The 230,686-nt window shown below is 36.8% G+C and carries 219 protein-coding genes, 14 tRNA genes, 4 rRNA genes, 1 pseudogene and 2 riboswitches (2 of these 240 running past the window's edge); of the genes and pseudogenes, 31 read left to right on the top strand and 207 right to left on the bottom strand.

The features are described from left to right. The 13 genes from purK to glpK form a co-directional block, all read right to left on the bottom strand. On the bottom strand, positions 1-207 hold the 5' end (the start) of the coding sequence (gene purK, locus AC3B5D_RS10085; RefSeq protein WP_489840168.1) for a 5-(carboxyamino)imidazole ribonucleotide synthase. 927 nt of this gene lie to the left of the window's left edge; only the first 207 of its 1,134 coding nucleotides appear in the window; its start codon is at positions 205-207; the stop codon falls past the left edge of the window. Then, on the bottom strand, positions 188-682 hold the full coding sequence (gene purE / locus AC3B5D_RS10080; protein WP_489840169.1) for a 5-(carboxyamino)imidazole ribonucleotide mutase: 495 nt from the start codon (positions 680-682) through the stop codon (positions 188-190). Before purE ends, purK begins: the two co-directional genes overlap by 20 nt. A gap of 474 nt (positions 683-1,156) precedes the next feature. Beyond that, positions 1,157-1,636 carry a hypothetical protein gene (locus AC3B5D_RS10075; RefSeq protein ID WP_489840170.1) on the bottom strand — a complete coding sequence of 160 codons (480 nt, stop codon included), beginning with the start codon at positions 1,634-1,636 and terminating at the stop codon, positions 1,157-1,159. A gap of 119 nt (positions 1,637-1,755) precedes the next feature. Continuing rightward, the gene (rpsR, locus tag AC3B5D_RS10070; protein WP_042492992.1) at positions 1,756-1,998 is read right to left on the bottom strand and encodes a 30S ribosomal protein S18; all 243 of its coding nucleotides are present in this window, start codon (positions 1,996-1,998) and stop codon (positions 1,756-1,758) included. 54 nt (positions 1,999-2,052) lie between these two features. After that, the gene (gene ssb / locus AC3B5D_RS10065) at positions 2,053-2,604 is read right to left on the bottom strand and encodes a single-stranded DNA-binding protein (protein ID WP_489840171.1); all 552 of its coding nucleotides are present in this window, start codon (positions 2,602-2,604) and stop codon (positions 2,053-2,055) included. Between the two features lie 69 nt (positions 2,605-2,673). Next, complete coding sequence (gene rpsF, locus AC3B5D_RS10060) at positions 2,674-2,973, bottom strand: 30S ribosomal protein S6 (RefSeq protein ID WP_002828739.1); 300 nt, start codon at positions 2,971-2,973, stop codon at positions 2,674-2,676. A gap of 123 nt (positions 2,974-3,096) precedes the next feature. After that, the gene (locus AC3B5D_RS10055; protein WP_489840172.1) at positions 3,097-4,041 is read right to left on the bottom strand and encodes a nucleoside hydrolase; all 945 of its coding nucleotides are present in this window, start codon (positions 4,039-4,041) and stop codon (positions 3,097-3,099) included. A 63-nt stretch (positions 4,042-4,104) separates the two neighbouring features. Continuing rightward, positions 4,105-5,091, bottom strand: coding sequence for a ribose-phosphate diphosphokinase (locus AC3B5D_RS10050; RefSeq protein ID WP_489840173.1), 987 nt, complete (start codon positions 5,089-5,091; stop codon positions 4,105-4,107). A gap of 125 nt (positions 5,092-5,216) precedes the next feature. Further along, complete coding sequence (gene glmU / locus AC3B5D_RS10045; protein WP_489840174.1) at positions 5,217-6,599, bottom strand: bifunctional UDP-N-acetylglucosamine diphosphorylase/glucosamine-1-phosphate N-acetyltransferase GlmU; 1,383 nt, start codon at positions 6,597-6,599, stop codon at positions 5,217-5,219. Positions 6,600-6,615: 16 nt separating this feature from the next. Continuing rightward, the gene (gene purR, locus AC3B5D_RS10040; RefSeq protein ID WP_489840175.1) at positions 6,616-7,470 is read right to left on the bottom strand and encodes a pur operon repressor; all 855 of its coding nucleotides are present in this window, start codon (positions 7,468-7,470) and stop codon (positions 6,616-6,618) included. Between the two features lie 155 nt (positions 7,471-7,625). Continuing rightward, positions 7,626-8,096 carry an 8-oxo-dGTP diphosphatase gene (locus AC3B5D_RS10035; RefSeq protein WP_489840176.1) on the bottom strand — a complete coding sequence of 157 codons (471 nt, stop codon included), beginning with the start codon at positions 8,094-8,096 and terminating at the stop codon, positions 7,626-7,628. 88 nt (positions 8,097-8,184) lie between these two features. Continuing rightward, on the bottom strand, positions 8,185-9,651 hold the full coding sequence (gene zwf / locus AC3B5D_RS10030; RefSeq protein ID WP_489840177.1) for a glucose-6-phosphate dehydrogenase: 1,467 nt from the start codon (positions 9,649-9,651) through the stop codon (positions 8,185-8,187). 123 nt (positions 9,652-9,774) lie between these two features. Continuing rightward, complete coding sequence (gene glpK / locus AC3B5D_RS10025; protein WP_489840178.1) at positions 9,775-11,286, bottom strand: glycerol kinase GlpK; 1,512 nt, start codon at positions 11,284-11,286, stop codon at positions 9,775-9,777. A gap of 206 nt (positions 11,287-11,492) precedes the next feature. Here glpK and AC3B5D_RS10020 point away from each other — a divergent pair, with 206 nt between their 5' ends. Further along, entirely contained in the window at positions 11,493-12,698 is a 1,206-nt protein-coding gene (locus tag AC3B5D_RS10020) for an MFS transporter (protein ID WP_489840179.1), read from the top strand. Between the two features lie 67 nt (positions 12,699-12,765). On the opposite strand, the gene addA is transcribed toward AC3B5D_RS10020, so the two are convergent. The 7 genes from addA to AC3B5D_RS09985 all read right to left on the bottom strand — a co-directional run bounded on the left by addA (position 12,766) and on the right by AC3B5D_RS09985 (position 25,661). Continuing rightward, a complete protein-coding gene (gene addA / locus AC3B5D_RS10015; RefSeq protein WP_489840180.1) occupies positions 12,766-16,557 on the bottom strand; it encodes a helicase-exonuclease AddAB subunit AddA in 3,792 nt (1,263 codons plus the stop codon). Beyond that, positions 16,557-20,126, bottom strand: a complete 3,570-nt coding sequence (locus tag AC3B5D_RS10010; protein WP_489840181.1) for a PD-(D/E)XK nuclease family protein — start codon at positions 20,124-20,126, stop codon at positions 16,557-16,559. Before AC3B5D_RS10010 ends, addA begins: the two co-directional genes overlap by 1 nt. Before the next feature lie 183 nt (positions 20,127-20,309). Further along, positions 20,310-21,713, bottom strand: a complete 1,404-nt coding sequence (gene pepV, locus AC3B5D_RS10005) for a dipeptidase PepV (protein ID WP_489840182.1) — start codon at positions 21,711-21,713, stop codon at positions 20,310-20,312. A gap of 68 nt (positions 21,714-21,781) precedes the next feature. Beyond that, complete coding sequence (locus AC3B5D_RS10000; protein WP_489840183.1) at positions 21,782-23,116, bottom strand: APC family permease; 1,335 nt, start codon at positions 23,114-23,116, stop codon at positions 21,782-21,784. Between the two features lie 269 nt (positions 23,117-23,385). Further along, entirely contained in the window at positions 23,386-24,813 is a 1,428-nt protein-coding gene (gndA, locus tag AC3B5D_RS09995; protein ID WP_489840184.1) for an NADP-dependent phosphogluconate dehydrogenase, read from the bottom strand. A gap of 91 nt (positions 24,814-24,904) precedes the next feature. Further along, the gene (locus AC3B5D_RS09990; protein WP_489840185.1) at positions 24,905-25,237 is read right to left on the bottom strand and encodes a DUF7671 family protein; all 333 of its coding nucleotides are present in this window, start codon (positions 25,235-25,237) and stop codon (positions 24,905-24,907) included. A gap of 286 nt (positions 25,238-25,523) precedes the next feature. Beyond that, positions 25,524-25,661 carry a hypothetical protein gene (locus AC3B5D_RS09985; RefSeq protein WP_489840186.1) on the bottom strand — a complete coding sequence of 46 codons (138 nt, stop codon included), beginning with the start codon at positions 25,659-25,661 and terminating at the stop codon, positions 25,524-25,526. A gap of 223 nt (positions 25,662-25,884) precedes the next feature. On the opposite strand from AC3B5D_RS09985, the gene AC3B5D_RS09980 reads away from it, so the two are divergent. Next, positions 25,885-26,280, top strand: a complete 396-nt coding sequence (locus AC3B5D_RS09980; RefSeq protein ID WP_489840187.1) for a pyridoxamine 5'-phosphate oxidase family protein — start codon at positions 25,885-25,887, stop codon at positions 26,278-26,280. A gap of 245 nt (positions 26,281-26,525) precedes the next feature. Beyond that, positions 26,526-27,434: a magnesium transporter CorA family protein gene (locus tag AC3B5D_RS09975; RefSeq protein ID WP_489840188.1), complete on the top strand. Its 909-nt coding sequence runs from the start codon at positions 26,526-26,528 to the stop codon at positions 27,432-27,434. Between the two features lie 68 nt (positions 27,435-27,502). On the opposite strand, the gene AC3B5D_RS09970 is transcribed toward AC3B5D_RS09975, so the two are convergent. From AC3B5D_RS09970 to leuS, 5 genes are all read right to left on the bottom strand, one after another. Next, on the bottom strand, positions 27,503-28,768 hold the full coding sequence (locus AC3B5D_RS09970) for an aminoacyltransferase (protein ID WP_489840189.1): 1,266 nt from the start codon (positions 28,766-28,768) through the stop codon (positions 27,503-27,505). A 365-nt stretch (positions 28,769-29,133) separates the two neighbouring features. Then, on the bottom strand, positions 29,134-31,119 hold the full coding sequence (locus AC3B5D_RS09965) for a putative polysaccharide biosynthesis protein (protein ID WP_489840190.1): 1,986 nt from the start codon (positions 31,117-31,119) through the stop codon (positions 29,134-29,136). 26 nt (positions 31,120-31,145) lie between these two features. Continuing rightward, a tRNA-Arg gene (locus AC3B5D_RS09960) sits at positions 31,146-31,218 on the bottom strand. 88 nt (positions 31,219-31,306) lie between these two features. Then, entirely contained in the window at positions 31,307-32,377 is a 1,071-nt protein-coding gene (locus AC3B5D_RS09955; RefSeq protein WP_489840191.1) for a glycosyltransferase, read from the bottom strand. A 148-nt stretch (positions 32,378-32,525) separates the two neighbouring features. Continuing rightward, positions 32,526-34,940, bottom strand: coding sequence for a leucine--tRNA ligase (gene leuS, locus AC3B5D_RS09950; RefSeq protein WP_489840192.1), 2,415 nt, complete (start codon positions 34,938-34,940; stop codon positions 32,526-32,528). A 155-nt stretch (positions 34,941-35,095) separates the two neighbouring features. Here leuS and AC3B5D_RS09945 point away from each other — a divergent pair, with 155 nt between their 5' ends. Together AC3B5D_RS09945 and AC3B5D_RS09940 are read left to right on the top strand one after the other, a co-directional pair. Then, positions 35,096-35,791 (top strand): phosphatase PAP2 family protein, encoded by a 696-nt coding sequence (locus tag AC3B5D_RS09945; RefSeq protein WP_489840193.1) that lies wholly within the window; start codon positions 35,096-35,098, stop codon positions 35,789-35,791. Next, complete coding sequence (locus AC3B5D_RS09940; RefSeq protein WP_489840194.1) at positions 35,751-36,263, top strand: rRNA methyltransferase; 513 nt, start codon at positions 35,751-35,753, stop codon at positions 36,261-36,263. Before AC3B5D_RS09945 ends, AC3B5D_RS09940 begins: the two co-directional genes overlap by 41 nt. A gap of 93 nt (positions 36,264-36,356) precedes the next feature. Here the strand turns inward: AC3B5D_RS09940 and AC3B5D_RS09935 are convergent, their stop codons facing one another. From AC3B5D_RS09935 to AC3B5D_RS09870, 14 genes are all read right to left on the bottom strand, one after another. Then, positions 36,357-37,232 (bottom strand): ROK family protein, encoded by an 876-nt coding sequence (locus tag AC3B5D_RS09935; protein ID WP_489840195.1) that lies wholly within the window; start codon positions 37,230-37,232, stop codon positions 36,357-36,359. Positions 37,233-37,262: 30 nt separating this feature from the next. Then, positions 37,263-38,684, bottom strand: a complete 1,422-nt coding sequence (locus AC3B5D_RS09930; RefSeq protein ID WP_489840196.1) for a glycoside hydrolase family 32 protein — start codon at positions 38,682-38,684, stop codon at positions 37,263-37,265. Positions 38,685-38,705: 21 nt separating this feature from the next. Continuing rightward, positions 38,706-39,998: an MFS transporter gene (locus AC3B5D_RS09925; protein ID WP_489840197.1), complete on the bottom strand. Its 1,293-nt coding sequence runs from the start codon at positions 39,996-39,998 to the stop codon at positions 38,706-38,708. A gap of 140 nt (positions 39,999-40,138) precedes the next feature. Then, positions 40,139-41,122 carry a LacI family DNA-binding transcriptional regulator gene (locus AC3B5D_RS09920; RefSeq protein WP_489840198.1) on the bottom strand — a complete coding sequence of 328 codons (984 nt, stop codon included), beginning with the start codon at positions 41,120-41,122 and terminating at the stop codon, positions 40,139-40,141. Between the two features lie 228 nt (positions 41,123-41,350). After that, positions 41,351-42,730: a 23S rRNA (uracil(1939)-C(5))-methyltransferase RlmD gene (gene rlmD, locus AC3B5D_RS09915; protein WP_489840199.1), complete on the bottom strand. Its 1,380-nt coding sequence runs from the start codon at positions 42,728-42,730 to the stop codon at positions 41,351-41,353. A 99-nt stretch (positions 42,731-42,829) separates the two neighbouring features. Next, entirely contained in the window at positions 42,830-43,222 is a 393-nt protein-coding gene (locus AC3B5D_RS09910; protein ID WP_489840200.1) for a hypothetical protein, read from the bottom strand. Between the two features lie 132 nt (positions 43,223-43,354). Further along, positions 43,355-44,539, bottom strand: a complete 1,185-nt coding sequence (locus AC3B5D_RS09905; protein ID WP_489840201.1) for an MFS transporter — start codon at positions 44,537-44,539, stop codon at positions 43,355-43,357. Positions 44,540-44,690: 151 nt separating this feature from the next. Continuing rightward, positions 44,691-45,236: an NADPH-dependent FMN reductase gene (locus AC3B5D_RS09900; protein WP_489840202.1), complete on the bottom strand. Its 546-nt coding sequence runs from the start codon at positions 45,234-45,236 to the stop codon at positions 44,691-44,693. A gap of 171 nt (positions 45,237-45,407) precedes the next feature. Then, positions 45,408-46,460, bottom strand: a complete 1,053-nt coding sequence (locus AC3B5D_RS09895) for a 2,3-butanediol dehydrogenase (protein WP_489840203.1) — start codon at positions 46,458-46,460, stop codon at positions 45,408-45,410. Positions 46,461-46,733: 273 nt separating this feature from the next. Then, complete coding sequence (locus AC3B5D_RS09890) at positions 46,734-47,210, bottom strand: glutathione peroxidase (protein ID WP_489840204.1); 477 nt, start codon at positions 47,208-47,210, stop codon at positions 46,734-46,736. Positions 47,211-47,310: 100 nt separating this feature from the next. Continuing rightward, the gene (locus AC3B5D_RS09885) at positions 47,311-49,098 is read right to left on the bottom strand and encodes an ABC transporter ATP-binding protein (protein ID WP_489840205.1); all 1,788 of its coding nucleotides are present in this window, start codon (positions 49,096-49,098) and stop codon (positions 47,311-47,313) included. 1 nt (position 49,099) lies between these two features. Continuing rightward, positions 49,100-50,842, bottom strand: coding sequence for an ABC transporter ATP-binding protein (locus tag AC3B5D_RS09880; protein ID WP_489840206.1), 1,743 nt, complete (start codon positions 50,840-50,842; stop codon positions 49,100-49,102). A 325-nt stretch (positions 50,843-51,167) separates the two neighbouring features. Further along, complete coding sequence (locus AC3B5D_RS09875) at positions 51,168-52,001, bottom strand: VOC family protein (RefSeq protein ID WP_489840207.1); 834 nt, start codon at positions 51,999-52,001, stop codon at positions 51,168-51,170. Positions 52,002-52,166: 165 nt separating this feature from the next. Then, entirely contained in the window at positions 52,167-53,246 is a 1,080-nt protein-coding gene (locus AC3B5D_RS09870) for a DUF4767 domain-containing protein (RefSeq protein ID WP_489840208.1), read from the bottom strand. A 479-nt stretch (positions 53,247-53,725) separates the two neighbouring features. Between AC3B5D_RS09870 and AC3B5D_RS09865 the strand changes: the two genes are divergently transcribed. Together AC3B5D_RS09865 and AC3B5D_RS09860 are read left to right on the top strand one after the other, a co-directional pair. After that, positions 53,726-54,340: a 5' nucleotidase, NT5C type gene (locus AC3B5D_RS09865; RefSeq protein WP_489840209.1), complete on the top strand. Its 615-nt coding sequence runs from the start codon at positions 53,726-53,728 to the stop codon at positions 54,338-54,340. A 2-nt stretch (positions 54,341-54,342) separates the two neighbouring features. Then, complete coding sequence (locus AC3B5D_RS09860; protein WP_489840210.1) at positions 54,343-55,224, top strand: class II fructose-bisphosphate aldolase; 882 nt, start codon at positions 54,343-54,345, stop codon at positions 55,222-55,224. A 72-nt stretch (positions 55,225-55,296) separates the two neighbouring features. On the opposite strand, the gene AC3B5D_RS09855 is transcribed toward AC3B5D_RS09860, so the two are convergent. The 43 genes from AC3B5D_RS09855 to AC3B5D_RS09645 form a co-directional block, all read right to left on the bottom strand. Then, entirely contained in the window at positions 55,297-56,052 is a 756-nt protein-coding gene (locus AC3B5D_RS09855; protein ID WP_489840211.1) for a C39 family peptidase, read from the bottom strand. 553 nt (positions 56,053-56,605) lie between these two features. After that, entirely contained in the window at positions 56,606-57,580 is a 975-nt protein-coding gene (locus tag AC3B5D_RS09850) for an Abi family protein (protein WP_489840212.1), read from the bottom strand. Between the two features lie 82 nt (positions 57,581-57,662). Beyond that, entirely contained in the window at positions 57,663-58,757 is a 1,095-nt protein-coding gene (locus tag AC3B5D_RS09845) for a GH25 family lysozyme (protein ID WP_489840213.1), read from the bottom strand. Next, on the bottom strand, positions 58,744-59,055 hold the full coding sequence (locus AC3B5D_RS09840; protein ID WP_489840214.1) for a phage holin: 312 nt from the start codon (positions 59,053-59,055) through the stop codon (positions 58,744-58,746). The genes AC3B5D_RS09845 and AC3B5D_RS09840 overlap by 14 nt, the downstream gene beginning before the upstream one ends. Next, positions 59,056-59,286 carry a hypothetical protein gene (locus AC3B5D_RS09835; protein ID WP_489840215.1) on the bottom strand — a complete coding sequence of 77 codons (231 nt, stop codon included), beginning with the start codon at positions 59,284-59,286 and terminating at the stop codon, positions 59,056-59,058. A 13-nt stretch (positions 59,287-59,299) separates the two neighbouring features. Then, positions 59,300-59,434, bottom strand: a complete 135-nt coding sequence (locus AC3B5D_RS09830; protein ID WP_489840216.1) for an XkdX family protein — start codon at positions 59,432-59,434, stop codon at positions 59,300-59,302. After that, positions 59,427-59,789 carry a hypothetical protein gene (locus tag AC3B5D_RS09825; protein WP_489840217.1) on the bottom strand — a complete coding sequence of 121 codons (363 nt, stop codon included), beginning with the start codon at positions 59,787-59,789 and terminating at the stop codon, positions 59,427-59,429. The genes AC3B5D_RS09830 and AC3B5D_RS09825 overlap by 8 nt, the downstream gene beginning before the upstream one ends. Positions 59,790-59,805: 16 nt before the next feature. Further along, positions 59,806-60,858 carry a BppU family phage baseplate upper protein gene (locus AC3B5D_RS09820; protein WP_489840218.1) on the bottom strand — a complete coding sequence of 351 codons (1,053 nt, stop codon included), beginning with the start codon at positions 60,856-60,858 and terminating at the stop codon, positions 59,806-59,808. Then, complete coding sequence (locus AC3B5D_RS09815; protein ID WP_489840219.1) at positions 60,858-61,256, bottom strand: hypothetical protein; 399 nt, start codon at positions 61,254-61,256, stop codon at positions 60,858-60,860. Before AC3B5D_RS09815 ends, AC3B5D_RS09820 begins: the two co-directional genes overlap by 1 nt. Positions 61,257-61,270: 14 nt before the next feature. Beyond that, entirely contained in the window at positions 61,271-62,383 is a 1,113-nt protein-coding gene (locus AC3B5D_RS09810; protein WP_489840220.1) for a GH25 family lysozyme, read from the bottom strand. Next, positions 62,376-63,458, bottom strand: coding sequence for a phage tail protein (locus AC3B5D_RS09805; protein ID WP_489840221.1), 1,083 nt, complete (start codon positions 63,456-63,458; stop codon positions 62,376-62,378). The genes AC3B5D_RS09810 and AC3B5D_RS09805 overlap by 8 nt, the downstream gene beginning before the upstream one ends. Next, on the bottom strand, positions 63,458-64,276 hold the full coding sequence (locus AC3B5D_RS09800; RefSeq protein WP_489840222.1) for a phage tail domain-containing protein: 819 nt from the start codon (positions 64,274-64,276) through the stop codon (positions 63,458-63,460). The genes AC3B5D_RS09805 and AC3B5D_RS09800 overlap by 1 nt, the downstream gene beginning before the upstream one ends. Before the next feature lie 8 nt (positions 64,277-64,284). Next, positions 64,285-69,573, bottom strand: a complete 5,289-nt coding sequence (locus AC3B5D_RS09795) for a phage tail tape measure protein (RefSeq protein WP_489840223.1) — start codon at positions 69,571-69,573, stop codon at positions 64,285-64,287. A gap of 24 nt (positions 69,574-69,597) precedes the next feature. After that, positions 69,598-69,804: a hypothetical protein gene (locus AC3B5D_RS09790; protein WP_489840224.1), complete on the bottom strand. Its 207-nt coding sequence runs from the start codon at positions 69,802-69,804 to the stop codon at positions 69,598-69,600. A gap of 26 nt (positions 69,805-69,830) precedes the next feature. Beyond that, on the bottom strand, positions 69,831-70,391 hold the full coding sequence (locus AC3B5D_RS09785) for a hypothetical protein (RefSeq protein ID WP_489840225.1): 561 nt from the start codon (positions 70,389-70,391) through the stop codon (positions 69,831-69,833). A gap of 65 nt (positions 70,392-70,456) precedes the next feature. Further along, positions 70,457-71,119, bottom strand: coding sequence for a phage tail protein (locus AC3B5D_RS09780; protein WP_489840226.1), 663 nt, complete (start codon positions 71,117-71,119; stop codon positions 70,457-70,459). Further along, on the bottom strand, positions 71,119-71,487 hold the full coding sequence (locus AC3B5D_RS09775) for a DUF806 family protein (protein ID WP_489840227.1): 369 nt from the start codon (positions 71,485-71,487) through the stop codon (positions 71,119-71,121). The genes AC3B5D_RS09780 and AC3B5D_RS09775 overlap by 1 nt, the downstream gene beginning before the upstream one ends. Beyond that, positions 71,484-71,795 carry a hypothetical protein gene (locus AC3B5D_RS09770; protein WP_489840228.1) on the bottom strand — a complete coding sequence of 104 codons (312 nt, stop codon included), beginning with the start codon at positions 71,793-71,795 and terminating at the stop codon, positions 71,484-71,486. The genes AC3B5D_RS09775 and AC3B5D_RS09770 overlap by 4 nt, the downstream gene beginning before the upstream one ends. 104 nt (positions 71,796-71,899) lie before the next feature. After that, a complete protein-coding gene (locus AC3B5D_RS09765) occupies positions 71,900-72,256 on the bottom strand; it encodes a phage head closure protein (protein ID WP_489840229.1) in 357 nt (118 codons plus the stop codon). Then, positions 72,246-72,584 carry a head-tail connector protein gene (locus tag AC3B5D_RS09760; protein ID WP_489840230.1) on the bottom strand — a complete coding sequence of 113 codons (339 nt, stop codon included), beginning with the start codon at positions 72,582-72,584 and terminating at the stop codon, positions 72,246-72,248. The genes AC3B5D_RS09765 and AC3B5D_RS09760 overlap by 11 nt, the downstream gene beginning before the upstream one ends. 62 nt (positions 72,585-72,646) lie before the next feature. Next, complete coding sequence (locus tag AC3B5D_RS09755; RefSeq protein ID WP_489840231.1) at positions 72,647-73,858, bottom strand: phage major capsid protein; 1,212 nt, start codon at positions 73,856-73,858, stop codon at positions 72,647-72,649. Then, positions 73,842-74,549 carry a head maturation protease, ClpP-related gene (locus tag AC3B5D_RS09750; RefSeq protein ID WP_489840232.1) on the bottom strand — a complete coding sequence of 236 codons (708 nt, stop codon included), beginning with the start codon at positions 74,547-74,549 and terminating at the stop codon, positions 73,842-73,844. The genes AC3B5D_RS09755 and AC3B5D_RS09750 overlap by 17 nt, the downstream gene beginning before the upstream one ends. Next, a complete protein-coding gene (locus AC3B5D_RS09745) occupies positions 74,533-75,732 on the bottom strand; it encodes a phage portal protein (RefSeq protein WP_489840233.1) in 1,200 nt (399 codons plus the stop codon). The genes AC3B5D_RS09750 and AC3B5D_RS09745 overlap by 17 nt, the downstream gene beginning before the upstream one ends. Further along, entirely contained in the window at positions 75,732-75,926 is a 195-nt protein-coding gene (locus AC3B5D_RS09740; RefSeq protein WP_489840234.1) for a DUF1056 family protein, read from the bottom strand. Before AC3B5D_RS09740 ends, AC3B5D_RS09745 begins: the two co-directional genes overlap by 1 nt. Continuing rightward, positions 75,916-77,856, bottom strand: coding sequence for a terminase large subunit (locus tag AC3B5D_RS09735; protein ID WP_489840235.1), 1,941 nt, complete (start codon positions 77,854-77,856; stop codon positions 75,916-75,918). Before AC3B5D_RS09735 ends, AC3B5D_RS09740 begins: the two co-directional genes overlap by 11 nt. 2 nt (positions 77,857-77,858) lie before the next feature. Then, positions 77,859-78,260, bottom strand: a complete 402-nt coding sequence (locus tag AC3B5D_RS09730; RefSeq protein ID WP_489840236.1) for a phage terminase small subunit P27 family — start codon at positions 78,258-78,260, stop codon at positions 77,859-77,861. A gap of 164 nt (positions 78,261-78,424) precedes the next feature. Further along, positions 78,425-78,916 (bottom strand): HNH endonuclease, encoded by a 492-nt coding sequence (locus tag AC3B5D_RS09725; RefSeq protein ID WP_489840237.1) that lies wholly within the window; start codon positions 78,914-78,916, stop codon positions 78,425-78,427. Further along, positions 78,903-79,208: a hypothetical protein gene (locus AC3B5D_RS09720; protein WP_489840238.1), complete on the bottom strand. Its 306-nt coding sequence runs from the start codon at positions 79,206-79,208 to the stop codon at positions 78,903-78,905. Before AC3B5D_RS09720 ends, AC3B5D_RS09725 begins: the two co-directional genes overlap by 14 nt. 341 nt (positions 79,209-79,549) lie before the next feature. Further along, positions 79,550-80,092, bottom strand: coding sequence for a GNAT family N-acetyltransferase (locus AC3B5D_RS09715; protein WP_489840240.1), 543 nt, complete (start codon positions 80,090-80,092; stop codon positions 79,550-79,552). Continuing rightward, positions 80,089-80,268: a hypothetical protein gene (locus AC3B5D_RS09710; protein WP_489840241.1), complete on the bottom strand. Its 180-nt coding sequence runs from the start codon at positions 80,266-80,268 to the stop codon at positions 80,089-80,091. Before AC3B5D_RS09710 ends, AC3B5D_RS09715 begins: the two co-directional genes overlap by 4 nt. A 737-nt stretch (positions 80,269-81,005) precedes the next feature. Continuing rightward, the gene (locus AC3B5D_RS09705; RefSeq protein WP_489840604.1) at positions 81,006-81,428 is read right to left on the bottom strand and encodes an ArpU family phage packaging/lysis transcriptional regulator; all 423 of its coding nucleotides are present in this window, start codon (positions 81,426-81,428) and stop codon (positions 81,006-81,008) included. A gap of 245 nt (positions 81,429-81,673) precedes the next feature. Beyond that, positions 81,674-82,516, bottom strand: coding sequence for a CPBP family intramembrane glutamic endopeptidase (locus AC3B5D_RS09700; protein WP_489840242.1), 843 nt, complete (start codon positions 82,514-82,516; stop codon positions 81,674-81,676). A gap of 376 nt (positions 82,517-82,892) precedes the next feature. Further along, a complete protein-coding gene (locus AC3B5D_RS09695) occupies positions 82,893-82,994 on the bottom strand; it encodes a DUF722 domain-containing protein (RefSeq protein WP_489840243.1) in 102 nt (33 codons plus the stop codon). A gap of 144 nt (positions 82,995-83,138) precedes the next feature. Then, positions 83,139-83,693: a hypothetical protein gene (locus AC3B5D_RS09690; RefSeq protein ID WP_489840244.1), complete on the bottom strand. Its 555-nt coding sequence runs from the start codon at positions 83,691-83,693 to the stop codon at positions 83,139-83,141. Between the two features lie 378 nt (positions 83,694-84,071). Continuing rightward, positions 84,072-86,336: a BspA family leucine-rich repeat surface protein gene (locus AC3B5D_RS09685; RefSeq protein WP_489840245.1), complete on the bottom strand. Its 2,265-nt coding sequence runs from the start codon at positions 86,334-86,336 to the stop codon at positions 84,072-84,074. Between the two features lie 314 nt (positions 86,337-86,650). Next, entirely contained in the window at positions 86,651-86,851 is a 201-nt protein-coding gene (locus AC3B5D_RS09680; RefSeq protein WP_489840246.1) for a YopX family protein, read from the bottom strand. A 91-nt stretch (positions 86,852-86,942) separates the two neighbouring features. Next, positions 86,943-87,257: a hypothetical protein gene (locus tag AC3B5D_RS09675; protein ID WP_489840247.1), complete on the bottom strand. Its 315-nt coding sequence runs from the start codon at positions 87,255-87,257 to the stop codon at positions 86,943-86,945. 97 nt (positions 87,258-87,354) lie between these two features. After that, positions 87,355-87,774 carry a YopX family protein gene (locus AC3B5D_RS09670; RefSeq protein WP_489840248.1) on the bottom strand — a complete coding sequence of 140 codons (420 nt, stop codon included), beginning with the start codon at positions 87,772-87,774 and terminating at the stop codon, positions 87,355-87,357. Continuing rightward, a complete protein-coding gene (locus AC3B5D_RS09665; RefSeq protein ID WP_489840249.1) occupies positions 87,761-87,937 on the bottom strand; it encodes a hypothetical protein in 177 nt (58 codons plus the stop codon). Before AC3B5D_RS09665 ends, AC3B5D_RS09670 begins: the two co-directional genes overlap by 14 nt. Before the next feature lie 3 nt (positions 87,938-87,940). Continuing rightward, positions 87,941-88,120 (bottom strand): hypothetical protein, encoded by a 180-nt coding sequence (locus tag AC3B5D_RS09660; RefSeq protein WP_489840250.1) that lies wholly within the window; start codon positions 88,118-88,120, stop codon positions 87,941-87,943. A 42-nt stretch (positions 88,121-88,162) separates the two neighbouring features. Next, positions 88,163-88,477: a hypothetical protein gene (locus AC3B5D_RS09655; protein WP_489840251.1), complete on the bottom strand. Its 315-nt coding sequence runs from the start codon at positions 88,475-88,477 to the stop codon at positions 88,163-88,165. Then, a complete protein-coding gene (locus AC3B5D_RS09650; protein ID WP_489840252.1) occupies positions 88,470-88,916 on the bottom strand; it encodes a hypothetical protein in 447 nt (148 codons plus the stop codon). The genes AC3B5D_RS09655 and AC3B5D_RS09650 overlap by 8 nt, the downstream gene beginning before the upstream one ends. Beyond that, positions 88,916-89,452, bottom strand: a complete 537-nt coding sequence (locus tag AC3B5D_RS09645) for a hypothetical protein (RefSeq protein WP_489840253.1) — start codon at positions 89,450-89,452, stop codon at positions 88,916-88,918. Before AC3B5D_RS09645 ends, AC3B5D_RS09650 begins: the two co-directional genes overlap by 1 nt. 70 nt (positions 89,453-89,522) lie before the next feature. Here AC3B5D_RS09645 and AC3B5D_RS09640 point away from each other — a divergent pair, with 70 nt between their 5' ends. Beyond that, positions 89,523-89,822 carry a hypothetical protein gene (locus AC3B5D_RS09640; RefSeq protein ID WP_150190922.1) on the top strand — a complete coding sequence of 100 codons (300 nt, stop codon included), beginning with the start codon at positions 89,523-89,525 and terminating at the stop codon, positions 89,820-89,822. A 204-nt stretch (positions 89,823-90,026) separates the two neighbouring features. Here the strand turns inward: AC3B5D_RS09640 and AC3B5D_RS09635 are convergent, their stop codons facing one another. From AC3B5D_RS09635 to AC3B5D_RS09580, 12 genes are all read right to left on the bottom strand, one after another. Then, positions 90,027-90,347 (bottom strand): helix-turn-helix domain-containing protein, encoded by a 321-nt coding sequence (locus tag AC3B5D_RS09635; protein ID WP_489840254.1) that lies wholly within the window; start codon positions 90,345-90,347, stop codon positions 90,027-90,029. Beyond that, positions 90,325-91,023 (bottom strand): putative HNHc nuclease, encoded by a 699-nt coding sequence (locus AC3B5D_RS09630; RefSeq protein WP_489840255.1) that lies wholly within the window; start codon positions 91,021-91,023, stop codon positions 90,325-90,327. The genes AC3B5D_RS09635 and AC3B5D_RS09630 overlap by 23 nt, the downstream gene beginning before the upstream one ends. Then, positions 91,023-91,841, bottom strand: coding sequence for a PD-(D/E)XK nuclease-like domain-containing protein (locus AC3B5D_RS09625; protein ID WP_489840256.1), 819 nt, complete (start codon positions 91,839-91,841; stop codon positions 91,023-91,025). The genes AC3B5D_RS09630 and AC3B5D_RS09625 overlap by 1 nt, the downstream gene beginning before the upstream one ends. Positions 91,842-91,843: 2 nt before the next feature. Then, the gene (locus tag AC3B5D_RS09620; protein ID WP_489840257.1) at positions 91,844-92,887 is read right to left on the bottom strand and encodes a recombinase RecT; all 1,044 of its coding nucleotides are present in this window, start codon (positions 92,885-92,887) and stop codon (positions 91,844-91,846) included. Next, positions 92,871-93,089 carry a YqaI family protein gene (locus AC3B5D_RS09615; RefSeq protein WP_489840605.1) on the bottom strand — a complete coding sequence of 73 codons (219 nt, stop codon included), beginning with the start codon at positions 93,087-93,089 and terminating at the stop codon, positions 92,871-92,873. Before AC3B5D_RS09615 ends, AC3B5D_RS09620 begins: the two co-directional genes overlap by 17 nt. 58 nt (positions 93,090-93,147) lie before the next feature. Beyond that, the gene (locus AC3B5D_RS09610) at positions 93,148-93,300 is read right to left on the bottom strand and encodes a hypothetical protein (RefSeq protein ID WP_489840258.1); all 153 of its coding nucleotides are present in this window, start codon (positions 93,298-93,300) and stop codon (positions 93,148-93,150) included. A gap of 31 nt (positions 93,301-93,331) precedes the next feature. After that, positions 93,332-93,553 (bottom strand): hypothetical protein, encoded by a 222-nt coding sequence (locus AC3B5D_RS09605; RefSeq protein ID WP_489840259.1) that lies wholly within the window; start codon positions 93,551-93,553, stop codon positions 93,332-93,334. Positions 93,554-93,567: 14 nt separating this feature from the next. Continuing rightward, positions 93,568-93,786, bottom strand: a complete 219-nt coding sequence (locus tag AC3B5D_RS09600) for a hypothetical protein (RefSeq protein ID WP_489840260.1) — start codon at positions 93,784-93,786, stop codon at positions 93,568-93,570. A gap of 14 nt (positions 93,787-93,800) precedes the next feature. Beyond that, positions 93,801-94,049, bottom strand: coding sequence for a hypothetical protein (locus tag AC3B5D_RS09595; protein WP_489840261.1), 249 nt, complete (start codon positions 94,047-94,049; stop codon positions 93,801-93,803). Between the two features lie 9 nt (positions 94,050-94,058). Further along, positions 94,059-94,457, bottom strand: coding sequence for a hypothetical protein (locus AC3B5D_RS09590; RefSeq protein ID WP_489840262.1), 399 nt, complete (start codon positions 94,455-94,457; stop codon positions 94,059-94,061). Positions 94,458-94,459: 2 nt separating this feature from the next. Then, positions 94,460-95,167 carry a Rha family transcriptional regulator gene (locus AC3B5D_RS09585; RefSeq protein ID WP_489840263.1) on the bottom strand — a complete coding sequence of 236 codons (708 nt, stop codon included), beginning with the start codon at positions 95,165-95,167 and terminating at the stop codon, positions 94,460-94,462. A gap of 291 nt (positions 95,168-95,458) precedes the next feature. Beyond that, positions 95,459-95,584 carry a hypothetical protein gene (locus AC3B5D_RS09580; protein WP_489840264.1) on the bottom strand — a complete coding sequence of 42 codons (126 nt, stop codon included), beginning with the start codon at positions 95,582-95,584 and terminating at the stop codon, positions 95,459-95,461. A gap of 318 nt (positions 95,585-95,902) precedes the next feature. On the opposite strand from AC3B5D_RS09580, the gene AC3B5D_RS09575 reads away from it, so the two are divergent. Further along, on the top strand, positions 95,903-96,214 hold the full coding sequence (locus AC3B5D_RS09575) for a hypothetical protein (protein ID WP_489840265.1): 312 nt from the start codon (positions 95,903-95,905) through the stop codon (positions 96,212-96,214). A 15-nt stretch (positions 96,215-96,229) separates the two neighbouring features. On the opposite strand, the gene AC3B5D_RS09570 is transcribed toward AC3B5D_RS09575, so the two are convergent. After that, entirely contained in the window at positions 96,230-96,400 is a 171-nt protein-coding gene (locus AC3B5D_RS09570; protein ID WP_489840266.1) for a hypothetical protein, read from the bottom strand. Between the two features lie 31 nt (positions 96,401-96,431). Beyond that, a complete protein-coding gene (locus AC3B5D_RS09565) occupies positions 96,432-96,668 on the bottom strand; it encodes a hypothetical protein (RefSeq protein ID WP_489840267.1) in 237 nt (78 codons plus the stop codon). Between the two features lie 279 nt (positions 96,669-96,947). Here AC3B5D_RS09565 and AC3B5D_RS09560 point away from each other — a divergent pair, with 279 nt between their 5' ends. From AC3B5D_RS09560 to AC3B5D_RS09535, 6 genes are all read left to right on the top strand, one after another. Further along, positions 96,948-97,295 carry a helix-turn-helix domain-containing protein gene (locus AC3B5D_RS09560; RefSeq protein ID WP_489840268.1) on the top strand — a complete coding sequence of 116 codons (348 nt, stop codon included), beginning with the start codon at positions 96,948-96,950 and terminating at the stop codon, positions 97,293-97,295. A 3-nt stretch (positions 97,296-97,298) separates the two neighbouring features. Continuing rightward, positions 97,299-97,694: a hypothetical protein gene (locus AC3B5D_RS09555; protein ID WP_489840269.1), complete on the top strand. Its 396-nt coding sequence runs from the start codon at positions 97,299-97,301 to the stop codon at positions 97,692-97,694. Positions 97,695-97,767: 73 nt separating this feature from the next. Beyond that, entirely contained in the window at positions 97,768-98,343 is a 576-nt protein-coding gene (locus AC3B5D_RS09550; protein WP_489840270.1) for a hypothetical protein, read from the top strand. A 40-nt stretch (positions 98,344-98,383) separates the two neighbouring features. Further along, positions 98,384-98,761 (top strand): hypothetical protein, encoded by a 378-nt coding sequence (locus AC3B5D_RS09545; RefSeq protein ID WP_489840271.1) that lies wholly within the window; start codon positions 98,384-98,386, stop codon positions 98,759-98,761. Beyond that, on the top strand, positions 98,754-99,122 hold the full coding sequence (locus AC3B5D_RS09540) for a hypothetical protein (protein WP_489840272.1): 369 nt from the start codon (positions 98,754-98,756) through the stop codon (positions 99,120-99,122). The genes AC3B5D_RS09545 and AC3B5D_RS09540 overlap by 8 nt, the downstream gene beginning before the upstream one ends. Positions 99,123-99,259: 137 nt before the next feature. Then, positions 99,260-100,360 carry a site-specific integrase gene (locus AC3B5D_RS09535; protein ID WP_489840273.1) on the top strand — a complete coding sequence of 367 codons (1,101 nt, stop codon included), beginning with the start codon at positions 99,260-99,262 and terminating at the stop codon, positions 100,358-100,360. 213 nt (positions 100,361-100,573) lie between these two features. Here the strand turns inward: AC3B5D_RS09535 and AC3B5D_RS09530 are convergent, their stop codons facing one another. The 4 genes from AC3B5D_RS09530 to AC3B5D_RS09515 form a co-directional block, all read right to left on the bottom strand. Further along, positions 100,574-102,271, bottom strand: coding sequence for a BspA family leucine-rich repeat surface protein (locus tag AC3B5D_RS09530; RefSeq protein ID WP_489840274.1), 1,698 nt, complete (start codon positions 102,269-102,271; stop codon positions 100,574-100,576). Between the two features lie 396 nt (positions 102,272-102,667). Continuing rightward, positions 102,668-104,488: a pyruvate oxidase gene (gene spxB / locus AC3B5D_RS09525; RefSeq protein ID WP_489840275.1), complete on the bottom strand. Its 1,821-nt coding sequence runs from the start codon at positions 104,486-104,488 to the stop codon at positions 102,668-102,670. 225 nt (positions 104,489-104,713) lie between these two features. Continuing rightward, a complete protein-coding gene (gene metK, locus AC3B5D_RS09520) occupies positions 104,714-105,907 on the bottom strand; it encodes a methionine adenosyltransferase (protein WP_489840276.1) in 1,194 nt (397 codons plus the stop codon). A 94-nt stretch (positions 105,908-106,001) separates the two neighbouring features. Next, a riboswitch (SAM riboswitch) is annotated at positions 106,002-106,091 on the bottom strand. A 94-nt stretch (positions 106,092-106,185) separates the two neighbouring features. Next, positions 106,186-107,745 (bottom strand): hypothetical protein, encoded by a 1,560-nt coding sequence (locus tag AC3B5D_RS09515; protein WP_489840277.1) that lies wholly within the window; start codon positions 107,743-107,745, stop codon positions 106,186-106,188. Between the two features lie 121 nt (positions 107,746-107,866). Here AC3B5D_RS09515 and AC3B5D_RS09510 point away from each other — a divergent pair. Further along, positions 107,867-108,121 (top strand): annotated as a pseudogene (locus tag AC3B5D_RS09510) (substrate-binding domain-containing protein); the annotation flags it as partial. Between the two features lie 177 nt (positions 108,122-108,298). Here the strand turns inward: AC3B5D_RS09510 and AC3B5D_RS09505 are convergent. The 15 genes from AC3B5D_RS09505 to AC3B5D_RS09435 form a co-directional block, all read right to left on the bottom strand. Beyond that, a complete protein-coding gene (locus AC3B5D_RS09505; RefSeq protein WP_489840278.1) occupies positions 108,299-108,877 on the bottom strand; it encodes a TetR/AcrR family transcriptional regulator in 579 nt (192 codons plus the stop codon). 17 nt (positions 108,878-108,894) lie between these two features. Further along, on the bottom strand, positions 108,895-110,220 hold the full coding sequence (locus tag AC3B5D_RS09500; RefSeq protein ID WP_489840279.1) for a YhgE/Pip domain-containing protein: 1,326 nt from the start codon (positions 110,218-110,220) through the stop codon (positions 108,895-108,897). Positions 110,221-110,376: 156 nt separating this feature from the next. Beyond that, complete coding sequence (locus AC3B5D_RS09495; protein ID WP_489840280.1) at positions 110,377-111,207, bottom strand: class A sortase; 831 nt, start codon at positions 111,205-111,207, stop codon at positions 110,377-110,379. Between the two features lie 350 nt (positions 111,208-111,557). Beyond that, positions 111,558-112,397, bottom strand: coding sequence for a dTDP-4-dehydrorhamnose reductase (rfbD, locus tag AC3B5D_RS09490; RefSeq protein ID WP_489840281.1), 840 nt, complete (start codon positions 112,395-112,397; stop codon positions 111,558-111,560). Between the two features lie 34 nt (positions 112,398-112,431). Continuing rightward, positions 112,432-113,469 (bottom strand): dTDP-glucose 4,6-dehydratase, encoded by a 1,038-nt coding sequence (gene rfbB, locus AC3B5D_RS09485; protein WP_489840282.1) that lies wholly within the window; start codon positions 113,467-113,469, stop codon positions 112,432-112,434. 11 nt (positions 113,470-113,480) lie between these two features. After that, positions 113,481-114,077: a dTDP-4-dehydrorhamnose 3,5-epimerase family protein gene (locus AC3B5D_RS09480; protein WP_489840283.1), complete on the bottom strand. Its 597-nt coding sequence runs from the start codon at positions 114,075-114,077 to the stop codon at positions 113,481-113,483. A gap of 9 nt (positions 114,078-114,086) precedes the next feature. Continuing rightward, the gene (rfbA, locus tag AC3B5D_RS09475) at positions 114,087-114,959 is read right to left on the bottom strand and encodes a glucose-1-phosphate thymidylyltransferase RfbA (protein ID WP_489840284.1); all 873 of its coding nucleotides are present in this window, start codon (positions 114,957-114,959) and stop codon (positions 114,087-114,089) included. A gap of 65 nt (positions 114,960-115,024) precedes the next feature. Continuing rightward, entirely contained in the window at positions 115,025-116,191 is a 1,167-nt protein-coding gene (locus AC3B5D_RS09470; protein WP_489840285.1) for a nucleotide sugar dehydrogenase, read from the bottom strand. 20 nt (positions 116,192-116,211) lie between these two features. Then, complete coding sequence (locus tag AC3B5D_RS09465; protein WP_489840286.1) at positions 116,212-117,000, bottom strand: glycosyltransferase family protein; 789 nt, start codon at positions 116,998-117,000, stop codon at positions 116,212-116,214. Continuing rightward, complete coding sequence (locus AC3B5D_RS09460) at positions 116,993-118,273, bottom strand: lipopolysaccharide biosynthesis protein (RefSeq protein WP_489840287.1); 1,281 nt, start codon at positions 118,271-118,273, stop codon at positions 116,993-116,995. The genes AC3B5D_RS09465 and AC3B5D_RS09460 overlap by 8 nt, the downstream gene beginning before the upstream one ends. Further along, entirely contained in the window at positions 118,254-119,522 is a 1,269-nt protein-coding gene (locus AC3B5D_RS09455) for an O-antigen polymerase (protein WP_489840288.1), read from the bottom strand. The genes AC3B5D_RS09460 and AC3B5D_RS09455 overlap by 20 nt, the downstream gene beginning before the upstream one ends. 16 nt (positions 119,523-119,538) lie before the next feature. Continuing rightward, positions 119,539-120,297: a glycosyltransferase family 2 protein gene (locus AC3B5D_RS09450; RefSeq protein ID WP_489840289.1), complete on the bottom strand. Its 759-nt coding sequence runs from the start codon at positions 120,295-120,297 to the stop codon at positions 119,539-119,541. Positions 120,298-120,317: 20 nt separating this feature from the next. Next, positions 120,318-120,902: a sugar transferase gene (locus AC3B5D_RS09445; protein ID WP_489840290.1), complete on the bottom strand. Its 585-nt coding sequence runs from the start codon at positions 120,900-120,902 to the stop codon at positions 120,318-120,320. A 23-nt stretch (positions 120,903-120,925) separates the two neighbouring features. After that, complete coding sequence (locus AC3B5D_RS09440; protein ID WP_489840291.1) at positions 120,926-121,654, bottom strand: CpsD/CapB family tyrosine-protein kinase; 729 nt, start codon at positions 121,652-121,654, stop codon at positions 120,926-120,928. A gap of 14 nt (positions 121,655-121,668) precedes the next feature. After that, complete coding sequence (locus tag AC3B5D_RS09435) at positions 121,669-122,493, bottom strand: YveK family protein (protein ID WP_489840292.1); 825 nt, start codon at positions 122,491-122,493, stop codon at positions 121,669-121,671. A gap of 201 nt (positions 122,494-122,694) precedes the next feature. On the opposite strand from AC3B5D_RS09435, the gene AC3B5D_RS09430 reads away from it, so the two are divergent. Then, positions 122,695-123,462 carry a tyrosine-protein phosphatase gene (locus AC3B5D_RS09430; protein WP_489840293.1) on the top strand — a complete coding sequence of 256 codons (768 nt, stop codon included), beginning with the start codon at positions 122,695-122,697 and terminating at the stop codon, positions 123,460-123,462. A gap of 101 nt (positions 123,463-123,563) precedes the next feature. On the opposite strand, the gene AC3B5D_RS09425 is transcribed toward AC3B5D_RS09430, so the two are convergent. The 11 genes from AC3B5D_RS09425 to AC3B5D_RS09375 all read right to left on the bottom strand — a co-directional run bounded on the left by AC3B5D_RS09425 (position 123,564) and on the right by AC3B5D_RS09375 (position 129,374). Beyond that, the gene (locus tag AC3B5D_RS09425; RefSeq protein ID WP_489840294.1) at positions 123,564-124,517 is read right to left on the bottom strand and encodes an aldo/keto reductase; all 954 of its coding nucleotides are present in this window, start codon (positions 124,515-124,517) and stop codon (positions 123,564-123,566) included. A gap of 120 nt (positions 124,518-124,637) precedes the next feature. Beyond that, on the bottom strand, positions 124,638-125,522 hold the full coding sequence (locus AC3B5D_RS09420; RefSeq protein WP_489840295.1) for a 3-hydroxyacyl-CoA dehydrogenase: 885 nt from the start codon (positions 125,520-125,522) through the stop codon (positions 124,638-124,640). Between the two features lie 113 nt (positions 125,523-125,635). Then, entirely contained in the window at positions 125,636-126,778 is a 1,143-nt protein-coding gene (locus AC3B5D_RS09415; protein WP_489840296.1) for a trans-sulfuration enzyme family protein, read from the bottom strand. A gap of 364 nt (positions 126,779-127,142) precedes the next feature. After that, positions 127,143-128,486 carry an Nramp family divalent metal transporter gene (locus AC3B5D_RS09410; protein WP_489840297.1) on the bottom strand — a complete coding sequence of 448 codons (1,344 nt, stop codon included), beginning with the start codon at positions 128,484-128,486 and terminating at the stop codon, positions 127,143-127,145. A gap of 205 nt (positions 128,487-128,691) precedes the next feature. Continuing rightward, positions 128,692-128,775: transfer RNA gene (locus AC3B5D_RS09405), tRNA-Leu, on the bottom strand. 41 nt (positions 128,776-128,816) lie between these two features. Beyond that, a tRNA-Leu gene (locus tag AC3B5D_RS09400) sits at positions 128,817-128,900 on the bottom strand. Positions 128,901-128,946: 46 nt separating this feature from the next. Continuing rightward, positions 128,947-129,019 (bottom strand) — tRNA-His (locus tag AC3B5D_RS09395). Between the two features lie 14 nt (positions 129,020-129,033). Beyond that, positions 129,034-129,104, bottom strand: a tRNA-Trp gene (locus AC3B5D_RS09390). Positions 129,105-129,144: 40 nt separating this feature from the next. Continuing rightward, a tRNA-Phe gene (locus tag AC3B5D_RS09385) sits at positions 129,145-129,217 on the bottom strand. 8 nt (positions 129,218-129,225) lie between these two features. Next, a tRNA-Asp gene (locus tag AC3B5D_RS09380) sits at positions 129,226-129,299 on the bottom strand. Positions 129,300-129,301: 2 nt separating this feature from the next. Beyond that, positions 129,302-129,374: transfer RNA gene (locus AC3B5D_RS09375), tRNA-Val, on the bottom strand. Between the two features lie 347 nt (positions 129,375-129,721). On the opposite strand from AC3B5D_RS09375, the gene AC3B5D_RS09370 reads away from it, so the two are divergent. After that, positions 129,722-129,792: transfer RNA gene (locus AC3B5D_RS09370), tRNA-Cys, on the top strand. A gap of 264 nt (positions 129,793-130,056) precedes the next feature. Here AC3B5D_RS09370 and AC3B5D_RS09365 read toward each other — a convergent pair. The 14 genes from AC3B5D_RS09365 to AC3B5D_RS09300 all read right to left on the bottom strand — a co-directional run bounded on the left by AC3B5D_RS09365 (position 130,057) and on the right by AC3B5D_RS09300 (position 146,505). Then, a complete protein-coding gene (locus tag AC3B5D_RS09365; RefSeq protein WP_489840298.1) occupies positions 130,057-131,592 on the bottom strand; it encodes a glycosyltransferase in 1,536 nt (511 codons plus the stop codon). Beyond that, the gene (locus AC3B5D_RS09360) at positions 131,592-133,190 is read right to left on the bottom strand and encodes a glycosyltransferase (protein ID WP_489840299.1); all 1,599 of its coding nucleotides are present in this window, start codon (positions 133,188-133,190) and stop codon (positions 131,592-131,594) included. Before AC3B5D_RS09360 ends, AC3B5D_RS09365 begins: the two co-directional genes overlap by 1 nt. A gap of 64 nt (positions 133,191-133,254) precedes the next feature. After that, entirely contained in the window at positions 133,255-134,124 is an 870-nt protein-coding gene (locus tag AC3B5D_RS09355) for an NAD(P)-dependent oxidoreductase (RefSeq protein ID WP_489840300.1), read from the bottom strand. Between the two features lie 261 nt (positions 134,125-134,385). Then, positions 134,386-136,998, bottom strand: a complete 2,613-nt coding sequence (locus AC3B5D_RS09350) for an alpha-mannosidase (protein ID WP_489840301.1) — start codon at positions 136,996-136,998, stop codon at positions 134,386-134,388. A 69-nt stretch (positions 136,999-137,067) separates the two neighbouring features. After that, positions 137,068-137,940, bottom strand: a complete 873-nt coding sequence (gene scrK, locus AC3B5D_RS09345; RefSeq protein ID WP_489840302.1) for a fructokinase ScrK — start codon at positions 137,938-137,940, stop codon at positions 137,068-137,070. Between the two features lie 14 nt (positions 137,941-137,954). Further along, on the bottom strand, positions 137,955-138,332 hold the full coding sequence (locus AC3B5D_RS09340) for a VOC family protein (protein ID WP_489840303.1): 378 nt from the start codon (positions 138,330-138,332) through the stop codon (positions 137,955-137,957). 14 nt (positions 138,333-138,346) lie between these two features. Then, positions 138,347-139,120, bottom strand: a complete 774-nt coding sequence (locus AC3B5D_RS09335; RefSeq protein WP_489840304.1) for a Cof-type HAD-IIB family hydrolase — start codon at positions 139,118-139,120, stop codon at positions 138,347-138,349. 14 nt (positions 139,121-139,134) lie between these two features. Further along, positions 139,135-140,532 carry a glycosyl hydrolase family 32 gene (locus tag AC3B5D_RS09330; RefSeq protein ID WP_489840305.1) on the bottom strand — a complete coding sequence of 466 codons (1,398 nt, stop codon included), beginning with the start codon at positions 140,530-140,532 and terminating at the stop codon, positions 139,135-139,137. A 20-nt stretch (positions 140,533-140,552) separates the two neighbouring features. After that, positions 140,553-141,593 carry a PTS fructose transporter subunit IIC gene (locus AC3B5D_RS09325; RefSeq protein ID WP_489840306.1) on the bottom strand — a complete coding sequence of 347 codons (1,041 nt, stop codon included), beginning with the start codon at positions 141,591-141,593 and terminating at the stop codon, positions 140,553-140,555. 23 nt (positions 141,594-141,616) lie between these two features. Continuing rightward, complete coding sequence (locus tag AC3B5D_RS09320; protein WP_489840307.1) at positions 141,617-141,934, bottom strand: PTS fructose transporter subunit IIB; 318 nt, start codon at positions 141,932-141,934, stop codon at positions 141,617-141,619. Continuing rightward, positions 141,934-142,410: a PTS sugar transporter subunit IIA gene (locus AC3B5D_RS09315; protein ID WP_489840308.1), complete on the bottom strand. Its 477-nt coding sequence runs from the start codon at positions 142,408-142,410 to the stop codon at positions 141,934-141,936. Before AC3B5D_RS09315 ends, AC3B5D_RS09320 begins: the two co-directional genes overlap by 1 nt. After that, positions 142,400-144,328, bottom strand: coding sequence for a BglG family transcription antiterminator (locus AC3B5D_RS09310; protein WP_489840309.1), 1,929 nt, complete (start codon positions 144,326-144,328; stop codon positions 142,400-142,402). Before AC3B5D_RS09310 ends, AC3B5D_RS09315 begins: the two co-directional genes overlap by 11 nt. 294 nt (positions 144,329-144,622) lie before the next feature. Further along, the gene (locus AC3B5D_RS09305; protein ID WP_489840310.1) at positions 144,623-145,195 is read right to left on the bottom strand and encodes a xanthine phosphoribosyltransferase; all 573 of its coding nucleotides are present in this window, start codon (positions 145,193-145,195) and stop codon (positions 144,623-144,625) included. 5 nt (positions 145,196-145,200) lie between these two features. After that, positions 145,201-146,505 carry a nucleobase:cation symporter-2 family protein gene (locus AC3B5D_RS09300; protein ID WP_489840311.1) on the bottom strand — a complete coding sequence of 435 codons (1,305 nt, stop codon included), beginning with the start codon at positions 146,503-146,505 and terminating at the stop codon, positions 145,201-145,203. Between the two features lie 109 nt (positions 146,506-146,614). After that, positions 146,615-146,713, bottom strand: a riboswitch (purine riboswitch). Positions 146,714-146,963: 250 nt separating this feature from the next. On the opposite strand from AC3B5D_RS09300, the gene AC3B5D_RS09295 reads away from it, so the two are divergent. Beyond that, on the top strand, positions 146,964-148,142 hold the full coding sequence (locus AC3B5D_RS09295; RefSeq protein ID WP_489840312.1) for an MFS transporter: 1,179 nt from the start codon (positions 146,964-146,966) through the stop codon (positions 148,140-148,142). A gap of 67 nt (positions 148,143-148,209) precedes the next feature. Here AC3B5D_RS09295 and AC3B5D_RS09290 read toward each other — a convergent pair whose 3' ends face one another. The 6 genes from AC3B5D_RS09290 to AC3B5D_RS09265 all read right to left on the bottom strand — a co-directional run bounded on the left by AC3B5D_RS09290 (position 148,210) and on the right by AC3B5D_RS09265 (position 154,372). Beyond that, positions 148,210-148,983, bottom strand: coding sequence for an SDR family NAD(P)-dependent oxidoreductase (locus AC3B5D_RS09290; protein ID WP_489840313.1), 774 nt, complete (start codon positions 148,981-148,983; stop codon positions 148,210-148,212). Between the two features lie 197 nt (positions 148,984-149,180). Further along, on the bottom strand, positions 149,181-150,536 hold the full coding sequence (locus AC3B5D_RS09285) for a dihydrolipoyl dehydrogenase family protein (RefSeq protein ID WP_489840314.1): 1,356 nt from the start codon (positions 150,534-150,536) through the stop codon (positions 149,181-149,183). Positions 150,537-150,582: 46 nt separating this feature from the next. Continuing rightward, positions 150,583-151,062 carry a GAF domain-containing protein gene (locus AC3B5D_RS09280; RefSeq protein ID WP_489840315.1) on the bottom strand — a complete coding sequence of 160 codons (480 nt, stop codon included), beginning with the start codon at positions 151,060-151,062 and terminating at the stop codon, positions 150,583-150,585. Between the two features lie 351 nt (positions 151,063-151,413). Beyond that, on the bottom strand, positions 151,414-151,749 hold the full coding sequence (locus AC3B5D_RS09275) for a thioredoxin family protein (protein WP_489840316.1): 336 nt from the start codon (positions 151,747-151,749) through the stop codon (positions 151,414-151,416). A gap of 119 nt (positions 151,750-151,868) precedes the next feature. Beyond that, positions 151,869-152,957, bottom strand: coding sequence for a PTS sugar transporter subunit IIC (locus AC3B5D_RS09270; protein WP_489840317.1), 1,089 nt, complete (start codon positions 152,955-152,957; stop codon positions 151,869-151,871). Positions 152,958-153,337: 380 nt separating this feature from the next. Further along, positions 153,338-154,372 (bottom strand): branched-chain amino acid aminotransferase, encoded by a 1,035-nt coding sequence (locus tag AC3B5D_RS09265; protein WP_489840318.1) that lies wholly within the window; start codon positions 154,370-154,372, stop codon positions 153,338-153,340. A gap of 156 nt (positions 154,373-154,528) precedes the next feature. Here AC3B5D_RS09265 and AC3B5D_RS09260 point away from each other — a divergent pair, with 156 nt between their 5' ends. Further along, positions 154,529-155,467, top strand: a complete 939-nt coding sequence (locus AC3B5D_RS09260; protein WP_489840319.1) for a VanZ family protein — start codon at positions 154,529-154,531, stop codon at positions 155,465-155,467. Between the two features lie 47 nt (positions 155,468-155,514). Here the strand turns inward: AC3B5D_RS09260 and AC3B5D_RS09255 are convergent, their stop codons facing one another. Together AC3B5D_RS09255 and AC3B5D_RS09250 are read right to left on the bottom strand one after the other, a co-directional pair. Then, the gene (locus AC3B5D_RS09255) at positions 155,515-156,504 is read right to left on the bottom strand and encodes an amidohydrolase family protein (RefSeq protein WP_489840320.1); all 990 of its coding nucleotides are present in this window, start codon (positions 156,502-156,504) and stop codon (positions 155,515-155,517) included. Then, positions 156,501-157,094, bottom strand: a complete 594-nt coding sequence (locus tag AC3B5D_RS09250) for a hypothetical protein (protein ID WP_489840321.1) — start codon at positions 157,092-157,094, stop codon at positions 156,501-156,503. Before AC3B5D_RS09250 ends, AC3B5D_RS09255 begins: the two co-directional genes overlap by 4 nt. A 116-nt stretch (positions 157,095-157,210) precedes the next feature. Between AC3B5D_RS09250 and AC3B5D_RS09245 the strand changes: the two genes are divergently transcribed. Further along, positions 157,211-157,756 (top strand): TetR/AcrR family transcriptional regulator, encoded by a 546-nt coding sequence (locus AC3B5D_RS09245; RefSeq protein WP_489840322.1) that lies wholly within the window; start codon positions 157,211-157,213, stop codon positions 157,754-157,756. Between the two features lie 225 nt (positions 157,757-157,981). On the opposite strand, the gene tyrS is transcribed toward AC3B5D_RS09245, so the two are convergent. From tyrS to gnd, 3 genes are all read right to left on the bottom strand, one after another. Beyond that, positions 157,982-159,241 (bottom strand): tyrosine--tRNA ligase, encoded by a 1,260-nt coding sequence (gene tyrS / locus AC3B5D_RS09240; protein WP_489840323.1) that lies wholly within the window; start codon positions 159,239-159,241, stop codon positions 157,982-157,984. A 598-nt stretch (positions 159,242-159,839) separates the two neighbouring features. Then, a complete protein-coding gene (locus AC3B5D_RS09235; protein ID WP_489840324.1) occupies positions 159,840-160,541 on the bottom strand; it encodes an FGGY family carbohydrate kinase in 702 nt (233 codons plus the stop codon). Positions 160,542-160,658: 117 nt separating this feature from the next. Continuing rightward, the gene (gene gnd, locus AC3B5D_RS09230; protein ID WP_489840325.1) at positions 160,659-161,567 is read right to left on the bottom strand and encodes a phosphogluconate dehydrogenase (NAD(+)-dependent, decarboxylating); all 909 of its coding nucleotides are present in this window, start codon (positions 161,565-161,567) and stop codon (positions 160,659-160,661) included. 153 nt (positions 161,568-161,720) lie between these two features. Here gnd and AC3B5D_RS09225 point away from each other — a divergent pair, with 153 nt between their 5' ends. Next, positions 161,721-162,563, top strand: coding sequence for a MurR/RpiR family transcriptional regulator (locus AC3B5D_RS09225; RefSeq protein WP_489840326.1), 843 nt, complete (start codon positions 161,721-161,723; stop codon positions 162,561-162,563). A 114-nt stretch (positions 162,564-162,677) separates the two neighbouring features. Here the strand turns inward: AC3B5D_RS09225 and AC3B5D_RS09220 are convergent, their stop codons facing one another. Next, positions 162,678-163,334: a hypothetical protein gene (locus AC3B5D_RS09220; protein WP_489840327.1), complete on the bottom strand. Its 657-nt coding sequence runs from the start codon at positions 163,332-163,334 to the stop codon at positions 162,678-162,680. A 15-nt stretch (positions 163,335-163,349) separates the two neighbouring features. Continuing rightward, complete coding sequence (locus tag AC3B5D_RS09215) at positions 163,350-163,601, bottom strand: GlsB/YeaQ/YmgE family stress response membrane protein (RefSeq protein WP_489840328.1); 252 nt, start codon at positions 163,599-163,601, stop codon at positions 163,350-163,352. Positions 163,602-163,674: 73 nt separating this feature from the next. On the opposite strand from AC3B5D_RS09215, the gene AC3B5D_RS09210 reads away from it, so the two are divergent. Then, the gene (locus AC3B5D_RS09210) at positions 163,675-164,028 is read left to right on the top strand and encodes an iron-sulfur cluster biosynthesis family protein (protein ID WP_489840329.1); all 354 of its coding nucleotides are present in this window, start codon (positions 163,675-163,677) and stop codon (positions 164,026-164,028) included. A gap of 131 nt (positions 164,029-164,159) precedes the next feature. Here AC3B5D_RS09210 and AC3B5D_RS09205 read toward each other — a convergent pair whose 3' ends face one another. Both AC3B5D_RS09205 and AC3B5D_RS09200 read right to left on the bottom strand, forming a co-directional pair. Beyond that, a complete protein-coding gene (locus tag AC3B5D_RS09205; RefSeq protein ID WP_489840330.1) occupies positions 164,160-165,116 on the bottom strand; it encodes an AEC family transporter in 957 nt (318 codons plus the stop codon). Between the two features lie 3 nt (positions 165,117-165,119). Continuing rightward, on the bottom strand, positions 165,120-166,751 hold the full coding sequence (locus AC3B5D_RS09200; RefSeq protein WP_489840331.1) for a malolactic enzyme: 1,632 nt from the start codon (positions 166,749-166,751) through the stop codon (positions 165,120-165,122). Positions 166,752-166,856: 105 nt separating this feature from the next. Here AC3B5D_RS09200 and AC3B5D_RS09195 point away from each other — a divergent pair, with 105 nt between their 5' ends. After that, the gene (locus AC3B5D_RS09195; RefSeq protein WP_489840332.1) at positions 166,857-167,738 is read left to right on the top strand and encodes a LysR family transcriptional regulator; all 882 of its coding nucleotides are present in this window, start codon (positions 166,857-166,859) and stop codon (positions 167,736-167,738) included. A 192-nt stretch (positions 167,739-167,930) separates the two neighbouring features. Here the strand turns inward: AC3B5D_RS09195 and AC3B5D_RS09190 are convergent, their stop codons facing one another. The 27 genes from AC3B5D_RS09190 to AC3B5D_RS09060 all read right to left on the bottom strand — a co-directional run bounded on the left by AC3B5D_RS09190 (position 167,931) and on the right by AC3B5D_RS09060 (position 200,955). Beyond that, positions 167,931-168,257: a hypothetical protein gene (locus AC3B5D_RS09190; protein WP_489840333.1), complete on the bottom strand. Its 327-nt coding sequence runs from the start codon at positions 168,255-168,257 to the stop codon at positions 167,931-167,933. 59 nt (positions 168,258-168,316) lie between these two features. Next, a tRNA-Asn gene (locus AC3B5D_RS09185) sits at positions 168,317-168,389 on the bottom strand. Positions 168,390-168,396: 7 nt separating this feature from the next. Further along, a 5S ribosomal RNA gene (gene rrf, locus AC3B5D_RS09180) occupies positions 168,397-168,513 on the bottom strand. A gap of 134 nt (positions 168,514-168,647) precedes the next feature. Continuing rightward, on the bottom strand, positions 168,648-171,236 hold the full coding sequence (locus tag AC3B5D_RS09175; RefSeq protein ID WP_489840334.1) for an efflux RND transporter permease subunit: 2,589 nt from the start codon (positions 171,234-171,236) through the stop codon (positions 168,648-168,650). Positions 171,237-171,315: 79 nt separating this feature from the next. After that, complete coding sequence (ppx, locus tag AC3B5D_RS09170; RefSeq protein ID WP_489840335.1) at positions 171,316-172,284, bottom strand: exopolyphosphatase; 969 nt, start codon at positions 172,282-172,284, stop codon at positions 171,316-171,318. A 46-nt stretch (positions 172,285-172,330) separates the two neighbouring features. After that, positions 172,331-174,457, bottom strand: a complete 2,127-nt coding sequence (locus tag AC3B5D_RS09165) for an RNA degradosome polyphosphate kinase (RefSeq protein ID WP_489840336.1) — start codon at positions 174,455-174,457, stop codon at positions 172,331-172,333. Next, positions 174,444-175,994 carry an HD domain-containing protein gene (locus tag AC3B5D_RS09160; protein ID WP_489840337.1) on the bottom strand — a complete coding sequence of 517 codons (1,551 nt, stop codon included), beginning with the start codon at positions 175,992-175,994 and terminating at the stop codon, positions 174,444-174,446. Before AC3B5D_RS09160 ends, AC3B5D_RS09165 begins: the two co-directional genes overlap by 14 nt. Before the next feature lie 219 nt (positions 175,995-176,213). Continuing rightward, positions 176,214-177,623: an MFS transporter gene (locus AC3B5D_RS09155; protein ID WP_489840338.1), complete on the bottom strand. Its 1,410-nt coding sequence runs from the start codon at positions 177,621-177,623 to the stop codon at positions 176,214-176,216. A gap of 385 nt (positions 177,624-178,008) precedes the next feature. Beyond that, positions 178,009-178,081: transfer RNA gene (locus tag AC3B5D_RS09150), tRNA-Thr, on the bottom strand. 5 nt (positions 178,082-178,086) lie between these two features. After that, a tRNA-Asn gene (locus AC3B5D_RS09145) sits at positions 178,087-178,159 on the bottom strand. A 5-nt stretch (positions 178,160-178,164) separates the two neighbouring features. Next, positions 178,165-178,281, bottom strand: a 5S ribosomal RNA gene (gene rrf / locus AC3B5D_RS09140). Positions 178,282-178,355: 74 nt separating this feature from the next. Then, positions 178,356-181,271, bottom strand: a 23S ribosomal RNA gene (locus AC3B5D_RS09135). A gap of 202 nt (positions 181,272-181,473) precedes the next feature. After that, positions 181,474-181,546 (bottom strand) — tRNA-Ala (locus tag AC3B5D_RS09130). A gap of 6 nt (positions 181,547-181,552) precedes the next feature. Beyond that, positions 181,553-181,626: transfer RNA gene (locus tag AC3B5D_RS09125), tRNA-Ile, on the bottom strand. Between the two features lie 89 nt (positions 181,627-181,715). Continuing rightward, positions 181,716-183,290: ribosomal RNA gene (locus AC3B5D_RS09120) — 16S ribosomal RNA — on the bottom strand. The 16S, 23S and 5S rRNA genes sit together here with 4 tRNA genes alongside, the layout of an rRNA operon. Positions 183,291-183,810: 520 nt before the next feature. After that, entirely contained in the window at positions 183,811-185,295 is a 1,485-nt protein-coding gene (gene lysS / locus AC3B5D_RS09115; protein ID WP_489840339.1) for a lysine--tRNA ligase, read from the bottom strand. Between the two features lie 104 nt (positions 185,296-185,399). Then, complete coding sequence (hslO, locus tag AC3B5D_RS09110; protein ID WP_489840340.1) at positions 185,400-186,296, bottom strand: Hsp33 family molecular chaperone HslO; 897 nt, start codon at positions 186,294-186,296, stop codon at positions 185,400-185,402. A gap of 129 nt (positions 186,297-186,425) precedes the next feature. Beyond that, positions 186,426-188,501: an ATP-dependent zinc metalloprotease FtsH gene (ftsH, locus tag AC3B5D_RS09105; RefSeq protein ID WP_489840341.1), complete on the bottom strand. Its 2,076-nt coding sequence runs from the start codon at positions 188,499-188,501 to the stop codon at positions 186,426-186,428. Between the two features lie 73 nt (positions 188,502-188,574). Then, entirely contained in the window at positions 188,575-189,171 is a 597-nt protein-coding gene (gene hpt, locus AC3B5D_RS09100; protein ID WP_489840342.1) for a hypoxanthine phosphoribosyltransferase, read from the bottom strand. A gap of 106 nt (positions 189,172-189,277) precedes the next feature. After that, the gene (gene tilS, locus AC3B5D_RS09095) at positions 189,278-190,252 is read right to left on the bottom strand and encodes a tRNA lysidine(34) synthetase TilS (protein ID WP_489840343.1); all 975 of its coding nucleotides are present in this window, start codon (positions 190,250-190,252) and stop codon (positions 189,278-189,280) included. A 185-nt stretch (positions 190,253-190,437) separates the two neighbouring features. After that, entirely contained in the window at positions 190,438-190,809 is a 372-nt protein-coding gene (locus tag AC3B5D_RS09090; protein ID WP_489840344.1) for an FtsB family cell division protein, read from the bottom strand. Between the two features lie 140 nt (positions 190,810-190,949). Next, positions 190,950-191,222 (bottom strand): RNA-binding S4 domain-containing protein, encoded by a 273-nt coding sequence (locus AC3B5D_RS09085; RefSeq protein ID WP_489840345.1) that lies wholly within the window; start codon positions 191,220-191,222, stop codon positions 190,950-190,952. Next, on the bottom strand, positions 191,213-192,811 hold the full coding sequence (locus tag AC3B5D_RS09080) for a polysaccharide biosynthesis protein (RefSeq protein ID WP_489840346.1): 1,599 nt from the start codon (positions 192,809-192,811) through the stop codon (positions 191,213-191,215). The genes AC3B5D_RS09085 and AC3B5D_RS09080 overlap by 10 nt, the downstream gene beginning before the upstream one ends. A gap of 4 nt (positions 192,812-192,815) precedes the next feature. Continuing rightward, on the bottom strand, positions 192,816-196,316 hold the full coding sequence (gene mfd, locus AC3B5D_RS09075; protein ID WP_489840347.1) for a transcription-repair coupling factor: 3,501 nt from the start codon (positions 196,314-196,316) through the stop codon (positions 192,816-192,818). A gap of 17 nt (positions 196,317-196,333) precedes the next feature. Continuing rightward, positions 196,334-196,900, bottom strand: a complete 567-nt coding sequence (gene pth, locus AC3B5D_RS09070) for an aminoacyl-tRNA hydrolase (RefSeq protein WP_489840348.1) — start codon at positions 196,898-196,900, stop codon at positions 196,334-196,336. Positions 196,901-197,260: 360 nt separating this feature from the next. Beyond that, a complete protein-coding gene (locus AC3B5D_RS09065; RefSeq protein WP_489840349.1) occupies positions 197,261-198,217 on the bottom strand; it encodes a TerC family protein in 957 nt (318 codons plus the stop codon). A 218-nt stretch (positions 198,218-198,435) separates the two neighbouring features. Continuing rightward, positions 198,436-200,955 carry a YhgE/Pip family protein gene (locus AC3B5D_RS09060; RefSeq protein WP_489840350.1) on the bottom strand — a complete coding sequence of 840 codons (2,520 nt, stop codon included), beginning with the start codon at positions 200,953-200,955 and terminating at the stop codon, positions 198,436-198,438. 134 nt (positions 200,956-201,089) lie between these two features. Between AC3B5D_RS09060 and AC3B5D_RS09055 the strand changes: the two genes are divergently transcribed. After that, on the top strand, positions 201,090-201,692 hold the full coding sequence (locus AC3B5D_RS09055) for a TetR/AcrR family transcriptional regulator (RefSeq protein ID WP_489840351.1): 603 nt from the start codon (positions 201,090-201,092) through the stop codon (positions 201,690-201,692). Between the two features lie 15 nt (positions 201,693-201,707). Here AC3B5D_RS09055 and AC3B5D_RS09050 read toward each other — a convergent pair whose 3' ends face one another. The 4 genes from AC3B5D_RS09050 to AC3B5D_RS09035 all read right to left on the bottom strand — a co-directional run bounded on the left by AC3B5D_RS09050 (position 201,708) and on the right by AC3B5D_RS09035 (position 204,976). After that, entirely contained in the window at positions 201,708-202,418 is a 711-nt protein-coding gene (locus AC3B5D_RS09050; protein ID WP_489840352.1) for a TatD family hydrolase, read from the bottom strand. A 136-nt stretch (positions 202,419-202,554) separates the two neighbouring features. Next, positions 202,555-203,199 (bottom strand): cyclic di-AMP binding protein CbpA, encoded by a 645-nt coding sequence (cbpA, locus tag AC3B5D_RS09045; protein ID WP_489840353.1) that lies wholly within the window; start codon positions 203,197-203,199, stop codon positions 202,555-202,557. Between the two features lie 371 nt (positions 203,200-203,570). Beyond that, positions 203,571-204,332 (bottom strand): ABC transporter permease, encoded by a 762-nt coding sequence (locus AC3B5D_RS09040; RefSeq protein ID WP_489840354.1) that lies wholly within the window; start codon positions 204,330-204,332, stop codon positions 203,571-203,573. Next, a complete protein-coding gene (locus AC3B5D_RS09035) occupies positions 204,332-204,976 on the bottom strand; it encodes an ABC transporter ATP-binding protein (RefSeq protein WP_489840355.1) in 645 nt (214 codons plus the stop codon). Before AC3B5D_RS09035 ends, AC3B5D_RS09040 begins: the two co-directional genes overlap by 1 nt. Before the next feature lie 161 nt (positions 204,977-205,137). Between AC3B5D_RS09035 and AC3B5D_RS09030 the strand changes: the two genes are divergently transcribed. Beyond that, on the top strand, positions 205,138-206,544 hold the full coding sequence (locus AC3B5D_RS09030) for an oligosaccharide flippase family protein (RefSeq protein ID WP_489840356.1): 1,407 nt from the start codon (positions 205,138-205,140) through the stop codon (positions 206,542-206,544). A 194-nt stretch (positions 206,545-206,738) separates the two neighbouring features. On the opposite strand, the gene AC3B5D_RS09025 is transcribed toward AC3B5D_RS09030, so the two are convergent. Continuing rightward, positions 206,739-207,179 carry a cytidine deaminase family protein gene (locus AC3B5D_RS09025; protein ID WP_489840357.1) on the bottom strand — a complete coding sequence of 147 codons (441 nt, stop codon included), beginning with the start codon at positions 207,177-207,179 and terminating at the stop codon, positions 206,739-206,741. 116 nt (positions 207,180-207,295) lie between these two features. Here AC3B5D_RS09025 and AC3B5D_RS09020 point away from each other — a divergent pair, with 116 nt between their 5' ends. After that, positions 207,296-208,267 (top strand): AEC family transporter, encoded by a 972-nt coding sequence (locus tag AC3B5D_RS09020; protein ID WP_489840358.1) that lies wholly within the window; start codon positions 207,296-207,298, stop codon positions 208,265-208,267. A 255-nt stretch (positions 208,268-208,522) separates the two neighbouring features. Here the strand turns inward: AC3B5D_RS09020 and AC3B5D_RS09015 are convergent, their stop codons facing one another. From AC3B5D_RS09015 to AC3B5D_RS08990, 6 genes are all read right to left on the bottom strand, one after another. Continuing rightward, complete coding sequence (locus AC3B5D_RS09015; protein ID WP_489840359.1) at positions 208,523-209,152, bottom strand: DUF421 domain-containing protein; 630 nt, start codon at positions 209,150-209,152, stop codon at positions 208,523-208,525. A 3-nt stretch (positions 209,153-209,155) separates the two neighbouring features. After that, the gene (locus AC3B5D_RS09010) at positions 209,156-209,605 is read right to left on the bottom strand and encodes a DUF3290 family protein (RefSeq protein ID WP_489840360.1); all 450 of its coding nucleotides are present in this window, start codon (positions 209,603-209,605) and stop codon (positions 209,156-209,158) included. Positions 209,606-209,673: 68 nt separating this feature from the next. Beyond that, the gene (locus tag AC3B5D_RS09005) at positions 209,674-210,156 is read right to left on the bottom strand and encodes a GNAT family N-acetyltransferase (RefSeq protein ID WP_489840361.1); all 483 of its coding nucleotides are present in this window, start codon (positions 210,154-210,156) and stop codon (positions 209,674-209,676) included. A 37-nt stretch (positions 210,157-210,193) separates the two neighbouring features. Next, the gene (locus tag AC3B5D_RS09000; RefSeq protein ID WP_489840362.1) at positions 210,194-210,664 is read right to left on the bottom strand and encodes a YbaK/EbsC family protein; all 471 of its coding nucleotides are present in this window, start codon (positions 210,662-210,664) and stop codon (positions 210,194-210,196) included. A 36-nt stretch (positions 210,665-210,700) separates the two neighbouring features. Next, positions 210,701-211,654: a LacI family DNA-binding transcriptional regulator gene (locus AC3B5D_RS08995; RefSeq protein WP_489840363.1), complete on the bottom strand. Its 954-nt coding sequence runs from the start codon at positions 211,652-211,654 to the stop codon at positions 210,701-210,703. Continuing rightward, positions 211,647-212,483: an HAD family hydrolase gene (locus AC3B5D_RS08990; RefSeq protein ID WP_489840364.1), complete on the bottom strand. Its 837-nt coding sequence runs from the start codon at positions 212,481-212,483 to the stop codon at positions 211,647-211,649. The genes AC3B5D_RS08995 and AC3B5D_RS08990 overlap by 8 nt, the downstream gene beginning before the upstream one ends. 688 nt (positions 212,484-213,171) lie before the next feature. On the opposite strand from AC3B5D_RS08990, the gene AC3B5D_RS08985 reads away from it, so the two are divergent. Together AC3B5D_RS08985 and AC3B5D_RS08980 are read left to right on the top strand one after the other, a co-directional pair. Beyond that, positions 213,172-214,191: a ketopantoate reductase family protein gene (locus tag AC3B5D_RS08985; RefSeq protein WP_489840365.1), complete on the top strand. Its 1,020-nt coding sequence runs from the start codon at positions 213,172-213,174 to the stop codon at positions 214,189-214,191. A gap of 54 nt (positions 214,192-214,245) precedes the next feature. After that, complete coding sequence (locus AC3B5D_RS08980; protein ID WP_489840366.1) at positions 214,246-215,268, top strand: branched-chain amino acid aminotransferase; 1,023 nt, start codon at positions 214,246-214,248, stop codon at positions 215,266-215,268. A gap of 150 nt (positions 215,269-215,418) precedes the next feature. Here AC3B5D_RS08980 and AC3B5D_RS08975 read toward each other — a convergent pair whose 3' ends face one another. Both AC3B5D_RS08975 and AC3B5D_RS08970 read right to left on the bottom strand, forming a co-directional pair. Further along, entirely contained in the window at positions 215,419-216,804 is a 1,386-nt protein-coding gene (locus tag AC3B5D_RS08975) for an MFS transporter (RefSeq protein WP_489840367.1), read from the bottom strand. 205 nt (positions 216,805-217,009) lie between these two features. Then, the gene (locus AC3B5D_RS08970) at positions 217,010-217,408 is read right to left on the bottom strand and encodes a LysM peptidoglycan-binding domain-containing protein (RefSeq protein ID WP_489840368.1); all 399 of its coding nucleotides are present in this window, start codon (positions 217,406-217,408) and stop codon (positions 217,010-217,012) included. Between the two features lie 176 nt (positions 217,409-217,584). On the opposite strand from AC3B5D_RS08970, the gene AC3B5D_RS08965 reads away from it, so the two are divergent. Further along, a complete protein-coding gene (locus tag AC3B5D_RS08965; protein ID WP_489840369.1) occupies positions 217,585-218,484 on the top strand; it encodes a YihY/virulence factor BrkB family protein in 900 nt (299 codons plus the stop codon). 261 nt (positions 218,485-218,745) lie between these two features. Here the strand turns inward: AC3B5D_RS08965 and AC3B5D_RS08960 are convergent, their stop codons facing one another. Genes AC3B5D_RS08960 through AC3B5D_RS08945 form a run of 4 tightly spaced genes read right to left on the bottom strand, consistent with a single transcriptional unit; the run spans position 218,746 to position 221,208 of the window. After that, positions 218,746-219,297: a DNA-3-methyladenine glycosylase I gene (locus tag AC3B5D_RS08960; RefSeq protein ID WP_489840606.1), complete on the bottom strand. Its 552-nt coding sequence runs from the start codon at positions 219,295-219,297 to the stop codon at positions 218,746-218,748. Between the two features lie 34 nt (positions 219,298-219,331). Next, a complete protein-coding gene (locus tag AC3B5D_RS08955) occupies positions 219,332-220,270 on the bottom strand; it encodes a DUF4097 family beta strand repeat-containing protein (RefSeq protein WP_489840370.1) in 939 nt (312 codons plus the stop codon). Next, on the bottom strand, positions 220,263-220,895 hold the full coding sequence (locus tag AC3B5D_RS08950; protein ID WP_489840371.1) for a DUF1700 domain-containing protein: 633 nt from the start codon (positions 220,893-220,895) through the stop codon (positions 220,263-220,265). Before AC3B5D_RS08950 ends, AC3B5D_RS08955 begins: the two co-directional genes overlap by 8 nt. Further along, positions 220,885-221,208: a PadR family transcriptional regulator gene (locus AC3B5D_RS08945; protein ID WP_489840372.1), complete on the bottom strand. Its 324-nt coding sequence runs from the start codon at positions 221,206-221,208 to the stop codon at positions 220,885-220,887. The genes AC3B5D_RS08950 and AC3B5D_RS08945 overlap by 11 nt, the downstream gene beginning before the upstream one ends. A 116-nt stretch (positions 221,209-221,324) precedes the next feature. Between AC3B5D_RS08945 and AC3B5D_RS08940 the strand changes: the two genes are divergently transcribed. Continuing rightward, a complete protein-coding gene (locus AC3B5D_RS08940; RefSeq protein ID WP_489840373.1) occupies positions 221,325-221,603 on the top strand; it encodes a PspC domain-containing protein in 279 nt (92 codons plus the stop codon). A gap of 123 nt (positions 221,604-221,726) precedes the next feature. On the opposite strand, the gene AC3B5D_RS08935 is transcribed toward AC3B5D_RS08940, so the two are convergent. The 8 genes from AC3B5D_RS08935 to AC3B5D_RS08900 form a co-directional block, all read right to left on the bottom strand. Beyond that, positions 221,727-222,176, bottom strand: a complete 450-nt coding sequence (locus tag AC3B5D_RS08935) for a threonine/serine exporter family protein (protein WP_489840374.1) — start codon at positions 222,174-222,176, stop codon at positions 221,727-221,729. After that, the gene (locus tag AC3B5D_RS08930; RefSeq protein ID WP_489840607.1) at positions 222,173-222,901 is read right to left on the bottom strand and encodes a threonine/serine exporter family protein; all 729 of its coding nucleotides are present in this window, start codon (positions 222,899-222,901) and stop codon (positions 222,173-222,175) included. The genes AC3B5D_RS08935 and AC3B5D_RS08930 overlap by 4 nt, the downstream gene beginning before the upstream one ends. A 344-nt stretch (positions 222,902-223,245) precedes the next feature. Then, the gene (locus AC3B5D_RS08925) at positions 223,246-224,805 is read right to left on the bottom strand and encodes a bifunctional metallophosphatase/5'-nucleotidase (RefSeq protein ID WP_489840375.1); all 1,560 of its coding nucleotides are present in this window, start codon (positions 224,803-224,805) and stop codon (positions 223,246-223,248) included. Positions 224,806-224,964: 159 nt separating this feature from the next. Next, positions 224,965-225,759, bottom strand: coding sequence for a phosphonate ABC transporter, permease protein PhnE (gene phnE, locus AC3B5D_RS08920; protein ID WP_489840376.1), 795 nt, complete (start codon positions 225,757-225,759; stop codon positions 224,965-224,967). After that, complete coding sequence (phnE, locus tag AC3B5D_RS08915; RefSeq protein WP_489840377.1) at positions 225,759-226,541, bottom strand: phosphonate ABC transporter, permease protein PhnE; 783 nt, start codon at positions 226,539-226,541, stop codon at positions 225,759-225,761. Before phnE (AC3B5D_RS08915) ends, phnE (AC3B5D_RS08920) begins: the two co-directional genes overlap by 1 nt. Positions 226,542-226,544: 3 nt before the next feature. After that, complete coding sequence (gene phnC, locus AC3B5D_RS08910) at positions 226,545-227,309, bottom strand: phosphonate ABC transporter ATP-binding protein (RefSeq protein ID WP_489840378.1); 765 nt, start codon at positions 227,307-227,309, stop codon at positions 226,545-226,547. 123 nt (positions 227,310-227,432) lie between these two features. Further along, positions 227,433-228,362, bottom strand: a complete 930-nt coding sequence (locus AC3B5D_RS08905; protein WP_489840379.1) for a phosphate/phosphite/phosphonate ABC transporter substrate-binding protein — start codon at positions 228,360-228,362, stop codon at positions 227,433-227,435. 337 nt (positions 228,363-228,699) lie between these two features. After that, positions 228,700-230,686 carry the final stretch of a DUF1542 domain-containing protein gene (locus tag AC3B5D_RS08900; RefSeq protein WP_489840380.1) on the bottom strand. Its footprint extends 9,290 nt past the window's final position, so only the last 1,987 of its 11,277 coding nucleotides appear in the window; the start codon falls outside the window, past its right edge; it ends in the stop codon at positions 228,700-228,702.

Below are 230,686 nucleotides of genomic sequence, written 5' to 3'. Positions count from 1 at the left end.
TGCTAATAATGATTTTTCATCATCATACTCAGCAATGATTTGAAAATCAGCGACTTGTGCTGCTGGTGCCTTAGCCGTTGGATCCAAAATACCAACTTGATAACCCATACTTTTAGCACTTAATGCCAACATCTGTCCTAACTGTCCACCACCCACAATGCCAATCGTCGCTGGTGGTAAAATGTTTTTAATCAAAATGTTTCTCACTTTCCATAGACGCTAACCGTTGTGCTTGTTTAAAATCATTAAGTGATTTTTCAATATTAGCTTGCGTGATGCTCAATATCTGTGCTGCCAAAATAGCTGCATTTTTAGCACCCGCTTCACCAATACTGACCGTTGCAACTGGTGTACCGGCAGGCATTTGAACAATTGAAAGTAGTGAATCGACACCATTAAGAGCATGTGTTTTCATCGGTACCCCAATAACTGGTAGTGTTGTGTTTGCAGCAATCATTCCAGGTAAATGAGCAGCACCACCAGCACCAGCGATAATGACTTTAATTCCCTTTTCTCGAGCTCGTTGACCAAATGTTTGTAATTCGCTTGGCATTCGATGTGCCGAGATAATCTGTTTTTGATATGGAATATCCATTTCATCTAGTTGTTGACATGTTAATTTCATTGTTGGCCAATCTGAAATTGAACCCATCAATATTGCGACTTCACCTGCTATTGTCATTGCTCACTCCTTAAACGTCATTAGGCAACATACTTATTTTCACCTTCATAATACTTAACGATTAAATATAAGTCAATGCAATAGTTCGTATTTATTTAAATTAATAGCTAAATAAAGCTTTTAATTAATTTAAAGTTCGTATTTTAAGTAATGATTGACATAAAAAAGGAGTTACGATACCAGTCATTATGATCAGCTAAAAAGAACATCATTTGAAAGGATCGGGAGCAAACTGCTATTTGAATTTCTTTTGAATACATAATAAACCCCGTAAGTTTGGATTTACTCCAACTTACGGGGTTTAGTTCATTGACTGGTAGATTGACGTCCTTAAATATGTTCCAAAAGACTGAATGCTTGCTGTAACAACAATTAAGGGGGCCGATTCTTCGAACTAAAATTTCCTAATCATCGTTATAATCGGCTTCAGAACGTCTTTTGTCTCACTATCTTGTTAACAGTTTCTTTATTAGATTATGATTTACTGTCTGAAATTTTTTGTTGCACATTAACCGTTGCTTCAGCAACATCTAACAAATGCTCAATCTGATCTTCATTTGACTCACCTGGATATTTCGCTTTCAAATCATCTTCATAACTATCCAAATAAGAATCTTCAAAGGCATCAGCAGCATCACTCACTGACACCTCTTTAATCAACTCATTTTTTTGCTCTTTAATAAACTGATTTAACATATCACTGACTTGCTGAGTCACTTCATTTTGCGTTGGCAAAGCAATCGCGCTAGTTTGAGAGCTGCCACTCTGACTACTTTGACTAGTTACAGTTTTATTTTGCTCGTTTTTGAATGACGAAGCCTGGGATTCACGATAGCTCGATTCATATTTTTCTTCTGATTGATCAACATGATAATCAGATATATAGTAAACACTAATCCCACCAATAATAATACCCAATATGAATACGACTATATACATCCAAATTCTTTTCATATTTCCCTTCCCCATTTTTTATTACATTTATTATAACTGATACAACATACTGAAACGAATGATAAGACCATACAAAAAGCGACCACCAATTAAATGATGGTCGCTTTTTAAAATACAAATTAGTCTTCCGCAACGAATGGCAAAAGGCCCATGATACGAGCACGCTTAATAGCAGTCGTAACTTTACGTTGGTTCTTTGATGAAGTACCAGTCACACGACGAGGCAAGATCTTACCACGTTCTGAAATGAAACGCTCCAACAATTCAGTATCTTTGTAATCCACATATTCAATATGGTTGGCTGCGATAAAGTCAACCTTACGACGGCGACGAGGTCCGCCACCACGACGTTGTTGTGCCATGATTAAATTCCTCCTGATAGAATAATGTCGTTAGACAATGTTACGCTTAATAATTTAGAATGGTAAATCATCATCAGAGATATCAATCTCTTGACCACCACCGAAAGGATCGTCAGATGCTTGTGAACTAGCAGCGCTTCCATTAAACACATTGCCATTTGATGCGGGTGCACCAAATGGATTTTGTGAAGATGAGGAATTGAAGTTCCCCTGGTTACGCTGTTGACCGCCACCAAAATTATTCGAATTGTTCGAACCATTTTGCGAACGACGCGCCTCACTTTCTGCACGACTTTCCAATAACGAGAAGTTATCAACAACAACTTCAGTAACGTAAACACGCTGTCCTTGTTGATTTTCATAGTTACGAGTTTGGATACGACCTTCAATACCAACTAATGATCCTTTTGAAGTAAAATTAGCAAAATTTTCTGCTGACTTACGCCAAATAACAGCATTAATAAAATCAGTATCACGCTCACCGTTAGCATTTGTAAACTGCCGATTAACAGCAATTGTAAATGAACCCACAGCAGCGCCAGAAGTCGTATAACGTAATTCAACATCACGAGTTAAACGACCAACCAGAACAACTCGATTTATCATATGGAAAGCCTCCTTTCAAGGTCTTTAGACCTAGCCCCTAAATTATTAAATTAATGTCATTTATAAAAATTACTCAGCTGATGCTAACTCACGCTTAACAACCATGTGACGCAAGATATCTTCTGAAATCTTAGCCAAACGGTCAAATTCGTTAATTGCTGCGTCATCTTCTGCAGTAAAGTTAACAATGTGGTAAAGACCCTCACGGTAACCTGCAATTTCATAAGTAAAGCGACGTGATGACCAGTCCTTTGACTCAACCACCGTAGCACCATTATCTGACAACACCTTGTCAAAACGCTCAACCAATGCTTTCTTAGCGTCAGCATTCATGTCAGGGCGAATAATGTATGTTAATTCGTATGCCATTATATATTCCTCCTTTTGGTCTATGGCCGACTACCTGCCGGCAAGGAGAGTTAACAAAAATGATAACTCACAAACACTTATACTACACGACAATACAACAATTTGCAAGTGTTATAACCCTTGCTAGGCCAAAATTGTCAATGTGTAATTCATAAAACGCTCTAGGTAAAATGGCTCGTCAACTGCAACAGCAACGAAGTTATTCTTTTTGGACTCATGTAAACGACTTAAATCACCAATGGTCCGACCATCATTGACATCAACCATCATATTCAATGGTAATAACGACACAAAATTAGGATCAACTGCCACACCGACCGCTAAAGGATCATGTAACGCTGCGCCTGCTTTATTAATATCTAAATTATAATAAGCATCAATATAATAATCAAAAATATCTGCAAACACACGGCCTTTTTCTGTTCCTAGATCACGCCACTGTTGCGTTTCTTTTTTCGTTAATAACGTCTGCAACGTGACATCTAATCCAACCATAACCAAATGCTTAGCATGTTTAAAGACGTAGTCAGCTGCCTCAGGATCTTGATTGATATTAGCTTCAGTGTATGGTGTGACATTGCCAGGTACCGTCAAAGCACCACCCATTAGTGTCACATTACCAATTAAATCAGCAATGGCAGGATCTTGTTTATAAGCAGCAGCCAAATTTGTTAATGGTCCTGTTGGCACAATAATCAAATCATCAGCATATTGGTGCGCAGCCGTAATCAAAAAGTCAACCGCTGACGTTGTTTCAACTGTTTGTTCCGAGTCTGGTAGTATCACATCCCCAATCGCATTTTTACCATGAATATCCATCGAAACTTGCATTGTCTCAAAATGGTCGGTTGTTGATGAATGACTTGCTCCAACAAAGACAGGTACATTACTTGTACCTAACAACTCTAATAATTTCAGCGTATTTTCTGCTGCTGTATTTACTTGTGTATTACCAAAAGAAGTTACCACACCAATCAAATCAGCATCTGGTGTTGCTAAAGCGTATGCTAACGCAAGTGCATCATCAACCCCAGTATCTAAATCTAAAATCATTTTCTTCTTTGCCATATTCTTCTCCCTTTGTTATAAAAAAGCGTTGCTCTAAACTTTGCTAGAACAACGACTTATTTTTTACTCAACTGTCCGATGAAAGCGATTCTTGAACAATGGCGAAACTGCCTTATTCTCATTAATGCGCTTAATCGCCTCGGCAATCAATTCTGCAGTAGAAACTTGTACCAACTTTGGGAATTTCTTTTCTTCAGGTAAGTTGATTGAATCCGTCACAATGACTTGTTCAAAGACAGAATTCTGTAAGTTTTCAACCGCTTTTCCTGAAAATACTGCGTGTGTTGCAACAACGTAAACCTCAGAAGCACCCTCATCTTTTAGCTTTTGTGCGCCTTGCGTGATGGTACCACCAGTGTCGATCATATCGTCAATCATGATTGCACGCTTACCCTTCACATCACCAATGATATTCATGATTTGCGCCACATTTGCCTTTGGACGACGTTTATCAATAATTGCGATTGGTTCATGAGAACCCAATAATTCAGCTAAGGCACGAGCACGTGTTACACCACCATGATCCGGTGATACAACAACTGTATTATCATCTGCAATACCAGTTGTAATCAGGTAATCAGCTAATAATGGTGCTCCCATCATGTGATCAACGGGAATATCAAAGAATCCTTGGATCTGTGATGCATGTAAGTCAAGCGCTAGAACACGTGTTGCGCCAACCATTTCCAACATATTAGCAACTAATTTTGCTGAAATTGGCTCACGAGAACGCGCCTTACGATCTTGACGTGCATAACCATAATAAGGCATTACAACATTAATTGAGCGTGCACTTGCACGACGTAGTGCATCAATCATAATCAGCAATTCCATTAAACTGTCGTTAACGGGTGCCGATGTCGGTTGAATAATGTAAACATTATCTCCACGAACTGATTCCTCAATATTTATCTGAATTTCACCGTCACTAAAACGAGCGATATTAATTTTCGATAGTTCCACACCAATAGCTGCCGCAATTTTTTCCGCTAATGGGCGGTTGCTGCTCAATGAAAAAATTTTCAAATGTGGATCCGAATAAGTTGCCATGCTTTCCTCCATTAGACACATCCAATTGTGTATTCAAGTCTTTAATAGTCTCATTGTACAGTTTTTCAATGTATTCTTCAATCTATTATTAATCGACTCATGCACTCAGTAATCAGATAAAGTTGTTATTTATGGAACTTTTTAAAGAGTGGCGTCCGTTGCCAGAAATCTGACTTAACAGTTTGCCGAGCACGTGCAATTCCCATGGCATGTTTCGGAATGTCATCAGTAATAATTGAACCTGCTGCAACAAAAGCTTCATCAGCAATTTCAACGGGACTAATAATTTTCGAACCTGAGCCAATAAATGCGCGATCGCCCACATTAGAATGCCATTTATTTTGGCCATCATAATTAACAAAAACCGTGCCAGCACCAATATTTACATCTTCACCAACAGTTGCATCACCCAAATAAGATAAGTGTCCCATCTTTGAACGTTCACCAAGTGTTGCCTTTTTAACTTCCACAAAATTACCAGCATGCGCTTCACGAGCAAGATAAGCCGCTGGCCGTAAGTGTGCAAACGGTCCAACTGTTGCTGCTTCTCGCACTTCGGCTTCTTCTAGATGACTTGCATCTATTTGTGCACCATCCGCAACAATAGAGTCGACTATTTTCGTTCCCGCTGTCAACACAACATGTCGTCCAATCTTCGTGTCACCCTTTAAGTAAACGTTGGGCTCAATCAACGTATCAGCCCCAATTTCAACATCAATATCAATGTATGTGTTTGCTGGATCAACTAAAGTTACTCCTGCACGCATATGTGCTTCATTGATACGTTGACGCATAATTTCGTTAGCTTTTGCTAAGGCCACACGATCATTGACACCCATCGATTCACCAAAATCATTAATTTGGAAAGCGCCAACAGTCTGACCTGATTCACGTAAAATTTCTAATGTGTCAGGTAAATAATACTCACCCTGTGCATTATCATTAGTCACCCGTTTTAGACTTTCAAATAATAAATGATTATCAAAAACATACACACCAGTATTAATTTCATCTACTTTTTTTTCATCATCGTTAGCATCTTTTTGTTCAACGATACGTAGCACATTTCCTTGATCGTCACGAATAATCCGACCATAACCTGTTGGATCTGGCGCTTTCGCTGTTAATACCGTCACAGCATTATTTGATTGTTCATGGTAATTAAATAAAGCTTCATAAGTTGCTGTCGTGAACATTGGGGCATCACCAGAAGCAATCAATGTCACACCCTGTTGATCTGCCAACAATGGTGCTGCCATTTGAATCGCATGTCCCGTTCCTAATTGTTCTGTTTGCTCCGCAAATTCAGATGATTTTCCAAGAGTCTGACGGACTTGTTCAGCACCATTACCAACAATCGTCACAACCTTCGCAACACCTGCTTTTTTGACCGTATCTACCACTAACTGCACCATTGGTTTCCCACCAACTTTATGCAACACTTTGGGTAAATCCGATTTCATTCGCGTCCCTTTTCCAGCTGCCAAAACAATGACAAATCTCTGCATGACTACCACCTTTGATCTAATCTTTTTTATTTTCTAATTGTTCTTCAAATTTGGCATAAATTTCATCTGCATAGTTACCAGATGTCACTTTGATAATGCCGTCATCTTTATTCGTGTCAACATGAATTAATGATGTGTAATCATCAATCACTCGGTGTGCTACTCGACCTTCTGCAACAACCGCAGCACCAACAACTTGTCCTTCAAATTCTTTAACTAACGATGCCATACCGCGAATGGTCCCACCAGCTTTCATGAAGTCATCCACAATCAAGACACGTGAACCCATCGGCAAAGAACGTCGTGATAGTTCAAGCTTTTCAAGACGTTGTGATTGTCCAGTCACATAATTAACTGACATCGTTGGTCCTTCAGTAACTTTGGTATCGTTACGCACAATAACAAATGGCACATTTAACTGTTCAGCAACAGCTTGCGCAACAGGCACCCCTTTTGTCGCTGCAGTCATCACGGCATCAATGGGCTCGCGTAAATATTGTGTAGCAATTAAACGACCGATTCGTTGTAAGAACCATGGTTGCCCTAAAATATCAGACAAATAAACATAACCACCAGGTAATACTCGTGTTTCGTCATCAATCGCGTTAACCAAAGATTGTACAAATTCATCCGCATCGGTCTGTGTCATATATGGTGTAAAGCGTGCACCACCAGCTGCACCGGGAATTGTTTCTAATAAACCAATGCCACGTTCACGAAATGTACGCTTTAAAATCGTTAAATCTTCTGAAATAGAAGATTTTGCACTTTCGTATTCTTCTGCAAAATGTGTTAGTGAGACTAAAGTACGTGGTCGCTCTAACAAGTAACGTGTCATATCTACTAGACGATCACTTCGACGTGTTTTCATATTTTATAACCTCGAACGTTCGGTAATTTTTAATTTAATACTGACATTATAACATAGTCGTTCATTTTAAGTTTAATAATTCCAATTAAACCCGAATTCAAGCGACATAATCGTTTAAAATTAAATTATTTTTCGGACGTTCGTATTCTACAGGCTTATTGCCAACTAACCGTTCGTGTTTCACCCGCAACCGTTGCATGCAATGCTAATTCATTGATATCAGGCTGGTCAAACACGGGTAACATTTCGGCAAATGTATTTGGCAATTGGTACTGACCACTTAACAATTTTTCACGTGTCGTCCAAAAAATCTGGCCTTCACGTCCAGTTCTAATCTGGCCTTGATACTCATCTGTCTTATAAAGAAAGACGATGTAACGAGCGCCATCTGGCAAAGGCCACTCCTTGATACCGACTAATTTGGGTTTGGTAATCGTTAAGCCGGTTTCTTCAAGTGCTTCACGATAAACTGATTGCGTGACTGTTTCACCAATTTCAACATGTCCACCTGGAAAGGTCACGCCCGACCAATTTGGATTGCGCCGATCTTCTACTAAAATTTCATGCGTCGTTGGATTCTCTATCATAATCATATTTGTTAATTCAATCGATGTATATCTTGCCATTTTTTCTCCCTGATGCAAATCATCCCCCGTTACCTGTGATTGACACCATGGTTACGGAGGATGATTTATTTTATTTCATTATCTAAAATTAGCCTTTGAAGACCCATTCATTACCATCTTTAGCTAATAATTCATCAGCCGCAACAGGTCCCATTGAGCCTGAAACATAATTAGGAAACTTTTCTTTCTTAGCGTCCCAAGCTGCCTGAATGGCATCAACGAAACGCCATGCAGTACCAACACCGTTCCAATCAGCAAAGTTTGACCCATCACCATTCATGGCATCATGAATCATACGCTCATAAGGCTCTGGTGTCAGTGCCTTATCTTTATCAGATACTTGCCATTGCAAATCAATCATTCGAGTTGCAAAAGCTGATGTAATATCCTTAGCGTTAATCTTAAATTCAATGCCACCCTTAGGATCAATCAAAATTGACAAAACTGGGTTTTGCAATGATACATCATCACCAAAGATATTCAAGCCTTTCTTAAAGACCACATCAACACGTGTTGACTTAGCAGCCAACCGCTTACCTGAACGAATATAGAAAGGCACACCTTCCCAACGTGGCATATCAAATTGCAATTTACCAGCAACATAGGTATTGTTTTGTGAATCTGCAGGCACGTCCATTTCATCCAAATACTTTTTTTGTGAACCATCAGCTGATTCGCCATATTGACCACGCACAAAATTCTCGGCAACTTCTTCAGCTGAATTGTAAATCTTTAATGAATTAAAGGCTGCATTCTTAGCTGCTCGAATTTCTTTATCGTTAAATGATGCCGGCTTCTCCATAGCTAACCACCCAATGACCTGCATCGTGTGATTTTGGATCATATCACGTAAAGCACCAGCTGTATCATAATAACCAGCACGCTCTTCAACACCCAAAACCTCTGATAGCGTTACTTGGATATTTTCAATGTAATCTTTGTTCCAAGTGGCATCAAATAATGGATTACCAAAACGAACTGCTGCAATATTTTGCACCATCTCTTTACCAAGATAGTGATCAATACGATAAATTTGGTTCTCATCAAAAGCTTCTGATAACTCATTTTGTAATGCTTCAGCGGTCTCATATGATGAACCAAATGGTTTTTCGATCATCAAACGGTTGAATTCGCCGTTGTCAGTGATTAAATGTTCTGACTTTAGGTATTTTGCCACTGTACCAAAGAATCGAGGTGCAACAGACATATAGAAAATACGATTGCCTTTCAAACTATACTTAGCATCTAACTCATTATTTAATGCAAGCATATCAGCATAGCCCTTTTGGTCCGTAATATCTTGTTGAATGTAGTAAAAGTGTGAAACAAACTCTTCAGCATTTGCTTGATTTTCAGTCGTATCAGCAATTGATGTCCGCACTAACTGACGAAATTCATCTGTCGTCAAGGCCTGACGTGCAGTTCCAATAATCGCAAAGTGTTCTTGTAAGAAACCTTTCTTAAACAGGTTATAAGTAGATGGATATAGCTTACGTTTTGCTAAATCGCCAGTTCCACCAAAAAACGTTAACAATGTTGTAATTTCTTTAGGCACGATGAATGCTCCTTTACTTGTTCGTTCATTAAGAATAACTCTCTATTAGTTCATCACTTTAATATGAACAATTATAAACTTTTTTTCACAATATTTCTATATTAATGTAAATCGCTTACAATTTTAATTCTGGCCAAAGTATTGCGTTGCTTTAATTGCACGACGCCAACCTTGTCGTAAGTGTTGACGTTGTTCTTCAGCTAACGTTGGCTTAAATTGACGACCAGCTTGGACATATTGTTCTAAGTCGGACAAATCTTGCCAATAACCAATCGCTAATCCCGCCAAAAAAGCTGCGCCTAACGGTGTTGCATCTTCATCTAAAGAACGTTCAATTTCTACATGCGCAATGTCTGCTTGGAATTGCATCAAGTATGGATTACGTGACACAGAACCATCCGCTTTCATTGTGGCTAGTTCATAGCCGGAATCTTTTTTCATCGTTGATAAGATATCCGCCGTTTGATAAGCAATTGATTGTAAGGTTGCTTTCACAAAATCGGCTTTGTTGGTCCCTCTCGTCATACCAAAGACACTGCCTCTTGCATTTGGATCCCAATAAGGTGCGCCCAACCCATTAAACGCTGGAATAATATATACTTCATCATTATTCGTTGACTGTTCAGCTAACGACCAAGCATCTAATTGCGTCTCAATCAACTCTAAGCGATCATGTAACCACTGAATAGCTGTACCTGCAGAAAAAATTGAACCTTCCAAAGCATAAACCGGTTTATCATTAACCTGATAGCCAATTGTTGTCACCAATCGATTTTGGGACATCACTGGTTTATGTCCCGTATTCATGATCATAAATGCACCTGCACCATAGGTGTTTTTCACCATGCCTTTTTCTAAGGCTAATTGACCAACCATTGATGCATTTTGGTCACCAATTAAGCTGGCAATGGGCACCTGACCACCAAAAAATGACATTGGACTTGTCTTACCAATAATTTCACTACTCTTGTAGACGCGTGGTAGCATACTAGCTGGAATATTGAACAAATCTAATAGTTCTTGATCCCACTCTTGCGTATGAATATTATATAGCATGGTTCGAGCTGCGTTCGTTGCATCAGTTGCATGAATGGCACCATCTGTTAATTGCCACGTTAGCCATGTATCGATCGTTCCAAATACTAAGTCACCCTTTTCTGCAGCTGCTTGTGCACCCGGTACATGATCTAAAATCCACCGAATCTTTGTTGCTGAAAAGTAAGCACTAATTGGCAACCCCGTTTTTTGTCGAATGAGTTCTGTTTGTTGCTGATTGTCTGCAATTTCTTGTGCAATAGCCTGTGATTGCGTGGATGACCAACTAATAGCATTATAAATTGGTTGACCAGTTTGACGATGCCAAATAATGGTTGTTTCTCGTTGGTTGGCGATCCCTAATGCCTTAATTTCATCTCCACGAATACCTGCATTAATTAATGCATCAGCAACAGCTGTTTGTGTCGCATGCCAAATATCCATTGGTCGTTGTTCCAACCAACCCGTCTGTGGTACCACTGGTGTCATCGGTACAGCAACAGATGTAACACGTCGCGCATTGTGGTTAAACACGATGGCGCGCGTACCTGTTGTCCCCTGATCGATTGCTAAGATATATTCTGGTTTTTTTATGGCCATTTTTTGTTCCCCAATAATTCTATCTAGATTTAAATCCCTTCTCTATTAAGTATACCAATTCCCCAAATTTATGCTAAACTTTTCTCATAGTAAAAACGGATAAACACGCTTTACCACACATGCTATCATAGTATAAAAATAACTCTGATTGTATCAGCGTGTCAAAAGTTTCATTTGTGCCAATGCACACAATTCATGGAGGATTTATGTTAACTCAGTCGTCAGCCGACGGCGATGTGCTCAGATCGCAGCACGTCGAAATTAAAGCAATTATTTTATACATCACCACTTTTTTTCAGTCTACTGGTGCGTCACTCATTTGGCCTATCACCACACTTTATATGCATAATATGTTACATCAAAACATGACCATATCAGGCTTGGTTGTCATGGGCTTATCAGTTACCATGATGTTCGGTAATTGGTTAGGTGGTCATTTATTTGATCGCTGGCATCCATATCGTGCCATGACAATGGCCGTTAGTCTCGCTTTAAGTGTCCTGCTCTTGCTCACTTTTTGGCATAGTTGGCCAATTTTCGCTTTATTGATGCTCATACTTGGATTTGCTGATGGCCTCATTTATACTTTATTAAATGCTTACGCTGCAACCATTCAATCTATCGATGCTAGAAAAGTTTTTAATCTCCAATATTTATTTATGAATGTTGGTGTGGTCGCTGGTACGGCAATTGTTGGTTTTCTATTTGATTACGGTGTGCAATATGTTTTCGGTGGCGCATCGATGATGTACTTTGTATTCTTTGTTTTAATCATCAAATATTTTAATATCAAAGGATTAGCCAAACAAAGTGCTCGAGCAGCCGACCGAGCAGCTAAAAGTACTTTCAAAACGCCAATTGTGATTTATGCCATCTTAGGATTAGCTTTTTCCTTCTATATGTCTTATATATTATGGGAAACAGTCATTGCAACCCATATGACTGACTTAGGGATGACTACCAAAGATTATTCATTCCTATGGACATTAAATGGCATCGTCATCATATTTGGTCAAGGCATGCTTGATCGTATTATCGTTCGTTTGCCCTTACGTTTCACAGTTCTTGGTGGCTCAACTTTATTTGCTCTCTCATTTTTGGTTCTTATTCAAGCACGAACCTATCCCATGTTTATTTTAAGTTTTATGATTTTGACAATTGGTGAAATTTTTGCGAGTCCTCAAATACCAGCATGGGTAGATAAACTAAGCGACCCCTATGCGAAAGGACATGCCCAAGGTTTATTAACCATGATCGTCTCACTTGGTCGGGCAATTGGTCCTTTATACGGTGGCTTATTGATTGACAGTGGTTCTTATAAAATTTTGTTTGCCTCTGTATTTGGTATTATGTTATTTTTCATCATATTAATCATGTTCTTGAGCTTTTCTCGTATCAAAAAACAATCATAAATAAAAACGACACATTACTTGCCAGACGGTTATTCCCCTGTCTCATCGTAATCTGTCGTTTTATTTTTTATGATAAACGAATTAGTTTTTCAGCATTGATTGCATAAATAAAGCGCTTAGGTGTCGTCAAACCCATTGCTACCAATGCTTGTGCATAGATATTTAATTGACCTGCATATCTTTTTGTTAATATACGTGTTGCATCCGAACTTGCAACATGATCTGTTTTGTAATCAAATAACCAAACTTCGCTATCGACTTGAAAATAACCATCGATAATACCGTGAACAAGCACTTTATCATCCCCAACAAAAGCACGATAAAGATGTTTTGCATCTAATAGTAGTGAAAATGGTACCTCACGTTGCAACGAATCTGCATGTTTGACCATTTGACGACCTAATGGTGAGTCTGTGAAAAAACGGGCAATTTTATCGACGATAATCAATGGTGCAATATTCGTATCAATTAATCCAGCTGTCGTTAACTGCGCAATGAGATCTTTAATATCTGAAATTGTCGGTGTCCCCATTGTTAAATCAATACGTTGCATCACTAGATGTGTTGCTGTACCAATTGCTGCTGATGATAGTCGAGTAGCCGAATCTTGCATAAATGCTGGCTCTGGTAATGTATCATCAGTCACTCGCAACCCTGCCAAATCATCCGTTACTAACCGACGATCAACAAGTTGTCGACCAGCTGTTAAATCAGGATCTTCAAATAAATGTTTGATTTCAGAAACAGATTGATAAGCCGTTGCTCGTGTTGCCGTTGCATAAGGATATTGGAATTGCAATACTTGTTGCCAATCATTTGTGACATCCTGTGTAGCCATTTCTGGCAATGAGTTTTTTACTGTTGTCATTGCTGGTTGATAAGCTAACATTGCTTGTGCCAAATCTTGTCCATTCAAAATCTCCAGACTGAAATTAAATGACTGTTTTGGTGCTTTAGCTCGTATGTCATCAAATTGCATGATGTTATGTTCATCATATTTCTGTAATGATGCCATGCGTTGACTCGCTTGAGGATGGCGAATTAAGGTCATTCCTATCAAATCCATGTATGATTTGCCCGTCAATCTAACTGTTTCAGGCAACATCCATTCGGTCACACCAGCACTTTGTTGCCAAGTTTGCCACAATTGCGCCACATTATCATACGAACCAACAATAAATAATTGTTGTTCTGCACGTGTTAATGCAACATAAAGCACACGTAACTGTTCCGCATAGGCATTTCGCCGTTTGATTTGAACAATATATTCATGCTGTGGTGTAATGAGTTTCAAATGATGCGCAATATCAATATAATTCATGCCAGCACCAGCCTGTGCATCTAGAATAACACTACCTTGTGTCTCACGTTGACTAATCATCGTTCGTGATGCATTCAACAAAAAGACAACTGGGAACTCCAAACCTTTCGCATGATGAATCGTCATCAATGACACACTGTCTTGGGCAACATTAGCATCTGCTTCACCTAAATCCTTATCTTGATTTTGAAGCTGTGTCACATAGTTGATAAATTGATATAGGCCAACAAAACTACTCTTTTGATACGCTGCAGCCCGCTCATATAACGCATGCAAATTTGCCTGACGTTGTGCTCCAGAAGGTAACCCACCAACATAATCTAGCCAATTTGTGCGATTATAGATTGCCCAGAGTAAGGTCACAATTTGATTTTGTACAGCTAAATCACGAAAAACGTCTAAGTCAGTCAAAAATTGATTAACTTGTGTTTGTGTTTTTTCCAGCAATGCGGCATCAACATCGGGCAAATTATCAACGACATTAGTTTGGGCCATCACTTTAACAGCTGTGTAAAAATCATCGTTAGGTGCTTGTGCGCGAATAATGGCTAGTCCATTTTCACCAATACCATATAATGGCGAGCGTAAAACAGCGACCAATGGAATATCTTGATGCGGATTATCAATGACTTGCAAGAGACTCATCACGACTGATATTTCTGTTGTCTGAAAATAATTTTCTGTCCCATCAATCATGATAGGTATCGCCATTTCTCGAAAAACATCTAACACGTCTAAATTTTGACCTTTTGTCGGTACCAAAATAGTGATATCGCCATAATTAATCGGACGCTTTATTTGTGCTTTACGATCAAAAATTTCAAATTTTGTCTGAATCAATTCTTGAATTTTCAATGCAATCATCCGAATTTGACCAGTTGCTTTCGTATATGGCATATTCACAGACAATCTGTCATGATCAGCTTCTATTGCTGACTCATCTATTTGATGATCATCCAAATATACGAGTAATTCTGCTTTTTGTGGTAAATCTGCAGGATAATAATCAGCCCCCGCAACCAACTCAGCATCGCCGGTATAATCAATGTCCCCTAATGATCGACTCATCGATTGTGCAAAAATATAGTTAATAAAATTCGTTACGTTTGGCTGTGAACGAAAGTTTTCTTGCAAAGTAATCACTTCATTATGATTCGTTTTGGGGTATGTTGTCAGTTTATGCGCAAATAAAGTTGGATCAGCCTGTCTAAATTTATAAATGGATTGTTTAATATCACCCACTTGGAATAAATTATCAGTTTTTGCAATTTCTTGTAAAATTGCTTCTTGTAACTGGTTCGTATCTTGATACTCATCAACCATGATTTCGACATAACGCGCCTGTAATTCTGCTTTTACTTTAGGCTGACTGACAATCTGAAGTGCAAAATGTTCCAAATCATTAAAATCTAGGACTTTACGACGTAATTTTTCTTTTAAAAATGATTGACTAAATTGCTTGGTTAACGTGACAAGTTGTTGCATCACTCGGCTAGCACCTTGAATGGCTAATGATAGTCCAGCTTGATCCAATAAAAAGTACGTCTCTCGCAATTTTGTAAATCGCTTTTTCAAATTTTCACGTTCATCCTTATATTTTTCCCAAGCTCGTTTGAGTTCAGGATCATGCTTTTTTGTGAAATTTTTCCGTTTACCTTGATCATCGACACCCCAACCAGACAATGTCACATTATTTATTACTTCACGAATCGTTTGCCAATCATTAGTATCCTGTTGCACACTTGCCAATGCTACTTGATAATTTGCAACATCCGATTGTAAGTTAAGTAAACGGTTAATCGCTGGTGCCTCATCCATTGTATCCGGTGCTTGCTTGACTAGCCGTTCCGCTTTATCATAAATTCCTTGTAATTCATCTAAGATTAATGGTCGTAATTGTGTTAAATAAAACTGGCTTTTGGTAAAATCAGCATCACCAACATCATACAAATCTGGTAAATGATCCAACCAGTTTGTTGTATCTGGCCGGACCGTTGCAAAATCATATAACGAAAAAGTTGCCGTTTGTAACGCTTGATCATCAGTTGTACTACTAGTAAATTGTGTCGCAAACATAGCAAATGTGCCCTGCTCATCATTTGCATATCGTTCTTCTAATAAAGTTTGATAAACCTCAAGCATCACCAACGTGCGTTCTGCATCATCCATTAAACGAAATTGTGGATCAAGATCGATCGTGTAATGATATTGTTCGATCAAACGTAATGCAAAGGCATGTAAAGTTGAAATATTGGCAATATTCAATAAACGTAGTTGTTTTAATAAATGCTGTCGTTGCGTGCCAGTTGTTTTCCCAAGTTCAGAACGAATGGCCACTTCCAAACGCTCTTTCATTTCAGTGGCTGCTGCTTCGGTAAATGTGACAATCAAAAATTCATTAACGTTCTCACCTGCTAATAAACGACGCATCACGCGCTCGATCAGTACACGTGTTTTCCCTGAACCAGCTGATGCAGACACTAAAATGTTATGATTTTTTTCCGTAATTGCAGCTGACTGTGAATCGGTGAAGTTCATTATTTTTGTCCCTCCTCTGGCTCTGAGTGATGCTTTTCAATAAACCGTGTCATCGCTGCTAAGGCGCCTGTCATCGTTAGTTTTTCAATATTATGATATTGATTTCCCATCATAGCATCAAACATCATAATAGGCTTATACGGTGTATACATTAAACCCGTATTTGATGGACCATCTCGGAATGGATATAATGGAAAATCACCAGCCAAGATTTGTTCACCAATCTCCTTAATCTTATATTCATTGAATGTTAGCAATGTTTCTAAATGATCAGCCGTGACAACATCAGCTGTCTTTTTAAACGTCCCATCTTTTTTCCGATCAATGGCGTAAGGTACAACAATATCCGCATTACCCGCTAATTGATCAATATAATTTTCATCATCACGTAACACACCACGATAACGACCTTGATTAGTGATTAATTCATCAGCTTGTTGTTGTATTTGCTCTAAATGATCACCAGATAACTCATTTAAATTGACCCACGGTGTTTGTAATGTCCAAAATAATGCACCCCCCATTTCACCCGTTGGCAACACATCTTTGTTCATCAACATCGCTGTCCAATAGGTCATCAATTGTAACTCCAAACCGGCGTAAGCTTTTTCATAATCAAACACGCGCTTACTTGATTTATAATCAACGATTGTTAAAAAATTTCCAGTTGGTGTTTCAACCAAATCATAGCGATCAACTTTACCACGAATTTTAATATGGCCAAACGGTATTTCATAGGCAACTGGTTTTAATTGGCTTTGCGGTAAACCAAAGCCTGCTTCAACACCAATCGTATGCACACCCCCATTCGCTAATTGACCACGTTTCATACTAGTAATCGTGTCATGCACTTGCATCGCTAAGCGCTGCGTTAAAAACTTCATGCGATACGAACTGCTAAAAATATCATAGGTCGGATCATCACTTGATAAAATACCTTGTAAAATATCTTGCTCCAACTGACGTAACTGTTCATCTGTTAAGGCACCTAAAACCTGTTGTTTTTCAACCAAAAATTGGAAAAGATGCTCCAACATCGCATGCATTAGCGTTCCTTTTTCTGCTGGCGTTAACTGTAGGACTTGACGTTCTTGTAATTTCAAACCATATTGCAAGAAAAACTCGTAAGGATTTCGTGAATAACTTTCCAAGCGTGAAATTGATGCTTTTAAATCATGACCAAACAACGCTGTCACTAATGCTGGTTGTAATTTTTCTGGTTCATTTTTATAACATAAACTACCAAATAAGTGTGCCAGTCGCTGTGGTGCAATTTTTTGTAATTGTCGTCCAAGATGTTGCCATGCCGCACTAAGAAATGGCTCTTTTGTGCCCTGTAACTTAGCCTGACGGTTAGCAATTAACAACTGTGCCATTGTACTAGTTGGTGTCCCAACATAATTCGCAATTTGATTACTGGTGGGATCTGGTAGTGCATCAAACTGATATGGGATTATGCCAAATCGCTTTTGCACACGGGTCACATAGGTTGATGGTTGTTGTGTGCTATCTCCGTCACTGGTTGCGTACGCCCAAATTAATCGGTTGTCTGCGACCATCATCGCACGGTACATTAACAATGATTCTTGTGCCATTTGCTGTTCAGCCGTTTCTTTTAAGTAAACGTCTGTTGGTAAGACACCTTGTAAGGCAACACGATCAGTGTCATGCAAAATGGCTTTGGTACGCGTTATTGCTGGTAAATTATGGTTGGTTGCGCCAAAAACAATGACCGTATCATAACCAGTTCGCTGCACAATCCCACTTTCTGAAATATGCACTTGGTCCACTGTTGCTGGGACACCCGCATATTTTGCATTCTCAAAAGCTGCTTTTAAAACATCCTGTAATGATTCAAGTGTCATTTTTTTAGTATCAAAAACTTGGACAAAATCATCTAGAATGCCAATGAATACACGCCAAACTTGTTCTGGCTGTTGTGCAGCCCATAAATCACCCTTAGCAATTGCTTCATCACGCCACTTTATTAACCGTTTCTGAATACCAATTTGCGTCATAAATTCATATAACTCACGTGCCATATCACGCGCCGTATTCTCTTGTGCCAACTGCTTTAAAAATGGTCCTACCACCTGGCTAATTTGATCATGAATCATCGCTAATTGTGCATCTTTACCAGCAACTCGTTCACGAGTCACCTCATCATCACTTGTTAACGCTTGGCGATCATATTGCCATGGTGTTGTACTAGTCCACTGCCAACCTGCAATATTTTTCGCAAGAACGTAATTTTCTGTTTCCGCCAGTGCTTCACGATAATCATCCAAAGTCACATCAGCTGGTATTAACAATTCTGTTTTTAAAAAGCTCATCACATCAGTAATCGTAAAACTTGGTGCAAGATGCAATAATTTATCCAGAAAGGCAACGAGAGGATGTGCTGACATTGGTCGATCTAAATCCATAAACATCGGTATATCATATCGTGCAAAAACTGCTGGTATGATATTTTCGTATTGCCCTAAGTCACGTGTTAACAATAAATAATCACGATAACGATGTTTACCAGCTGCCACTTCTTGTCGAATGAAGCGCGCCATTTGTTCCACTTCTTGATAACGTGTATGGGCTTGCCAAATGTTAATTGTTGGTACTTCAGTTGGTACCTGATGGTGGGGCATTCCCTGTTGTTCATACGTAATCCAAAAATTTTCCATTTCGGACATACTCATACTTAAATGACGTTGTGGTGCAATTGTATTTGCGGTAACAATTACATGGTGTTGTACAGCAAAATCTCGTAATTGTTGGCCTAATTTTTTGGGGCGATAAAATAAATCATTTTCAGAAAGTGCCATCTCTGTTAGGCTTGCTGAACCATCATCAGCTGGCAAGGTTATTGTCACTCCGGCAGCATAATGAATCAATGCTTCAACCAATCCTCTTTCTGGGGATGTCATCTGTGAATAATCATTAATAAAAAAATAATGATGCGATATATCTGTTTTTTCAGTCGCTAAAAAGACTTTCAACGCCAACAGTAAATCACTACTTAAATACTGATTACGCTGCCTTAATTCATCTTCTAATGCCTCACCAATAAGCGCTAAATCATGTAGTTTCATCTGTAATGTTTCTTGATTGACCAATTGATCAGCAATTTCATTAACATCTTGCCATGCTAAACCTGCCTGTTTAAGCTCTAATAATTGCGTCGTAAATTGTCCGATAAAACCTTGCTTATTCAATAAATTACCGTATAACACTAAATGATCTTTATTTTGTTGTAGCAACGTTTGTACCAACATTGTTAACCCATTTTGTGATAGATTGGCTTGTTGATAAATAACATCATTTTGCATGTAATACCATGCCAGCCGACTTAAAGAAAAGACTGACACATTAGGCACAGCAATCGCAGCACCATGACGGTCTTCTAAGTCAGCTAATCTAGTCAACACATTAATTTCAGTTTCAAATTTAATATGATTGGGGACAATATAAAAAATTTTTGCTTGATCATCAGTTGCTAAAACATGTTGCACGCGTTGCAATAATGCCAGTTCATGATCTGCACTTGCACGACCAAATAGTAATTCTAATGACATGTGTCGCCTCCACTACCATGTATTCTTATTATTATTCTACCAGTTATCCTTTAATATATTCTGTTCAACTTTTAAGATATTTTGCCATATAATTAAAGGCCAACTAACTATCACTTTAAAATGGATAGTTAGTCAGCCTCATATGTTTACTACTTTGATTACCAAACCCCGATTATCAAACAATTACTGACACAAACGCCACAATGATTCAGCAAAAATTGCCATTGATCGCGTTAAATTAGCAACCGGCGTATATTCATTTGCTTGGTGACTAGTTACTTTAACATCGGGAAATTGACCGCCAAAAGCGACACCACGCTTTAATAAACGTGCATAAGAACCACCATTGGACGTTCTTGGTGGTAAATAATGACCAGTTTGTTCCGCATAAACGGCCGATAAGACCGTTACTAATTCATCATCGACAGGTACTAAATGTGGTGGCATACCAGCTTGTACAACGGTAATCTCAGCCATTAAGTCCGCAAGATGTCGCTGCACTTGGGTAACAATTGCTTGAAGCGACACCCCCTTTGGGTAGCGGAAATTGAGTAAAATAGTGCCTTGACCACGATGACTGTAACGCATCACTCCGACATTCATTGTTAAATCACCCATCTCTTGATCACGGTAAGCTAATCCTAACCGCTTCGCATAGATATCCTGATGAACAATATCACCTAGAAACGTCAAAAATGCCTGGGCATCCCCACCAAATGGATATTGATTTAAAAATGCCGCTAGATACGTCCCCGCATTTTTGCCATCAGCAGGATAAGCCCCGTGTGCTTGCACACCAAACAAGGTTAGTCTAACGGTCTGACCGACTTGTTGCACATTTCCCTTTAAAAATGGATATTGCTTAAGAAATTGCTCGAAATCATTGGCAATTAATATTCCTTTGGGTACATCGATTCTTGCTTTTGCATCTCCTGGTACCACATTTGCACGATTACCGGCCATAAAACGTTCTAAAATATAAGGTCCTTCAGAAACACTTGGAAACCGTAACTGCACTGTTTGAAAAGCTTTTTCACCATTAACAACAGGGAAAGCGCCATCGGGTGAAAAGCCAAGCGTGGGTTCACCCTCTTGCGCAATATACTGTGGTAAATCACGCCACCCATTTTCTTCATCAGTCCCAATAATTAAACGAATTTTTCTCTTCAGATGACAATGTTGATCAGCTAACATCTTCATTGCATAATAAGCCGACATTAAATCAGCTTTCATATCAGCTGCACCTCGACCAAAATATAAGCCATCTAAAATTTCTGGATTAAATGGCTGCCGTAACCAACCATCACCAGCAGGAACAACATCAATATGTGTTAAAATACCCACGGTTTCAGCTGCATCTGCAGGGCCAAATTCTATCCATGTCACCATATTTGCTACACGACCATATCGAAACCCATCGCGACTGGCAAGCTCCTCCATCTTTGATAACGCACGCACCATATCGATGCCAAATGGTGTTTGTGGTGTTTGCGTTTTAGGGTCTAAAACTGAAGGAATGCGCACAATTTGATTCAAATCATTAATCAGATTTGTCTCATATCGTTTTGCTTCTATTACCCACGTCATATCACTACCTCTAATTAAATTCTAATAAAGCTAGTGTATCGTGTTTTTTAACGAGTGACAACAACTGACTATTGTTGCTGCCGTTTATGATTGTAATAGTAAAATACCGGCAACCCTACTGCAACTAATGCAATTGAAATGACTGCTCCTGAAAAATCGTTAATGATTGTTGACCCAATCACAAACAAAGCGCCAACAATGGCAACTAAAGGTGTCACTGGATACAAAGGTGTCTTAAATAGTGTTTTGGGATCAACATGGTCAGACAATTTCTGACGACGTAAAATGAACACCCCGAAAAAGGCAGCTGTATAGAATATCCAGATTGTAAAAATTGCAATATCTGACAGACGATCAACCCCATTTGTATAGACGATTGCCAAGAAAATTGTCATAAAAGCAACTGTCAATATTGCATTCGTTGGTTCCTGCGTTTTTTTCGTTAATTTTGATAAATATTTTGGAAATAAGCCATCTAATGACATGGCATAAGCCATTCGTGGAAACGAAATCATTTTCCCATTTAATGTCCCTAACATTGAAATAATGATGGCGATACTTAGTGCACGACCACCAAAATCACCAAATGCTGCTCGTACGACTGCAAACGTCGCATTATTTTGTAAAGCAACAATCCGATCAGATGGTAAGGCATGGTAAACACCAAATGATACACCAACATATGCCACCACAATTAAACTAACACCCCCAACTATTGACCGTGGTAAATCGCGCCGTGGGTTCTTTAGTTCACCAGCAATATTTGCTAGCAAAATCCAACCATCATAGGCAAACAAAGTTGCTAAGATGGCCATACCAAAGCCACCACCATGCGCAACAGTTTGTGACACTGTTTGACCTAACGCATCAACTTTTCCAAAGAATAATCCATAAATAATTAAAATAGCAATCGGAATCAATTTAATTGATGTCGTTATAACTTGAAAACTTGCGGCAACACGATTTTCAAATAGATTAATACCAGCAATAAAGGCAACATATATCACAGAAATCCATGTTGCAGCGCTGGTTGGCAAACCCAGAAAATTAGCTGTTAGAAATGCGGCATACCCGGCAATTGACGCAATCACCGCTGGTGCGTAAATGACGACTTGCATCCATCCTGTCAAAAAGCCAGCAACAGGACCATATAGTGATTCAATATAGCTATATAGCCCACCCGTTTTGGGTAATCTTGCACCGATTTCAGCAATGGTTAGTCCAGCAGCTAGTGTAATCACGCCTCCTGTTACCCAAGCTAATAAGCCTAGGGTTGATGAACCAGCCGTTTGCAAAACACCTGCTTGTTTAAAAAATATTCCTGATCCGATAACTGTTCCAACAACTAACGACAACCCTGACCAAATTCCCATCGATCGTTTCAATTCAACCGTCTGCGACATAAGTAATCTCCCTAATGTAAAAATTCAACAAAAAAAGCAGTCATCCAATTTCGTAATTGGGTGACTGCTTCGTAAGTTCTCACAGTTTAAGCGTCGCCAAAACGCCCAATCACTAATTGTGTTGAGTTAAAATGACGATTATTATTATTATTATTAAAATCAAACATTCGCTCGACTCTCCTTAATTAATGTACGTTTTTTGCTTCCACTAGATAAATGTTAGCATACTTTAAACTGCATAACAACTTAATTTCATATCAATCATAATTTTAAGCTTCATCATACCATGAATAATGGTACATTTCACCAGCTGGTTTATCAACACGCTCATAAGTGTGGGCGCCAAAGTAATCCCGTTGTGCTTGAATCAAGTTTGCAGGCAAAATAGCTGAACGATATGAATCATAGTAAGCGACCGCTGCTGATAATGATGGTACTGGCACACCAGCTGCCGTTGCTAACGCAATCACACGGCGAGCAGACGCTTGATAAGATTCAGCAATTTGTTTAAAGTATGAATCTAGCAACAAATTATGTAATGCTGGTTTCTCTTCATAAGCATCTGTGATACGTTGCAAGAATTGGGCACGGATAATGGCCCCTGCACGCCATAGTTGTGCTAATTCACCAAATGGCAATGACCAATCATAATAATCTGACGCCATCCGTAATTGATCAAATCCTTGTGCATATGACATAACTTTACCAAAGTATAATGCCTTACGGATATCTTCAATTGTTGCTGCCTTATCACCATCGAAATGATAATCAGGACCTGATAACACGCCGGAAGCAGCGATGCGATCAGTCTTTAATGCTGAAATATAACGTGCATATACTGATTCTGTAATCAAAGATTGTGGTGCACCAACAGCCAAAGCTGATTGTGATGACCATTTACCAGTCCCCTTGTTACCAGCACGGTCTAAGATCATATCAACCATTGGTTTTCCTGAGCCAAGATCATCATCACGCGTTAATATATCTGCTGTAATTTCAATTAAGTATGAGTTCAACTCGCCTTGGTTCCAATCAGCAAATGTCTTTGCTAACGCATTCTTATCTAATTGCAACACTCGCTTTAAAATATCATATGATTCAGCAATCAACTGCATATCACCATATTCAATACCATTATGAACCATCTTGACATAGTGTCCCGCACCATCTGGTCCAATATAGGTAACGGTTGGCTTACCATCTTCAGGTGCTTTTGCGGCAATTTCTTTCAAAATTGGCTCAACCAAATCATAGGCTTCACGTTGGCCCCCTGGCATCATTGAAGGTCCCTGAAGAGCCCCTAACTCACCACCTGAAACTCCCATACCAATAAAATTGATTCCTGACTGCTCTAATTTCTTAGAACGACGAATTGTATCTTCAAAGAAAGTATTACCACCATCAATTAAAATATCACCTTTATCCAAATGTGGTAGTAATTCTTCAATCACTGCATCTGTCCCTGCACCTGCTTTAACCATTAACAAAATACGTCGCGGCTTTTGAATCGATGCGACAAATTCTTCAATGGTATAGCCAGGAACAAAGCCTTTATCTGGATGCTTTGCAACTAAATCGTCAGTCCGTCCAGACGTACGATTATAAACAGCGACTTTGTACCCACGTGACGCAACATTCAATGCTAAGTTACGTCCCATGACAGCCAAGCCGACAACGCCAAATTCTGCTGTTACCATATTAATATTTCCCCCTACCAGCAATTAATTAGCTACATTAAAAATATTCTGTATAGTTAAGTTTAACGCGAGTTCCTTAAAATAGCACCCGCTAATCTTTAAGCGATTGATTATCCTGATACTTTGTTAATAGTTGTACTTTTACTTCATCAGAGACTGTTGTTGTTAAAAACCGTGCCATTGGTGTTATTGTATGCCGATTTTTAAAAGCCAATGGTTTTATTGCAACAAGCATCACAATTAAATTATTTTCAGTTAAAAATAATTGACCTGGCTGTTGTAACTTTCCTTTGGTATGTTTACCAATTCGCCAACTATGAAAATCACGCTGACTAACTGGACTTTCTTTTTGCTCATATTGACCACTATTTGTTTGCGTCATCACAATGCCAACTAATTCGGCTGTTGGATATTTACTTGCCATAAATGCACCTTTCTAATTGTCGTAACTGATATCGTTATTGTGTTAACCGTATAATATGATTATTTTGCAGTTTATCGTTATATTGATGTTTGCTTATCTTTTTATATGACAAGATTATTCGTATGAAATAAATCGATCATTTTTCCAAATGTTTAGCAACTAATTATTTTCATACTAGGTTATTTCATTATACCAATGATAATTATTTACTGATAATTCAAAAAGACCGTACCCATGTATATCTACATCGGTACGGTCTTATCTTATTCACTAATTTTAAATCAAATTACTTTGATTCTAATTCAGCTTTACCCTTAGCCCATTGTTGAATGTTAACAACTTCATCGTTACGAACTTTCTTTGAGTAGTCGTGTGATACTGGACGACGACGGGCCCATGAGTTATATGGTGATCTAACTGCCATAATTATTTCCTCCATTTTTGTTATCGATAACTTTTCAAGTATACCGACATTTCCACTATTAGTCAACAAAATCCTATTGTTGACTTTACTGATCGCCACTTAATAAGCCCCCTAAAACAATGACTATTCATACAGCAATTTAATCACTCACAAAGCGTCATGATTTGATTTTCCAACCACTCTCCCTTATAATAAGTAAGTAAAGAGGCAGAGAGGAGATCCTATGGCAAAATTAACAACTGATATGAAACAAATGATTAAAGAACAATTTCCATTCTTAGCAACTGCAGACGAAAATGGCATGCCCAAAGTTGGTCCCAAAGGGTCGTTACATGTTTTAGATGATGAACATTTAGTATACTTCGAACATACATTCCGACATGCCTTTCATAATTTAACAGTGAATGGGCACGCTGCTGTTGCAGTCGCTGATAGAGATGCTCAAAAAGGATTCCGTTTCGAAGGACAAGCTCATATTCATGAAGATGATGATATAGCACAAGCGTTATTACCAAAAGGAATTTTTGACCGTTTCCCACGTGCAGCCATTGTCATTATTGATGTTGAACATATCTTTAAATTAGACAATACGCTAGAAGCTGGTACGCAATTAGCTTAATGACCTGAATAATATGACTAGTATTTGATAAACGACACGCATTAAAATCAACTAAAAAAGAACCGACAAGCTAACGATTTTCACTGTTAATTTGTCGGTTTTCAGCGATATATCACAAAATTTCGGCTCATGTTTTTCTAGATCGTCTTATCGTTATCTTGTATTATCTATCTAAAATGAGTACGATAACGACCCATTAATAGGGTATACTAACCATACATAAACTTTATAAAAAGGATCCTCTGATGATAAAAAAGCTGAAACTTTTTGATAATTTTACATTATATCAAGTTGACGAAATGACAGTTGATGACCGTCAACAACTCGTTAAAACACATGAAATTTCCAATGAATTAATTGACTATGCCATTGATCCCTACGAAAGTGCCCGGATGGAATTTGATGACGCACATCGATATAATTTAATGATTTTTGACATCGTTACGCCAACATCAACACGAGCAACAACTGAACCGGTTGGTTTTTTATACAATACTGAGCAAACCATGCTTTATGTTTTTACTCGTAAAGAAACAACCTATGTCATTAATCATTTGCTTGAATTATCACAAACACAACCTGAACTCCCTATAGATGTTATTTTAAGTGCGACTGAATCATTATCTGGTGAGTTTATGAAAGCCATTTTAACGATCAATCGCAAGCGATTAACTATTCAAAGTAATATTAAATCCACTAAACCAACTCAACCAGCCATCAATCAACTGATGTCACTACAAACGGACCTCATCTATTTAATTAATTCTTTGCAAACAAACCACACTCTTTTAAACGTCTTAAAAAGCCATGAACGTCATCATTTGACGACCCAACAAGTTGAACGTATTGAAGATGTTGAAGTAGAATTACAACAAGCACTTGACACCGGAAAACTATCACAAGAAGTTACCAGCAGCGTGGCTAACGCCTTTGATAATGTGGCTAACGCTAATTTAAATTGGACGATGAAGCTATTAACAGTATCTTCAATTGTCCTAACCGTGCCAACGATCGTTTCCGGATTTTTTGGTCAAAACGTGATTCTGCCCTTAACGCATGCAGCTGATGGTTGGGTATACACCATTATTATTACGATCATTTTCATGATTATTATTACGGTCATACTATGGCATTATGGCTTCTTTAAAAAATAACGCATCATAAAAAGCCAAAGTGTACTGTGAATTCACAGCATTTACTTTGGCTTTTATTATATTAATGATCAATTCCTTGCTAATATTTTTTTCAAGAAGTGATAGATCGCATATTTTGGCCCATTAATCGGTCTCGTAAATGAACCCACCTTTTCTTCAGCATGCCCAGAAAAACCTTGTTTGAATCCCAACACACCATCAGAACCATCAAAAACACCAGAAATGCCATAGAAATTATAATGTGGAATTTGTCGTTTCAAGGCTTGTTCAAAAGCATATTCTTGCACGGCATAAGGACCATAGAAATTCTTATACTCATCATATGTGCCTGAATACAAATAAATCATCTCATTGGCTGTTGCTAAAAACAATGCCCCTGCAATAGTCACGACATCCTTACCTGCTTGTTCACGCGCCATTTTTGCTTGTGAAATTCGTTTTTCATGTTGTTTACGTTGATCGGCATATTCCGCACGTTGACGCTTCAACTTCTTATAATTAGGTTTTTCAAGGATTCGTGCATCAAGATTTGTCACAACTTCAGTCAAGTGATCTCGTGCTTGTTGCTGTCCCTTAATGTAAGCAGGAAAGTCCATTTCTGCAAAAACAAAAAAGGCATCATCACCGTACTCATCAAAAACTGTTTCATAGAAATCTAAATCTTTATCATGATAGTTCAGACGATTTGCTGTATCTTGTGTTAGTGCTTTGAAATCTGGCAGATCTTGTTTACCCAAACGACGTACTTTAATGCCAAACTGGTCCGTCTTCTTTAAATAATATTTACCATCTTTCCCAAATGACGCACGTAAGGCTTTTTCTGGTTCATCAGAATCTAGGATAGGCTGTAATGATTTAACATATTGCCACGATGGTGAAGAATTAGTTGTCCAGCCTTTTGACGCAGGTGTGTGTTCAAAACCAATACGAGTTAGCGCATCAATCACCACATTTTCTGTCGCGCCAATTTGTTTTCCTTCATCATCATACCGCCGATAAATCGCATTTGGCACGATCCGCAAAAAGAGTCCATGGCGTGCTTTTGCAAAATTCATGACACCTTCAATAAACGCTTGCACTAGCTCATTATCTTGAAAATCAATTAACATCCCACCGTCGATTTGAAATAGGTTACCCATTCGAACTGGTATCCAAGCTAATACTGCTGCTGCTTCAACTTGATTATCTGATATTAAGCCAACTAAGCTCGTTTGCCACCCACGACGTGCGAGTAGCCGAGCTTGTGCTGCGGTTTGTAAATAACTACCCGCTGGATGGGTTTGCGCAAATGACTCAAATTGTTCTGTTGTTAACTCTTTAAATGAACGTGTCATATTTTACTCATATCCTTATCTTCAATATCTATTACTCTGAATTATACGCTATCAGACTTAAAATTTGGCAAAATAATCAATACTTAAAGTTTTCCACATTTCACACGATGACGTTTTTTTAAAAAAGTGCCTTTATTAGTGAATTTTCAAGATTTTTAAAAGTATTTTCTACCTATTTTATGTTTAATTAGACCGTACCAGTGGAAAAACACAAAAGATTTCCACCTTTTTTCCCCAGTTATCCACATTAAAGCAGTGTTTTACACAGACTTTTCCACATGTTTACATTAAAAAAGCTGCCCTCAAAATTTGAGGTCAACTTTATCCTAACATTAATTTTTGCCAATAAATAGTTTGAAAAAATATTATTTTAGATGTAATTTATGAGCTAACCAAACTGCTCGTGAACCTAAAATCGTTTCACCAACGTGCGTTTTCAAAACGGCAATGCCATAAATGATTGCACCAATTAGACCACTGATAAATAAAATCAATAATTGATACAACTTTGTATCTGGTGTAAATAAACCTAAAGTGTAAGTTATTGGTGTAACAATTGCAAACATAACCAAGCTCCAGAATAAAATGATAACAAATGTTTCGTTAAATGAAGCCCAATCAATACCATATAAGCTTGATAGGTGACGGATAGCAATGATCATTCCCACCATGAAAGCAATCGTTGTCGCAACCAGAGGACCCATCCCCTGCAACCAAATGGTTAATGGTACTTGTAAAATAATCTTAATCAGGAAAATAAATACCAACAATCTAACCGTATAACGTAAACGACCAAGGCCTTGATAAATCGCCAATACTACCATATAAAGACTCAAGAAAATGGCTGAGTAACTCGCAAACTGTAGGATTAAAGTACCATTCGTTAAGTCAGACGTACGATAAAACAAAATATATAATGGTCGTGCTGTTGCGACCATTCCTAACACGGCTGGTACCATGACAAATGATAGTAACTTCAATGCAAATTGAATTTGATTACCGATATTCACGCGATCACCAATTTCACGTGCTCGTGCTAGCATTGGCAATGCTGTCTCTGCCATCCCAACTGCTAATGAAATGACTAACATCACTAGTTTATTGGAATTAAATGCAAACTGAGCATACATTGCTTGCATTGCTTCATGAGAAACACTTGTAAATGCTCGAATAATCTTAAAGAAAGTATATTGGTCAAACACTTGAACTAATGAAATTGCCGAACCAGCAAAAATGACCGGAATAGACTGTCGAGCCATTCTTAATAAAATTGCTCGACCATCAAAATGACGTATTTGCACTGAATGCTTCGTCCGTTCGGCAAAGAAGCGATGTCGCGCGACAATACCTAATATTAAGACAAAAATACCTGCTAAGGCACCCCAAAATGCAGCGAATGTTGATTGGACTGTTGCATCAACCCAGTCACCATGGTGCCCGATCATAATCCAATAGGTCATGGCTAACATATACGCCACACGCACTAATTGCTCAATAAATTGCGACCAAGCAGAAAGACCCATAAACTCAAATCCTTGTACGTAGCCACGTAACATGGATAGCGTTGGAATAATCACAACAGCTGCTGACAACGCATGAATGACACGAACAACATTTGGATCACCTTGTGATAGTAACCCTGCTGATAAGAATAATACACCACCAGCAACCAAGCCCAATAAGGCACCTAAGTTTAAAGCTTGTCGGAAAATATGTTTGACAGCCATAAATTGGTTAGACGCACTGTATTCAGCAACTAAACGTGCTAATACATTCGGCAACCCAGCCGTTGCAATCAATAATGCCACACTATAGATCTGATATCCTTGTGAAAACAGAGAATTCGCAAAATTATAGTAAACATTACCAATCATGGCGATCCATGGAATGATATACAAAGCACCCAACAAACGTGATGCTAAACTACCAATCGTCATCCAAGCAGAGCCTCGTAACATACGTGACTTCGCAGCTTTATCAGTGTCCGCTAATTGGGTTGAATCTTCTGCTGTCGCTGATTCTTCTGATTCAAACACTGGTACTGACTTGGTAACCGTCTTTTCAACTTCTGCAGTTGGCGTTGTTAAATGGCCAACTGTATCTGGTACTTCATGTACTTTAAACGTTGCGACGCCATTTGGTCTAACCTTTACCTCTGTCACCTTTTGATCCGTGGGAACTTCAGCTGATGATGCATCTTCTAGAGACAAAGCATCATCATGACGATCTTCAAAAATTTCATCAACTTTTTTACCATTTAGTAATTGGTTTAATTCATCAAAAGTAATATCACGCCGAAAAGGCGATGTTGATGCTTTATTTTTTGATTGGGGTGATTTCTCATCAGCCATGTTATTTCCCCTTCCTAATATTTCGATGACGCTACACAGACTCGAACTGTGATCTAAGACTTAGGAGGTCCTTGTTCTATCCTGTTGAACTATAGCGCCAATGACAACCCGATACACTATTATACACAAGAAAGCTCATTGTTTGTAGACATATTTCACCTTCTATTTACAAACAATGAGCTACTTTTTAATTAATCAAATTTGCCCATTGATTTAAAATAGGCTTAATTGCAAAGCTTTTGGCTCTTTCTAGTGACTTGGCTGCCAACATGTCTCGCATTTCAATGCTTTGCATGACTGGTTCTAATCGGTACCATAACGAATCCACATCTTGATGTGCTAATTCACCATATATACCACCTTCTAAAATTTCGATAGCACCTGTGTTATCAGTCGAAACGATTGGTAACCCAAACGACATTGCTTCCACTAGTACCAGCGGCAATCCTTCCCAGCGTGATGTTGCCAAAAAAATAGATGCTTGCCGATAATGTTCTGATAATGCCTCGTCCTTTAAACCACCACGATAAATAATTTTATCAGCTACACCATTAACCTTTATTAATCGTTCAAAGGCTGCCATATCCTTGGGTAACCCTTCACCAGCAATTGCCAGTTGCCAATCTGCTGGTAACTTTTTGGCCAAATGCAATAAAATATCAATACCCTTGTGTTGAATTGCAATGCGTCCGGTAAAAGCGATTACTTTTTTGGTCAAGTCAGCACTGCCATGAATCGGCATCGTTACCGGATTCCAAATCTTAATTGCCCGATCAGTCACCGTCTGAAATCCATTAAGATCTGATTCAGTGAGCGCAACAACTGCATCGGCCGCCTTAACACCAGTCACAAATTCAGGGCGCATCTCACGATAATATTGGTTAAAGTAGGTTTCAATATTATTATGCATCCAAGCAATCATTTTAACTTTTGGTGCCCGTTCTTTCAAATACGGAATAAAGCTTGTCAAAATACCCGCATTCAAAATTAAGACATCAATATCATTTTCTAAGATGACATCCGCCAAATCTGTCATTTGTTGTGCATATTTTTCTAATGGTTTTGCACCGTTTACTGGCATGACCGGATGCTTTGCAGGAATCAACTTACCAGCGAGATCGTAATAACTTGGGACATCTGATAATTGATAATAGGCAACATCGGCAAACGTAGTCATTGCATTTCCAACTACTGTTGCTGCACGTTTTAAACCACCCATGCTCAAATTTTCAACTGTCATTAATACTTTTTTCGTCATACCAACCGCCCCCTCAAACTTGACGTAAAAAATAACGATCATGTTAATAACATGATGTTATTTAGACACCCATTATATAATAAAAACCATCAATTTAACCATTTTTATTGGTTTATTGATGGGTTTTAAATCTTAATTTTTATACTACTTATACAACAAAGTTAACTAATTTACCAGGTACAACAATCACCTTCTTTGGTTCTGAACCGCCTAATTGCTTTTGCACATTATCATCTTGCTGTGCTACCGCAATAATTGTTTCACGTTCAGCATCAGCGGCAACTGTCACATGACCACGTAGCTTACCATTGACTTGTACAATCATTTCAACTTCATCAGCAACCAATGCTGCTTCATCATACGTTGGCCACTCAGCATAGGCAATTGATTCACCTGCATGCAAGAAACTCCACAATTCTTCAGTCAAATGTGGTGCAATTGGATTAAGCAACTTAATAAAGCCTTCAACATATTGGACAGCCAAACTATCTTGCTTATAAGCTTCATTAACAAAAATCATCATTTGAGAAATGGCCGTGTTAAAATGCAAATTCTCATAATCTTCAGTGACCTTCTTAACTGTTTCATTATAAATCTGATCCAACTGATGATCATTAATCTTCGTAATGTGATCGCGTAGCTTGTCATTATCATCAATAAACAAACGCCAAACACGATCTAACCAACGACGCGAACCAGCCAAGCCTTCTTCTGACCACGCAATTGATTGATCCAATGGTCCCATAAACATTTCGTACAAACGTAATGTATCAGCCCCATACTCTTCAACCACATCGTCGGGGTTAACAACATTACCCTTTGACTTAGACATTTTTTCGTGGTTTTCACCAAGAATCATGCCTTGATTGGCTAATCTTTGGAAAGGTTCTTTAGTATGTACAATACCAAGATCGTACAGTACTTTATGCCAGAAACGTGCGTATAACAGATGTAGCACTGCGTGTTCGGCACCACCGATATATAAGTCAACATTCTTCCAGTAAGCCTCTGCCTCTGGTGACACAATTTCATGATCATTGTGTGGATCCATATAACGTAAGTAATACCATGATGAACCAGCCCATTGAGGCATTGTGTTTGTTTCACGCTTACCTTTGCGCCCATTCTCATCAACGACATTTACCCAGTCATCAACATTAACCAATGGTGATTCACCAGTACCAGAAGGCATAATATTATCGACTTCTGGCAAACGAAGTGGTAATTCTGACTCAGGAACAAGTGTTTGTTCACCATCTTCCCAATGAATCACTGGAATTGGCTCACCCCAGTAACGTTGACGTGAGAAAATCCAATCCCGCAAACGATAATTGACTTTCTTATGACCAGCATGGTGCGCTTCAAGCCAATCAATTACTTTTGTGATCGCCTCTTCTTTATCTAAGCCATCTAAGAAACCAGAATTGATATGCTTACCATCACCCGTATAGGCTTCCTTGGTAACATCTCCACCTGCAATTACTGGGCGAATTGGCAAATTATATTTCTTAGCGAAATCATAGTCACGTGTATCATGAGCCGCCACAGCCATAATAGCTCCCGTACCATATGAGGCCAAAACATAATCACCAATCCAAATTGGTAATGCTTCCCCATTAACTGGATTAATTGCATAAGCACCAGTGAAGACACCAGCCTTATCTTTATTCAAATCCGTCCGTTCCAAATCTGACTTTGAAGCGATTTCTTGCTTAAATGCATCAACAGCTGCCTGTTGCTCAGCTGTGACGATTTGATCAACTAATTTATGTTCTGGTGCAAGAACAAGATAAGTAGCCCCAAACAATGTATCTGCACGTGTTGTGAAGACTTCGATCTCTGCATCAAAATCTTGTACTTTAAACGTTGCTGAAGCCCCAATCGAACGCCCAATCCAATGACGTTGTTGTTCTTTAATTGCATCTGGCCAATCTAAGTCATCCAAATCATCAAGCAAACGATCGGCATATGCTGTAATCTTCAACGCCCATTGGCGCATTGGCACACGATAAACTGGATAGCCACCACGTTCAGTTTTACCATCGATAATTTCTTCATTGGCTACCACTGTACCACCATTATAATCTGGTGCCCAGTTAACCATGATTTCATCTTCGTAAGCTAAGCCTTTTTTATATAATTGCTCAAAAATCCATTGTGTCCACTTATAATATTTTGGATCAGTTGTATTAACTTCACGTGACCAATCATATGATAAGCCAAGTGACTTCATTTGATGACGGAAAGTTTTGACATTTTTTGCGGTCACTGTCTTTGGATCTTCACCAGTTTTAATGGCGTATTCCTCAGTTGGCAAACCAAACGCATCAAACCCCATTGGATGTAAGACGTTGTAGCCTTGCATTCGCTTCATACGTGACACAATGTCTGTTGCCGTATATCCCTCTGGGTGCCCAACGTGCAGACCTTGACCAGATGGAAATGGAAACATGTCCATTGCAAAAAACTTTTCTTTGTCAGAAACATTTGGTGTTTTAAATGTCTGATGTTCATCCCAAAAATGTTGCCATTTTTTCTCTACTAATTTGTGTTGATATGCCATGATTGATAACCTCACTTTAATAATCTTACTTTATCAAAAAAAGTCCGAGCTTTCAATATTCATCAAGGATTAAGAGAACTAATTATTATCCATATTTTTGAAACATTTTGTGCTAAACTAATAAAATGAGAAAGAAATAAGAGGGAGGAATTCAAATGAGACACCTACGTAAATTTGATTATCTACAATTAATTGTTGCATTTATTGGTTTGATCATTTTTTTAACAATGGCTATTGGCTATGTGTATCATCTAAGTTACATTACTTGGTTAGATCAATTTGGATTCCGACACTTAAGAGAACCATTAACACCTGAAAGATCATGGTTTTTTCGTAATGTAACACGTGCTGGCAATACAAAATGGACCGCATTAGTGATGGTTGTTACGGCAATTATTGCACTGTTGATTCGCAAACTAGATGTGGCCGTATTCATGGTTGTTAATGTTGGCGTTTTTGGTTTAGGTATAATGTCGTTATTTAAGCATATTTTTCACCGTCCACGACCAGCCATTTATCATGTCATCGAACAATCTGGTTATTCATTTCCATCAGGTCATGCCCTAAACGCTGTTTTATTATACGGTTCACTTATCGTCTTAGTACATTACTATCTAAAATCTGAAGATAATCTCAGATATGCCTTTATGACACTTTTCGCCGGTTTAATCATCGCCATCCCTATTAGTCGCGTTTATTTAGGTGTACACTACTTATCGGATGTCCTCGCCGGTTTTGGTTTAGGGACCTTCTTATTAATTATGTCTAAAGAAATTATTTTTAAATATCGTACACGAGAGGTTTTCGAAAATGCGCTCAATCCAAAATCTAGTTCAAATATCATTGAATGAATATCTCAATCCTGGTGATCTCGCCATTGATGCGACGATACGACATGGTGATATTACCCGATTTTTAGCAAGTCGTGTCGGTGATCAAGGTAAAGTCATGTCTTTTTCAGATGTCAAGTCTGAAATTGACGATGTTGCCACATCACTTTTCTTGAGTGGTTTAAATGAACGTGTTGACTTAATTAGTAAACATTTTACAGCTATGTCACCCTATTTAGACCCTACGCAACCTGTTGGTGCTGCTATCTTTCAATTAAGCAGACAAACTAATTTGACCGATGTACAAACGATTGCAAAAACGATCCTGATGTTTTTGAAGCCTGATGGCCTATTGTGCCTTCTTGGTGAAAATCACGTCTCACTTGATTCTTTCAAAGATTACTTTGCAAAATTACCTGAAAATTCGTATAGCATTTCTTACTATCAAGATGTGCTGACTCAAGAAAGTGCTTTAGTGATTCAACGTCATTAAAAATGAGTGCGATAAAAGACGCCAATCTATCAAAATTGATAGATTGACGCCTTTTTTAGCTGGTCATAGCAACTTTTGTCTCATTCTCTTTTTTTAAGATAGCAATGATTTTGCTAAGTAGAAACATCCCAAGATACCAGCATCATCACCATGTTCAACATGCACAATATACTGATCTAGCTGACCAACTGGTAAATAATCAGCTAACTGTTCTGCAAATGACTTACGTACCATTGGCAATAAAATCTCACGATGTGGTACACCACCACCAAAAACAATTTTATCTGGCCGTAAAATCGTCGTATAAGTTACCAGTGCCTGAGCAAGATAATCAGCTTCAATTTCCCAAGCGAGATGGTCATCAGGCAATGACTTGGCTGACTCATGCCAACGTTCTTCAATAGCTGGTCCTGACGCTAATCCTTCCAAGCATCGATCACCATGAAATGGGCAGTGACCAGCATATTGGTCTTTAGGATGTTTACGCATCATAATATGCCCTGCTTCAGGATGTGAATTACCACTCAATAAATGACCATGTTGAATAATGCCTGCACCAATGCCGGTACCAACTGTTAAATAAACGACATTTTCAGCATCCTTAGCTGCCCCTGAAACATATTCTGACCAACCAGCACCGTTGACATCAGTTGTCCAATAATAAGGTATATCACGCCATGACTTCATTGCACCTAAAAAGTCATAACCTGACCAACCCCTCTTAGGTGTATCCAAAACGTAGCCATATGTTCGACTTTGTGGATTAATATCAATTGGTCCAAAAGCAGCTATCCCAATAGCAGCAATATCTGGAAACTGATCAAAAAAAGTAATCACTTGTTTGATTGTTGCCGGACCATCCAACGTTGGAAAACTCTCGCGGGCGATGACTGTATCTGGATCATTCACATCAGCTACCGCAACAACAAATTTTGTGCCACCTGCTTCAATTGCTCCTAAAAGTGTCATTTCATTTCTCCTATTTTATCAATTTATTTTTTAATATTTAATCGCATTTTTCTCTAATTCATATGTCGTTGCTTGAACATCTGAAAAATTTGTTTTATTTAACACAACATCTGGATGAATTTCACTATAATAACGTTCTGTAAACACTGTTTCACCATCATTAACAAAGAACTCTACCGAACTACGATCAATCAATAGTTGCAATGTCATCGTTACTGTTGGCTTCACATACCCAACACGTTGGTCAGGACGATCTGATCTTGCAATCGTTAGTTTATTTTCTTGATGATCATAGTGCAAAGCAAGGACAATGTCATTTGCCGCCATAAATTTCAATGTATAATCTTCATCTGTCTTTAATTGCAATTGGATTTCATGACTATCAGCACCCGATACAACAAGTTGTTCCGTGTCATTTGCTGTAAATGTGATGGCCTTTTCTGAGCCATTGATCCGTAACTGGTCAAGTTCAGCAACTGGATTCATATAAATATGATTGTCTTTAATCGTTAACTCTCTTGGAAAAGTTAATGCACCTGCCCAACCATCTGCCTGTTCTGGCATATCACTTTCCCACATCGCCATCCAACCAAACATCAACCGACGACCATCTGGTGCAAGCATTGTTTGACTAGCATAAAAATCATGACCATGATCTATCTCGACAAATTCATTTCTATCAAAATGAGCTGTATCTAAATCTAATTTACCAATCATATAACCTGTCTGATGTAAGTTTAGATATTTTTCATGATCTGGCTGAATGCCTTGTGGCGACATCAACAATATATCTTGCCCTGCAATTGAAAAAATATCAGGGCATTCCCACATGTAACCTTCTTTATCTGACGCACTAGCTTGCGCAATCGCACCTTCGTATGTCCAATTTAACAAGTCCTTTGATGCATATAACAACACACGTCCAACTTTTGTCGACTTCGTTTGCCCCCCTAAAATGACATAATATGTGTCTCCATGTTGCCAAACTTTTGGATCACGGAAATTTGCTGTATTGTCACTTGGTGGCATCGAAATCACTGGATTGTTTTCATACTTTTCAAAATGAATACCATCTTGGCTAATCGCAATATTTTGATCCTCATAGAAGTCATCGTCGTCACCGCTGTCACCAAAATGATGACCCGTATACATCAAATATAACTTATCATCTTTAACAATGGCACTACCTGAGAAAACACCATTTTTTGCAATTGGCTTGGTTGGGGTTAAAGCAATTGGTAGTGATTCCCAGTGAACCAGGTCCAAACTACGTGCATGTCCCCAATGCATTGGTCCCCATTCTGCACTATAGGGATGGTATTGATAAAAGATGTGATAATACCCTTTAAAATAAACAAAACCATTGGGATCATTGATCCAACCTGCTGGTGCTGTCACATGAAAATGTGGCCGATATCGCGGGTTTGTTACTTGTATAAATGTGTCATTCATGGTTAAAAATTCCTCTCTTACTTAAGCTGTTTTTCTTACTAGTGGTTCGCCATTAACATCTTGACTGTCTTTCTTAATGATAAAGAATGCATAGATACCTGCAATAATAACGATAATCGTAATAATGTGGAAAGTCATCGCATAACCTGAGTTATCACGCAACATACCCAGAGGTGTTGAAAGGAACACCTGACCTAATTGTGCGGCAACTTGGAATCCAATCATATACAGTGTTGCTGATAATTTTGTGTCAAAATGAAGTGTGAAATATCTCAAAATTGACAAGGTAAAGAGCGGTGTTTCAAATGAATGCAACATTTTAACACAAGAAATAGCGACTGGATTATCAATAAATCCACATAATCCGATTCTTATGGCCATAATTGTGATTCCTAATAATAATGTATTACGAACACCGATCTTATTCATAATAATTGGCACAACACCCATCATAATTGCTTCAACAAAAACTTGGATCGAGTTTAAGTTACCATACATTTGTTGTCCCTGTGCAACTGATCCAAATAGTCCAGCGTAAAAGCTTGGGAACATTTGCTGATCAAAGACAGTATAGAAAGTCCATGTGAAAAAGATGAGAACAATAACACTCCAAAGATCACGCATCTTCAGCAAAGACAACATTTCTTTCACGCTTGGCACTGATTTTTCAGTTTCTTGGGCACTGCGCGCTCTTTCCTGTCGTTCAGCTTTGGGTACCCAAAGGCAAACATTAAGCAGTAGCAAAATACCAAAAATTGATCCAACCCAGAAATTCAAGTCAGGGTTAATAACAAATAAATGACCAGCCAATAGCGCCACAACAGCGTAACCAAACGAACCCCATGCACGTGCTTGACCATATTCAAATTTGAAAATGCGACTAAAACGTTCAACTAATGCTTCATAAATACCGGTTGTTGCCAAAAATCCAGCTGAAAGGAAGATTGAGCCAATCACCAAACCAACAGTAAAATTGCTGTGCAACATTGGTTCATAAGCGTAAATAAAGAATGGCCCTACTAACGCTGCACAAATACCACTAAATATTAACAAATGTCTTTTGATACCCAACTTATCTTGTAAAGTACCATAGAAGAACATCAGTATTAATGTCACTAACGAGTTAGCTGAATAAATGGTACCAACAGTACTACCATTCAAATTCAAACCACTTTTAGAAGTTAACCAAAGTTGGAAAAATGACCACCAAATTCCCCACGACGCGAAGTACAAAAACATAGTAACTGAACTCTGAAGATAGGATTCATTTTTAAAAGATTTCATATATTTTGACACAAGACAACCCCCTAACATATAGATAAACTGTGCCATTCAGTAAAAATAAGATGTAATCGCTTTCACATGGTGTATTATAAACTCACTTTTTCATATATGTCAACCGGTTGATATAAGTAAAAATAAAAAAAGACCAGTCACCTGGTTTTTTTAATTGACTATCTGATACCCGTTTCCCCATCCCATAAGGTTACTGGTAAGATATATTCTGTTTTCGTTTCATCCCCCGCAATACGCTTTAACAAAACATCCACCGCCGTTTTTGCCATTTTCTCAATAGGTTGTACAACTGTTGTTAACTCTGGCATCATATTTCGCATCAATTCAGTCCCATCATAGCCAACAACAAGTAGATCTTCTGGTATTTTTCGCCCACGTTCCTTTGCAATCGTTATAATAATCCTAGCATCCACATCATTTGAGACAAACAACGCTTCAACATCTGGATACATATCAAACAACCGTTGATAGCATTGGCGTTTTTCATCAAATGACAATCTAAAGTCAATTGTAAAGGTATGCGGCTCTAATCCATGTGCCGTCATCACAGCTTCATAGGCAACTCGTCGTCGATTTGCTGGCGTTTCTAACGATGTGGGACCATTTGTATGAATAATACGTGTTACGCCAGAATTAATTAACCGTTCTGTTGCCAGAACACCCCCACTGTAATTATCAGATTCAACAATTGGAATATCACTATTCATGACGCGATCAATTGCTACGACTGGTAAATGACTATATTTATATTCTGCAATCCCTTGGTTATGTGTTCCCACAATTAAACCGTCAACCTGACCAGCCAACAATTGATTTAAATAATCGATTTCTTTATTCACATCTTGCATCGAATTACCAATAATAACTTTAAAATGGCGTTGGTATAATTCATACTCCAAATAATCAACCAATTCACCAAAAAAGGGATTGGCAACAGTCGGAAAAATTAGCCCAATCAATCCTGTTTTTTGCTTAAATAACTGTCTTGCTGCTGCGTTAGGTTGATAATTCAATGTTTCCATTGCATCATGGACTTTTTTCAACGTTTTTTCACTTAAATAACCCCGATTATTCAGCACACGTGATGCCGTTGTTTTCGATACACCAGCTAATTTTGCAACATCTTCTAATTTTGGTTTCATATCTGATAACCATGCATCCCCTTCAAAATTTATTCTGACTCACTTTCCTACCATTCTCCCTGATATATTTCCCCACTATAATCATTGTATCAAAGCTGTTGATGATTCGCTTTTATTAACTTGCTTTAAAATAATATTTATAAAAAAAACGTTAAAAGTATAAGAAAAAACTACCAATCTAAACTTGTCAGATTAGTAGCTCCTAAATTCATCTAAAAACGCTATTGCTTATTGATTATTAGGTTCAAACACTGTCACAACCTCGACATGTGCTGTTTGTGGAAATTGATCTAATGGTTGTACATCGCCTTTAATATGGAACCCCTTATCAATCAAATATTTTGCATCGCGTGCCATTGTTGCCGGATTGCAAGACACATAAACAAAACGATTTGGTTGCATTGTTGTCACGGCATCTAACAATTCATTCGTTAACCCACGGCGGGGTGGATCAACAAAAACAACATCGGCATGTAATCCTGCTTTTTGCCACCGACGCATTTGTTCAGGTGCATCCGCTGTCACAAAAGTTGCATTTGTCACATGATTGTTTTCAACATTTTTCTGTGCATCAATAACTGCTCGCTCAATAACTTCTACACCAAGAACTTGCTTAACCTTGTTGGCTACTGTTAATCCAATTGTTCCGATTCCTGAATAAGCATCAATGACAACGTCGGTCGATTGTAGTTCAGCTTTTTCAGCAGCCAAAGCATATAACACTTCTGTTGTCTGTGGATTCACTTGATAAAATGAATTTGGTCCAATTTCAAACGTGATACCTAACAACGTATCATGAATTGCATCTGTTCCCCATAATGTGCGATTATCACCTGACATCAATAAATGTTGCGCTCGTGGATTATAATTTAATACAACACTACAAATACCCGGTACAACTGCTGCTATTTCTGCTGCAATCGCAGCTTCATCTTTAATCGTTGCTGTTTGTGAAACCAACACGACCATCAACTCGTGGCTGTAATAGCCACGACGTACCATAATATAACGCATTTCACCTTGTTGTGTTGCGTCATCAAACACAGAAATTTGATGGTTATTCAATATATCGCGCACAGTGCCAATTGTCTGATCAATAATCGGATCATTCACATAATAATCGTGTAATGGCAAAATTTCACCTGGTGTTCGGCGTTTAATAAAGCCTGTTACCAATCGATTACCCACGCGTTTGATTGGCACAACTGTCTTATTACGGTAATGTTTGGGATTCGCCATACCAATCGTTGGTGCAATTGTTGCATCAATTCCCGCTGACTCATAAAATTTTCTAACTTGATTTTGTTTTAAACGCAATTGCGCTTCATAACGTAGATTAATGTAAGGTGCTATCCCAACATCTAGTAAATAATCCTTACCAATTTCAACGCGATCTGGCGATGGTTTCACTACCTTAATTACCTCACCACGAGCAAATTTTCTATTAACCTGTGTAATTTCAAATTGCACTATTTCATCTGGAAAAGCATTCGCCATATGAATCGGATAGTCACCTAACATGACAACTCCGAATCCATTATAAAGGACTTCTACTACTTGCCCTGTCAGTTTTTGCCCTAATCGAACAGGCATGATTGTATGACTCATATCTTCTCTCTCATTATCTTTAGCATTACTGTCTTTTATTATACTAGTTTCTTATCAGCAGGCAATTAATCTCAGTCAGTAGTTTTCTGATCATCTCAATTAATCAATTGAACAACCAATCAAACGGCAGAGTTGTTGAATCATCCAGATCATGCTTGGTAAGGCGACACTCATACCAATTAACCATTTAAAAAACCGCATATCTGCCACAATTGTCTTTAAACCGACTTTTACCTCCGTCATATCTAATTTTAATTCCTGAACATTTTGCTTTAATTCAGTCACATCTTGTTTTAAATAGCGAACATCAATTTGTAACTCAGTCACACTACTTTTCAAAACTTGCACATCACTTTTTAATTCAGTAATTTCATGATTATAATGTTTACTATCATGCTTTAGAGCAGCAACATCATGTTGTAAATGTTTAAAGTCATCATCTTTAAAAGCCATAAAATCATCTATAGTCAGTACTTCTAAATCTGCTGCCATCTGAATATCCTCGTTCCTATTAGTGACCATTATTTTATCAAAACTAACTGGTGACGATCAGCGAAGTTTTAACCAAACTAAAAATGTTCCGTTAACGTTAACCAGCTGCCAACATCAACGGAACACACCTATTTACTCAAAAATTGTTTCATCACGTTCAACAAACCACATTAAACCAATAAAGATAACAATAGCCACTGCCATCACGGTATTCTGTAAAAACCAATGATCTAATTTCGCATACAGTACACCGTATGCCCATGGACCACCGGCAGCAATGAGATACCCACCCGTTTGTGCCATTCCTGACAATGCCGAACTTTCCAATGGATTACGTGTCCTAATGGCGTAAGAAGTTACCATATAGACGAATACCGCCGTTCCACCAATACCGATAAAACTAGTGACAACAAACCACCAAATCAAACCAGCATGACGGTTATACATCATCAAAATAGCAATCAACCAAAGCATCGTTGCCCCAGTCATAAATCGTAAGCGTTGTTGATAACCAGCTCGTTCTAAAAAATTGGGAACCAATATTGAGGCTGGTATACCAATCAACGACATGACACCAATTACCCAGCCAGATTGCGTTGCTGATAGACCTGTTTGTTGGGCAACGGTTGGTACCCAAGCAATACATGTATAAAAGACGGCTGATTGAATACCTGCCATCACTAACATTGCCCAGGCATATTTATTTTGCCAAGGATGTACTGACTCTTCTGCTTGCGTCACATGTTTTGCACTTTGTTTATTCGTTCGGTCAACATTAACCCGCATATGTAGCAACCAAGTGATCACAACTAACAGAACGATGACAGAAAGAAATAGAATTAGTGTCTGCCAACTATATGTTTTCGTAATGGGCACAGCAATAATTTGAAAAATTGCTGTCATCAAAGTCATTGTTGTGCTATACAATGATGTATATGTACCAATTTTATTCGGTGTAAATTTTACCAGTGTTGCTGGTAGCAATACATTAATAAAAGCAATCCCTACCCCGACTAAAATTGTTCCAATAAATAGCATTGGTGCGCTTAAAATACGCAAAAACGAACCGATAAATACCAAGCATAAGGCTACCAACAACGTCTTTTCAATACCAAATCGTCTCGTAAAATAACTCGTGGTTGGTGAAATAATTGCAAATGTTAATAATGGTAAAGTCGTTAATATACCTAGTTGACTGACTGGTAGTCCGAATGTATGCGCCACATTACTAATCACAACTGGAATTGTCGTGAAAGTTGCTCGCATAACAACACCCAGCAAAATAATACTTAATGTAAATAACCACTTCTTTTTCATATAGTGCCTCCATTGTCATTTTTAATCACTCATATTAATATAGAAAATTTACTAAAAATATACAAGTACCAACATGATTGATAAATAACAAAACAGACCTAAGCAGTTAATCCTCCTGCCTAGGTCTGTTTAGATTTGGCACTTTACCTAATTAAGCATTGTGCTTTGCTGCAAAGTCAGCAAATTGACCAGCAACGCCTGCCAAAAATTCTTTCGTACCTTCATTTGTAATCTTACCATTTTCATCAGAAATATCAGCTGTGTTACCAATATATAATTCTGGTTGGTGCATAATAGCCATATCCAAGAAATCTAATGAGTTACGCAAAACGTGATGAGCAGCAACACCTGAAATACCTGAAATTGATTGTGATGCAGGCAAAACTGGCTTACCAGCCCAAACGCTTTGTCCCCAAGGACGTGAAGCAACATCCAAGGCATTCTTCAATGCGGCAGGCACACTACGATTGTGCTCTGGCGTTACCATGATAAATGCATCTTGTGCTTTAACAGCTTCACGGAATTCTGTATATTCAGCAGGTGAAGCTTCATCATAATCTTGGTTATACAATGGCAACTTTGCAATGTCCAAATAAGTCACTTCAGCATCTGCTGGCAAACCAGCAACCAATGCCTCAGCAACACCCAATGAGTATGAGTTCTTACGAAGTGATCCAACAATGATACCGTATTTCATGTTTAATTCTCCTTAAATTTGTTTATTATGTACAACAATTCATGTCGTTGGTACTAGTTTAACTTACTTTTACAAAGTTGTAAACACTTATTTTTAATAAGCTTAATGAACATAAAAAAGACCAAAGCTAACTCAAAGCCTTAGTCTCTCTTACATCATTGTTTGATTTAATTAATCTTCCTTTGTTAAGTCAATCAAGATTTTCGCTTGTGACTTATCTGATGATAGACGATCAAATCCCTTCTCAACAACATCATCCAGTCCAATAATATCGGTGATAACTGGCTCAACATTAATTTGACCTGAACTAACAAGGTCAACCGTTTGTTGGAATGTCTCACGTGAGTAAGCAATCGTTGAGGTCAACTTAACACCCGCATTCATCAACTGCATTGGATCAAATGAAATTGGATGAGCAAAGATTGAGACAATAACTGCTGTACCACGTGCCTTAGTGACCGCAATCGCTTGTTCAAAGGTTGGTTGTACACCGGCAACTTCGAATGATACATCAGCACCACCACCCAAAATATCACGGACAGCGGCAACAGCATCATCAACCTCACCAGGATTAACAACATCAGTTGCGCCCATTGTCAATGCTTTTTCCAAACGAACAGCTGACAAATCAACAGCAACAATCTTCGTTGCACCAGCAGCCTTAGCAGCTGCGGCAACTAACACACCGATTGGTCCAGCACCAAAAATGGCAACTTTTTCACCAAACTTCAAGCCACCTTCTTTAACGGCTTGTACAGCAACTGCTGTTGGTTCGATCGTTGCTGCTAACTTTAGTGAAAAGTCAGCTGGTAATGCATATAAGTTACTCTCTGGTACATTAACATGCGCAGCAAAACCACCATCACAACTTAAACCAATGAAGCTATAACCACCATAAACATCAATATCATCTGGCAATTCACCATGCGTAACCGTTGGATTTACAGAAACATGGTCACCAACTTTATAACGCTTAACATCCTTACCAACAGATTCGATCACTCCTGAGAACTCGTGACCCATTGTCAATGGTGCCTCACCACCAGTCAATTCATCAACTTTATCAACCGGGATAAAGACTGGTCCTTCTAAGTATTCGTGCAAGTCACTACCACAGATTCCTGCATAAGCCACGCGAATGACAACTTCATCATCCTTTGCAGGCTTTAAATCAACATCTTCAACACGAATGTCCTTTACACCATGCCATACTGCTGCCTTCATGTTAATACCCCCAATAACATATAAATGTTTAAAATAAATACTATCATCATCAATTCGCAAAAAAACATCTTGTGAATACCTACATTTTATCCCCTAATTTTACGGGTGACAACTCATACGAACCCCCTGAGACGGAACAATATAAATCCCGTTTTCAGGAAAGCCTAATGTAGCAACCACGAAAGTGATTATTTTAACAAGCAAACGTTTACACAATAGAAAATTATTTTTAAATTAATGTATTGGGTTGTTCTTAAAATCACATTTAAGCCATTAAACTGTTGTTTTTAATGCCTCTAATACATCATCAGTCATTTTATCTGGTGTCGTAATTGGGGCATAACGATGAAGCAATTGTCCATCACGCCCAATTAAAAATTTCGTATAGTTCCATTTGATCGACCCATTACCAGATTTATCTTTTAAATACGTAAATAATGCATCTTCATTTTTTCCATTGACCATTACTCGTTTGGTCATTGGAAAAGTCACCCCATAATGTACTTGGCAATAATCATTGGTTTCTTCATCTGTTGCCAGTTCTTGCTTAAACTGATTTGAAGGTAAGCCCAGCACAACCAATCCTTCATCTTGGTGCTCTTGATACAATTTTTCCAAACCTTCAAGTTGGGGCGCTAATCCACATTTACTAGCAGTGTTCACAATAATGATGACTTTGCCCGCAAAATCTTTCAAATCGATTGTTGCTCCGTTCATTTCCGTCTCTGTAAAATCATAAACTGTTGTCATTATTTTCCCTCTTTTCAAAATTAAACCGTTTTTAAAAGACATCTTGCCTACATAAACTAAAGTCTATACGTCATAGTAAACCACTATTACTCATTTTTTGCTAATCATACGCAACATTTTGTTTTTGAATCATACCGTAATAGACACCTTGTTTTGCCATTAGTTCATCGTTTGTACCACGCTCAATAATTTTTCCTTGATGCAATACTAATATCATATCAGCATGTTGAATCGTTGATAATCGGTGAGCAATGGCAATCGTTGTTCGTCCAGCCTGCATTTTGGTCAAACTACGTTGAATCAATTGTTCTGTCTCAGTATCGATGTTCGCAGTTGCTTCGTCCAAAATTAAAATTTTAGGATTCATAGCAATTGTTCGTGCAAAGGCAATGAGTTGTTTTTCACCCGTCGAATAACTCGCACCTCGTTCAATCACTTTTGTCTGATATTGGTCGGGTAATTTATTAATGAAACTATCTGCATTAACAAATTCTGCTGCCGCAACAATTTGATCATCTGTGATGTTTTCATTATATAATCGAATATTAGAATTAATCGTGCCATAAAACATAAATGGTTCTTGCAAAACTAGCCCCATCTTCTTACGTAATTCGCTCATCGAATAGTCACGAATATCACGACCATCCAACAAAATTTCCCCTGATCCAAATTCATAAAAACGCATCAGTAAGTTAATAATTGAAGTTTTACCACTACCTGTTTGACCAACTAATGCGACTGTTTGTCCCGGTTCCGCAGTAAATGACACATCTTTTAAAATCGGATGTTGACCATCATATGCAAAAGTGACGTGTCGAAATTCAATTTTCCCTTGTAATAATTGCGCATCAGCATCTGTATGCTGTTGGGGAACGAGTGTTTGATCATCCATGATGCGTAATACACGGGCACCTGCCACAATTCCATCTTGAAAATCACTAAAATATTCCATCACTTGTGTTAACGGATTATAAAAATTCTCAAGATACGTGACAAATGCATATACAACACCTGCCGCGACAAAGGCATGAAGTCCTTGTACACCAAACATGCCTAACACAACCACTGTCCCTAGTGCGTAGAATAAATTAATCACCGGACCTAGTAGTAACGCATTGACTCGTATCATAGCACGACGAGTATCTAAATACTCGTGATTAACGTCTTGAAATTCGCTGTCGACACGCCGTTCTTGTCTAAACTCTTGAATAACACCAATCCCATTGATTGACTCCGCTAATTTATTATTTAATGCACTTAATTTTTCACGCATACGACGATAAACTCGGGAACTGTATTTCTGATAATACCAAATAATCAACGCCAAAATTGGCCAAAAAATCATTAACCATAATGCAATTGTTTTATCAGTGGTGTACATTGCAATAAATGCTGTTACCATCGCAAATCCAGCGATGATCAAACTACTAAACAATTGCCAAAAATTCTGAAAAGCCATTGTATCATTAGTCAAACGCGAGAGGATTGAACCACTAGGTACTTGATCAAAGTAACGCATCCCCAACTGATGAAGTTTTTTAAATAAAATGCGCCGTGTATCCTCCAACATGTACTCTGATCCCATACTATATAAGTACGTTTGTGCAAATTGCGTAATGGCTTTAATGATCATGCCAAATAAATATAAGCCTGCAAAAAACCAAATGATCACAACTGTTGCATTTTCTTTGGCAAGATAGTGATCTAAGTAAATTTGAATAATTTTAGGTAGTAAAATATTCACAACACTAACGATCGCTGCAAAAAAAATTGACCAATAAAAGTACCATTTAAATGGTTTTGCAAAACGGAATAATCGTTTAATAATACGTAACTGCTGTTTAAAGGGAATGCTGTGTGCCCAAATAGACTCTGTTTTTTTTGCCACTTTACACCTCTCCTTCTACAGCTAATGCCTGTAAATCAAATGTTTGCGCATACCAACCATCTTGTGCTAACAACTGTTCGTGTGAACCACGTTCGATAATTCGGCCGTTTTGTAATACAAGTATTTCATCAGCATTCATGACAGAACTTAATCGATGAGAAGCAATAATCGTTGTTTTGTCTGCGCGTTCACGCCGTAAGGTTTGCAGTATCGCGGTCTCGGTTTCCGCATCAACTGCAGATAAAGCATCATCTAAAATCAATAATTCTGGATTAATCAATAAGGCGCGTGCAATCGCTAATCGTTGTCGTTGACCACCTGACAATGAAATACCTTCTTCACCAACTTGTGTATCGTAACCGTCCGGCATCAAAGCAATTTGTTCTGCTAAATCACTTTTTAAGGCTGCCTTTTCAACTTCATCTTGCGTTGCCTGAGGTCGTGCAAAACGAATATTCTCACGTATTGTATTTGAGAAAAGAAATGTTTCTTGTGGTACATAACCAATCGCTGGCATATAAGCATCTAACTGATATTGCCTAATATCAGTCTGATTGAATTTAATGACACCTTGATAATGATCAAATTCACGTAATAACAATCGAATAATCGTACTCTTACCAGAACCAACTGAACCAACCAGCCCTAATGTGCCACCGGCATCAATATGAAAATCAATATCGGTCAGTGCCGGAGCGCTCGCTTGTGGAAATGTAAAATTCGTTACTTGATAATCAATACTCCCTTTGGGTTCTTGCGTAATCGCATCTTTGGGTTCTTGAATACTACTTTGTTCTGCCAAAATAGTTGCTATCCGATCATAACTAGCATTTCCTCGTTCCAAGGTGTTAAATAACATGCCTAACGCAAACATCGGCCAAACTAACATTGATAAATATGACACAAACGATACCAAAGAACCAATTGTAATTATTTGGGCATTAACCAAATGACCACCATAAACAATCGTCACAACATATGAAATTGCCATAATCATTGTCGTAATCGGGTCAAATAATGCATCTAATTTGTTTACCCGCCGATTAATGACAATGGTATCATCAATTTGCTGATTAAAGTCTGCTATATCTTCTGCTTCTTGCCCAAAACTTTTAATCACCTTTACGCCGCTAATACTTTCTTGTGCTTTGTTATTTAATCGTGAAAAAGCTGCTTGTGATTTTTTAAATGCAGCGTGCATTTTACTTCCCAGTACACGGGCCATGATTGCTAATAATGGTAACGGCAAAATAGCAATTAGCGTTAAACGCCAATCAACAACCACCATCATCGCAATTAACGTTGTACCTCCAGTAATAGCTGAATCAGCAAATTGTAAAATACCGCCACCAGCGACACGTTGGATTGCTGATAAATCATTTGTTGCATGCGCCATCAAATCACCCGTTCGATAACGTTGAAAAAATGACGTATCCATCTTCATATAATGCCAAAAAATACGATGACGTAATAATGATTCCAGTTTTGCTGCTTCACCCCAAATGGCATTACGCCAAATATAACGAGCGATGTACTGGACAACTGCAACAATTACCAGGCCACTCAAAAGCAATCCTAGATAACGTCCCGTTAACCGATCCATCCGAATTAAATCCACTAAATGACCAATAATCCAAGGTGGTAGTATGCCAAACAGTGCTGTCAATAACAGTCCTATGATACCCACAGTATAAATGCGCCATTCTTGTTTAAAATACCAACTTAGTTTTTTAAAAATACTCACACACTCACCACCTTCAAATCCAAATTAATAAGTCTCATTATATCCTCATTTATACTTTTTTAATACCTTCATGCTCATACCTTGATATAAGACAATTATTTTTTATTCGACAAAAAAGAGGGTATGACAAAAAACGTTTTGAAGCCGATTGTAACAATGATTAGGTGATTTTGGTTCGCAGTATAACGAAGAATCGGAAGCGCCTAATTGGGCTTCAGTCTTTTGGAACACGTTTAAAAGCGTTAATCTACCAGTCAAAATTGATAAATTAACGCCTTTTTCAGCTGATCATAACGACTGATGTCTCAGCCCCTCTGTTTTATTTTTATAGATGGTTTATCGTCAATGTTGTACCCATTGGATCAGTAACGATAATTTGTTGTTGATTTAATTGTTTTACTTGCGGCAAGGATTTAGCCCGTTGCATTAATTGTTCAAAATATTGTTGATCTACAAGTACGTCCCAACTCACTAAACCTGCCTCTGTGATATGTCGTAAATCACTGTTATGACTTTGCCATAAATTAACTGCATGATGATGGTGGTAATGATTATTTGAGTAAAAATGCGCACTTGAATCCATGTCAGTCACTAAATCCATCTGTAAAAATTTTAGGAAAAACTGATCTGCTGTTGCTAAATCACGCCCCATAAAATGTAAATGACCAATTTTCATTCCTGCAGGGAATCCTGTCCATGCATGTGTTTTTTTCGCCAAAAGTGCATCACCATCAACTTCATCCGTCCCCATTGTCACTTGGCCATCATGCCATTGCCAAGTCCGAAAATCACGGTCATGATATAATTCAATACCATTGCCTTCTAAATCATTAATATAAAGTGCTTCACTAACACCATGATCACCAGCACCCACCGGAATTTGTAAGGTTAACAACCGTTCTAATATTGAAGCCAATTCAGCCGCATTCGGAAACAGTAACGCCATATGATATAGACCCGTTTGTGCAACAGTTTGGGGTGTCCCTTGTAATAATGTCGTCAGGAATGGCGCTTCTCCTTGGCGAAATGCATAGTCAATGTGTTTTTCATCAGAATCCACATCAACTAGTCCGAGTACCTTTTCATAAAATACGCGTGTCCGTTGTTCGTCAACTACCCGTATCGTTAAATGTTCAATATCATATTTTTCTGTTTTCATATTTAACGTTCTCCTGCTCCTGTTTTTAATTAACTAAAAGTAAGTATATGTGTTTTTCAATGGCTCGTAAAGGTTTTAAACAGCAACCTAAAATAAAAAAACCAACAATCCACTCATCTAAAACAGTGGGTTGTTGGTTTTTTATGATGTGCCGACTGTTAATAACTACGATTCAGAAACCGTCGTCCCATCATTAAGTGTAATATCAGTTTGTGATTCAGAATCAGCTGATGATGAAGATGATTCGTTCACAATACTAGCAAAATTATTCTGTAGGTCAGCATTTTGTGTTTGTGCCAATTCTAAATCATCACCACTAGCTGTCTCTGTGCCATAAACAATACCTTGACCATCATGAATGACAAAGAAATAAGTTGTTGGTCCACTTGAACCCTGACGTGAACCGGTTGCAACTGCAACAACCTGATAGTCCGCCTTTTTATCAGCTTTTGGTGACCAAGTAAATTTAACGTCATGATTATCCAACTTCAAATGGCCATCTAACTGACCTTTTTGCAATGCTGCTGGGAATTTATAAGCTAAATGTTGTGGCGTATTCCCATTATATGTACCAACATATGTTTGACCAACGGCATTTTGCCAAATATCCATATAAGCAGCCAATTCTTTTGTCTGATTAGTTGACCACTGAGCGGCAACCTTCGCCGTCGTCTTTTTCTTATGACGACTTGCTGGTTTCTGATGATCTTTTTTACTTGTTGTTTTTTTTGATGAAGCAACCGTTTTTGTTGACGAACGTTTCGTTTTTTCGTTGCCAATTTGAGCGTTTTGCTGATTATGGCGAACAACAATAAAGCCACCACCAATTAAAACAATTAATACCACTGCCACTGCAATGACCATATCATAACGATGTTTTTGTTGCTGATGTTCTGGTGTTTGTTGTTCTTGTCCAGCTACCAAAGTTGTCTGCTCTTTGTTGACCGCCTCCGTCACAACATCTTCTTCTATATCATCAACTTTATTATCTGGTGTATTGATTGTCGTCTCACTAGCAGTGGGCATTATTGATGATTCAAGGTCACCGTCTGTTTCATTTGTAGACGAATTTTTAGTTACTGCTGTCTTTGATTCTACCGTGGGTGTCTCATCAGCAGGCGTTTGCGCCAAATCCGCCCGCACTCTTTCCCTTAAATGTATCGTCATTTCATCAAATTCTGCTTGTGTAATAACACCAGCATCTAATAAATCTTGATATTGGTGTAATCTTTCTTCATCGGTCATTGACTAACTCCTTAATAACCTAATAACGTTAAGTTTATCTTACCATTATCCCATATAAATCAATTCTCGTGTGATTTTTTATCTCATTTTTGACTGCTCTGACACCGATAGTAACTTGCATGATACTGATTATTTTTTCAATTATTATGCGATAACAATCATTTCATATGCTCATATCACTTCATCAAAAAGCCGTTTTTTTATCATGTAGCATTTAAATTTTTAATAATTCAGCAAAAATAAAATACACTATACCAATTATAAATTTATTTTACTTTTCAGTCTGTAAAATAATTATATGCACAAACGTTTTCATCGTTAATACGGCAACAAAAGCTTTAATATGAGTAATTATCAAAAGTTAAGTTTTTCTATTTTATTTTTTGTCACCGCCAACCATATTTATATACCATTTAAAGATTTTCCCTTGTCAGCTATGTCATTTCGCTGTATACTCATTTTGCGTCAAGTTCTGAAATATGACGCAGAAAAGGGGGAACTATATTATTAAAAAATTATTTATTGATATGGACAATACACTTGTCAATACATTGCCTGTATTAAATGCTGAAAATAAAAATATCCAAAAATACCATGTTAAAAAGCCAGATCAAATTCCTGGCATTTTTCGCCATCTTGATCCCTTACCAGGTGCTATTGATGGTGTTAACCAATTAGCAAATTACTATGACTTATACATTCTGTCCACAGCGCCTTGGGAAAATCCCACTTCATGGCAAGATAAGATTAAGTGGCTGACTGACTACTTTGGCAATGGGCCTAATAGTCCATTCTATAAAAAAGTCATCCTAACGCATCAGAAGAATTTAGTTAAAATGCCAAATAGTTTGTTGTTGGATGACCGTCCTTATCACGGTGCTAGTGATTGGGATGACGACCAAATGAATAGTTTTTGGTTACAATACGGTTATGATGATCGTCTCGTATGGACCAAAGAACTTGTCACATTTTTGATAGCATTATCACAAATTGACACTGGTTCTTTAAAGCAAGATTTAAACGTTGCAAACGCACAGCATCATTACATACTTCGCCAAGCAACGACAGCATTAAAAAAAGAAAGTTGGGAATAAAAATGACCATTGTTTCAGGAAAAGAAGTTGTTAACAAAGCACGTCTTGACGGCTATGCTATCGGTGCATTTAATACCAATAATTTAGAGTGGACTGAAGCCATTTTAAGAACTGCCCAAGCAAAAAAAGCACCCACTATGGTTGCTGCTTCAATGGGCGCTATCAAGTATATGGGTGGTTTCAAAACAGTCGCTGATTTAATTCGCAACCTAGATCATGAATTAAATATCACCGTTCCAGTTGTGATTCACCTTGACCATGGTGACTTTGAGGCAGCTAAGTCTGCGATTGCAGCCGGTTTTACCTCAGTCATGTTTGATGGTTCTCACCTGCCACTAGCGGAAAATCTAGCCAAGACACGTGAAATCGTTACCCTTGCCCACTCTAAAGGTATCTCGGTCGAAGCAGAAGTAGGTAGTATTGGTGGTGAAGAAGATGGTGTTATTGCTAATGGTGAAATTGCGCCAATTGATGATGCCGTTGCAATGGTCAAAACTGGCATTGATTTCTTAGCTGCTGGTATTGGTAATATCCATGGTCCTTATCCAAAAAATTGGCAAGGACTACATCTTGATCACCTACAAAAATTAACAACTGCAATCAATGCTATTGCCGACGAGAAAGTACCAGTCGTTCTACATGGTGGTTCTGGTGTCCCCGATGAGCAAATTCGTACTGCCATTTCAATGGGTGTTTCTAAGGTGAATGTTAATACTGAAGCCCAGCTTGCTTTCCACCAAGCATTACGTGACTTTATCTTAGCTGATCATGACTTAAAAGGTAAAAACTATGATCCGCGAAAGTTATTGGCGCCTGGTGTCAAGGCGATTGAAAGTAGCTTAGCAGAACGGATTGATGTCTTTGGCAGTGAAAATAAAGCATAACTAGCAAAATTTCATTAAAGAACCAGGAAATTATCGTCTAATTTATGACAATAATCTCCTGGTTTTCTATTTTTATTTATTCGTAAACACCCAAATATGTGTTAAATTTTGTTGTATTTCACTATTCGAAAAACTTGTCAATGAATGTTTTTTCTTTGCATCATCGTTAGGATCTAGCAAACGAATATTTTCCCCATCAGAATGAGAGAGTACCATAATATGCCCAACTGTCGTGAATTTTCCCGGCTTGACAGAAATAACAACTGGTATGCCTTGTTTCAAATACATTGTCGCATGACTAATATCCGTGCCCAAGTCCTTATAGTGATAGCCATATTTTTTCGCAAATGCTGGAAAAATTGTCCATGATGTACCTGCATCTGTAAAGTAATCATTTTTCGCCCATTGCAACACATTATCAACTGTTAATGGTGTGTGTTTCCAATATGCATTTATCATTGATAACGAAGCAATCGCACAGGCATTCTTATCAACTGTCGTATAGATGCCCCAGCCATAAGGTTTGTTTGCCCATCTTTCATCTGTTTGCAGAATTAAGTTATTATTTAGTCCTTTTGATGCCAATTGTTTTCGTGTTTTAAACTCATAACTTTTCATCGGATTTTTCATAGCTTCTTGTAAAGCATCCACTTGATGCCGTTCTTTCTTTAAATTGCGTTTTGTGACAGATAATTTGTCCGCTAGTAATTGCTGTTGTGTATGATGATGTTGCTGGATAATAAAAATAATACCTATAAAAGCAAGTATTAAAATCAAGAAAAATTTCACTGATTTTTTTAATTGCCGATGCCCCCTTTGGTTATCCATATACTTACCCCCACCCTTTTTAATAATCTAACCTTATAGTCATTATATATGAAAAAATTCAATATCTTAGAAATAAGATGCTTATGATACTTAATCGTGGTTATTCAAATGCCCTTGACTAACAATAACAATGTACTAACACAAATTCTTGAACGTCGTATATACAAAAATTTTCTCGTAATCAGTCATTCGATGTTGACTTTCTAAAATCAAAAAAGAACCACCTAATCATATCAAAAAATGATTAAGTGATTCATTATTATTTAGAAAGAGTAAATGTATATATACCAGTACTTAATACGCATAAATGTGGGAATGTTGTGGGAATTTATAAATTTTTGTGTTATTGCTAAAATAATATCCAACACGTTAATTCAATCTATATTAACACAAAAAATCCCCACCAGTCGTAATGACCAGTGGGGATTAATTATTATTAACAAAATAAAAAAGCAGTTGACGCATCAACCACTCTTAGGTCATACCATATAAGTATGACCCCAATCCTTGGTACTATACTATCAACATTATTGTGGATAGTCAATATTTTAATCTATATATATTCAGTGATTGCTTTTATTTTTACTTTGGTATTAGTTCCAAAAATAGAACTAAATATTTCTGGCCCAATTTTTTCTCTAAATTCTTCAATTATTTTAGAGTATTCCGAAACTAAATGATTTAAAGTTGTTTTATTAGTTTTAAATGCTTTATCATAAACAATCAATAATGCAAAATAATCAGTAATTGTATTAAAATTAACCTCTTGCTCAGCAACGTTAAATTTATGTGCTAAATCAGTTGTAACCTTCTGCTTAATGCTTCGTGTTTTAAACCTACCATCAAAAATAATGTTATTATGCGCAACAGAATTTCTTAGACTATTAATAATATAAATATGTTCAACTAATAACCTTGCTTTTGGATCATTGATTTCATCATAAATACCTAAACTTTTTGCAAATGATACTTTAGTATTTGTATTCAATAAGGATGTAAATGTAGCTATTTTACCCAATGTCAATACCTCAAATACAACCCATATAGGTAAAGGTTTATCATGATTGTAATAATGAGTTACTGCTTGATTATTGCCATAAGCGCCGGATAAAGCTTGATACATAATTTTTCTAAAATCTAAATTGTGCTGCATTATTTTATTACGTGCATCACCTGTATGTTCTTTATATTCATTTAGTTTGTGAACAATAATATCATCAGTTAAGGTTTTACTGTGCGATACCAATACATTTATTAAATTGTTTTTAAAAGAAGTTTCATATCGCATCAATATTGGATAAAGTAAATTTTTTAAATCATTATCCAATTTATGTATAGCCTCTATCTGTGAAAAATTATCAATTGGAAGTAATTCTCGATTATTCCCCTTAAATCTGTATGCTTTATACCCATGATAATATCCCATATTAGTTAAGGATCTTTTATTTTTTGAGCCTCCTATTTGAATATTATGTTCATCACGTATATGCCTCATTAACCCATCAATAGGCTTCCCTTTATCTGCCATAGTACCCTCTCAACTAACTTTTTAATGATTATTATACAACAAAAAAGACCTTACCCAAATAAATGAGTAAGGTCTTAATTAATTATTTAGCTAATAATGCATCAGCGTTGTACCAGACGTTGCCATAACGTCCTTCAACAATACCTGCACCATTTGAGTTGTTGTCGTATTGATCAATTGTGCCGTAATTGTAACCAGCCATGAATCTAACCGTGTCACCAACTTGTGTAGCACGGTAGTTACCATGAGTTAAATTATCAAGCATAGCTAACGGAATACCATTGGTCGTCCAACTGGCATCTTTGCCACCTGCAAGATCGTAATTGATAGCTTGCCACATGCCGTTCACATAAGCAATCTTATCAACCTTGAATGATTTGTAAGCCGTAAAACGATTACCAGCATTCTTAAATTGGTGGATTGCTGATGTATCGTGATTTACAACGGGAGTATCTGGTGTCACATTAGGCACAACAGCCGTTTTATCAGTACCCGCTGTAAAGTAATCATCATACAAGATTGAAGCATCAAAACGTCCCAATGAGCTGGCAAATGTTTGACTTGAAGTCCATTGCCATGAATGTTCTGTACTATATTGATGCATTGCTGACGTCGGCACATATGGATATGCTGCTATCCACGCTTTTTCACCGTCAGGGCTTACTGAAATTGCTGAACCGCCTGTATAAGTTGTTGAGCGATACCCACCAGTCCGAGCGACTTCGCTTTCAAACGCTCTAGCAACAGGTTGCATTGCACGACCCATCGCGATTTGATCTTGATTCTCAATATCAACCGCTAAAACAGCACCAACTGGCAAGCCGTCAGCTTTCGCCATATTAACAGCATAATCAGCCTCTTGAATTGCGCCAGCGACTGTGGTGGCATGCAAATAGTGATAGCCATTAATGTATACGCCAGCTTGTTCAGCAGCTGCAATGTTACCCTTTGCGGTGTAATCGTGATAACCAACGCCCTCACTGATTTTAGTTGTGACAGCTTTAATACCATAATTATTACGCATATAGGTAAATTCAGGTGCAGTCATTTGTCCATTATGGTTTGAGACATCCACCATATCCACACGCGGTGTATCAGCATGAACGGTTGTTTCGCCAACACCACCTAGCGCCAAAACAGCACCAACTGCTAAAATAGTGGTTTTAATTTTGTTCATTTGAACCTCCTGTCGTATCTGCTACTTCGGTGACTTTAACAGGTTCGTCTGTTTTTTCTTGAGTGGTTGTTGGTGTTTCAACAACACCGCCACCCGATACCACACCTAACATTCCTAAGATAGTTAGAACTGTATTAACAACAGCAGCGATTGCATTCCAGTCACCTGTAAATTTGATGCCAAAGGCAGCAAACAATTGTTGAACTAGTACAATAGATAAAGAAAGCAGACCTGCAATTACCTTTCCTGAGTAAGTGCCGTCTGCATTCTTAAGCGAATTATTCAATTTTTTTAGCATTTAAACCTCCCAATGATCATGCTTCCATGTTTCAAGTTTCGTTAAGCGTATTTCGTGATTATCCGTGATGTTATTCGCATGTCTCAACTCGTTTCTTAAATCAGATATATCACTGCGTAACCCGTTAATAGAATTAACAATTGTATTTTTCAACACCCCCCACAACCCGCCTAACAAGATAGAGCCTACGGTAAACCAACCGAGTAAGTCATGTGGCCAAAATCCATGCATTGCCTCACCTCCCTTAAGCTGGTTGATAATTTTTACCTGTTAATTCTTTGTAATCATCAGTAGTTAACCATTGTGCCTGTATAAATAAGGCTAAATCAGTCTCGTTAAAGTACCCCATTTTAAAATATTCAATGACCATCTCACGCATTGGTTGTTCCTCCTTGTGCCTTAAGTATGGCAACTGCTTTCATTAAGCTTGCAATAGTTGCTGTATTTGTTACTTTATCCTTAGCTATTGCTGACGTCAGGTTGGCAATGTCTTGTTGCAACGTTTCCGTTGAGGGTGTTTGTTCAGATGCTTCAGCGTCAGCTTGTAAGTCAACTAATTGCTTAGCCAAATCTGCACCCTCCCATTTATTCAATGCTGGGTTCCAGACTGGATTAATTAAATTATCAATCCCAACAGCCGTTGCATTAGCTGGTTGTTCAACCGATAGCCGCATACCGTTGTATTGAAATGTTACGGGGTCATAGCCTGACCACGAAGTTACTTCTTGTGTCATTTGTTAAACTTCCTTTCTATTTTGGCATGTCATCAGCCGTTTGATACGTGCCATAAATTGAAATAACACTGCTATCAGTGCTGTTCTTGTTATAAGTTGAACGGCTCATAACTGAACCATCCGCATATATCCAAATATTTCCTGCCTTACGTCCTGTCTGCCAATCAGCTTGTTCTAAGCTAAGGGCGGCGAAATCAATGGGACGATAACCCGCTGGAATACTACCAGCAGGGATCAAACCAGCAAATTGGTTAAACAGAATAGTACTACCGGCATTATTAAACTTTGCCGTGACTGTATTGCCGTATCTAATCAAGTGTAAAGTACCATCTAATAGACTAACTGTTGTTTCATGCTTAACTGACGTGTTATTAAATACAGCGGTTGGATCAACAGTTTTAGCACTATCTGCCTTACCAGCTGTGTCTGCTTTAGCATGTAAAGCACCCTCAACCGTGACATCTTTATTGAAAGTGTTGTTATCACTAAAGACATTGGCTGAATTTTGCATAGCTACTTGTTTACTATTAATTAATTTAGTTGCTTCATCAATTGACTGTTGTAACGTCGTAATAGCTATTCTTTGTGGATCAATTCTCCCATTTAAATCAGCAATTAATTTATCAGCATCAGCAATCGCTTTTTTTATGGTATCAATAAAAGTTTCTGATGCATTGGCTGTCAATAATACGCCGTTACCTCTAACAGTAAATGTAATTGGCACAGTAGTGATCACTATCCCTGTGTCATCTGTAATTTTCAAATACCCTTCTTCAATATCACCAGCCGCCTGGTAAAATTCATTAGGTATTAACATTGAAAACAATCCACCTTCAATTGAAATCATGTCATAAATGCCATGCATGACCTTAATTTTTCCGATACTATCTTTAATCTCTAAAGACACATCTTGTCCTGTTAAATTATGTGGTAAATTACCATCTTTTAACGCAAAATAGACGACTCGTCCATCATCACCTTGACGCCCTGACATACCTTCTACTAGAGTGGCTTCGGTTATATTTAATTGCGTGTTAATAATCGCATAACGACCTTGCATTTCTGCCATTAATTACTCTCCTTTACTAATCCATTTAATTTAAATATTTCTTGTAATTTAAAAATTGAATTCTCGAATTCATTTAACTTGCGATTATAAAAAATCACTAGCGTATTGATTTCAACTTCATTTGCCCCATTAAAGATAACAACATGAGGCCGATTACCAGTTAAATCAACTAAGTTATACTTTGCACAAACATTTATTAATTGATTAATCCTACTCTTAAGTAAATTAAAAGCATTCTCAATTAATGAGAATGCTGATTCATTATATTGCTCAATTTTTAAATTTTCTGCTTCCACAGGAACATTTTCAATCATTGCCATGTAATTTAGTACTTTAAATAAAGACTGTATCTCTCCGTTACACTGATTTACTCGATCGATAATATCATTTAACTTCAATTCATTGCCTCCTTTTACACTGCATAACTAACTGTGCCTGAAATCCAATCACCATTCCAAACATCTGTCATGTTAATGATTAATGCGCCATCAGGTTGCACTTTTAAATGTCCCATATTGGACTTACTGGAAATATCAACTAATGACGCAGTGACATCAAATGGTGGTTTAGGAATGTTAGCTGTCAGTGTTCCAACTTGCGTATCACCTTGCATATTTGGTACTGTTTTAGCAACCGAACCAACCAGTGTTAATGTGACAAATTTATCGTTGTAAGCATAATTGAGAATTGGCAATCCGTTAGTCAGGTTAAGTGTTCCTTTGATTAAAGCAACTTTTTGAGGTAGGTCAGTTTTCAAGGCATAGAGCTGTAAATCTTCTTTACTCACTATTTCAGGTTTTTCTTCAATCGCCTGCCAATGGGTTAATGCATAGGCACGATGACCATCAGGGTCTGCATATTGAACAATCGCTGTTTTATCTTTATCTGGCTCAGAATGATTGTCATCATCATTTGACTTAGTAAGATTCAACCAATCAGTTTTATCGCCATAAAATTTATCCAAATCAAGATTACCATCGTAACCACTTAAATTACCAGTTGAACTATATTGATAAACTGTTGGAAACAACCAGTCACCAAATGGCAGTGCATCAGTCCAAGGGGTATCTTGGTAGCCAGTTGGATTTTTATCAGCATATTGAGCACACCATAAAGCATAGTCTTTAGCAACAGATGACCAATCATACTTACTTGTCACCGATTTACTTATGTAAATCAGTGGTCGGACACCAGTTTGACTATAAACATAATCAAGCCATGTTTTAGCATAACTAGCGCCTTGTGTTAAAACGTCCTTTTCCCAATCCAAAAACAAAATAGCTTTACCAATGTAATCTTTAACATTATCCAAAAAGTACTGGGCTTCTTTCTCTGCTCCTGAACCATCTGCATAATGATATAAGCCCAACAATTTGTTAGTTTCAACAACTTGTTGGTATTGATTTTTAAATGCGGGCGAAAGATAATCAATGCCCTCGGTTGCCTTGATAATGACAAAATCAGCACTTATTTTTGATAAATCAATCGTTGGTTGCCAGTTCGAGATATCAATACCATTAAGCATGATGTAGCACCTCCCCAACTACCCACATGTTAGTTTGTGGGCTACTAACCTGTTTTTCCTTTTGTTGCCGTTGTTGCATATTCAAATAATCAACAATATTCTTCTTCAACGAATTCAATGTAATCGTTGCTGGTTGAGAGTCATCAAAAGGATGGGCACTAATACCATATACTTCAATATCAGTTGTATAACCAGTTTGCAATATTTCAAAGCGAACAATTTCTAAAATATCGGGAATTATATCTCCTCGATAATCAACAGTAACAGTTAGCGGTGGATTTAAAATCATTTGGTTTCTAGCTGCTGCATCTGCTGCTTCGATATACTTAAATCTTTCATCATTGAATATTTCACCAGGCCATTCTCCGTACTTTCTAACAGATTCATCATCTTTGACAACGTGTGGTGCAAAATAAGGCTTATTGTTATCGTCTTCCGTAGCAACGACGTATATTGAATTAACTATTTCAGATAAGTCTGTTGACAACTGTATATTGTCACTATTATTGCCATAACTAATGCGATGACCATTTTGTCTTGCTAACTTATCATGCTGGTACACGGTAATATGGCGATTATCCTGATAAATAATGGCATCAGGCCACGTACTAGTAATTTTAGTTAACCCATCAAACGCGGATTCACCGCCTAGGTTCTCTATTTCATGACTTGGAAAATCACCAATGACACTTGTTGTAAATCCTAAGTTATTACCAGCAAAATAATAATCCAGAACATCAGCTATTTGATAACTTTTAACGCCTTCATTTTGTTGATATTTCATAATTCGATGAGCATCAGTATAAATATGTGTTGCTGTAACGTTAATCGTCGCATAACCATTTAAGTACGTGTGATCTAACTGTTCAATAAGATAATCTTGACCATGAAACTCAATCAAATTATTTTCTATAATTAGCGAAAACGCTTCCGAACCATCATCTGCTGCAACAAAGGTTATTTGCCTTTGCGTATTAACTTGTTCATCATATTGAAAACTTGGCCAATCAATACTTTGCAAGGGCTCAATTTGGGTGCTGTCCCTTGTCTTTACTTTCACTATTTCATTAAGCATCAGGCTAAATAAATAAAAGGAAAACTAAAAGTAAGCTCATGTTGTGTAGCACCCGACACAACAATATTGTTTTCACCTTTGTTTAGTTTGATAAATCCAAAGTCAGTATTTTTAGAATCATTTATCTTGTCTTTATAAGTCATTACGCCATCAATAACTAATTTAGTATTGTTGTTTAATTGATCCTTATATGACCAGCTTGTATTGTTGGTTGTATTCTTAATTGTAAGTGGTCCATTTGTTGTTATCATAATTTTAAGATCATGACGTTGAAAATAAGGGTCAATCAACATATCACTTGCATTATAAATAATAAATTCATTTTCAGAATGTTTATACGTATAGTTTTTTGCTTGTAAGTTCATGCCTAACGACATGCCTTCATCGGTTAACTCATCACTTCTTTGTACTGAGTACATATAACCACTTGGTACTTCAAAAGGAATCTCAAATTGAAAATCATTATTTCCTTGTTCAAGACTATTTAACTCGAATGATGCAGGCCTAGCATAGAAACATTTACTAGCATCGTCACTAGTTCTAATCCTAATTAAATCTCTTTGACCAAAATATTGATAAAGCTCATGCCTTAATAAGGTATGCATAGCATAATTATCTGCAGGCATAAAAAAGCGAGCTTTAAATGAACCAGGACCAACAGCAGTAGAAATTAATTTACTGCCATCGGTCCCCGTGTTATCTTGATACGTATTAATAAAATTAGGTGTAAAAATGCCATCTAAATAGTTCAAAGATGGTAAATGTTGTGTCAAATCAATTTCTGATTGACCATTTTCTTTAATATAAAAGTTTCCCATTTTATCTCCTAATATCCTGGATTAAGGTTTTGTCGCTTTGCAAGGCGCCTATCATTATTTTGCTTTTGATAGAATGTATTTCGATCAAGAACCACCTGCTTATCCGAAGCTGTATTTGAAACAATTGCACTCAATAAATCAATCATCTTTTCGACTTTGTTTTCTAACACTTTAACCGTTTGACTTTCACTGTTATTAGAAGTCCCTAAATTATCACGAGCAGCAAACATCGAAACAGTTTTACCAAGTAATTCATAACCTCGACTATCTTTCATCTTAGAGAGTGGAATTGTCATTTCTGGTAAGTTTCCTTCACTAATTTCAACCATTTGATGCTGATTTGTAATACCGCCATTCTCTAGACGCCGATGACCGGTTGGTCCCCAGCCACCAGGCATACGGATGTCACTTGCCCAATTTGAATCATTGAACATGGCCATTAATTGATCATAGCCACTTAAGATATTCGTATGACCAGCTACTGCCCATGATTTAAATGTAGGTGGAATATATTGCAGTAATCCTTGTGCCGGATTACCACTAGCCATGTTAATATCGTAAACTTGTTGTTTAATATTTTGTCGTCCACCTGATTCTTTATTAATGCGTGCCATAATGGCATTTAAATCACCAGATTTTAAATCAACATGAGCTTCTTTAGCTGCTTTTTCGATTTGCTCACGCCAATTACCACCAGCGCCAACATCAGTAGCATTAATATCTTGTTCAGCTTTCTTAAAGATACCCTTTAACTTATCCAGTAAAGCATTAGTTACTGTGTGAATACCACCTCTTGACGCACCAACAAAAGCTGTTGTACCAGATTGACTATAATTATTAATAAATTTATCAACACCAATTTTATCAGTTATCATCTTCAATGCTTTTTCCGGACCATCAGTTATAATTTTGCCGACATCGCTAAACATATCTTTCGTCCAATTAAACGCATTATCAATTAAACCAGATACACCATTTTTATGTGCTGGTAATCCAGCCGTCATCTTCATGAATTGCTTTGATAAATTGTGCGGCAAAATTGAAGTTCCCGCTTTAAGTTGACGAATTTCTGGTCCATCAGTACCTAAAGCAAAAATTCCTTGCTGAGGATCATGAGCTAACTCAAAGCCTTCTTCACCAACAAGTGCTAACTCATCTGTTGGCAATCCTTGATGACCTTGTGCGTGTGCTCTATTTCTTGCCTTATTTCGATATTTTGCACTGAGGTAATTACCAGGCTTCCACTTATCAATATGACCTGGATGATCTTTATCAATCGCTTTTAATAGCCAGTTAACACCGTCAATAAGTCCATTCCAAATATCAGCTATGTCACTGACAAAAGTATTCCAAGTGTTACCGACGTTACCAGTTTCATCATCGACAGCACTTGCATGTTCGCCGGCTTGAGCAGTCGCTTCGTCAACTACTTTTTTGTGTTGCTCAGAAGCATGTCCAATGATTTCATCTTTTTGTTTCTTTGCAGATTTTGTTGATTCTTCATAAGTCGTTTGGGCTTTTCCAACTATATCATCATGTTGCTTTTTTGAAATAGTACCATTCTCATAATACTCACGATCAGCATTTTTAATAACTTCATCTCGTTTATTTTTCGCGTGATTAACAGCCTTTTTATAAGTCTCATCAGCTTCTTTAACGACAGTATCTTTTTGTTTAGCTGAATTGGCAATGGCCGTTGTCATTTCCTCATGAGAAATTTTGCCTTTTTTATTCTTTAAATCATTCAAAATATCGCGTTGCTTTATCCCGGCAGTGCGTGTTGTTTTATTCATATCATCGCCAAAACGTTTTTCATCTATTTCAGTTGATTTTTGATATTTGTTAGTGGCGATTTTACGCTCGCGTTGCTGCTCTTTTTGATATTGGGTTGAATTTTTATCCAATTTTTTCAACTTATCTGTACTTCCAGAGGCAATTTTTTGCAGTTGATTATGATATTGATTACTATCATTTTGCATTTTATTAAGTAGCTGTTGCTTATCTTTGCGTTGCTTTAGATCAGATTTTTGACTATTTTTTAAAATCTTATCTTCCTGTTTTTTGGTCAAAGCACCATTCTTAACTAAGATATCCAAATCTTTCTTTGAAGCTGTTTGCTTTTTCTTGTAGAAACTATCAATTGATTTACTCATATCTGAAAATGTTTTATTAATTTCTCGCTTATTCTTACTCAAACCTTTGGTATCTAACATTGGTGCAATAATCAGCTTTCGGTTTAACTTTTGAATAAATCCTTGATAATCTTTGTCTAACTTTTTCATACCAGTAGTACGAGTTTCGAAGTTGATGCTTACTGGTTTCTTTTTAATACCCCTGCTGACAGCATCACTCAATAGCTCACCAGCTTTTTGACCAATAGTTCCACCTAGCATTGCACCTAAAGGACCACCAATTGCCATTCCAGCTGCTGTTCCGACACCACCACCAATAGTGCCACCTACTTTTTCGTGCATTGGTTTATTACTAGCTGCTTCAGAAATTCCAGAAATGACACCACCACCGATACCAGTAGCAGCTGTTTTCATCAAAATTTTACCAACTGAAGGTGCAGCCTTAGCAGCACTACTTGTTATTGAATCTGTTGCAGTTTCGCCAACTTCTGAACTAGTTTCTATTGCTGATTTAGGCCCTTTAGAACTCTTCCCGGATTTTCGGCCAAATAAGGTTTGACCAGAATTACCGCCAGTCCAATCTAGTGCAGCATTAGCTTCTTTAAATTCAAGTAACGCATTTTTAGCGTCATGAACAACGTTAATAAACTTACCAATTTTATTAACTGCCCATAGAGTTGCTAAAGTAGCTGCGAATACCTTAACTTCTTGTGTATGGGTCGCTAAAAATTTAACACCAGTCTCAAGACCACCAAACAAATCGGCAACACCTCTAGCTAAAATTTTAAGTCCCTGCTGCCCTTCTTTTGAATTAAAGGTTTTAGCCAATTGAATAGAAGCATCTCGCAATGTTGGCAGCATTGCTTTACCAATCATAATCAAAGCACCGTTTGCAGCCTCTTCAAACTGTTTCATTTCATTTTTTACAGATTTCATATTCCGCTTAGATAACTCAGCCACATAGCCTTGTCCATCAGCGGATTTTTTTACTTTATCTGTTAAATCTGATAACTTTTCTGCATTATCACTCAGAATAATACCTGCTTGTTGACCAGTTGTTCCAAATAATGTTTTGAAGACAACGTTTTTATCAACCGTATTCATACCTTGTGTATGATCTTTTAAAACTGCCATGATATCAGCTAGTGACTTCATATTGCCATTAGCATCAACTAATTCATCTTTTTTAATACCTAACTTACTCAACATATCAGTAGCAGCTGGGGCATTTTTAGCTTCTGCTACCTTTTCGTTTAGTTGTGCAATCGATAACTTTTGTTTATCGATTTGATTAGTAATTTCCTTACGGTTTTTGGGATCACTCTTTAATTTTTCTTCATTTTGGGCAAGCGCTAATGTTTGTTTTTGAATTTGGTTATTCAAGTTAGTAACTTGCTTAGAGCTACCGTCGCTGCCTTTTCCCATGACATTAATTGACGTAGCTAATGAATTCATGACTTTACGTAAGCCAGTTCCAGCTTTATCAGCTTCAAGACCTCTATTAGATAACTCACCAACTGCAGCTGAAGTTTCGGCTAAAGAAAACTTACTAGTATGAGCAGTTGCCCCTACATATTCCATGGCTTTTCCTAATCCACCAAAGTCTGTTGCCGTTAAATCCGCTGCATAGGCCATTTCATTAACAACAGTCTTGGTATTTTTAGTCATACCACTTACAGAATTAACTTTCATACCAAAAGATTCTATCGTTGCCGTAGAGTTATGCACGACATCATTAAAGTCGTCTCCTGAAGCGACTGCACCTTGTAGCATCGTTTTCATGGCTCCTAAAGCTTGTTGAGAAGAATAGCCACGCTTTACCAATTCTTGATAACCAGCAGCAATCTTTGTCTGTGACACGCCATATTGCACAGACATAGCCCGACCTTCTTGTTGCATTCTAGTCACGTTTTTTGTTGCTTCTGCTGCTTTCTCACCACCTGTAACCAACAAGTTATAGGTGGTATTATATTGATTCTGCAACTCTGAAGCCATCTTAGCCCCTTTAAGAGCGGCAGCTCCTAGCATACCAACACCAATGGAAGCTGAAATAGCACCACTTTTAGCCTTTTCAAATCCTTTGTGCATGCTGTCAGACATTTTATTACTTTGCCGATATACTTCGTTCATTCCTTGTGACCAACGGCTGAAGCCATACGGATTTAAATGGTCAACTTCTCTTTGTGCATCAGTGACACTTTTTTGGTACCCAGCTAACCTTGCTTCTGCTTTAGCAACAGTAACCCGTTGCTTCTCGATCGCATCTCGACTAACATTTTCTGCACTTTCTAATTTTTGTAATTGTGACTGGTTTTCCTTTAAAACATCATTTTGCTTTGAAAATGCTGATTTTGCACCAGCTAACTTAGCAGTTAATGCACCGTTATGATCACCAATTGTTTCTAAGCGTTGCGCATTAGCTTGGTACAGATCGTTATTTCTTGTAATCGTGGCGTTTAAATCTTTAATCCGTTGTTCACCCTGGACTACGCCAGATTGATACCGTTTTAGTTCACCACTGCTTTCTGTTAAATTCTTTTTAGTTTCTTCAACTCGAATAGATTGTGTATGATAAGCATCAGAATTTTTACCAACTGTTCTAGCAACCCGATTTAATTCGGACTCTTGAATTTTTAAAATGCTGGTTAAACTTTCTTGTGATGACTTCAACCCATTAACATGAACTTGGGTAGCAGCTTCTTCGCGACCTTGAGCTTGTAAGCGTTGCTCTCTAATCGCCATAATTTCAGAATTTCTTTGTAATTTCTGATTTAATTCAGCTAATCCTGATTGATAATATCGATTTGCAGAATTTGCTCTTTCTTGTTGACCAGTGTAAGAACCTAATTGACGTTCAGCTTTTTCAAGTTCTTTTTGTAGAAAGTTATAAAGATCAGTCCCTTTTTTAGTGCTAGTATTAACGCCTTCTATAGCTGTCTTTAATAAAGAAATTTTTTGGTTCTGAACGCCTATTGTATTACCAAGTCCCTTAAGTCGTTCAGCAGCTGCTCCTGCATAATCACCTGCTGCTTTTAATTGACTTGTCGTTGATTTCCATTCGCGGGTTGTAGAAGTTGCTTCTCTTTGAAAGTCACGTAATGCGCTTTGCGCGTTTGAAGTATCCAGTGTTAGACGAGTAGCCATTTCTCGTGTAATCATTGCCATATATTTTTTATCCTCCTTCCCTTATTATTTTCTTCTTAAAGCATTGTTAGCTTCTTCAGGTGTCATATTGATTTGCTTCAAATATTCACGTCCAGTCATTGGTCGATCATCTCTTGATTGCGCACTTAATACTTCCATCATTCTTAAATAAGGTTGATTCTCATATTCAGAAGGTGGCATGTGTAAAAAATACAAAGCTTGTTGCTCAGAATAATCTAAATCTTTCAGCAAGTTATCCCAAAAATTATAATTATCAACTAATCTTTTAAAGTTTCCTCAGCACCCACTTCGTCCTCTGAATTATCTTCTTGTTTTTCTTCGGACTTGTCATCTTGTAAACCTAGAATAGTTTGTGTAACCTGCCTAGCTAATTTAATAGTGTTAGTTCCGTTTGCTTCATCAATAATAGCAATTTGCTTATCAGTTAGTTGAGTATCTAAGACTTCGTGTAAGTAATCTACTGAAAGATCAAGCATATCAATATAGCGATCTACATCGCGCAATAAATACTCGCCATCAGCCATTGGATTGACTTTACTATCTAAAGCTTTTTGCAAATCGTCCATACGGTTAAACTTTTCTTCATCCGTTAAATCACTTAAACGAACATCGTCAAGCATATTAGTCAGTTGTTCGACATCTCTTGAATACTTCAAAACTTGCTGTTGTAATTTAGCATCTTCAATATCTTGCTTAGTTAAGTCACGATTATAGGCAACTGTTTGTCGATACATTTTCTGTGTGGCGATTAACTTAATGACCTTGCCTTCACGTAAACCAAAATATTCATTTGAACCTTTAATTGCTAATGCTTCCATTTTTTAGCCTCCTAAATTTATGTATTTGATTGCTTAAACGAATTAAGCAACCAAATAATATGATTTTATCCTGCTTGTTCTGTATTTGTGTTAGGCACACCAGTAGTAACTCCTGTGAAAGAACTAACATCTACTCCTGGAAAGAAGTCTTCAAACATGTGTTGCTTTGAAAACGCCGGCATATCTGGATAGTACCAAGCACCAAATCCATCTTCACCGCGTTCTACACCTTTGTATGTAATATCGTCAGTTTGTCGTTGTTCTGAGGCATTATTTGTCTGCATGTTTTGTGAAGGATCAGTTCCAATTGCCTTATAAAATCCAACGTAAAGTGGCTCTTCAATGTCAAATGATTCTGCTGATTCAACTAAAATTGCAGTATATGCTTTGTTCTGACCAGCAGCCTCAAATCCACCGTTACCTTTATCCTTACGACCCAATGTCTTGTTTAAAATCATGTGTGGGAAAGCATTGGCTGCTAATACACCTTGAGGAGCAGCCTTACCATTTGATACCCAAACTACTCGGTTTGAACCATAGATATCAGTTTGACTTCCGGCCATGTTAGTTAGATTAAATCCAGTTAATCCCATTGCACTTTTCACATCGGCTTGGAAAATACCAATTTTGTCGTTAGCATCACCATTGATGCCATCAATACCTGTGATTATTTTGTTTGTTTCGTAATCGATGAGAGCGACCCATGCTCGATTAATTCCTAATGACATTAAAATGCCTCCTTTGATTTACTGATAATAATTGTTGCTGTTAATTGTTTAGTATCCGGGTCAGGGATAGTTGGTTTGACTTCAATAATTTGCCAGTGAGCTAAATTAAATTCATGCATCAAACCCATCATTTTTTCTTCTAAATCAAAAGAAACATTTAAGCCCAAAAATATTTGAACTTGAATGTTTCCTTGATAAATATGAAATTCATTACTGCCATAGCTTGCTGGTAAACCACTGCTATTCCTAATTAAAATTAATGTTTCATTTTTGTTTAGTTGATCAGTGTCTATTGCATTTAAAAATATTTTTGATACCCAATTAGTATGGGCTTTAACCAAATCATAAGCCTCTATTAGCAAGCTCATAAGCTGTTTTTCTCCTGAACCTTTTCTAATGCTATTTTTTCTGCTTCATAAACAGGAATACTAGCAACAGTCACTGCTTGGTCGTAAAATGAATCACCTGGACGTTTAATTGTGCCGTCATTTAAAAAGCGTGCAATTCTAGCATGGTTAATATCTTTTGTCGAAAAGCCCACCGCTGATGATCCATCAATTCTTGTTTTTTCAATTCGACCACTAGTGACTGAATCTGCCAAATGTTCTATTTTCGAGGTATCTCGCCCTGCTTTATAGTGTTTCTTTCTAGTTTCTTCAGCAACAATCTTTTTCATTGCTTTTGCACCAGCACGAGTAATTTTTTGTTGGTCTTCGACTGTTAAATTAACAGCACCATTTAAATCTTGTAAAAGATGATTGAATTGTTCTTCTAAATCTTCTATGTTGACACACCTCTCTTCGAAATAGCCTGAATAGTTAGAACGTCATAAGCATTTAAACCAGTACCATTACGCTCATCAGCACTAATTGAACTAATTTTATAAATAGCATCTTTAATCCGACAATACATTCCTTCAAACACCTTATCAGAATGCCTAATAGCAATTAACTTAGTATGCCTAATTTCTAATCCCTCTAAATTATATTGTTGCATTAAAGTTTGTTGGCGAAAGCCAAACCATAGTTTGAATTGTAAATTAAACTGATAACTAGCCTGCCCATTTGCGTCATAAGAACCTTTTTCATAAGTTCCAAACTCAGCCCGTTGAGTGAATTCATAAGGATTAATTTTCATTTTTCACCCCATCTTTCTCAATAAATACGGCATATTTACCTCTTAGCTGACTAATAATTGAATTAACTGTAAAATTTACCGGCGTTAATGGCATATTAGATAAGGCAGTCCTAGCAGTATAATAGCCACTTGCTTGAGCAATGATGGCTGTGTTAAATAAATCAACAACACCATCTAATTGATAAAAACTCTCACTTTCACCAACGGCACTCACAATATATGTTCGAGCCGACTTTAAATACATATTTAGAAGAGGATCATCTTCATTGCCATCTAAACGTAATGACAGCTTTAAATCTTTTAATAGATCATCAATATTTTCGGACAAATGCTACTCCTTAACTTGCCGCCCCATTTGGTACTGTGCATTTATTAGCGACATTTACCTTTTTAAGCCGTTGGTGCTACTGTCTTAACAGTTGATTCTTGATCTGAAATTGAGCTAAATGAAGCAGCAACTAGCGCATCTGCATCAGTGGATTCAACGTCAAAGCGATCAATGACACGAACCTTAGTCAAATCATGTTCAAAGGCGCCGCCTCCAATAGTAGTTGATAACAAAGACATGTTTTCACGATCGAATAAGGTAATCGCCTGTGCTAAATCTCCAAAATATAGTGGCATAACCCCTTTTGAAGGGTTAGGTAACCAACAATCAGCAATCATAACAATTTTTTTACCACCAATACGATAGGTTTCCGGTGCAGTAACATCTGGTTGAATTAAATAATCACCTTGTGCATTCTTAACTTTTGATAAAGCGTTAAAACCAGATTGATTAGTAATAAAGAATGATGTTGATAATAAAGCTGGATCTAACGTGTTATTTTCTAAGTCCTTAATATCATCAAAACGAGTAAGTGTTGGCTTTTTAGGTGCTGCATTCATTTTTGCAATAATTGCTTGGTTACGTGTCACCACGACTTTTCGTGCAATCCACGTATTCAACCATGCCAAAATATTTTCGGCAGTATCTTTTAATAACGAATCAGTAACTGTACTAATTCCAGCGTACCGCTTGATTGTATATTTAATCAAAGTTAACTTTGGATCATCATTATCGCCAATCAAACCGGCCTCATCATCTAATTCCGTAAGAGGCGTCACTTCGGAAAACTTTTCATAAACGCGACTACCAGCGGTTGTTGTGACTGATTCACTAGTAACATATTGCTCCAAAGAATCATATTGACGCATTAATTGATGAATGGCCGTTTGAACATCTTCTGGAATGGTCAATCCTGCTGCATGACCACTTTCATCTGTTGATGAAGTGACCATATTCACAACCTTGGGATCATTGCGCATCATTCCTTTAAAATTATTGATAAAATCATCTTTTAGCTCATTTTCAGGATCGCTTAAAGTCTCTACTTCCTCTTTATTCATTTTTGAAACGGCATTTGCTCGTGCATCAACTAAATTGTTATAAGCTAAATCACGCTTTGCCTTAGCAGTTTTGATATCGTTATTGATTTGTGTCACATCTTCTACGCTGACCGAATCATCGTTCACCATATTAGATGCCTTATTTTGTAAATCTGAAACTTTTTGTCCAGCTGCAATCCAATCATCATTGTATTCATTAATTGTTTTTTCCATGAAATTCCTCCAATAAAATAGCCGCCTTAGCACTTTTTTGTGCTAGACGACTTGATTCATTACTATTATTTTCGATAGTTTTGTTAGTTGCTAATAATGTCCCGACTTTATTAATCACATTATTGGATAATGAACCATTTCCAATATTATTAATAACTTTTTCTTCAGCAAACATGATATTATCCGCAAAGCCATTTTCAACTGCCTGTTTGGCACTAAAAAAAGTTTCCTTACTCATTAAGTTCAAAATAGATTCTTCAGAAAGACCAGTCTTATCAATATATGCTTGCGCAATTGATTGATCCGTAACTGCTAATACATCAGCCATATGAGTTAAATCATCTGTGTTACCTCCAGTATCAACTATACTTGCTTGATGAATCATCATACGAGCTGTCGGAGATATGTTAATTTCATCTCCGGCCATAGCAATCACAGACGCTGCACTAGCTGCCATTCCTAATATATTAATTTTAATTGAAGCTGTGGCTTGGCGTAAAATTGTGTATATCTCGCTGGCTGCTGTTACTTCGCCACCATTTGATGACAAATTAATAATTAATTCTTCTGCTTCATCTTTTAATGCTTCATTTATTTTATTCAAATTAATACAGTCTATTTCTAGATAATCATAAATCCAGCTTGAATCATTTCCTATGACTGGTCCAGTTAAATTAATTGTTGTTGTCAATATTTGAACCTCCTTCCTTTAAGTAACGTGGATTAGTTTCGGCGATTTCAGGAAAATCATTTGCTAAGTAACCTCTTTGTTTCAACAAAAACTTACCCTCTCCCGATGTAAGGACACCACTATTCAATAAAGTTGATACTTCATTTACTGTATTACTACCTAACAAATCATAGACGGACCGTAAATCTAGCTGCACATCATCCTGAAATTTTTCACTTAATTCGGCTTCAATGGCTATTGAAAAGCGATGAAGACTTTTAATATATTGATCCATCTGCATTTGAATAGAAGATTGTTGATCTCCATTACCATTCAGTTGACTATCATCAACGCCATAAACTTTAGCAATTTGATTTCTTGTCCAGTCGGTTGAAGCTAATAATTTTGAAATGTCATTTTTTACTTCAAAAGGTGTGAATTCTTCTAATTCATCTAAAACAATAGGTCCACCATTAGAATTATTAAGTCTTTCCATAAATGAACGACTCAAAGCATTTTTATAGGCAGCGCCTTGCAAGCCTTCTTTTTCAACACCAACTTTTAAAATACCAGGTGAAAAAACAGACTTAGCTAAAGACGCTAGCGACAATCGATTTGCTTCATGCTTAATCTCTAGTTCCTTAGACAACGCAGATAACGGACTAATTCCTGTTTTCCCTCCATTTGTGCTCATTAATTTAAAATGCAACATATCCGTGTTTGGTATGCCTTGGATAAAGCCAATTTTTGGCTCATCAAAAGTTGCGTTATAAATTAATCCGGACCCGTCAGCTAATAGCATCGGTTGTACTTGGCTTGGTCTTAAATACTCAAGTTTGGTAATTTTGCCATTACGATTACGCCACATATAGGCAAATGCTTCACCGCCTAGTAATAATTGGGTAAATGTAGACTGCCAAAAAGACAAATAATTGGTAACTGGTGTTGGATGTTTCAACAAATTAGTAGTTATTGCCTTATTGGCGTTTAAATTAGCTGACACTAAATCGAAACTTAGCCGAGAAATGATGGCGTAAATATCCGAGTCTTGTAGCGCTTTAGCAGCACTAACGTACTCGCCATTTAATCCTAGTCTATCTAACACGTTATTGCTTTCTATTGGCAACCCATTTGTTGTAACACCCATTGTTTGTTTCTTACCGCTTATGTCGTTAAAAATTTTTGGCGGTCTAAATAAGGGCATTAGGCATCACCTCCTTTAGCTGATTGTAATTGCTCAACCAAAATACCTGACATGATAAAAGTTATCGTTAAAGTTATGAATCCAAACGGACGTCCAAAATAAAAGCCGGCACAATTAAATGTAATTGCACCAGCCATAAAAAATAGAACGTCTAAAATTTTCCAAATGCTTTTAATCAATATTTTAAAAATCATTATCTACCTCCAAATTTGCTAATTCTTTTTCAAGCTTGGAAAGCTCTTCAGCCGTCATAATGCCACCTTCTTCAGAAAATAACCAATCTGCTTTAGCATTATTAGGCATATTTTCGACGCGTTTCTTCGGATCGTTGATATCTGCAAATTCATCAAAATGGTACATTCCTTGATAAAGGGCATCAATAATAGCGTCAACAACATCGATTTTTAATGTAGCCTTGTCTTTATCAACTTGAATCCCAACTTTATCTTCTTTTACGACGGCATTTAATAAAGCTTTTTCCATAACCTTATCATCAAGCCTTGTAATTGAATTTTCGACAAAAGCTGTTTGTAAGAATTTAGTTGGGTGCATTAGAAAAGGTGTGGTTTGTTTAACCGGCATATACTGCCAATCAACGTTAATTTCCAGTTGTTGTGACCATTTCGTCATACCCATTGCATCATATTCAAACAGTTGAACATCTAACAAATGATCGTCAACGTAATTAAGTAGCCATCGATATATTTGATCATCGTTAATTAAACCTTGTGGATGTGAAGTAATCGTACAATAACCCTGTTCAGCTAACTTTCTATATGGTAATCCATCCTGCTTTTCTTTGGCATCAATTGAACCTGCTTTCTCCCATGGAATAAATGAGTGTTGCTCAATATGCCATTTAGGTTGACCATTTTTATCTTTGTAAGGATAAACAAAAGCAATTGCAGTATTATCAGACATCATTGAATAATCAAACCCGATGTAAACTTGTCGCCTGTCTATATCAAATTTGTCAACTATCGCACGATCTACATCAGCTAAACGTAGATAACTACGACTAGAATCTTGCAGGTAAATATTCATGGACTTATTTTGGAACTCTGCTAATTTTCCCTGCGTAATCATGTTTTCACGCAGTTTCATCAATGAGTCAATGGTTGAATCATGGCGACTAGACATACCAATCAATGGTGTTGATTTTTCCCACGTTTCGGGTTGATAAACTTCATTTTCGTCATCTTGAGCCCAAACTAACCATAATTCATAATCATACTCACGGTTCCAATCTTGTTCCATCACTTCTTGGCCACGTCTCAACCCATTATGAAATTCCGTTCCTAAGAATTCATAAGCCGTTGAGATTTTAATGAATTGATGATAGCGCACATCTTGTTGACCTGTTGTTATTCGAGAGGTGTATTTGCCTGCTTTTTCATCGCCTGCCTCATCATAAACGGCAGTTGTAAAATGATAACCATCGTATTTACCAGATTCATTTGACACCTTAACCAAACGATTACGGACCTTCTTAGCGATGATTTGTTTTTCCTGTACAATAACCCCCGTCCGCTTGGCGTATTCATGATATAGCGGCTGTGTTTCAATCAACAAGCCAATCATGTCGCTTACATAACCATATAATTTAGCTGTTTGGTCAGACGTGTTAGCAGCAGCTAGAAAATCTTGGTTATGCATCCCAATGCTTTCTAATAAGAAAGAGTAGGCTAAAATAATTGCTGCAAAATAGGTTTTACCTTGTTTACGCGCTACACTAACACTAGCTAATGTAAAGCGCTTATCATCGCGTCCAACGGTTCGCCAACCGATCAATTGACACAAAATAAATTTTTGCCAGGGCATTAGTGGTAACGGCTTACCTGCATCAGGATCTGGACACAAAGAAGCAAATGTCAAAATACTTTTAACCTTTTCATTGCTGTATAAATAGGGAAATTCAGGGTCCCCCTCTTCAACTCTCATTAAATCTCTAATGTGTCTTAAACAAGCTAATTGTAATTGATACCCAGCTATTTGTTTACCTTCTAAAACGTCAAAGGCATACCGAGTAGCCTCGTCAGTATATTTATTTTTTATAAACGATGAATCAAAAGTTAAAAAAGTTCCTAAAATATCTTGAGATCTAGTTAAGTCTATCTTTTTCATTACTAAGCTCCCGCCATCTTTTTAAGTTCTTCCATAAAATCTGTATCATCATCTGAAGTATCATCCATTAACGCCATGATTTCAGAACGTGTTTTAGGCGTCATTCCTAATGCTTCACAGCCAGCTTTAATATTTTTGCTAGCCCGATCAATATCTGCAATTGCTGGATTTGATTTCAGCATGCCACTTTCTGACCAATAATGAATACCTACTCCATTCTCATCATTGATTTCCGCATAGCTTCGTCGTAAAATGTCGTAATTAATACAAATACTCTCGATAATCGTTTTATCAAGAAGTTGAATATCAAAATTATCTTTTAAAATTGGTACCAATCTACGCCATAAATTGCGTGCCTCCCCTTCTAAATATTTAGGAGCTGCATTTGAAAGTCCTTCTGTCATCCGTTACCTCCTTTCCAAAACACTCCGTCCCCTTTTTTTCTAATATTTCTTCTAATAACGCCTGCATTGGGCGTTTTTTGTTTGAAAAAAAGTTTTCAAAATCCAGAATTTTTACAAGAACACGAACTGTGTGCGCTCCTTTATTAATCAATACCTAGGGGGGATTAATAATTATTTATCATTTTTGCTAGGGTATTAATTGAATTAATTTGCGGCACATTTTTTAATTTATTGTTTTTTCCTGTGCCATAATAATTTTGTTCCCAAGCTGTTTTTTTGGAGTGACATCGGCCACAAATCACCGCTAAATTTGCAACATCTGACTTCTTCTTAAGGTTATACTCAACAGGCACAATATGGTCAACAACCTTTGCTGGTGTGACACGACCTTGTACTTGGCAATACTGACATAAGTAGTTGTCTCGACTTAACACTGCTTTACGTAGTTCAACCCATTGCTTAGTCTTATAAAAAGAAGTCTGCTTTTGTTTGACATCGTTCCTGTTTCTTTCATACTTGTTGTATCTTCTAGTTAGATACCTATCATGTCGATTACGTTGCGCTTCTTCTAACTCTTGGTGTTCATTGCAATAAGCTCGCCCTTGTGTGGCTAACCGATGACAACCAACTTTACGACATTGTTTAACTCTTGGCATGAGTAGCAATATTACTAATACCAAATTTGCGATATTTCTCTACTTCACTTTTTAAGTCAATATATTTGATGTCTAAACTCTTTGGCTCTTTATTTGCACCATTTGATAGCCATTCATACTTTAAATTGACTAAAGCTTCATCAACTGAAAGATCAAATCGGCGTTTTCCGTCAACATAAATAAGTGGCACATCCTCTATGTCATCTATCTCAATACGGATATGTGGCTGATGTGAATGATTAATGTTTCTTGCGTTTGCCTGTCGTACCTTGCTTATTAGATTTGCGTGCATGATTAACCTCCTTGTTTAATCGTCTTAGTATCTTTAGCTCCTGCCAACTGGATACTAATCCATACTCTTCATCTTTAATCATTTACATGTATTCACCTCATTCATCTTTCAAATAAACACAAAATGCTGCAATAAATATCCATACTGGCGTTAGCAACACGTTCAATATCGTTGGTGCGAATACCAACCACCAGCTCCAGCTAATTACGTTAAACAACTTACAACCAACAAATATAGTCGTTAATAAATTTAAGAACCCAATCTTCATGTCAATACTCCTTTTTCAGTGCAAAATAAAAAGGCAACAGACAAAGTCTGCCACCTTACGACAAGTAAATATATTATTCTGCTACCATTTCTTTTATCTCATCAACTGTAAGTAACATCTGATGATCGTTTTTCATACTATTACTATTAATTTCTTCAAATCCTATGTGTTTATAAAAACCTAGTGCAGAATCAAGGCTTGTCAACGTCAATACATTAAAGCCAACTAAATTATCAGAAACATGAATGGCTATTTTAAAAACCATTCTCATTAGCGCCCAACCTATGCCCTTTTTTTGAAAACTACCATCGATAGCAAAATAATTTATGTTAAGGGCTGGATACTCAGTAAACGTCCCACTTCTAAGAACATGATGTCTTTTCTTATAATTAGAAGTCAATTTAACAGTAGTAGTACTCAAAGAAAAGAATCCAACTAGTTGATTGGATTCTTCATCAATTAAAAGTTTTGTATTAAGCAAATGATTCTCTTCATAATCTAAAAGACTTGATTTTAAAAAAGCATCAATGAGTTCTTTTTCCTGCGTAGCAAACTCTGAAATCAATTTGGGAATATTAATATCAATATTATTCAACGGGACTAAAATTAACTTCACTTTTTATATCCAACCTTAATATCAATATTTTTAGAGTTAGCGCGCATTTTATCACCAATTTTGTGTAAATCGTTTTTTCTCTTCTTTGAAATATGTCCTTTAAGTTTTTTGTCAAGACGATTAAAATCATTATCATCCAAATGAAAATCAAAAGATCTACTTGATAAAGTTGCCATGTTAAAACCCTCCCTCTATCTTTGTTTAAAAACTATGTTTATTAACATAATTCATTAACTAAGTTAAGTTTACTTTTGTTCAACACCTTCGTCAAGTAATTGATCAAGTAAAAACAAAGTAAAATACTTAATAAATCCAGCAAAATAAAGGCTTTTTACGTTTTATCAAGTAATTATAAAGTAAAATTAAACATACACCAAGGCTACCTTATTGGATAACCTTGATGTTATATGTATGCAATAGCCAAGGATTCGAACCTTGCACGATAACAATCAAGAATCGTGATCACCTATTATTGCAAACGATAGTAACGCACCTTGTGCTGATAACTATGTTAGTTTCTATCGTTCATCCACAACTATTAATAAAGTTAATAACTAGTATTCTGCCCTGAAATATAATAATCGAAACAGTTAACTAATACTTTCGTTTGTGGTATGCAAGCGGTTAGGATTTGCACCTAACATGATGATACCTCATGTACCACCCCTTTTAGCATCTACCTATTCCGCCACACTTGCTATTTATTAATTATTCGATACTACTATATTACGACTGATTAACTGAAATATGCTCGCACGATATTAGAAGCTTATCCGCATCTTATGCGAAAAATATTCATTCGAAAATCGAACGTAAATATAAAAGGTTAATACGGAAAATAAACAAGCGTTGATATAAAGGCATTTGTACATCGAACGAAAAACAAATGAAAATAAAAAAGCGCTAAACTAAATCAACGCCATACTCGAAAATCATATATATCAATAAACCCATATGCAAACATCACGAACGCTTCATTGATAATCTGTTCACCACGCCTTGTTGAATATTCAGTCAGAGCTTCAATATCTAACCATTCCATGTCTTTAAAATAACGTAACTCTAAGAAGCGTCGGTGTGGTTGGGTCATACCTTGACATGCTTGGATCACACCATCGACCCATTTAGTCGCTTGAGCATGTGCCGAGAACTTATCATCATTAGCATTGTTGATCATACTGGCTCTTGGCATACCACTAATAACAGGAGACTTAGTACCAGCCCAACTAACGCGAGCTTGGACACGAATAGTTGGCCATTCTTTTTCAAAGAACTCACGCACATTAGCAATTGTTGCCCGCTGATTTAACTCTCGATCATCTGTATCTAATAGCACCAATTCCCCATCCTCCCACATATTATATTGCTATTTATATTATACAATTTATAATAATATAATCAATCATAAACACACTAAAAAACCGCTATACATCAACATTTAATTGATGTATAGCGGTTTTTTGACTTTCTGACAACGTCAGTTAAATCATTCATATATAATTATTCGACCACATGGTTAAGCCAGTAGGTGATAATCAATATATCAACAAAAGTAACGCCCATAAAATTAATAATTATTTACTAACAATCAGTTTTTTTATTTGCTCGATACATTTCGAAACTTATCAAAATGATCATTGACAAATACGCTAAAATATTCGGTAAACTACAGTCAGTACCATATTGGCCACCAGTTAAAAATTGGTTTTTACTTTTAAAAATAAATTGAATTGGCCAATCAACCGTTTTTTCATTTTGTACTGGCAACACCGACCACAAAAAATTATAACTTGCATGCACTAAATAACTGGCCCAAATAGATTGCTCTTTTACATAAATTAAAGATAATACAAGCGCCATTAACATACCGGATAAGACTAACTGGAGTCCACTCCAAAATCCTAAGGCACCATTCATTAAATGAACAAGGCCAAAAAGTAATGACGAAACTAAAATACCTGCAGTTTGATTATATCGTTTACTAATTTGACCTAATATCACACCCCTAAAGGTAATTTCTTCTACTAATGGTGCAACAAGTGTTGCTGAGAAAATTAAACTAATAGAATTTTGAGCAAATTCATAATAATTTAGTTTAGGAAAACGAATGTTTATTCCTTGTACTAAAGTAAATAAACCAATCATAGCTGTTAGAATGATCACATACCACCAGTATTTTTTTTTAAATTTAGGTGGAAAAGTAATAGACGAAAATGTTGAATGATAAAACCGCTTATTTAATTGTGTAAAACCAAAAATAAAAACTATCCCATAGATAATACTAGCAAGAAAGTCTGTTTTTAGCAGTGTATATATATGATTATCCATTAAAGACGGAATATCAATTCCCCCGATAATCTGCGAAAAAATTACTAAAAATAAAATAGCAAAAATATCGAAGAATGTATAAAAGAACCTCTTCATCAATTAAATCTCCCTAAAAAATTTGATAATCTGAATAGCAAATAGAAATGTCTGTTTTGTATAATGAGTTTAAGACTTATTGTAGAAAGTGGAGTGGACGAAATAATGAAAAGAGTTGAACTAATGGAACGTGACCAATAAGCTTATAAAGTAATTTCAGTCGTTGCTGCAGTTCAAATGAAGTCAGCTGCCGCTGACGATATATTTTATAATCTATAAAATTGTCCTGTCTTAAACGTATCTACTAGGAAGTCCTATTCACGCAGGACATCCTTTTTTCTTGCATTATTATAGCACATGTCTATCAGGCAGACGACTAAAATAGTTACCTAGATTTTTCCCGTTATATAAGGTTATTTTACCTGGTTTTAATAACTCATTCGGTTTCAATCTCCAATTCCATCTTGCGTAACTTGATATTTGCTTCTAATCGACCTATAAAATAATCACTCAATACCTTATCTAACTTACAAGCCATAAATGTCCCCTCTAACGTTTATATATTCCATAATTATAGCATGCATCTTATATATTCTTAAGTGGAATAACTAAGATAAACAAAAACACCACACATCGACTTTTGTGACATGTAGTCGTTTATTAAGTTCATGATACTGGATTTCTAATTGCTAGGATTTTCTTTTGCATAATTGATGTCAAACAAACTTCTATGTTGCTTTAATCCATTCTCGTCTTGTTCTAAAACCTGTACTAATCGCGATATAGTCACATGATATTGTCGTCGATCTGCTATATCTGAATCTAATTCATCTTTATCGCTAACAGTTGTACTTTGCTTCTTACGTAAATCATTAGCTGCAACTTCAGACAATTTAACCACCATTTTCAGGTCATGATGATAGACTTTATAATTAATCAAGTCAGTTTTTGACAAGGTTACTGGGTCAATCTCTTCAATTGTTTCTAAATTCTTCTTTAAATCCTCTAATTGCGTGTTCAGTTCACCATACGTCATATTTGTATCGGCAACTTTAACCTTTGTGTCTAGGTCTTCCAAATCATATTTTGCCCGTTTAGCAGAATTAATTAATATTTGACATGTATTGCTGTTATTTTCCCCGCTTTCATTGAATTCAAAAAACATTGTATCACCCACAAAAATCAACAACACAATTAACAATATTAGTGGTATCAAAAATTTCAACTTTTTAACCATCTTTAAAATTCCTCAATTTAAATTATACATATATTATATCAATTTTTGATGATGGTCACGTTTCTCGACCCAGTAATAATATCCTGCTAATTCCTTGCTAATCAGATGTTTAATTAGCCACTTGCTACGAGTTCTGTATGATTGTTTGATGTTATTTGCTTAGTACAGTATAGTAAATATAATTTTCTTTAAATCACCCGTCATAGTCTTTAAAATAGTAGTACGCACTCATATCGAAAAATCCTCGCCGATTTCTTGATCATCCGTATCTAATAGCACCAAGTTTTTGTCCTCCTATATAATAGGAATATGCTAAAAAACCGTTACACGTCAACATTTGTTTGATGTATAGCGGCTCTTTTTCACTTAAATTTATTTTTAATGCTTACGCTTTGCTTTTATCCAGATTAATCCACTTACAAGTACAGCCACTACTGTAAGTAATGTACCATAAATTTGCTTATGATCATTGATATTATTTACCAACTTAACTGCCGTTTTAGGCAAATCTATGCTGTCACCACTCTTTGTTGAACCAACTTGTTTTTGTTTTTCTGATACTGTTGGCTGATTGGTATTACTCATTACCGTAGAATTTTCAAGAGGTGCAGTCGCTGCATTATGATGTGTAGTATTACCACTACCATTGTTTGGTTTACTTACATTACCTGACGACGTACCATTATTTGATGGTGTATCGTTACTTGATGAACTGCTACTGTCTGATGATGAATTGTTTGGCTTGTTGTTAACATTACTTGACGACGTATCATTACTCGACGAACTGCTGCTGTCTGATGACGATGAACTTGATGAACTCACATCACTTGATGAACTACTACCTGATGAACCAGGAGTATTATTAACTTTCTGCCAGATATACGTTCCAGGCTCATTAAAGTCACTTAACAATTTATCTGATGTATATATTGGCCCATCGACCACTGTATCTCCCATCGCATTTTTTGCATACACCCATTTTCCTGTATACTTATCATTATTCGGTACATCAGGTAGTAAGGAAAAATCATCTAAATTAAGCCTACATTTAGAACCTAAGATTAACTTTTTTACCGAGCTGTTATAAAACATAAAAGTATAAGTATTAACACCTGACATATCCCAACCACTAATATTTAAACTTTGTAAATTACTGGTGCCATAAAACATGTAATCCGTACGTGTGACATTTGAAGTATCCCAATTACTAGCATCTAAATCTTCAATTCCAGAGTCATCAAACATTCTGAACATATTTGTAACATTTGAAGTATCCCAGCCACTGACATCTAAATGTCTTAAATTATTGGTATCAGAAAACATATCCTCCATACATGTGACATTTGAAGTATCCCAATTATTTGAAGTATCCCGATTACTAGTATCTAAATCTTCAATCCCAGAACCCTCAAACATTGACGACATATTTGTAACATTTGAAGTATCCCAGCCACTGACGTCTAAATGTCTTAAATTACGGGCATCCCAAAACATAGCCGCCATGTTTATAATATTTGAAACATCCCAATTACTAGTATTTAAATCTTCGATCCCAGAGTTAAAAAACATTCTAGCCATACTTGTCAAACTTTTTAACTGCCAACCACTAATATCTAGGCTTTTTAAGTTGCTGGTATCAGAAAACATATCTAATACATCTGTAACATGCGACATATCCCAACTGCTAATATTTAAATTTTGTAAATTACTGGCACCGTAAAACATGTCATTCATACTTGTGACATTTGAAGTATCCCAATTACTAGCATCTAAATCTTCAATCCCAGAACCATCAAACATTGACGACATATTTGTAACATTTGAAGTATCCCAGCCACTGACATCTAAATGTCTTAAATTACGGGTATTCCAAAACATACACGCCATGTTTGTAATATTTGAAATATCCCAATTACTAGTATTTAAATCTTCAATCCCAGAACCATCAAACATTCTAGTCATATTTGTCAAACTTTTTAACTGCCAACCACTAATATCTAGGCTTTTTAAGTTGCTGGTATCAGAAAACATATCTAATACATCTGTAACATGCGACATATCCCAACTGCTAATATTTAAATTTTGTAAATTACTGGCACCTTCAAACATGTCACCCGTACTTGTGACATTTGAAGTATTCCAATTACTAGCATCTAAATCTTCAATCCCAGAACCATCAAACATTCTGAACATACTTGTAATATTTGAAGTATCCCAGCCACTGACATCTAAATGTCTTAAATTACTGGTACCGTAAAACATACCTGATGCATCTGTAACTGCCGATGTGTCTATTTTATTACTACCATCTATATCTTCTAAATTAGAATAATTTCGAAATAAATAGCTTGAATCCTCAGGTAATTTTACGGTATCGATAATTTTTATATATTTTACATCTTGTCTATTCACCGGGGAATCTGTTGATAATTCACCGCCTTCTAGAGTCAAAGTTCCCGTACTAGGATCAAATTTATAAGGACAAGTTCCCCATGTACCAGTTTGAATATCTGTACTACTTGATTGCATATTTATTTCACTTTGTGATGTTTCATCTGCATACGTAGTTTTCGATTCTAAAGAATTAGATACCATTAATGTTACTGAAATTGTCAATAAACTTATTACTAAAATTTTTCTCATAATCTATTCCTTAAATATTTTTCACGCTCCCACAAAATAAGTTTATATTCTTAACTTTCTTATTTCATTTCAAAATAGTCTTATTCATACCATAAAAGTGCATATTATTAAAGACACGTTTTAAAAATATACTTTATTGACAAAGTTAAATAATTAACACGTTTATAACACTACTGTGATATATAAAAATTTTAATCACCATTCCTCCAGCAGTTCATAATTATCGTGGATATTGCCAATGACATTACAATCCAAGCAGTCGATAAGCAGATTGGGAACACACCAATAAGAACCATCGTCATAAGTAACTGTTGCTACAATCCTGCCCTGCCCGTATCCTGATTCTGCAAAATATCGCCCTCATAGATTTCATTGCCATCTATGTCTTTAAAACCTGTATATTGTTCTGGTGACATATAGTGAAATGAAATAACGCTGTTTCCAGATTTATATCCAGTTCCAACCCCATTATCTTTAAATAGCTTATACCACGCTCTAAATTTAATTCTTCTCATCACCACATACCGCCCAATTTACTAACCATGAGTATTAGCAATACATCAAGTACCATGCATAAAATTATTAATAAACTAATCACTGTTGTTGTCATATGCCCACCTGATTAATTACAAATATCAGAAAGATAACTGTTACGAGTAGTAACACGGATACGATACACAGCGTAACCATTGTGAACGTCAAATCTTTACTGATACGATCCAGCTCTTTATCATGACTATTGATAAGCTCATCTTCATAAGTTTGTATCTTAGCTAATGACTGGAGATCATGTTGTACCTTGTCATTAATATCATCTTGCCCTGATTTTAATTTCGCCATTTGATCAAAATGCTCATTCACACTAATAAGTGTCGTATCATTCATGATTGCTGTTTCATCGATATCTTTGTTTTGTCCCATTAGCCCACCACCTTAATTATTGTTTCGCAAATGACGCCAACAATTGTTACTAGTGCTATGAGAAGCATTGCTAATTTTACTGGTGCAATATTTTTCATTAGTTTGGTACTCCTATCTTTTCCACTAGCTCGGTATTTTCATGAACGTTACCAATGATCTTCAAGCTATAGATATCTGAGTGAGATAAGAAAGACAGAAAATCGTCTCGAATATTTTCGTGTTTAAAGCAGAAACGTGCTTCTGAAAATATAATTTCATCAAAACCAATGCTTCTTCTTGTACCTGTCCGTAAGATTTTGACAATATCACCTTCGTAAATGTCGGTGTCATTCATATCCTTTAAGCCAGTCCACTGTTCAACAACACATTCCTGGTTATCTGGAACATCATCAAAGTAATGGTAATCATCACTTTCAATCAAAGTTCCCGCTTCTTCCAAGGCATACTCACCACCATTTTCTGTACTGAAATAGCAGCGATACATTTTATTCCACACTCTAAATTTAAGATTTTTCATTATCTTCAACCTTTTCAATCGTCATTCTGAATTTTGTACCGTTATCTTGTAATGTGAATGGAATAGTGCATTTGCGTAACCACTTATCACCATCCATCTCAATTGCTGTTTCCAATGCTTCTTTGCCTAGCACAAGTTGTGCTTCAAGTAGTCCTTCACTCATTTATCAACCCATACCCTTTAATTCAACAATTGAATAACCACTATTTGTATATTTGCGCTTGCCTTTTTTCATACGGCTAATCGTACTGGCAAACGATCCAGCAGTTAAATTTGTAAATGTCATTACTTCTTGCTTGTCACCAACTAAGACAAGCAACCCTTCTTTGTCATATACGCCATACATTTTTAGACGGGCTTACAGTCGTTTCACTCTTGGCTGTTGATTCTATTTACCATTGAGAACTTTTCGTAACTGAATTAAAGCCTCATCATCTTTAGGTACATCCTTCAAACTATCGTATCTTAGGTTAATATCAGCTAAATATTTACGCATTTCTACCAGATTTGTGCGGTGTTTTTGTTTTCGATTATGCTCAATTTGATAGCGCCACTCATAGGAATTGCCGCTAATCGTGGTTGGTTTAATATTTAATCGCTTAGCAATATCAGATAGCTCCAAACCTTGTTCTCGTAATACAACAAATTGCCGATAGCTTTCTTCATGGGCTGCTTTATTTGAAATTACTTGACTATTAACCACTTTCATCACTCCAATCTATTTCAACACGAGGATTATCTTTATCGATACCTATAAAGTCATCATGTATGCCGTCTATGTACGTTAAATTGTCGTTAGGTAAAAACACCTTGCCACGTACAGAAGTTTCTTGAAAGGCATCTAAAATGAACTTACGAGTAAAACTCCAATTATCTAAATCAATACGTCTATTTTCCAAGTACCAAGTTAAATTGAGACGTGTGTGCTTGTTGATTGGTTCAAGACCATCAACCATTGCTTGAGCAACGTACAATCTAATTCTTGCTTGAATTTTCTTTTTATCACTGGCTGCAATCATACGACCTTTTGGTTTGCCATGAATGTCGATCCATTCGTTTAAGGTCATATACACTAAGCGCCGTTTTTTATTTTTTGTTGTTGCAATGAGAAACACATTGAGTGGAATTACTAACTTTGCCATTAAAATCTCCTGATTACCTGATGACCAGTTGCTGTTAACCCAGTTTTTGCTTTATTGGCCAAACGTTCCGAACGTGTTTGCCTTAAATTTATAAATATGTCATGAGTGCCTTTTGCCATTGCCTCAACACTTTCATATCCAAGTTCTTTAGCCAAATGCTCATTTTGCTTTTGAATATCATCTTTTGTGGGCTTAATCATTTTGGTCTCTTTTTTCAAAGGCTGACCATATCGCCTCTTAGACTGTATTTTTTGTGATTCTTCTACATATTGGCCAACCTCTGCAGCCGTTTTTAAATTATTGGCAACCCAACTTTCAATTTTATTTTTTACATATGCACTTGTATGCCCACCTTCAGATTTAGTTGCACGAATAGCCAAAATTAATATTTTTCTAGCTTCTAGATTACTTTTAGTGGCTACTTCTAAGATGGACAGATAACTATTAATATCTCCAACAAAGTATTTATTTTTTGGAAGCTCTGCAGCCGTCCATTCTTTTAATATTTGTGGATTAATCTTTTCCTTATCGATCACTTTCCACTCCCTATAAAATTTTTGATACAATTTAGATAACTAGTAGCTATATGTTACAAAGGAGCAAATTATGGAACTAAAATACATTGAAACTGTGGTAAATATCCATGCATTTTATACATCTGAAATAAACTATATGTTGCAACATCATTGGTTACTTCTGGGTACTTGGGACGATAATGGCGTTCCAAATACTTACGATAAACTGTTTGTTGATACAGATGTAAAAGCTGATAGGTCTAATTTCGAATCATCAGGACTCCAATTGACTTTTGGTACTACGTTAGCCAATGCTCAAAAAACAATCGAATACTTTGGTGATGATTTCTTTGAGAAAGTTCATGGACTACGTCCTAATGATTTCAAATAATAGACAAATGACTAGAATTTTTCTGGTCATTTTTTATTTTTCGTCCGTTCCGTAAACTTGTTATTTCTCTATATACTGTGATAGCGGATACACGGCGGACAGACCTTGATATTCTTATAATATTGATATTCTTATAATATTGATATTCTTAGGGTGTCCTTTTACTACATGTCGTTTTTGCGACATGTGGCTAATCCCGTCATATCAACATTTACCAGATGTCCCTTTTGCAACATGTGGTGATTCATGCAAAATACGTTCCCATTCAATAATTTGACCACGCTTATTTCTAACCCTATTACGAGTGATATAGCCGGCTTTTTCGAGTTCAGAAATATTATTTGATACCCAACGAGCATTGTGCCCTAGGTCTTTTGCAATCTTGCTATTCCTGAATATCCAATCATCTGACATCGAAAGCATGTACATCAATAACCTGTATGCGCTGTTTGATAAATTCCCATCACGTAAAGTTTCATTTGGTATCTGACTGAAATTGCTCTTACGTCGTTCTCTTCGTATCATTATCGATTTCCTCCATCCGTTTGTAAGTCATGATGCCAAGCCGATTTAGCGTTTGCGAATCCAATAAAATGCCTTTGACATGATATTTAGATTTAAATGTTGGCCAACCAATTCGGTGTGTTTCTTCATGGTGTTCTTCACATAAAGCAATTAAATGTTTCCGACGATGATCAACCAATTTACGATCATTTCCCATGCCAACAGTATCGATATGGTGTATCTGTGCATCTTTGCCACAAATTACGCAAGACCGATGTTTCAATGACATATACATGTACATATCCAAATCATCTTGATAAGTCATACCGCTATGCTTCATAGGCACCTTGTTTCTAATTGCAAAATCTAATAGAAACGTGATGAATCGTCTGGCTGTGGTCATATCAGTATTTGCAAAACTGAAATAGGGATTACCAGTTTCAGCAGTAAAATAATATTTCATCCACTCTTTACACTCTTCCGGAAACATACCCGACCATTTAGCAATTTCTGCAATGATTGCATACGCTTTTTTGCGCTGTAGATTGCTTAACCGCCGTTCATCTTGCACATCTACGACTACTTGCGGTTGCTCTGAAGTTGTGAATAGGGATAAATTAGCCAACTCTTCACGATTTTCAAGCGTAATAACTACTTGATTACCCTTTATCGCTGTAATTTTTCCCCATAAATCCATTACAAAACTCCTACATTTTCTGGATCAACACGATAAGTTGACCGAAACAATCGACTATACGTGTTGGTCTGTACTGGCTTTTCTTCACCATTAATTAATCTGACAATATGGTCTTGATTTGCTAATATTTCACGCATGCCACTATCTAACGTTTCTTGGTCAATTTTGTAGATATCAGCTAATGGTTCATCTTCTTTACTGACCGCCACAATGTACACTTCGAATTCCTTACCAGTCATTTGTTTGAGCATTTCTTGATAGGCTGCCATTTGAATGTGATATCCTCTACCAATAAAAAAGTTTTCGTACTCGTTATAATAGTCGGACCATTCACCACCAACTAAGCCATGAAATTCTTTCAGTGATCTAACTGTTTTAAAATCTATAAAATACTGTTCTTCTAAATTGACTGCATCTAACTTGCCTCGCCAATCAACGCCATTAATTGAACCGTCAATTACATATTCTTTATCAGTCGCACCATTCACTAGTGCCATAATCACTGGGTCAGCTTCAATACGCTTAATCATCTTCTGTGCAACTTTGAATTCACTTTTTAATTCACCTTTGCTTTTTCCACGTTGTGAAATAATTTCTGGATGCTCATCTTTAAATGCTTGATGTGCTTCTGGACTTTCAAAATACGAATGCAAAAAATTTCCAACTAACAAGGCTGTTTTATTCTCAAAAATATCGTAAGTCCCAGCCATGTTAGCTAATGCTTCAACTTCACCATTAAACAAAAAGTTTTTGAAGTTTGATGCATGCATATGAATATAACCATCTTTTGGATCATAGTAATTTAGTTTTTCTGCCATCACTATTCACCCTCTTTCGAATCATTAAACAAATCGTCTAGACTAAATCCGCCATCATCATCGAGAATGATTTCTTCATCATCTTGAACTGCCTCATGATTGTCCTCTGCCTTTTCTGGAACGTCTTTCGTAAGTTCTTCAGGTATTTGTTCATCTTTATTTGAAACGTCATTAGAAGCCAATTCTGGCTGTTCTACAGGTTGTGGCTTTTCATCATTTTGTTGTGGCTCAACTTGATGTTGCTCTTTTGATTGTTCAGTTTGTTCAGGTGCAGCTTTAGCCATTCGTGATAAAGCATTTGGCTTTGGTTTCTCAACTGGTTGTGGTGTAACATCCTTTGGATCATCACCAAATTCATTGGCTGTCGTACCATTAATCGCTGCAATCAAATTATCATCATCACCGGATGTGTTGATGATATTCTTAGCTGCTCGATTGATAACCGTACGCTTTGCCATTTCCTCAGGAAACTTCTTATGAACATTGGTAGTTCGTGCTTGTCCCCAAGATGTATCAATTTGTTTCTTAGTCATGACCTCATATTGTTTCTTACCATCAGACTTAGTGATAACTGCATACGCACCGACAATATCGTTATCTAACTTATCGAATTCGGTATGATGAGCTGTAACAACTAATTCCCCATTGTCGTCGTAATCAACATCAAATTGCTCACCTTGGTGTACAACATAAGCTTGAATATCTTTAATGTCTTTCAAACGCTTTAATACTTGTTGTGTTCCGAAATAAGAACGTTGCATTTGTAGCTGATTACCATAAGCAATGAAATAAACTTGAGTTTTAGCTGGACTTAATCCTTGCACGACCATATCGAACAATGTTTTCTTGATTGAATCAGCTGAAACTTTATTGATTCCGTTCACTGTTGGTAACGTTGCGACCGCTTCTTGTAAAGCATTAGCCACATGATAACCATCGGGCACTTTAAACCCTTGTGTTTTTACTAAATCTTTGAAATTTTCCGTTACTGAATTAGCAATTCGTTGTTGCATTGCTGTATTTGCAATATTAAAACTCTCTGTCATTAGTCCGTTCCTCCGTATTAACTGCATTTCCATATGAAATTAAGTAAGTCACCGCTTTTTCAATAGGGATATATTCGTTATCAATTTCAACAACTTCATCTCCAATGACGATTTCATCACCTTCAAAGTCATATCCCCAAGGTTCTTCATCATTAGGCGGATCTATTAAATCATTTGGCATGTTAAGCCTCCTTGTGTTAATGTAGAAGGGTAATTTGAGCTCTAAATCTCATTACCCCAACGTCTGACCACTGCAATGGTTAGACGTTTTTTCGCATATCTGCATTAATTTCATGCTCTACTTCCGCTCTCATGTGTAAAACTTGTGCCACCATATCGGGGGCGAATAAGTAATTATTGAACACACGATCACGTTCATTATTTAATGCAATTGCTAATTCAATCGTTACCATTAATCATTACCTTGCTTTTCTAGTTGATTAATTATTTTTGCTGATCACGCCAAGTTTTTGTCACACGATGTGCTGCCTCTGGTTCGCCAAACATCATCATGACTAGCCACTTCATGAGCCGACCAACGTAACGAACAATCTCACCGCCGTAATTACGAATAACCAAAGCTACCGTCATGATTACTACTGTTAATGCAATTGCTGGGGGCAATGCTGCTTTTAGCAGTTTCCAAAAAAATGCTGTTTCTGTCATGTTCTATATCCTTTCTAGCACCAATCATTTAGTTGCTTATATCGCTCAACATCATGTCTTAAATATGTTGGTCTAAAATCGTTTGGCGTTTTATTGGGTACGTTACGAGTAAATTTTTCACAATACTGAATGTGATTATGAAAATAGTCATATGATTTACCCAATAAATGCGCTGCTAACATTGCACCAACAGCTGAACTAGATGGGTCAGAATCTATTACTTTTCTAGCCATCTTATTAACCTTCCTTATCTATGAACGACCCAGTTACTACCCTTGTAACCAGTGATTAAGAATATTTGATTTAAAGTGTTATATGCTGCACGTCCGTGTTCCTGATCTGTTAAAACGTGAGAAATGTATTGTGTAGATTTTCCTGTACGTTCTGCGAACATTTCACGTGCTCCCGTGCCACGAACATATCCATTATTTTTTGACCAAGTATCAAATGCATCCACACCTTCAAAAACGGTCATTGATGTTGTATTTGTAGACATATATCTTTTTTACCTACTTTCCATACTCATGTAAGTTTTCATAACTTCATCACTGATCAAGCCATTTTTGTGAGCGTTAAGAACAATTTCACGTCCTTTTTCTGAAATTGAATTTGGGTCATAGCCAGCTTTAATCACTGCCTGTTCAATGCTTTTAGCTGTTTTATTAACATCATCTGAAATTTCTATACCAACCATGCTTAATATCAATTCGTGGTTAAATTGCGCCAATCTATAAGCTTCAATTGCCTCTTTTGCATTATCTGACATCTTGTAAAAGTCATTTGCTCTGCTATCACACAGCTCATTAAGCCGTTCGATTGTTTGCTGCTGTCTTTTTATCAATCGATTCGTGTATGTTTCGTAAATTACAACGACTACTAAAAGTAAAATTAAAATAATCGTCATAATTACACATCCAACTCCGTCTGTTTTAATTGCATAACTGTTGCTGTTGTTGGTGTCCAATTAGCAACTAATTCTGTAACTGTCTCAAAATCCTTATCACGTAAATCCCGGCGAATTTTCACACCAGTAACAACTTTGATTTGATGATTTAAGTCTTTTCGCAAGTCACCAACAGTGTTTTTATAATTCAAATTGTGTAAAGTGATATATTCTTTTACCTTGTTACTAACAATGCGTGAAATGTACTCATATCGCGCAGAACTCAAAACTTGATTTCCGTCAAGCTCTTGAACCTTGGCTTTCACCTCATCCACTTCACCTTTTAAATCAAGATTACCTTTTGCAATTACAGCTAATTTTTCATCATTAGTCATTGGCAATGATTGTTGGTTAAGTTGTTTTTGCATTTCGTTAAACGCTTGAATGTAACGAAGCTTGAATTGCATTGATTTATCATCTGTATAGCTCATGACAAGTAACGTGAAACCGTCTTTGTTCATTTGATACATTGGATAAGTTCTGCCTCGAACTTCATATTCTTTTTCTTGAAACATTTCGTTCGCCACATCTGGCGAGCCAATTTTTTTAATTTGTTTCTTTACATCTCGTAAAATTTTGTCATGATTCTTATCAAATACACTTGCTACCTGTAATGATGTCGTGGTTGCCACTCCGTTTTGAAGTTCAACTAGTTGTTCTGTTTGTGTCATACTTTTTCTCCTTTATTTATTGCTATAGTTGATTTGTGAGTGTCGCAATACTCCCTACATCAATGAAAGGAGCATTTACAATGAATTGGATTATTCGTACAAATAACAAATCGAAAGATTTACCTAAAATTCAAATCAACAACGTAACTAGCACAACAACTTATTCCGTCCTTAGCGAATAAGTTGAAATTGCTGTAGATAAAATTAATCTAAACAATATTCGTGGTGTACTTAATTTAGTTGGTGATACAAAATTTTCAATTAATTGATCTGATATTTCTTCAATTGAGATTACAAATTAATCTCTTGCAAAATCGATGCAATCGCTTCGGCGTTTGTATCTTTTTTATTTTCAATATCCTTTTCAGCTAAATGCTTAGCATATTTAAGAAAGAAATAGCTGCTCTCTACATCCATCTTCATAACCTCCTTTATTTAGCTTGTTTCCGACGTATCTACAGTATTGAAATATAAATCGCAACTAGGCCTAGAAACGTATAAGCAATAAACTGTGTTAATGTTCCCCGACAGTCTTCAGGTTGTTTACCGATGTTTGCCATTATCCAGATAAATGCTACAGTTATCGTGATAATGGTTATAAACCCAACGCCAAACCAGAATAATGGTGGGCAATTAATTTTCATCCATCTTTACAAGCTCCTTTCTGTATCTTTTTGATAAACTATATATGCGAGTGTCGCAATCCTCCCCTACACTGATGAAAGGAGATTATTAATGAATAGAACTCTAATACTTAGCTTCTTTCCAATGAGTAAAGAACATGTGGTTGATATAATTACTATTCTGCGTTCAAATTTCAAACATGTAGTCGCTTTAAATCAATCAACTTTTCTGATTAATAGTACTTTGCCTAAAGAATCAATTGCTGGTTTATTTGACTCGATTTTGTCAATTGATGCTAATAATGAAGACGGACTATTTCTATCCGAAATAAGTTCAGAAAATCATTTTATAAAAGGTACACTGTCATCACAAATGAATATTGAGCGTATGTTTAAATTATCTAGTAAATCATTTAATGATTAACCGTAGTAAAATTTCTTAATCACTTTGATTAAACCAACTCAGGTCAATAGGCCCCCTAGTATTCAAAGTTTTTGCAATTTCACGAGATGTAATATCTGTATTTTTATTTTCGCGTTCCTTGCTACCAACAATATCTTGGAGCGTTTTTTTGATCTCTTTTTCTGTACCTTCAATTATTAATTTCATAGCTATATCTCCTGCAATTATTATTTATCCTTTAATTAACTTGCTTACGACGTTCGTTTAATACGCCAGATACATACATTTCTGAATCATTTAAAACACGATCAATTGTGTTCTGCCCTGCAGTTCCTGATTTAACTTTTATCCACGTCGATTTAGAAATACCTAAATGCTCATAGACTTCTTTTTCTGTCATTTGAGCTGCATATATTTCTCCAACCAATCGGCCAACTCTGTCTAAATAAGATTGATTAATTGTGATTGCTACCATCGGTTAACCTCCTTTTTATTATTTTGGTGTACTTTTGTTCCCTACTTTTGTTTACAGTCACTCTAAAGAGTGGTATTATGTACACATAAATAAAGCACATAAAACAACTTCTATAACGCCGTTTCCTGTCAAAGATTATCGTTATTAGTAATTACTTTTGTGCACCACTTTTGTAAAGAACTTTGGTACATGAATAATATACCACTCCATAGATATGTTTACAACCTTTTTACATATTTTTAGAGTGATTATTATTTTTTTACCTTGAAAGGTACTGATATGACACTATTTGAACGAGTAAAAACAATTTCCAAAAAACATGGATTTAGTAGTTTACAGACTCTATCCGAACAAGCGGGGCTATCACCCAACGTGGTCTACGGTTGGAAAACAAAAGAACCTTCTGCAAAATCACTACAAGCCGTTGCTGACGTCCTAAACGTCTCAGTCGATTACCTATTAGGTAATACAGATGATATGCACGCAAATAAAAAAACACCGACTGATGATGATTTAGAACATATGCTAGATGGTGCTGTTGCTTATGGTGGTAAACCCATGTCCGACAATGATCGTACAATTCTAAAAGGTATGCTAAGAGCTTATTTCGATAATAAAGAGGATTAATATATGTCGGAAACAAGTGAATTGTTAAAAAAGTATGGTATTACGATGTTAATAGCCCCTACTAATTTATCTGCAAAAGCATGGTATGTACCTGAAGCTAAGGTTATTTTTGTAAAAGCCGGTTTAAATGATATTGAAAGACGTGATGTCATTATTCATGAAATTAATGGACACGTAGGTAACAAACATAAAATTAGTTCTATTGAAGCTCCAACCTCTCGTATTCATAAAGAAGGCGAAGCGGATAGAGCTATGATTCATACGTTGGCAAAAAGCTTTTTAGATAGTTGTACATCTTTGCCGGTATTTGTTGATATTGCTAATTTCTTGAAAGTTAATCACTTAAATAATGATTTATACGATGTTGCTTATTCAGAATTTGAAAATTTACTTAAATAAAAAGCCGCCCGTTAAGGCGACATATATTACGTGCAGAAAGGAATCACGTTAAAAGCTTGAGGAGTATGGGCAAATGAAGTATGGGAAATATTATGTAACTGGACTAATTGTGCTATTGTTAGCCGGCGGTGGAACTGGTCTGGCGATTAATCATAACAACAGTACAAAACAAGTTGAAACACATAAAAATTTAAAATCTTCAAGTTCTAGTTCGCACAAAACCAAAAAACATAGTGCTAAAAAATCTAGTTCAAAATCTTCAAGCAAAAGTTCAAATTCTAGTAGTGAGATGTCACCATCACAACAGCAAGTAAGTTCATCATCAGTAACTAGTGATACGGCTGATTCTGGTGTTGATGATGGTCAACCAACTTCAAACACGACACTAACAGCTTTCTTAAATAAATATGGTATCACCCCTGCACAATGGTTAGTGCAAAATAAGGGAATGTCAGTTGAAGATGCGCTTTACGCAACACCAGATGAACAAGAAACATCTGGTGAATTGCAAAGTGAATGGGCATATAAACAAGGTACACATGATTCAATGGTATCAAGTAATACCGGTGATGATATGAGTCAGTCAAATGATGATGATACGAACGCATATTCTGATGACCCTGATAATTATCAAGACAGTGATAATTAATAAAAAAGCCACCCATTAAGGTGGCGGAAAGAAAATTATTATGGATGAAGAAAAAATAAATGCTCTGTACGTCACAAAAATGAATCACGATAAACCAATAATGACTATTAACAAATCTGGAGATAGAATTGCTCTCGATATTCATACTCAATTTATTAACGTTCAAAGTAAAGATATAGATATAAAAGTTAAAATTAAAGATCAAACAGGAACTGAATTGGACTCATTTAAAAAAAGTATTTCTACCCCTTTAATTAAGAACCCTATAAATGAAAGCTTAATTGGTGAGATAACAACATTTCTTATAATGGATAAAAAAGACTTAGACAACGTAAATATGTTAACTTTTGATGTTAAAATTAATAATAGTCGTACAGCCACGACTGTTCTATTTTTTAAGGAGGAGAGTCATGGCTGAATTTGACATTAACGATGGCAAGTCGTCACTATTAACAAATGCAGTAATAGTTGATAATGATGGTAAGGTTTTGGAAGATGGAGATGTAACTGTGAAAGAACATTTTATTACAGATGAAGAACTTAAAAATAGCGAACTCAGGCAACAATTTATTGTTCAAGAACTTCAGCGCTCTATGGATAAAGGCTTTTCAAGTATAGATTTACAATTAGAAAGATTTAATAGTAAAAATTCAAATATGGATACAAAATTAGACTCAATGAATACTAAATTATCTTGGCTATTTGGTATTTTAAGTAGTGTAGTGATTATTCCAATTATAATTTGGGCAACAACTCAGGCAATTGATTATATCTTTTAAAGACTAAGCTAAACAAAAACACGCACACCCTCCATGACCAAACTTTAGGTGTACGTGCATCTCAATATTAACAAGCGTTTTAGTACGCTTTTTACTTATTCAGTATAACATACTGGATTATTTGAAAGGACATTTTTATGAGTGTTTTTAAGACAAAAACAGGATGGCGTGCTGAAGTTACTACTTCTGTTAAAGATAAAAACGGTCGCTATAAAAGAAAAACAAAAAGCGGATTTAAAAGTAAAAAACAAGCCGAAACTTGGGCAGCATCTATTACCATCGATAATGGAAAATCTGCTTTACAAAAAGGAGCTATCACACCATTCAAAAAATATTTTGATGAATATAGAGAATTGTATTTTGCCAGTCGTGATTTAAAAGAATCAACCTATGTAGCTTGGGATGCAGCAGAAAAATATATTGTTGATGTTTATTTCGCTGATGCTATGCTAAGTGATATCACGCGCCAGTCATATCAAACCTATTTAAATGATTACGCTAAAAATAGAAAGCGCAGTTCTGTTACAAAAAGGAATCAAATTATTAAACAGGTTATTGTACAAGCTTTCCATGATGGCTTAATAGAATCTGACCCTACTTTTGGAACAGTTACTCCTGGTGAAAAACCTAAGCCAGATGAAGAAAAATTTATTCAGGTGGATGAATTTAATTGGCTTATTGATTTTATAGAATCAGATGAAAAACTGATAACATGGCGAACTTCGTTTATGATTTATTTAATTGCATTGTCAGGTATGCGAGCTGGTGAAGCATTAGCATTAACAAAAAAAGATATTAATTTAGTAGATCATACAATTACAATAAACAAAACGAAACAACGTGCTTCAGGTAAAAGTACAGTACCAAAAACCGAATCGTCAATTAGAACGATTGCTATGCCAAAAAGATTTTTCATAAATTATCAAAAATTTATCAGTGCAAAAAAGTCATGGAATAAACAAGAAGAATTATTTGATGGCCGTCGCTATGCTACTGTTTGTAATATTTGGCTTGAAAGAATCGAACGTGAACATAATTTTAGTAATATTGTTTCTGTACATGGCTTGCGACATTCACACGTTTCATATCTTTTAGATAAAGGAGTTGATATGACCTATGCATCAAAAAGATTAGGTCATCGAAATATTTTAATAACGCAACAAATTTATGCTCATTTGTTAATGGAAAAGCAGACAAGCGAAGAAGAAAAAACAATTAAATTTTTAGATGAAATCTAGCGTTTTGGGCTAGATTTTTTTGTGGGAATTTTGTGGGAACATTTTAAAAGTTGTGGGATTTTGTGGGAATTTTAACGAACATTACAGAACGCTAGCGTACTTTAACAAACAAATAAAAACCGCTATAATCATTGATTGAACAACGATTATAGCGGTTTAATAATATATTAATCTAGTTTAATGCCATGAATTTATCATTATTATTTAAGATGATTAACGCTGTCGCTTACGTCGTGTACTCAACAGACCAACGAAAGCTACTATGCCGATAACAACACTAGTAAGGATAATATTATCTCTTTTATCCATCACATTCGTTCGTGGTAATTTTGATTTATTGGTAGCCATTTGTTGTTGCAATCCTTGTTGATTACTCATTGTAGGATCAACAAGTGGTTGGCTAGTGACAGTTGCTGACTCGATTGTAGCGTTTGTATGATCATGTGATGGTACAAAATCATTATTTGGAACACTAACTGAATTAGCTGATGAACTATTCATACTTGAGTGATGACTTGCACCTGTTGATGTACCGCTACTATTCGCTGTGCTTGAACTTGCTGATGCACTGCTACTATCTACGGCACTTGAGCTCGTTGAATCACTACTGCTATCTACGGCACTTGAGCTCGTTGATGCACTGCTACTATCTAGAGCACTTGAACTCGTTGAATCACTACTATTATCTGCTGTGCTTGAGCTCGTTGATGCACTGCTACTATCTACAGCACTTGAACTCGTTGAATCACTACTGCTATCTACGGCACTTGAGCTCGTTGATGCACTGCTATTGTCTGCTGTGCTTGAGCTCGTTGATGCACTGCTACTATCTACAGCACTTGAACTCGTTGAATCACTACTGCTATCTACGGCACTTGAGCTCGTTGATGCACTGCTACTATCTACAGCACTTGAACTCGTTGAATCACTACTATCTGCTGTGCTTGAACTTGTTGCCCCACTGTTACCATTTGATGAATCGATATCTCCCCAGATGTATGTTTTATTCACTTGAGGATGTGCTAAATCAACTAGCACCTTTCCAGTATTATCTTCTTGCCATTGACCATTCGTTTCATTCCCTGTAATTGGGTTTACAACGCCTGCTTGTGGATTAACTAACCAAGGATCGACTAATTTTGCACTTGGTCCCAACTTTAATTTTGCGACTGATGTCCGATAGAGCATGCCACCAAAATCAGTCACATTTTGTGTATTAAAACTCGTCAAATCAAGCATAATTAAGTTTGGTGTGTCAATAAACATATTCCCCATAGTTGTCACTTGACTTGTATCAAATGACGATAAGTCAACCTGCCGAATACCAGAATTACTAAACATATCTTTCATACTCATTACACTTGCAGTATTTAATTTACTCAAATCTGAAGTTACTAACGCACTCGTATAAGCAAACATGCCATTCATATTTGTGACATTATTTGTATGCCAAGAACTCAAATCCAGATAAGTTAAACTACTATCAAATAGAAACATATTTTGCATACTATTAACATGCGATGTATCAAGATTGTGCAATCCTTGAATTTGTTTTAAATTATTGCCAAACGAAAGCAGTCCTGTACTGTCCTGTGGCGCAGTTACTGGACCAAGGAAAACAATCTTGCTTACTTGACTTTTAATTGATGCTAAATCAGTATCTGGATTGCTAAGTTGCCCACCGCCATTAACGCTTAATTCACCCGTACTTTTATTAAACGTCCAAGTAGCAGTTCCCCACACACCAGTCGTTAAATTATCGTTTGTATCTTGATCTTGTGTTTGTGTGCTATTCTGGTTGCTACCACTAGTCATACTATCAGAAAACACTAAATTAACGGTTGCTGGTTCAATCACTGTACCCACTAATAGTGATGATAATAACGCCATAACTTGTACTTTTTTACTCATCTCAATGCTCCAATTTATGAATTTTATATGAAAAATTCAGATATAAATTATGTTTCTTTTGTCAATGTTTGATTATAGTCAATAAAAAGACAATATTACTATCAACCTTTTATTTATCAAATAAAATAAGTAATAATTGCATTAAGATGCTCAATAAAAACAGTATTAGAAATACTTAAAGGATACAAAAAGATAAATATTTAAGTGTTTTTTATATTCAAAAATTCATTTCTGATAGACAATTAGCAAATTTTTTTGTTCGACATCATGATTATAAATCGTTAAATTAAAAAGACCATCAATTTTAACCACTTAACTGTGGTAAATTGATGGTCTTAAATGTATCACAAAAGGTCAAAAATTTCTTTTAAACTTTTGGATTCACTCTTTTTAAAATTAAAAACTAAATTTGTTACTGTTTTCTTCCTTAATGTACTTTGAAGTCAAACCTTCAGCTTCAAGGAACTCACGGAATGGTACCAACTCTTGTGCTTCGTACTTTTCCTTGTAGTCATTAACAACGTCTTCACTGTACAAATTAGTATCAAGCTTCAATGTTTCAACTGGAATTGGACGATCCTTAGTGATTTTTGCATCAACCACAACCACACGACCTTGGTTATAGTAGTCAACAGCTTCCTTCATCACACGATCAATGTCTTCAATACGGCTAACAGTCAAACCAACAGCACCTTGTGCTTCGGCAATCTTAGCGTAGTCAACATCAGTAAAGTCAACACCAAAGTTATAAGTATTTGTATCCTCATACTTATTCTTGATGAAACCATATTCCGTGTTTGTAAAGACAACATTGATAACTGGCAAGTTGTAACGAACGTTAGTAACAACATCAGGGTAAGTCATTGAGAAAGCACCATCACCCATCAAATTCCAAACTTGACGATCTGGGTATGTGTTCTTGGCACCAATACCACCTGGCAAACCAATTCCCATTGTTGCAAATAATGGTGACGTACGCCACATATTCTTAGGTGTCATGTGCAAATGACGAATTGACATTTGTGTGACGTTACCAACATCAGTTGAGAAGATAGCATCTTCTGCAGCATACTTGTTAATAGCATTGTAAACTTGGTAAGCTTGAAGATCACCTTCAGTCTTTTGCTCAAGTTTGTTCATGTAGTCACGCCAGTTTTGAACGTTCTTAATGTTTGCATTCCACCATGATGACTCTGAAACAGGAGAAACCTTAGCCAAGATTTCATCAATTGCTTCACCAGCATCACCAAGAATTGCAACATCGGTTTGGTGGCGCTTTCCTAGCATTGCAGGGTTGTTATCAATTTGGATGAACTTGTCAACGTTACGGAAAGTTCCCTCAACTTCTGAGAATGGGAAGTTTGTTCCGACAAACAAAACCGTATCTGCCTCAAGAACAGCTTCATTAGCTGGTTTCCAACCAACACGGAATGTTGATCCAGTCAATGCTTCAAAATCCCAGTCAAAAGTCTCAAAGTTCTTACCAGTTGTGATAATTGGTGCCTTGATCTTACGTGCCAATTCTTGTACAGCAGGTCCATGACCGATAGTACCAACACCAGCGTAGATAACTGGACGCTTTGCTTGGTTTAGCAATGAAACAGCTTCATCGATATCTGATTCATCAACAGGTGCTGACTTGTATTCTTTGTACTTTAAACCTGAAGAATACAATGGTGTTGAGTAAATTGAGTTTTCATTAATTTCTGCAAAACCAAAGTCTGCAGGTACTTCAAGAACGGCAACACCACGTTTAGCAATCGCTGTACGGATGGCATCATCAACCAAGTGAGGTAATTGCTCAGCAGTTGCGACACGGCGATTATATACAGCAATGTTTTCGTACATTGGATTTTGGTTTAATTCTTGGAATGAGTCCATGTTCAATTCACGAACTGGCTTTGATCCCAAAATGGCCAAAACTGGTACGTTATCCATTGCAGCATCGTACAAACCATTAATCAAGTGAGTTGCACCAGGGCCACCAGAACCGACAGTAACGCCTAACTTACCACCGAACTTCCATTGCATAACAGCAGCCATTGCACCAACTTCTTCATGCTTTACTTGCAAAAACTTGATGTTGTTCTCAGGATTACCCATGGCATCCATCATACCGCTCAACGTTCCAGAAGGGACACCATACATTGTGGTAACGCCCCATCCTTCCATAACCTTCAAAGCTGCTAACCCAGCTGAGATCTTCTTATCTGACATCTAACATATCTCCTATAAAATAAACGCGCTGTAAACGCTTTCTTTCCACTGCTCTTAATTGTATCGGAACAGTGTATTCATGTCAAGTACTTATATAAAGTAAATCAGTCTATTTTGGTATGATTCATCATTTCAGAAAATCAATGATCATACGACTTATCTAACCGCCAAAAATAAAAAGAATGAGATGAAAACGATCATCTCATTCTTAACAATATCCATTGCTTACTTATTAAAATATGCCTTCAATTCATCAACCTTGTCCAAACGCTCCCAAGGTAAGTCCAACTCTGGACGACCAAAGTGACCATAAGCAGCCGTTGCTTCATAACGTGGCTTACGCAAATCCAAATCTTCAATAATACCGGCTGGACGTAATTCAAACAAATCACGAATAGCTGCGACCAAGTCGTCATCAGATACCTTACCTGTACCAAACGTATTCACATTTACTGAGACTGGCGCTGCTACACCAATAGCATACGCAACTTGTATTTCAACCTTTTCAGCCAAACCAGCTGCCACAATATTCTTGGCAATGTGGCGAGTTGCATAAGCCGCACTACGATCGACCTTCGTAGCATCCTTTCCAGAGAAGGCGCCACCACCATGGCGAGCATAACCACCATACGTATCAACAATGACCTTTCGTCCGGTCATACCAGCATCCCCTTTTGGACCACCGATAACGAAACGACCTGTTGGGTTGATCAAGTAACGCGTATTCTCATCGACCATTTCAGCTGGCAAAATTGGCTTAATAATGTACTCCCGAACATCTTTGCGTAATTGTTCCAATGTGACAGATGCACGGTGTTGTGTTGATAAGACAACTGTATCAATACGAATTGGCTTATCATTTTCATCCAATTCTACTGTAACTTGTGCTTTTGCATCAGGTAATAGATAATCTAAAATACCTGCACGACGCACGTCAGCTTGTTTCTTAACTAATTTGTGTGACAGAACAACTGACAAAGGTAGATATTCATCTGTCTCGTTTGTTGCAAAACCGAACATCAAACCTTGATCCCCTGCACCAATTTGATCAAGTGGATCAACACCACCGTCTTCACGTTGTTCGATTGCTGAATCAACACCTTGTGCAATATCAGGTGACTGTTCATCCAAAGTCACACCAACATGAATGTCATCTGCCAAGAACCCAGCATCAGGATCATCATAACCAATTCGCTTTAATGTCTGACGTACAATATCATTAATGTTGACATAGGCTGTTGTTGACATCTCACCAAACACATTAACGTATCCGGTTGTCACTGATGTTTCTACCGCTGTTCGCGCCTGAGGATCTTCCTTTAAGACCGCATCCAAAATGGCATCTGAAATTTGATCAGATACTTTATCAGGATGTCCTTCTGAAACTGACTCTGACGTAAATAAACGCTTTTCTGACATAATTATCAATATCTCCTTTAAATTTCATCTAAAATTCAAAATAAATAACCCCGACTACCACACATAGGCGGCATGTCGGGGTTTAATCGATATGCGCCTATCTACTAGAAATTACCACATCACCAATAAATGGTAGTTGGTGTCAGATCATAAGGTCTAGTCCCTCCCTGACTCTCGATAGGATGTCGAGTTATTTACTTTTTAATACGGTATCTATCATACTGATTTTTTTATTTTTGTGCAAGTCGTTTTTTAAGTAATCAAAATCATATCATAACTTATTTTTTAGTATTTAATGCTAACGCTTCGCTGACATATTGCACCATAGCACTTGCCCCTGGATTATTGGCAACCTTTATTAAATAACCCAATCGACGTAACCGATGTGCAGCAGTAACTGTCTCATGATGCGCACCACGCATAACAACTAATTGAAAATCATATTGTGATTTCTGCATTTCATGGATGATTTTATCATTGTTCAGATCAGATGGATCTAACCAAATGACTGTTACACCAAGCTGTTTTAATTTTTTGGCAGCATTTTTTACTGTTTCACCCCACCAAGAAATAATTAATACTTGTTTGTCTGACTGTACATTTGTTGCGACACACTTGTTTTTAGAAATCGTTGTTTTCACCTGGACAATTGGTTCATTTAATTGTCGAATCAACATAATATGACCTGTATCAATCCGCTGTCTAGCTGAATAATAGTAATCCGAGGTAATCTCAGATAACGCCAGCCCATTTAATGAAACATGAGTCATGTTATATTGTTGACCTCGACGATCAATAAATAACCATTGATCACCGTCCTGTTCAAAATATCCTTGGATTTGATGCCATAAAACCAAATCTTCAGCGATCAATTCATTATACTTTTGTACCAAACGTAACAGAGGATGGTATTCATCAATACAATCTAAATGTAGGTCACTTGTCAATTGTCGGAGTCGTTCTGAACGACTGAGCGTTGGTTGCAATATCACCGGTGATTGTACTTGTCGTAATTGTTGCTGAACCTCCCCTAATTCATCTTGTAATTTTTTTATTTTTTCTTTGAATTGGCGATCATCAACTTTTGGACAAACGTGTTTTAGCCAAATCCGTTCATTTATTTTATGAGTTAATTGCTTGTGTTTATTTTGTGTTTGTTGGATTCTAATCTGCTCACGAATATCACTAATTGTTTGTGTCTGTTTATTTAATTTAAATTGATAATCGTCATTTTTCTTTTCTAATTGTCGATATTGTTCTTGCAATTGCTGATATTGCATATCTTTAATGTGTAGTGTCTCTCTGGCTGCATTCATGCCTGCTAACGCTTGGTCATACTGCTTTGCTAGCTGGCTTTTTGCAATCGTTAACTGGCGGATACGTTGCTTCAGTACTTGATTAGCTCGTTGATTTTTATCATGTGTTTCAAGTGGTTGCTGCACGCTCATTGGTTGACTCGATACTTTAATTAATCTGTGATAAAATTCTTCTTCTGTTATCGCTTGTGATAGTAATCTGTTTAGCTCCTGTAGAAATCGATGCACTTCATACTGTTGTCCATCTGAAAAAACAACTTGTAACTGCCTATGTCGTAAATCATTTTGATAAGTCAATGTGGTCAATTGCAGTGGCTGCTGAATTAACTTGTTATCGAGCAATGATTGCACTGGTTGTAATATTCTTTTACTGGCTTGTGTCAGTGCATTTAATTGTTGCCGAGATAAAATACTATCAACGATATAACTTTTTTTAATTAATCTTGCAAAAGGTTGTAATTCAGCAATTAATTGCTTACTTTTATCATTGATTACTGGGGTCCGTCGTTTCTTGACTTTCATTCAAATACCTTCCGTCAAATAAATATAATCAAATATTACTTTATTTTTCTTTATAAAACAATATTTTTCATGACGAAAAAATATACTAAAAATAAAAAATTAGTTTAGCCAATCTAATGATCTAGCAATTGGCGTATTAAATGCTCTCAATAGTATTGATACAAGGTTGGCACAGCATCTTGCAATCATCAGTATCAACGACAGTGCAAGTGCTGCATATACACAACCTGCCCTAACAACTTTTCACATCGATATTGATCAACTGGTTACGGCAAGTTTTGATAGGCTCGATGAAATGATTACTTTTAATCGTGATATGCAAGCCGTTACTCTCATCACACCTTCTTTGATTTACCGAGATAGTTTTCAACAATAAAATTTTAGACAAAAAACGAGTGGTAATCGCTATTAATCATGGCGATTACCACTCGTTTTATTGATATTATTTAAATTTATGCAACATTTCCCGCACGTCATTTATTTCACATTTATACTATACCAAATCTGGTTATTCGTTGTGCGACAATTGCTAATTGCTTATCTTAATACCACATCAACTCAATAAATGCTCAATAAACACTCGAATATTATCATTCAAATATTTTTGATTATCTACCTTTTGTGGGTTTTCTGTATAAACATATTTAAAGACGGAATGACCGAAGTTCATTAACATTAAGTTTTGTACTTCTATTTCAATATTGATATCAGCTTTAATTTCATTAGCTGCAATCATCTTCTGCAGTAACGTTGTCATTAAATTACTTTGCAGTATAAATAACTGATTTAATATATCTGATAACTCTGGAAATTCATAATTTTCTCTTAATACTAATTGAAAGACAGGTTGATGATTTTCAATAAAATATTGATAAATGCTGACTGCACGAGTCAAATCATGTTTCGCATCTCCTGATAACTGAAAGGTTTCTCCAACCTGAGAAACTTCTTTTGAATAGTCATCGATCAATCGTCTGAGAATACTCTCTTTATCAGAAAAATGTCGAAACAGTGTGCTCTCATTAATACCAGCTGTTGCAGCAATTTTACGCGTTGTTGAACCCCTGTACCCAAATTGATTTACCAACTTCGCAAAAGCTGTCAATATTTTTTGATCAACATCACTTGTCATAACTTCTTGTAACTCCTTTAACTCAGATCATGAAAATCAATCATCGTCTGCTTTTTTCTCAATGTGACAATAATTAAATTAATTATTATTGCGCCCAATAATATTAATATTAACATGAACATGTTGTTTGTGATGCTGTTGTTTGTGTAGAAAGTGTCAAAATCAGCACTCACAATGTAAGACATTGGTAAAATAGTATGCACAAATTTAAAGAAACCGTTCATTAAAATTGCGGGGAACATGCCACCACTAGCAACAATTTGCATCATGGTAATCAAAATGTTCAATGTTACGCCCAATTGTCCAAGTAGTAAGTACATCATTGCTGTGATATTAAAGGCTGCCCAGACAAACAACCAATGACTAACAAACATTGGCAGGAACATCGTACCATCAAAGCCAATATAACTCATTAGAATCAATGAATTAACCAAACTACTAATTGCTGAAATGATAATATATGTGATTTCTAAATCAGCAAATGCATGAAATCGTCCTATCTGACCAGCAAACTTAGCATATGTGCCATAGAGGACTAATGATGCAATCATCGTTCCCAGATACAATGCTAATGCAAAGAAGAATGGGGCCATAGCATAATTCAATCCTTCGTGAAGTGCATTTTCACGGTGTAATTTCACTTGAACGCTGTTTGATAGATTGGTTGCTTGCTTTTTGGCAGAGGCAATAATTGTTTGTTTTTGTTGATTAGCTTGTTGTGTTGCTTGCTTTTTTTGATCAGTTATTTGTTGATTTAATTGATCAGTTAACGTTTGTTGTTGTGCTGCTGGCGCACTCGCAATTTTTTGTTGTGCTTGTTTTAGCTTGTCTGCTGATGCTGCTTTTTTCTTTTGCACGTCTTGTTGCAACTCACCGAGTTGTGGTTTAGCAAAAGCGAAAGTTGCTTTTTGCATCGTGATATTTTGTGTAACTGTCTGGCCTATTTTTTGAGCAGCTAATTTAACAGATGAGTTCACTAAACTAGGATTAGCATCATTCGTGTACATCTCTAAATTCGTTTTATGATTTGCTTTTACATCTGCCGAAAAATTCTTTGGAATTGCAATGACGAAATAACTCTTACGATTATCGAGTTCTTTTTTTGCTGTGTTTAAATTGCTAGTCTGTTTCACATCATGAAATGGTAATTTCTGCTTTAATTGCGTTGCCAAATGTTTACTCTTAGGATCTTGATTGACCAGCGTGACTGGTAATCGATCAATATGATTGGGGACAGCATGATAACCTGTAAAATAAATTGTAAAAATTAAAATACCGAATAATAAGGTAACCAGTGTAGCCAATTTTGGACCTTTACTGCTTAAAAATTCTTTGATTCGCATGTCTTCATACTCCTCTTTCTTTTATTTCCACTGATAATAATAACAGAATAAAATAATAAAGCAAGTGCTTGCTTGCAAAAAATAAAAAATAAAAATTCGTCTAAAGCTTATCGTTGCTTCAAACGAATTCCTGTCTCTAATGACCTCTTTATTTCACTATTTCACAGTTTTTGTGCCACCCGCATCACCATTAACGCCTTCTTCGATACCTGGATTATACCAATCAACATGTGCATTAGTTTTTTGTTTCGTTAAATCAAAATACGACACAATTCGACTGGGCGCCTTTGACCACGTGTAATCTTTTTTCAAGTAACCAGTCGTAATAATTCGATATGAGGTACTTGGAAATAGACACGTAATAATTGTCACTTGTGCCTGTTGCGTGGGATCAAGGACATTGACATCATCAGCCTTAACTAGTCGCTGTTGCTTAATACGATATTCATAAATACCGTCATTATTAGCCAAATAAACCGCCTTATGATTCAACCAATTGTTTGTTTGTCGTTGCCCATCTACCAAGTATGGCGCATCATTTTTATAATTCTGCTGCAAACCACTAAAGCCAGTTAATCCATCATCAAAATTGTGACTCGCTAAGCCATAGTTACCTTGTCCCATTACAGGCACTTGCTTCCCCGTCGGATCAACATTATTACGATTTGCATAATTTGCACCTGCTTGGAGTCCCTTTTCTGAATAGGCATCATTGAAAATCGGTTCAAGAATACCCACAGTTGGTATGCTGACAAAGCCCTGTTTTTTCAAACCAGGTTGCGTTTCACGCATTAATCGTTGTCTAATTTTATTCCGCTCTTGCAATCGAATTTTCTGATGACGATCAACTGTCACTTTATGCGTTCGAATTGTTTGAATTGTTTTATTATGAATATCAAACCAATTTTGCTGATAACAAATGTAACCAACACTACATAAAATAATAACTGTCAAAATGGTTTGAAAAAATCTTTTTGCTAATTTCATTTTTGATGAACTTTCTGTCTATGCCAATTAAATTTCAGCACTCAAATTCGTTTGAAAAATTTATTACTAATAAATAGTATAACAAAAGACTACTATATTTATGAAGAAATCAATCATCTAATACTACTAACTTAACTTCCAACATATTAGAATTAAGAAAAAAATAAAAAGACACCTATAAAATGTTGTTATCTAAAAAAGAAAACAAGGTATTTATTGATGTCCATAAGTGGTTTTATCATAAATCCAGTTGACTAACAAATAAGATAAAATTTTCCCAATGTTAACTTTATAATACGTTGTAATGTCCATTTTGTTTTAAAAAATAGGACATGCACTCACCATATACATCAAACCATCGATGATAAAAACTTTTTCAAAGCATCCTGCCAAGTAGGAATTTCAAAACCTGTTGATTTAGCCTTTTCCAAACTCATTACAGCATGTTTAGGTCTATAGGCTTTTTGTGGAAACTCCGCACTGGTTACTGGCATAACTTTTACTGATGTTGTTTTTAAAATTTCCTGTGCAAATTCATACCAAGTAGCTGTATCATCATTAGATAAATGATAAATACCATATTCTGATCTTGTTTTAATTAGATGCAACATAAATTCTGCTAATGTTCTTGTCCAAGTAGGTCGTCCCATTTGATCGTTAACCACTGTTAATTTAGAATGATTTTGAGCAAGCCGTTGCATTGTATACACAAAATTATTGCCAAATTCACCAAATACCCAACTCGTTCTAACAAGGTAGGCATCGGCTCCACTTTCACTAACAGCTAATTCACCAGCTAACTTTGCGCGTCCATAAGCATTTTTAGGATTAACTGGATCATCCTCTTTGTATTCTTCCAAATTCATGCCATCAAAAACGTAGTCTGTTGATATAGCAACCAATTTCGCACTATATTTTTTCACTGCATCAGCAATATTTTTTGTACCCTCAACATTTACTTGCCAATTTTGAGAACGCCCTTCATCTTCGGCTAAATCAACTTTTGTATAAGCAGCAGCATGTAGCACAACATCTGGTTTCTCGTGTTCAAATACTGACATCACATGCTCTCGGTCGGTAATATCCAATTGGTGTGAATCAAAGGCCACAAAATCCAATTGACGTTCCAACAACAATTTTTGCAATTCTTGACCAAGTTGCCCATTAGCACCTGTAATTAAGTACTTCATAATTCCTCCAAAAGTAGTTTATGCACCTTCAATATTATTGATTATTCTGTGCATACTCAGCCTCAACAGCTGCCTTTTCAGCTTCCCACCATGATTGATGATCTTCATACCATTTAATGGTATCCTTCAAACCAGTTGCAAAATCGGTATATTTTGGTTGCCAACCCAGTTCTTCACGAATCTTTGTAGCATCGATCGCATAACGTAAATCATGCCCTGAACGATCTTGCACAAAGTCAAAATCATTTTCATCTTTACCCATATCTTTTAAGATTGTGCGTAATACTGTGATATTATCTTTTTCACCATCTGCGCCAACTAAGTAAGTTTCACCAATCTTGCCCTTCGTTAGAATGGCCCATACAGCAGTTGCATGATCATATGTATGAATCCAATCACGAACATTTTTACCAGAACCGTATAATTTTGGTTTGATACCAGAAATAATATTCGTCACCTGACGAGGAATGAACTTCTCAATATGTTGATAAGGTCCATAATTATTAGACGTATTTGAAATGGTCGCCTTCAAACCAAAAGAACGCACCCAGGCACGTACTAATAGGTCTGAACTAGCTTTCGATGATGAGTAGGGACTTGATGGTCGATATTGAGATTCAGGCGTGAATTTTTCACCCTTTCCTTCACCATGACCAGGTAAATCCTCACGTAATGGTAAATCGCCATAAACTTCATCTGTAGAAACATGATGGAAACGCTTATTATATTTACGAGCTGCTTCAATTAGTGTGTAAGTTCCCATAATGTTAGTTTGAATAAATGGTGAAGGATCTTTTAATGAATTATCATTATGACTTTCAGCAGCATAGTGAATCACTGCATCAGTTTCTGAAACTAATTTATCAACTAATGGTGCATCTACAATATCACCAACCACTAGTTTCACACGGTCTTCAGGTAATCCAGCTAAATTTGCTTTATTACCCGCATAAGTCAACTTATCAAGAACCGTGACAGTAACTTCAGGATGTTCGTCAACAAGATAACGCACAAAATTTGCGCCAATAAAGCCAGCACCACCGGTTACCAATATATTTTTATATTCCGTCATGAATTGAGCTCCTATTTCAATTGATCTCGCTTTAATGGTTCAACATCTTTTAATAATGGATGCTGTTTATCAGCTTCACTCACTTCTGCATGATTAAGATCATCCCATTTGATTCCCAATGTCGAATCAGCATAATTCACAAAAGCGTACTTTGGCTTTAGCTCTAAGGCCCAATAATCATTAACTAAATAAGTATACGAAACTGTTTCACTTAATACCTGAAAACCATTGGCCACACCACGAGGCACATAAATCCCTTTGCTAGCATCAATAACCGTTTGATAAACATGCCCAAACGAATCGCCTTCACGTAAATCCACCCATGCACCAAGGACTTGGCCGTTATCAGCTACTGAAATGTACTTATCCCAAGGCTCTGCATGTAAACCACGTAACACTCCCTTACGTGATAATGACACATTGTTTTGTAGTTTGTTCTCTTTGAAGAACTCTTTTGGAAAACCTAAAGGCAACATTTTTTCTTTTTGAAAATTTTCTTTAAACCAACCACGATTATCACCGTGAACAGGAATATCAAATTCTATCATCCCTGGAATTACAGTGATTGAACGAGCAGCTAATTTCTTTTCAAAAAAATTTTTATCCATACTATTTTTTCAACTTTCTTCTGCAACTATTCTCAGTAAATATTGTCCATAATCATTTTTCTTTAATGGTTCTGCCAAGGCTTCTAATTGTTTAATATCAATATATCCCATGCGATAAGCAACTTCTTCCAATGACGCTACTTTCAAATTTTGTTGCTTTTGAATAGCAGCAATAAACGATGAAGCCTCCAATAATGAATCATGTGTCCCCGTGTCAAGCCAAGCGTACCCACGTCCCATTACTTGTACATCTAAGTCTCCACGATCAAGGTAGGCTTGATTGATATCCGAAATTTCTATTTCACCACGAGCTGAAGGTTTTATACTTGCAGCTATTTTTATGACATCATTATCATAAAAATAGAGCCCTGTAACAGCAAAATCAGATTTTGGTTTTACTGGTTTTTCAACAATTGATAATGCTTTACCATCATCATCAAACTCTACAACACCAAAACGTTCTGGATCTTTTACTTGATAACCAAATATTGTTGCCCCTGTTGTTTTAGTAGCAACTTTTTGTAATTTTTGGGACAAACCAGCACCATAAAAAATATTGTCACCCAACACCAACGCAACAGTATCCTCACCTATAAAATCAGCACCTATAATAAACGCATCTGCCAAACCACGCGGTTCTCTTTGCACAGCATATTTAATATGTAATCCCAATTCTTGTCCATTACCAAATAAGTTTTTAAATTGTTTAATATATGTAGGTGTTGAAATTAACAATATATCTTTAATACCTGCTAACATTAAAACCGACATTGGATAATAAATCATTGGCTTATCATAAACTGGTACTAATTGTTTACTCGTGGCTTTTGTAATTGGATACAGGCGAGAACCTGATCCCCCAGCTAAAATAATTCCTTTCATGATAAACTCCTATTGTCATATTACACACATATAAAAATTTCTTTTTAAAATTCTATGTAGATATTTCATTCATTCTTATAAATATCTCTTGTATATACTTTATCTTTTGAATTTTCTAAATCTTTCGAAATTCTGTTGGCTAATATTATATCTGATTTCTGCTTAAATTCCTTTAAATCATTGACAACAATTGCTCCCTTGAAAATTTTTGCTGCTAGCTTTGGCTCATAAACAATCATTGTAATCCCAGCTTTGTTAATTCGATTCATTATTCCCTGAATTGCCGAATATCTAAAATTATCAGAATTTGCTTTCATAGTTAATCTATAAATTCCAATAACTTTTGGATTTTTCCTCAATATTTGTCTCGTAATAAAATCTTTACGAGTAATATTACTATCAACAATAGCCTTAATTAAATTATTAGGGACTTCTTTATAATTTGCCAACAATTGCTTTGTATCCTTAGGAAGACAGTATCCACCATAACCAAAGGACGGGTTGTTATACCCCTTACCGATGCGCGGATCAGCAGCGATAGCATCGATAATATTTTTACTACTCATTTTGTTAACTTCAGCATACGAATCTAATTCATTAAAGAAAGAAACACGCATGGCTAAATAAGTGTTAGAAAATAATTTTACAGCTTCTGCTTCCGTACTTGTTAAATAAAATTCTGGTATATCTTTCTTAATAGCTGCTTCACGTAATAACTTTACAAGAGTTTTTCCATTTTTAGTTTTATCACCTACCACAATTCTTGATGGATATAAATTATCGTATAATGCCTTACCCTCTCTCAAAAATTCTGGTGAAAATATAATACGATCTGTATTAAATTTTTTTTTCATCAACTCAGTAAATTCGACAGGTATCGTTGACTTAATAATAATTAACGCATTATTATTAAGCTTCAAAACTTCTTCAATAACTGCTTCAACACTAGATGTATCAAAATAATTTGTGTCTTCATCATAATTTGTAGGTGTAGCAATAATAACCATATCTGCATTGCTATATGCAAAATTTGAATTTAACGTAGCAGTTAAGTCTAACTCTTTATTTCTTAAAAAGTTGGAAATTTCTTCATCAACGATTGGTGAAATTTTATTATTAATTAAGTCAACTTTTTCTTTTATAATGTCTTTAGCAATTACTTTATTATTTTGAGCTAACAATGCTGCTAACGATAATCCGACATAACCTGTACCGGCAATTGTAATAATCATTTTAAACTCCTTATTAAATACTAATGCCAATTTTCAAAGAAAACACGTAATGACTTCCGTATCAGTTTATTTTTTGCCTTATTTTTTACTGTACCACTCCCATCTTCATGATGTTTTATAGTCCAATTAGTATCGTATATCATCGATATATTTTTACTTTTTGCTAATTCTGCAATATGATCTTCTTCAGCATATAAAAACATTTTCTCATCAAACATCGGTATCATTTTTTCCAACGTTTCTTTTTTCATGCCATAAAAAGAACCATGTAATGCATAAACAGGGGTCTTTCGTACATTCTTGTTTGAAAACATAACTTGAATTTTATTAAAAATTTTATTATTTATCAGGTATAAATAGTACCAAAAGCTAACACCAGAATATACATATTTTTTCAATAATCTAAATCCAATTTTTTCTTTCTTATAATAATATGGATTTTGATTTTTACCTGAGTCCGTTATGACTTTTGGGCCTACAATCTCATTGTCTCCAATTTCATTAAGACTGATATCTTTAATTTCAACATCAGGATTAGAAATAAATAGATAGTCATAATCAAATCGCTGTGAAAAATTTATTCCTGCATTATTTCCTGCGCCATAACCCTTATTAGGGACTTCAATAAAGTCTGCCCCAATATTGTAAGAAACTTTTCGACCTTCTGCTGTTAACTTCTTATTTTTAAAACTATCTACAACAACAATTTTATAATTACTAGTCATAAATGGAATCGAAGCATTGAAACGTTTTAAATCTGCATAATTACCATAAACTAAAACCACAAATATAATTTTTTTATTATCCATTCTCTTCTCTAATCTTTCTATTAACCATAAGATTCCAAAAAATAACACTAAATAACGCTAATATAGAATCAGAAATAACAAAAGACCACGCTACAAAGATAATACTATCTGAAAAAAACATTATCAGCAGCATTATAAAAAATGAAACACATAAACTAATTGTATTAACAGGTCTAACCGAAATTGCATCAATTGGATTACGTAAAAGCAAGAATTGTGCTCTTGGAATCAAAGTCACCAGCAAAATCTTTGCTATATTTAATTGCTTAGTATATTCATTTGAGTATAATAACTGCATTATTTGCTTCGAAAAAATAGTACCGAAAAATACAACAATAAGTGAGAACAGTAAATATAGAATAGATAAATAGTCAACTTGCTTTCTTACTTGAATCATTTTTTTCTCCATTAGCGCTTTACTAACTTTGGGTAACAAGACAATACCAACATAACTGAATAAAGGTAAAAATGCTTGTAAAATTCCTGTAGATGCTGCGAAAAAGCCTGTAGAAAGCTGCCCGAATTTTTGATGTATTATCATTAATGGCATCAAATAATAAGAAAACTGTACGATTTCTCCTGGAATTCTAGGGACACCATAAATCAATAATTCTTTTAACTTATTAAATAAATTATTAATTTTAAAAGTTTTAAATTTTGAATTTAATTGAGTAAACATAAACATAAATATTATACTTAATAATATGTTTGACAATCCCCAACTTAATAGTATAGATGCAATACCATTATTCCTAAAAATGTATACAATCATAATATTTATAAATTGCGTTAATAACTGTATAAGCGTATAAGTATAAAACTGTTCTCTACCACGATATGCAGAAAAAATAAATGTGTTCACTGCTATCCCAATAGAATAAATTAATAATGGTATGACATAATTTGAAAAATTAATATTCCCAAAAATATAAATTGAAACTATTTTTTGATTAAAATATATTAAAGTTGATAAACAAGCAATCATTGTCAATAATATATACATTCCAAGTTGATAATATTCATAAGCTTTTTTAGGATTACTTTTAAAATATAATGAATAATATCTTGGAATACTAATACCCAATTCTAAAAGTATGATAAAACCAATAAGGGTTGCAGACCTCTTAGCAATATTAAATATTCCAAACTCATTTACACCAACAAAAATAGCTAACAACTTATTTATTAAAAAATTGGATAATAAAACAAAAATTTGTCCTAAAAATGTAATAATGATATCTTTTAAAAAATGACTATCTTTTATTTTGTTCACTTGGTGACCTCACTATAATTAAATAAGGGAAAAATAAAACGATTGCTAAGATATAGCTCATATAACTCCATGGACTAATGATAAAACTATAAAAAATAAAGAAATAACCATTTAATAAAATGAATGATGATAAGTATATGTTGCTTCTTTTGATTAAAGAATAATATGAAAATACTACAATTCCCATTCCAAGTGAAAAAATTAAAAATGAACCTAATACACCAAAATCTTCAATTAGCCCTCTAAACGCTGTATAAATGTTTGCTGCAAATCCATCAATCATAATATAGTCAGAATATACACCTTGAATTCTTTTTGAGATATCTAAAAAATTAAAAATACCTATAAAAGTATTTTCTCCTAATCCATAATTAATGGTTCCTTGATAATTTCCTAACCAATAATCAAATGTTGAAATAGATCCAAACGCATATATTAAAAATTTATGTAATACGATTTGAATATTTTGTAACGTTATTGACCCTATTCTAAATAACATCGTTAAAATCAAGCCTGAAAGCGTTCCAAAAATAACCATCCCCCATTTAATTAAGCTACTAAATTTTACATGTACATCCCTACCTAGATAAACATTTGCAATCATCATTGCAGATAAAAAAAAGAAAAGACTACTTAATAATTCATTTTTTGTATTTTGAATTAAAATATTAGAAATCGCAGGTAAGAGACTTATCAATCCCAAAAATTTACTTTTTCTTTGTTTTACAGATGCAAAATGATAACCACCAATTATAGGAGATAAATACTCAAATATCATGAAAAACTGCATTATATTGTTTGTCTTATGAAACCCACTATACCTATTAACTGCCATTTGATTATTCATTTCTAAAAAGGCCTCAAAATCAAAAAGATCACTTATCGAAAATCCATTTAATCGAATATTTAAAACAGGCACCATCATTCCTAAGAAAATAACACAAAGTAAAATAAAACCACTTTTATGACTATTAAACTCTATATAATCATTTTTATTTATATTTTCATCTAATAAATTTCCAACAAATAAATTCAGTATGAAACTAACTAAACAGAGCAATGTTACATACATTATTCCGACATAATTATAATTAAATTGAATAAATATTAAACTAAAAAGCAAAAAACTCAACCATATATTTGAAAATATAAAAGAGGGTTCCATAAAGCTACTATGCAAAATTTTTCTATTAATAATAATGCTTGTGAAAAGTATTAATAAAATACAAAACGCTATAAAAAAACGCATTAATATTTTCCTTCCTTTATTTTGATAGTTTGGCTCTAATGCCTTTAATAATTAAAATGCTTAATACCCAAAAAGATTTAATATACCCAATTTTTTCTAATTTTATGTATATATATAAATGATATTTTATTAAACTAAATTTATTTTGAGAAATAGACCCCATTCTAACTCTATGATATGCCTGTATCTCTGGATAAGTATGAATTACTTTTGCTTTTTTTATAACTCTTAACCACATTAAATAATCATTTCTTTTTTTTATATTAGGTATATAGGTCTTACCTAATTTTGATGCATCATATATAATGGTTGAATTGCCAGGACAATTGGTCAATAACTTATTATAAGTTATCTTATTAGGTGATTTTTTTACAATATTTAGCTTTCTACTCTCCTCATCAATTTTTCCATAATATGAACATGTGAAATAAAAATTATTCTTCAACATAAAATCAATCTGGTTAGTCAGTTTATTTTTATTCCAAATATCATCACTATCTAAAAAAGCTAAGTATTGGCCATTTGCTATTTTCACACCTCTATTTCTAGCTTCTGCAGCGCCTTGATTACTTTCTTGCTGATATACTCTAATACGCAAATCTTTTTTCGAATTATCTAACGCCAAAGTAAACGAATTATCTTTTGAACAATCATCAATTATAATAAGTTCCCAATTTTTATATGTTTGTTTCAAAACTGAATCTATCGTTTCTTGTAAATATTTTTCCGTTTCAAACAGTGGCATTATAATACTAACCAAAGGTTCTTTATACATATTGTAACTTTCACATTCTTTCAATTAACTATATTTTTATTGACATCTTTCCCTAATAAAATATTATAAATCGTATGAAATAAAATATTTAAGTCAGTACTTATAGTTACCTTTCTAGCATAATATCCATCAAAATACGCTTTTTCCTTATCTGTAATATTATTACGTCCATTTACTTGAGCCAGTCCCGTTATACCTGGTCTAACTAAATTAGCGCCATTTATTTCACGATCTTTTATGACATTGATATCACTTTTTGCTAGTGGCCTTGGACCTATAAAACTCATATCACCCTTAGCAACATTAAAAATTTGAGGTAACTCATCTAAGGAAAACTGCCTTAATATCTTGCCAACTGGCGTTAGGAATTCATTAAGATTACTGAATTCCTGGTTAGACAATTGTGGTGATTCCACGTACATCGTCCGAAATTTGTAAATAATAAACTTTTTTGAAAAAAGTCCATATCTTTCTTGTTTAAATAAAACCGGGCCTTTAGATGTTATCTTTATTATTATTGCAATTGTACACATAGGTAATAATAAGAGAAATCCTAAACAAATTGCTGAAAATTGATCTATTATTAATTTAATATCCTTATACATACATATTCCTCTTGTATAATTATTTATTTATTATTTTCATATATTTTGTAATCATATCCCCCATTTTTTTTAGTATCTTTTACACATGCTACCACACCTAAAATTTTTGTTTTCCCCAACTTCAATATTTCAACAGTGCGTTTTATAGATGTTTTCATTGTTTTTTCCATCATTGTTATTATCACCGTCCCATCAATCTGTGGTAACAAAACTTGTGCATCAGATACTACCATGATTGGTGGTACATCTAAAACAACAATGTCATAGTTATTACGCATCCAATCAATCAAAGCTGACATTCGCTTTGAATTCAATAACTCTGCTGGATTCGGCGGTGTTGGCCCAGCTGTTAGCACTTCTAAATTTTGTACAAATGTCTGTTGTACAATATCTTTAGGCTGTTCAGTAGATGATAAAATTGTACTTAATCCATGACTATTAGATAACCTAAAAGTCGACTGTGCTGTTGAACGCCGCATGTCTGCATCAACATACAAAACGTTTTTACCTGCTTGTGCCCAAGCAACTGCTGTATTCGTAGAAACTGTCGTTTTACCATCTGAAATCTCTGCTGATGTAAACATAATGATTTGTAACTTATCTAAAGCAGCACCAGCAAATTCAATATTCGTTCTTAATGTCCGAAATTGTTCAGAAATAATACTTTTTGGTGCAACAACTGTTATTAATGGTGCACCCTTATCTTGTGTTTCTATCTCTTTATTAACTTTTTTATTGCTAAATATTCTCATAATCACCTCTTTAATTAAATTCGACGTTTACTACGCGAACGCCCCAACTCTTCATATGATATTGGAACCGTATTAATTACTTCGTCAACACTTTTAATACTTCCAATAAAATTAATTTGTCCTAAATTAATTAACTGTAATTCATCAGTCAAATAGCTAATATCTTTAACGGTTCGGTCACTTAGTTCTTTAATCATGCCCCATACAAAACCAATAACAAGTCCAGCTACTAGACCAGCTAAAGTAAGTAATTTAATGTTAGGTGCAACTGGTTTGTTATTCTTTGTTGCCTTTGAAACAACTGATACGTTAGAAACACTCATAATTGAAGAAACTTTTTGTTTAAATACTTTGGCAATTTCATTAGCTACATCACATGCCAATTGACTATTTTTTAAGGTAACACTAACTGTAAACACCTGTGAATTTTGTTGGTTAGTAATTGAAATATTCTTAGATAATTCTTCCGCACTAATTTCAGATTTATCATATTTCGCATTAATTATTTTATATTTAGTGGATTGTCCTTTTTTTATTACTTGTTTTTGTGTTGTTGTCAAATTTTTAACAACTGTATTCAAAATGACAGGACGAGTGATAATATCCTTATATGTATTAATCATTTGAATATCAGCCTGTTGATTTTGTAATTGCGTCGCTGTGTTCTCATCATTTTTACGATTAACCAATAAAGCAACCGACGAACTGTATTGAGGTTGGATGACAAACTTTGAAACACCAAAAGCTATACCAGCTAATACAATTCCCAAAACTATCATTAATATTATGTTTTTTCGTAAAATCAACCATAGTCGTTTGATGTCAATTATGTTATCCATTAAAGTATCCACCTATCCATTATTGTCATTTTTTTATCTACTACTCGTATTTTATTACATTTTTTTAAATCAATGAACTAATTTAATTTAAAAAATGTAAAAATATTTGTATAAAATAATCCTTTTTTAATCGATTATTTTAATTGAGTAAAATTCAATATAAGTTATAATGAATCTAGAATAATGATTGGAGCCGTTTCTATGATTGACATACATTGTCATCTATTACCTGGTATTGATGACGGATCTGAAAATTTAGATATTTCATTACAATTAGCTCGTGATGCTGTAGCTGATGGCATTACGCATGCTCTTATGACACCTCATCATATGAATGGACAGTATATTAATCATGCTGAAGATGTTATCAATCTCACAACCTGGTTCCAAACTGAATTAGATAAAAATAACATCCCCCTTACTATATTTCCTTCACAAGAAGTACGCATTAATGGAAACTTATTATCATTACTTGATAACCATGATATTTTAACGACAGATGAACAGGGACAGTATATTCTCATTGAGTTTCCTGCACATGATATTCCTATGTTTACTAAAGAAATGTTGTTTAAGATACAGGAACGTGGCCTCACACCAGTCATCGTCCATCCGGAACGTAATACCGCGTTAATGACCCATCCTGAATTACTGTACGACATGATTAATAATGGGGCTTACTCACAAGTTACAGCTAGTTCATACGTTGGTACCTTTGGTAAAGCTATTCAAAAATTTTCAGAGGATATTTTAGATAATGGTTTAGCTCAGATCATTGCATCTGATGCCCATCATTTACCTGGTCGAACTTACGAAATGAGTGATGCGTTTACAAAGTTAAAGAAAAAATATGGTCAACGTCATAGTCGCATATTTGATGATAATGCAAAGGCACTCATTAACGGGGAGCCATTAATACGCTTTGATGAAATACCAATTAAAAAGAAGAAATTCTTCTCGGCTTACTAATGACCTATAAATAAAACTAGTCGAATGCTTCGTAAAAAAGCATTCGACTAGTTTATAATATTCAGTTTTCTATTATACATCATATCGTTTTGGTCTGAATTTTATGGCAAATCGTTACCTGCTGCTAAGTAGATATCATACCACTCTTGATGTGACAACTTCACATCACGACCATCAATCATTTCTATCAGACGACTTGGTGTCATTGATCCTAAAATAACTTGCATATTCGCTGGATGTGCAAGAATAAATGCAACGGCAATACCATTCTTTGTTGAATCGTGCTTGTCAGCAATTTCTTGCAACTTCGCATTCAACTCAGGGAACTTATCGTTATCGATAAAGTGCCCTTCAAACATACCATATTGGAATGGTGACCAAGCTTGAATCGTCATATTCTTTAATTGTGAATATGGTAAGATTCCACCATCATGATCAACTGAGCGACTATCTGCCATGTTCACATGAATACCAGCGTCAACCATTCCCGTATGCATTACCCCAAATTGTAATTGGTTAGCAACTAACTTTTGATGTACAGCAGATTGTAATAATTCGACCTGCCATGTGTTCATATTTGAAACACCAAATTGCTTTACTTTACCACTAGCTGCTAATTCATCAAACGCTGCAGCAATTTCATCGGGTTGCATCAAAGCATCTGGTCGATGTAACAAGAACACATCTAAATAATCTGTCCCTAATCGAGATAACTCAGCATCAACTGACGCAATAATATGATTTTTTGAAAACTCATAACGTGAGCCGGTCAAACCATCAGCCGCAACTGGGCCACGATCTGATAGAATACCACCTTTCGTTTGTAAAATGATATCTTCACGCTTAGCACCGGCTGCTTTTAGCGCTTTGGCTAAACTGGTTGTTGATTGGCCATTCCCATAAATATCAGCCGTATCAAAGAAATTGATACCCTTTGACAAGACCGTCTCAACGACTTCTTGTGCTTCGGCTGCTGACTTGTCCCCCATTCGCATTGCTCCCAACGCAATTGTTGGGACCATTAAGCCAGAACCGCCTAAGTTGATTTGTGACATCTTATGAATACCTCCCTTTTCAAAGTATATTTTACACTGATTTATGATACAAAACCAATCAAACACTATGCAAAAAACTGAGAATCGACTAATCGATCCTCAGTTCAAATGTATTAATGTTTACTTCAAGAAATCAGCATCCTTGAATGCGGGGTTGGGATACTTGTAAAAGCCCTCACCAGCGGCTGCTCCAGTTTTTCCTTCATCAATCATTGTCTTCAACTTTTTAGCAATCGCAGCAGCTTCCTCATCTGAATCTGCTTTAGCAAGTGATAGATTATATGGTGTGTTCAAACCAACAACATCCAAAATAGCAAATGGTCCTTGTGGTGCACCAGTTGCAATCATCCATGACTTATCAATAGTTTCTGGATCAGCAACACCTTTAATCCAAAGTCCTTCGGCAGCATCAAGCAATGGTACTAATAATGAATTCAAAATGTAACCATGTTGCTCTTTGTTCAAACGGAATGGAACCATACGAATGTCTCGTGCAAATGCAACCAGTTCGTCAATGTACTTGTCATCCGTACCGGCATGTCCCATAATTTCAGCATTATTATTCTTCCAAATCTGGTTAGCAAAATGAATCGCTAAGAACTTTTCTGGTCGATCAACATATTCTGCAAACTGTGATGGCACAAATGTTGATGAATTTGTTGCAAAAATGGTCTTAGCTGGTGCAACTTCAGATAACTCTTTATAATAACTTGACTTAATTTTTACACTTTCAGGAATTGCTTCAATCACTAAATCAGCATCAGCAACAGCTTCTGCTAAACTGGTAGAAAATGACATATTATCAATAACTGATGATGCTTTATCACCATCATCATAAAAATCTTCATATTCAGGTACATAACTAGCTAATAATGTCTTAGCATGTGCTAAAGCATCATCGTTAATATCATATAGTGTGACATTAAATCCTGTAAATGCTGTTTGAAAAGCAATTTGGCTACCTAATACACCACCGCCAGCAACTGTAACATTCTTGATCGACATTCAAAATCCTCCTAAGTCATCCTTATAAAAACATACAATTTATAAACTTACAATATATTATTTATAACATCGTTATTATTTATCAGCTACTTTTAACGAACCTTAAACAAAGACTACTTTTTTAAATATTGAAAACCACGGGCTAAATCAGTTAATAAATCACGCTTATCTTCAACACCAATTGACAAACGAATTAATTCATCTTGGATACCATTTTTTAATCGTGTCTCGCGTGGAATTGCACCATGTGTCATTATTGCTGGTATTTCAATCAAGCTTTCTAAAGCACCAAGACTTTCAGCTAGAGTAATGACCCGTAATTGTTCAACAAAGATTTGTGGATCTAAACCTGATTGTAACTCAAATGAAATCATCGCACCAAAACCATGCATTTGTTTTTTAGCTATCTCGTAATCAGGATTTTCAGGATTACCAGGATAGTATATTTTGCTGACCAGAGGTTGTTGCTTTAAATATTCAAATATCACTTGTGCATTATCTAAATGAGCCCGCATACGAAGTGATAATGTCTTCATACCACGTTGTAATAACCAACTTTCTTGTGGTGCCAAAATATTTCCCATCGCATTTTGCAGGTAACCAATTTGCTCTCCTAATGTAGGATCTTTCGTTGCCACCAAACCAGCAACCACGTCACTATGCCCACCTAAATACTTCGTTGCACTATGCAAAACAATATCAATACCAAGCTCAAGCGGTCGTTGTATATAGGGCGATGCAAATGTGTTATCAATAATACTAATAATATGATGACGTTGTGCAATATTCGCAATCGCTGCAATATCTGTTACTCGTAATAGTGGATTTGTTGGCGTTTCCAAATAAATGGCTTTGGTTTGTGGCGTAATTGCCTGTTCAACTGCCACTAAATCACGTGTATCGACAATTGTAAAAGTCATCCCAAAACGTTTTAGCACTGTATCGATTAAACGAAATGTTCCCCCATAGACATCGTCCCCAATGATGAAATGATCACCATGTGAAAATAATGAAAAAACAGTATCAATTGCTGCTGACCCCGAAGCAAATGCAAAACCCGCCACGCCACCTTCAAGATCTGCAATTAGTTTCTCAACTGCTTCACGTGTCGGATTCCCTGACCGTGAATATTCATATTTATTTTGACCAATTTTCTTTTGATGAAAGGTCGATGCCATATATATCGGTATCGACGTTGCTCCCGTAAATTCGTCTTCGCTAATCCCACCATGAATTAATTTTGTATCAAATTCCATTACTTAATCTCCCGTATTATTACTCTGTTCTAAAGTTTCATTTTTTCTAATAAAAAAGAGCACAAATTCTGATCATCATCAGAGAATTTGCGCTCTTCGTTCAATGTTAATCCTGCTACCATTGAACAATTTTTAAGGGTATAATGCCTCAAAAATGCCACTCTTAACAGGCCGAACATCGCAAAAAGCGCTGTGTTCGACAAAAACATCCCATTAAGCGAAACGTCGTTTGATTCATACTACCCCTCCACGAATTTGATTGACATTAGTGTACCTATTTTACGTTTATTTTGTCAACTACTTATGATAAATAACCAAATAAAAAATCGTGAAATCAGCATGATTTCACGATTATCCTCAACCATTAAAATAATGGCGCTAAGGTATCAATAATTAATTTAATATTCAATATCGTTAACAAAATAGCCACAATATAACCTGTCCACTTTGCCCAGACATTGTTTTTAAATTCTCCCATATACTTCTCTGATGAAGTAAAATATATTAATGGAAACATTGAGAATGGTAAGGCAACCGATAGAAAGACTTGTGAGTAAACTAGTAGTTCATCCAAAGCACCTTCTGTTGCACCAAAAATAATAGTAAATATGATAATTGGTACTAGTGCCAAACCACGGGTTACCAAACGTTGTAGCCACATTGGCATGCGTAAAGTCGTATAGCCTTCCATGATAATTTGTGCTGTTAACGTTCCTGTGATCGTTGAATTTTGTCCAGATGCTAATAAGGCGATCGCAAACAACATACTTAAGAATGGACTTGCAATTGCACCAACAATTTGACGGTTATTAAGCGCATTGAACAAATCACCAAACGCTTCTAAATCAGAACCATGGCCAAAGAACAAGGCAGCACCAACAATCAACAACAAAGCATTAACAATAAAAGCACCTGTTAATTGAATGTTAGAATCCCAAGCTGTAAACTTCAAAGCTTCTTTGATGCTTTTTTTATCACGCTTAACTTTACGCGTCTGCGAAATTGATGAATGTAAATAAAGGTTGTGAGGCATAACCGTTGCACCAACAATTCCTAACGCTAACATCAATTGACTATGATGGATAATTTCTTTATGCGGTATTAGATTAACTGCCGCTGCTCCCATATCTGGTTTTGCTAAAATAGCCATGTATAAGAAGATGCCCAAAATAACCAAAATCAAAGTCGCAACAATCGCCTCGATCTTACGAAATCCTAATTTCATTAACAATAATAGTAACAAAACATCAGCAGCTGTGATCAAAACTCCCCATAATAATGGTAATCCAAATAGTAGATGCAGGGCGATAGCTGCCCCAATAACTTCAGCCATATCAGTTGCCATAATGGCCAACTCAGTCATGATCCATAGTAGCCAACCAATTGTTTTACTCGTACTGTCACGAGTCATTTGAGCCAAATCTTTTTGTGCGACAATTCCCAGTTTAGCGGCCATGTATTGTAACAACATCGCAATTAAACTCGAAATTAGAACAACTGACAATAACAAGTAGTGGTAACGTGCACCACCGACAATAGATGTAATCCAATTACCCGGATCCATGTATCCTACAGCAACCAGTGCCCCCGGTCCACTCCATGCCATTAATTTCCGGAAAAAGCTGCCTGTGCTCGGTACAGCAACTGAACCATTAATTTCAGCAAGACTTTGCTCTTCAGGTTCTTGTGCTGTTAGTTTCTCTGCCATTGATCGCTCTCCTATCTTACTCTCTAATACCTTCCTTTTATAGTATCTAACAAAGCATTAAAAATTCAAACCATTATGTACTATATAAATAAAAGTAAGGGATTTCAAAGAATATTCTTAACCAAAACGCAATAAATGTTACCCAATAATTCCTAAAAAAAAGTTCTATAAATCCTGTATTTTTGGATTTATAGAACTCTACGCATGCCGTCGATGGGGGTCGAACCCATACTCTCTTGCGAGAACTGGATTTTGAGTCCAGCGCGTCTGCCAATTCCGCCACAACGGCATATAATAATTAAATATATACAACAAAACGATGTCATCGAATGCCGTCGATGGGGGTCGAACCCATACTCCCTTGCGGGAACTGGATTTTGAGTCCAGCGCGTCTGCCAATTCCGCCACAACGGCATATTTAATTATTATGTTATAAAAACGAAGTCATTAAGACTTCAAGGGCGGTAGATGGGGATCGAACCCACGCGTGCCGGAACCACAAACCGGTGTGTTAACCACTTCACCACTACCGCCATCATCAGATAAACAGGGGTAGAGGGAGTCGAACCCCCACCGGCGGTTTTGGAGACCGTTGTTCTACCATTAAACTATACCCCTATTTGAGATGGTCCTATTGATAATACTTTGTATCATCAAATGGCGCGGGGCGGAATCGAACCGTCGACACTACGAGCTTCAATCGTATGCTCTACCAACTGAGCTACCGCGCCATTATAAACGGTCACAACGGGATTCGAACCCGTGATCTTTCGCGTGACAGGCGAACGTCATAACCAACTAGACCATGCGACCAATGGACGTTACAGGGTTCGAACCTGTGACCCCCTGCTTGTAAGGCAGGTGCTCTCCCAGCTGAGCTAAACGTCCATTTTTTATTGTTACAAACTCAACAACAAAAATTATTATACCGATATTTTGCAACCTTTGCAACCCTAAACACAGGTATATTTAAATTAATATATGAATTAGTATATTTTTTCATAAAAACACTATGTCAACATCACATTTATTATACAAGGCCTCTGATTTTTGTTTTATCCTTACCAATATAAAAACTTACATTAAGAATCGCGAATTTATTATCATGCTATTTTGATTAAGTCATAATAAATGAATTAGGTAATTGCAACTTTGCGATATTTCCCCTATAATATGTAATCGTGGTGGTAACGTGTACGTGTACGTGTACATTTCATAAACTATTCATTAATCTTGGTAGTGTAGCCAAGTGGTAAGGCAACGGTCTGCAAAACCGTCATCACGGGTTCGATTCCCGCCACTACCTTCTAAAAAAAGAATGTTCCAAAAGGTTTCAATCGTTTGGAACACGTTTAAAAAGAGAGTGCAACAAAAGACGCTCTAAAGCCGATTGTAACGATAATTAGGTGATTTTGGGTCCGTAGTATAACGAAGGACCGGAATTGCCTAATTGTTGTTACAGCAAGGCTTTAGTCTTTTGGAACACGTTTAAAAGCGCCAATCTACCAGTTGATAGATTGACGCCTTTTTCAGTTGGTCATAACAACTTATGTCCCAAACCTTTTTTGTTTTATGATTCACTCAATGCTTGTTCCCAAATAGCAACGGCTTTACCATCAGAAAAATTCTTCGCTGATTCATACGCTGACTGTGACATCTTAGTCCATAATTCATTATCACGTAGTAGTTGGCTAGCTTGTTTTGCCATTGCTACATTTGAACCATCTGGCACGATGTAACCATTCACACCGTCAGTAATTAATGCATGAGCACCATATGGCACATCATAACTAATACTTGGCACACCGTGACTCATTGCTTCAACAAGATTCATCCCCAATCCTTCACCAACTGACGGTTGCAAAATAATCTGTGCTTGTTGATAAGCATCTTGTAAGGCTTGACCAGTCACATAGCCACCAAAAGTCACATGATCAACAACATTCAACTTTGCTGCTAAATCCTGTAACTCCTGCATGATTTCTTGCGATGCAGCATAGCCATAATAAACTAATGTTGCATCTGGTACATCATTCACGACTCGTGCCAGTACACGCATAGCCTGATCAGGTCGCTTTTCAGGTGATAAACGACCAACATAAATAAGTTGATGCTGTTGTCGTTTTCCTAATGGTATTTGTGGCTGCTGAAGCGCATCTTCACTTATGGTCAAATCAGGTGCAACTCGGATCGTTAATTGTGGATAACGTGTTTGTAAATCACGTTGTTGTGTTGCCGTTGGTACAAGAATGGCCGTAAATGCTTGTCCATAACGCTCCAATACGTTGGTATAAGCTGGATATAGCTTCCCTCGTACTGGATGTTTTGTATCGCTTGTGTGCACATCATGTAGATAAGCAAATTTACTGGTTGCCCCTTGTACCCCTGCAACAACATGATCTAAACTACGTCGATCAGAAATTAACGTTGCAGCTGGTTGTTGACGTGTGATTTCATTTAAAAAGAACAAAAATAATTGTTCTTCGGTATTAAACCGATAATCATGACCAAGATAGTTGCGTAACTTATACATACTAGGCAAGAGTTGACCATTAATATTCATTTGAGTCATTTCAAGAACGGTTTCACCTGCTAAGTTCAAAAACTTACGTACAGCCAATTGACCATCTGGATGGAAGTAATCAACTGATGACTTGAAACCGCGCCAGTCAAAGTTTTCACGAACGGTTAGATTATCAGCCCGATCATAATACATGATATCATTAACTAATCCTACTGTTGCCGGCATGACATTAATACGTGCAACCACACGTCCAGCATCCTCTAACGTTGAATAATTTGGCCCATGACTAACAATATGATATTGATCTAAAGGGATTTGTGGTAATAAGCGTAAGTGTTGTTCTTGGCGTAAAACATTCGTCGTTCCTTGAAAGAAATCATACATATTAAGCACTTCAGACGCTTTTAATCCCATCGCTGTTGCATCACGATTTAAAAAACGATTATAATCACGGGTAACATAAACTGCTTGATCTAACCGGCCAGCTTGTTTTTGCCGATTAAAAAATTGGACACGTTTCGCTTGGGCATGTTCAGTTCCTGAATTATAGGCGAAAATATTTTCACTCACAAAATAATACATTATTGTTGTCCTCCACGATAACCTGGCATACCCGATAACTTCATTGGCCAACTTTGCTTTGCATCAGTTAACAGAGCCTGCCAAGCTGACCAAACCGAATCTTCAGAATATCTTTCAGCTGATTGGTAAGCCCCAATAATATACTCTTCCGCTAAATCCGAATCGCGCAAAACACGTAAAATTGCTTCAGCCATTGCTCGATAATCACCATATGCGACCACCGCACCATTGACGCCATCTTCCACAATTTCATTAGGACCATAATTAACATCGTATGAAAAGGCAATCAATCCATGTGAAATAGCTTCCATAATGGCGAGATTGAACCCTTCCATTCTCGATGTTAAACCATACATCATTGCATTATTTTGCACAGCATCAATGTCTGTTGTATACCCCTTTAATGTCACAACATCTTCTAATTGATAATCCGCAATGACCTGTTCTACTTCACGTCGCGCTTTATAATTATCACTTGGATCTGGATAACCATAAATATCCAAGGTCACCTGTGGAAATTCTTGATGAACAATACCAATTGCACGGACCAAATCATCTAAATGTTTTTCCCAGGCAATTCGTGAGAAGACAACCATCTTTCCAAATTCACGATTCGCTAGCGGTATGCGTGGTGCTTGTGATAAACGATCTGGCACCACACCAACTGGAATCGTAAATAACTTAGTTTTGGGTTGGAAACGGGCACGGACATCAGCCGTTTGTTTGTGTGTTGCTGACACAACTGCATCATAATCATCAATCGCGTTTAATGCATACTCATAATTATTATTGAGCAATGGTGCCGCCGGATCCTGTGCATCCGCAGTATGTGCATTATGCAAATGAAAAACAGTATAGGCTGGTTTATTCAACTGGCGCAGTCCCCAATCGCCTAAATGAGTCCGATCGGCAATAAACACATTAGGTTGATCCACTGACCAAAAATCATCATTTAAACAATCCAAAAAATATTTTGTGAATTCTGTCAATGTATCGAATTGGTACACCTGATTTTGTTGATCAATCAAACGCCATCCCGTTTTTTGACGCTCACCAGACATTGTCTGCTTATGAAATGCCTCGATAACAGTTCGACCAGATGGTGTTTGCCAAGTCTCTGTACCAATTTTATTATCAGGGGTATACCATTGCTTTAATGACACAAAGCCACGTGAATCATAATAATCAACACAATATAGATTATTAAAGCCATCAAGCCATTCAACTGACTGAACTTGCTGCGCTGCGTCAGGATTATAATTCACCCGTGCAACCAATTGGTCATTAGTTGTCACCAAATAGCGTTTTTTTTCTGATTCATCAGTTATTTGTGCATTTAACACACCAAATTCAATATCTTGTACTTGCACTTGCTTTGGTGTGACTTGCATCGCTTCTTGAAAATAATCAAACATATTGATGAGTTGTTCATCAGGAATTCCGGCATTATTAGCATTGATGTGCGCATTTGGATCCCAATCACGCAAAACAACCCGTGCCGGTTCATTATTTTTATTGAATAAGTCTAAACGCTTTAATTCTGCATGTTCAATACCAGATTTTTGTTTTGGCATTGTCGCATTAATAAAGAAGTTCATTCGTTCCGCCTTTCATCACTGCATCTGAGACGAAATGTCACTACAGTTTATTTCATTATTTGTATTAGGCAAACTGTGACCATAAGCGCACAATTGCTTGTGTCCCAGCATCTGACAAGCCATTATCATCAGCTAATTTTGTATATAGTTGTTCAGCTAGTATTGTCATTGGCAGCGTAAGGCCTAATTTTTTGGCTTCATCTAGGGCAATTCGTAAGTCTTTAATGAAGTGTTTAACGTAGAAACCAGGCTCGTAATCACCTGCCAAAATACGTGGTCCATAATTATCTAATGACCAGTTCTGCGCTGCACCACCGCCAAGAGTATGCAAAACTTCAGAAACATTTAACTGCGCTGCTTTCGCATATGCCATTGTTTCAGCCATGCCCAACATGGTACCAGCCACCATAATTTGATTAGCCATTTTTGCATGCTGCCCTTTACCGGCTGCACCGAACAAAGTGGTCGCTTTTGCAATCACTTGAAAAATCGGTTGTAACTGATTAAAGGCGGTTTCATCACCACCAACCATCACCGTTAATGTCCCATTTTTGGCACCGGTATCACCACCAGAAACTGGTGCATCCAAAACAGTAACCCCTATTTTCTGACCAGCTTCAGCTAATTCAGTTGCCAACGTTGGTGTTGATGTTGTCATATCAACCATAATTTGTCCAGCGTGGGCACCTGCAAAAATGCCATTCTCACCATAATATTGACTTGCCACATCTTTAGGATAACCAACCATTGTCATAACAACGTCTGCTACTTCCGCAATTTTACGTGGCGAATCTTGCCACACAGCACCATGCGCAATGACTGATTGTGCATGTGCCTTGGTGCGATTATAAACAAACACCTCATAATTTGCTTGCAATAAATTGTTAATGATGCCTGTTCCCATAACACCCGTACCAATAAAACCAATTTTCATTTGCCATGCCCCCATTTATATAATTTGTCTAGCATTAAATTTATCTAGCATACTCTGTAATGTATATTATTGATTTTATCTTAAATTTAGTTAATTTAACAAAAAAATCCACAAAACTGATGATAAATATCAATTTTGTGAATTAATTCATTTTTACCAAGCATTATTATTGGTGAATCTATAATATATTTTTATTAAAATCATCTCTTCATTCATATAAAACTTCCATAATTCTCACGTGTAACTTTTTTAATGAAAATATTAAAATTCATACGGTATTTTTATAGAAACTAAATCATATGCAGAAATTTTACATTGTATACACGTTTCTTCCAGCGCATTAACAATTGTGCCATTATTCAGCATCTTCTTTGGAATATTTTGTTCACTATTAGTTAGATTTTGAATACGTACAATATAACTATTTTCGTCCGTATACGATGGATAAATTGCCGAAACATCAATTTCTTCGGGTAAACTAAGAAGTGAAAAATCATTTGGGATAACTGGATTATTCTCTGTTTTCCAAATTTTGTTGTCTAATCGATTAATAAAAACATTCAATGTTTGGTTTTGATACGTCATGTCTTGGCTTAAACGTTTGCTAGTTAATCTATTATTTTTAGCCTCATCAAAATCACTATTTTGAATTGTAAATGCAAAATCAAACGTATTTAATCCCATCTCTTGAGCAATAGGAGTTGGCATCATGATATGTCCTTGACTAGTAGTATCTCCTGATGCTCTTCCAGGACGCCATTCAAGATTTGACTTACCTAATTGACCAGTTGTCGCCATTAACGTTATAAACAATTGGTTATTTTTTAATTCATACTCCTTTTGTCCATCCCCCCAAAAAGTAAAATGCTTTCCTTCTGTTGAGACTGACACAGTTTTATCAAAATTATATAAATTAACTGGTTTTTCAACAAATTTCGTTTTCCAATCATCGTCAATCTTTTTATTTTGTGTTCTTACATAACCTGCCTGAATTTGTGCAATTGCTACATCTGACAATATTGAAGTATTAAAACACACTCTAATACGATGAGATTCAACTTCATTATCGATTTCTAAATGAGATTCAATTTGTTGATCATTATTAAATTTCAAATGTAATTCATACTTAATTAGGCCTTTATCAGGATCTTGACCCATTCGATTTTCTAAATTCTTTGGAATTCTCGCTGAACCATTTAAAATTAAAACATTCCCATTAGAACTTTCCAACACCTTTGAAGTTTTAAATGATAGCTTTTTTTCTTCGTCACCAAAAAGTGGTGAATAATCATAAGTGTCACCATCGTTTGCGCTATCAACTAATGAAATAACATCATTAATCTTCTCTTTACCATTAAATAAAGCAATATTACCTTGCACAAATTCTAACGTATAATTACCAGACGTAATGCTAGATTCAGAATTCCTTAGACTACTACTTACCAACTCGCTATCGGTATCTTCGATATCAAGCACTGTATAACTCATAGGTAGTAATGTGATGTTCCCTTCAATCGCCAACTCATAATAGGCAGGTTCGTCTATGAACTCCTGTCCTTTTGAAGTCATTGTCATTATATTTTGCCGTGCTGAATGATATTTCGCTGAAATAATTTCTTGGTTACTCATTCTTGAAAGTTTAATTTTTTTTGTTGGTACAACAACGTTTACAACTTTCTTACCGTCAAATTTATGTGCATCGGTATTAAAAATAAGGATCTGTTTATTTGTTAATCCTAAATAATCTGCGATTTTTTTTTGAATAAGATTTTCAATACCATCTGCTAATTCGTTAGCTTCTTTAAATCTATGACGCACATCCACAGCAACATTGTCCGAAATACTACCACCTAATGTATCATGTGCTTGGCATTCTAACAGCTTATGCCATAATTTTATTAATAAACCGTTACCAATATCAATGCCAATCTTATGACCCATTACAACTAACGGTTCAATGCGCTTTAATATTTTTTGCTCCAATAAATAATTTTGTTGTTTTATTTTATAACGGACAGATCCAATTGTGCGATGTACTCGCGCATATGTTGGTAATCTTAATTCACCTGAATAATTTGGCAAAGTTTCTTTCTTTTGACGTATTAGTTCTAAGAAACCAGGATAAGTATCTATTACTGTTTCATATTGACTATGCTCATTAAGTAATTTTACTGTATCTTCCATGTTCTTAACGATATTCATTTGGTCAATACCTGACGGCATTAAAACATCATCATGTTGTCCATGTTCTGATTGAAACTTCACTGCTGAGTCATAACGCTTTTCAACAAATTCTTGTATATTTTGCTTTGATTCAGGTGTAATTTGACCAGTAAAATACCCAAATGGAAAATTAATAGCTAATATTTCTTTATCACCCAACCCATGCCATTTAAAATAGACGGAATTTGTTTGTATATCAAAATTAGTACCTCTCCAAAAAAACATGTTATCAATGCCAACTTGATGAAAAATAGTTGGCATTTGCGCATTAAATCCAAAAGTATCAGGTAAATAACCAATCTTCATTGGCTCTCCATACTTCTTCTTTGTTTCTAGCATACCTAATGCTAAATTTCTGATAATAGACTCTGAATCAGGTAATAATGCATCAGTTTGTGTATACCACGGGCCGAGAAAAAGTCGACCTTCTTTAACCAAGTTCTGAATTCTCGACAAATTTTCTGGATGTATTGCTATATATTCATCAACAATAGAAATCTGTCCATCTAAACAGAAATTAGACGATTTATTTTTTTCTAATTCATTAATTACTTCCGTAAATAGTTGTTCACTCAATACTTGAGCATCCATTGTTGTAAAATACCACTCTCGATCCCAATGAGTGTGATTAACCAAATGTGCTTTAACCATGAATAAATTCATTCCTTTCTTTACAATAAAAAAGGCAATACCAAATGATCCATGACATTGCCTTTATTTTTATTCTTGTAGCAATTTTATTGCTAAAGCAAAATTACCAACAGTTGCTGATCCATTTTCTTTTATAGAAGGCATTGTAATGTATTCTTCTAATTCAGGAACCTCGACATAATTATTTAATATGGTCTTAAATGCTATTCTCACCTTTTTCAAGAAACTTTCACTTGAAACACCACCACCAAATATAATCTTATTTGGTCGCAATGTTAAAGTAACCTGTAATGCTGCTTGAGCTATATAATAAGCCATAATATCCCAAACTTTATTATCTAAGCGCACATCTCTTCCAGGTATTCCCAACCGTGCATCAAAAGTTGGTCCGGAAACCAATCCCTCTAAACAATCACCGTGAAAGGGGCAAATACCTGAAAATTCTAAATCATCAGGATGCCGTTTTAGTAAAACATGTCCCATCTCTGGATGTCCTATTATTCCTAGTAACTTCCCGTCAACAATAATTCCCGCACCAACTCCGGTACCAATTGTATAGTATACTAATGAACTAATTTGCTCATTAGATAATGTTGACATGACATATTCACCATAAGCTGATCCGTTAACATCTGTTGTAAAAAAAATAGGTATATCAAATTTCTTTTCTAAAGAACCAACAAAATCCGTATTTTGCCAACCTGGTTTAGGAGTTTTGGTAATGAATCCATATTTTTCAGAATTCTTTCTTATCTCAATTGGCCCAAAAGATGCAATGCTTAAAGCTTTTATATCAAATTTTTTAAAATAATTAATAACTTTACCTAAAGTTTCGGTTGGTGATGTTGTTGGAAATTGTATTTTGTCTTTCACCTGATAATTTTCATTACCAACCGCACATACAAACTTCGTACCACCTGCTTCAATAGATCCTACTAACATTTATTTCACCTAATTTAGTCTTTCTGACAAATTTCTAACACTTCATGATTTGGTCCATAAAAATTAAAATAGTGGATACCATTTTTCCAAAATGGTAACGTTTGAATTTTGTCATCTATCAATTCAAAATCAGATTGTTTAACAAATTTAAATGCTTCCTGAACATTTTCTGTCTTAATAGCAATATGGTTAATTGCACCGGAAAAAGGAGTAGTCTCATCTTCATAAATTTCTAGCATTAAATCATTAATTTCCAAAAAAGCTACATGACTACCTTGATTATTCTCTTGATTGATTAGTGTAAATCCTAATTTTTTATACAATTGCACACTACTATCAAAATTTTGTGTTGGAATTCCAATGTGCGCAATACCATCAAAATGATTCATCATATTTCCCCCATATTTTAAATCAACGTCAATTTTTTAAGACCTTTAACTATTCCTAAATTATCGTTTGTATCCGTAATGAACGATGCTAACGATTTTATTTTTTGATTACCATTTCCCATAGCAACCCCATAATCAACAGTTTCAAACATGGTCACATCATTGTTTCCATCACCAAATGCATATGTTGGTACATCTAAATTTTTAATTTTTAATAAACTTTTGATTCCTGCACCTTTAGAACCACCTTTTAAGACCGTATCAATTGAATGTTCACCCGTAATAAAGCAGGCTAATTCAGGTAAGGCCTGGGCATACCCTCCATCCGCTTGATGTGAAACAACTAGTAACTGATTGACTGAATTTGATTTAAAAAAATCACTGTCTACTTTAGGAAATGGTGCTGAAATATTTTCATAAAATTCTCGTACAAGAGATTGATCTTCTGAAACTGCAATTTCTTTATAGTTGTAGAAACCTAAAATATCATTTCGAGATTTAGCATATTTTAATGCCCTTTCACAGACATCCTTTGGAATCGTCTTATTTGCAATAGTTTCACCTTGAAACTCAATATATTGTCCGTTCATAGAAATAATAGAATCAATACCACATTCCGTCATAAATTTACGTACTTCAAAGGCAGCTCGTCCTGTACAAATAACGGGCACATGTCCGTTAGCTTTCAATTTTTTTATCGCTTTACTGACTTCGGCAACGATCGTCGATTTAGTAGATAATAACGTACCATCCATATCAAAAAAAACTAATGATTTTATTTCTTCTGCCATAATTTCTCAGTTCTTTATTTTAATTGACGTAAAATAATATTCTTAAATGTTGCTTTACCATTTGACACCGCAACAGTCAAATGGTCACCGAATTCTTGGTATACACGAGTAATCAAACTAATATTATTAACAACCATAACCATGATGTCTTCATCAACCATCAACTTAACATGTAAGTCATCAAATTCGTCAATAGGTAGCGGACGATTCAATCCCTTATTCATCATTTGGAACCAAGGCCATTCTGGACTCTTATCAAAGACAAGTCGTTGATCGTCAGATGATAATAAGTATTGATATGATTCGTCTGTATCCAAATTTTTAAAAGCACGCACAGCAATATCACTAATTGAATCAGCTGAAATATCCATATCTAATACAAAATGTTTACCAACATTTTCTCCAATAAGTTTTTCGGTACGACCTTCTTGATTTTCTAAAGTGAAATCAGAAATTTGATGTCCTTTATCAAATTGATCAGTCAATTCATCTGGTAATTTCGTTCCCAATGTACCATCAACACGTTGTACCAGTTCAAGAGGTACATAAGTTCCTCCCCATTCCCAATTAACCATATCACCTTGTCCACGATCTCGAGTTGGCACCCAACCAAACAAAACGCGTCGCTTGCCATCAAACGCCGTTCTAGCTGCATAGTAAGCCCGACCATCAAATGAATCGTCCTTTGGTTTACTCCAAGGTCCATTAATATTTTTACTCATACGGTATCTTGTTTTACTTTGCTCACTATATTCAGTGTAAAGAAGATACCACCAATCACCCATCTTAAACAAATCTGGCATTTCAATACCTGTATAAAGATTTGGAGCGAAAAAATCTCCTTGGAAATTCCAATTTTTTAAATCCTTAGAAGTAAATGAAACAATACGACCTGTCAATTGTGACTTAGGTCCTTGTAGACGCGTTCCTAAAATCAATAAATATTCTTCATTATCTTCATCCCATATAACCCATGGATCACGCCAATCAGTACCGTCATAACCTTCTTGTGCAGGTAACACTAATTTATCAACATTTTTTTCAAAATGCTCATAGTCATCACTCACACCATGTAACAGCACTTGAGAAACTTTTCCCTCTTGATCAGCCTTTTTATTGTATCCAGTATAGAAAGCATGAATTCTTCCTTGTGCTTCAAAAACAGAGCCGGCGTAAATCCATTGTGCTAAATCGTCCGCATCCCCCTCAGAAATTGCTGATCCGTGATCTTCATAATCAACAAAATTTTCTGTTGTTGATAAATCCCAACCAAAAGGTAAATCATTTTCAGTTAATGGCCCTGGTTTACGTGGATCACGTTGATGATACAAATAAAACTTTCTATCTTTTCCAAATGGCATAATGTCTCCCATCCAAGTATTCTTAGGTGGTTGATAAAATAATTTATACATGAAATATCCCTCCAAAATTCCTATGCTATTTCGGCTACTTTACGGTCACGATGCATTAATTTCTTAATAAAGTTGCAAATAAGCGCACCAATAACTACTCCAATAACAATTGATAATACGTACAAGAAAATATTTGATGAGAAAGGAGCAGCCATGAACGTTGAAAGGGCTGTTTGCTGTGTTGTACCAAACATTGCGTTTAATCCACTAGCTGTTCCTGCACCAATCATACAGGCAGGTATTACAGCAATTGGATCAGCAACTGCAAATGGTATGGCACCTTCCGTTGTTGCAATAATTCCCATCACTAATGCTGTAGTGGCATTATCATGCTCTTCTTCACTATAATATTTTTTACCCATAAAAGCTGCTAAAGCCATAATTAAAGGTGGAATTCCAATAGCAGTAAAACAAGCTGTGCTAATCGCATAACCACCTGAAGTATAAGCTGCCATACTGAACGTATAAGCAACTTTATTAATTGGTCCCCCCATGTCTGTTGCCATCATAGCCCCGATAATTGTGGCAACTAACACTTGATTTGAACCTCCCAAGCTTGTTAACCAATGAGTCAATCCACTTTGTAATGCTCTAACTGGATCACTAAATAAGTAATACACAATCAATCCACCAACTAGAACGGATATTAGTGGAATTACAAAAATTGACTTCAGTGAAATCAAACTCATAGGCATAGGTATCTTTTTAGTCCAATGAACGACATATCCTACCAAAATACCTACAACCATTCCACCAAGGAATCCCATCTGCAACTTATTAGAAACCAATCCTACAATGAACGCTGGCGCTAATCCTGGACGATCAGCTATGGAGTAAGCAATATATGCTGCAATCATAACAGGAATAAAATTTAGTCCCTGTTGACCAATCATACGTAAAATTCCCCAAATATTGCTGGTTTGATTCCATACACCATTCCCTCCTCCAACAACAGCAACCGATACTAACAAACCAGATGCCGAAACTAAAGGAATCATATAGGAAACACCGGTTTGAAAATGACCAACAAGATCTTTAAAAAATTGTTTTACATCATCCATCTTAATAACCCTACCTTTAATTTTTATGCATTTTCTAATGCAGAATGAGCCTTTTGAATTGCCTTATTACCATCCTTAACAACCTCAGAAGTTCCCATTTCAACAATGATTTTCCCTTCAAATCGTTCCTTTTCACGAACTGATGTATCTACAGCAAAAATAACTGCATCAGCTGCATCGATGTCTTTCTGCTTAAGCTTATTTTCAAATCCCATAGCCCCTTGCGTTTCAACTTTCATTTCATCCCCATTTTTTTTAGCATATTTCTTAAGATTTTGGGCTGCCATATATGTGTGTGCAACCCCTGCAATACAAGCTGATACTGCTACAAATTTACTCATTATTCTTCCCCCTCGTCAGATTGACTTTGTTTAAAAATTTCTACTAGTTTTTTAGGATCATTTTCCGATTTAATAGCTGCTACAAAATCATCATCCATTAATTTCCCTGAAATATTAGCAAGCATCTTAAGATGTTCTTTACCATCATCTTTTTCCCGTACTGCCATCAAGAAAATAATAGACACCTTACCATCATCTAGAGACTCCCATTCTAATGGCGTTTTTGTCTTAGCAAAAACAAATGAAGCCGTGTTCACAGATGTACTCTTACCATGTGGTATAGCAATTCCATTACCAATACCAGTTGTTGTTAAACTTTCACGGTAAAGTACATCTTTTTTAAAAGCCATTGCATCAGTTACCGTACCGTTCTTTTCCATTAGCTTTGCTAGTTGTTCAATTGCATCTTCCTTTGAACTTACATCTAAACCAATAACAATATTTTTTTCGGATAAACCATTTCCCTTACTGCTCAATTTTTTCACTTCCCAACATTTTTATGACTTCTTGTTTCGTTACCGAATGAATAATTCGTTGTAATAATTGCTTATCTTCAAGTAAATTATTGAAATAGCTATAAATAGCATCTATGTAAGGCTTAACATCTTGATTCATAGCTAAAAAGAAAACAATATTTACTTTGCCACTCGTCCATTCAATACCACTAGAGTTAATATAAACCGCTATACAAGGTTTTTTAACAAATTCGATTGGTGCATGTGGAATTGCTATAAAATCAATTTGTGTACTTCCTAATGACTCTCTTAAATTTGCTGCTTCACCAATACCTTCAGTAACATATTCTTTTTTTTCAAGTACATTACCCATATGTTCAATAGCTTCTTGTTTTGTTACTTTTTTAGAATCTATTAAAATCAAATCTTCATGTATCAAGGACATAAAATTCTGTTTAGGTAATTTTTTACCACCTATTTCTTCAATAGACTTATTTAATATCATTCGCGAATGATCATCCAAAAATGGTGGTACGAGAACTACTTTTTTATTACTCACATTTATGTAAACTGTGCTAATAATTAAATCTTCAGTAATCGTTGTTTTCTTCAACTCCGTTGTTGATATAACTCGTTGAATAACCAAATTATCAGAAAAATACTTATTAATACGTTGTTCTAATAATTTAGCTGTACCTAATCCTGTACTACATACAATAACCGCTGAAATTTTTTTATTCGCACGTTCCAAAAATGTTTCAATATGTAATGCTATATAAGCTAATTCATCATCATTTACATGAACATTAAACTCACTTTTAATTGCAACACCTAAATCAATTGCCTGATTATATGCAAATGAAAAAGTTCTTTTAATTTCATTTACGTATGGATTTTTAATACGTAACCCTAAAGCAAATCTGTGTAAAGCTGGAATTAAATGTAAAGTTAGATTTTCTATTAAAACTTCGTCAAAGTCACTTAAATTAGTTCTCAAAAAATCACCAATCATATTATCCGTTTTAACTTTTTCATTATCACTATCATTTGATATAATTTGTTCAATATCAGAGCGATTTGCCGCTAAAATATGAATATTGATATATCTTTGTTCTGCTAATGGAATTTGTAAGTCAAAATAATCTTCTAATAAATCTGTCAATAGATTAGTATTATTTGAAAATGGTTGTTGACTTGTTAACTGGTCTTCTGCTAATAATTCATTTTTTTGAATTCGACGAATAGCAATGACCAAATGTACGGCTAAAGATTGATATTCATAATCATTCAATTGAATCGAACTGATACTTTGGAACTTGTTTAATATTTTTTCTACACCACAAAATGTCTTTTCGTCAAAAATACTTTTTAATTCATCTGGTACTTTTATATTTAAATTACTACCTGTTTTTTTAGTAATTTCAAATCTACTGGTTTTGCCCCAATATTTTCCCAAAACACTTGATAAAATTAAACGTCTGACATTTTCAGAAGCTTTAATTGAAATTCCAGTAGTATTACTAACTAACAAGGCCCCTTGTTCTTCAATAAGAGGTCGTAATTCCTTAAGATATTTAGCAACGGTTGTTCGACTTATAAAATACTTATCCTCCATTTCTTGCATTGTAATCGGTTGATTTAATAATAATAATTCAGAAAGAATTGATAACTTTACTTGTGACGTATTTTGTTCATTATCGCTTAGCTCACCTTGCCAAACCCCCTTCTTTAATTGGTTAACTTTCCCTTCAAAGAAAATCCCAACCGAGCGTTTACGAACCAATTTAGCTCCATAATCACCAACAACATTTTCAATATTATTCAAATACTTATTTACTGTTTTCCGTGATTTTCCAATTGAGCGTTCAATGTCTTGATAATGTACAATACCATTATTAAGAATTAATTGAATTATTTTAATTTCATAAGGATTAATCATCATCACCTCTTTCTGAAAACGTTTTCATTTTATAATATATACTGACTTATGAATACGTACAAAAGTACAACAAGTAAAGTATACGTTTATGTAACCGCTTAAAAATCAAGCTTTTCTATTATTTTAAATCACTATTTTAGTATCTAATTAATCAGCAATTTTTTAATAACAGGTATGCCATAAATATCAAAATATAAAAAATTAGACGACAAACTATCGAAATATTTCGATAATTTATCGTCTAATAAGTATTTAGATTTTTAACTGTTAATTAAAACTCATATATTACTTCTATTAATCAGCAAAAACAACTTGTCCATCTTCAAACGCAGCAATTCGAGCTAACGATTCAACATGAATATCTTGTTCATCCAATAAAGAACGACCTTTTTGGAATGTCTTTTCAATAACGATGCCAACACCTACAACTTCAGCTTGTGCTGCTTTGGCAATCTCCATTAAACCGGTTACTGCTTGTCCATTTGCTAAGAAATCATCAATTAACAAAACACGTTCACCTGCATGTAAGAAGCGCTTGTCAATCATAACATGATTTGTTTCTTGCTTCGTAAATGAGTACACGTCCGCCACATATGATTCAGCTGATAATGTGATTGACTTCTTCTTACGAGCAAACACCATCGGTACATGTAAGGCCAAGGCAGCAAAAATTGCTGGGGCAATTCCTGAAGATTCAACTGTTAATACTTTGTCAATTTTTTCATCCGCAAATAGACGTGCAAATTCTTCTCCCATGGCTTGCATAAGTTCAGGATCGACTTGATGATTCAAAAAGTTATCAACTTTTAAAACATCTTCCCCTAAAACACGTCCATCTTGTTTAATACGATCTTCTAAAACTTTCATGTCCCCTAATTAACCTCTTTCTCACGTCCTGGAAGTAACACATTCAACAATACTGCAAGTATTGATGTGACAACAACTGAATTTTCAATCACTAGTTTCACAAGCTCTGGTAAATGTTGAAAAATTTGTGGATACACAGTCACACCGATGGCAGAACCAATTGAAATACCTGCAATCATTAGATTACGTTCTGCATCAAAGTCGACCTGTTTCAAAATAGTGATCCCTTGTACTCCGATTGTACCAAATAAAATAATCATTGCACCACCCAAAACAGATGATGGAATAATTGTTGTAAGTGCACCAAACTTTGGTAACAAACCAATTAATAACAAAATCAAAACAGCGTAGTAAATTGGCTTTCTTGTCTTCACACCCGATAGACGAACGACACCAACATTTTGTGAAAATGTTGAATAAGGAAATGTGTTAAATAGTCCTGATAAAATGACAGCAAGTCCTTCAGCACGGTAACCTTTTGCCATATCTTCATTGGTTAATTTACGTCCTGTTAGATCAGCTAACGCAAAATAAACGCCAGTTGATTCCATCATTGATGTCAGCGCAACAATCATCATGGTAATCATCGCTGACCAATGAAAGGTTGGGGTTGCCAAGAAAAATGGTGTTGGCATATGAAACCAAGAAGCCTCAGCAACTGGTTGTAGCGAAACTTGCCCTAAGAGACCCGCAAAAATGGTTCCTAAAATAATACCTAGTAAAATCGCAATTGACTTCATAAAGCCTTTTGCAAATAAGTTAAATAATAGAATAATAATGATTGTCACTAGCCCAATTGATAAATTAGTTAAACTACCAAAACTCTTGGCAGCCGTATCGCCACCACCCCAATTTTGAAATCCTACCGGAATCAACGTGAAACCAATGACTGTGATCAATGATCCTGTCACAACTGGTGGAAAGTATTCACGTAACCGCGCAAATAATCCACTAATTAGGAAAACAAAGATACCTGCTGAAATCGTTGCACCATACATGGCACCAATGCCTAACGTACTCCCAATATTAATCAATGGTGATACAGTTTGCACCGCTGAACCAATCACAACTGGCATGGCAATACCTGTATAGCGTGTCCCTTTAATTTGAAATAAGGTTCCAATCGCTGTCATAAAAATATCAGCTGAAATCAAGTATGCCATCTGTTGGGCATTAAAATGCAAAGCTGCCCCAATCAATAACGGTACTAAAATACCACCAGAATACATTGCCAAAACGTGTTGTAATCCTAAAATAAGATTACGCAACTTGCCGAAACGGACGGTTGTTGTCCGCGTGTTCGTCTCCATAATTTAACTCTCCTCCAATTTAGACACACACGTAACCACTATCCCAAATCGATATTCGACATGAAAAAAGCACCCACACACGCAAAAAGCATGCAGAATGGGTGCACAAAGATATCAAAACACTATCGGTAGTCCGCTTCTTGGGAAGCAGGTAGGAACTCGTTGGCCATTCTCCAACAATTATACCGACAGTGATTACGTTTTAAGTATTATGTAATTTAATATAGCAGACATTTTGTCATTTGAAAACTATCATGTTCGTATTTCAACAAAAACTTGTCATAATTAGTCGACTAAAAGCCTTTTGGCTGATGTCATCACATCAATCAAATATACAATAAATAACATTTTATTAGTAAAAATTGTTGACAAATGGGGGTAAAGTTTTATATTTTAGCGAGAGTGGTAGAAAAAATGGGCTGGTGTCATGATGATATGCACTATTTAGGAGGTAGCGTATGAAAGAATTTAGAATTCAAAGTTTTGTATTAATTTTAATATCTTTTGTATTAGGGTTTAGCGAGTTTATTATTATCGGTATTCTTGATGATTTAGCAAAAGAATTTTCAGTGAGTGTTGCCACAACGGGCTATTTGGTAACCATCTTTGCATTAGTTTATGCTGTATGTACCCCAATCATTACATCGACATTGCGGAATAATCTGTATCATGCCATGCTTGTTTTGGCACTTGTCTTTACACTTGGTAATGCTTTGACTATTTTTGCACCCAATTATGCGGTTCTTGTTATTTCACGTATCATCGTTGCGATTGTTTCGGGCGCACTGGTATCGCTATCAATGACCTTTGCAACAGTAATTGCTCCTATGGCAAAACGTGCCTGGCTAGTAAGTTGGATTTTTTCTGGCTTTAGTGTTGCTTCAGTTTTTGGTGTGCCCCTTGGTACCTGGATTAGTACAACATTTGGTTGGCGTTTCACTTTTATTGCGATCACCTTACTAAGCATCATTACTGTCCTATTAATTATCAAAACATTACCCCATCATTTGATGCAGGAAAAGCAAGGTCATATTCTACAACAATTTGTTATTTTTAAAGATCCCAGAATTTATTTGAGTGTCTTTATTCAAACTTGTAGTTTGGCAGGTGTCTATGTTTTTTATACATACTTACGCCCGATTTTTTCAAAAACATTGTCGTTTGACCCTGGTTTTATCACCATTCTATTAACGATTTTTGGCGTGATGTCATTAATCAGTAATCAAGCGAGTGGTCGTATTGCTGACAACAAAGGCCTGCGACTCATGCCAATATTATATCTCATTGAATTTGTCGTACTCATTATTATGCCACTGTTGCTTGGCAATGTTTGGTCGGGTACTTTTGATATTATGTTAGTTGGTATTTTGATGTACCTTGTCAATTCACCACTACAACTCCATATTATGGGTGTTGCTGAACGTGATTATCCTCACGCACTCGTTTTGGCTTCATCAATCAATTCTATTTTTTCAAATTTAGGTATTTCATTAGGCTCTGCAGTTGGTGGTATCGTTGTTTCAAACTTTGGTCTAAACAATGTTGGTATCGGTGGTGCCATTTTCACTGCCTTTGCCTTGATCTCAACGATGATGTTGAATCGGGTTAATGCTAAGCAAAAAGGATCAATTTCATAATCGAAAAACGAGGCTAGAACATTCACGTTCTAGCCTCGTTTTACTTATCTAAAATCTAATTGAAGCATTATGAATTAGTTGTCCATCCACCATCAACAACCAATTCTTCCCCTGTCACAAAGCTTGATTCATCTGAAGCAAGGTATAGATATGCATAACCAATGTCTGAAGCATCTGCAACATATGGTGGTAATGCTGCTTTACCCTCATAAGCTTGCCCCATTTCTTCTTTACTCTTAAGACCGGCTTCTTCCGCCATGCCTGTGAATGTCGAACCTGGGTGAACTGAATTAACACGAATGTGATCCTTACCAAACTCTTGCGCAGCGTACTTAGTCAATGAACGCACAGCTCCCTTGGCAGCACTATAAGCCGCACTAAATCCAGTCGCACTCCCACCAACTAAAGCCCCAATTGAAGACGTATTAACAATTGAACCTTTACCTATCTTTTGCATATATGGAATAACGGCTTGCATTCCTAAAAATACAGAAGTTCCATCAATCGCCATCACTTTATTCCATGTATCTAAATCTGTATCAAGAATCCCCTTCGCAATGTGGATTCCCGCATTATTAATTAAAATATCAATTTTTCCGTATAGTTCAACGGTTTTCTTAACAACTCTTTGCCATTCTTCTGGACTTGAAACATCCAAATTTAACGCAGTAGCTTCGCCGCCATTTTGTCTAATATTTTCTGCTGCTTTATTTAATTTTTCTTCTGCTACATCAGTTAAAACAACGCTAGCACCTTCACGAGCAAAAATTTGTGCACCAGCTAATCCCATACCACTAGCTGCACCAGTGATAATAGCAACTTTATTATCCAAACGTCCCATAATACAAGTCCTTTCTTCTACTAAAGTTCTACAGTTACAAATAATTTATCTCTTACCAGATAAATTATAACTTAATTGGGTCGGCTTTGAAAGCGCTTTCTTAATCTTGCGAAGGTAGTAAAAAAAAAGTCCCCTATTGATTGGTAATAATGCCTTTGACCATCAATAGGGGACTATATTAAACACTGCATTTTATGCTAGAAAAAATAAGGTAAATCAGAAGCAACTGACGGGTAAGCAAATAATTGTTGTTCAACATCAGCTTGTGTTAAACCTTGATTAATAGCTGTGGTCAAATAATTGATTAGCTCATCAGCATGACTATTCATCACAGTTGCACCAACTATTTGACCTGTTTCATTCAGTGCCACTCTGATACGAGAAGCCAGATCACTTTGACGATATGCGGTATACCATCTAGTCATATCAATATCATTAACAGTATATCCTTGTTGCTCAGCTGTTTCAGTTGTCACACCGACTTGCGCTAATTTTGGCGTGCCATAAACAACAACTGGTATTGCTGGATAAGTAATTGGTTGTGTTTGACCTAACATTTCATTAACGGCATGGCGTGCTTCAAACGATGCGACGGGAGTTATTTTAGGCACCGGTGAATTTGCAACGTCTCCTATCGCATAAATATGTGGATTACTTGTCCGAAGATGTTGATCCACCAACACGCCGTTATCTGAATACTGGACATTTGCATGATCTAAGGTCAATGTATCATGATTACCAACACGACCAGCTGCACGAACAACTGCACCGGCAACAATCGTATTACCAAAGCTTAACGTGACTTCCAGATCACTATCAACTGATTTAATGTCCGTCACTTCTGTATCAAAATACATTTGAATGCCACGATCATCTAGTTGATCCATCAAGGAATCAACCATCGTTTCATCAAATGAACGCAATAAACGATCGCCACGAATCACTAAACTCACTTTTGTCCCAACGGCTGCCGCAATCGCTGCAAACTCAACCGCAACAAACCCACCGCCAATAATAACCAAGCTATCTGGTAATTCTGGCAAACTCAAAAACGCTTCTGAATCAATGGTCAACTCTGCACCTGGAAATGATAACTCAGCCGGACGTTGGCCAACTGCAATAATCCAGTCCGTTGCTGTTAACGTTATATCTTTTTGATCAAGTTGTTTAATAATAGCCGTCTGCTCATCAACAAATTGGGCTTGACCTGCAAAATGATCGATGCCACTGGCGGTTAAAGATTTCTCAGTTCCTGATGAAATTCCCTCTGTATATTGATTTTTATGGCGCATTAAATCTGGCCAATTAATGGTCAATTGCCCATCAATACCTGAACCCGTTAAAAAATTGGCATATTCTTCTGCTTCAACCGCACCTAATAAAATTTTCTTTGGATCACAACCATAATTTGGACATGTTCCACCCCAAAGATATTTTTCAATGATGGCAACTCGTTTACCCGCATCATGTAACTGGTGGGCTGCTGCTAGTCCTGCTGGACCCGCGCCAATGATTGCAACATCATATTGTTTTGTTTCACTCACTGATTTCATACCATCCCTTCATAAAACATTATCTGCTACCATTATCGCAAACTTTTTATGAAATGTATGGTAATAATGTCTGCGCAAAATGTTCCAAATCTGTCTTATCTTGATCAGTAAACCGACTAAATGTCACAGAATCAATATCAATCACACCAATTCGTTTGCCATCTTCACGTGTTAAAGGGACAACAATTTCGGCATTTGATGCTGAATCACAGGCAATATGGCCAGCATGTTGATGCACATCATCAACGACTATCGTTTCCTGTTTTGCATAGGCCTGCCCAACCACACCAGCACCTGGTTTAATGCGTACAACAGCTGCTTTACCCATAAAAGGGCCTAAAATTAATTCATCACTCGTTTCATCATATAAATAAAAACCCGCCCAATTAACAGTCGCTAAGTTTTCATACAAGATTGCTGCCGCATTTGCTAAATTAGACATTGGAAACTTTTCTGATGCTTCACCTGTAATCCACGATGTTAATAATTGTGATAATAAAGGGGTTGTTTGTGTTTCAGTTGTCATTTTAAAATCCTCCAGTATATAAAAAAGTCCCCAATAAGAACGGATTGTTCTTATCAGGGACGATGTCTCGTGTTACCACCCAAATTCATTTATTTGTCATCAAATAAATCTCTATAGTTCCATTAAAAACCAGGGAAGCTAACGGTTCCTGCCGTGACACCAGCTTGCACTCGTATCATTCTCAGAGCTCATCTTCAAGTTACGTACCAAACACATTTTCATCAACGTAGTGCTTTCTGAATTAGTACCATAACCTTACTATTCTCATCATAGAATCTCTCAACATTCAATTGAACATATCATACAAAGGACCGTAATCTTTGTCAATCTTTTTATGAGAAATCTATCATTTTACAAAGAAGCTGCTAACCATTCTTTGACTTGCTTTGGATTTAAACGTTCACCATTACCAATATGATCAACTTGTTGACCATCCTTAAACAAGACAAATGCTGGAATACCCATCAAACCTTGTTCTTGTGCAATGGCGAGATTTGCATCACGATCTGCATCAAACCAGTTTGCACCAGCAGAAACAGCGTCATTCTTAATTTCTTTTACAAATGGCTTAATTGCCTTGCAATCGCCACACCAATCAGCTTGTAAAAACATGATTTGCTTACCAGGTTTTGCAATTTCTTGACGAATTGTTTCATCATCATTTAATTCTGGTTGATAAAATTCCATGTTCATGCCCTCTTTCACTTATTTATAGTAAGTTTAACAGCTATCAATAGTTGCGTCAAGATAGCTCTCTTTGCTTTGAGTATGAACGATTCATGTTTATTTGACAAGTTAATGATGAATTAAACTTCACGCAAACGTAGATCCTGTACACGTGTTTGACCGATGACACGTAGGAAACGGTAGTAGAACCATGCCAGAACAGCTGGAATTGCAACACCAAAGATACCTAGCAAAACCAAGCCTTGTACGTTATGAGCAAGCAACCAAAGTGGTGCAATCAATGAATTTAGTCCCAGACCAGCAAGCGTGTAAGGCACTTTGAATCCGAAACCAACAACAGCGACAACAGCTGTTACCATGGCAATAACTGCTGGTCCAACTGCTAGAATTGGACGCTTTAACAAGTTAGCAAATTGCACTTTTGGTGTCACCAAACCTTGTGCGATATTTCCACCAATTGTGTTTTGATTAAATGACATCGCAGTGAATGAAACGAATGCAACAGTTGTTCCAATCAAAGCGGCTCCTGAAGACATCGGATCAAGCTGGACGGCAATTGCCAAGGCAGCTGATGAAGCGGGCGTCATCAAGAAAACGAACCATGCAAATGAGACAACCAATGAACCAAGAACTGGATTAACTTGCATTGTGTGTCCTAGTGCACCACTCACCCAGTTTAGAGCTGGTGTTGTAACAGATGCCAAACCAAGACCAGCAATTGAACCAACCATGGTTACCGCAAATGGTACCAAAACCATGTCCAACGGGGTTTTACCCGTCATCCACTTACCAAGCATCGCTGCAACAAGACCAGCCAAGACGGCTGACACAGGTTGACCAGACGTCATAATCTGTGATCCAGCAGCTTGAGCAGCTTCCCACCCTGTTGCTGTCATCGTATGAGCAGCAACACCAGATGTAAAGTAAACACTATTTGCACCAACCGTTGAAGCAATCATTGTTGCACCAATTACCAATGTTGATGTACGCATCATCACAGCAATCGCCATTCCCAAAGCAGGGGCCAGCAACTTTTGTGCAATGTTACCAACTTGCACCAACGCATCCCAATGTACTGCAGTTCCTACCGTATTAACCAACAATCCAATGCCTAAAAATACCAACACTGTATTTGAAACACCTTGTGATACAAGGAATACATAATCCTTCGCTGTCAACTTCTTTTCCTGCTCTTGTTCTTGGGTCATAACACCTACTCCTTTTTCTTTTGGGACTGAAGATACAAAAAACCGCTAGTTAGAAAATCCCTAACTAGCGGTTCACGAATAACAATTCAGTGATAAACTAGTCGGCCTTTTTTCTTAGGCCGACACAAATTGCACGACCATTTTAGTTGATAATAATCAAGTCTAAAATTAAGCCGCGTAATAACGCATTGTTCATGTTGTTCATCATTGTCTTTGTCATCATGTTTGTCTCCGTTTTTATTTGATGTCTTTTATTATGCACCTAAAAATTTGAATGTCAACACTTTTCTTTAATTTAATTTTAATTTTATATTCATAATCTAATAAAAACAGCAGCCTATCAATAAATCAATAGACTACTGTTTAAAAGTTTCTTGCGATTAGTCCAATGGGACGTCAACAACCCAACCTTCAGGACCCTTTTCGTCACCATATTGAATAGCAACCAGACGATCATATAATGCTTGCGTCTTTGGTCCAACTGCTGTTTCTGAATAAAAAACATGCTTTTTACCATGATGTGTAATTGAACCAACCGGTGAAATAACTGCGGCTGTCCCCATGGCACCAGCTTCGGCAAATTGATCCAAATCATTAATACTAATTGTTGTTTCCTCAGGCTGCAAACCCATTTCTTCCGCTAATTGTAACAATGAATATTTTGTCACTGATGGCAAAATTGATGGTGATTTTGGCGTCAAAAAACGACCATCCTTAGTAATACCAAAGAAATTAGCTGATCCTAATTCTTCAATATTCTCATGCAACCGTGGGTCTAGGTAAACCACATCTGAAAAGCCTGCCTTGTGAGCTTGCTCACCTGGTAACATTGAAGCGGCATAATTACCACCAACCTTAGCTTGACCAGTACCACCATGAGCAGCACGGTCAAAGTCACTCGTCACATAGGCTGTTGGTGTTAAGCCACCAGGATAGTATGCACCAACTGGTGTCACAAAAATATTAAAGATATAATCATCACCTGGATGAACCCCAATATCCGGTGTCGATGCAACTAATAGTGGTCGAATATACAATGTCCCACCTGATTCGTAAGGTGGCACAAATTCTTGATTTGCTTTCACAACATCCTTAATTGCTTGTACAAATAAATCTTCCGGATAACCAGCCATTAATAGACGTTCTGCTGAATTAGCCATACGCGCAGCATTACGATCTGGACGGAAAATATTGACCCCACCATCTTGACGTCGATAAGCCTTCAATCCTTCAAACACTTGTTGACCATAATGTAGACCAACAGCAGCCTCACTGATACCTAAATCACTGTCAGTCACTAACTGACCTGGTTGCCAAGCACCATCATGATACTCTGCACGATAACGATAAGGTAAATCATGATAAACAAATCCTAGATTATCCCAATCTAGATCGGATACTTTTGTTTTACTCATTATAAATAAATCCCCCTCTTGCAATTCGGTAATCAATTATTAGAATATTATGAGATGTTTGTCAAGAGCATCTTAATTTATTTTTTAAGAATCATCGTTACAATGAATCACTAATCACTAGCAATTACCAAAAATTAAACAAGGAGGTCTCCTGTCATGAGTATTTTTGAAGAACCGATCTTAGATGCCATCATCGTATTCCCAATCATTTGCCTAGTACTCTATTTACCATTTATGTTAATACAATACCATCGTTACGGTGTTGTCACTGCTTGGCATACATTAATGACCGTTAGTTTTGTCTTCTACTTAACCAGCGCATTTTTTGTAGTCAATTTACCTTTGCCAACAGCTCAACGCATACAACATCTCATTGCCATTAATTATCCGACAATGAAGCTTGATCCCTTGAAAATATTTAAATCATTTATCAAAAGTAATCCCATGATGAATGGTGGCAGTTTACTGGCCGGTTTACTGGATTCTACTGTGACACAAGTCTTGCTGAATATCTTATTAACAATTCCTTTTGGTCTTTACCTGCGTGTCTATTACAAACAGTCATTCAAAAAAACATTATTATTTACTTTCTTATTGACGAGTTTCTTCGAATTGACGCAATTAACAGGCCTTTATCACATTTATGCTCGTCCTTACCGTTTATTTGATGTAGACGATTTGATCCTCAATACACTTGGTGGCATTATCGGTTGGGCATGCGCACCCATTCTTGGAAAGGTATTCCCTTCTCAAGAACGTATGAATCGTGTCACAATTAGTCAACAAGATAGTTTCACCTTGATTCGCCGTGTGATTGCTTTTGTCCTAGATGTCGCATTAAATCTCATCATCTGTCTGGTTTGTTTAGCAGTTTTCCCTAATCACTTGATGCTAATCAATTTTGTAGCAAACATCATCATTTGGGGAATAGTGCCGGCTTTAACTTCGAAAACACTTGGGCAAAGACTCGTTAAAGTCGTTACCCAGACACATCACCAACAAAATTGGCGTACTATCATACGTCACCTATCTGTCATTGGTTTTATTAACTTACTCTTGCCTTCTTGGATGACCATGTTAATTCAAATCGTTTAAATATCAAGATAATATAGACAGGTTTGAAGACAATTATAACGGTCAATTTATTTTGAAATACCAAACAAATTTTCGGCGTTTTTATAAGCGATATTTATACGTACGTTTTCATCAAGTGGAACAGTGTTAATAAACTTTATTTCTTCATCCAATGATTGGAATGGATAATCTGATGAAAACATTATATGGGATTCAGGTACCTCAGAAAGTACATAGTTGAATAAATTTTCATAATGAAATCCCGAAATTGTATAATATAAGTTGTTCTTTAAGTAATAAGGATACGAGTGTTTTAGTTTTCCACCTGTCGCTTTGTATAAACGGTCCATAAAAAATGGTAACCCTTCACCTAAATGTCCAACAATCACTTTCAAATTGGGATGCCGATCAAACACACCCGCCGCAATCATACGTAAAATATGAGTACCCGTTTCAATGTGCCATCCCCATCCACCTGAACTTATCGTCATCTTGGCATAGGAATCATTGACATTGTAGTAGGTGTCCATGATTGATTTAGGTGGTAATGTTGGATGCAGATAAATTGGACAATTCAAACGTTCAGCTTCTGCTAAAATTGGATCAAATCGATCCTCATCCAAGTAATGTCCTTTAATATGGCCATTAATTATCACACCAGAAAAATAACCCGTTTCCATACAACGACTTAACTCTTGGGCAGCTTTAACGGGGACATCAGTTGGAATCGCAGCAAATCCTCGAAAACGTGAAGGATTCTGCTTGATTCCGGCGAGCAATATATCATTGCTTAAATGAGCATATTCGATTGCTTCATCATCTGGTAATAATTCCATGTTAACCGCTGTAATCGATAAAAATTGCATAGATAAACCAACGTCATCCATTTGCTTTATTCTGTAGTCACCGATATTAGATAAATTTTTTACAGCTATATCTAATGCATCTGATGTACCTAATTGTTGCTTTAAAAGCTGCATGTATTTATATCCAGGCGTGCCTTTTTTGGTAAATAACTCTTTTGGGCACCAATGCTCCTCTAATCCAATTAATTTCATTTTATCTCCTCATTTGCTTTATTTGTATCTGTGTATTTACCAATGACAATCATAAAGAACCAAATCAAAACAAACGGTGCGTTTAAATCAAGTCCCCATGTTGGTGCAAAAGGACTAACAAGACTATATCCAAGTAGTAAAATGCCAGCAAGAACAGCACATACCTGAATAATTTTATTGTTTGTTGTCAAGGCAGAAGATAAAAACCATAGTCCTTGGAAACAATGAGCAGCTAAACGTATTGCTAGACATATTGTAATAACTTCGGAATGATTCGAAATACCCAAGGATGAATCCCCCATAATGCTGTAAAAATTATTGATATAAAGTATCCCACTCAATACATCGAGAATAATCCAGTAGGTACCAGCATGTTTTCCCCACTTAGGAACCGGTAACTTCACAATAAAGAAAAACATAGAAAGATGCCATAAAAGTCCAAAGTATTCTCGAACATATTGACCTACACCGCTTGTAAAGATAAATAACGGTGTAGATATCAATAATAGCGCAAAAGAAATTATTGACACTACTTTTAATGACGGCAGATAGTCATCCTCTAATTTGAATGCTAATTTAATTGTTTCCATATCTCTGTCTCCAATCATATTATTATCTATCATGGTTTTTTTGAATGATTATGTTATAGCATCCATTTAGATACGATACAATAGTTCTATAAAATACAGCGCACAAGGGGGCAAAAATGTATCATATAAAAAAAGATCGTCGGTCAATTAGATCAGCTAAAATTATTTCAGAAGGCGTGGCTACTGCTTTAGATACTTACCAATATTCAGAAATCAATATCTCACTTGTTTGCAAAATAACTGGCGTTAGTAGATCCACATTTTACAGGTTATTTGACACACTTGATGATGTGTTACTTTACTTATTTGATGACTTATTTCGTCAAAGTATTGATAAATTCGTCAATTCGTCAAAACATACCGAGTCTTTTGCTGAATCGTTGTTGACTGTTGCAATGAACAATAAGCCACTGGTAAAAACCATTATTAAAAGTGGGAGGATGGATTTATTTACTCACGTTTCTTTGGCAAACGAACGTGAATTGGTTAAACAAAATGACGTCAAGGTCACAAATCAGGATTTATTGTTCGTAACGCCAATGTTGAATCAAATGGCCCTAGTTGTGCTAAAAGTATGGGTAAATAATGGTTGTATTGAGAGTCCAAAAGAATTGTATGCCATCATGAAACATGAACTTTTGTTAATTAGTCATACTATTTAAGTACTTAATACAGTTATTATTTAGTATAACGACATATCACAAGAAATAATGCTATACAATAATGATCAAAATTAGATTATTTCGTCACTAGGTGCAAAGTTAATACTCATTATCTTTGTACATTGATCTCGTTATATTCTCATTCATTTATAACGTAAAACCCCGTAAGTTGGTCTTTATACCAACTTACGGGGTTTATTTTAATCTTTTGTCTCGCTTTTTTTATTATTTGACAACCGCAACAGCCCACTTCTTCTTACCGCGCTTGATAATAACATACTTACCATCATACTTGTCAGCAGGATTGACAACAGCATCTTCATCCTTCAGTTGGACACCATTGATGCGCACAGCTCCATCCTTAACAGAACGCCGAGCTGCTGTTTTTGACTTTTCTAGACCGGCTGCCACAATCAAATCTAATAGCCCAATCTCAGCATTTTGGATTTCAAAAGTTGGTACATTACCAGCTAGTACAGCAACTTCATCAGTTGATAATGTTGCAACGTCCGCATTACCAAATAACACATCCGTCATGACTTCGGCAGTATGCATCGCTTCTTCACCATGCACAAATGTTGTCACTTCTTGGGCCAAACGCCGCTGTGCGTGACGAGCTGCTGCATTTTCTGACAATTCAGCGACTAAATCATTAATTTCTTCTTGTGTTAAGAACGTAAAGAACTTCAACATCTTTTCAACGTCAGCATCTGCTGTATTTAGCCAGAATTGGTAGAATTCAAATGGGGTCGTCTTTTCAGGATCTAGCCAAACAGCACCACCTTCGGTCTTACCAAACTTTGTACCATCTGATTTCAATAGCAGTGGTACCGTTAATCCAAAGGCTGGTGCATCACTTGCAATTAATTTATGAATTAAATCAACGCCATTAGTAATATTACCCCATTGATCAGAACCACCAATTTGTAGACGGACATGCTCACGCTTGTATAATTCATAGAAATCAATCGCTTGCAAAATCTGGTAAGTAAATTCAGTAAATGAAATACCAGCTTCTAATCGTGAAGCCACAACATCCTTTGCTAACATGGTGTTAATTGAGAATAATTTACCATAATCACGTAACATTTCTAACAGTGACATCTTACCAAGCCAGTCATAATTGTTCACGATCGTAAAGCCATTTTCACCAAATAGTTTCACCATTTGGGCACGAATCTTTTCAACATTTGCTGCCACATCTGCTTGTGATAATAATTTTCGCTCTAACTTCTTACCAGACGGATCACCAATTGACCCAGTACCGCCACCTACAACAATAACTGGCTTATGACCAACTAGTTGGAAGCGTTTCAAAATCATAAAAGGAATTAAATGACCAATATGCATTGAATCACCCGTTGGATCAATACCAGCGTATAACCCAATCGATTCTTTACTAACTAATTCACGTAAACCTGCTTCGTCTGTCACTTGGTTAATCGCACCACGCCAAGTCAATTCATTGATTATATCTACTACCATTTACTCTACCTCCAAATTATTTATGTATTTGTTACAAAATTAAAAAGCGCCCTAACCAAGAAAATTTTCCTTGATTAGGGCGCATTAAACGCGGTACCACCTAAATTGTCACTGATTGTGACCACTCAACTATCTTATATCGCAAGATAAACGACCATGTCGTTTTCTGACTGTAATTCAATAATTGGTTTGATTAGTTCACAGCAACCACTAATTCTCTCATTGTCCACCAATTCATCTACTAATGTCTAACATGATAAAACGATTATAGCACAATTTATCATGACTGGTTTATTTTAGAACAAAAGAAAAGAGACCTCTCTCACTAAATGAGTGCAGATCTCTCTTTGTATAAGCAGACCACCACGTACTGCTTATACGTTTTCACCATATCATGTTAACGGGCACCACCCCATTAACAATCCCCTTTTGTTCTAAGAATCCCGTCTTAGAACTCCTTCCGCCTTATTGAGGTTCCTTCACAACCTCAATAAAACCATTATCGGACAGCAGGGAATTGCACCCTCCATAAAGGCGATCCTAGGACATCACTCCTTGACCAACTGCATCCCCGACAACAATATTATTATAGCATATTTTATTTCAAGTGAAATATTGTATCCCCGCTAATTCCTGTTTGCTTTATTATTTCATCTGATAATCGTAATAAATGTGTCGTCAACTTAGTTACTTCTGGCAAATGGTTCGTTTTTAATCCTGCCAATGCTAAAGCTTGTGCATCCCATTCATCAGCAACGAAATTATACAATCCTGTGCGCGCCGCATATGCCCGTGAAGTCACATTAATATTGAATAAACGATACATCAAATAACTTTGTAAACTCATGTAGTGCATGGCTTGTTCATAAATATCAGGTCGTTCATTTTTTAGCCATAAAATTAAAATTAATGGTGTCGTATCCATAAGTGGCAAACCCATTTTACGTTGTAACTGACCCGTCACGCCATTCATTGTCAATGCATCAACATATTTTTGAGTATCCGTACCATAAATAACCGGGGTTAATGGTACAAAATCTTTATCTAATGGTATTAACCCATCAACCACAATTTCAGAAAAATTAATCGTTTGTATGTCATCATTTGTATTTGCATGCACTGTTGCCCCAATTTGCTTTAGCACTTCAAGTACTTGGTGAAATACTTTTTCTGGTGTGATCGTTGCATAATTCGTTTCTGCTGGTACTTGCCACTCAGCTTGTTGACAGGTGTTATTTTCATCAATCAATGTCGTCTGAATTGCCAGCATCGAAACGTCAATATTTAGTGTATATTTCATAATGACTCCTCTAGGTTAATATTACCTATTATACGCTAGACAAACAAAAACACCCAACAGTTTCCCGCTGGGTGTACTTTCACAATTAAAATATTTGTTGATCGTACTAAGTAAAAATTACTTAGCAGCATCCATTGCATGACCACCAAAACCATTACGCAAAGCTGATACAACCTTACCAGTAAATGTATCTTCTTGTAATGAACGGTAACGCATCATCAATGACAAAGCGATAACTGGTGCTGGTACTTGCAAGTCCAATGCTTCTTCAATTGTCCACTTACCTTCACCAGATGAGTGCATCACACCTGAAATCTTATCAAGCTTAGGATCCTTTGAGAATTGCTCTTCAGCCAATTCCATCAACCATGAACGAATAACTGAACCATGGTTCCATAACTTAGCAACAGCCTCGTAATCGTAATCGTATTGAGAAGCTTCCAAAACTTCAAAACCTTCAGCGATAGATTGCATCATACCATACTCGATACCATTGTGAACCATCTTCAAGTAGTGACCTGAACCTAATTCACCAGTGTATAGGTAACCATCTTTTTCAGCAATACCTTCAAATAATGGCTCGATTGTCTTCCAGGCCTCAGCGTCATCACCACCGATCATGAAGTTTCCACCGTTACGAGCACCTGACATACCACCTGAAGTACCAGCATCAAAGAACTTAATACCGGCAGCAGTTGTGCGCTTATTTTGCTCCAAATTGTCCTTGTAGTTTGAGTTACCACCATCAATGATGATATCTCCTGCAGACATCTTTTCAATCAACGTATCAATCGTTGAGTTAGTTGGCTTACCAGCTGGTACCATTACCCAAACAACCTTTGGTGATGGCAAAGCTGCTAGCATATCATCTAAATCAGTAACACCAGTAACAGCATCTGAATATGAATCAGCTTCTTTAACTGAATCTGCACTCAAATCATAAGCAACTACTTCATGACCGTTATCAACGGCATTCTTTACCAAGTTCAAGCCCATCTTACCAAGGCCGATCATTGCGAACTTCATGTGTGTACCCCTTTATTTCTTGTGTTTTTTTCTACTCCATTATTATAATGCAAAAGTTTTTCACATTGCAAGTTTTTTGTTGTAAAATGTTTTCATAAGCTATTTTAGGTTGTTTCATTTTGGGAACACCCTAAAATTTGTTAAGGAGATATTATGGCACAATCAGGTTTTGCTCGAATTCGGTCGATGCGTGACCAGTTGACTGGTTCAGATAATAAAATCGCAACGTTTATATTAAAAAATCCCAATGAAATCCGTTCATTAACTATTCAAGAATTAGCAAACGCCGTTGGTCTATCGACGGCCACCATTTCCCGTTTTGTTAAGCGTGTTGGCTTTAGCTCATTTCGTGAATTTTCATTGAGTCTAGCAAGTGCTCCGACAACGGAAAATAGTTTTTTTGGTGAGATTGATCAAACAGATACACAAGACAACATTGTCCGTAAAGTATTTAGTGGTGCTGAAAATGCACTGGAAGCAACGTTAAATCTCGTGAAATCCAATGATTGGGCTATCGCAACTGACTGGTTGATCCAAGCCCAACATGTTGGGTTATTTGGTATTGGTGGCTCTTCTATCGTTGCCTTGAATGGCTATCATAAATTTTTAAGAACACCCCTACATATCGAGCAACATCCTGATTATGATGTGCAGTTAATGCAAGCCGTCCATATGAATGAAAATGATGTGGCCATTGTTATTTCTCACTCAGGTCGCAATCATGGCACGCTAAATATTGCACGTCGTTTACGCATGAATAATGTTAAGATTATCGCCATCACCGGCCATCCAAAATCAGAATTAGCAAAATTGGCTTCATTGACTTTGGCAAGTGCTGCAGAGGAAGTTAATATTCGTAGTGAATCAATGTCATCATTAATTGCGCAACTAACCATTATGGATAGCCTATTTACCTTGGTTGGTGTGCAATTAGGTGATGAAACGCAAGCTGTTGTTGATAATATCCGTGCAACGATTGAAGATAGTCGTGAATAATTTTATTTAAAATATAGTGTGACAAAAGACGTTTAAAGGCGTCAATCTACCAATTGATAGATTGACGCCTTTTCATCCGTTTATAACAACTGATGTCCTAACCCTTTAAATTTTTTATAATTGTTTTGGTGTTAATTCATTGAGAGATCGTAACCAGTTACCTGTTGCTGTATCCGTTGTGTGCACTTTGAACGGTGTCGTTGAATAAACGGTCATCACATTTTGCCAATTAATTTGATTTTTAGTGAAAAATGATTTTGCCAACTGCTGAATATTCTCATTCGTCACAGTTGCTAATTGACCGGCATTGTCAAAACGCATCAAATACCAATTAATAGCCAATTGTTGTGCAACAAGCTGTGCAATATCAACCACTTGATGTGTTAACAACAAGCGTTCCTTCGTTGGCACTGCTGGTACCTCTTTATTCAAAAAATGGTAAAATTTTGGCCACTGACCAACAATTAATGCATAAAACTGCCAAGGTACCTTCGTCGCAATTTTTGTGATCGTCTGCGTTGTTAGTTGCGTGACATCCAAATTATTTTCAGTTGCGTTGCCTAATTGCTGACACCACTCTGACAAAAAACGTTGCATCGTTTCATTAACTAAGTTAGATGATGATTGTTGGGTTAAGACAAACCGTCCCTGCAAGAAATCACCAACATCAGCCATCGCCATGTTAGCATCTGTCTGTTGTTGTGCGCGTTGTTTAAATTGACGTCGTTTTTTATTAGTACTTGTGCCCGCATAATGTCCTTGTTTTACCAAAACTTTCCCCTTTAACTAGCGATCTGATCGATTCAACAACCAAGAGACAATAATCACAATAATCACAGCACCAATAATTGATGGGATAATAGCCATCCCTGCAAGATGTGGCCCCCATTCGCCAAACACCTTCTCACCTAACCAAGAACCAACTAACCCAGCGACAATATTCGCAATCCAACCCATCGAGCCACCACGCTTTGTGACTGCGCCTGCAATTGCACCGATTACTGCACCAATAATTAATACCCAAATAAAATGAAACATGCTTTATTCTCCTTACTTACTTTTAATAATTAACTACCTATGTTACAATGACAAAAACAGGGAGGACAATATCATGTATTTAACATTTTCAGATACCGCTAAACAGCGAATTTCACCCTTATTAACAGCAGACACACGCATTGCACTAGACTTAGACGATGGTGTTGGTCCCTTTTCGAATGCCGCAACTTGCACATTTGATGTTGCTTTTAACTTAGTACTTTGCCAAGTAAACGATCTATCTAATGATTTCAACGAAACAATTGATAGTAACTTAGGTCCTGTCTATATTAAAGATTATACAACAGAACAATTGGACAATGAACTGAAACTAGATGTTGATCGTTACCTACGATATAGCTTGTCTAGCGATGCTGGTATGCTAGACCCTAGTGTTACTTTGCGCAATTTACAACCAACAAGATAATGATATAATGTTAGGACTTTTATTGACGTCCGCAACTTAAAAAACAGGAGGTTACCCATTTTATGTGGATAACTTCCTGTTTTTTAATTGTTTAAACAGCGTTATTTTGACCGCATGCTCATTTTTATGACTTAAATCATGTTAGCAATCGCCAAATAAATTGGTACTAAAATAATTATCAGTAACGTTGAAATAGTAATCACATTACTTGCATATTTTGTATCACCTTTGGCTTGACCAACTAATAGTGCCATCGCCGTTAAGGCAGGCATACCTGACATTAAGAAAATAACTTTGACGCCTAAATTAGCCAAAGCAAAGGGCGTTTGTTGTACTAATTTTAACATTATAAATATCACAGCAGGACCAATGACAAAACGAGCCAACAAAGCTATAATTGTATCACGTTCAATTTTTAATGAACTAAGACCTGCATCGGCAATAATAATACCTAAGTATAACAAAGCTAATGGTGTCACCAAACCACCAATCATATTCAAACTTGAATCTGCTAATTCTGGTAATGGTAAGCCAATCAACAACCAAATAATACCAACTAAGAAACCTAGCACGGGTGCTGGTAATAGCTTCTTCCAATTGAACGAAGTTTCTGCTGCTTTTTCCTTCGTATCATTTTGAATAAAGAAAATACCAACGGCCCAGGTAGAAACCGTATTAACCAAATAATATACCAAATAATAAGGCATTGCTTTCTCACCGAAGATAGCTAAGGTTAATGGTAACCCGATAAAAATAACATTGTTGTTAGTAAACGTATTTATCATAATACCACGACGACCGACACGAATTCTGAATACTTTATTTGCAATAAAACTCAGAATGTAAAGTACAAAGAAGGCCAAGGCAACAAACAAAACACTCATACCAAAAGTACCTAGTAATTTACGTGTTAAGTTTTCTTGAATCCCAACAAATACTGAAATTGGCAAAGCAATATTAACAATTAAAAATTCCAAATCTTTTTTAAAAACATCGTGAAAATGATCTTTCTTACGTAAATAAATACCAATCAAAACAACAAAAATAATTTTAATGATACTATTTAGCGAGGTTGCTATCGCATTCATGCTTTAGTCCTCCCCATAAACTGGGTGCCATTGATATTGTTCAACCAATGTTTTGGCATCGCCTTGTTGTTGGGCAACACCGTCGTCAATGGCAGCTTGTGCAACTGCTTGTGCAACTGCCGTTGAAATTTCAGATAGCTTCTCAAATGATGGCAAAATGGCACTACCAACCTGACTAGTATCAACTAACTCACCCAACGCTGTAGCTGAAGCTGACAACATGTTTTCAGTTAGTCGACTAGCTTTACTTGCAATCACCCCTAATCCAATACCAGGGTAAACAATCGCATTATTTGCTTGACCAATGTGGAAAACAACATCTTCATAATTAACAGGTTCAAATGGCATTCCTGTGGCAACTAGTGCTCGACCATCAGACCAGTTGATAACATCTTCTGGCACTGCCTCGTGAAGCTTGGTTGGATTTGATAATGGCAAAATAATTGGACGTGCCGCATGTGCTGCCATTTCACGAACAATTGCTTCAGTAAAGTGACCCGCTTGACCAGACGTACCAACCAAAATCGTTGGTTGGACTGCTTTAACAACTGCTTCCAAAGTTGTTAAAGCACCATCATTATCAAACTCTGCACGTGAACGTGCAAATGGTCGTTGTTCAGGTGTCAGATTTTCATCATCATCAAACAATAGGCCTTGACGATCAACAAGATAAAAGTGTTGACGAGCTTCTTCTGCCGTCAAACCAGCATTAATAAATTCTTGCAAAACACGGTTAGCAATACCAACCCCAGCTGAACCAGCACCATATGTTATATACGTTTGATCAGTTAACTTTTCACCAGAAATCTTTAATGCACTTAATATTGCTGCTGTCACAACAATACCAGTCCCTTGAATATCATCGTTAAACGTTGCTAAACGATTTTGGTAACGCGTTAACAACTTAGTTGCCGTTGAACGACCAAAATCTTCAAAGTGTAAGTAAAAGTTGGGGAAAATTTGATCCGCTTCATCAACTAATTGATCAATAAAATCAAAATATTCGTCGCCACGAATGCGTTCGTGACGATTGCCAAGATAACCATCATTTTCCAAAAGCGTTTCACGATTTGTCCCAGCATCTAACACAACTGGCAAAACACGGCGTGGGTCAATGCCAGCTGCAGCCGTATAAACCATCAATTTACCGACCACAATGTCAGCCCCTTGCACACCCCAATCACCAATACCTAAAATACCTTCGCCATCCGTGATAACTATCATATCGATATCACGACCATTAGCGGCATTCTTCAAACTAGCACCGATATTTTCTGGATGATGAATATCCAAAAAAGCAACTTCTTGTGGATTAACAAACAAGTCTGAATAACGTTCAATTGTCTCACCAACAGTAGGTGAATAAACAATTGGCATCATTTCAGTCAAATGTGCACCCAAGACGGCATAAAACAAAGTGCGATTTTCATTAAAAATTTGACTCAAAAACAATCGTTTCTCAATATCACTAACTTTACTGTTATATTGTGCATAAGTTTGTGCCACTTGTTCATGCAAGGATTGCACTTTCGTTGGCAGTAAACCGACTAATCCTAGCGCCTTACGCTCCGTCATCGTAAAGGCCGTTCCTTTATTATAAAACGGATCCTGCAAAATCTGCATACCACTTTTCATCTCAAAAAACCTCCTATTAAGTACATTAGCGTATAATAGACTTTTAAAAATGTTATAGTCAAAAGTGACTGTTTATATAAAAAAAATTTATATGAGGAAAGTAGTATGCATTTAAAAGATTTAGCTTATTTTGAACGTCTAGCTGTTCATAAAAATTACACATTAGTCGCTGAACAATTTCATGTATCCCAACCAACCATTACCTATGCCATAAAGCGATTAGAACAAGAAGTAGGTGCCGCTCTTTTTACACGAAATCAAGCACACAAAGAGGTTCATTTAACTGAAGCAGGGGCGATTTTATTACAGAGTGCTCGTCATATACAAGTCGAGTGGACAACTGCGACAAAGGAAATTCAACGTCTTGGTCGTCATAAAATTCGTTTAGGATTGCCTCCGATTATCGAGACATATTTATTTTCAAAGGTCGCAAAAAAACTACTAAATGCGAATGTTTTACATTTAATTGAGACAGAAGAGGTTGGTAGTTCCAAATTATTAACACTTTTACGGCAAGGAAACATTGACATTGCATTAATCGGTGCGACTGAAAATTTTGATTTGACTGACTTAGAAGTTTTTGAATTAGCTAATTTCCCGTTCGTTATTATTACCAAAACAACCGATCCACGAAAATTTGCTACTTTCGCAGATTTTGCCAATGAGTCATTCATTTCTTTAAATGAACAATTTGTTCATCCAAACGCTTTTCGTATTTTCTCTAACCAATCAGGTATTCAGCCTCATGTGGTTTACCAAACTAATAACATTACCGCTATGAAAAAATTAGTACGTGAAGGCATTGGTTTAGCCTTTTTAACATCACTAGCCATGGAAAAAAACGAAGACGGCCTGAAAAAAATCAGTTTAATTGATCAACCACAGCCGAAATTTCATGTCTACATGGCATTTAGAAAGCAACACTATATGACACAAGATCAAGTGATCGTGCGTGATATTATTAAAGACGCTTTTCAAGAAAGCTAACAAAAAAAGTCTGCGACAAAAAACATCAGTTAGCATGATTGAATAATACATAATAAAAGAGTGTGAAAAAGACGTTTAAAAGGCGTCAGTCTACCAAATTGATAGATTGACGCCCTTTTTGGCTGGTCCTAACGACTTTTTTCCCAAACCAGAATTGATCTTTCATTGTTTTGTTTAGATCAATATCATATGTCATTTTCGTAATTGTTGTTCTAATTGTTGAATTTTACTAATCAAAGCATCTTCAATAATACGATAATGTACTAATTCTTGATCAGATACAGACTGTTGTTGCTTAATTGGTACCATGGTTTGTACTTGGCCTTGATTTTGACGTAGTAATTCATTCTCATGACGTACTTTTTTTATTTCTTGTGCCATTAATTGCATCGTTTCCTGCAATTCAGTCACTTGCGCTTCATAAATTTCAGCACCTGTTTGCCATTTTTCCGCTTCTTGTTGCGCTTGATTTAACGCTACAGTTAATTGCTTAATTTGTTCTGCCATCGTTAATGCCATGTTATCCCTCCCACTTTTACAGTACAAAAAAAGCCATTCACAATGGAATGACCGTTAAACTCCGAATGTCGGGCTCGAACCGACGACAGCACGATTAACAGTCGTGTGCTCTACCAACTGAGCTAATTCGGAATAATATGCATCGCAACGTCCTATCCTCGCAGGAGGCGATCCTCCAACTACTTTTGGCGCAACTGAGCTTAACTACTGTGTTCGGTATGGGAACAGGTGTGACCTCAGCGCCATCATCACGACACAAAATGACGTTGTAAGTACATAACTTACGGTAAATTATATTATCTCGAAATACCCATTCTGTCAATACTTTTGTATATAAAAAGAGCTTAAAAGTGACCATTAAGTGCTGGACACTTTCAAACTCTTAAATAACTATTCATGTTTCCGTTGACGGAATAAATAGATAATGGCTGGTAAAATCGTTAGTGTGCTAATCAAAGCATACGCCGTATCCAATACGGTGATCAAACCAAAATCTTTTAGGACAGGGAAGTTAACAAACAGCAATGTCGAAAAGCCAGCCACAACAGTCAAACCAGAAGCTGTGATTGCTTGTCCAACTGAACTTAATGCTGTATTAATTGCTGCCTCATTATCTTTTCCTCGCTGCCGTTCTTCAATATAACGCTCTAATACGAGAATTGTAAACTCAGTTCCAATACCAAGTACCAACGAACTTAACGCAATCGTCACAGGATTATAACTAATGCCCAATAACTTCAATGTTAGTGGTGATAGACCTAGCACAATCGCAATCGGTAACAATGGGTAAATAGCATAATGGAAATGACGATAAACCACTAATAAGACAAGGAAGATAATCACTAACCCAGCGACCATAATCGTTGTTCGACTAGCTGAAATATTATGAATACCCTCATAAAGCATGGCTGATGAACCCGCCGGTGCAACTTTAATACTATTTGGCAAATGTTGCGCATCTTTGGTAATACTATTCATCAATCGTAACGCTTTCTGCGTATTCAAATTAGGATTGATCTTAAAACTAATCGTTGCATAACGATGATTTTCACTAATCAATGTACTCTTCATAATCGTTGGCATTTGATTAATACTTTGGGTCAATGTCTTTTGCGAACTTTGTAATTGTTGCTTACCTAAACTATCAACCAACGTTGTGGTGTCTAACACATCCCCCTTGTGTTTTGTCGCCTCTTTGTTTGCAAAGTCTGTCATTTCTTGCAAAACGGCCTTTGAACGAACATCATCAGCGCTAACTAAATAAGTTAGATTTGTGGTTGAACCGACCAACTTCTCTAATTTCTTATTTTGCTTAAGCGCTGGTAAGTCCTGAGGGATCATCTTCATCATGTCAGTTTCTAATTTGACTTGATGCTCAAAGTAAAAGCCAATGCCACCTAAAGCAATCCCAACGACTAAGACAATCGTTGCATGTTTCATAATCCAACTTGATAATAGGCCCAAGTGTTTATTTAACCAAGACTTTTCCAAAGTCTGATTCTTAACGGTTGTGCTATCAAAATGGGCATCGCGAATCGATAAGAATGAAAAAATCGTTAACGATTCAACAAGATAACAAACAAGAACTCCGATTGCTAAGGTTAGACCAAAGCCTTTCAACATTGGTGCTTTTGAAATCAACATCGTCAAAAAGCTTAGAATCATCACAGTCGTTGCAATGGCAACCGCTGAACCAGAATGACCAAACGTTGTCACAACGGCTTTTTCAGCGTTATAACCATTTTTACGGAATTCTTCTTCATATCGATTAACAAATTGGACACCGAAGTCTGTTCCTAAACCAATTAAGATAGGGAGCGTTGCCATAGTAGCCATTGTTAAATCAATACCTGCCAAGCCCATGAAACCAAAGGTCCAAATCATACCAATCAAAACGACAAATAATGGCATTAAGCGACGACGTACTGGGAAAACAAGCAACAAAATAATAATCATAATGACAACAGCCGCTACCAACATAATCATCATACTTTTTGTCATTTGACTACCAACAGTACCCGCAATCGCAGGCGCACCTGCGATGGCTGCCTTGTAACGTCCACTCTGCAAGCCATTATCTTTTAATAGCTTGTTAATTGCATTAGCTTGTGTTTGATTGGTATTCATATCAGCTTTTGCAGATGTCGTCAGCGAAATTAACAAATGCTGTCCGTTACGTGGCAATAATTGTTGCAATTGGGCTGGCATTTTCCCATTATTTGAATAAATCAAATCTTTAATCAACGCATCATGCATATTCTGCACTTTGGGCAACATGCTCATAACTTTTTGCGACAATTGCGCCTGTTGTTGCTGCGTTAACAACGACATGGTATATTTTTGGACTTGTTGTTGCTGCGTTTTATTTAACAGCTTGGCCAACATTTGTGATTGATTCGTCTGTTGATCAGTCTGTTGCATTGCCTGAGCCAGTTGCAATTTTTGTGCATCAGTCAGAATCGATTGTGTATACTGTGATACTTTTTGTTGCTGCCCATCATTAAGCATAGCCATTAAATCAGTTTGTAACACCTGTTGTTGCTTGGTTGATAATTCAGCCATCATATCTTGTTGCAACTGACTTGTATTACTTGAACGACTCATGGTGCTCGTTGTTGTATTGGCATGTAATTGCGCATTCAAAAGATTAACAACACTGGTTGCTGATTGCATATATTTGATATCTTTTGCATCATCCATAAAACTAGCAACCTTTTTGAATGTTTTAGCATCCACCACCTGTTGCTTGTTTTTAGCTGAAATATCAACAATAAACGTGTCACTACCAAAATTTTTCTGATAAACTTTGGTATCTTTCGATAATTTTGAGCTGCTTGAAACAAACATCCCATTACCGGTATTTAATTGTATTTTTGTTAACCCAAAAGCCAAACCGATTGTCACAATTGTGATTAATGCTAAAAATAATTTGGCATGATCATGAACAACCTGTCCAATTTTCTTAAATAAATTGGTCATTCCTTCCTACTCCTTCTCTAATTTAAACGCTGTACACTTATGAAAATGATATGTACAAAAATTTTTAATTATCCTATCATCACCTCATTTCACGATTATCTACGGGATGATTTTCCACCGTATCTCTTAATAAATCATGTAAGCGTTCATATAAAATACCCACGCGTAGTCCACTGGTTGAGAAGGTAATTTTTTCAGAATCAAGATAATTCATCAAGAAAATAACCGGTACTAAACCACCAACAATAATATCAGCACGGTCCTTACTAATACCGGGTACTTCTTTACGTGCAGCACAATCCAAACTAATAATATCCTCAAAAGTTTTATTAACTTGCGTATCCTTAATTTGATAGCCATGTACGTCTTCCATGTTGAATAAATGATCCCGACGACGATTAATTTTTGCTAGCGTTCGATTACTGCCACCTAGCCCAATAATTGGCAAATTTAGCCCATTCTTTAGCCACCAAATATTTTGGAAAATTTCATTAATTGCAATGGTTGCCTTAAAAAGTTCAGTCGCTGAAATACTATCATTTAAATCAAAATCTGATGAAATTGTCACTGACCCTATTGGAATACTGATCAAGTGCGCGACTTTGCCGTTCTGAACAAGCACAATTTCAATACTGGCACCACCAGTATCAATCAAAATAGCATTCGTCACAGGAAGCGTCTCACTGACACCAATATAATCATAATAGGCTTCTTGCGTTCCCGAAATAACTTCTAAATTAATACCAATCTCTGACTTCACCTTTTTCAAAAAAGCCTTCTGGTTTGATGCTTGTCGAACAGCTGCTGTTGCCACTGCCTTAATTTGCACATTATCTAGTTTTTTATAGACTTCTTTGTATGATTTCAATGCTGTCAGTGTTCTTTCAATTGCTTCTGGTTGTAAAACTTTCTCTTGGCCCATATTTTCAGAAAGTCGTACAAATTCTTTCATATGAGTGACTGTTTCGTGAGTGCCATCAGCATTAATACGGGTAATTGTCATGCGCACTGAGTTAGATCCTAAATCGATTACGACAAAGTTTTCCATACATTTTCCTTTCCGCGTTCTTATATTCACCATATAACGAGCCTTATTATTTTTCAGGACTCATCATAGGTTGAAATTGGTTTGGATTTTTTTTATTCGTCGCTGCTTGTTGTTGTTCAGCTCGTTTCGTTGCTTGTGATGCAAAATAATCCTGTGCATCAAGTGATGCTTTCCCACGACGATCAACACGTTTATAATGACCGTCTACATCTAGCACACGGGTTTTCACATTATCATCCCACATTGTTTGATAAATTGCTAGAACGCGCTCTGCTAATACTGGTTGTTCGACTGGAAATAGTTGTTCAACACGTCGATTTAAGTTTCTAGTCATTAAATCAGCGGATGATAAGTATACTTGTTTCTCACCATCAAATTCGAAAATATAAATACGGCTATGCTCTAGGAAACGTCCCACAATGGAATGAACACTAATATTTTCACTCACATTTTTAATACCTGGCTTCAAACAACAAATACCGCGAATAATAAGATTAATCGTGACGCCCGCATGTGAGGCTTCATACATTTTGGCAATCATTTCTTGATCAGATAGAGAATTCATCTTCATTTTTATCTGAACTGGTCGCCCAATTTTTGCATAACGAATCGCTTGATCTAGTTTATCAATAATAAATTCACGAATACCTTTTGGTGAAATATGCAATTTATGAAAATAGGGTGGTTTTGAATAACCTGATAACATGTTAAAGATATTTGTTACATCAATACCAATATTATTATTAGCTGTTAACAACCCAATATCGGTATAAAAATGAGCAGTTATATCATTATAGTTTCCTGTCCCTAAGTGCACGTATCGCTGAATGCCACTTTCCTCGCGACGTACCACTAATGATAACTTAGAATGCGTTTTCAAGCCAACTAGACCATAAATGACGTGACATCCCATCCGTTCAAGTTGCCGCGCCCAATGCACATTATTTTCCTCATCAAATCGTGCTTTGACCTCAACTAACACAGTGACTTGTTTTCCATTCTGAGCAGCTCGTCCCAAATATTTAATAATCGGTGAATTACCTGAAACACGATAGAGTGTCATTTTAATCGCCAACACATCCTGATCAATCGAGGCTTGACGAATAAATTCAACCACAGAATCAAATTTATCATATGGATGTTGCATTAACCGGTCTGCTTTTTGGATTGCTTCAAAAATATTATGATTATGATCGAGTGCCTCATCTTGATAAGCTTTAAATGGCGGATATCTTAATTCATCACGACCGGTGACTGCACTTGCCAGTTTACCAAGAAAGTTCAGATCCACAGGGCCATTAACCTCATAGACAGAATCTTCATCTGTTTTTAGTTCGCGAACTAAACGTTTCCGTAGCTTTTTACTAATATCTGAATCAACTTCCAAACGGATCACTTTCCCATGAGCTCGTAACTTTAATTGTTGTTGTACTTCCTTCAACAGATCTGAAGTATCTTCTTCAGCAACATCTAGATCCATATCACGAATCACACGGAAAGTCGTCATCTCATGAATTTCATAGTTGATAAATAACTGTTCAACAAAACGTTTCACAATATCCTCTAATAAAATAAAATCATTATCAGCTGCTGGTAACTTAACCACTCTTGGAAAAATGCTAGGTATTTGTAACGTAGCATACAATGATTTATCACTGCCTTTTTTACTTAAACGTAATGATAAGTTAATTGTATCATTACTAATAAATGGAAAAGGATGGGATGTATCATCTGCCATTGGTGTGAGCACCGGATACAACTCATCATGAAAATACCCCTTAATAAACTGAAACTGCTCATCATTTAAATCATTAACTTGTTGTAAATTAATTCCTGCTTGTTTAATTGCTGGCAATAAAATTCGATTCAATGTCACATATTGCTTTACTAATTGTTCATGAGCTTTATTGTTAACTGCCTTGAGTTGTTCCTCAGCTGATAAACCAGATGCATCCCGACCATCCCATTTTACTTCAATCAACTTAGTCAGTGAAGCCACACGAACCATAACAAATTCATCCATATTACTTTGCGTAATACCGAGAAATTTTAATCGCTCTAATAGTGGGTTATTTTTATTACGTGCTTCTTCTAGCACGCGATCATTAAAGTCTAACCAACTTAATTCCCGATTGGTATAAAAATTTGGATTTTCAAAATCAATTTTTGTCATGACTGACCCTCCTTTGCTTTATAATTGCTTTTCGGCCGTAGGTTTCTTGGAAAAATTGACTCTTTGATTGAAATATCCAATTCTCATAAGCTAAATTATCGTGACTATACGCAGAAATAATCACACTTTGATTCTTAATCGATACTGAAATCTTTTTAATTTTTTGTTGCCGATCATCATCTAGCGCATCAGCTAATCGAAGAATTGCAGCCAATTTAGAAATTAATCGTCTATTTTCTGCAGATATACGACTAAAATGACTTAAATCTTCACTGGGTGTCGTTGCACTGTGATATCTGGCAATTGCAGCAATAATTTCCAATTCCGTTTGTGATAGGCCAATAATGTCTGAATGCCGAATAATATATTCTGAATGAACATAATGCGAATGAACGCCAATATAATTACCAACATCATGCAAAATAGCTGCCACTTCTAATAATAGTCGTTCTCTTTTTCCAAAACGATGTAAAGGCTTTAATTGATTAAATAGATGCAATGCAAACTTTGTCACTAAATCACGATGAATCGGTTCCACATGATAATGATTTGCCACATTAATTGCCATCGTAATTGTTTGATGTGTAAAATCGTGTTTTGAAAAGCCTAGCGCAACTTCTTCATCATTGACAATACCATCAACGACACCCGCATCAGAGAACCGTAATTCTTTTGCACCAGTCAATTGCGTTATGCGCTTAATCAATAATAATTCAGGCAAAATAAGTGGTATCACGTCTTCGTTAACATTTAATTGATCAATCAAATATTGATCTGATGCATCGACAATGTCATCAATCATTTCATTAAATATCGTCACTGGTAAAGCATCAATTAAATGATGATGCTCATACTGACTAACCATTTTTTTAATTGGTGAAGTGCCTAATAAAATAATTTTTGTCTCATGATTTTTTGATATTAAATTTGCCAGACTACCAATATCAAAGTCTTTGAGTTTACTATCAATATAATCATTAAGTACACTAAAAGAACTTGGTGCAGATTGCCGTAAACTTTGTAAGTCTTCTGCGATCTTAATTGGTCCTAAAGCAAAATTCGTCGATGTCACAAAATGACCATCATCAAATCGTGTAATTGATGTATTCCCGGAAGTAATTCCCACCAAATAAACAATGCCTTGACTATCTGCCTGATTATTTGCTAACGCCAATGAAACATTTTGGTTTCGATAATACGCTTCATCACTCATTGAAAGCCAACCTATTTCGATACCCGTATGTAGAAAGAACTGATCAGCCATAAAATCAGCATTTAGCGCTTGTGATAAGGCTTGGCTACCCCATAATTGATAATTTTCAACACCATAATCACGTAAAATTTGAATGAATCCAGTTAATGCCTCAACAATTTTATTAACTGATTCAAAGCACACCGGATGATAGTGATACACATCATCACCTAAATTAATTTCTTTATTTACTTTTTCAAGAGATTTATGCGTTTTCAAATTAACGATTAGCAACTCAACCCCCGTTACGTTGACTATCATTACGCCAAAGTATTTTTGAGCCATGTAAAAATCTCCCCAATTTTTCATTTTTCTTGTTTAACTATCATTCTTATATGTTAGTATACAATAAATTCTCAAGCTTCATCTTTTAAATTACTCTAAATTAAGCATTTACTTACTTTCTCTGTTTATTGGCATCAATCGCTACCAAACATTTTATAGCTATAAAAAAACTGATAATGTATCACACAGCATGTGTTGCATTATCAGTCTCACAATTTTTTATAGTTGGCCAATCGTATCAACCTTTTTTTGCTGATAGTACCAAGCAATAATTACTGTTCCCAAACTAACAAGGACCAAAACAAATAAAATACCATAATCCAAACGACTTCCTTGTATTGTTAATTGCGCAAGGTGCCCATTTTTCATTTGCTGTGTCGCAATGATTGCGGACAAAACGCTCGTCCCAAATGAACCGGCATATTGTTGGAACGTATTAAATAAGGAATTCAAATCAGCATTTTGCGCATTGGTCACTTGCAAACTTGCATCAGACATTGAATTACTAAAGCCCATATTAAACCCACCGCGTAACAACACATAGATCAATGTTATCGAAATTGCTGTTGCATATGATGTTGTTAAGAAAAATAAGCCTGTTCCAAAAAGCAAAGAAATACTTGAAATCAAGAGTGGTTTAGTTGCACCTTGTCTATCAAACATTTTTCCTGCAAACGGTGAAATAGCTGCACCAAATAATGCCCCCGGTAACACAATTAATCCCGCAACGAACGCACTGACGTGTAACGTATCCTCAGCAAAAATTGGTATGACAAATGATATGCCAATATTGATAAACTGTAAAATAAAAAAGTTAAGCCAGCGTAAGCTAATCAACGGATTTTTTAATAGCTCAAAATTCAAAATTTTTCGTGTTGATTGTCGTAAATGAAGCGTTAGCAAAACAGCGGCAACAATAAACAACACTAATAACCAGATAAAACTTGGTGTATGAAAGCCCTTATTACCAGCATTAGAAAATGCCGTACTTAAACTAGCAAAAGTGATTGTTAATAAGATAACACCCAACCAATCAAATTTTTGATCTGTCTTTTCAGCTTCAAGCCGAATATATTTTTCTCCTAAAATAGCAGCAAATATCAGCATGACTAAAGCAATCACAAAAATACCTCGCCAAGACCAAAAGGCTGCTAATGTTCCCCCATAAGCTGGACCTAAAGCAGGTGCTAAAGAAATAATCATTCCTGCCGTTCCCATATAAAGCCCTCGCTGACTTTGCGGTACTAAAGCAAGTACTAAACGATACATCAAGGGTGTTGAAATTCCTGTAGAAACTGCCTGCAAAAGTCTGCCTAAAAACAACATTGTAAACGTTCCTGCTAAAGCGCACATTGCCGTACCGATAATATTAAAAATAATTGCTGTTGTAAATAAAGTACGTGCATGAAATCGTTTGTTTAAAAAGCCCGTTGTACTCATGATGATCGTTACCATCAATAAGTAACCTGAAGTTACCAACTGCATCGTTCCAAGTGAAACTGAAAATTCTTGTGTTAGCATCGGAAAAGTAACATTTAATGACGTTTCTACTAAGATTCCTAAAAAAGAAAGTAAGGCAGCAGCAGCGATTGCGCATTTTGCCTGTTTACTAACGGTTTGCGTATCCATAAGTTAACATCCTTCCTAATTATTTTATAGATTATAAATAAATATTTTATGCAAAAAGCATTTTACAATAAACTATCCTACATCTTTCATAAAAAAATAACAAATTTTTATCGTTAATGGCAACGCTATGCAAGTGGTTCACAATATTTTAAATCATTATCATTTATTATTATTTGATTATATTATTTTTTTGGTATATAAAAAGTCCCCAATTGATGGACAGAGAAAATAATATAATTTTCTGCCCGCCATTAATTGGAGACTATAGCATATATAATTTTTTGTTGGCTAGATATTTGCTTTTTTAGTTGTGCCACAAAAGTGCTACAAAACAAAAAATACTCTTACAAACACCTTAATACCAAGGGTTGTAAGAGTGAACGCATGCCGACTGGGGGATTCGAACCCTCGACCTACGGTTTACGATACCGTTGCTCTACCAACTGAGCTAAGTCGGCAATTACTCCGAATGTCGGGCTCGAACCGACGACAGCACGATTAACAGTCGTGTGCTCTACCAACTGAGCTAATTCGGAATGATGCATCGCAATGTCCTATCCTCGCAGGAGGCGATCCTCCAACTACTTTCGGCGTAACTGAGCTTAACTGCTGTGTTCGGTATGGGAACAGGTGTGACCTCAGTGCCATCATCACGACACGTTTCCAATTGAGTGAACTTAGTTCCCTCAAAACTGAATCATAATTGTTTTTTTGCCTTACACCACTTGCTACTTGGTTAAGTCCTCGAACCATTAGTACTAGTCCGCTCCATGCGTCACCGCACGTCCACTTCTAGCCTATCTACCTCATCATCTTTGAGGGGTCTTACTTCATTACTGAATGGGAAATCTCATCTCGAGGCGAGTTTCACACTTAGATGCTTTCAGCGTTTATCTCATCCGTACATAGCTACTCAGCGATGCTCCTGGCGGAACAACTGATACACCAGTGGTACGTCCACCCCGGTCCTCTCGTACTAAGGGCAGCTCCTCTCAAATTTCCTACGCCCGCGACGGATAGGGACCGAACTGTCTCACGACGTTCTGAACCCAGCTCGCGTACCGCTTTAATGGGCGAACAGCCCAACCCTTGGGACCGACTACAGCCCCAGGATGCGATGAGCCGACATCGAGGTGCCAAACCTCCCCGTCGATGTGGACTCTTGGGGGAGATAAGCCTGTTATCCCCAGGGTAGCTTTTGTCCGTTGAGCGATGGCCCTTCCATGCGGAACCACCGGATCACTAAGCCCTACTTTCGTACCTGCTCGACTGGTAAGTCTCACAGTCAAGCTCCCTTGTGCCTTTACACTCTGCGAATGATTTCCAACCATTCTGAGGGAACCTTTGGGCGCCTCCGTTACCTTTTAGGAGGCGACCGCCCCAGTCAAACTGCCTGCCAGACACTGTCTTCCACCACGCTTAGTGGTGTGAGTTAGAGTGTTCATACAACGAGGGTAGTATCCCACGTTTGCCTCCATCGAAACTAGCGTCCCGATTTCTACGGCTCCTACCTATGCTGTACAAGCTGCACAAACACTCAATATCAAGCTACAGTAAAGCTCCATGGGGTCTTTCCGTCCTGTCGCGGGTAACCCGCATCTTCACGGGTCTTTAAATTTCACCGAGTCTCTCGTTGAGACAGCGCCCAGATCGTTACGCCTTTCGTGCGGGTCGGAACTTACCCGACAAGGAATTTCGCTACCTTAGGACCGTTATAGTTACGGCCGCCGTTTACTGGGGCTTCAATTCGTACCTTCGCCGAAGCTAAGCACTCCTTTTAACCTTCCAGCACCGGGCAGGCGTCAGCCCCTATACGTCATCTTACGATTTTGCAGAAACCTGTGTTTTTGATAAACAGTCGCCTGGGCCTATTCACTGCGGCTCAGCTTGCGCTGAGCACCCCTTCTCCCGAAGTTACGGGGTCATTTTGCCGAGTTCCTTAACGAGAGTTCACTCGCTCACCTTAGGATGCTCTCCTCGACTACCTGTGTCGGTTTGCGGTACGGGCAGGTAAACACTAACTAGAAGCTTTTCTCGGCAGCGTGACATCACAGACTTCCCTACTTGATTTCGGTCCTCATCACAATTTGTCCTTATGACAGCAAGCATTTGACTCACTCTCAGACTTATTGCTTGACCCAGCTTTTCCAACTGCTGGGTTCTGTTAGCCTTCTGCGTCCCTCCATTGTTCAAACATGTTCACCTGGTACAGGAATCTCAACCTGTTAGCCATCGACTACGCCTTTCGGCCTCGCCTTAGGTCCCGACTAACCCTGGGAGGACGAGCCTTCCCCAGGAAACCTTAGTCATACGGTGGACAGGATTCTCACCTGTCTTTCGCTACTCATACCGGCATTCTCACTTCTAAGCGCTCCACCAGTCCTCACGGTCTGACTTCATCGCCCTTAGAACGCTCTCCTATCGCGCCACTAATGTGGCACCCGTAGTTTCGGTGGTGTGTTTAGCCCCGGTACATTTTCGGCGCAGAATCACTCGACTAGTGAGCTATTACGCACTCTTTAAATGGTGGCTGCTTCTGAGCCAACATCCTAGTTGTCTATGCAACTTCACATCCTTTTCCACTTAACACACACTTAGGGACCTTAACTGACGATCTGGGCTGTTCCCCTTTCGACAATGGATCTTATCACTCACTGTCTGACTCCCGGACATACGTGATTGGCATTCGGAGTTTATCTTAATTTAGTAACCCGAGATGGGCCCCGCACCAAAACAGTGCTCTACCTCCAACACGCTATCTTCCGAGGCTAGCCCTAAAGCTATTTCGGAGAGAACCAGCTATCTCCAAGTTCGATTGGAATTTCACCGCTACCCACACCTCATCCCAACATTTTTCAACATGTACGGGTTCGGGCCTCCAGTGCGTTTTACCGCACCTTCACCCTGGACATGGGTAGGTCACCTGGTTTCGGGTCTACAACAACATACTCGAACGCCCATTTCAGACTCGCTTTCGCTACGGCTCCGGTCTTTCCACCTTAACCTTGCATGTTATCGTAACTCGCCGGTTCATTCTACAAAAGGCACGCTATCACCCATTAACGGGCTCTAACTTGTTGTAGGCACATGGTTTCAGGAACTTTTTCACTCCCCTTCCGGGGTGCTTTTCACCTTTCCCTCACGGTACTGGTTCACTATCGGTCACTAGGGAGTATTTAGCCTTACGAGATGGTCCTCGCAGTTTCCGACCGGATTTCACGTGTCCGGCCGTACTCAGGATCCTACACGGGAGTTTGCTTACTTTCGCATACGGGGCTATCACCCTGTTTCGCTCAGCTTCCCAGCTGCTTCTGCTAATAAACAAATTTGTAACTCCACAACGGTAGTCCTACAACCCCAGTGTGCAAGCACACTGGTTTGGGCTCCTCCGCGTTCGCTCGCCGCTACTGACGGAATCGATTTTTCTTTCTTCTCCTGTTGCTAATGAGATGTTTCAGTTCACAACGTCTACCTTCGTTCAACTATGTATTCATTGAACGATAACTTGCATCACAAGTTGGGTTTCCCCATTCGGAAATCCCCGGATCATAGCTTACTTACAGCTCCCCGAGGCATATCGGTGTTAGTCCCGTCCTTCATCGGCTCCTAGTGCCAAGGCATTCACCATGCGCCCTTAATAACTTAACCGATCAACTCTCGTTGATGATTTCGTTTGAGTATTGTGACTCAATGGTCACAAGCGATTTTAAACTGATTTAAAAAACTCAAAAAATTACGCGGTGTATTTTTTCGGCTCAATTTAATTGATTAATATCAATTGAAATGAATTTAAAAATTTACAATTATGATTCAGTTTTCAAAGAACTAATAAGCAACCGTTTGGTTGCGATGGAGAATATCGGGATCGAACCGATGACCTCCTGCTTGCAAAGCAGGCGCTCTCCCAGCTGAGCTAATTCCCCATATCATGGGACTGAGAGGACTCGAACCTCCGACCTCACCCTTATCAGGGGTGCGCTCTAACCAGCTGAGCTACAGTCCCAGAGATTCGACTCTCTGTCTTCATTGAGTGTAAATCACTCAAAACTAAATATCGTTTCGTTGATTGTGTAGGTTTCCGATTTTCCTTAGAAAGGAGGTGATCCAGCCGCAGGTTCTCCTACGGCTACCTTGTTACGACTTCACCCTAATCATCTGTCCCACCTTAGACGGCTGGCTCCTAAAAGGTTACCCCACCGGCTTTGGGTGTTACAAACTCTCATGGTGTGACGGGCGGTGTGTACAAGACCCGGGAACGTATTCACCGCGGCGTGCTGATCCGCGATTACTAGCGATTCCGACTTCATGTAGGCGAGTTGCAGCCTACAATCCGAACTGAGACATACTTTAAGAGATTAGCGCACCCTCGCGGGTTGGCGACTCGTTGTATATGCCATTGTAGCACGTGTGTAGCCCAGGTCATAAGGGGCATGATGATTTGACGTCATCCCCACCTTCCTCCGGTTTGTCACCGGCAGTCTCACTAGAGTGCCCAACTGAATGCTGGCAACTAATAATAAGGGTTGCGCTCGTTGCGGGACTTAACCCAACATCTCACGACACGAGCTGACGACAACCATGCACCACCTGTCACCTTGTCCCCGAAGGGAACGTCCTATTTCTAGGATTAGCAAGGGATGTCAAGACCTGGTAAGGTTCTTCGCGTTGCTTCGAATTAAACCACATGCTCCACCGCTTGTGCGGGTCCCCGTCAATTCCTTTGAGTTTCAACCTTGCGGTCGTACTCCCCAGGCGGAGTGCTTAATGCGTTAGCTGCGACACTCAAGGGCGGAAACCCTCGAACATCTAGCACTCATCGTTTACGGTGTGGACTACCAGGGTATCTAATCCTGTTTGCTACCCACACTTTCGAGCCTCAACGTCAGTTACAGTCCAGAAAGCCGCCTTCGCCACTGGTGTTCTTCCATATATCTACGCATTTCACCGCTACACATGGAGTTCCACTTTCCTCTACTGCACTCAAGTCATCCAGTTTCCAAAGCCATTCCTCAGTTGAGCTGAGGGCTTTCACTTCAGACTTAAATAACCGTCTGCGCTCGCTTTACGCCCAATAAATCCGGATAACGCTTGGAACATACGTATTACCGCGGCTGCTGGCACGTATTTAGCCGTTCCTTTCTGGTAAGATACCGTCACACACTGAACAGTTACTCTCAGTGCCGTTCTTCTCTTATAACAGTGTTTTACGAGCCGAAACCCTTCATCACACACGCGGCGTTGCTCCATCAGGCTTGCGCCCATTGTGGAAGATTCCCTACTGCTGCCTCCCGTAGGAGTATGGGCCGTGTCTCAGTCCCATTGTGGCCGATCAGTCTCTCAACTCGGCTATGCATCATAGCCTTGGTAAGCCTTTACCTTACCAACTAGCTAATGCACCGCGGGTCCATCTCTTAGTGATAGCAGAACCATCTTTCAACCAACAACCATGCGGTTGTTGGTATTATACGGTATTAGCACTTGTTTCCAAATGTTATCCCCTGCTAAGAGGTAGGTTACCCACGTGTTACTCACCCGTTCGCCACTCTTTGTCAGATAAAATCAAATCTGAGCAAGCTCGTCATTTCATTTAAAGACAAAGCGTTCGACTTGCATGTATTAGGCACGCCGCCAGCGTTCATCCTGAGCCAGGATCAAACTCTCATTTTAAAAGCTTGAGTATAACTCATTGTTTTTTGTTGTTTAACAGAAGTTAAACGAATTTACTAGCGAATTGACTTCGCAAATGTTTTTGTATCAAGCAAATTGCTTGATGACCCTACACATTTGTTTCATCGAAACGATATTCAGTTTTCAATGATCTACGTTGCGTCTCACAACTCAATTAGTTTATCAACAAACTATTCATCTGTCAATAACTAATTTTCAGATTAGCAAAGCAATCCGAAGCGTTTACCACAACTCAAACTATATTACAGTATGTTGATTTAAATGTCAACACTATAATTTAGATAAGTTTTGATGTGATTTGAATTGATTTTTAAATCATTTCCAAAACCCAACTTTTATATAATACGACGTTATAAAGCAGATTGCAAGTACTAATTTAAAAACCTATGCAACTAAAGAATAAGCAAATGACATTTTTTCTATATAAAAAGGTAATTCTCCAAATAATCAGAGAATTACCTATTAACATGATGCTATTTATCAAACAATGACACTTATTTTAACGCATCGTTGGGAATAACAATACGTCACGAATGGTATCTGCATTTGTTAGCAACATCACTAACCGATCAATACCGATACCTAATCCACCAGTAGGTGGCATACCATACTCTAGAGCCTCAATAAAGTCTTCATCAATACCTTCAGCTTCATCGTTTCCAGCTGCCCGCTCGGCTGCTTGTGCTTCAAAACGCTCACGTTGGTCAATCGGATCATTCAGCTCAGTAAAGGCGTTAGCATACTCACCGCCCGAAATAAACAATTCAAAACGTTGTGCAAAACGCTGATCATCGTCACTCTTCTTTGCCAATGGTGATACTTCTACTGGATGACCATAGACAAAAGTTGGTTCAATTAATGTCTCTTCCACAAAGTCCTCAAAGAACTCATTAATAATATGACCAATGCCCCAGTATTGTTCATACTTTACACCCTTTTCATCAGCAATCGCACGAGCTTCTTCAATGGTGTAATGTTGCCAAAAATCAACGCCCGTTTTCTCTTTGATTAAGTCCACCATATGTTTGCGAGCAAACGGCTTAGCCAAATCAATCGTGTGATCTTGGTAGGTGATAATCATATCATCTGCAACAACCTTTGCAGCTGCTTTAAAAATATTTTCAGTCTCAGTCATGACGTCACTAAGATCCCAAAAAGCAGCGTATGATTCCATGACCGTAAATTCGGGATTGTGCTTTGGATCCATCCCCTCATTTCGGAAGACGCGACCAATTTCATAAACGCGTTCCATGCCACCAACAATTAAACGTTTTAAATGCAACTCAAGCGCAATACGCATATACAAGTCAATATTTAATGCATTGTGATGTGTAATAAATGGCCGTGCTGCAGCGCCACCAGCAGCATTTTGTAGCATCGGTGTTTCCACTTCTATAAAGCCATCGCCATCCATGTAGGAACGAATAGCAGAAATAATCTTTGACCGCTTTTGGAAACGTTCAAAAGATTCATCATTTGCAATCAAATCCAAATACCGTTGACGATATTTTGTCTCAACATCGGTTAACCCATGGAACTTATCAGGCAATGGACGCAAAGCTTTTGATAAGTGCGTAATTTCAGTCACATTTAATGACAATTCACCAGCACGTGTCTTCATGATGGTTCCTTTAAAGCCTAACCAATCACCTAAATCTGACTTCTTAAACCAATCGTAAGCCTCTTCACCAACAACAGGCTTTTGAACAAAGACTTGGATACGTCCTGAACGATCCTTAATATCAGCAAAACTAATTTTACCTGAGCGACGCTTTGTCATCATACGTCCAGCAATTGCTACTTCATTTGCTTGTGCTTCTAAATCTTCACCTGAAACATCATCATACAATGCATGTAATTCAGATGCCATATGCGTCCGATCAAAGCGGTGACCAAATGGATCGATCCCTGCATCACGCAGTTCAGTCATTTTTTCACGGCGCTTGATCATTTGGTCATTTAATGACACTTGTTGGTCAGCCATAATCCTATTCCTGCCTCATTTTTCCTTTTATTAGTTCGTTGTTGGTTTTCACCATACATATCTATAAGTTTGCCAATCTTCTGCAAATTTTGCAAGCCTCAACACTAATTTTTTCCACTAACATCTTTATTAGCAATAATTGACTGTAATTCACTTTCATCAAAATTAATAATCTTACCAGTAAAACGATCAACAATTTCAATACCATGATCTTCTGCTAAAATCGTTTGTAATTCTGATAATGATAAAGTTGCTAACATTCGTGCATAGTCATGCTTTGCAATTTCAGGATACAAAGCAACTTCTGTTGTTGATAATACTTTGATAGTTTCTGCACCAAACAAATTTGTTAACAAATCACTCGCTGTAAATCCTTCCAGCATTTGTGTCGAAATAGCTGGGAAATGCGCCAATTTTTCTTCTAGCACGGCAATATCTTCATCTGTTGCATCTGGTAAAGTTGAAACCATGAACCCACCAGCCGTCACTACCGCACCATCTGGATCAACCATCACAGACACCGCAACTGCAGAGGGAATCTGCTCTGATTTCGCCATGTAGTAAGTTAAATCATCACCAATTTCACCCGTAACTAACGCCACTTGACCAGTGAACGGTTCGTCAGTGCCAAAATCTTTCGTCACAGATAAAAACCCATTTGTCCCAACAGCATCCGCCACATTTGGTTGCCCTTTTAAAGTCAAAGGCAATGTGACTTGCGGATTCGTTACATACCCACGAACTTCTCCCTGTGCAGATGCTTCAACAACGATTTTACCGGCAGGTCCTTGACCATCAATACTAATTGCTAACCGTTCTTCCCCTTTTAGGATCGCATTTGAGACCATTAACGAACCAATGAGTGCACGACCAAGAATTGTTGTCCCCAGTTGTGATGCATCATGAAATGTTGCAACTTTTTTCATCATATCTGTTGCTTCAATAGCAATCGCACGAAATTTACCATCGTTTGTTATCGCACGTACTAATTTATCTGTCATATTGATATCCTTTTCTTTATTGTGTTTTCCGTTATCAAGTGTAACACACCGTGTATGAAATTTGAGCCTTTGTTGCATAGCAAAAAAGAGTTAGAAAAATAAATTTTCTAACTCTTAATCTAACCATTATTAGGCTTCATCATGATCATGATCATCATCATCAGACTTATTCTCTGGTGTGATTGCTTCTGAAGCTGTTATTTGTTCAGAAGAAACATCTTCAGTCAACTTATCATTGGCTGCTTTCTTTGCTTCTTCATATGACATTGGTGTTGCTCCTTCTGATTTTGAGCCATCTTTATCTGGCATCTTACCAGTGTTGAACAAACTCAAAATTTGCTTCTCATCCAACGTCTCATACTCTAACAAAGCTTGCGCAATGGCTTCATGACGTTCTTTATAACGTAAGATAATGTCGCATGCTGTTTCATAACCTTGCGTTGTAATATGGCGAACTTCTTCATCAATTAGGCGTGACGTTGTATCTGAATATAATGGTTGACCATACTGTGGTCCATTATTCTTTTCCAACTGAACCATTCCCAACTTATCAGACATACCATATTGCGTTACCATAGCACGCGCAAGTCCAGTAGCCTGCTCAAAGTCGTTCGAAGCACCTGAAGATTGTTGATTAAATATCAAGACTTCAGCCGCACGACCACCCATCAAACCAGCAACTTGATCCATCGCATCAGTCTTACTCATCAGCATCTGATCTTCACGAGGAAGCATAATGGCATAACCACCTGCTCGTCCACGTGGAACAATTGTTACTTTATGAACGACACGTGCTTCATTTAATACCAAACCAACAATCGCATGTCCAGCTTCGTGATAAGCAACTGTTTCACGTTCTTTTGCTGAAACCACACGATCTTTCTTGGCAGGTCCAGCAATCACACGATCTTCAGCTTCATCCAAATCTTTTGCAGTAATCGTATTATTGTTTTGACGAGCAGCTAACAAAGCCGCTTCATTTAACAAGTTTTCCAAGTCAGCACCGACAAAGCCAGGTGTTTGCTTAGCAATTTCTTTCAAATCAACGCTTGAATCTAATGGTTTGTTCTTTGCGTGAACCTTCAAGATTGCTTCACGACCCTTAACATCAGGTTGTCCAACCAAAATTTTTCGATCAAAACGACCAGGACGAAGTAAAGCAGGATCCAACACATCGGAACGGTTTGTGGCTGCCATGACGATAACACCTTCATTACCTTCGAACCCATCCATTTCGACCAACATTTGGTTCAATGTTTGTTCACGTTCATCATGGCCACCGCCCATGCCGTTACCACGCTGACGTCCAACCGCATCAATTTCATCGATAAAGATAATTGATGGCGCTGCTTTCTTGGCATTTTCGAACAAATCACGCACACGGCTAGCACCAACACCAACGAACATTTCAACGAAATCTGAACCAGAAATTGAGAAGAATGGCACACCAGCTTCACCAGCAACCGCTTTGGCAAGCAATGTTTTACCAGTTCCGGGAGGACCCTCTAATAGAACACCTGATGGAATACGAGCACCTAACTTCAAGAACTTCTTTGGATCTTTCAAGAACTCAACAACTTCAACCAGTTCTTGTTTTTCTTCTTCAGCACCTGCTACATCTGCAAAGCGCTTCTTATTTTCTGATGGGTCAGCTGGCTTTGCCTTTGACTTACCAATACCCATCATATTGCCACGACCACCTTGACCACCTTGGTTCAAGCCACCCATCATGAGGTAGAACAAACCAACCATTAAGATCAATGGTAATATCGTGACCAAGAAGGTCCCCCAGAAATTAGTAGGTTGTGGCTTTGTCGTAATATCAGTGTCTGCTTTTTCAGCAATTTTTTGGACATTAGCAACAACTGTGTCACTACCGACTAACTTTGTCTCAAAGGAAGTTGCCTTTCCTGATTGACCACCGCCTAACAGTGACGCAAAGGTATCGTTATCACCCGACTTTTTACTTGACTGTGCTTTGGTATACTCACCCTTGACGTTGTAGACACCATCGCCTGGCTGAATCGTGACTTTTGAAATTTTCTTGTCACGCAATTCCGTCATAAATGTTGACGTAGAGATAGTCTTCGTATTTGAGGTCTGTGTGGGCCCGGCTACCCAATATATCAAACCCATAATACCAAGGACTACGATTACGTAAAACAAACTATTTCGGACAAAATTCCCGTTTCGTTGGTTTTTCATCAATTCCTCCTGCAGATAGTAATAGCAGTTACTATCATATTATTATGTACGACATGATTAATTTACAGTTTAATTAGTGATTTGGTGTGATATCTACCGTGTCAACAACATCAGCATGTTTTGGATCATAAACTTCACGTTTCAAAACACCAACATAGGGTAGATTACGGTATAGTTGCTTGTAATCAAGACCATACCCTACCACGAAGGCTTTTGGTACATCAAAGCCAACATAGTCAACTGCTGCTTCCACAACACGACCATCTTTTTTATCCAATAAACTAGCAGTTTTTACTGATTTTGCACCACGACTTTTTAATAACTCAATCATAAACTTTAGTGACCGGCCAGTATCCACGATATCTTCCATGATAATGACATCACGACCATTGATATCCGTTTGTAGATCCGTTACCAAATCTACATTTCCTGATGAAGAGACGCCACCGTTATAGCTAGAAACATCAATGAATTCGACTTCTGCATATTGCATATGACGCATTACATCAACTGTCCACAAAACAGCACCTTTTAGTACTGAAAGAATAATCGGTGTCCGACCCTGATAGTCAGCAGCTAATTGCTCGCCAACACGCTTCGCAGCTTTCGCAATATCTGCCTCGCTATATAATATCCGTTCGATATCATTATTCATGTCCGGTTGGTTCATGTTTTGTTAATCTCCTAAATCTTAATTCCCCTACTGTTACATAGATTTAAGAATAACATGTTTATCTCCAAATGTTTAGTCAATAACTCAAAGAACTATAAAAGTTTTAACCTTTTAACAATCGCAACCATTGATGATCCCTCACCAATTGTTCATTTTCATTTAATTGCACTGTGCCAATTGCCACATTTTGATTTCTCATTAATTGAATCACTTGGCGCAATTGTCGATTTTTAATATCTAATATTTGTTGTTCTTGCAACCATCGTTGTAGCACCAATAATAATTGATCGGTTGGTAATTGCCAATCAAGTGTGCCAGCTTTTAATCGCTGAACATCACGATCCAATTGTGGCAACGCCAATGTTTGTAATGCTGTTAATTGATCTGCAAAATCTATAATATGAGCTAATGCTTGATGATTAATTTGCTGTAAATCAGGAATAACGGCATGGCGGAGACGATTTCGTGCATATTGCTGATCATTATTCGTATAATCGTCAATCCATTCTTGCACAGGTTCCTTAACCAAATCATCAAGAGCCGCTTTGGGAAGCCCTAAGAATGGTCGAACCAACTCTAAACCATTTGACAAAGTTTGTTTTGCTGCCATCCCTGTCAATTGATCTAATCGACTCCCACGCACTAATTTATATAGAATTGTTTCTACTTGATCATCACGATGATGTGCGGTCACAATCATATTTGCACCGATCTGTTTTGCAATGGTAAACATCGCTGCATATCTTTTTTCACGCGCTTGTTCTTCGACTGCAAAAGTCGGTGCTTCTGGCCAATCTAATCGTTGTACCGTAGTCGTCTTTAAATGTGGCGTCTTTTCAAAAATATGGCGTACAAACTGTTCTTCTTCTGATGCATCTGATCGCAGTTGATGATTAATGTAGATCGCACTAACTTGTGGTTGAATATCCAATGGTAACCCACCATCAGTCAGCCAACGCAACAACCTTAACGAATCTTGTCCACCAGATACTGCCACCAAAACATGATCCGTCGCCTGAAACAACCGTTGCTCACGTATCTGTCGAATTAAATTGGCTCGTAATACTTTGGGTTTCATTCTATTTACCCTACCTTTTTGTTGACTAATCTTATTATATGTCAAAATAGCACAAAACTAATGTCGCATTTCATAATGGCACACCAAAACAATGACATGTTATCAACGATTAAAAGGCGGAAGTATCCGATATAATCAGAAAACTTCCGCCTAATCAGACGACATATTGCCCATCATCGGTTAAATCAATCAGGGATATTAAAGACAACTTCATTATCTTTCGTGTACATGTACTTCTCACGAACTAATTTTTCCAAATAGCTATCATCACCCAAATCTTTAACTTCTTGTTTTAAATCAGAATGCGAATTTTTGGCATTCGTTAACGTCTGATTCGTTTCCTGCAAACCAGCAGATGCCGTCGTATACTTTGTATATTGTTTGTGAAGATTAACCATTGCAATCACAGCAACAATAATGATAATGACTGCTAAAATCAAACGACGCCGAAAATGAATATAGCGTGAATACCGAGCTTGCCGTGCTTCATAGACAATATGATTTTTACCAGCAGCGTTTAGTGGTTGTATATTTGATTGTCTTTTAATTTTACGCATCACTAATCACCTTCCTGATAGTCATATCAAGTCTCAATCGATATTCTTAAACACTATAACTGTACCGCAAGAATTAAATTTTCTTAACTCTCATTATCATTTCTTAATAATTTCGTATAAAAACATAACAGAACGTTATCTTATTCCGCATCAAAATCCTGCGCATATGATTCTGAAACAATGCGATACATGTGTTCAGCTTCATCTTTTTTGGTTGTTTCAACAATTCGTTCAACCGCAATGACTGATGTTTTATTACCAAACCGAATTGTTAATTCGTCACCTGTTTTGACATCACTAGATGACTTGGCTTTTTTGCCATTAATGTCAATTCGTCCTTGATCTGAAATATCTTTTGCTACCGAACGTCGTTTAATTAAACGTGAGACCTTTAAATATTTATCTAATCGCATGAGTTTCCCTTTCGTTTTAAGAAATGATATATTTTATAACCTTTAGGTAAGGCGTACCATTCTTCCATTGACAACAGACGTAAATGCCAAATCATCACTATAAATATTATTATACCAATTAGGACCGCTATTATGAGCGTTAATAAGCTAGCCACTCGTGATGAACCAATAATCAAGTCGCTTATTTGACACCACACACCTGCACCAATCAATACAGATAGTAATGTTGCCCCTAATTTTAGCCACCAATTCTTGCCATGCCAATGTTGTCGTAATTGTTTTGGTAAGCGACGCGTCACGAAATATAACATCGGCAACAAGGCAATAAAAGTTGCCCATGAAGCGCCAATAATACCGTAACGAGAAATTAAAATCATATTCAACACATATTTCAAGATCATGGTGATAAGTACAAACCAACCAACCCATCGCGTATAGTCTAAACTTTGCAGCACACTCGTGATAATTAAAATCAATGTTGCAGGTATAATCGTCAACACAAAAATCATTAAGGCACTGCTACCTTCGCGGGTGCTAAACAGCACCTGATTAACCACAGGCATAACAGCTATCAAACCAATTGTTGCGACACCAGATAAAATCAACGATAACCTTAACATCATTTGAAAATCGTGTTTAAAATCACTATCGGCGTGTCGAACAACATGGTGACGTAATACTGGTAGTAAAGATGTACTGACTGCCGTTGCCAATACCATACCAAGTTGCACGAGTGGCTGACCTCGATCGTAAACACCTTTAGCATACTCTGCTGCATGTGCTGTCAAACCAGATACTTCTAATAATCCTTTTGTCGAAAAAGAATCAACCAATTGTAACAGTACTAACAATCCTGTCAACATCGCTAATAAATTACCTTCAGACCATAAACGTCGAAAAATATGTAACCAGCCAATCGTCCGATCTTTTTTGATTTCTTGCGAAAGCGGTAATTGCCAAACTGACCGAATTGTTTTCGTCATATACCCCGTTGCCAGTATACCAGCAACTGCTGCTGCTGCCATTGCCCAAGTACCAATTCTATACACTGACCAATTAGCATGTACACCCCACCAAGCAACACCAATAATAATACCCACACGCACGATTTGCTCAATGACTTGTGAGACTGCCGTTGGCACCATATTTAACTGACCTTGCGCAAAGCCACGACCAACTGATAAGAATGGCATCAGCCAAAACATCCAGGCAACAGCTCTAATAACAGGTATCAACTTTAAATCATCACCCATACCTAAAGCCAATATTGGTGCACCACCATAAACTAGTAAAAAAAGAAAGCAGCTGATCATCAGTAATAACCAAAATAAGCGTCGGGCCACTAGTTGCTGGCGTGCCTCGCTTGTTTGTTCTGTAATGATCTTAGAAATAAATAATGGCCAACCACTCAAAGCTAGTACCATACCAATACCATAGATAGGATAAACCTGTTGATAGACATAAAAGCCAGTATTGCCAACTAAGTTTTGAAAAGGAATCCGATACACGGCACTTAGTATCTTTGCAATAATACCAGCTAACGTTAAAATACCCGCACCAGCCATCAAATTTTGACTACTTTTACTCATCTACTTAATCCTTTTTTGGCAATAAAGCCTCTAAAAACTGCATTAATGTTTGTAACCATTCATCATCTGTTTGTTTTGGTTGAATCGCCATCGCAAACAATACCGGTTCATTTACTTTAATTTGTCCACGCGTTTTCGTCAAGGACATTGCTTGTTGCACTTGTTCACTTGTCATTTGTGCCTGCTTATCAAAGTGTACTGTGACAATCATTGGCTGATTAATCGTCCGCTTAATTTGTGCAATACCAAGTTGATCAGCCAATGCCTTTAATTTTGACACAACCAACAAACGATTAGCTGCTGCTGGTATGTCACCAAAACGATCTACCAAATCATCTGTAATTTCTGCAAATTGTTCTGGCTTGGTTGCTTTACGAATACGTTGATACAAATCAATTTTTTGTGGTCCATCTGCCACATAGTTTGCAGGTAGGTAAGCTTCTACCTGTAAGTCTAATTCTGAATCAAAGCGCTTTTGTTGTTTACCCTGCTTAACAACAACAGCATCTTGAAGCATTTGTGTGTATAAATCATACCCAACAGCATTAATAAAGCCATGTTGTGATTGCCCTAGTAAATCACCAGCACCACGAATTGACAAGTCACGCATGGCAATCTTAAACCCAGAACCTAACTCAGTGAAATCACGAATAGCTGTTAACCGTTTTTCACTTTCTTCATTCAACGACCGTGTACCTGGGTAAGTGAAGTAAGCATACGCCACATGATGTGAACGCCCAACACGCCCGCGCAATTGGTAAAGTTGTGCTAAGCCCATATAATCAGCATTTTCCACAAATAAGGTATTCGCATTAGGAATATCAACACCTGTTTCAATAATCGTGGTTGTCACTAAGACATCGTACTCACCATTAATAAAGTCAACCAAAATACCTTCCATTTGTGTTTCTGTCATTTGACCATGGATGTAAGCAACTTGCGCTTCAGGTACTAGACTTTGAATCATGCCAGCGACCTTTTCAATATCGGCAACGCGATTATGTAGATAAAAAGTTTGCCCACCACGTGCCATTTCCCGTTCAATGGCATTCGCAATTACGCGGCCATTTTGCTCCATCACATATGTTTGAATCGGATAACGATTAGCTGGTGGTGTTTCAATCACAGATAAGTCACGAACACCGACCATCGCCATATTTAGTGTTCGTGGAATTGGCGTTGCTGTCAGTGTTAAGACATCAACATTTGTTTGTAAGCTTTTTAATCGTTCCTTGTGTTTCACACCAAAACGCTGTTCTTCGTCAATAATCAGTAGACCAAGATCACCAAAAACGATATCTTTCGCTAACAGACTATGCGTGCCAATGACAATATCAATCGTGTGATTTTTCAAGCCGGCCTTAATCTCCGTCATTTGCTTTTTCGTTTGAAAACGTGACATCCAAGCAATCGTGAGATGTGTGCCTTCAAAACGATTCAAAAATGATTCATAATGCTGTTGTGCCAAAATCGTTGTGGGTACCAGCATCGCCACTTGCTTACCCTCATGAGCAGCCTTAAAAGCAGCACGCATCGCGACTTCTGTCTTACCGAAACCAACATCTCCAACCAATAACCGATCCATTGGTCGTGACTTCTCCATATCGGCTTTAATTTCCTTGATTGAACGAATTTGATCTGGTGTTTCAGGATATGGAAAAGCTGCTTCAAATTCATGCATTGCCTCATCGTCAGGTGCAAAAGCATATCCCTGCTTAACCTCACGTTCAGCATATAAGGCTAATAAGTCATCAGCAATATCTTCAACTTTCTTCGCAACTTTGGCTTTCGCGCGTTGCCATTCCGTCCCACCCATTTTATTGATCTTTGGTGCTTTTTCGGCAGCACCAACATACTTCTGGACAAGATCAAGTTGCGTAACAGGAATAAATAGTTTATCACCTTTTTGATAGGCAATCGTAATATAATCCTGCTTGACACCACGATTTTCAATCGTTTGCATGCCTTCATAAATACCAATACCATGGTTTACATGAACGACATAATCACCTGGTTTTAGTTCATTATAACTTTTAATGCGTTCAGCATTCGATAGCGTTTGTCGTTTTGGTGCCCGTTTCCGAACTTGTTGGAATAACTCTTTTTCTGTCAAAACAACAATTTTTTGCATTGGTAGTTCAAAACCCGCACTTAATGGTAGGGTCGTCACTTGTGTTCTACCCGCAACAATTGCATCAGCCGCCACACGATTTACTTGCATCCCAAAATCGGCTAATGTTTGCACTAATTTTCCCTGTCGTTCATCAGTATTGGTTAGAAAAATAACCGTCATGTTTTGTTTTTGCCAACGTGATATTTCCCCTTTTAACAAGGGCATTTGACCAAAGAATTGTTGTGTTGGTCGCACAGTCACATTTGTGAGACTGGTTTGTCGTAATTGACCAATCCCTCGTTGCAGTGGCGAAAAAATCAAACTGGTTTGCTGAATATCACGCGCTTGATCAGTTAAAGACCAGCCAAAATCAGCATTCGTTAATCCTTGCTGTTTGTCTAACTTATCTGTCCACCAATTTGTGTCATCTAAACGAATTTGTGCCGCATTTTCAACCGCTCGTGGATAATCATCAAAGACAACGTAGCCTTTTTTAGGTAAGTAATCAAAAATGCTAGCTGCATCAGGATACAATGTATGCAAATACGCCCGAATCTCTGGTAATAATTGACCATCTGCTAATGATGTCAACAATGGGGTCATCGCCTCTGTTAAATGCCGTTTTTCTGCACCGACAAGTCGGTCACGTTGTTTCGTCATCGCTAGTTCTAATTGCGTACTAGCCGCTTGTCGTGCTGCATCACTGATGACTAAATCAGTGGCAGGTAAAATGGTCAATGTCTCTAGATTTTTAATACTCCGTTGGCTTTCAGCATCAAAAGTACGCATTGAATCTAATGCTGTATCAAAAAAATCTAGTCGCACAGGATAATCTGCATCTAAGGGATAAATGTCAATAATTGACCCACGAATAGCGTACTCTCCTGGTTGCTCAACTGTTGTATTACGATGATAACCCATTTGATGCAAGCTTGATTCCAATTGCTGCAAATCGTATTCATGATCAAAATCAATGGTTAATTGGGCTTGTTGAAACGTTACAACTGGTGGCAAATAACGTTGCGCACCAGCAATCCCTGTCACAATAACTGCCTGCGGATCTGTTAACAACAGATGCAAAGCCTTCACCCGTGCAAGTCGCGTATCTAATGATGTCACTGCCATTTCTGCTGCTAAACTTTCCTCAGCAGGGAATACAGCAACATGTTTATCACCCAGCAAAGCCTGTAGATCCTCCGCTAATTGATCTGCATGAAATTGACTATCTGAGACAACCACCATTGGTTGACGATTTTTTTGTTGTAATGCAGCTAAATAAACCGTTCGTGCCGTACCAGAAATACCTGTTATTAAATGACGGCCACCCTTTTTTAAATCAATGGCTAACTGCTGTAATGATTTATCCTGTTGTAAAAGTTCCGTTAGTTGCATAACACATCACTATCCTTTTAATTAAATTGATTCATTAACATTGGCATTTCTTGACCAGCAGCAAAACTTTCAAAAATTGTCACGGCTTTATCCAATCCGGCTAATAAATCAGCTTGTTCGTCTTTACCAAAATGTCCTAATACATAATCAACAACTGCTTGGTGCACATGAGCTGGATGACCGATTCCAAATTTTAATCGGTTAAATTTTTGCGTATTTAAATGACTAGCAATACTTTTAATCCCATTATGACCACCAGCTGACCCCTGCTGGCGTAAACGTAAACGACCTAGATCCATATCCATATCATCTTGAACAATCAATAAATCTGCTAAATCTAACTTATAGTAATCAACTAACGGCCGAACTGCTTGACCTGAGTCATTCATATAGGTTGTTGGTTTTACTAATATCACTTTTTCATGATTGATATGCACATCAGCCACAAAAGCATGATGTGCGGCATCTTGTTTAAACTTGGCCGAATATTTATTTGCCAACGCATCAATGGTCATAAACCCAATATTATGGCGTGTCCCATCATATTCTTTACCAATATTGCCTAATCCAACAATCATTTTCATTATTTGTATGCCTCACTTTTTATCTTCAACCAACGCACGAAATGGGTCGAGACTGACTTAGTCCCCACCCTAGTACCTGATTTACTTTGTTTATGGGATGTTACCCTCATGTTCACGAGGTACCCTAATGACTATAAATTTTAACCCAATTTATCCTGATTTGATAGTCTGAAGTTTTTAATACCACTCATTGCTGGTGATCTTAAAAACGTTCATTTGCCATTTCTTATCGTTGGTTTGTGTCATTTGACTATTTATGTTTACGTCATTAAAAAACTAACAAGTACCCCATTCTAATTGGTTACTTGTTAGTCCCTAAAATATCGTATCGTTATTGACTAACCACAATGGCAATTTGCCTTATTTTTTCATACCACGAGCATCTTCCCAGCGTGTCCTAGCAACGGAAGCAACGATGGCAATAACAATCAAACTCACAATGACAATTAATGACGCAACATTTGAAATTTCAAAATGCCAATGCCACATTTTACCCGCTTCATTTATCAACATCTTTGCGCCAATAAAGGCTAAAATCACCGCCAAAGCATATTTGATATAACGGAACATTGGTAGCAACTTTGATAATGCAAAGAACAATGATCGTAATCCTAATACTGCAAAAATATTTGATGTCACAACAATAAACGTATCTTGTGTCACAGCCAAAACTGCTGGAATAGAATCGACCGCAAATAAAATATCAGATAATTCAATAAAAATTAACGCAATCAGAAATGGTGTCACATAATGCTTGCCATTTTCTTTTACAATAAAGTGTGGCTGACTAACATCATCTTTTACTGGGAGAATCTTACGCAATCCTTGGATCAATTTACTATCATTCAGATCCTGATTTTTTTCCTTATTGAACAACATTTTGATGCCTGTATAAACCAAAAAAATGCCAAATAAATACATTAGCCATTCGAATTTATGTAATAGTGCTGCTCCTCCTAAGATAAAGAGTACTCGCATGATAATTGCCCCGAAAATTCCCCAGAACAATACGCGATGTTGATAACGGGCTTCGATACCAAAAAAGCCAAATACGAGGATAAAGATGAACAAATTATCCATACTTAATGACTCTTCTAGTAGATAACCCGTTACAAAATCTACGGCATGACCGCTACCTTCAAAATACCAAATACCCGCTGCAAAAATAAATGCTAGCGCGATCCAAACCGCGGTTTGAAAAAGTGATTTGCCAAATGTCGGCACCTCTTCTTTTTTATTAAAAACGCCTAAATCCAATGCCAACATGGCAATAACAAATAGAAAAAAGCCAATCCAAACCCAGATACTAACTGTCATTTAATACGCTTCCTTTTATAATAGTTCAATTCTCTATTAGCTTATTTTATCAGATAATGACCACACATGTTGTTACGATTAACATTTCTTTTAATTAAGCATAACAATATTTAAAAATATATGATTAATGCAAAAAGCACAAACATTACTCAACCAACGCGATAATGTTTATGCTGTCATATGTGTGCGACACAATCACACTTTTGTATTTATCATTTTTAATCTGCTTGCATATTTTCTATTATTTTAAAATTATGTTGCTTCACAACGAAGAAGAGGAACATCGCCAATAATGATACTAACCCAACACTCACTAAGACAGTCACTTCGGTTGAAATTGATCCACCAATCATGATTGTTTCACGCAAACCACTGACAGAATAAGTCATTGGTACGAATGGATGTAACCATTCGTAAAACTTATTCGACAATTCAATAGGATATGTGCCAGCAGCGACACTCAGTTGTAAGACCAATAACACCATTGAAACAAAGGCACCCGCTTTACCAAACCACATATAAATGGCTGTCACTAATGCTGCATCCACATAACTTATTAGTAACATGAATAAGAACGTTTGCCCTGGCTCAACAGGATTCATCCCCAAAATCCAATCACTTAATGCATATAACGTGACTGCGGTCATTGTTGCAATACCAAAAAGAATCAACATTTTTGAACCAAACCAAGCACCTAATGAAGAAACTTTACCTCGTGGTGAAACCATATCAAGCATGAGATTCAAGGCCATCATCCCCACAAACATCCCAACTGAGAACATATATGGAATCATACCAGTACCATTATTAGGTACTTTATCCTTCTCTGTATGTGTCACAGTTGCTGGATTTGCCATTTGTTGCACTGTCTTTTTTGTTCCCTTTAGTTGATTAGCTTGCTTGCCCGCATCAGCTAATTTATTAGCCAATGTTGTATTACCTGCATTCATCTGTGACAAGGCTGGCCCCATTTGTTGTGTTGCACTTGCTAATTGCCCGGAACCGTTACTAATTTGACTAGCGCCATTGCTTAATTGCTTAGCACCGCTCGTTAATTGACCATTCATACCAGTCAATGTTTGTAGGCCACTCGTCAACTGTGTTGCACCACCATCTAACTGTCCAACACCGCTACTTAATGTTTGTGCACCAGATTGTAAAGTCGTTAGACCATTATTTAATGTTGCTGACTGATTTTGCAACGTCTGTAAGCCACTCGTCAACGTTTGCCCACCAACAGCTAATTGTCCAACAGCTTGCTGCATGGTTGGCATTTTACTCGTTAACTGTTTTGACCCTGTTGCTAACTGAGAAACTGCATCTGGTAATTTTTGCATCGCCGTTAATTGATTATTAACCTGGTGCAAATCAGTACTTTTAGCAGTCTGTGCTAATTCAGTTAAAGTTGCTTGATGTGTTTTTGCAACTTGCTGTAGTTGCTTAACATTATTTTGCAATGCATCAGCATGCTCGGTCATTGTTGCTAATACTTTTGCCGTTTGCGTATCACTTTGCTTGCTAACCATTGCTTGCACAAATTTTGTTTTTTGCTCGTCAGTCGCACTAATGCCTGCTGCTTGTAGTGCGGCATTGACATTGCTTGATAACGTGCCTTGGTCTGTAGCGTTAGCCTGTGCCAAGGCTTTCAAATCTGATTGTAACGTACTAAATTGATTGTTGATTGTTTGATCATCAGGCAATACGGCCTTTGTATCATCAACGATACGCGATAACTCAGCAACTTCTTTTTGTACTTTAGCTAAGTTGCCTTTCACATCGTTATCAACCAGCTCATTATTTAATTGTGTTAATCCATCATTTAACTTCGTTACACCTGAAGTTAATGTGGGAATCTGTTGATTTAATTGATTTAACCCATTAGATAATGTTTCACTACCATGACTTGCTGTTGCAACTGCATGTGTATACTGTTGTGTGCCTTGACGTAATTGACTCACACCGTTAATGAGCGTTGGTGCTTGCTGATTCATTTGATGCAATCCACTCGCTAATTGTTGACTACCACCACTTGCCGTGCCAACTGCTGACGTGTATTGTTCTAATCCTTGTGTCAATGTGTGAGCACCATCTTCAAATGTTAGTGAACTTGCAGCCAATTTTTCAAGGTTAGCAGTCACTTGATCACTGCCTGATTTTAACGTACTGGCCCCATTAGCCAACTTTTTATTCGCTTTACCAGCCGCCGTCATACCTAAACCAGCTTGTTTGATTTCTTTAAAAATCGTTTTTGTATAAATCTTGGTCACTTTACCAGATATTTGTGTCCCAATTTGTTTCGCACCAGACTCAGATAATTTTCCAGCAATGAAACTATGTCCTGAGCTTGTTTCATAGTGCAATTTCATTTGCTTAGGTTGCTTGTTTAATAAGGTTGTTGCATTTTTCGAAAAATTCTTTGGAATCGTAATAACTGTATAATACTTACCATCATTGAGGCCCTTTTGTGCGACTTGCGCTGATGGAAATTTAAAATTCATGGCGTTTGATTTTTGTAATTCTTTTTTTAAATCTTGTCCAACTGTCAACTTTTTACCTTGGTAAGTCACAGCTTTATCTTTATTGACAACTGCGACGGGTAATTTACTCACTTCACCATAGGGATTCCACAATGATCCTAAGAAGGTAACGGCATATATTGATGGCACAAAAAATAAGACAAAAATAACTAACATATAAAATTTATGTGCTTTTAACCACTGCCACTCTGATTTTAACATTGCATTCTCTCCTCCTATATAAATTATTGAACAACTTGTTGAATAATTTATCTACCTGCATTATATTAATGCTAATAGGAAGTTAGTACAATAGACAATTTTTAACACGTTGTTCAATAAATGGAGACCATATTATGAAACAAGCTGAACGTAACGAAAGAACTCAACAAAATATTAAAACATCTTTTATTCATCTTATTGAAAAAAAAGGATTCAACAACATTACTGTATCTGATATTACACGCGAAGCTCGTGTTAGTCGGGGAACATTTTATGTGCATTATACTGATAAATACGAATTACTCGCAAAAATAGAAGATGAGTTAATGATTAACATTACGACTGCTCTAAAAGATAATTTAAAAGAGCCACTTAGTAATGATACCAATGTTGACAGATCTAGTGCCGCTTATCGTGTCTTTAATCAGGCACTCGGTTACGTTGATGGTGAACGAGAAACCATGCATGCCCTATTTTCATCAAATGGCGACCCTCAATTTTTCTCACAAATTAAGGCCGTGGTAGACGACTTATTTACGAGACAATTGGCCAAAAATAAGGGACATTTCTCAACTGATATCCCAATTGATTACACGAAAGAAATTGCAATCAATAGCATTCTTAATATTGTGCGCCATTGGATCGATAAAGCACACCCTGAATCGCCTGAAGAATTAGCTGATATTTTAATGCGGAGTCGTTTTATAGCCCCTCATGATTTACTATCATTTGACTAATAACCAGGACGTCCACTAACCAAATAAATATTGCCAATTTTTTTCAATCTGAGCATTTAATTGCTTAACTGATATTCCTCGCAAATCAGCGACTGTTTGATATAACTTTTCCAATAACGGCACATATTCTTGAACCGTCACTTCACGTTGTAATACCCAACTCAAACTTGCTAAACCATCTGATTCAATAAATAAGTGTGATAGTGGTACCTTTTTCGCAAATTTCTGGACCACTTCATCGGTCAATACATCAGGTCCAATGGAAAAGTAACTATGTTGGCGAGCAATATAGTCATCTTGGTGCATTGGTGATGAATACCAATGCACCAACACTGTTAGATTTGACATGTCATTGATCGCTGTTAAAATTTCTTGTTCACAACCTTTTGTATGTAAAATAACAGGCTTTTTCATGCCAGCAGCCGCTGCCAACTGTTGTGCAAAGAGATGCCGCTGGTCCACAAGCGGCACGTCTGTCCAAACACTATCTAAACCAATCTCACCAATAATCGGTGCCTGCGTTAATAAACTTTGATCGATTTTTTGCCGTTGTGACTCCCACGGATGAACACCATAACTTGTCAGCTGTCTTCGACCAGCGTATTGTTTGTTAAATTGGAATTCCTCGGCAGTCGTTGCATTTAAAATCGTTGCAATTCCTGCACTTTTTTGTACTTGTATTAAATTTGGATTACCATCACTATGGCAATGCATATCAACTAACATACCCTCTCCTCTACAACAAAAAAGCCAAGGCAGCAATCACTGCCTCAGCTCGTTGCATCTATTCTCAAAAGATACATACGTATTGTATGTGTCACTATATAAACACGACAATAAACCACATGTTTCTCTCTGATTATCACATATATGACGACTGTGACAGATCTTCCAATGACTCCAAGTGATACCCTTTTCTGGACAAAATTTTGATAATTTTTGATAATGATCCTTCACTGACTGTATTTGGTAGTGTAAATAATAGCCGAGTCGTTCGTGGATTTCGATCAGGATCCAAAGTCATTGCTGATGAAATCGTGGTATAGCGTGAAATAATATGAGCCGCTTTTTCCAAACTACCCCGCTCACCATCTGATACCACTGTCAAGCTATATCGGCCTTCATTCGTTGCCCAAGAATCAGCTAATAACCTCATCATACGACTATGTGTCAAGATACCCATAAAGTGATTGTCTTCATTCAAAACAGAAATGAATGGCAAATCTTTTAAGGTAAAAAACGCCTCATAAAATGTCGCTTCCACACGCACAAACTTTGTCATGTTTCGCATATAACTCGTAACCGGCATATTCAAATCTCCACCCTGTATCATGTGGTGATAAATATGTAACTTATAAATTGCCCCGCGAAACAATTGCCCACTTTCATCCAAAATAGGAATAGCCCGAAATCCGGAATGATCAAAGATATCTAATGCATCTTGAAGTGTTGCATTTTCACTGAGCGTCGTTAAAACGTCTCGAGATTTAACCAATGTCGCTAGCATCTAGACAACTCCTATCCTTAGTTTCTAATCTAATTATAATACCACGAAACCTTTACCACTGCACTGTTTTCTGATAATCGTAACCTAAAATTCACATTAAATGAGAAGATTAGGGATTTTATTATTATGACAATAACCACTTAAAATAGCCTAATAATTTTAAAAAAATCAGATAAATTTATTGTCTGTCATCCCTAAGAGACATGAATAGAAAAACATTTGTTTAATAAATAAACACTAAAAAAAAGGGGTGGCTATCAGTCGTTATGACCAGCTGAAAAGAGCATCAACCTATCAACTTAAAATTGGTAGATTGACGTCTTTAATCATGTTCTAAAAGCCTGAATCCTTGCTGCAACAACAATTTTTATTTAACGCAATTGTAAATCCTGATTATAGTATTGTGGGTACATCAGATAACAAGCAATCACGCTACCGATACTTGTTGAAGCTAATAACATAAAAGTGACCATGATTTGATACATGATTGCTTTGGTTGGATCAACACCAGCAAAAATTAGTCCAGACATCATCCCTGGTAAACTAACCAAGCCAACTGTTTTTGCTGAATCAATCGTTGGTGCGAGACTTGTCCGAATCGCCCGTCGCACAATTTCAATAGATGCTTGTTTGGCAGATGCACCCAAGGCCAACATTTCTAAAACGGGTTGCCGTTGATCATTGAAATTTTCATACATACTCCGATAAGCTAATCCAATCGCAACCATCACATTACTTGCAATCATACCTGAAATTGGCACCATCTGACTAGGTACAAATTTGATCACACCTGTTGTTACTAATAACGCTAGGGTTACCCCTGTCGCAATCGTAATCGCAAATAAACTGATCCAAAAACCATATGGCATATGATGTGCTCGTTTACGCGCATTTGCAGCGGCATTGAAAATGATGATTAATATCATTAATGACGTCAACCAATATTGATTGGTTTTTATGACATAAGTCAAAACATAACCAACAATCACCAGCTGGATAATTGCTCGGAAAACACCGATGATCATATCCTTTTCAAGACCAATTTTCTCATGTAAATTGATAATTAACGCAATGATCACCAAAATAACCGCAAACGTTAACGCCGTTGGGCTCACCAATAAATCATTATTCATTATTTTTTCTCCAATTCACCATCAATAATCCGAATTAAGCGGTCAGCATTAATAATTTCCCCTTCATCATGAGTCACTGACAAAATGGTGACCCCTCTTTTTTGATAGGTCAGTATTAATCGTTGTACAATTTCTTTCGTTTTTGCATCTAGTCCTGTTGTTATTTCATCTAGCAATAAAATTTGGGGTTGAAATAATAAATTTCTAATCAATGCTACTCGTTGTTTTTGCCCGCCTGATAATGTCTTAATATCTTTTTTTAAAAAATCAGCTGTTAAGTCAACTGAATTTAAGGCTGTTATCACCCTTTGTTCATCAAAATCTTTATTTCTAATCGTGAATGGCATTATTAAGTTATCTTTTACTGTTCGACCAAATAAACTTGGCTGTTGAAAACAATATGACACTTGTTGTCGATAAGTTGCTTTGTCAAACGTGTGCTGATTTTTCCCATCAAAATAAATGTTTCCGGTCGTTGGTGTTAATAAACTAGCAATTAATTTCAGTAATAAACTCTTACCAGAACCAGATGGACCAGTAATCGTCAACCAAGAACCCGTTGGTACTTGTAATGTCATATTTTTTAACAATTCTTTTTTATCAATTACAAGGCTCACTTGTTGCAACTCTAAAATCGTCGTCATTTAATCACCTTCCCATGGCATCGTTAATTCATCTATATTATATAGCATAAATAGTGCAAAATATTCTCAATATCATATTTTGTACGTTCAATTAATTTAGATAAATTTTTATCATCTAGCGTTATAATTTCAAGATAAAATTTCATTGTCCGAGGTATTTTATGAATTTAATACGTAACTATATCTACAATACGTTTTATCAAATTTTTGCATTATTTACGCCATTGCTAACCATGCCCTATATTGCACGTATTTTAGGTCCTGCCTCTCTCGGTATTCATTCATTTACTGCTGCAAATACCCAATATTTTATTTTAATTTGTAGTATCGGCATGACCTACGGCTGTCAACAAATTGCCATTACCAATCAAAATAAAACCTTGCGATCACAAATTTTCTGGGAATTATTTATCTTACGTTTATTGATACTAGGATTAACATTGTTTACCTTCCTTATTTTTATTAATTGTACCCAAAGGCATTATTTACTTTACTATCTTGCACAATCTATTCAGATTATCGCAGTTGCTTTGGACATCTCTTGGTTATATCAAGGTATGGAGAATTTTAAACTGATTACTATCCGAAATTTTATGATTCGCATCATATCAACATTGAGTATCCTCATTTTTATCAATGATTCGACGGATTTGCTCTTGTATATCACCATTTTATCTGTGACTACTCTACTTGGTAATTTAACAATTTATGCTACTTTACATTATGAAATAACAAAACCAAATCTTCACCATCTTGATATTGTCAGACATATTAAACCAGCACTATTATTACTACTACCAGAAATAATGATTGTTTTTTATGTCACCATCAACAAAACATCATTAGGATTATTTGGCAACATGACAGCAGTTGCTTATTTTGAAAATGCTGATCGTCTCATTAAAATTCTGATAACCATTGTGACCGCTTCTGGCATTATCTTAATACCAAGAATTAATGCGTTATACGCAAACAACCACTCAGAACAAATTAAAAAACTAATTATCAAAAGTTTTTCGATAACTAGTTTTTTAAGCTTTCCAATGATTGCTGGTATTTATGCATTATCAGAAGATTTTTCATTGTGGTTTTTTTCAGATAAATTTATTGGTATTAACCATTACATTAATGTTGAGGCGATTCTCATTATCTTGGTTGGTTGGAGTAATGTTATTGGTGTGCAATTTTTAATACCCACTCAAAAAATTAAATTTTATCTTTATTCCGTTTCACTTGGTGCAGTAACCAACTTAATTTTAAATTACCCTGCCATCTTGATTTTTCACGATATCGGTGTCGTCTACGCAACAATCTGTGCTGAAATTGTCGTCACAATGTATCAATTTTACGTTGCTAAAAAATATCTCAATATCACACACATGTTACTAAATAGTTTAAAATTTCTGTTTGCTGCAATGAGCATGTTTTTATTACTGTCATACATGACAGCACACCTTTCTTTTTCTTTATACCATTTTGCTATGGAAATTTTCGTAGGATTTGTCTTCTACTTGTTAGTCGTTTCAATCTTATACCATCAAAAAATTAAACAATTAATATCTCATTAAAAATAATATGAAGATGAGCCAAAAGCTACTTAACAAGAAAATAGCCGAACAATAAGAAAATGATGCCTGCAATACAACAAGTCATTGGCAATTTTCATCATATATCGTCCGACTATTCTAATTGATTTTTACGCTGGGCTTAGTCAGTTAGTGCTATTAGTTATTCAGCTTGCCTATCATCAAAATTTTTTTACTTAGTCTACTGTCCCATTGCTTTCATGATAACGCATGTCACCCCACCAATTAGGCATAAGTTCACCTAAGGTAATCGTCTGTCCTTTTTGGTAATCTACCATAATCTCTGTTTGCTTATTTTTTTGATCTAATTGCAATAAAAATTCTTGGCAAGCACCACATGGCATCCCCGTACCACCACCACTAGGAGCTGCATCTCGAAAGGCAATCATCCGTTTAATATGTGTCTGACCACTATTAACATACATGTTCAATGCTGCAACGCGTTCTGCGCATAAGTTACAAACACCTGAACAACTTTCAATACAAAAGCCAGTAAAAACTGCCCCATTTTCAGCCTCTAATGCACAAACAACATGATGTGCATAAATAAATGGATTTATCTCCTTTGGATCATATTCTTGCTTTGCTTGTTCATACAATTGTTGCCACTCTGCCATGATATTTTCCCCTCTCACCTTGACTAACATTCCCTAATTTACTTCGCATTTAAAAAACATAAGCGTAAAATATATTTGTTAATACATAAACGTGCTTCTAAGGAGATTACACATATATGCTATCCACTTTTTTAATTTCACTAAACAGTGTTTTGATCATTATTACAGTCATCGTCATTGGCTTAATTATTGGTAAATCAAAAATAGTTAGTCCATACTTTATCAATGATTTATCGACTATCGTCGTTAATGTTGCTTTACCAGTATCCGTCTTCATTTCTTCGCAAAAATACATCACCCGGCAAAATTTTAGCACATTGTTTATTGGTTTTGTGTTATCGACAATTGCTATCATTATGTGTTTCTTAATTGCCGTTCCCATTGGTCGTCTTTTACATCTTGGTAAAGAACGTCATAGTTTATTCATCAATGCTTTTGTGAATGCGAATACGCTATTCGTTGGTCTACCTTTAAATCTAGCCTTGTTTGGTAACAAAAGTTTACCTTATTTCCTCGCTTATTTCGTTGCCAACACGATTGCAACCTGGGGCGTTGGTGTAAAATTAATTTATAAAGATAATCCTCAAGCACCAGCTAAACATCATGAACCGCTTTGGCGACGTGTCATGAATTTATTAACACCACCAATGTGGGGCTTTGTTATTGGTTTAATTTTCTTTGTGGTTAATATTAAACTACCTGTCCACGGTTTTTTGTATCAAGCATTTAATTATGTTGCTAATGTTGTGACGCCGTTATCATTAATTTTTCTAGGTCTCCAACTTGCTAAAACACAAATGGCTGACATGAAAATTGAAAAAATTGATTTCATTGCGCAATGTGGTAAATTTATCATTTCACCGCTAATGATGTTTCTTGTTTTATGGGTCAACCAGTTACTTGGTTGGATTGCACTACCAGAACTGTTTGTTAAAACCCTGATGATTCAATCCGTCACACCAATGCTAACTGTATTACCAATGTTAGCCGAACAAAATAACATGGATGTTGGTTTTTCAACACGTATTCTAACCGAAAGTATCTTCATCTTTCCGTTTGCAGTTGTCATTATCATGTTATTTATTTAAACAAGTGAAATGACATGACAACACCTTTATTTATCGGTATAAAAATACGTAAACAATTAAAAAGTATAAAAAAGTGTCTCTCATATTGAAACCGAATGAGGCATATCAAACAAGTTAAAATTGTATCATTTGCTTTTCTTAGGCGGTAAATTATTTCGATAATTTACCGCCTAATGTCGTTTATATACGTTCATAATGATCATTAATTAACCTAGCTGAAATTTTCATTTTTCTATCTGTTGGCTGTTTCTCTTTTTAATAAGTTGCAATATCCCATTTATTATTTCGATATCTTGCCATATAAACATTTTTGACATCGTCAATTCCCTGAGCACGAAGTTCTTCATCCAACCAGTGTTGATCTTTATTCATCACTTGTAAGACATCCGTATCCACTTTGCCATCAATAATCACAGGAAATCTAACATCTTCATCATTTTTGCCTAAAATCGTCATACTACCATTCTGTTCTAGAATCGCACGTTTCACAGTTGTAATATCTAACACGCCAGCTGCACGTAATTTAAAATCAATTTCCTTTGCTGACAAATTAGCATGTAGACAGTTTTCTACTAATAATTTGCCATTATAAATAATGGTCATCGGTTCACCATCGATAAATTTACCGATTAAATGAATATGAATCTTTAAATAACGTGTCGTTAACATTAATAACGCCCAAATTGCCAAAATCACAATAAATTGCGCAACTGTTATTGCTTGATTGTATAAAATACCACCTATAATCCCACCTAAAACGTAATTTTGTACTTGATCAAGCGGTGATGTGGGTGCCAAACTACCCTTACCACTAAATTTAATCAGCAATGTAATAAAGACGAAACCAATCACTAGTTTCAAAAATATATCTGAATATGAAAACATACTTTAATCCTCTTTTACTGTAACAGTATTTGAACGCAAATTAATTTTCTCTAAGACATACTCTGAGCTATCATTATTAAAAATAACCCGATAGTCGCCGCGCGGACTACGAACCAAAATATCACCAGATCCTGTTTGCAAATTATTAACAAGCAACTTTTGTGGTTTAACTTTTAGTTTTTTTGCCACATCTTTGACTAAAGATACTTCTTGACTACTTTTCTGACTACTGGTTCTAAAATTTGTATAATCATTAAATTGAATTGCTAACATTAAAATCATTGCTGTCGCGACAATAATTGCCAGATCCTTATATTTAATCTCTAATTTATTTGATAAATAACGTATCAGCAAAATAATAAACGCAATGGCTAAAATAGCAATAATAATACTACGTAAGTATGGAAAATGTGTTTGATTATCTAATAAGTATTGATAAGTATAAAACTTCATTGTCCAACTCCTTATCTCTTAAAAATGTCGTCTCAAACTCTTAAAATAATACACACCATTTTATATTTTTATATTGATTTTATAAAAAAACGATCCATGGTCGCGTGTTGCCCACTATTCAATGGTGCCTCTAATTCTGTAAACCCATAACGTTGATAAACATGAATGGCCACGGTTAAAACATGATGTGTTTCCAAATAAATTTTTTGATACCCTTTTTCTTTCGCAAACTGTATGGCTTGATCTAATAATCGATAACTTAAATGTTGTCCTTGCGCCTGATAATCTATATATAATTTTTGTAATTCTGCAATCTTTTTTTGTTCATCATATTCTGCAATCCCTGCTCCACCAAGAACGTGATTTTGATCATCAATTGCAACAAAATATTGTCGCTGTGCATTTACTTGATAATAATCACTCAAATGAGCCAATTCAGGATCAAAATATGCTGTTCCTGGCACATTTAGATGATGCCTCGTCAACAACGACTGAATCAGTTCTTGAAGATATCTATCATCGCGTTGTTGAATTGGTCGAATATTGATCATTTTGCCACCTCCTATTATGGTATTGCTTCATTCATCGTTACTGCCAATCTTTACAAACATCTACCCATTGGTGCGCGTTTGTATATTGTGCTAATTCATCCAGAGATAATGCCACAGCACTATGATCGTCTCCCGCCGCTGGGTAAACAATATCAAAGCGCTTTAAAGATTCATCTAAGAAAATGGCAACATCTTCCTTGGTAACAAAGGGGCAAACACCACCAGGTGCATGGCCAATATATGATTCTACTTGGTCACTTGCAATCATCTTAGGTCGTTTATGAAAGACCGCTTTAAAGTTATGATTATCAACTTTTGCATCACCAGCCATCACAACTAACACTGGTTGCTCATTGACTAAGAAAGACATCGTTTTTGCAATATGTGATGGTTCACAATGTAACGCATGTGCTGCTTCAACAACAGTGGCACTTGACTTATCAAAGCGTTTCACGCGATCACCTAACCCCAACTGATTGAAATATTCATTTACTTTCTGAAAAGACATTCTGACATCCCCCTCATATGATTTATACTGTTGCTTTTAACGCACTTTACCATGGCGAATAATTAATTCAGATGCAATTGGTATATGTGAAATTTCCCCACTAATAACCAAATCGACCGCCTTTTGACCAATTTGTTCATAGTGATGATCAATGGTTGAAATATTCATTAAACGACTTGAAATTTCATTATCTTGCCCAATTAAGATAGGCATTGGTTGTTGGCGGTCACGATAACATTCACGAATACCAGCAGCAATATCATCCCCATTTGCAAAGATTGCCTCTGGTGGTTCGGGTAATGATAAATACTTTTTTGCTGCTTGATAACCATCTTCAAACCCCAATATACCTGTTAAAATATATTGTAATTCTGGTTTATGACCAAATATTTGTTCATAACAATCAATTGTCGCTCGACTCGTTGGACTTTCTTCATAATAACGATTAAAGGTTAGTGCTATTCGCTGATTACCTTGTTGTTTTAATAGACGAAATACTTTTAAGTAAGTCGTCTCACGCACTGAGTAAGCTGCTGCTAATTGCCTATCTCCCAAATTTTGACAGCAAACAATTGGTCCATATTTCTGATAAGTCAACATACTATCCAATGACAAACCATGTGATGTAAAAATTAAACCATCATAATTTTTTTGATGTAATTGTTCCAAATACTTTAATTCCAAATTAACGTCATAATTCGATTTTAGAGCCACCACGTTATACCCGATACGAAACGCTGCTTTTGTAATACCAGCAAATAATTTTGAAAAATAAGCATATTCTAAAAATGGGACAACCACACCAATCGTTTTGGTTTTACCTGTACTCAAATCTCGTGCAATCGTATTTGGCACATAGTCAACCGATGTAATGACCTGTTGAATTTTCGTCGCTGCCGCCGTCGAAACATAGCCATTCTGATTAATATATCGCGAAACTGTTGCGACTGAATACCCTGATAACCGTGCAATATCTTTAATATTAGCCATCATTTTTCTCCTTCTTCACAGTTTCTTGCAATAGAAATTTTTTTATTCCATAAGCAACGCCATCAACGGTATTGGGTTTAGTAACATACTGTGCAGCTTGTTGCACAGCAATCGGTGCATTGCCCATTGCAATGGCAGTTCCAACTGCACCAAACATTGATAAATCATTATACCCATCCCCGAAAGCTGCTGTTTCTGACTTTGCTAACTTTTCATGAGTCATAATGTCAGTAACACCAAATGCTTTTTCGGCTATTGCACTTGTGATTTCTAAATGTTCACTATCTGATTGTTGTACATTGATTCCTGGTAAGTTCAAATCTAGAATAGTCTGCGTGATGGCGTCCAATTTTGTTGCCGTCAAATCAATTAGCATAATTTTGAAAATACCGAAATCACTATCTGAGTGTAATGTTGATAATGCTGTATCCTGTGGCACCATCCCCGTAAACAAAATTTCACGATCAACTTCTGGTCCTTGTCGATTAACGAACCAATTATCTTGTGTATAATAGCTTAAACTCATTTCTGAATAATTTTTTGCTAACCACTGAACCAATTGTATACTAACTTGACTTGCAATCGGATTAGTATGAAGAACTCGTAGATGATTATCCTGTAACTGATAAATCAAACCACCATTAAAAGCCACTTGTGGTGCTGTTAGAGCTAATTTTTGAATAGCAAAAATCATTTCCTGTGGTGCTCGAGCTGAGACTAAAGTAACTGGTATTTTTGCATCAATAATTGTCGTAACTGTGTTCTCTGTTAATACTCCCTGTTCATCCAACAAAGTCCCATCCATATCTAAAAATATTTGTTTAATCATGACTCATATTCCTCACTTTAGTCTCATTATTGCCCTTATTTTAACTTATAAAATAGTCTCCGTGTCAAAAAGCTAACGAAAGTAAACAAAGATTTTACCTTTTTAGAAAAAATTTGATGATACCATGAAAACAGTGAACTAATCATCACCATGGTTTGTCATCATGACATAAATTTTATAATTTTTATTGACAAGTAATTGTGAATGAGTTAATCTCTTGTTAAATTAAAATATGATTAAAAAGCAATGAAGAGAATTTTATTACTTGCTGTGTTTAGAGAGTCGTTGGTTGGTGAAAAGCGATACACAAAAATTAATAATGATCATCTCTGAGCAATGTTGTGAACTTCAACAAATCACTAAACAACATTGGGGCACACCCATTATCATGTGAACGTATCGTCGATAGACTGTACGTAAGATGTTTTTTATAAAACAATATTAAGGTGGTACCGTGCGTCAGCGCCCTTAACTTTTAGCAATAAATTGGTAAAAGTTAAGGGCTTTTTTCATATCAATTTTCAATTTGGGGAGGTGATGGCTAATGGAACCTGCGATTAATAACACAACGAATGACCGTCCAATAATTACTAATCACTATTGTCATATCAATCAGACAACACCTTGCCAAGGTGATAAATTGTCTCACTTGGAATGACTAACTCGTCTAAGAAAGCAGGCAAATAAAATGAAATATGCAGTATTAGGAGCTGGTGCCATGGGCTTACGCTTTGGTGTCTTACTACAAACAGCTGGTTTTGAGGTTGATTTTGTTGATACATGGCCAGAACAGGTTGAAACGATTCGTGCACAACACGGTGTTTACGTTGCTAGGGATGGTCAGAATAAACACTTAGTACCCATTAATATTTACTATCCAGAAGAATATGATGGCCAAGCTGATGTTCTGATCGTCTTTACAAAACAATATTTGCTCCAAGAGCTCTTATCACGTTCGGCACATTTCTTTAACGAACATCAAGTTGTATTAACTTGTATGAACGGGATGGGACATATTGAAAAAATTAATCAATATTTTCCAGCAGAACGTGTCATTGGTGGTACAGCGATGATTGGCACAGTATTAAATGCTGCTGGGGATGTCGATTTTATTGGTCAAAAAGGTGCTGGTTCCGTTAATTTTGCAAATCAAACTGAAAAACCCGATAGCGTTACGCAGCAAATTGTGACAGATTTTGACGTTGCGGGAATGAATCCAACTTTAACGACCAATTTTTCTGGTACATTAATGGCCAAAGTCATCTTTAATTCTGTTGTTAATACACTTTGTACAATGTTTAGGATTCGTATGGGAGAATTTATTCAAGCACCCACAACAAAAGCACTTGCTGTCCAATTAATTGATGAAGCATATGATGTCTGCGAACGTGCTGGTATCAAACTACTGACGACACGTCAAGAAGAATGGCAACAAGTTGTCTCTGTTAGTCAAACTGGTAATCCACTGCATTTCCCATCAATGTATCAAGATCTATCCAATGGTCGAGAAACAGAAGTTGATTATATCAATGGGTACCTTTATGATTTAGGCAAAAAGTATCATTACGAAGCATCAACCCACAACTTTTTACGCAACCTTGTCCACCTCACGGAATATGTCGACAAATTTGATGTTGACCAGTTTATTAAACAAGTCCTTGATGACGACAAAGCTCATGAAAAAAAGACATCTGTCACCGCTAGTTAGTCCAAAAACACACACATTATCATTTACAATGATCAATAACAAGGAGAATATAACATGAAGGAAAAAGTAGAAAATTTGGATTGGGAAAATCTAGGCTTTGAGTACCATGATTTACCATATGACTTTGAAGCAAAGTTTAAAGATGGTCAGTGGCAGCCAGGTGAATTAACCACTCGTTCAACAATTGAGCTATCCGTTGCAGCTGAAGTTCTTCATTACGGTCAAGAGGTCTTTGAAGGATTAAAAGCTTATCGCCGTAAAGATGGTAAAATCAATCTATTTCGACCAGAATTAAACGCTGAACGGATGGTAAATTCTGCAGAACGGATGCTAATGGCACCTTACCCTGTTGCTGATTTCGTTGCGGCTGTCAAACAAGTAGTTAAAGCAAATGAGGCATTCGTTCCGCCATATGGTAGTGGTGGTTCACTTTATTTAAGACCATTTATGATTGGTACAACAACTGTCGTTGGTGTTGCCCCTGCTACTGAATATACCTTTCACATTTATGCCACACCGGTTGGTGCCTATGTTAATGGCTTAAATCCCGCAGCCTATACAGTGAGTGACTACGACCGTGCATCTTATGCTGGTACTGGTCAGGCAAAGACATCTGGTAATTATGCAAGTAGTTTGTTTTCTTCAGCGAAAGCACATCATGATGGCTATGCAGATTGTCTTTTCCTTGATCCTCGTGAACATAAATATGTTGATGAATTTGGTGGTGCAAATTTCTTTGGTATCACAAAAGAAGGCCAATTTGTGACACCTAAGTCAAATTCTATTCTACCTTCAATCACGAAACGTTCCTTACTCCAACTTGCTAAGGATCAAGGATTAAACCCGGTTGAACGGCCTGTACCTTTTGCGGAAGTTGACCAATTTGCTGAAGCCGGTGCAATGGGAACTGCTGCTGTGATTTCACCAGTTGGTTCATTAACCTATGACGGTCAGAAACATGTTTTTTATAGTGAAACTGAAGCTGGTCCAGTGACTACCAAACTATACAATGAGCTCGTTGGCATTCAATACGGTGACCGGCCAGACCCTTATGGCTGGACACAAACGGTTGATTAATAATAAAAATACCAGATGGTCATCTGAAAGAAAGATGACCATCTGGTATTTTATTGTTATCAACAAAAAAGCGAGTGGGATAAAAGACGTTTTGAAGCCGATTGTAACGCCTTATATTCCAACGCCTTACCTATTATTCTATTAATAAATTTACTTGGCTGTCTTAGTCTTCATAAAAATAACTAACCAGATAAAGCTGATGGCGACAATAATCGTACTGAACCAGATTAAATGACTAAATCCAGTTGCTGTTTGTGAAGCAATCGCTGCTTTGGTTGTACCAGTTGTCTGAATGAACAATGCTGCAACTGTCGTACCAACAGCCCCTACGAATTGTTGTACCGTATTAAAAACGGCATTAACATCACCCGCCTGCTGTGGTTGGACTTCAGCAACACCTGCAGTCATTGACACACTAAAAGTTAGGTTTCGTGCTAACGTAAATAGGGCATAAATGACAGTTAGACCGATCGAAGCAATGCTTGGTGCCATAAATGAAAAAATAATCATCACAATCAAGAAGGCAATCGATCCCCATGTTAACGGCTGATTTGCTCCTTTAAGATCATACATTGAACCATAAATAGGTGCGACTGCTGATCCTAACAATGAACCTGGCATCAAAATAAAGCCGGCAATCATGGTTGTTGCCCCAAGTGTTAGTTGACTATATTGTGGTAATGCAAAATTAACTGCCAAGTTAATTGCTTGAGATGTTGCATAAATTAACAATGCCATCACCATTGCCTTACTACGAAAAATTGATAAATCAATTAATTGATGCGTCGCACGTTTTGCAACGATAATAAAGCCAGCCATTGCAACAATTGCAACAATTGCTAAGCTAATAATCGTCGCCGTTATTTTTCCTGATTCTAATTGTCCTAACGCTAACAAAGCTGATGTTAATGAAGCACCAACTAAAATAAATTGGCCCAGTGCAAATTTATTCGTCGACTTTGGTACTTGACGATCAAGATTAAACCAACCAATCATTAATGAGATAATTGTGACTGGTAAGATAATCATAAAAATAGCTCGCCAACCGAGTGTATAGGCAACAATACCACCGTACACCGGTCCCAATGCGGGTGCTAAAGAAATAATCAATGTGCCAAACCCCATGTACTTACCGATTTGAGACATTGGGACACTGGTAAATATAATATTAAATACTAATGGTAAAGCAAACCCCGTTCCGATGGCCATAATTAAACGGCCTAATAATAAGATCCAAAAATTTGGCGCAATAATTGCAATAATATCTCCGATAACAAAGGCTACCCAACCAACTATGTATGTTTGGCGCTTACTCAAAATCGCATTAAAATGTGCTGATGTCAGCATCAATAATGCAACGACCAGTAAATAGGCCGTTGTCAACCATTGGACGGTCCCCATTGGTTGACCAAACTGTTGAATTAATTCTGGAAACGTCACATTCATTGATGTTTCCGTTAAAATACCTGAAAATCCTAAAATTGCTGTCGCCACAATGGACCAAATAACTTTAGATGAAACTTTCTCCTCGTTCATAAATCCTCCTAATTCTCTATAAAAGTGCCTGATTTTTATTTAAGCACATTTTCTTCCTTGTTGTAAGTATCTTTTATGTTACAAAATACTTGTCGTACAGGTTATTCTCTTCTAGAGCATATTAAAAGCTGTCAATCTACCAGATAGCATCCGCTAGACTAACAGCTATTTCTTGCTGACATTAATATTAATCACATCAAGAGACTTATTTAATTTTTAATTTCTGACCAACGACCATATTATCCAAATCAACTGATGGGTTGAGGTTTTGTAATTTTGTCACCGTTAACCCATATTTTGTGGCGATGGCATAAGCAGTCTCACCTGATTGCACAACAACTTTTTTCTTATTAGACGTAGCACTTGTCGACTGAGTACTTTGTGTTGTTGTCGTTGAGCTAGCTGTAGATGAAGATTTACTTGAACTAACTTTGTGGCTACTGCTACTAGCACTGGATGTACTTGAAACTGCTGTCGTTTGTGCGCTTTTATTTGTTAATGCACCATAAGCAACTGGTAATGTAAAACCAATAACAAATAACAAAACATAGCCTACCAAGATAACTAGCCAAAATTTAAATCGAGACGGACGTTTTGATTTCATCTTATCTTCACCTTTGTTTATTATTGTGAATATCATAACATCTTTTTTGATATCCTGTGAACTATTTTATCTTTTTTTACTTATACAGCGGTTAAATTATCAAGAAATTGTACCTTCGTTTGATTTACTGATAAAATGAATTGATTGACGCAAATTTGATTAGGAGAATAGTCATCGTGAAACAACTTTTTAAACTGCTTTTCAATAATAAATTGGTTGCAACCATTATCAACGTTGCTTCACGTGTTGATATCGTCACTGCTAGCTCTTCAATTGCTTACTTTGGCTTATTATCAATTTTTCCAGCTATTGTTATCCTAGGAACCCTACTACCTTATTTGGGACTAACGATTGACACCGCATTAAAATATGCGCAAACAGCTGTCCCTGAATCAGTGTTCACCTTTATTGAACCTGTTATTCGGTCAATTTTAAGTCAAAATGGTGTTGGCGTATTATCAGCATCCATTATCATAACACTATGGTCACTGTCTCGTGTCGTTTCAGCGATTCGGATTGCTCAAAATGGTATTTATAACGTCCAACCTAATAATGTTGCTATTTTTGATCGCTTTATTTCAATGTTTTGGCTAATTATTATTATAAGTATTATTGGCATTTTGCTAATCACTGCTTCAATTGGCTCAAACGTTTTAGAAGCTTTACCAATTAGCAGTCACATTGTCTATCAAATTGAATCCGCGAAACGACTTGTCGTCACCATTGGCCTATTTGTTGGCGCTTTTTTATTCAATACACTGTTACCAATTAAAAAACCACGCATTATTTGGATTTTCGTTGGGACATTTGTCCAAGTGACCATCGTGATTTGGTTAGCAAAGGCTTTCGGATGGTATGTTAATTTTGCTGCCCAAACTTTTACATTTTATCAAGCTTTGAGTTCTGCTATTATTTTATTATTGTGGTTCAATTTTATTGCCTTAGCTTCATTAATTGGAACCATTATTACAAGTATTTTAGAAGAACTATTCCCGCCACGATCTAGTGATCGAGCAAGTAATTGGTACATGATCAAATTATTATTCCGAAATTCAGGAAAAAATAGTAGAAAATAGTTGAATTATCGGATAATGTGCGCTATATTAGTATTTGTTAATAGGAACAAACTTCCCTTTGACTATATGTACAGCAGACTCATAACCTAAGTCCGCAAGACTTAGCTAGTAGGCCTAACTAACCTACACAACCTACTCCTTAAAATACAACCACAAATACCCCTTACTCGTCTATTTGTGGTCAGTATGATGATAACTCGGTTATCATCATACTAAAAAAAGCACCAGCAATCCCACGTTGCTGGTGCTTTTTTGTTGTACTTAATGATAAGCACAAGTCACTTCATGATCATTAATGATGCCAATTGCTTGTAAGAAAGAATAAATCGTCACTGGACCAACAAATTTAAAGCCCATCTTTTTCATCTGCTTTGATACGAAAATTGCTAACTCATTTGTCGCTGGCACAGCTTGATAATTGACGACATGATGATCAATTGGCACATGATCGACAAACGACCACAACCATCGATCAAAAGTTTGTCCACGTTCTTGCAAAGCTAAAATAACTTGCGCATTATTGATCGTTGCTTGTATTTTTTGCCGATGTCGAATAATCGCCTTATTTTGTAATAAACGTTCAACCGCTTGTTCATCATATTGAGCCACTGTTATGAAATCATAATTTGCAAAAGCTTGTCGAAATGCTTGTCGTTTATGTAAGACTGTTCGCCAACTTAATCCTGCTTGGTACGTTTCTAAACTCAATAATTCAAAAAGTCTTTGTTCACGATGCTCTGGTTTACCCCATTCGGTATCATGATAGGCTACCATCAAATCATCATGTTCATCTACCCATTGACAACGCTTCAAATCAGACATCGCTTCCTCCTTACCAAGGGCCAAATCACTTAACTGTAATATTACCATCTGAGACATCAACATTTAATTGATTATTCGTTGCCAAATCATCTAAATAATTAGTACCATAATTCGTCCCATTAACTTTAATGTGTCCTGCAGTTGTTTGCATCTGTAAGCCAACATTAGATAAACCAACGACCTTTAATGAACCATCCATAATTGTCATGATATTATGTCCTGTTAACTGGCTATCCAGTAGTTTCACATGACCACTTGTCATTTGAATCGCGCTTGTATCTGCCGTCGTCTGCTGCAATGTCACTTTACTTTCATCTGCCGATAACATTAAGCGACCAAGATTAGCTTGGTCTGTGTTGATATGACTATCACTACCATTCAAAGTTGTTTGTGAAACCTGTGCCTTTTTTAAAGCCACTGTCGCTGAGTGCGCCGAAACTGATAAACTATGTAACTTTGTTTGATTAAGATGAATATCCGAATCTGATGCGGTTAAGATAGCACGCGTTGCTTGTAAATTTGAAATTGTCATCATGCCATCCATTGCAGATTGACGATATTCATTTAATTTTTTATTAGCAGGTATCGTAACAATCAATTTCTCAGGTTCATGCTTACCGAAACCAACTTCATAACCCTTCTCTTGATTGGGGATATAGTGTATTTTTAACTGATGACCACTTTGGACAACATGTAAAAAGTCTGGATTAGTAATCCGACCAGCAATCGTCACGTTTTTTTGTTTACTTGTTTGAAAAATAACTGGCACATTATCCGTTTCAATATCAATTTTGTTCACAAATTTAACCTCACGATGTACTGTTTTAATCTGTGATACTTCAAAGTGTCCGTTATGCCACCCTAAATTATTTTGTCCATCATGTGCTAAGCCAATCAGCATAATAATAACGCCAAAAGAAATGACGATAAACCCTGTTAAAATATATCGAAATCCCTTATGCATGATGCGTCACCCCTTTGCCCTTATGAGAAAATTTACGACCAACATACTTCACAAAGTGCATTAAACCGCGAAACACTAAGCGAACAATCATCACACCAATTGGCCAAGCGACTAACTGTAAGCCAACAATAATCAGGCCAATCCCACCTTGATATAAACCAGTCGCCCAATTAGTTGGTAATATCGCAATACCACCGACAATTTGGAATAACCCCGTCATTAGGTAATAAATTAGGACGACCACAACAAAAACAGCGATACTGATTGTCGCAAATAAACAAATTAGTATCAATAACATGGCTGGTAACCAAACCACCGATGTCAGTAATCCTTCTAAAACAATACTAATTAAATTAAATTCTCGTTTTAACCAATTTTGATGTTCCTGATGACTCACATCATGTCCAGTTTGGTATGCTTTGTCCTCTTCAAGGCGCAATGAATAATCGACTAATATACGTCGTGCTAATTGTTTTGGTGTCCCCAATTCAGAAATTAACCGTTCACCAGATAATTGCGCATCGGTTGTATACTCTTGATAAAAGCGGATCACATCTTCTTGTTCTTCAGGCGTTAATTGCTGTAAATAATTTTTTACTTGTGTAAAATAAATACTATTTTCCATCGATGTCTCCTTGTAGGATTAACGTATTGATTTTATTACTAAAATCACGCCATTCATCTTGGATACGCTTCATTTCTTGTCGACCCAACTGAGATATTTTATAATATCTGCGATTACGACCTTCAAAAGGTTCATCATAAGTGGTTACCCAGTCACGTTTTTTTAAACGGCGTAGGACTGGATACATCGTAGATTCAGAGACAGCAAATCGCTCTTGAACCTGCTTTGTTAAAGCATAACCATATAAATCTTCTTCAGAAAGCAGCGCTAATACCAGACCATCCATTAAATCGCTTGATAACTGCATTGCCATAACTAATCTTCCTTTACAATACTATAAGACATATAATATAATACAAGTATAAGGAATATAGACTCGTCTGTAAAGTGTTTTAATCCCTAATACTTTGGGAGAAAGTGAGAAATATTATGAACAAAGATAAGAAATTAACAAAATCAAATGATCGTGTTTTATCAGGTGTCCTAGGTGGTATTTCAGAATATTTTGATTTAGATGCATCATTAGTTCGTTTACTGTTTGCAGCGGCCACTATTTTTACGGGATTCTTCCCATTCGTTTTTATCTATATCGTTGCAGTTGTGATTATGCCTGATTCGCCAAAAAAAAATCAATACAAATATCGTTTTGATGAAAATGCTGATGAAAAGCGTCGTGATGTTACCCCCGATGAAGACGATCAAATTTAGTAATTGCATGTCTCAATTTAATAGACGCGTTATATGAAAAATTGTTCAAAATAAAAGACTGCTAATCTAAGAGGCACCCAATCGCTGTAAACAAACTGATTGGGTGCCTCTTAATTTTAACGGTCACTTTTTATTAATCGCTTTCAAGCGGGGACGTAGCATCCTCCTAAATAGAGATTCCGCAATCGCAAAACCAATATCAATCGCCAACGCAATGACCAACGTTTTGATCAAATGACGACCGGCATTTAAATAATGACCTAGCGTAAATTCTTTTAAGCTTGTATAGATAATAATACCTGGTACTAGTGATACTAAACTAGGCACATAAATCATATTAACCGGTGCCTTCATTAAAATAGCTGCAACGTTACCCAAGAGACCAATCGTTAAGGCCGCTAAAAAATTTTGTAAAATAATATTGGGGGTCATCTGCACAGTGAATAAATACACTGTCCATCCACAAGCGCCTGTGATACCGGCAGATAATAAAACACGACGAGGCACATTCGTAATAATACCAAAACCAACTGTTGATAGAAAACTAAAAATAAAGCCACATAAAAATGTCATGAGATACCTCCCATTACAAAATGGACGATAAAACTACCAACAATAGCACCAATGCCAATTGAACCAGCAATCATCATCGCATCGACACCACGTACCAAACCAGAAATAATGTCTCGATCAATCATTTCACGCAAAGAGTTAGTCAATGGTACCCCCGGTACAAGAGGCATTAACGCACTAATCATAATATTAGCAGCACTATCGGCTATGCCAATGCGTTGTAAAAAAGTTGCTAGCAAACTAATGACAAAGCCCCCAACAATGGCACTAAAATAAGGTGCTGTTGCCTGTTGATTTCCCCACTGTGCAGCAAGATAACCTAAAATACCGATTAAAAAAGCGCATGCTAAATCAGACCATGTGGCTTTAAAAAGTAACATTGGCGCCACTGAAACAAATCCGGCACCAATAATTTTTTGTGGCCAAGTAAAATCAATGACTTTATGATCAATTAGCTGTACTTTACGTGCCAATTCACTAAAATCGATTTCATGAGCTGAGAATTGTCGTGACAACGTATTGATCTCATCTACTTTTTGTAAATTAAAAGATGAAATATTCGGTTTAACCAAGTGCGTAGTTGCCCCATTTTCGGTACTAATAAAAATAGCCGTCATCGTTGCATGGCAATTTAAACCAATCCCAGCAGCTTTACCAATGTAAGTAATGGTTGATTCTACTCGAGTCGTTTCAGCACCGTTCTCAAGTAAAATTCTTGCGACCATACCACACACATCAATAATATGATCTAATTTTTCTTTGACCACATTTTTTACCTCCCAAAAACATTGATTTCGTAAATAAATCATAGCATGTCAACAAAGTATTTTATAGCAACTATTTATTTGTTATCACGCTATTTAAAGACCTAATAGCTAACAAAATTTGGCTACTAGGTCTTTAAATGTTTTATCATCTCATCTTACTTGGTCATCGTTATCACAAATTCAGCAAAGCTAGCACGAACATGCCGATGGCAATAACATCGTTCATAAATCAACACAAATATCATTTTTTCTGAGTGTCATGTCCATCACCCTGGTCAAAACATTTTTTAATGAATATTGATTTAATCTTGCCAAATAACCTGCAAATTAGTTGGCTGTGCAATCTGAATCTTTGGATGATCCATGATATATTCGCCGATTAAGTCAGCTGTTTCACGTTGTACTTCTCGAACGGCTTTAGTCATCGAAAACATTGGGAAGTTACCCGCACCACCTGCACGATAATTATTCATCGTTACTTCATAAGTTGCTGTCATGTCAAGCGCTTGACCATCTTTTCGTACTACAACAACACGATCACCCATTGGTCGACGAATATCAATTGTATAGTCAATACCACTCCAAATATCATAATTATAATGTTGTACTTTTGGTGTCGTAAACAATGGATTGATTGCTGGTTGTTCTGTGTCATCAAGCTTAAAATATCGCGCATTAACCTCTAAGGCATCTTTTATATCTTGACCCGTTAATTTTTCAACTACTAATGTGTTCGGAAAAATATAATTTGTCATAATATCACGTTGTGTTACCGCATTCATTAACCCCCGAACTTCATTATTGAATAGCGCGGTGTTAGAGATTTGCGTTCCCGTTGCTGCCATTTGAACGCGATTGACTAGTTCAATAAATGGGTGATTATGCAACCGTGCTGCAAAATGATCAGTAATGGTCATATTGTCTCCGACATAACCCACTGGTGTGTCTAACCAAGCATTGACTTGCTTTTGTAATGGGTCAATTGTTGTCACAATATCTTGCCGTTCTGGTACAGTACCAGTCGTCAATAATTCTGCAGTAGCTGCCGTGCGGTGTTTCTTATCATCTAGAGTAATCGTCATCAATCCAACATGGTCACCACGATAACCTGGTTGGGTTGTCGGTACACCATGAACAACCTCTGCAATTTCACGATGTTGATGCCCTGTGACAAGTGCATCAACACCTGATAATTGTAGTAGTTGAAAACCTTGATTTTCAGACGTAACACGTTCTATTGGCTTACCCGTTTGCAAATCTTCCGCAAAACCGCCATGATAAGCTAACACAAGAACGTCAACTTGTGGCCGTAACTCTTTAATCAATTTTTTGGCAACAACAACCGGATCCTCAAACAATAATCCTGTAATATGAGCAGGCTGCTCCCAATGTGGAATAAATTGTGTCGTTAAGCCAATTACCCCAATCTTAATACCTGCCCGATCAAAAATTTTGTATGCCTGCCCTACAAAAGGTTGTTGCGTCTGTTCATCTAGTATATTGGCATTTAACAAATTAGGTGTTGTCGCAAAGACCTTTTCAATATATGTTCGCCCAAAATTAAATTCATGATTACCTAAGATTCGCACATCATAACCAATTTCATCAGCTAATTGTTGATAAATGTCTACCTGATCAGGTGTTACTTTTTCAATATAATTTGTTAGCGGTGACCCTTGAATAAAATCACCATTTTCAATGGTTAAAACAACGTCGCCTGCTGTTTTAGCTTGTTGCTTATACTGACCAATGATCGTTGCTGCCCTCGTTAGACCAAGACCATCATTTGATAATGGCCGTCGAAAATCATCTGCCCGAATGTAGCCGTGCACATCCGACGTTGAAAGTATTGCTACTTGCATGTTATTCTCCCTTACTTAATCACTTTAAACTGAAAGGGCCAGCAATCTAACCCTTTATTTGGTAGATCGCTAGCTCTTAGACGTGTACCAAAAGATCGTCGCAATGCCCATTGCTTTAAATCTCCTCAATACACTATTTCATTCATATTAGTTTCATCATTAAACTAAACGCTTACGTAATTGACCAGATAAGAAATCAATCACAGTCACCATCACGATAATCCCTAACAATATGATACCAACTTTAGACCACTGGCGCGTCTGTAGCGCAAAAATCAATGGTGCACCAATACCACCAGCACCAACAATTCCCAATATGGCAGCCGAGCGAACCGCAATTTCAAAGCGGTAAAGTGTATAATTCATAAACTCTGGCATGACAGCGGGAATGGTTGCTAAAGTCAGTCCATCTAAAGCTGAGCCACCCGCTGCGATAATTGCTTCGTTCGGACCACGATCAATATTTTCAATTGCTTCCGAAAACAATTTTCCTAACATGCCAATGGAATGAATCGAAACAGCCAAAACACCAGCATAAGCGCCTGGTCCAACTGCTTTAATAAACATAATGGCCAAAACAATTTCTGGAAAGACTCGAATAATTGTTAAAATTAATTTTCCAATCGTCGAACGTGGTGTGAAGAAACCTTTCTTCGTTCGAGCGGCCAAAAAGGCAAAGGGTAATGTTAGAATAGCTGAAATAAATGTTCCAAGGAACGCAATGGCTAATGTCTCAATCAAAGCACTAACCAAATCTTCACCATCCCCAGTATAAACATACGACCAGTCTGGATGGAACAAACCATGAATAATTGACTTAGTCACCGCCACCGCCTGTGGTTTCACAGTTGATAGTGGAATACCTGAAAAAGCCCAAACAAAGATTAACACAACTAAGATCGTTATGATCCATGGACCATACTTTTGCCACGGATTTCGTTGAATTTTTTGCATTATGCCAACGCCTCCCGTAGTCGATTTGAAATACCATCAACGACAATAACAACTACCAAAATTGCTAAAATAACAATAGCCGTACGATCGTAACGGAATAACGATAAAGTTTGATCCAAATACAAACCGACACCACCGGCACCTAAATAACCAAGTACGGTAGAGGCACGGACATTAATTTCTAATGTATATAGAAAATAACTTAAAAATTGATTCATAACCTGTGGTATAACAGCGAAAACAATTTTCTGAATGCCATTCGCACCAACAGAAGTGAGTGCCTCAATTGGTCCATCATCAATCGTTTCAATCGCTTCGTAGAACAATTTAGAAATCATCCCAAAACTAAAAATTGTCAATGCACCAACACCAGCCATTGGTCCAATGCCGACAATGGCAACAAAAACAGCCGCTAACAACAAATCTGGTAACGCGCGAACCAAATTCAAAAAGAAACGAATAATCCCGCGTAAATAAGTATTTTTAACGATATTTCGTGCTGCTAACAAACTAAATGGTACAGCAATAATTGTCCCTAATAAGGTCCCAACAAGTGCCATCTGAATCGTTTGTGCAATCGGTGTAATAATTGAAGAAATAAATGTCCAATCTGGGTGCATCATACGAATCAATAATTGCCAAAATTGATCCCAACTAAAGTTTGCAGTTGCGCCAGTTTTATAACCCGATCCAATAAAAATGAGGACAAATAGGAGGACAGACAAAATGCCCTTAACATGCCACTTTTCACTGAATTGGCGTTCAGGTAAAGTTGCGTTCATAGCTTACTCCTCATCTCCCGCTTCAGCATAAATACCATCGAAATCATCTGCGTTGACTTCAGCAATTGGTTTATCATAAACTAATTGACCACCACGTAGCCCAATAATTCGCGTTGCATACGCCATCGCCAATGACACACTGTGCAAATTAACAACAACTGTCATCCCCATATCATTCAGATGTTGCAAATCATCCATCACCATTTTTGTTGTTTTTGGATCAAGTGAGGCAATTGGTTCATCGGCTAAAACAATATTTGGCGATTGCATCATTGAACGGGCAATCGCAACACGTTGTTGTTGCCCACCAGATAACTCATCTGCACGTATATAATATTTATCCAACATATTGACACGATCCAAAGTAGCAGCCGCTTTTTCTTTATCTTCCTTAGAAAATAAGCCAAAAGTACTTTTGAAGGTTGAATAATACCCTACTCGACCAGCTAACACATTACGTGCAACGGTTGCTCGTTTTACTAAGTTAAAATTTTGGAAAATCATCGCAATATTACGTCGTTGTTCCCGTAATTGCTTGCCTTTAGCTTTCGTAATATCAACGCCATCGAGTAAAATTTCGCCTTCGCTCACATCATGAAGTCGATTGATTGCTCTTAATAATGTACTCTTACCAGCACCAGATAAACCAACAATCACGACAAATTCGCCTGACTGTATATCCAGATTAATATGATCCAACCCAATGGTCCCATTAGGGTAAATCTTAGAAACATTATTAATTTTTATGGTGCCTGCACCATTAGCCATAATTATGCCATCCTATCCTATATAACCCGAAAAAAATTATATATTTTCAAATATGTATTAAAGCGAGCCCTGTCATAAACCATCATGACAAGACTCACTTTTAGATATGCTTATGATAGATTTTTAGTTAATGTTTTCAACTTGCTTTTGATACTTACGAACTGTGTCAAAGTTTGAATCCTTTGACTTTGAAACACCAGCCCAACTGTAAACATCCTTCATAACTTGCTTACCCTTAGCTGTCTTTGATACCTTGATCATTGCCTTTTGAATGGTCTTTGTATCAGCCTTTGAGATACCCTTACGCAATGTAATGGTATCGTTAGGAATCTTTGCTGTGTAAGCTAGTACACGTGTATCTTTAAAGACATCAGGATTATCCTTTTTAACAAGGTTACGAGCATCATCAAAGACAAACGCAGCATCTGTATCACCATTAACGACTGAGATAATTCCTTGATCATGTCCCTTAACCGTGACTAGTTTAGAATTCTTAACAACATTCATGCCCTTCTTGTTCAAATCAACAACAGGGAAAATGTAACCAGCATCTGACGTTGGATTTTGAACAGCAATCTTCTTGCCCTTCAAATCTTTAACATTCTTAATGCTTGAATCCTTCTTGACAACAACCAGTGCCCGATAGTAATCAACTAACTTGTCAGTATCAGAACCATCATTTTTCTTATCATTGATACCATAACGTTGTGACTGCAAAATAACTTTTGCGCCATATTGCTTATGTGCTTGCACATAAGGATCAGGTGGCAAGAAGCCCATATCAACCTTGCCTGATCCCATTGCTTCGACAACTGTATTGTAATCAGTTGAGATCGTAACGTGAACTGGAATACCTAATTGCTTCTTCAACAACTTTTCCAATGGCTTAGCCTTTGCCTGGATCGTATCTGCTTGTGATGAAGGTACGAATTGTACGTTCAACTCTTTCAAATCAACTTTTGAAGCTGCGTCCGCATTAACTGCTGGTATCGCTGATACAACAGTTGTTGCTAACATTGCGACAGTGGCTCCCGCTACAATTTTCTTAAACATGCCCTTTATACTCCTTAATGTTTGTCTGATACACGCTATGTATAGTTATGCTTAAAGGTTACTTAAATAATATCAACGAACGTTAAAAACGTCAATGATTTATATCGTTCACTTTTATTGTAAAACGTTTTATCTAATTGGTTTGTACCAATTAATTGTTCGTATTTTAATCAAAAGCCCCACAAAAAAAGACACCCGTCTAACATTGGACTGATGTCTTTTGTATGATATTTGTTGCAATATAAAACTGGACGGTGAATTACCAAAATATTTTAGCAATTCATCGTCCAGAAAAAGCGATTATTTAATTTTTCAAGTGATATTTAAATTTTTTATATTAATCTTCTTTTTTATTACGTCGATAACCCATACTACCTAACATGAGTAACACTAATAAACTAAACACTTCAACAAATAGGGTATTTACTGATTCACTTTGTTTTACATTTGTTTCAGGTAACTTTATATCATTATTAATGCCCAAATTTTTATTTAATTCGGAATGACTTTTATTATCGTTATTAACATTGTTTACAACAATATCACCTTTTTTACTATTGTCATTGCTTAATTTACCGTCAGAAGTTGTACCATTATTTTCAAACGTGGTTTGCTCTTCTGTAATCATTTCTAATACGCCATAAATTAAAGTTCTTCCTTTAACGTCAGCTGCCATTACTGCTGTTGTTGTCGTTGCAACATTAATATTAGTAATGGCTGTTCTATACGCATCGTTTACTTCAGTAATTAACGCCATCTTACGGTCATCACTTAATGCCGAATTTTGAATTTGATTAATCACATTTGTCCAGGCAGCTGTTAATTCTGTTATCGCAGCATTCTTCGTATCTTGTAATGCTGCAGCATCAACTATTGTCGTAAGTGCAACTTTCCCATTAACCTCTGCTTGATTAATCGTGTCTGCTTCCGTACTTGTATTGATTGTTGCTTGTGCGATTGCTAATTTTTTAGCAATCTCAGCCTTATAAGTTGTCTTTTCTGCATCTGACAGGTTTGTATCTGCATCTATCGCTGCATTCGCTGCCATTGCAGCTTCATTTAACTTACTATTCGCTGCATTCTTCGCATCCTGCAATACAGTACTTTCTGACGTTAATTTATCAGCTACCACATAAATTGCCGTTTTACCGTCACTACCAGCTGTTGCAATTGCTTCAGTTGTCGTTGCAGCAGTGACATTGTTTTCAGCTGCATGATAAGCATCAGTCACTTCTTTAATCAAGGCTGTTTTGCGATCATCACTTAATGCTGATTTTTGAATTTGATTAACCACATCTGTACGTGCGACTTTCAATTCTTTCAAAACTATATTTTTAGCATTTTGTAATGCTGCAGCATCAACTATTGTATTAATGTTTGTTGTGCTATCAGCTATTGCTTGATTAATAGCATCTACGTCTGTACCCGCATTAACTGCTGCTTGGGCTGTTGCTAATGCCTGCGCCACTTCTGCCTTATAAGACGTCTTCTCATCAGCTGTTAAATTAGCATCTGCTTCAATCGCTGCATTTGCTACTGTGGCCACTGCAGCTAATTTACTATTGGCTTCATTCTTTGCATCTTGCAATGCAGCACTTTCTGCTGTTAATTTATCAGCTACCGCATAGATTGCCGTTTTACCGTCACTACCAGCCGTTGCAACTGCTTTAGTCGTTGTTGCAGCAGTGACATTATTTTCAGCTGCATGATAAGCATCAGTCACTTCTTTAATCAAGGCTGTTTTGCGATCATCACTTAATGCTGATTTTTGAATTTGATTAACTACATCTGTACGAGCATCCGTTAATGATTTTATTGTGGCATTCTTTGTATCTTGTAACGCAGCAGTACTAATGATTTCTGTCAGAGTAGTTTTTCCATTAGCCTCTGCTTGATTAAGCGTTGCTGCGTCTGCGCTTGCATTCACTGCATCTTTTGCAGTAGCTAACGCTTGAGCAACTTTAGTCTTGTATGTTGCTTTCTCTGCAGCTGTTAAGTTTATATCTGCATCTATCGCTACATTTGCTGCCGTTGCGGCCTCATCCAGTCTACCATTAGCCGCATTCTTTGCATCTTGTAATGCAGCAACATTAACTGTTGCCGTTAATGCCGTTTTTCCATTAGCTTCTGCTTGATTAAGCGTTGCTGCGTCTGCGCTTGCATTCACTGCATCTTTTGCGGTAGCTAACGCTTGAACAACTTCAGTCTTATATGCTGCTTTCTCTGCAGCTGTTAAGTTTGCATCTGCTTCTATCGCTGCATTCGCTATATCAGCGGCTTCATCTAGTCTACTGTTAGCAGCATTCTTTGCATCTTGTAGTGCA

The sequence above is a fragment of the Weissella sp. ESL1177 genome (genome assembly GCF_058107185.1).
Note: the sequence above shows the minus strand (reverse complement) of the source record. Positions and strands in the feature narration are given on the sequence as shown.

Excerpts from the sequence above, each read along its gene's own strand:
- AC3B5D_RS09000 (WP_489840362.1), bottom strand. The coding sequence starts at position 210,664 with ATGTCTTTTCAGAAAGTAAATGAATATTTCAATCAGTTGGGGTTAGGT.
- AC3B5D_RS09025 (WP_489840357.1), bottom strand. The coding sequence starts at position 207,179 with ATGGCAGAGTGGCAACAATTGTATGAACAAGCAAAGCAAGAATATGAT.
- AC3B5D_RS09310 (WP_489840309.1), bottom strand. The coding sequence starts at position 144,328 with ATGATTAATCCTTATGAAATTAAAATAATTCAATTAATTCTTAATAAT.
- AC3B5D_RS09555 (WP_489840269.1), top strand. The coding sequence starts at position 97,299 with ATGTCGGAAACAAGTGAATTGTTAAAAAAGTATGGTATTACGATGTTA.
- AC3B5D_RS09250 (WP_489840321.1), bottom strand. The coding sequence starts at position 157,094 with ATGGAAACAATTAAATTAGCATTCAAATTAGAGGATGACTATCTGCCG.
- AC3B5D_RS09725 (WP_489840237.1), bottom strand. The coding sequence starts at position 78,916 with ATGCCAAGAGTTAAACAATGTCGTAAAGTTGGTTGTCATCGGTTAGCC.
- AC3B5D_RS09895 (WP_489840203.1), bottom strand. The coding sequence starts at position 46,460 with ATGAAGGCAGCAGTATGGCATGGTGTAAAGGACATTCGTGTTGAAGAT.
- ftsH (WP_489840341.1), bottom strand. The coding sequence starts at position 188,501 with ATGAAAAACCAACGAAACGGGAATTTTGTCCGAAATAGTTTGTTTTAC.
- AC3B5D_RS08940 (WP_489840373.1), top strand. The coding sequence starts at position 221,325 with ATGAACAAAGATAAGAAATTAACAAAATCAAATGATCGTGTTTTATCA.
- AC3B5D_RS09900 (WP_489840202.1), bottom strand. The coding sequence starts at position 45,236 with ATGAAATACGGTATCATTGTTGGATCACTTCGTAAGAACTCATACTCA.
- AC3B5D_RS09285 (WP_489840314.1), bottom strand. The coding sequence starts at position 150,536 with ATGAAATCAGTGAGTGAAACAAAACAATATGATGTTGCAATCATTGGC.
- hpt (WP_489840342.1), bottom strand. The coding sequence starts at position 189,171 with ATGAACCAACCGGACATGAATAATGATATCGAACGGATATTATATAGC.
- AC3B5D_RS09850 (WP_489840212.1), bottom strand. The coding sequence starts at position 57,580 with ATGGCAGATAAAGGGAAGCCTATTGATGGGTTAATGAGGCATATACGT.
- AC3B5D_RS09435 (WP_489840292.1), bottom strand. The coding sequence starts at position 122,493 with ATGGATAACATAATTGACATCAAACGACTATGGTTGATTTTACGAAAA.
- AC3B5D_RS09710 (WP_489840241.1), bottom strand. The coding sequence starts at position 80,268 with ATGGCAACTTTATCAAGTAGATCTTTTGATTTTCATTTGGATGATAAT.
- AC3B5D_RS09275 (WP_489840316.1), bottom strand. The coding sequence starts at position 151,749 with ATGGAATTTTATCAACCAGAATTAAATGATGATGAAACAATTCGTCAA.
- pth (WP_489840348.1), bottom strand. The coding sequence starts at position 196,900 with ATGAAAATGATTGTTGGATTAGGCAATATTGGTAAAGAATATGATGGG.
- AC3B5D_RS09425 (WP_489840294.1), bottom strand. The coding sequence starts at position 124,517 with ATGTCACAAATCAACTTAGGCGGTTCTGGCTTAATGGTCCCAACAATT.
- addA (WP_489840180.1), bottom strand. The coding sequence starts at position 16,557 with ATGAACTTCACCGATTCACAGTCAGCTGCAATTACGGAAAAAAATCAT.
- AC3B5D_RS08925 (WP_489840375.1), bottom strand. The coding sequence starts at position 224,805 with ATGCAAGTAGCAATACTTTCAACGTCGGATGTGCACGGCTACATTCGG.
- AC3B5D_RS10050 (WP_489840173.1), bottom strand. The coding sequence starts at position 5,091 with ATGGCAACTTATTCGGATCCACATTTGAAAATTTTTTCATTGAGCAGC.
- AC3B5D_RS09335 (WP_489840304.1), bottom strand. The coding sequence starts at position 139,120 with ATGGCAGAAGAAATAAAATCATTAGTTTTTTTTGATATGGATGGTACG.
- AC3B5D_RS09660 (WP_489840250.1), bottom strand. The coding sequence starts at position 88,120 with ATGTATGGCGTATATGACAAAGAAGGGTTGCTTGTCTTAGTTGGTGAC.
- AC3B5D_RS09305 (WP_489840310.1), bottom strand. The coding sequence starts at position 145,195 with ATGAAAGTTTTAGAAGATCGTATTAAACAAGATGGACGTGTTTTAGGG.
- AC3B5D_RS09925 (WP_489840197.1), bottom strand. The coding sequence starts at position 39,998 with ATGTTAGGGGGTTGTCTTGTGTCAAAATATATGAAATCTTTTAAAAAT.
- AC3B5D_RS09765 (WP_489840229.1), bottom strand. The coding sequence starts at position 72,256 with ATGAAAATTAATCCTTATGAATTCACTCAACGGGCTGAGTTTGGAACT.
- AC3B5D_RS09670 (WP_489840248.1), bottom strand. The coding sequence starts at position 87,774 with ATGAAAAATCTTAAATTTAGAGTGTGGAATAAAATGTATCGCTGCTAT.
- AC3B5D_RS09420 (WP_489840295.1), bottom strand. The coding sequence starts at position 125,522 with ATGTCGATCAAGAATGTTACAGTTGCTGGCGGTGGTGTATTAGGTAGC.
- AC3B5D_RS09855 (WP_489840211.1), bottom strand. The coding sequence starts at position 56,052 with ATGGATAACCAAAGGGGGCATCGGCAATTAAAAAAATCAGTGAAATTT.
- purE (WP_489840169.1), bottom strand. The coding sequence starts at position 682 with ATGACAATAGCAGGTGAAGTCGCAATATTGATGGGTTCAATTTCAGAT.
- AC3B5D_RS08980 (WP_489840366.1), top strand. The coding sequence starts at position 214,246 with ATGAAGGAAAAAGTAGAAAATTTGGATTGGGAAAATCTAGGCTTTGAG.
- AC3B5D_RS09870 (WP_489840208.1), bottom strand. The coding sequence starts at position 53,246 with ATGACCGATGAAGAAAGATTACACCAATATCAAGATTTATTAGATGCT.
- AC3B5D_RS09175 (WP_489840334.1), bottom strand. The coding sequence starts at position 171,236 with ATGACCAATTTATTTAAGAAAATTGGACAGGTTGTTCATGATCATGCC.
- AC3B5D_RS09505 (WP_489840278.1), bottom strand. The coding sequence starts at position 108,877 with ATGACAAGTGATGTTGATCAAAAAATATTGACAGCTTTTGCGAAGTTG.
- glpK (WP_489840178.1), bottom strand. The coding sequence starts at position 11,286 with ATGGCCATAAAAAAACCAGAATATATCTTAGCAATCGATCAGGGGACA.
- AC3B5D_RS09940 (WP_489840194.1), top strand. The coding sequence starts at position 35,751 with ATGCGCTCAATCCAAAATCTAGTTCAAATATCATTGAATGAATATCTC.
- AC3B5D_RS09985 (WP_489840186.1), bottom strand. The coding sequence starts at position 25,661 with ATGGCAGTTAGATCACCATATAACTCATGGGCCCGTCGTCGTCCAGTA.
- AC3B5D_RS09630 (WP_489840255.1), bottom strand. The coding sequence starts at position 91,023 with ATGGATTTATGGGGAAAAATTACAGCGATAAAGGGTAATCAAGTAGTT.
- AC3B5D_RS09255 (WP_489840320.1), bottom strand. The coding sequence starts at position 156,504 with ATGAAATTAATTGGATTAGAGGAGCATTGGTGCCCAAAAGAGTTATTT.
- AC3B5D_RS10075 (WP_489840170.1), bottom strand. The coding sequence starts at position 1,636 with ATGAAAAGAATTTGGATGTATATAGTCGTATTCATATTGGGTATTATT.
- AC3B5D_RS09920 (WP_489840198.1), bottom strand. The coding sequence starts at position 41,122 with ATGAAACCAAAATTAGAAGATGTTGCAAAATTAGCTGGTGTATCGAAA.
- AC3B5D_RS09465 (WP_489840286.1), bottom strand. The coding sequence starts at position 117,000 with ATGGATAATAAAAAAATTATATTTGTGGTTTTAGTTTATGGTAATTAT.
- AC3B5D_RS09835 (WP_489840215.1), bottom strand. The coding sequence starts at position 59,286 with ATGCATGGATTTTGGCCACATGACTTACTCGGTTGGTTTACCGTAGGC.
- AC3B5D_RS09325 (WP_489840306.1), bottom strand. The coding sequence starts at position 141,593 with ATGGATGATGTAAAACAATTTTTTAAAGATCTTGTTGGTCATTTTCAA.
- AC3B5D_RS09650 (WP_489840252.1), bottom strand. The coding sequence starts at position 88,916 with ATGGCAAAGTTAGTAATTCCACTCAATGTGTTTCTCATTGCAACAACA.
- scrK (WP_489840302.1), bottom strand. The coding sequence starts at position 137,940 with ATGTTAGTAGGATCTATTGAAGCAGGTGGTACGAAGTTTGTATGTGCG.
- rfbD (WP_489840281.1), bottom strand. The coding sequence starts at position 112,397 with ATGAAGTACTTAATTACAGGTGCTAATGGGCAACTTGGTCAAGAATTG.
- AC3B5D_RS09540 (WP_489840272.1), top strand. The coding sequence starts at position 98,754 with ATGGCTGAATTTGACATTAACGATGGCAAGTCGTCACTATTAACAAAT.
- AC3B5D_RS09930 (WP_489840196.1), bottom strand. The coding sequence starts at position 38,684 with ATGAATGACACATTTATACAAGTAACAAACCCGCGATATCGGCCACAT.
- AC3B5D_RS09290 (WP_489840313.1), bottom strand. The coding sequence starts at position 148,983 with ATGGGACGTTTGGATAATAAAGTTGCTATTATCACTGGTGCAGCTAGT.
- AC3B5D_RS09320 (WP_489840307.1), bottom strand. The coding sequence starts at position 141,934 with ATGAGTAAATTTGTAGCAGTATCAGCTTGTATTGCAGGGGTTGCACAC.
- AC3B5D_RS09740 (WP_489840234.1), bottom strand. The coding sequence starts at position 75,926 with ATGATTTTTAAAATATTGATTAAAAGCATTTGGAAAATTTTAGACGTT.
- AC3B5D_RS08945 (WP_489840372.1), bottom strand. The coding sequence starts at position 221,208 with ATGGCAATGCAGTTATCAAGCGATTTAATGGATGGTCTGGTATTAGCG.
- AC3B5D_RS09955 (WP_489840191.1), bottom strand. The coding sequence starts at position 32,377 with ATGACGAAAAAAGTATTAATGACAGTTGAAAATTTGAGCATGGGTGGT.
- AC3B5D_RS09800 (WP_489840222.1), bottom strand. The coding sequence starts at position 64,276 with ATGGGAAACTTTTATATTAAAGAAAATGGTCAATCAGAAATTGATTTG.
- AC3B5D_RS09565 (WP_489840267.1), bottom strand. The coding sequence starts at position 96,668 with ATGGTAGCAATCACAATTAATCAATCTTATTTAGACAGAGTTGGCCGA.
- AC3B5D_RS08930 (WP_489840607.1), bottom strand. The coding sequence starts at position 222,901 with ATGGTCGCAAGAATTTTACTTGAGAACGGTGCTGAAACGACTCGAGTA.
- AC3B5D_RS09470 (WP_489840285.1), bottom strand. The coding sequence starts at position 116,191 with ATGATTATTACAATTGCCGGTACAGGTTATGTCGGATTATCGTTAGCA.
- AC3B5D_RS09735 (WP_489840235.1), bottom strand. The coding sequence starts at position 77,856 with ATGAAAAAGATAGACTTAACTAGATCTCAAGATATTTTAGGAACTTTT.
- AC3B5D_RS09890 (WP_489840204.1), bottom strand. The coding sequence starts at position 47,210 with ATGACAACAGTTTATGATTTTACAGAGACGGAAATGAACGGAGCAACA.
- AC3B5D_RS09360 (WP_489840299.1), bottom strand. The coding sequence starts at position 133,190 with ATGAACTTCTTTATTAATGCGACAATGCCAAAACAAAAATCTGGTATT.
- AC3B5D_RS09775 (WP_489840227.1), bottom strand. The coding sequence starts at position 71,487 with ATGAGCTTGCTAATAGAGGCTTATGATTTGGTTAAAGCCCATACTAAT.
- AC3B5D_RS09780 (WP_489840226.1), bottom strand. The coding sequence starts at position 71,119 with ATGTCATTAGGAATTAATCGAGCATGGGTCGCTCTCATCGATTACGAA.
- AC3B5D_RS09450 (WP_489840289.1), bottom strand. The coding sequence starts at position 120,297 with ATGTATAAAGAACCTTTGGTTAGTATTATAATGCCACTGTTTGAAACG.
- AC3B5D_RS09300 (WP_489840311.1), bottom strand. The coding sequence starts at position 146,505 with ATGGAGACGAACACGCGGACAACAACCGTCCGTTTCGGCAAGTTGCGT.
- AC3B5D_RS09090 (WP_489840344.1), bottom strand. The coding sequence starts at position 190,809 with ATGCGTAAAATTAAAAGACAATCAAATATACAACCACTAAACGCTGCT.
- AC3B5D_RS08990 (WP_489840364.1), bottom strand. The coding sequence starts at position 212,483 with ATGATTAAACAAATATTTTTAGATATGGATGGGACTTTGTTGGATGAA.
- rpsF (WP_002828739.1), bottom strand. The coding sequence starts at position 2,973 with ATGGCATACGAATTAACATACATTATTCGCCCTGACATGAATGCTGAC.
- AC3B5D_RS09820 (WP_489840218.1), bottom strand. The coding sequence starts at position 60,858 with ATGGCAGAAATGCAAGGTCGTTATGCGATTATTAACACGCAATTAAAT.
- AC3B5D_RS09200 (WP_489840331.1), bottom strand. The coding sequence starts at position 166,751 with ATGAAAAGTGGTATGCAGATTTTGCAGGATCCGTTTTATAATAAAGGA.
- AC3B5D_RS09365 (WP_489840298.1), bottom strand. The coding sequence starts at position 131,592 with ATGTATTATTTTGTGAGTGAAAATATTTTCGCCTATAATTCAGGAACT.
- AC3B5D_RS09690 (WP_489840244.1), bottom strand. The coding sequence starts at position 83,693 with ATGGTTAAAAAGTTGAAATTTTTGATACCACTAATATTGTTAATTGTG.
- AC3B5D_RS09560 (WP_489840268.1), top strand. The coding sequence starts at position 96,948 with ATGACACTATTTGAACGAGTAAAAACAATTTCCAAAAAACATGGATTT.
- rfbB (WP_489840282.1), bottom strand. The coding sequence starts at position 113,469 with ATGACGGAATATAAAAATATATTGGTAACCGGTGGTGCTGGCTTTATT.
- AC3B5D_RS09680 (WP_489840246.1), bottom strand. The coding sequence starts at position 86,851 with ATGAGAAGAATTAAATTTAGAGCGTGGTATAAGCTATTTAAAGATAAT.
- AC3B5D_RS09700 (WP_489840242.1), bottom strand. The coding sequence starts at position 82,516 with ATGAAGAGGTTCTTTTATACATTCTTCGATATTTTTGCTATTTTATTT.
- AC3B5D_RS09585 (WP_489840263.1), bottom strand. The coding sequence starts at position 95,167 with ATGACACAAACAGAACAACTAGTTGAACTTCAAAACGGAGTGGCAACC.
- AC3B5D_RS09860 (WP_489840210.1), top strand. The coding sequence starts at position 54,343 with ATGACCATTGTTTCAGGAAAAGAAGTTGTTAACAAAGCACGTCTTGAC.
- AC3B5D_RS09575 (WP_489840265.1), top strand. The coding sequence starts at position 95,903 with ATGAATAGAACTCTAATACTTAGCTTCTTTCCAATGAGTAAAGAACAT.
- AC3B5D_RS09190 (WP_489840333.1), bottom strand. The coding sequence starts at position 168,257 with ATGGCATTAACGATGGCAGAACAAATTAAGCAATTAACTGTAGCGTTA.
- lysS (WP_489840339.1), bottom strand. The coding sequence starts at position 185,295 with ATGGCTGACCAACAAGTGTCATTAAATGACCAAATGATCAAGCGCCGT.
- gndA (WP_489840184.1), bottom strand. The coding sequence starts at position 24,813 with ATGGTAACAGCAGAATTTGGCGTTGTCGGCTTGGCTGTCATGGGACGT.
- AC3B5D_RS09590 (WP_489840262.1), bottom strand. The coding sequence starts at position 94,457 with ATGACGATTATTTTAATTTTACTTTTAGTAGTCGTTGTAATTTACGAA.
- AC3B5D_RS09430 (WP_489840293.1), top strand. The coding sequence starts at position 122,695 with ATGATTGACATACATTGTCATCTATTACCTGGTATTGATGACGGATCT.
- glmU (WP_489840174.1), bottom strand. The coding sequence starts at position 6,599 with ATGCAGAGATTTGTCATTGTTTTGGCAGCTGGAAAAGGGACGCGAATG.
- AC3B5D_RS09910 (WP_489840200.1), bottom strand. The coding sequence starts at position 43,222 with ATGGCAGCAGATTTAGAAGTACTGACTATAGATGATTTTATGGCTTTT.
- AC3B5D_RS09665 (WP_489840249.1), bottom strand. The coding sequence starts at position 87,937 with ATGAGTGAAGGACTACTTGAAGCACAACTTGTGCTAGGCAAAGAAGCA.
- AC3B5D_RS09990 (WP_489840185.1), bottom strand. The coding sequence starts at position 25,237 with ATGGCAAGTAAATATCCAACAGCCGAATTAGTTGGCATTGTGATGACG.
- AC3B5D_RS09500 (WP_489840279.1), bottom strand. The coding sequence starts at position 110,220 with ATGCGAATCAAAGAATTTTTAAGCAGTAAAGGTCCAAAATTGGCTACA.
- AC3B5D_RS09260 (WP_489840319.1), top strand. The coding sequence starts at position 154,529 with ATGAGTATTTTTGAAGAACCGATCTTAGATGCCATCATCGTATTCCCA.
- AC3B5D_RS09840 (WP_489840214.1), bottom strand. The coding sequence starts at position 59,055 with ATGCTAAAAAAATTGAATAATTCGCTTAAGAATGCAGACGGCACTTAC.
- AC3B5D_RS09635 (WP_489840254.1), bottom strand. The coding sequence starts at position 90,347 with ATGATACGAAGAGAACGACGTAAGAGCAATTTCAGTCAGATACCAAAT.
- AC3B5D_RS09455 (WP_489840288.1), bottom strand. The coding sequence starts at position 119,522 with ATGCGTTTTTTTATAGCGTTTTGTATTTTATTAATACTTTTCACAAGC.
- tilS (WP_489840343.1), bottom strand. The coding sequence starts at position 190,252 with ATGAAACCCAAAGTATTACGAGCCAATTTAATTCGACAGATACGTGAG.
- AC3B5D_RS09695 (WP_489840243.1), bottom strand. The coding sequence starts at position 82,994 with ATGGCTTGTAAGTTAGATAAGGTATTGAGTGATTATTTTATAGGTCGA.
- AC3B5D_RS09595 (WP_489840261.1), bottom strand. The coding sequence starts at position 94,049 with ATGTCTACAAATACAACATCAATGACCGTTTTTGAAGGTGTGGATGCA.
- AC3B5D_RS09330 (WP_489840305.1), bottom strand. The coding sequence starts at position 140,532 with ATGTATAAATTATTTTATCAACCACCTAAGAATACTTGGATGGGAGAC.
- AC3B5D_RS09030 (WP_489840356.1), top strand. The coding sequence starts at position 205,138 with ATGAATTTAATACGTAACTATATCTACAATACGTTTTATCAAATTTTT.
- spxB (WP_489840275.1), bottom strand. The coding sequence starts at position 104,488 with ATGTCAGATAAGAAGATCTCAGCTGGGTTAGCAGCTTTGAAGGTTATG.
- AC3B5D_RS10010 (WP_489840181.1), bottom strand. The coding sequence starts at position 20,126 with ATGTCATTAGAATTACTATTTGGTCGTGCAAGTGCAGATCATGAACTG.
- AC3B5D_RS09340 (WP_489840303.1), bottom strand. The coding sequence starts at position 138,332 with ATGATGAATCATTTTGATGGTATTGCGCACATTGGAATTCCAACACAA.
- AC3B5D_RS09620 (WP_489840257.1), bottom strand. The coding sequence starts at position 92,887 with ATGACAGAGAGTTTTAATATTGCAAATACAGCAATGCAACAACGAATT.
- AC3B5D_RS08905 (WP_489840379.1), bottom strand. The coding sequence starts at position 228,362 with ATGTTTAAGAAAATTGTAGCGGGAGCCACTGTCGCAATGTTAGCAACA.
- AC3B5D_RS09810 (WP_489840220.1), bottom strand. The coding sequence starts at position 62,383 with ATGCTTAATGGTATTGATATCTCGAACTGGCAACCAACGATTGATTTA.
- AC3B5D_RS09605 (WP_489840259.1), bottom strand. The coding sequence starts at position 93,553 with ATGACAGAAACAGCATTTTTTTGGAAACTGCTAAAAGCAGCATTGCCC.
- AC3B5D_RS09225 (WP_489840326.1), top strand. The coding sequence starts at position 161,721 with ATGGCACAATCAGGTTTTGCTCGAATTCGGTCGATGCGTGACCAGTTG.
- AC3B5D_RS09495 (WP_489840280.1), bottom strand. The coding sequence starts at position 111,207 with ATGAAATTAGCAAAAAGATTTTTTCAAACCATTTTGACAGTTATTATT.
- AC3B5D_RS09770 (WP_489840228.1), bottom strand. The coding sequence starts at position 71,795 with ATGAAAAAGATTGTTGCTGAAGAAACTAGAAAGAAACACTATAAAGCA.
- AC3B5D_RS09945 (WP_489840193.1), top strand. The coding sequence starts at position 35,096 with ATGAGACACCTACGTAAATTTGATTATCTACAATTAATTGTTGCATTT.
- AC3B5D_RS09825 (WP_489840217.1), bottom strand. The coding sequence starts at position 59,789 with ATGACACAAGAAGTAACTTCGTGGTCAGGCTATGACCCCGTAACATTT.
- AC3B5D_RS08950 (WP_489840371.1), bottom strand. The coding sequence starts at position 220,895 with ATGGAAAATAGTATTTATTTTACACAAGTAAAAAATTATTTACAGCAA.
- AC3B5D_RS09580 (WP_489840264.1), bottom strand. The coding sequence starts at position 95,584 with ATGGATGTAGAGAGCAGCTATTTCTTTCTTAAATATGCTAAGCATTTA.
- AC3B5D_RS09625 (WP_489840256.1), bottom strand. The coding sequence starts at position 91,841 with ATGGCAGAAAAACTAAATTACTATGATCCAAAAGATGGTTATATTCAT.
- AC3B5D_RS09830 (WP_489840216.1), bottom strand. The coding sequence starts at position 59,434 with ATGCGTGAGATGGTCATTGAATATTTTAAAATGGGGTACTTTAACGAG.
- rpsR (WP_042492992.1), bottom strand. The coding sequence starts at position 1,998 with ATGGCACAACAACGTCGTGGTGGCGGACCTCGTCGCCGTCGTAAGGTT.
- AC3B5D_RS09445 (WP_489840290.1), bottom strand. The coding sequence starts at position 120,902 with ATGTATAAGGATATTAAATTAATAATAGATCAATTTTCAGCAATTTGT.
- AC3B5D_RS09020 (WP_489840358.1), top strand. The coding sequence starts at position 207,296 with ATGCTATCCACTTTTTTAATTTCACTAAACAGTGTTTTGATCATTATT.
- AC3B5D_RS10055 (WP_489840172.1), bottom strand. The coding sequence starts at position 4,041 with ATGGCAAAGAAGAAAATGATTTTAGATTTAGATACTGGGGTTGATGAT.
- AC3B5D_RS09685 (WP_489840245.1), bottom strand. The coding sequence starts at position 86,336 with ATGAGAAAAATTTTAGTAATAAGTTTATTGACAATTTCAGTAACATTA.
- AC3B5D_RS09720 (WP_489840238.1), bottom strand. The coding sequence starts at position 79,208 with ATGCACGCAAATCTAATAAGCAAGGTACGACAGGCAAACGCAAGAAAC.
- AC3B5D_RS09015 (WP_489840359.1), bottom strand. The coding sequence starts at position 209,152 with ATGTTTTCATATTCAGATATATTTTTGAAACTAGTGATTGGTTTCGTC.
- AC3B5D_RS09640 (WP_150190922.1), top strand. The coding sequence starts at position 89,523 with ATGGAACTAAAATACATTGAAACTGTGGTAAATATCCATGCATTTTAT.
- AC3B5D_RS09205 (WP_489840330.1), bottom strand. The coding sequence starts at position 165,116 with ATGAATGCGATAGCAACCTCGCTAAATAGTATCATTAAAATTATTTTT.
- pepV (WP_489840182.1), bottom strand. The coding sequence starts at position 21,713 with ATGACGTGGGTAATAGAAGCAAAACGATATGAGACAAATCTGATTAAT.
- AC3B5D_RS09550 (WP_489840270.1), top strand. The coding sequence starts at position 97,768 with ATGAAGTATGGGAAATATTATGTAACTGGACTAATTGTGCTATTGTTA.
- AC3B5D_RS08985 (WP_489840365.1), top strand. The coding sequence starts at position 213,172 with ATGAAATATGCAGTATTAGGAGCTGGTGCCATGGGCTTACGCTTTGGT.
- AC3B5D_RS09245 (WP_489840322.1), top strand. The coding sequence starts at position 157,211 with ATGTATCATATAAAAAAAGATCGTCGGTCAATTAGATCAGCTAAAATT.
- AC3B5D_RS09050 (WP_489840352.1), bottom strand. The coding sequence starts at position 202,418 with ATGTTAGTTGATATGCATTGCCATAGTGATGGTAATCCAAATTTAATA.
- AC3B5D_RS09440 (WP_489840291.1), bottom strand. The coding sequence starts at position 121,654 with ATGAGAATATTTAGCAATAAAAAAGTTAATAAAGAGATAGAAACACAA.
- AC3B5D_RS09415 (WP_489840296.1), bottom strand. The coding sequence starts at position 126,778 with ATGGAATTTGATACAAAATTAATTCATGGTGGGATTAGCGAAGACGAA.
- AC3B5D_RS09055 (WP_489840351.1), top strand. The coding sequence starts at position 201,090 with ATGAAACAAGCTGAACGTAACGAAAGAACTCAACAAAATATTAAAACA.
- AC3B5D_RS09745 (WP_489840233.1), bottom strand. The coding sequence starts at position 75,732 with ATGCCCTTATTTAGACCGCCAAAAATTTTTAACGACATAAGCGGTAAG.
- AC3B5D_RS09970 (WP_489840189.1), bottom strand. The coding sequence starts at position 28,768 with ATGACACGTTCATTTAAAGAGTTAACAACAGAACAATTTGAGTCATTT.
- AC3B5D_RS08975 (WP_489840367.1), bottom strand. The coding sequence starts at position 216,804 with ATGAACGAGGAGAAAGTTTCATCTAAAGTTATTTGGTCCATTGTGGCG.
- AC3B5D_RS09165 (WP_489840336.1), bottom strand. The coding sequence starts at position 174,457 with ATGACAAAAATTGATTTTGAAAATCCAAATTTTTATACCAATCGGGAA.
- AC3B5D_RS09295 (WP_489840312.1), top strand. The coding sequence starts at position 146,964 with ATGAAAGAATTTAGAATTCAAAGTTTTGTATTAATTTTAATATCTTTT.
- AC3B5D_RS09730 (WP_489840236.1), bottom strand. The coding sequence starts at position 78,260 with ATGACAGAAGGACTTTCAAATGCAGCTCCTAAATATTTAGAAGGGGAG.
- leuS (WP_489840192.1), bottom strand. The coding sequence starts at position 34,940 with ATGGCATATCAACACAAATTAGTAGAGAAAAAATGGCAACATTTTTGG.
- AC3B5D_RS09270 (WP_489840317.1), bottom strand. The coding sequence starts at position 152,957 with ATGACCCAAGAACAAGAGCAGGAAAAGAAGTTGACAGCGAAGGATTAT.
- AC3B5D_RS09795 (WP_489840223.1), bottom strand. The coding sequence starts at position 69,573 with ATGGCAATGATTACACGAGAAATGGCTACTCGTCTAACACTGGATACT.
- AC3B5D_RS08970 (WP_489840368.1), bottom strand. The coding sequence starts at position 217,408 with ATGAAATCAAAACGTCCGTCTCGATTTAAATTTTGGCTAGTTATCTTG.
- AC3B5D_RS09155 (WP_489840338.1), bottom strand. The coding sequence starts at position 177,623 with ATGGATACGCAAACCGTTAGTAAACAGGCAAAATGCGCAATCGCTGCT.
- AC3B5D_RS09280 (WP_489840315.1), bottom strand. The coding sequence starts at position 151,062 with ATGACAACTGAAACACAAACAACCCCTTTATTATCACAATTATTAACA.
- AC3B5D_RS09010 (WP_489840360.1), bottom strand. The coding sequence starts at position 209,605 with ATGAAGTTTTATACTTATCAATACTTATTAGATAATCAAACACATTTT.
- AC3B5D_RS09545 (WP_489840271.1), top strand. The coding sequence starts at position 98,384 with ATGGATGAAGAAAAAATAAATGCTCTGTACGTCACAAAAATGAATCAC.
- AC3B5D_RS09980 (WP_489840187.1), top strand. The coding sequence starts at position 25,885 with ATGGCAAAATTAACAACTGATATGAAACAAATGATTAAAGAACAATTT.
- phnE (WP_489840377.1), bottom strand. The coding sequence starts at position 226,541 with ATGAACGCAACTTTACCTGAACGCCAATTCAGTGAAAAGTGGCATGTT.
- AC3B5D_RS09845 (WP_489840213.1), bottom strand. The coding sequence starts at position 58,757 with ATGAACAAAATTAAAACCACTATTTTAGCAGTTGGTGCTGTTTTGGCG.
- AC3B5D_RS09235 (WP_489840324.1), bottom strand. The coding sequence starts at position 160,541 with ATGAAATATACACTAAATATTGACGTTTCGATGCTGGCAATTCAGACG.
- AC3B5D_RS09675 (WP_489840247.1), bottom strand. The coding sequence starts at position 87,257 with ATGGGACAAAACAAAGATATCGATGAAACAGCAATCATGAATGATACG.
- AC3B5D_RS09355 (WP_489840300.1), bottom strand. The coding sequence starts at position 134,124 with ATGAAAATTGGTTTTATTGGTACGGGTGTTATGGGAACAGGCATCATT.
- ppx (WP_489840335.1), bottom strand. The coding sequence starts at position 172,284 with ATGGAAAACTTTGTCGTAATCGATTTAGGATCTAACTCAGTGCGCATG.
- AC3B5D_RS09160 (WP_489840337.1), bottom strand. The coding sequence starts at position 175,994 with ATGGCTCAAAAATACTTTGGCGTAATGATAGTCAACGTAACGGGGGTT.
- AC3B5D_RS09965 (WP_489840190.1), bottom strand. The coding sequence starts at position 31,119 with ATGGCTGATGAGAAATCACCCCAATCAAAAAATAAAGCATCAACATCG.
- tyrS (WP_489840323.1), bottom strand. The coding sequence starts at position 159,241 with ATGGTAGTAGATATAATCAATGAATTGACTTGGCGTGGTGCGATTAAC.
- AC3B5D_RS09060 (WP_489840350.1), bottom strand. The coding sequence starts at position 200,955 with ATGTTAAAATCAGAGTGGCAGTGGTTAAAAGCACATAAATTTTATATG.
- ssb (WP_489840171.1), bottom strand. The coding sequence starts at position 2,604 with ATGATAAATCGAGTTGTTCTGGTTGGTCGTTTAACTCGTGATGTTGAA.
- AC3B5D_RS09195 (WP_489840332.1), top strand. The coding sequence starts at position 166,857 with ATGCATTTAAAAGATTTAGCTTATTTTGAACGTCTAGCTGTTCATAAA.
- AC3B5D_RS09935 (WP_489840195.1), bottom strand. The coding sequence starts at position 37,232 with ATGACACTTTTAGGAGCAATTGAAGCAGGTGGCACAAAATTTGTTGTT.
- AC3B5D_RS09065 (WP_489840349.1), bottom strand. The coding sequence starts at position 198,217 with ATGACAGTTAGTATCTGGGTTTGGATTGGCTTTTTTCTATTTGTTATT.
- AC3B5D_RS09035 (WP_489840355.1), bottom strand. The coding sequence starts at position 204,976 with ATGACGACGATTTTAGAGTTGCAACAAGTGAGCCTTGTAATTGATAAA.
- cbpA (WP_489840353.1), bottom strand. The coding sequence starts at position 203,199 with ATGCTAGCGACATTGGTTAAATCTCGAGACGTTTTAACGACGCTCAGT.
- AC3B5D_RS09005 (WP_489840361.1), bottom strand. The coding sequence starts at position 210,156 with ATGATCAATATTCGACCAATTCAACAACGCGATGATAGATATCTTCAA.
- rfbA (WP_489840284.1), bottom strand. The coding sequence starts at position 114,959 with ATGAAAGGAATTATTTTAGCTGGGGGATCAGGTTCTCGCCTGTATCCA.
- AC3B5D_RS09610 (WP_489840258.1), bottom strand. The coding sequence starts at position 93,300 with ATGGTAACGATTGAATTAGCAATTGCATTAAATAATGAACGTGATCGT.
- purR (WP_489840175.1), bottom strand. The coding sequence starts at position 7,470 with ATGAAAACACGTCGAAGTGATCGTCTAGTAGATATGACACGTTACTTG.
- AC3B5D_RS09755 (WP_489840231.1), bottom strand. The coding sequence starts at position 73,858 with ATGGAAAAAACAATTAATGAATACAATGATGATTGGATTGCAGCTGGA.
- AC3B5D_RS09875 (WP_489840207.1), bottom strand. The coding sequence starts at position 52,001 with ATGAAAACAGAAAAATATGATATTGAACATTTAACGATACGGGTAGTT.
- AC3B5D_RS09350 (WP_489840301.1), bottom strand. The coding sequence starts at position 136,998 with ATGGTTAAAGCACATTTGGTTAATCACACTCATTGGGATCGAGAGTGG.
- AC3B5D_RS08935 (WP_489840374.1), bottom strand. The coding sequence starts at position 222,176 with ATGACATTTTTATGTGGCTTTATTTTTAGTTTTCTATCAACAGTTGGT.
- AC3B5D_RS10035 (WP_489840176.1), bottom strand. The coding sequence starts at position 8,096 with ATGGCAAGATATACATCGATTGAATTAACAAATATGATTATGATAGAG.
- AC3B5D_RS09210 (WP_489840329.1), top strand. The coding sequence starts at position 163,675 with ATGTATTTAACATTTTCAGATACCGCTAAACAGCGAATTTCACCCTTA.
- AC3B5D_RS09570 (WP_489840266.1), bottom strand. The coding sequence starts at position 96,400 with ATGAAATTAATAATTGAAGGTACAGAAAAAGAGATCAAAAAAACGCTC.
- AC3B5D_RS08995 (WP_489840363.1), bottom strand. The coding sequence starts at position 211,654 with ATGGCTAATATTAAAGATATTGCACGGTTATCAGGGTATTCAGTCGCA.
- AC3B5D_RS10000 (WP_489840183.1), bottom strand. The coding sequence starts at position 23,116 with ATGTCGCAGACGGTTGAATTGAAACGATCGATGGGAATTTGGTCAGGG.
- AC3B5D_RS09865 (WP_489840209.1), top strand. The coding sequence starts at position 53,726 with ATGACGCAGAAAAGGGGGAACTATATTATTAAAAAATTATTTATTGAT.
- AC3B5D_RS09080 (WP_489840346.1), bottom strand. The coding sequence starts at position 192,811 with ATGAGTAAAAGTAGTCAAAATTTGATGGCTGGTGCGGGTATTTTAACG.
- AC3B5D_RS09530 (WP_489840274.1), bottom strand. The coding sequence starts at position 102,271 with ATGAGTAAAAAAGTACAAGTTATGGCGTTATTATCATCACTATTAGTG.
- AC3B5D_RS10020 (WP_489840179.1), top strand. The coding sequence starts at position 11,493 with ATGTTAACTCAGTCGTCAGCCGACGGCGATGTGCTCAGATCGCAGCAC.
- AC3B5D_RS09480 (WP_489840283.1), bottom strand. The coding sequence starts at position 114,077 with ATGGATAAAAATTTTTTTGAAAAGAAATTAGCTGCTCGTTCAATCACT.
- AC3B5D_RS09785 (WP_489840225.1), bottom strand. The coding sequence starts at position 70,391 with ATGGAAGCATTAGCAATTAAAGGTTCAAATGAATATTTTGGTTTACGT.
- AC3B5D_RS09905 (WP_489840201.1), bottom strand. The coding sequence starts at position 44,539 with ATGAAAAAGAAGTGGTTATTTACATTAAGTATTATTTTGCTGGGTGTT.
- phnE (WP_489840376.1), bottom strand. The coding sequence starts at position 225,759 with ATGCAAAAAATTCAACGAAATCCGTGGCAAAAGTATGGTCCATGGATC.
- metK (WP_489840276.1), bottom strand. The coding sequence starts at position 105,907 with ATGTCAGAAAAGCGTTTATTTACGTCAGAGTCAGTTTCAGAAGGACAT.
- mfd (WP_489840347.1), bottom strand. The coding sequence starts at position 196,316 with ATGCAACTAACGGAACTTTTACAACAGGATAAATCATTACAGCAGTTA.
- AC3B5D_RS09215 (WP_489840328.1), bottom strand. The coding sequence starts at position 163,601 with ATGTTTCATTTTATTTGGGTATTAATTATTGGTGCAGTAATCGGTGCA.
- hslO (WP_489840340.1), bottom strand. The coding sequence starts at position 186,296 with ATGACAGATAAATTAGTACGTGCGATAACAAACGATGGTAAATTTCGT.
- AC3B5D_RS09085 (WP_489840345.1), bottom strand. The coding sequence starts at position 191,222 with ATGCGATTAGATAAATATTTAAAGGTCTCACGTTTAATTAAACGACGT.
- gnd (WP_489840325.1), bottom strand. The coding sequence starts at position 161,567 with ATGAAGTTCGCAATGATCGGCCTTGGTAAGATGGGCTTGAACTTGGTA.
- AC3B5D_RS09600 (WP_489840260.1), bottom strand. The coding sequence starts at position 93,786 with ATGGCTAGAAAAGTAATAGATTCTGACCCATCTAGTTCAGCTGTTGGT.
- AC3B5D_RS09040 (WP_489840354.1), bottom strand. The coding sequence starts at position 204,332 with ATGAATAATGATTTATTGGTGAGCCCAACGGCGTTAACGTTTGCGGTT.
- AC3B5D_RS09410 (WP_489840297.1), bottom strand. The coding sequence starts at position 128,486 with ATGGCAGAGAAACTAACAGCACAAGAACCTGAAGAGCAAAGTCTTGCT.
- AC3B5D_RS09265 (WP_489840318.1), bottom strand. The coding sequence starts at position 154,372 with ATGAGTAAAACAAAAGTATCCGATCTAGATTGGGATAATCTAGGATTT.
- phnC (WP_489840378.1), bottom strand. The coding sequence starts at position 227,309 with ATGGCTAATGGTGCAGGCACCATAAAAATTAATAATGTTTCTAAGATT.
- AC3B5D_RS08955 (WP_489840370.1), bottom strand. The coding sequence starts at position 220,270 with ATGCATAAGGGATTTCGATATATTTTAACAGGGTTTATCGTCATTTCT.
- AC3B5D_RS09535 (WP_489840273.1), top strand. The coding sequence starts at position 99,260 with ATGAGTGTTTTTAAGACAAAAACAGGATGGCGTGCTGAAGTTACTACT.
- AC3B5D_RS09975 (WP_489840188.1), top strand. The coding sequence starts at position 26,526 with ATGATAAAAAAGCTGAAACTTTTTGATAATTTTACATTATATCAAGTT.
- AC3B5D_RS09515 (WP_489840277.1), bottom strand. The coding sequence starts at position 107,745 with ATGAAAGTCAAGAAACGACGGACCCCAGTAATCAATGATAAAAGTAAG.
- rlmD (WP_489840199.1), bottom strand. The coding sequence starts at position 42,730 with ATGAGTCATACAATCATGCCTGTTCGATTAGGGCAAAAACTGACAGGG.
- AC3B5D_RS09805 (WP_489840221.1), bottom strand. The coding sequence starts at position 63,458 with ATGCTTAATGAAATAGTGAAAGTAAAGACAAGGGACAGCACCCAAATT.